This is a genomic window from Pseudoalteromonas sp. NJ631, from assembly GCF_000276645.1.
Lineage (GTDB): Bacteria > Pseudomonadota > Gammaproteobacteria > Enterobacterales > Alteromonadaceae > Pseudoalteromonas > Pseudoalteromonas piscicida.
Window position 1 is genome coordinate 114,781 of record NZ_AKXJ01000005.1, and the last position, 223,138, is coordinate 337,918.

Consider the following 223,138-nt stretch of genomic DNA (forward strand, 5'->3'; position numbering starts at 1 on the left):
CCGGCGATCGCGTTTAATACACTGAACGTGCCAACGCCGTATTGCACCGACACCGCGCCAATTCCACGGTATCTTGCATATCCATCCGCCGCATAGCCTGCCCCTAGCTCGGTTACATCACCTATTGCATCAATACCAGGAAAGTTATCAAGAGCAGTCATAAATTCTTGCACATAGTCACCAGGCACTTGAAACACCTTATCAAGGCCCAACTGCTTTAACCGCCACAGTAAATGGTCAGCAACCGTAAAATTAGCGGTACTCATGATTAATACCTCGATAAGCGAACTCAGTGACTTCGTCTAGCGTGTCTGAATTGGCATTTGGCTGTTGCGCTGAATGCTGACACGAGCACCCACCTTTACGGCAATCTACTGGTAAGTAGTTATGATGTGACTCTAGCCACTGCTCATACTGTGCTTTGTCTTTAGATAACCAGTTAGGTGTTGGTAAAGCAAAAAACTCAGCCAATGTCGATTCAGCCGTATTTAATGCTCCTTCTACCCAGCCTTGTTCATAGGAGTACGCTTCGCCAACAATATAGATTTCTTCACTCGCAACAGGGTGGCGCATTCTGCACATGATCTCATCGAGACGATAATTGGCTTTCCACTCATGCCAACCACCGCCATAAGGGTCATCTCCCCATTCTTGGTAGATAGCAGAATATGGCATTGGGAGCGCTTTTTGATTATGTAACGCTTGAATTTGGCGATGTGCCGCTTCAACCATCCCGGTGGTAATTTGATACTGGTTTTTAGGTACTATCTCATTTTCGGTATAACCTTCTGCACCATAGGCTGGCATATAGCCTTGGTAATGCTCGCCCTTTTCTAAACCTTTCCAGTAAGGAATAGTGCCAATATCATTGTAAGAAGCCATTAGCAGCGAGTTGGTATTGGGCTCACCATAGGTGTGCTCTACTTTACATACCTGTTCGCCTTTTTCGTTAGTCTCGTATTCAAGGCATTCTTTTTGATCGCATTCCGTGCCCATGTAATAAGTTTGACGGATTGGTAAGTCAGTGACAGAGCGACCAGCAACAAGGCCCAAACTGCGCCACCAAGGTTGCTCGTGTGCCATAAACATCTTAATCGCCTTTTGGATAAGCACAGATGGAATGTTTTCTTTCAACCAAGGGTCGTCAAAGAACGGCGATTCAATTAGCTCAAGCGAGCGCCTTGGCATAGCCAAAATAAGCCGCTTCACTTTAACGCTGTACGCTGGAGCATCTTTATCAACCACTTTCCCACTGCTATTCACTTGTGTTGGTTGAAAAGTGAGTTGATAACGATACTCGCCACAATCATGCAGCTCAATTTTTGCAAGTCGATGCAACATATTAACGCGCTTACAGCGGTCAAGGCAGCCCGGTGCCGCTGCAAACTCTTCACATAACTTCAGCGGTAACGCCTGAAAACCATCTTTGAGGGTCTTAAATACCGTATCATCGCTATATTCAGTGGCAGGCAACTGAGTAACCGCACTGGCATTCGCCACATTAGCATCGTAGCCCCCCGCTTCTTTCATAAAAAGGTATGCTTCGTTACTCAACACATGCTCAAGCAAGTTCCAAAAGCCAAAGCGCCAAATTTCCTTGCCAAACACTTTGACTTTCATCTGCTCTGCAAGAGACATGTCAGCAAACCCCGGGCAGATGAGGTTCATGACTTTAACTTGAAGATCTTCCGGTCCATAGCCTCGCTCTGTTTCTTCAAGCTGGTATGGGATTTTATCTGGACACTCGGCGAAATCACGATATCTAAAATATTGTCCGCGCAGGTAAAAGAGGTTGTTTTCACTACCTGCTTCAGGGGAGCTTTCTGCATTTGAAGGGTATAACGGCAGCTTTGAGCCCATTGGGAAGTCTTTGGTTTGGAGTTTTAGCTCATCCACCAGCGTACTCACCATCACATGATCCTCAGGAATAAAGCGCATTCCACCAAGCTCAGCCACAACGTTGGGCAACCCCGGAAGCGTGCGACTGTACAAGCGACCACCGATACGATCGCTATATTCAAATAAGCCTATGCGATGTGTATCACCAAGCTCTTGTTGAAGGCGCCATGCACTATATACACCCGATACACCGCCACCCACAATGGCAATATCTAGTTCTTTATTCATTTTAATATGCTCCTTTAAGCTATTACTTTAAAAGCATATTTAAGGGTCGTGATTTTATCTATTACACCGAGTTACAACAGATTACAGAGACATTACAGCAACTACAAAAACCACTTCACTAAATCAACATAGATATGTAACCCAATGTTTTAGCTTAGCTAATCGCATTTATTTTGATTAACGCAAATGCCGTGCAAACGGCAATGACTCAACTCGGTGAAGAAATCCGCATAGTCCTACTTACTTCTTATTCCGCCTAAAAGATGTTTATTAATTAAACAAGTCATTTAGCATGATTTTGGTTTTCTTTTTCACCAATTAGCGCTGACTCGATTAAAACAATTGAAATGAAAGTTTCACAAAAAAACTTCTAAAAAACTCAATTTTTACGCAAACAAACATTGACCTTACCACCGTGGCAATCTTTACAGTTATTTAACTTGGCAGATTCATCCTTAAGGTGAAGTTGACTTTTTATTAACCTCACTTTGTTAGTAGGGCATGGAAATTAATTACTTCGTGCGTTACCGCTTTGGCACATGCTTGTCGGTAAACAAACTAATTAGGCCGTTACTCAAAGGTATTAAACACCTTTAACACAACTACAGATAGAGACTAACGAAATGAAATTAAAAGAAAAAATGGTTGGAGAAGTAGAGCAAAAACTCCTAGAGATGATCCGTATGGATGTCGCTGAACACTACCCGACTGTCTCCGCCTTTTATCTAGAAGGTGGGCATTTTGATCCGCGTTATTCCGCTACCGAATTCTCAATAGATTCAATGGTAAAGGTGTTAAATGTTGCTAACAACGCGATTCTAGAGCACAAGAAAAAACTTAAAGTGGTGCTTGGCGTGTTGATAGACGATCTGGGCTTACAGTGCGGTAGTGAGTCTTGTGATATTTCTGCATCCCCAGCAATGACCACCGACAGCCAAGGGCTTGCGCCATTACCTGACGAGCTAGAAGCCGTATTAAGTGATTACAGCATTGTAAAACGCGACCGTTTAGTACTTCAAGGTGAGCGCAATTGTAAAAACCGTGGGATCCAATCTTTACGTAAAATCATCTCGCAAGATTTAGCAAGTTTCCCACAATTGTCACTCGCAACGAGCAACGATGTAACTAAAATTCTATTCGAAAACAGTAAGGGAGTAGACATCGTTTTAGCTGAATCAAAAGATAAGGATATATGGACTGCAAAATGCCCGCTTATCATGGCGCAGCACTATAAAGACACTTACCAAAAAGCACTGAAAATGAATCCTCAGGCTGGGGTATTCCACATTATGGACTTCTCTGAAATGGATGACTTTCACAAAGTCGTAAACGGTACTGAAGTAGCGTTAGGACTTTTCCTACAAGATGAAAGCCTTGGCGACAATATTGTTAAGATCTCCAATATTTTCTTGTCTGACTTTGATATGGAAGATTATTCCATTAACACCCAAACCAGCACCCTAGCCGAAACTTGCGAAGCGTAACGCACGCATTTATCCGCTTCAATTTGACTGTTGCCCCAATTTTATACGGAGATTTTTTATGTCACTCATTACAGCACTAGAGAGTAAGTCCACTACTGAAGCGTCGCTACGCTTTCCTATCTATTTAGATCATAACGCCACAACACCGTGCGACGAAGCTGTGTTACAAGCCATGTTACCTTACTTTTGCAACGACTTTGGTAATGCTGCAAGCATGTATGGTTTACATGGCTGGAACGCCCATAAAGCGGTCGAACAAGCGCGTGAAAAAATTGCAGATGCCCTTGGCGCACAACCTGAAAATTTTATCTTTACTTCTGGCGCGACTGAAAGCAACAACTTAGGGATCCGCGGCGTGTTTCGTGCTTGTAATCACAAAGGCAAGCACATTATTACTTCGTCGATTGAGCACCCAGCAACGCTTGCAACACTTAGAGATCTAGAACAGGAAGGCGCTCGCGTTTCTTATCTTGAGCCGTTACCAGATGGCAGCTTTGATATCGACGCAATGAAGGCCGCAATCACGCCTGAAACGATTTTAATCACCGTGATGTACGCAAATAACGAAATTGGCACCATTAATCCAATCGACGACATTGCCTTTATTGCACAGCAACATGGCATTCTATTTATGTCTGACGCCACACAAGCGCTAGGCAAGGTCGATATCAATCTAACCACTTGCCCTATTGATATTTTAACTTGCTCGGCACACAAAATTTATGGCCCTAAAGGGGTTGGCGGCCTGTATTTAAGACATCAACATGGCAGTAGAGTGGTTGATATTAGACCGCAGATCACCGGTGGTGGAAGCGAGCAAGGGCTACGCGGTGGCACGTTAAATGTACCTGGCATTGTTGGTTTTGCCAAGGCAGTGGAACTTGCACAGCGAGAACTAAGAAATGGCGCAATTGACAAAGTTGAACAGCTAAGGGACAAGCTAGAAGATGGTTTATTGGAGCTACAACAGGTGCAAGTCAATGGCATGAGCGAAGAAAGACTCCCGCATGTTTGTAACGTCTCTTTTCATGACACCGACGGTAAAAAAATGCTGAGCTTATTAAAGAAAAGCATTTCGGTCAGTACTGGCTCAGCTTGTTCGTCAAGCAACCTATCGCCAAGCCACGTATTAACCGCACTTGGGCTATCGGATGAACTGGCACAGGCAACCATACGCTTTAGCCTAGGCAGGCATACTACAGAAGCCGAAATTGACTTCGCACTCAACAAGGTTAGAGAAGTCGCGGCGCTAACTTTACTCGTTTAAATAATACTAAATTATTCCCAAACAAACACTTAAGGAGAAAAATATAACAATGGAAAACTTATCGAATTTAGCCAATGCACTTGATTACTCGGACATTATTCACCTTGAGTTTTACGTGCAGGAGCAGCTTGCAAAGGGGAAAGAAATTTGTGATTTGATCATTGGAGATTTTGACACGCAACAATTTCCGATGCCCGACTACCTTACCGCACAGATCCAGCAAGCTTACGAGAATAAGCATAACGATTACCCCCCACTTGAGGGGGTGTTATCACTTCGCGATGAAGTAGCAAAACAAACTAAAAAGCACTTTGACGTCAGCTACAACCCAGACACAGAGATGCTGATCTCTGGCGGTGCAAGGCCTTTGCTGTATTCTGCGATGCTCGCTACAGTGAGCGCAGATGACAAGGTGATCTACCCTGTTCCTTCTTGGAATAACATGTTTTACACCACTATGTGTAGTGGCAAGCACGTGCCTATTGAAACCAGCGAAGCAAATCAGTTTTTACCTACAGCGGAACAGCTCCAAGCGCAAATATCTGACGCGCGCCTTATCACCTTATGCTCACCGCAAAACCCTAACGGCTCCATGTTTTCAAAGCAACAGCTCAGTGAAATCTGCGACATGGTTGTCGCAGAAAACGCGCGCCGCAGAGCGATAAACGCCAAACCACTCTATGTTATCTACGACCAAGTGTACTGGATGCTGACAATGCAAGAGGTTGAGCATTATCATCCGGCGTCGCTTTGCCCAGATATCAAGCCTTACTTAATAGTGGTTGATGCCGGCACCAAAGCTTTTGCCGCAACAGGTATTCGAGTTGGGTGGGCGACAGGCCCACACGAAGTGATAGCAAAAATGCAGGTGATCCAAGAACATATAGGTGCAATGGCCCCGACGGCAGAGCAACTTGCCACTGCGGTGTTATTTCAAAATGAAGCCTACCTACAAAGTTATTTAGCCGGCTTTAAAGAAAAAATACTAGCCTCAATGGCGGTACTGCATCAGGGTGTTCAGGATATGAAAAGCGCAGGCATGGCAATCGATTCATTTATACCAAATGCCGGCATTTATATGACCTTGAAGATCGACGCCATCAATATGGAAACACCCGACGGAAACGTACTCGAAAATGCAGATCAAGTTAGTCGTTATTTAATTGATAACGCAGGGTTAGCACTGGTGCCATTCCCCAGCTTTGGCTGTCGCTCTAAAGCGTCACAGCTTTGGTATCGCGCTGCCGTTTGTACTATTTCACCGAGTGAAATTGAAGCGGCGCTGCCAAGATTACAAAGTGCACTGCTCGCACTTACCCAGTCAAGACTATTACTTGAGGCTTAGCGCTATTCTGCACAACAAAAAAGCCAGTCTTCATTATTGAAGACTGGCTTTTTAACGTTTGCCTATTCTAACCTTCGGCTACTTTAGGCTATTTTGGCAAAGCCCATCTAAAATTGGACAGTTTGCATTTTCGTCACCACTACAGTTGTCCGACAGCTGTTTCAAGGTCTCACGCATTTGCTGAAGTTCATTGATTTTATGCTCAATCTCATTCAAATGATGCTGCGCTATCGATTTGACTTCACGGCTAGTACGGTCTGGGTTTTGTAACAAATCGAGTAAAGACTGGATCTGCGCAATAGGAAACCCCAGTTTTCGTGCTTGCTTTATCACACCTAGTAATTGTAATTGTTGCGAGTCGTACAGCCGGTAACCCGCTTCACTTCTTTTGCTGCACTTTAGTAGCCCGCTGGCCTCATAATGGCGGATCATTTTTGCAGAGAGTCCTGTACGCTGCGCGGCTTCACCGATTGTGATCAGTTTTTCCATGACGTTTACTCCTTTGGTTGCCAACGTTGCAATAACAACGCATTGCTAATGACTAGTAAACTACTGGCCGCCATCGCCGCACCTGCAAAAATAGGGTTAAGGTAACCCAGTGCTGCCAATGGAATGCCAATGACATTAAAGATAAATGCCCAAAATAGATTTTGCTTGATTTTGCGATAGGTTAATTTTGCCATCGCTAAAGCAGATGCCACTAAGCTTGGCTCGCCGCGCATCAGCGTCATTGCCGACGCGCTTACCGCCACTTCCGTACCGGTTGCCATTGCGATACCCAGATCAGCCTGTGCCAGCGCTGGGGCGTCATTGATCCCGTCGCCGACCATTGCCACACAGTAACCTTGCTGTTGGGCATTAGCAATATACTCAGCTTTGTGCTCTGGCAGTACCTGCGCTTTATAATCGTCCAGCTCCAGCAATTTAGCATTGTACTGTGCACTACTTTGGCTGTCTCCGGTCAACATTGCAACTTTAATTCCTTGCTGCTTAAGCTGTTTGACCGCGGTATAGGCATGAGCTTTAAGCTCGTCAGTAAAGTAGAATAGCGCCAAAAACTCGCAACTCAGTTCACTATTTTGGCTCACTAACCAAGATAAAGAAGCGCCGGGTATTTCTTCTGGTAGCGCAGGCAAGGTTAAGCCTAACTCTTGCATCCAAAAACCGCTCCCCAAATAGACTGTTTTATCTTGGTATTGTGCTTTAACGCCTCTACCCGCCACCACTTTAAAGTCGCTTACAGGAAGTAATGACAATTGCTTTTCTTGTGCCTTATTGACCACAGCCTTGGCAAGCGGGTGTTCGCTGTATTGCTGTAACGATGCCGCTAGCTGTAACACGTCGTTTTGATGATACGTAAAAGTGTGCATATTGCTAAGCTCAGGTTTGCCCACCGTAAGCGTGCCCGTTTTGTCAAAAATCACCATATCGATGGCAGTTGCTTGCTCCAGTGCACCAGCATCCTTTACTAAGATCCCATAACGCGCGGCAGTGCCAGTACCCGCCATAATCGCGGCAGGTGTTGCTAAACCAAGCGCACACGGGCAAGCAATAACAAGAACGGCCACTGCATTCAGAATACCTGTTGGCCAATCTCCAGTACTTAGCCCCCAAGCAAAAAATGTAATAAGCGCTATTACCAATACAGCAGGTACAAATACCGCACTCACTTTATCCACCAACGCTTGCACTGGTGCTTTCGCGCCTTGTGCTTGCTCTACCAAGCAAATAATTTTGGCTAGGGTCGATTCCGCGCCAACACTGGTTGCATCCACTTCAAGCACGCCATCAAGATTCACCGAACCACCAGTAACTTTATCTGTTTGTGCTTTATAAACAGGGACACTTTCACCGCTGATAAGCGCTTCGTCTACCTGTGAGTGGCCTTCAACTACAACGCCGTCAACCGGTATACGCTCACCAGGTTTGATCAATAGTCGTTCGCCGCTTTTTACTGCCCCTGCAGGGACTTCTTGCCAGCTATTATCACGCCAGACCATAGCCGTTGTTGGCCTTAAGCTTTCAAGCGCTTTAAGGGCGCTGGTTGTACGCCGCTTGGCTCTGTGTTCAAGGTACTTACCCAGCAGTACCAAACTCAACACGGCACTGCTGCTTTCGAAGTATAAATGCGGAGCGCCATGCTCACCGCTGAATGTCCACCACAAATACACTGAAAGGCCATACGCTGCACTGGTGCCGATAGCCACCAGCAAATCCATATTCCCGGTTCCCGCTTTTATTGCTCCCCATCCGGCACGATAAAAACGCGCTCCAAAATAAAACTGAACAGGCGTGGCCAGTGCCCATTGCATCCACGCCGGGAGCATCCAATTTTGGTTAAACAGCATGGCAAACATGGGTAACACCATAGGTAGGGTGAGTGTCAGTGACGCCACTGCTGGGAACCAATCAGCACGATAAAATGGAGTTGCTGCAACTTGTTCGCTTGACTCATCCGAGCCTGCTTGTGGCTGCACCACGGTGTAACCGGCGTCGTTAAGCTGGGCTTCTATTTCAGCGAACGGTAATTCTGCCACTAAAGTTAAGGTGAGCTTTTCAGTCGCTAGATTGACCTCAGCTTTAATTACCTGCGGTAACGCTTGCGCCGCCTTTTCCACTCGGCTCACACAAGACGCACAAGTCATGCCTTTAACTTGATATTGCACTTCACTGGTATTGACCTTGTAGCCGGCATCTTTTACCGCACTCACCAACGCTGATACTTCCGCACTGCCCTCTACCGACACTGCTTCCAATGCTAAATTAACACTAGCACTGACAACGCCAGACACTTTCTCTAAGGCTTTCTCAACTCGGCCAACGCATGAGGCGCATGTCATGCCTGATACATTAAATTTTATTACCTTGTCCATTTCTATCTCCGCAAACGCGTTAATTCTCATTGTTGGACACTAACCCTTACCCTCATGGTAAGGTCAAACAAAATTGTTCATTCATCTAACAGAAGCTTATTGTTAAATAGTAGTTGACCTTACCATCAAGGGAAGCTTCACAGTGCAAGCTCTTTAATCCACAAAGGAAATAATGATGTTAAGACTAAGAGTAGAAAAAATGGTCTGCGGTCACTGCGTAAAAGCAATCACAGAAGCAATGCAAGCGGCTGATAGCCAAGCGCAAGTGAATGTCCGCCTCGATGATAAAATCGTTGAAGTTTCAAGCACCAAAGGAGAAGACGACGTTATCGCTATTATTCGTAATGCAGGCTATAGCGCAGAACTCATCAACGAAAGCTTTGCCTAACTCCCAGAAGTTATCAATCCAAGTCGACCCAAACCACTTTGCATTAGTAAGGTGGTTTATCCACTCACTTCCACCTTCATTGCCACTCGCACTTGCTTTATACAGCTCACGTTAATAAACGCTCACAATAATTCACACTTTGACAAAGCGCAGACAATGCGGAACAATTACGCCGTTTGTATTAGATAAAACCAATACAACTGCGACTAAAGGAATAATTTAAGGACAACACAATGAGCTTTATCGGCGCCAGTGCAGGCAACGAAGCCCAGAGCGTGCAATACAATGTCGACGCGCAAACTGCCAAATTACGAACCTCAGGTTCTGCTTCTTGGCGGCACAACAATCCAGCCTTACTGCCATTAAATATCAGTGCAAAGCGAAATCAAGCGCTTGGACAAGCCTATCGTATTGCGATATTTCCCGACCGTGCTGCGGGAGAGCAAGCCTTTTTAGAAGAAATCGAAAGAGCCAAATACGGCGATTTTACCTTAGGCCAAATGGTCAATGCGTTTATTCCTGACTACATCATCGACCCACCACAGTGGGATGAACAAAACCAAACGGCTGTTCTACCGCATATTGAGCCAATAACGGGGATGGATGTGAGTCTGCCAATTAGCGACCCACAAGCATTCTTAGACTTGGTAACCCTTAAGCTGGGTTGGCAAGTAGGAACTGAGAGTGATGTTGCCAGAGATTTTGAAGCCGAAGCCAGACAAGCGTCTATCGTGTCAAACGCGAACGTTCTCATTAACGGTAGAACCGCTGTGCATAGCGGCAGCGGCGGTGTGTTAAGCACAGTAGACGTTTGTTTGACTAAGATAGGCAAAGTGGTTGTGCCTATTCCTTATGGTAACATCGCCTGCTCATCAGACGCAGCAAGCGTTGCCAGCTCAGTAAAAATTCAAGGTAACGGTGCGGCCAATATCAAGTCTAACTTTTCAAAAAGTACGGGAGATCAACCCGGTAATAAAAAAGGTATCGCTAGCCGAACATTGGGTAAAAAAGCAGAGTTTCTGCAAGGCAGCTTTGATGTTTACATCGAGGGAAAACCGGCGGTTAGGCAGGGAGATTTAATGGTATCTAATAATAAAAATACGCCCCCTGCACCATTGAGCCAGCCCGGCGGTGCGACTCCTGCAGGCCTTGATGTAGTGCTTGGCGCAGAGCCATTAAACCAAGATGGTACGAATAAGATCAATATAAAAGTGTCGGGTAGTAGCAAACCTAGCGATGAAGAGGTGAAGATAGGATGAGCCACACTTTACCAACCAAAACCAATGCTAACAGTAATTTTAGAGAACTTGTTTTTGAGGGCTATGCAAGCGACAAAGAGGTGGTGTCTTTGATGCTCAAAGACACCTCGGTTGATGGCACAAAAGAAGGCTATTATAAGGTTCCCCTCTACACTTCAAACACGGTAGACCAACAAAGCAGTGATGCCGACATTGAGCTGGTACACATTTATCCATTTTTATACGACACGCCAGAGCAGCAACTACAATCAGCCTCTCCAGTAACCAGCGGATTTATCTATATTTATGTCGATGGCTATTTATGGCGTGAGCTACAAGTTATCGAACCTGAAGACTTTGACGCTCCGGCGCTATTCTCAGATGTGAATTTGTATTGGCAAAAAGGTTTTTTAAGTTGGAAAAAGTCGGCCAGTAAGCCAAACTCACGACCGCAAGGCACGCGTGCAGCAACTTGTAAGCCAACCAGCAGCATTCTCGTCCCGCATAAACTAAATGGCAACGAAGTAAGCGTAGAAATCGCATGGTCTGAAGTACAGTGGTCATGGGAGCAAGTCTTGTTGTTTGGCGGGTTTAATGAACAGGATCCGCGCTTAAATACCGGCACGCCACTCGCTGACGAAGAAAGACATTGCCCTGCCCTAGGAGATGCAGCAGCGCTCAGAGCACAGCGCATGACGAAGCTGGATAACTTAGGGCAATTTGCCACAGGCTTTAACGACCAAGGCAAAGTAGTTAACACCCCGACACTCCATCAAAAACTGCACCTTCCAGAGCGCGATAAAATCGCCCAAGTGCCGATTTTTGACGGGATCCATGTGGCTCGATATTTCATGTCACAAATTCAAGATCTCACCACGGATATTCAGCACTTACTCAACAAGTTATCAGGGTTAGATAGTGCAACCGGTAAAATTGATCTGCAACAACAAGCTAAGTATGAGCTCGCCAGCTTTATGGTGCAGGTTTTTTACCACCAAGCCGATTCGATTTTAGATAAAGACATTGAAATTCAAAGCAGTGGAGAGAAGCTTGTAGAGTCAGATGAAGACGCAGTCGACTTTGCCAATAAATTAAAAGACTGGCGCACTTCTCATTTAGAGGAAGATAAATTCTTTAAGTTTTTGGAAGAAAAGGCCTTCCAAAAACTTGCTCGCCGCATTGCAGAAATCTCTGACGAACTAGTCGAGTTCTTAAACCAAGAATCTCTTAGTGCAGGTTTTACTGAATGCTTCAAAGACTATGCCTACCAATCAGATCTGAGATTCTTTGAAGCATACGACTTGGTCACCGATGTATTTCTCGCGTTAAAGCCTCACCCAGCCGCACCGCTTGCACACCTTAATACAGACAAAGAGTTTTGGCATGAGTTAAGTTCAGGCTATCAGGGGCAAGATTTTATCCTGCAATGTCTGGGTCAACACCCAACAAAACCAGCTAAGCAAATCACCCAATTTTTGTTTCCAAAGCCCACAGGCGACAAACTACACGACTACGAAAAGGCGGAATATGATCGCTTTGCATTGCCTTTAACTAGCGCCAAAATACAAAAGATCCATGATCAAGAAGCCGTTTTGCCACAAGAAGAGAGTGAGCAAATGGGGCGCCGCCTCTCCCAAGTGATTATGGGTTTAGCAGGCAGTTTATTCGAAATTCCAGAGGCCGCTTATAACCTCTCTACACATCCGGGAACGCTTGGGGAGCAAAAGGCCCAAACTCGTGAGGCAATGGATGCAACACAACATGAGATAGCGCAGTCAGAACAAGCCCTTATCAACGCTGAAAGAGAAAAAGCAAAAGCATTTAAAGAGTTACAAGAAAAGCGTGCTGAGTATGAGTATAAGAAGAGTGTGCTTGAAAACTTAACAGAGCAAGAACATGGAATGAGCAGAGCGCAGCTTGATCAACAATTAGAACTGGAACGTGCGCGTCTACGAGAGTTAGAGGCTAAATTTGCTAAAGCAAAAGTTGCCGTCAGTCGTTCTAGAAAACAGGTCAACTCTTATGTGAAGGTAAACAATGCTTGGAAGAAGTATCCGTTTGCAAAGCTCATTGATGCAAAAGCGGACGTGTTGCAACCTTTGATGCGCTTGGTCGATATATCAGCACCTGGGTACTTAGTTGAAGTGGAAATGAGAGTGCAAGATTACCTCAACGGGAATTTTCCTGAAGGGTATATGCCACTTGATCCTCAGTCTCGAAAATTAGCTGCAGAAAAGCAAATTAAAGAACTCAACCAAATTATTCGCGGCAGTAATAAACGCAAAATAGACGTTGGATATAGAGGTTCTAAGCTCAAACTATCGTTAGAAGACGTACTAAATTTAAACAAACGACTTGAATTTCTAACCCAGTCTCTCAATCAAGCGGAAACCATCACAACGATAGAAAGCAAAAACAAAACCATTGCATATTTGATAAAAATTACTGGTGCTGATGTCTCAGCCAAGTCAGCAGAATCAACAGCCCAAGCAATTTATGATACGGCTGTAGAAGAGGCAAAACAGTATGCAACAGAGCTAGATAATCAACATGCAGCACTTAAAAAGTTGTCTGATAGGCTCGCAAATTTACAAAAATGGCAAAATGCGGCTGTTACGGAGTCTGTATCTGGGCAGTCATTAAAGGGAGGAATGGCGGGTATACTCGGTATTGTATATATTTTTGAAGTTGCGAACTTTCGACAAGCCTTTTTGAATTTTGAATTCTCACAAAGAAAATTTGCTGATATTACTGGTGCAATTTTCGACTTAGCGGCTATTCATTTCTCTGCTCTCTCTATGGTCACAGAGATGAAAGTTGGGTTACCTAGCCTGCGCCAATATCAAGAATTTCAACAGTACAAAATGGCGAAAGGAAATCTCAGCGCCGTTCGTAAGTTTGGTCCTGAGTTTGCAAAAAAAGCAAACATCATTACATGGACAGCTAGATTAAACCTTCTAGCATCTGCATATAGTGCCGGGTTGTCAGGTTTTGATGCCTATTACGCGTTTAAGCGCGGTGACTCTGGTGGTGCCGCAGGCCTTAGTATTGCAACTGCAGGCTTTGTCGCGCTAGCAGTTGAAACCGCGCCAACCATACTTGCCACGATTACCAGAGGCGTTATTTTAAACCCCATGAGTAAACTGGGCTATGTAGGACTCATTCTGGTATTACTTGGATATGGTATTTATTATCTATTACGCGATGAACCACTAGAAGCTTGGATTAAAGCATGCCCTTGGGGCAGTGACGCATATGGTGGTGGCGAGCGTGATTGGTTTGGTGACAACCCCTATTACTGCTGGAAGACAAACCCCGAATATGCACTTCATAGTCTCTATGATCAGCTATTTTCTCCAAAAATATTTAGTGACGTATCTGTTGTACAATTACACACTCCCTCTCGGATATATGACAAGGTAACCTCCAAAGGCAAGTTCCAAGTTGCAAAGTTTAATGTGCAAATTCCAGGTCATATTCCAGAATCAGAGCTTGGTTACTTAGACATTCAGCTAGACATTCGCCCACTATTAGCAGGAAAACCTTGGAGCTCGTTAATTGCTGTTGCACCCACGGGACAAGCTCAAACAGCATTGGATTACTTTTGGCAAAATACCAATATCATCGTTAATCCTAATTTAACGGGTTTAATTATTGAATTTGAAGAAAGTGCACTTTATCCCTATTTTGATAAATTCAATCATTCTAAAATTCAAATCAGAATGCGGTGTCGAAAATATCCTAGAGGCAGAGGAGCAACAATATACTCTGGTTCATCTCAAGAGTTAAGGTTACCTGCGTCAGAAAGAGACGAAGAAGGAAAGATAGAAAAGCCAGACCTTTGGGCTGAGCAAGTCATTAACGTCGAAATCGAAGATTATGGCATGAGCCCTGCGGGCGTGTTGCAGCGAATCCTAAATTAACGAAAGGCTACCCATGAGAGACAAGTTAAAATCTAATCAATCAGTTCTTGCTTTTATAGCAATTTTGGTAAAGAAAATTGTTGAAAAGGTGATGGAAACTGAGGGTAAAAAGGAGACGCAAACGTTAACTCCAGCGCCTGTAGATAAGGTAGTGCATGATCGGCCGATAGTAGAAACACCGCTGCTAAAAATAGAGGACTCGACACCACGAGACTTTAAAATTAGCAAAGGGATGCTGAAAGTGAGCCCTACCGTATCTTCTCACGCTCAACCAGTCCAACAAAATAACGTCTTTTCTTCTGATCGGCGAGTAGCGCTTGGTGGTGCCGACTTTTCACGGACTGGTAAATTAGCAAACATTGTATTTGCCTATATGGCATCCATCATCGCGCTCCTTTCAATTATTTTTTATTTCGGTAGTGGTGATAGTTTGTATTTATGGCTCACCACGGGACTACTAGCATTTGCTTTGCCCCTGTTTGTCTATGTTTACCGTGTTAAACACTATACTTCTGAAGTGCTACGGGTCGACTTCTTCCGAAATACAGGCCTTGTCACTTTTCCCATTGGTAATAACGAAGGGAGCTTCTCGTTAACACTTGATGAAGTTGAACTGTATATTGTAAAGCTCTCCTCGGGTAAAGGTGTGATGCATAACTTGGCGTTTTTAGCCCCACTTCGATACCCAAAAACACTTAAGCGCCAGACACTTTATTCAACCGATTGGGAGCCAAAGGATATGGACAGCAGCGTGCGGCTGTGGAGTGAAATTCACCGTTTTATGGATACCACTCAGCCCATACCAAGTTCATTTTATAAGGGTTGGCAAGAAACGATAGAAAGCCCCTACCTTGACCACGAAGACCATATTCAAATATTAGGTGAAGATTTAGTAAAACAAGCCCCCTTTTACGACCTAAAAAATGACCGCCCACTAGATAAAGAGTTTTGGTAATACTCGAATTAATCTCTATAACAAGGAGTTTTTGTGACAATAAAAAAGTTAATTAAGAAATGCGTTGAGCATATTCTAGATGAAGGAACGCCCACTCGTGCAATCACTGATGTGAGTGTGCAAAATCAACATCCCAAATATGGTCAAGCTTATCAACAACAGCCGCAACAAGTAATACGAAATGGACAGCAAGTTACGATAACAAGATCTCAAGTTTCAACAAAGCGAGAGCCCAACCCAGTCGCTGAATTTTTGATTAAAGCCATTGTTATTTTGATAGGCATATTTGCAGTTGGTGCTCTATGTTTTGATGCATATTATTTAAATAAACGAGGCGACAATGCAGCTGTCGGCTTAATGATGGCGGCCGTAGGTGTGATGTATGGGTATCACTTTATTATGGCAAAGCTTAGCGATTACACTCAGCTTGTAAAGACATCCCGTTTTGTAGGATGGGGCTTAAATATAGCAGGTACGTTTTATAGCCTGTTTATCTTTGCTGATTTGCTGTCTGACTTTCGCGGGCACTCAGAGGATCAAGTAGCCCTTATCATGGCTTTCATCAATATCGTTTTTATAGGACTTTTGTTCTTTCTAATGCAAAAGATAAAGCAACCCACAAAGCAAATTGATTAAACTCCTTGAAGTAATAAGCCACCGCTAAAATCGGTGGCTTACTATTTTGAGCCTGTGCGCATTCAGGAAACCTGATTTACTGACTCTTTTGCATTAACTTTAAATAGTTATTGTAAATATGGCTTACTTGCATCGTTGATTTACCTGCACTTATACCATGGCAGCTGAAACAGTTAGCTGGTTTAATTTGTGGCTCGCTGCCAGTGACATCGCTGAAAGTTTGGGTATAAGTTTCCATAGTGATATTGGCAACCGCCAATGAGCCGCGTAACGCCTCGTTGGCTCCCTTACCCACAATATTGCCACTAATGCCATTTGCAAAATCGTAACCTTGCGTGCTCAGCCAGATTGATCCGGAGTAAAAGTAGTTACTCCAAACTGGATTCTTTTGTTCCAGTTTTACATTCACTAAGCTATTTAGTTCGGTAATATTATTGAAGTTAGTTTCATCTTGAGCTTGTTGTGTCTGACTCCCCACCAGTTCAGGGTTATTACCCGCTATATATGGATTGCCGTTTGGCACGCCGTACTGATATAAACGAAACGTGTTGGTCGTAGTTTCAGAAGCTGGATACGTTAAATGTGCATTTTGCACCTCAGTTCCGCCCCGATAAAATAGCAGATCATGACTATTACTCACTACTTTATCTTGCTGTAAGTAAGCCGTGCTTTTCTTAAACTTTCCCTCAGAGCTGTAGTAATCTGGTGCATTCAATTTATGCTCGAACGTCGCCCAAATAAACTCTGGGTGATTTTCAACCACACCGACAACATGCATGCCAACGAGCGCTACTTCTCCCGTACCGCTATATTTATTGTCTTTTTGGTAAACCGCTTTACGAATATAAAAATGCTCAGCTAAATCAAGCTTTGGATAGACTTGCTGCAGCGCTTTGGCATCCATCCAAGCAACCTTTAACTCAACCGACCCCACAGCAAATTCAGCTTTGCTATCTGCTTTAGGGTGGGAGGTTGCTGACTTCATATAAGTATCGTTAACGTGGATCGAATAATGTACGGGCGTCCCACCAAACTTGCTGTAAATAACACCATCTGATCCTGCTTGATTTATATCTTCAAGGATCAACACATTTGCGGGGCGAAGTCCGGTTGGATTTAATAAATCATTCCAAGGGGCAAAATAAGGTTTTAGCGCATTATCAACCTGCCAAAACCCAGAACCAAACATCAACATGCCACCAGGAGCACGCTTGTCAGGCTGCGTTAAATAAAGAAACTTATTCCACGACCACTGATGAAAATCGCAGTTTGTCGAGAGATCTTTACCATCTTTAAATGCAAAGGGACTATTTGCACCTTCAGGAGGGTTTGGCACAGGGCTGCCAAACCAATCGTTATTCGGTTTACAAGAAGTATCGTTCGAGTAAGCAAGCGCACTTGGCACAGCCAGTGTACTTGTAGCAAGCAATAATGACATTCCAAGTAATTGGAGTTTAGTGCGTGTAATTGATGACGGTAGCATGATGCTTTCCTTAAGATGTAAAACTCCTGTTAAATCTAGTTCATCAAAACGGAAGCCATCAATTACACACCATTACATTTAATCTGTATTTCACCCTTTTTAATTGCTTAAAACCGCATGTTTATCGCCTGCTGATCTGTTACTTACTGCGGTGAGCGAAGCTAAAGCTTTGCTCTGGCACCAGCTGACCGCTTAAATTGTTTGGTGTTGAGTAAAACGACACATTTAGCATGTCTTTTTGGTTGTCTAATTCGATATGCGCAAAGCCCCAAGTAAAAGCTTTATTCCAGACTAGGTCGTACTCTGGGTAACGCTTTTCTTGATAGTTGGCAAGCGGTGTATGCGTACCGCGCATTTTTGATGCGGCGCCGCTGATAATAAGTGGTAACTTAGGCTTTGTGTTTCCGGGGAGTACACGTGAGCAGTCGTCCGTTAACAGTTCCAAATCATGCTCATGGCCTGCGATATACGCATCCGCGTACTCACACAGTTCGGGTAAGATTAAGCGGCGTAATACGTGCGCTTCGTCATATTTGGTGCCACCAATCGACCAAAGTACATGGTGTCCATATACAATTTTCCATTTTGCGGTTGAGTTTTTAAGCCCATTTGCAAGCCAAGCCAATTGCCTGTGATCTTCCCCATTTACAGGTTGCTCGTGTTTTTCAATGTCTTCAACTTCGGCTTGTTCGCTTGCCAGTGCACTCGCCAATCCTTGTTCACTACCGTCCGGTTTTAGTGGAATTTCGTAATAATGCTGACCTGAAAGCAACATATTGGTATCGAGCACAAAAAACTCGACGTTATTGCCTTTCTCACCAAAGGTGTAGCTGTAATAACCTTTGCCATCCATATGGAAATTAGCTTGCTTAGCCATCCATTCGGTCTGTAATTTCACGCCGCGACGAGACGTCTTCCAATCGTGGTTGCCTAATGCTGAGTACACAACCAACTCTGGGTTTTGAATAAGTAGCAGCTTTAGCGGCCCTAAAATCAAGTCATCCATACGCTTTTGGTCATCTTTGCCATCGTTAGCCGCCGCTCCATCAGGATAGATATTATCACCAAGCTGAATAGCAAAGTCGCATGGCTTTTTCTCACACAAAGAGGCCATTGCCTGTCCAACCACCAACGCACCGGTTTCCTCCGTTGCGGTTTCGGTTCCCGGATAAATATAGATAGGCGCATGATTAAACTCTTCGAGCGGGCGATGTTCTTCTAACCAATCCGCCTTTTCAGCAGCAATAAATTCAGCCTTATTTTTAGGCGATTTAATGTGCTTTGTTTTTGGATAATCTGGGTGATAGCCGCCATCACCAAAAGCCAGAAAGTTAATATTTTCCGCGGCCTGCGCTGTGCTACTAAGCGCGAATAGTAATGCTATTGATGTTATTTTCATTGTTACCGACACAGTGTTACCACTGCATCCTCCTGCATATAAATAAGGTGGGTGTCCTTTTAATACATCCTATACCTAAGACTCTAGCTCGATATGATGAGTGTCCTTTTAATACACCTTTTAAATAAATATAAGAAATGCTTTTACTAGGACACCCACCTTTACTGCTCTCTTAGAAGGACGTTACCGTTACTCCAAGCTCAAATGAACGACCATAGGTTTCGTATTGGTAGTTGTAACGAGTGTCGCCTTGATAAATGCTCATCGGCTCGTCGGTTAAATTGATCGCGTTGAAATAAAGCTGAGTTTGCTCGGTATAAAAGTATTTCATGCTTAAATCGAGTTGCAGATGGTCGTCTTGTAAAACGCGCTGCTTGTTCTCTTCAAACAAAAAGCTTTTGCTCTTGTACGACGCACTCAACCTTGCGCTTATTTGGCTATTTTCATAACCAAACATTAGGTTGCCCACGGTGTCGGATTGGTTTGGTAGATTGTCATCAGCATCAATAAATGTACCATTCGCTGAGAGCATCAAACCGTTTTGAAAGTTCTTCGTGTACGCAAGCTCCACCCCTGTCAGTTCAGCGGCGCCGCCATTAACGCTTTGAATAACTTCTTTATAGCCTTGCCACTGACCGTTATCTTGCACCTCGGCTTTGGCAATAAAATTATCGATGTTTTTGTGAAAAACGCCTGCAGATAACACGCCAATTGCGCCGGGGTAATATTCTACGGAAAAGTCATAGTTTGTTGACTTGTATGGGTCTAAGTCTGGGTTTCCGACTTCGGCTTTACGCTCAATTTCAACTTCGCCATCATCTTCTGTGGTCTCTGTTTCTATGATTTGAAATGCTGCTGCATCTTCAAAGCTTGGACGCGCAAGAGTCTGTGTGTAGGCAAAACGGGTGATCAGCTTGTCGCTGATTTCATAGCGCAATGTTAAATTTGGTAATAAATGGTCGTAGCTATCTTCAACTTGCCATTGGTTGATCTCGACGCGCTCAACGTCATTCACTTCATCATTAATGAGTTCAACACGATTACCACTCGTTGCATAATCTGTGTCTTCGTATCTAAAGCCTGCAATAACATTGAGTTTATCAATGTCGACCGTCAGCATCGCGTAGAGCGCGGTGACGGTTTCTTCACTGGTGTATGAGCGACCTTGTGTTTCAATGTCAGTTTCAAGCTGGTTTAGCTCAAGGGCACTGCGATTACTGTAGAAGTAGTCGCGGATCAGGCCGCGACTTAAACCCGGACCAAAGGCCCCAAGATCATACTCAGGCTCATTGGCGGCAAAGTCTTTCGCAGTTAGGTCATCAAAGCCGCCATCGTATAGTTTGGCGTCAACGCGGTTAAACTTTTCACGATCAGCATATTTACCACCAAATTTAATTTGCGCATTGTGACCAAGTAAAGTGAAGTCTTTAGTTAAGTCCAGTCTAAAGCTGGTATTTTCATCTTCACTTAGGTTGTTCTCCCATACAATTTCATCGATTTCAAAATTGCTAAGCTGCTGAGAAGCTTCATCCGCTGCAAGCGTGGGTGTCTTACCATCCAGTACATACCCTAGCGCAAAGTCTTCTCCAGCAAATGAGGTATCCAAGCGATTTGGCTCGCTTTCATCTGATTTCGAGTAGCCAATGCTGTATTCAATAAACCAATCCTGCACTAAGTTTTCGCCGCCCAAAACCACAGATAAAATGCTTTGCTCTTCATATCTGTCTTTGGTATCTCTATCCATTTCTGCACCTGAGAAATAGGCCGCATTTTGGCTTAGCTCATCGGCAAATACATCGCCTTTGTCAAACTTGTACTCATTGCGTTGACGAAATTCATCGTCAGAAAACTTGCTGTAGAGCGTGCGTAAGTAGTATTTGTTAAACCCTTTGTGATGTACATCAAGATTCAGTGCCGCCCCTAAACGCTCTCGCGTAATACGATAGTGGCGCTGCTCCATTTCCTCAGCACCAAAGAAGCTCACTTCTTCTCCTGAGTTCACATCGTCCATTTCTAGTTCCATCCAGCCGCCATCGGTTTCCATATTATGAGAACCAAACTCACGCTCAAACCAAGATACCGCCGTTGCAACCCCAACTTCCACCTCTTTACCTGCGGCATAAATATCGGTGAAGCTAAACGACGCTTTTGGGCTGGTCTCGCTCACCTGTTTATTGTGTGACGCTTGTAACGTTACGCTGTAGCTCTGCCCTTCTCGGTCAAAAGCACTGAGGCTTTTTACTTCGATGCTACCGCCCACAGCTGATGCGTCCATATCCGGTGTGACCGTTTTGCTCACCTCTAGGCTTTGCACTAACTCACTTGGGATGACATCCATCGCCACCGAGCGCACGCCCGCTTCAGGAGAAGGCACGTTGGCACCATTGATGGTCACGTTATTTAGATTTGGGTCGATCCCACGAATTGCCACAAATCGGCCTTCACCTTGATCTCGTTGAATAGAAAGTCCTGGCAGACGTTGCAGTGCTTCTGCTGCGTTTTGATCCGGCAACTGACCGATGGAATCCGCGCTGACGATCGATTTAAGTGACAGGGCATTTTTTTGTCGGTTTAGTGCACCTGCTTGTCCAGCTCTTTGCCCTACAACAATAATATCGTCCATTTGGCCCGATTGAGAACCAAGCTGTACTTGAACATCGGTGACTTGGTTATCAGCAATTATGACGCTTTTAGTCACTGTTTCAGCGCCAAGATAACTTATCTCAAGCGTATAATTACCCGCCGGGAGATTGGTTGCCGTAAAGCGGCCATCTCGCTCAGAGATAAGGGTTCTGTCTAATTCTTTGATCACCACTTTTGCTCCTTGAAAGTGGCTCTTTTGCGATGCGGAACTAACTTGCCCTGTTAGGGTGTTAGCATTTGCAGCTGAGCTTAACGTCAGTCCAGCGCAGATCATCGCAACAGCAGAAAGCGTAAAGCTTGTCGGTAGATTTTTTTTCATTATTTGCTCGCACAGGTTGAGTAGGATTTTAGCGCCCCGCTAAAACGTCGCGGCTACCCTAGTGCGAAAACGTGACGCTTTTATTTCACTTGAGTGCGCTGCAGCCTTTAACAGGGCATTTATGCCAGCCGAACTCGTGAATTTGAGCCGATATGACCCCCAGCCCTTAGGACTTTGGCAACGATATTTAACCTGAGCTCTGAATAACAATCGCTTTGCTAGCTGCTGTTATGCAAAAGTGTTGCAGTTTTTGTCATAAAAACATCGCCTTTACTGAGCTAAATTGACCCTATCAGCACCAAGCGCAAATTTTTACTATATCGCTCTACATTTTGACTAGACAACAAATATGAAACTTCAGCCTTTTTTACTTCATCAATCACGGTGGTTGCTACTAGTGCTACTCACACTGGTTGCCATTACCATCACGGCCTATACCTCAGTATTGCGACCACTGTCGGACGTCAATTGGCTCGATAGCATTGGTGAAGGTGGCCTCACACTGATGACACTGATTTGGATTGCGGTGACCTTGCTCACTCGACCAAAAGGACTCGTCACTAACCTACTGTTTGCAGGGTTGAGTGCCATGTATGTTTCTATGCTGTGGGATTTTTTGGATGAGATGGTGGTATTCACGCCCCATTATTTAACCAGTTTTGAAGCGATCCCTGCTTGCTTTGGCATGGTGCTGATGAGTATTTCAGCCTATTACTGGTATAAAGAACAAAGCATATTCAATCAAACCTTAATGAAAAAAGAGCGTTTTTATCGTGACCACAGCATGACCGACTTTGTCACCGGCCTTTACAGCGTAGAGTATATGCAAAATCAAGTTCGCCACGAACAATCCCGCCTTGCCAATGGCAATAGCCCATTTTGCTTAACGCTATTCGATATATGTGATTTTGCCGCTTATTCTCGCCAGCATGGTATGCAAAAAAGTAATCAGTTACTGCGCGATATTGCCGATATGCTCTCTTTGAGCATGCGTGAGAGTGATCTGCTATGTCGTTTTGCAGCGGATAAATTTGTGGTCGTTCACCCACAAACCAATCATGTTCAAGCCCAAGCTTTTGCCAACCGTGCGGCAGAATTTATCGCTCGCCATGCCAACTATGATGACGGTGAAAACCAGCCGCAATATAGTGCAGTGAGATGGAGCTGTATCGAAGTTGATGACAAACACTGTGAATTTGAATCTCTGATAGCAGCGCTTGTGAACGAGCTGAATCAGGCCAAGGAAGCCGCGGCTTAATGTCCTATTTTGAGTGCCAAACAAAACAACTTGCGAGTCGCTATTTTGCACTCCCCTTGGTGGAGCTGGCTTCTCAGCGCGGTGTACATGCAGACATCATTTTGAAAGGCAGTAAGTTGTTTTATACCGATCTGCACGCTAATCCAACCTGCATTAGTTATGAGCAGTTTGAAACAATAGTAAGCAACCTTGTCAGTCAAGCGAGCTGTCAGGAAGTCAGTTTTATTTACGGCCAATACCTACTTAATACGCTAATCAGTCACCATGCCGAGCTGCTATTTAATTGCCACAACATACAGCAATTACTCAAAGTACTTCTGCTTAAAGGGTTGGATATATTACCTTTTTACCACGTTAGAAAACTCCAGACGGAAACAAGCTGCCATTTGCTGTTTTCACCCGCCATTGCAGAAGGTAAGCCTGCGGTCACGCGATTTTTATGCGAAGCAATGGCAAGCCTTTGTTGTGGCTACCTTAAGTGGCGCAGCCCAGAAACCGCCTTGACATTGCAGTTTCCGTATACAAAGCCAAAACAAATCGCGCAATACTTAAGCCATATACATCTAGCTTACAGCTTTGATCACAGTGATTTTGCCGTTGTAATGAGTAACCAAGCTTTAGCTCAGCAACAAATTGGTACGTTCCCTTATTTAGTGGCTCGGCAGTTAAAGGGCTTGCCCTCACCACAGCGTGGGTTTCTCGCCCAGCTGCACCGCTTACAATTAAAATATCCTAAATATCATAGTGAGCAAATCGCTGAAATGATGGGCATGAGTGCTGCAACTTTCAAACGTAAACTCAAGCTACATCAGACTACTTTTATTAACGAAAAAGACAGACTGCATCGTCAACAAGCCATGTTTTACGTGACTGAGCAAGGCTATTCCAATGAACAAATTGCAACCGCTTTACAGTTTAGCGACATTACTAATTTTCGCCGTGCATTTAAGCGCTGGACGGGATTAACGCCTTCCTATTTTCGTAAGATTTAACTTTATCCCCCATTTTTTCTTCTACACTGAAATGGATCTTGCGGTTACTAGGTCTTTTATAACGTGACTACGTTTCGATAATCCCAGAGGCTGCTTACCTTTGCTGTTTTATTTTTGTTCTTCTGAGTGAGTTTTGATCGCGGCGCTCGACTTGCCGCATAGTGGGCTAAGCTAAAGTTGAGCAACAAAGAACGAAGCACACTCAGGTGAACCCGAAGGGCAGCGCTTGATTGCCATTTCTACTGTGTTATCGCCAGACTTACATAGAACAACTATGCTACGCTGGCTCTGCCTTGTATAAATGGCAATCAAACTGCTGCAAAAACAAACTTGAAAGATAAGCAGCCCCTTGGCCGAAGCTAAGCACGTTAATAGATAACAAAGAGGATTAAAAAAATGAAAGCATTAACGGGCGCTGCAATGGCGATAATGGTAGCGGGTTTAGTGGGTTGTAATAGCACAGAAAACAATTCCACAAACGCACAAGCTGCGACAGCTGAAACAGATTTAGTGCATTGTTATGACGTCAATACTTGCGGCGGGCATAACGATTGTAAAACCGCGAGTAATGCCTGCTCAGGACAAGCTTCTTGCAAAGGCACTGGCTTTGTTGCCATGCCGAGTAAAGCGTGCAGTGATGTCGGTGGCAATCAAAAAGACGCATGGGTTGGTAGTGTCGCAAAGGCCGACCTTGTGCACTGCCACGATGTCAACGTTTGCGGAGGCCATAACGATTGTAAAACCGCAAGTAATGCTTGTGCGGGACACGCTTCTTGCAAAGGGACTGGATTTGTCAGCATGCCAGCAAAGGCCTGTGCTGATATTGGTGGCAAAGCGAAAAGCTAATAAGCTTTAACCTCGGCGCGTGTTTATCTATCAAGATTATTATTGCAATAGATAAACACGCACAATGCATTAAAAGAGCGCAATTATGTCAGTACCCTTTCTGGGCTTTGGTCTTGGCCTACGCACGTGTTATTTTGACGCTATTATCGACACCCGACCCCAAGTAGATTGGTTTGAGATTATCTCTGAAAATTACTTTGTCGACGGCGGCAAGCCTTGGTATTACCTCTCGCAGATTAAAGAACACTACCCCATTGTGATGCACGGAGTATCGATGTCGATAGGCAGTACTTCGCCCCTAGATATGAATTACCTTGCGCAACTTAAACGCACCATCGCACGGGTTGAACCCGAATGGGTGTCAGATCACCTCTGCTTTAGCAGCTTAGGCGAGTTTAATAGCCATGATTTATTGCCACTTCCCTACACTGAAGAAGCGCTGATACATCTCACCGCAAGAATCAATCAAGTACAAGATTACCTTGAGCGTCCAATGATCTTTGAAAATGTCTCAAGTTATTTAAACTACAAACAATCTGAACTGACAGAGTGGGCGTTTTTGAGCGAATTGCACCAGCGTACCGGATGCCAGTTATTGCTCGACATCAACAACGTATATGTAAGCTCACGCAATCATCAATTCGACCCAATGACTTACCTTAACGCCATACCAACACAAGCGGTCGCACAAATTCACTTGGCTGGCCACAGCGATTTTGGTACACATATTGTTGATACGCACGACCAACCTATTTGCGAAGAGGTGTGGAGTTTGTATCGCCAATACACTCAAAACCGATCCCCTATTAACACCATGATTGAACGTGATGATAACTTTCCTGAACTCGCGGGATTATTACAAGAGCTGAACTTAGCCAAAGGAATAGCCCCTAGCAGTTGGAGAACATATGGCTGATCTCGCCGCGCTGCAACACGCCTTTATTGCAATGCTAAAAGGCGATGACAGCCAATTAATGGCTGAAATTGAATATCAAAGCGGCCTAAATGTCGCACAACGCGCACAAATATACACTAATGCTTATCACATCAGATTAAAAAAAGTATTAGAACAAGATCATGAAATGCTTGGTTTTTATTTGGGTGATGCCCTGTTTGATGAGATGTTTTCGGGCTATCTAGAGCACTTTCCTTCGCGTTCGACCTCATTGCGTCAGTTTGGCGATGCGCTTCCTGAATATTTAAGCCAATTTGAGCCATTTAAGCTCTACCCTATTCTCACTGAAATCGCACAATTTGAACGTACATTACTCAGTGCATTTGACGCAGAAGATGCGCCTCAATTAGGACTTGTGCACCTACAAAAAATTGCAGCAGCACAATTTCCAAACTTGCAGTTTACTTTTCACCCCAGCGTTCACTTATTGGGATTTACACATAATGCGGTCGACAGCTGGCAAGCGCTAAAGAACAGTACACCGGTCCCTGAAGTGTCGACAAAACCAAACTACTGGATACTCGCCAGAGAGCGCGATATGCGCACTGGGTATCACTCGTTAACGGCAGCCGAATTTGCTTGTCTACAAAGCATGAAGAACGCGCTGCCGTTTAGTTTTGTCTGTGAATACGCAGCTGAGCAAAGTGATGATTTAGCACAAGGCACAGCAATGGTGATGCAGTTACTGCAAAAAGGGCTTAATTTGGGATGGTTTAGTGGCTTTAAAGTTGCTATATAACCGCGATATTCAACAAAGCGGCATGGAAAATGAGGATCAAAGAGAAGTTAAAGCTGTATCAACCAAGTTTAATAATAAGCATGGTTTTCACCTTGATTGGCATTGACCTTGTTAACAATTCAAAAGTCAAAAGTCAAAAACCAAGCTTAAATGTAAAGATAAATTAACAAAAAATCACATACCCTATACTTATTTGGAATTTTTCTAGCCTATTTATTCCTCTTACCCTGTCGCGTTACCCCTCCCTAAAATCAAAATTAACTAATTGTATTTATTTACAATATATAAAGAACAAGCATAAATCTCTCGCTTATTTGGTCAGCTAATCTATGCATTAAAAAACACATTGTAAATTTTTTTTGTATTTTTTGTTTATTTTTTAAGCTTTACTTCTATCCTAGTGTAACCAGTCGAAATTATGTGCAATTTTTATTTAGCTGGCGTTGTTCATTATCTCAAAACAAACGCAATCAAGCGTTGAACTTTGGTGAATAACGCGTCTACAGCAGCTAGATAAGTTCATAACCTTGAGATTGGTAAACACAATTAAACAAAACAACATGCAAGGAACAACAAAATGCGTAAATTAAGTGCTATTAGTTTTGCAGTATTAGCGGGTTTGACTTCAGTCAACGCACAAGCCGCTAAAATACTTAGCGTAGAGTCAAACAAAGCAATCGATGATCAGTATATTGTGGTGTTCACAACACCTTCTGTTTTAAATGTCAAAGACAGTAAAGCGGTTGCAGCCTTCGCTAATAAGCAAGCTAAAGCGTTACAGAATAAACATAACGTAAGCATTACAAAAGAGTTTGGTGGCGTGCTAAACGGTGTGGTGATTAACGCATCGGCAAAGCAACTAAAAGGTCTGCTTAATAACCCAAATATTGACTATATCGAACAAGACCAAGTGGTTACAGTGACCCCAGCTATCACAGCAAGCGGCGACCAAGCTAATCCAACTTGGGGTCTAGATCGCGTCGATCAACGTAATCTACCGCTAAACTCAAACTACCATTATGATTTTGATGGTACTGGCGTAACGGCCTATGTTATCGATACGGGTGTTCGCATTAGTCACAATGAATTTGGTAACCGTGCATCACATGGTTATGACTTTGTTGATAATGACAATGATGCAACAGACTGTAACGGTCATGGTACCCATGTTGCAGGCACAATTGGTGGCGGTGAATATGGGGTAGCGAAAAACGTCAATATCGTTGGCGTAAGAGTATTGGGTTGTAACGGCTCGGGTTCATATTCAGGCGTTATCTCTGGTATCGATTGGGTTAAAAACAATGCATCAGGCCCATCCGTTGCTAACATGAGTTTGGGTGGTGGCGTTTCTCAAGCGGTTGATGACGCAGTAAATAACGCAGTTGCCTCAGGCGTTAGCTTTGTTGTTGCGGCGGGTAATGACAATAGCAATGCCTGTAATTACTCACCAGCACGTGCAGCCAATGCAATCACTGTGGGTTCAACCACAAGCAGCGATGCCCGTTCTAGTTTCTCAAACTATGGTAACTGTCTAGACATTTATGCACCGGGTTCAAGTATTACTTCTGCCTGGTATAACTCAGATACATCAACCAATACCATCAGCGGTACTTCGATGGCCGCACCGCACGTTGCGGGTGCTGTTGCGCTATATTTGGATGAAAACCCAAGTCTAAGCCCGTCACAAATTGATAGCTTGCTGAGCCAACGCTCATCAAAAGGTAAAGTCTCTAACCCACAAAGCGGTTCACCTAACGAGCTACTTTATACACTAGCTGATGGCACTGATCCGGACCCAGATCCAGATCCAATCACAGAGCTAGTTAATGGCCAAGGCGTCAGTGCATCAGGTGCATCTGGTCAGCAAACCTTCTATAAGTTGGTTGTTCCAGCAGGCGCTAGCGCACTGAACTTCTCACTTGCTGGTGGTACTGGCGATGCCGACCTGTATGTACAGCAAGGCTCTCAACCAACGCTGAATAGTTACGCTTGCCGCCCCTATCTGGATGGTAATAATGAATCATGCGATTTCACCAATCCGACTGCAGGTGATTGGTATGTGATGCTAAATGGTTACGCTGCGTATGCAAATGCGACCCTCACAGGTACTTACTCATCTGATCCTGGTGGCTGTGGTAGCAATTGCTTAGAAAATGGCATCCCAGTAAGTGGTTTAGCTGGTGCATCCGGCCAAGAGTTGCAATACACCATTGATGTTCCAGCAAATGTAACCTTGACAGTTGCAAGCTCTGGCGGCTCTGGCGATGCAGACTTGTATGTTCGTAAAGGTGCGGCACCTACGACATCAACCTATGATTGTCGTCCGTTCTTAAATGGTAATAATGAATCTTGTAGTTTAAGTTCAGGCCAAGGTGCAACCTATTACATCAAGTTGCGTGGCTATTCTAGCTTCTCTGGCGTAACACTTGTTGCAAGCTATTAATTAGCTTTATTACAAATAAATCTCATTTCGTTTGGGGTTTATTGAAAAAACAAGTACAGTGGTGGCTCGTTTGAGCCACCATTTTTGTTTTTAATGAGTATTGTATTAGATCTCTACAGCCAATTATTACATCAAGGGTTTTATGACCATGTGTCTGACGGTGAACTACACACCGAAGTGCCGCTCATCTGTAGTAGTATCTCGCAAGTAAAACTCGATGGCATTATTTACCATCGCACTGCGCAAACTGCGGCGATGATGCCTGAAAACTATGGTAGTTTGATCCTTATCTCTGAAGGAAATGGTTGGTGGCTGACTGAGCAATCTTTGCAGCGTGCTGATCTAACGCAGTTAATCTATCTTGAAGCAAATCAAAAACATGTCTTTCACCTTCCTACACAATATCACGCCGTTAGCTTCAACTTTCCAATCAATTGGCTCGTAGCTCGAACCGGCAAGCGGCTTTTGCATGGACAAGCGCTGACAATTCCCTCTGGTCTATCAACATTATTCAAAAGCGCCTTAACCGCCACAACGCTAAATTTAACAGCGGCAAAATGGCTTGAAGATGAAATTGTACTGCATCTAAGCGCTTGCCAGCCGACCCAATTACCAAGGTCGCCACTGGCGGATTTAAAACGGCTCATCTCTACACATGCAAGTGATGAAGCATTTTGTATCGACATGCTATGTGAGCATTCTGGCTGGTCAAAACGTTATATTCACAAACTCTTTGCCGCATCTGATCTGAGTGCCAGTGAATATCTGATCCGCACCAGACTCACTCACGCTTATTTTGAGTTACTCAATAGCTCCGCATCATTAAATCAAATTGCTATTGATAGTGGATTTAAAAATCAGGCGCACTTCAGCCGTCGTTTTAAGCAATTATTTTCTCTTTCACCCAAGCAAATTTCACAACGAGTGCACTCTTAGACAAAACTGAACCGTGCAAATATATATAATAAGAATCACTCTCATTATCTATAGTAGTAGAACAATGAAAATTAACACACTCTATGCTGCAGTATGCCTCTCACTGCTTTCTCAAACCACCAGTGCCAATGAAAATAAAAAAGATGAGTTAGAAAGAATAGAAGTTCAGGGCAGCCAATATAAAAGTACCGGAACAAAGTCGTCTTTAGCACCAATCAACGCGCCCTTTTCTATTTCTCATATAGATCAAGACACATTGCAGCTACGCCAAGCTGACTCGGTCAATGCTGCGTTGCGCTATGTTTCTGGTATCACACCAGAGAGCCGCAGCACAGTCACCATTTTTGATCAATACACTATTCGCGGTTTTGAATCTTATCGAAATTATTACGATGGCCTAGAACTTCAATCCAATAATCTTTGGAATTTATATCCTCAAGTTGATGCCTTTGCCACCGACACCATTGAGGTGCTAAAAGGCCCAGCGTCAGTACTTTATGGCTCAGCACCGCCAGGTGGCATGGTTAACCAAATCGCAAAGCTTGCCAATGGCACTGAGCAAACACAGGTTCGCCTAAGACTCGGTAGCAGAGCGCTCAAAGAAATCGGCGTTGATCATGGCGGTGTGATCACCGATGAATTAAGCTATCGCGCCATTGCGCTATCAAGAACAAGTGATGGCCAGCAAAAAACAACGGAAGAAGAGCGCACGGTATTTGCACCTTCACTGCGCTGGCAACCGAACCATGATACGGCGTTAACAGCACAACTTTATTACCAAGACGATCCCAAAGCCATACCGTCCACTCCCTTACATAGTGTTGGTACACTCACGCGTGCAAGTTACGGTTATCTAGATGCCGATGCATTTGCAGGCGATATCAATTGGTCCAATTTTGATAGAACAACGCTAATGGCAGGGCTAAAGCTGGAGCATAGTTTATCCGACGATTGGTCTTTGTTTGCTAATTGGCGTTACACCGATGCAGAAGGCTTACAGCAAAATACCTACAACCAAAACTTAACTGCTGATAGCGACACCATACTTGCCCGTGCAGCCTATAAAACCGATGAAACGCAACATGGCTATGTTTTAGACAACCAATTGTCTACTCACTTTACGGTTGGCGACTCATCACATCACTTGCTCTTGGGTTTTGAATACAAAACCTTAAGCTCAACCGTAGGGTATTGGGATACACTTGGGACAGGCACACCAAGTATTAATCTTGCAGCGCCCAACTATGCAGCGTTTGATGTCAGCGCTTTGCCACTTAACTTCTATACCGAAGCGCACGATATTGAACAAAGTAACCGTGCGTTTTACATCCAAGACCAAGTGACAATATCAGCGCTAACCCTCTTGGCTGGTCTTAGATACGATAGTTTCACCAGTGATGTTACTGCTGATAAAAACTACGCTGGCACCGAGTGGCAAACGGAATCAAATATTGATGACACCCAACTCACCGGAAGAATTGCCGCACTTTATCAGCTGGATTCTGGTTGGCGACCTTACGTGAGCTATAGTCAGTCATTTGAACCCGTTGCAGGAGAAGATAGCGTAACTCAACAAGCCTTCAAGCCAACTGAAGCAGAACAATGGGAACTTGGCGTTAAATATCAATCTCGCGATACACAGCTAACATTTGCGCTATTCGATCTCACCAAGCAGAACGAAATCATTAACAGCAAAGACTTTGTCACGAAAACTCAAGCCGGTGAAATCCAGTCCAAAGGTATTGAGCTTGAGGCTTCTCACACCTTTAATGAACAAGTTGATGTGCAGTTCAATGCTACGCATCTAGACCAGAAAGTCACTAAAAATGAATTAGACCAAGATTTGGTGGGGAAACGCTTAGTGTGGGTTGCAGATAACACCGCATCACTTTGGTTAAACTATTACCCAAGCCTGTTGAGTGCACTTAAAGTAAGTGTTGGCGCTCGGTATGTTGGCAAGAGTTATGTTGGCAAATACAACTCAGATACCGTGCCATCCTATACCTTATTCGACATCGCCTTTGATTATGAACTCAGCGAGCGAGCTAGGATCACCTTTAGCATTAGTAACCTCAGTGACAAGCGATACGTTGGTGCATGCTATGACGAAAGCAACTGCTGGATGGGTGCTGAGCGCAAAGCCGATGTTGGTCTCCATTACCGCTTTTAATCTCTCACCTAAGAGAGCTTACGAAAGGATTTAAAGGGACGGATGATTTAAACGGACACCCACCTTAACGCTCCAGCAAGCATTTAGGTGGGTGTCCTTATTAATTCATCTCTTTATTCATTCTCATTTAGCTTTAACTCAAAGGAAAACAATGCGTAAAACACTATTTAAATGGCACAGTGCAATGGCATTAATCGCGATACTGCCGCTCGCCGTTATGTCAGTCACAGGTAGCATGTTGGTGTTTAAGTTCGAGATAGATAGCCTATTACTTCCAAAGCAAGCGACATTGACTTATCAGGACCAAGACGTCCAGCGTCAGCCCATGAATGCGCTCGTTAATTATGTCGCAGACACCCATCCAAATTATGAAATTGGTAGCTGGGAAATATTCGATGACGGCTACGAAGCTGATAGAGTCTATTTATTAAAGCATGGTACAGACACGTGGTTTAAAACGTATCTAGATCCTTACGCAGGCAAAATGCTAAGCGAGCCTGTGGGTATTCACAGCGATTTTACTGATTTTATTCTTCACCTACATTACACCTTACTACTTGATGATGTGAGTAAAACCTTTCCACACATGGGTGTCGTTATCGGTTTAGCTGTGGCTATACTTTTTACCTTGCTTGGTGTTTCCGGCTTAGTGATATACCGGCGCTTTTGGCGGCGATTCTTTAGCTTTAGGCGGCAAGCTCCTCGGCTCGTCATGATGAGCGACCTGCATAAGGTAGTTGGCATTTGGAGTGCGCCAGTATTGCTCGCGCTCGGCATTACTGGCGTTTACTTTAATGCAGTGGAGTATTATCACGAGGCTTTTGAACACCAAGAAGATGAGCACCATATTGTCAGCCACGCAATGTTTAATCACTCATTAGATTTTGATGCCATGATGACCCAAAGCCATCGTGCGGTTAACGGACTTAAACCAACCTACTGGCTATTTCCATTTGAGCCAGAGCAAACCAGCATTACCATTTTTGGTAGCGTGGCCGATGCCAACCCGTTCATTAGTAACTATGCAGCAACGGTTAGCTTTGACGCGCAATCTGGTAAACAAACCTTTGCCTACGATATTCGAACTGCGTCTACTGTAGACCGGGTAATCGACAGTTTTAGAAAACTCCACTTTGGCCACTTTGCAGGGCTTACCAGTAAAATAATTTGGTGCATTATGGGACTCGCCCCCGTATTACTTGGCTTGACTGGGTTATATTTATGGTGGCAAAGAAAGCGTAAGAAACTCAAGAGTAAGAAAAACCGTCAACTCGCCTTAAGCTGACGGTTCAAGTTTCAACCCAGATCCGTTATTGTCGTTATTATCAGCAAATAACGAGCAATCACTATGAAACAACTTGGGCTAATTGGTGGTATGAGTTGGGAGTCAACACAAAGCTACTACCAGCTTATCAATCAAACAGTTAAAGCAAAGCTTGGCGGGCTACACAGTGCAAAGCTTTGCTTGTATAGCGTCGACTTTGCCGAAATTGCAGAGCTTCAAGCAGCTGGTGATTGGCAAAAAATGACCACCATTTTGGCTGGTGCTGCTACTTCGTTGAAACGTGCAGGCTCAGATGCCATTGTGATCTGTACCAACACCATGCATAAGATTTCAGATGAAATTAGTGCAGCGTCAGGATTACCGGTACTGCATATTGCCGACGCAACCGCCAAGCGACTTAAAGATGACGGCGTAAAACGCATCGCGCTGTTAGGTACGAGATTTACGATGCAACAAGACTTTTATAAAGCACGATTGCAAAACCTTCACGGCATTGAAGTAATAACCCCCAATAACGACCAGCAAGCTTTGGTTCACGACATAATTTATGACGAATTATGTCGCGGTGAAGTCAACGCAAGCTCAAGGCAAACTTATCTAGACATCATCGACGCACTCCATCAACAAGGAGCTGAAGGGGTTATTTTAGGTTGCACAGAAATCGGTTTGCTCGTTCAGCAAGCACATACTCAAGTTCCTCTTTATGACACTACCAAACTTCATGCTGAAGCCGTTGTAGAGTGGTCACTCGGGGCAACATCTTGCTTTATTCATGAGTAATATCAAACTTTGTTGTAATTAAAAAAATAACAACGAAATCGCTATTGTCGCGATTACTTGGCTCCTATAGAATAAAATCTCACTTACTCTAGGGCCTGTTGACCTTTGCTGTTTGATTTTTGTTCTCCTGAGTGTGTTTTGATCGCGACGCTCGACTTGTCGCCTAGTAATCTAGGCAAAAGTTGAGCAACAATGAACAAAGCACACTCAGGGGAACCCAAAGGGCAGCGCTTGATTGGCATTTCTACTGTGTTATCGCCTAACTTACATAGAATAACTATGCTACGCAGGCTCTGCCTTGTATAAATACCAATCAAACTGCTGCAAAAACAAACTTGAAAGGTCAACAGGCCCTAATTAAATCAGGGATGTATTATGACCCAATACGACGAATATAAAGTTATCCATGTAGTTGAAGGTGGCTGCGGCACGCTATTACTTGGCTCAAGTGGATTACCGTTAAAAAAGCTTGAAGCAACTTTAAATATGGAAGCGCAAGATGGCTGGCAGCTTGTTTTCCAAGTTATCGAAAACAAACGTTTTATGCTGTTTTGGAGCCGCGAAGCCGTGATCTTAACACTTGGTCGTAAACGTGCTTAAACGCTTTGCTCTGTCTGCCATTCGCCGCTATCAAGCGAATGGTGGAGCAAAAGCCCACTTCAATATAAGTTGTAATTTTACGCCGTCATGTTCTGAATATACCTATCAAGCAATCGAAAAATACGGCTTCTTTAAAGGCGTGCGTATCGGCTTTTGCCGTATCAAGCGCTGCAATGACCCAGATTGTATTGAAATAAAGTCAGACCCCCTACCGTAACCAATCCTAGGAGTTTGCATGGACGAAATAGCATTAAGAGAACAAGAAGAAGCGTTGAGGAACCAAGTTGCTCAGCTAAGTCCTGAAGCGCGCAAGCAGTACTACCAACTTGAAGAACAGCTAGTAAAAGATCCTGATACTTACGCCGTACTCAATTACTTCTTTGCCGCAGGTTTACATCACTTTTATCTGGGTAAAACAGCACGAGGTGTAATTAACCTCACCTTGATGCTCTTAGGGCTTGTATTTATTCTCTTTTATGGCTGGGTTCTGCTAATTTTAGTGTGTTTAATTGAGCTACCTCAGTTATTTAACAGCCAAAAAATAGTGAGAAAATACAACATCGATGTAATGCGAGAAGTACTAGATGAGCTCAAAGATACACAACAGAATCAAGCAATCTAAAGAAACGCAGTGGCTTTGGATTATAGCGGCCACGGTTGTGGTCGTTTTATTTAGTGGTTATCAGTTTTATACCAAAGGCGTGCCTTACTTCGCTGAAGAGATCTCGGCCTCATTGCCCAAACAAATCTACCAAATCATCGACGAAGGAAGCCTAAACGAGCTAGATAATTCGGAATTTTCTGAATCAAAATTAAGTGAAATCAAACAGCAAGAGACTCGCGCTTTATTTGTCTCATTGCTTGGCGCCAATGCATCGAGTGAACGCGAATTTAAACTTGAACTTAGGCAGTGGAAAGATAAAGCCAACGCCATGGCATTGGCCAATGGTAGCATTGTGATCACCGATAACATGGTCGAACTGGCATCTACTCAGCAAGAGCTTAGCGCAGTGTTACTCCACGAGATTGGCCATGTGGAGCATAATCACGTCATGGAATCCCTTGTGAGCTCGTCTATCGTATTTGTCAGTTCGAGTGTCGTATTGGGTGACATCTCTGCGCTCTCAGATCTTATGATGCAGGGCGCAATGTTAGGCATCAACCAAAATTACTCTCAGCACGCTGAACTCGAGGCTGATTTGTACGCGCACAACAAGCTAATTACGCTGTATGGTAATAGTATTGCGATGATCTCTATATTCGAAAAGCTCGCCAAGGAAAGCGATGAACAGCATAGTTGGTTAAGCACACACCCAAGCTTTGAGCAACGCATTGAGCAGCTGCGACAAAAGCCATGATCCTTACAGGTTAAAGTGGGTGTCTTGTTAAATTCCGTTGTTAAACTCTGCTCAGTACAAGCTTTTAAAACAACTTTTAAAAAGACACCCACCCATTTACCATTTAGTATTTCATTTGTTAAATTGACTAAGGCAATCTACTCTTAACATACATTCAAAGGATTGAAGGTATCTAATATGGCCACTGCACGCTGCCGACAAATTTGTCTATCAGAAACCAAATATTATCACTGTATTTCTCGCTGCGTTAGGCAAGCCTACCTTTGCGGTCAGGACATAGCCACTGGGCGCTCTTACGAACATCGCAGAGATTGGGTCGAAGAAAAGCTACTCGCCCTTAAAAAAACGTTTTGCATTGATGTCTGTGCATATGCGGTTATGAATAACCACACCCATATAGTTCTACATGTTGATATTCAAAAAGCCAAACGTCTAACTGACAAAGCTATTATCATTCGCTGGCACAAGCAGTTTAAAGGCAATTGGCTCACACATAAGTTTATTCGTAATGAGCCATTATCAGATGCGGAAAGGTCAATACTTGATAATACTATCAATATATATCGATCACGCATTACCTGTATCAGCTGGTTTATGAGAACACTTAATGAGTATATTGCACGACGAGCAAATCAAGAGGACCAATGTACAGGTCGGTTTTGGGAGGGGCGCTTCAAATCACAAGCACTACTTGATGAAGCTGCACTTGTTGCGTGCATGGCTTATGTTGATCTAAATCCCATTCGCGCTAACCTAGCTAAGCTACCTGAAGAATCTAAATACACGAGTATAAAAAAGCGTATTGAATTAGCCAAACAAGGAAAGCAACCTCGCTCACTACTCCGATTTGCAGGCAATCCGAGAAAGCATATGCCTAAAGGTATACCGCTTGAGCTGTCATCATATATCGAACTGGTCGAACTCACAGGGCGTTGCATAAGAAGTGACAAAATAGGTTACATTAAAAACAAACAACCGATTTTAGACAGGTTAAATCTAACCTCTAAGAACTGGATAACCCTGACAACACAATTTAGTACTGTGATCCATGGAGCTGCTGGTAACTCAGCAGCAAAGCAAAAATATTGTGATTCACTCTCAATTCAACGGCGTTCAAATATATCCAATTGCGTAGTACTTTTTGGTTAATCATCAAATCAATTGAGAATTGAGAACCTAGACCAATTGCGCCTTAGCGAGAAGCAATATAGTTTGCTTATTCATGCATCCATAATGCAGGCCAATCATAAACTTCAGAAATGGCTCTAGAGATTTCATGGATTAATTGAAAGCCATTGTCTGAGTTTGTCATAACGACAAAACCTCGGCCAACACTAGCAAAAGACACGGCATAACAAGTATACCCAGCATTCCCACCACTATGTCTAAATCTATAAGCGTTACCTTCTCCATCGAGTCCTATTCCTGTACCACCAGCACCGGGAACTCTAGTAAGCATGACTTTCGCAAGATGTGGAGATAATAAGCTTTCGTCATCACCACGATAGGACTTACCTAGAGCAATCATAAATAATGCTAAATCAGAAGGAGTACTCCATAACCCCGCAGCTGCCTTTTCAGGATATAGCCGATAACCTCCAGCGATCATATTTGCTTGTAAATCATGACCTTTAGCAACTCTATATTGAGGCAGATTCAGCGACGCTAGCTTAAAAGAGCTGTTATTCATGTTTAGGGGCTTTAATACCTGCTTTTCCAATAACTCAGAGAATGACAGCCCACTACTATCTTCCATCAACAGTTGCAAAACTGTCATGCCACCACCTGAATAAAACTCAGACTTCCCTGGTGTTTGAAACACTCTAACTGATGGGGAATTACTCAACTTACTCCCTTGTAAAACCTGTACGAGCGAAGGAGTCTTTTGGTTTCTGCCATAACCAGCGAATCCTTGTACATTGAGCCCTGAAGTGTGACTCATAATTCGACTGGGTGTCACTTTATTTTCTTTAGTAAATTTATTATTGGGGACCTGCCAGCGTGTAAGCTTACTGTTTACATCTTCATGTAGTCCAAAACGACCTAGCTCTATCATCTTAAAAGCACCAAAGCTCGTTACAGCTTTAGAAATAGAAGCAGCCTGAAACAGCGTATCCGGCGTTACATTCACTTTTGAGTACTCATCTGTAACGCCGTAACCTTTCGACCAAAGAATATGATTATTATCAAAAACTGTAATGCTAACCGCAGGGACGCGGTATGTGCTCATTCTGGATTGAAGTGTACTCGCTGTTTCACTACTCACTCCGCTATCATTAATTTCGCGAATACTCTGCTCGAACACTTGTTGTTTATTTACATAATCTGGTGCTACAGCTTTCAACTTTTGTTCTGCACAACTCACCACAGTAACCAGAGCTGCCACCAGTGTGATTTTCATGACTCTCATATATCAGCCTTAATATTCAAACGCTAAAATATTATTGTCGTATTGAGGTCTTAAAAAGTTTGCTTTGACGACAATTAAGTTTCAAACATCAAACTAACTCTATCGCCTGTATTGTTGGCATATGCAGACACCCACTTTAGCGTCACCGTTTAAAAATGGGTGTCTTTTTAACATTCTGTCTCCGAGAAGCGATGAGCAACATAGTTGGATAAGCACACACCCAAGTTTTGAGCAGCGCATTGAGCAGCTACGGCAAAAGCCGTGAATCATAAACAGGAATAGCATTAATGCACTGAAAAGTTGTTAAATAACTCCAGCTATTAACACTGACTGTTTCCTTATACCGTACAATCCCATTACATTTTTTAACTTGCAATCTATGTTTCTAAATTGGAGAATCTGTTTTTAAATGAATCACGGGTAAAAAATGAAACCATCCAAACTTTATCTACTACCTATAACAGTAGCCAGTATCAGCACATTTCTCACGGCCTGCACATCTGAAACAGAATCTGATCTGTTGAAAACAAACGCAATTAGTGCGGATATATCAATAAATTCAAATGGAGAAAGAGCCCGAATTGTGGCCGAGTTAAATGTTGGGGACTCGTTCGGCTCTAATGTAAATTTAAGCGAAGGCGATACACTAAGAGCGATCGTAAATGGTCAGACGATCCAATTGATTAAAGATACTGACATTCTAGATATTGATTACGAGGGCAGATCCTCTGTTGTAACAGGTAACAGCCTATATACTATCCAGTTAAATCGGAAGAAGGAAGAAAATGCTTCAGCGTCAGTTGAGCTTCCCTTAGGCTTTCTGATACTTACCCCCGAAGCAGAGAAAACTTTTCGATATGATGAAGATATTGAAATTCATATTGATGGAATAGACTCAGCGAGTGAAACATCTCTTATCGTTAACTATGCATGTCCGAATAATACGGGCGGGTTAGTGACAGGCTCTTTCTCAACACAGTTTGGAAACTCGACAAGCAATACATTCAATGCAAAAAGCGCTAGCCTCATAGATCTAGAGCAGATTGCAACTTCAAAACCATGTGAATTTGATATGGAAGTTCAGAGAGTTAGAACAGGCAGCTTTTCTGGTGCACTTAAAGACAATAGTTTAATTAGGGGTATCCAATCAAGGGTTATTAAAGATCTAGAGTTTACTTTTTAGTTTACATAGCTTTTGAGTAGTCACAGCGTTAAATGCCTCACCCTGTTTCTTCTCAATTTAAATGGGTGTCTTTTTAGCCGCTTTCGCTTTAGCCGTACTTTAGCGTAGAAAAACGAAACCAAAGTGGATCGAGTCCACTTTGGTTTAAGATAAACAGAACTAGCTAGACTGCTCAGTAGCCCTTTTTTAGTCTTCTAGTATCGCTTTGTACAAAACGATACTTCTTTGCAAGTGCTCTTTCCTTGTCTCTCTTATCTTTTAGGCTGACGTTGTTTCTTTGATGTTCACTTCTTAGTTTTATGAAGTTGTTGAAGCGCCTAACTTCAAGTTCTCCACTCTCTATCGCTTGCTGAACAGCACATCCGGGCTCATTTTGATGCGAGCAATCACTGAAACGGCAGGCGCTTTCTAACACTTCAATTTCTGCAAATGTTTTACTGATCCCTTGTTGGCAATCGGCTAGCTGGATCTCTCTCATTCCTGGCGTATCGAGCAGCACTGAGCCATTGTCCATAAAATGTAACGAGCGAGCGGTTGTCGTGTGCCGCCCTTTTGCATCATCTTCACGGATTGAACCAGTGAGCTGCTCTTTACACCCTAACAGCGTGTTCACCAAGCTGGACTTACCCACACCAGATGAACCTACAAATGACAACGTTTTTCCCGTGCTACACCAAGCTTTTAGACACTCAACGGAGCTCTGCTCCAACGCATTTATCGCTTCGACTGTCAAAAATGGGTCCAACTCCTGAACGAGTTGTACTTGCTGTTGCCAACCGTCAACCAAATCCTTCTTAGTCAAAACAACAATTGGCTCCACTTGCGCTTCATTAGCCAGTGCTAAGTAACGTTCGATCCGGTTTAGATTAAAATCCCGATTTAGCGAGCAAACAATAAACAGGCAATCGATATTTGCGGCTATCAATTGCTCCGCGACTTTACTGCCAGCAGCTTTCCTTGAAATAACCGATTTGCGGGATAATAGCCTAATAAATTGATAATTTTCATCTAACAAAACCCAATCACCAACCGTCATACTAGGCAGTGATACATGAGTAGATAAAGAAATTTTCCGTGATTGCAACTGGATTAAATAATTACTTCTGTGGTGCGCTATCACGCGGCCAAGAATAGATAATTCCAATTCTGTTAGTGTCAGTTGCTGTTGAAAAAATGCTTGCCAACCAAGCTGTGTTGGCGAATAAGATGTATTCATTATAAAATCTCAAAAATGCAGAAAGACTGCAAAAATCAAGCAGGGTTAATGAATATCATTGACCCCGGAGAAGCCTGTTAGGCATCACACCGGGTAAAAGGAGTAAAAATTTAGAAGAGACGAAAGTTAGAGTCTACTAATCACACCTAGCTACAACTTTTACCGGGTGGCTCAATAAAACAATCATCAAATTCTCCTTAAACTTTTTTGAATACTGCCGCAGATTAGCACTGAAGATAGGCAAGGTAAACCAAGTATTTCACGCAACTAATTTCAATAATAGATAAAAGTTTTGTGTTTAAAGCGATATCAATCACGCAATTTTTGCGTATGTTATCTGGGCTAAAACAAGAGCAGACGCTGATCCGCCTGCTCTTGTGATTTTAATAAGCTTACAACGCCAGCATTAAAATTTCTTTCGCCTTCGCTAAATCAATATCGCCGTGCTCACCTAGCGCCGTCATGCCGTTCTTTTCTAGATTAGCGATAACTTCTTGTACTGCTTTTTCGTCTAATTGATAATCAGCTAAACGCGTTTGCACCGCCATCGATTCAAAGAAGTCTTGAACTGCTTTTATCGTTTGGTCAATCTGCTGTGCTTCGTCAGCGGCTGTAATACCGAATACACGCTCACCAAGTTGCTTGATTTTCTCGGCTTTTTTGTCTCGTTGCACATACATCACCGCAGGTAATACAATCGCAAGCGTTTGCGCGTGGTCAAGGTTATACAACGCCGTTAGCTCGTGACCAATCATATGCGTTGACCAATCCTGTGGTACGCCTTGACCAATAAGGCCATTTAGCGCCATAGTTGCAGACCACATAACGTTTGCCCTTACATCATAATTGTTAGGCTCGCTTAACGCCTTTGGTCCTTCGCTGATAAGCGTTTGTAAAATACCTTCTGCGAATCTGTCTTGCAGTGGCGCATTTACTGGATACGTTAAATACTGCTCAATCACGTGAACAAACGCATCCACTACCCCATTACTCACTTGGCGAGGCGGCAGTGAATAGGTGTATTCTGGGTCAAGTACCGCAAACTGCGGCTGTACCGTCGGTGACGAAAACGCACGCTTTTGCGAGGTTGCCTTTTTAGTAACCACTGAGTTACCGTTACTCTCAGAGCCAGTCGCTGGTAAAGTAAGCACAGCACCAATCGGCAATGGGTTGCTAAAGCTTGCGCCTTTTACCAAAATGTCCCAAGGCTCACCGTCAAAATTAAAAGCTGCCGCCACAAACTTTGCGCCGTCAATCACACTGCCGCCACCAACCGCAAGAATAAAGTTCACATCATTTTGCTTTGCCGTCGCGACCGCTTGCATTAGCGTTTCGTATGTTGGGTTTGGCTCCACGCCACCAAATTCCACAACCTCAACACCTGTCAATGCATTCATTGCTTGGTCGTATACACCATTGTTTTTAATTGAGCCGCCGCCGTACAGTAGCAGCACCTTTGCAGCTTCTGGTAATCGTGAGGTGATTTCACTCATTTGGCCTTTACCAAAAAGAATTTCGGTTTGATTTTTAAATACAAAATTAAGCATACTCAATTCCTTACTGTTGAATATTCGATTCTTTCGCTAACATTTCTAGCAGCTTTTCTGCTAGTAATGTGTCTGAAAACGGGTTTTGCCCTGTAATTAGCTCTCTATCAACAACCACTTTTGGCTGCCATGCATTTGCAAACTGCATTTTTCCTCCAGCCTGAGACATAGCTGCTGCTGGGTAAAAGTTGAGCTTTTCGCCATTTAACGTGTTTTCAAATACTTGTTCTTCTGGGTTCGAAAATATCGTCATTTGATATCCGTCATAAATCCAGTTTTTCGCTTGAACAGGTGACTGTGTTGTTAAACTCTGATAATACGCTTTTGGTTCACTTTGTGCCGAAAGCAACGTAATCGGGCCATGGCAAATCGCGGCTGTTGGTTTATTCTCACGGTTAAAATGGTGCAAAATTTCACCCACCTGCGGATTATTCGCCAAATCAATTAACGGTGCGTGTCCGCCTGGAATAAATACCGCATCAAATTCGTCTAACCCCGCAGCAAGGATCTCGCTAAAACTTGCGGTATCATTAATATCTGGCAGGTTAGCAATAAATTTTTTGATGCTTTGTAATTTAGTCTCATCACCGCCAAAGTAATCAACCGTCACTGACTTTTGATCAACAGCAGGGGCATTGCCTTTTGGTGTTGCTAATACCAGTTTATATCCAGCATCCACCAACGCCTTTGCTGGGATCCCAAACTCATTGAGATAATAACCTGTTTCTATTGTCTCACCACTGGCAAGTTCCATCGAGGTTTCGCTCGAAAGTAACACTAATACCTCACCTTCACTTGCATGAGCGTTAAGCGTAAGTGCTGCACCCAATAACGATGACACCCACACCAACGTATTCACTATACCCTTTTTCATCCCGGCTCCTCATACCAGTTCAATATCGACGAGTTTAGGCGATTTGCAGGCACAGGAGAATTCGGATAAATTGGTAGGAGCAATCAGAATATTTATGGCTCGAGTGTTTTATGTCTCATCTCACCCAACTAAAAACCTTTGTGGAAGTATACCGCTGCAAAAATATCACCAAGGCAGCGGCTAACTTGGGGATGTCGCAGCCGGCTGTCACGGCACATATTCAAACCATGGAAGCGGTCGTAGGAAAAGCCCTGTTTGAACGCCAAGCACGAGGGGTGAAGCCAACGCCAACAGCACATGACTTAGCGCTGCAGGTGTCTGGTCATATCGATATTTTAGAGCAGAAGATCACCTCAATTCGAGCGCGCTCCAACGCGGTGTTTGGCACACTAAATATTGCTGGCCCCGCGGAGTATTTAAGCTTTGTCTCCGGTCCACAAATCGCCAACTTATTGCAAGCGGGCAACATTAACGTGGTACTTCATATTGGCAATAAAATTAACATTTTCGACGCACTAATAAACGACACCGCCGACATCGCTATTGCCGCCTCTGCGCCAGACCCCACAACCTTTGACTATCTCGTTCTAGATAAAGAACAACTGTGGCTAGTGATGAACCGTTTAGAGGGCCGAGAAATTCAAGACAGCGATATTACCGCCGACTTACTCTCAAGCTATAACGTCGTCACGTACGATCAAGACTTGCCTTTGGTTAGACAATACTTTGACCGTGTATTTAATGCGAGCTGCAACTCTAATGTCATCGCTATTTGTCCAGACATTAGAGCAATTGCTAACATTATTCGCTCTGGAATAGGTTACTCCGTCCTCCCCGATTATCTCTGCAGAGATCTCATAAAAGCAGGTGAACTGATCCAACTTGGCCCCGTAGGCCCTGAAAATAATATCTATTTGGTGTGGAAAAAGGGCGCGTTAAAACACCCTCGCATTGCCTTTGCAAAGGATGTGATCTCCGCCTTTGCTAATATTAATTATCTTTCGAATTAAAAAGTTGTAAAAAAATTATTTTCCGCAGATTTCTGCTGAGAATTCCTGTTACCTTGCTGTAAATTAAAAGAGACGGGTTGGAACAACAATGGACTATCAAAGCCAATATCGTGACTTAACTATTTATTACGACGCACTAAAAAAAGCAACAAAGCAAAGTGAAGCGGTACCAGACACCACAGAAAAATGGCTGGCACTCGTAGAAACGACCTTATTTGAACTACAAGAGCTTGCCCATATGGAAAAAGCTTATATGCAAAAATCAAGAACGATGAATAACCTAATTGAGTTGGTGTACTCCAGTGCCCCAAGCATGGACTAGCAACTAAAGGTTATTGCTGTTGAGTTTTGCATTGACAAGAGTGCTACTACTAGCACTCTTTTTTTCGCTAGAAATGGGGTTAAAGTTTGAAAATTAGCAGCTTAAACTTCACGACGCAGATAGCCTGCGAAAACTCAGAATGTTATGTGTGCTACTGGTACGCTTTCAATGTAGCAAAGATCTCCTCAGACAGTTCAGCAAACACACCATGGATCCGCTCTGATAGCACTTTTACATTGTCGAAGTCAGGGTCAGCAAGCATTAAAATTTCAAAGATTGACCACTCAGGCATAACCTCTTGATTCACCCATTTGATACCCTGTAACTTTGTCCAATATTCAATTTGAACATCCTTTGTTTGCCCAAGGAGCCAAAGTTCGAATTGCACCTCTTGATGGTTCAACACCACTGCCAATTTGAGTTTATGTTTTTTAAGGTAATCGTTTTGTAGATAAAAGTATGTAAAGTCAATATATCCGTGTAACACGTTTGCGACTGTAAACTGGCCTTTATACTGCTTACTGAATTCAGCTCTGAGACTTTGAACGATAGAGACGAGATCCTTATAGGTTCTCTGCAGTTCGCCACTTGCAAATACCATTTTATAGGCAGGAATTCGAGCACTAAGACTTTTATTACACATGTTGTCCTCTGAGTTTTTCAGGCACATAGACAAAGTGACCCACACACGAAGCTAGTTTTGCAAGGGGCCTGAGTCATCATAAAATTGTCAGATATCATATCAAACTATCAAAGTCGAATGGTGCTTCATATACGCTAAGCTAGGGTGTAAGTAAAAGAAGCGGGCTGTTTTGAACTATTGGCATAACTATAGTGCTAAGTTATACTTAAGAAGTCAGACAAGAGGTGTATTTATGGCTGTTACTTCGGTGAAAAAAGCAAAAAATGTTCAAACATTTATACCTAAAATGAGCAACTTTGAAATAAGCGCTAAATACGAAGGTCTAAGCTTTAAAAAAGAGAGCGTGAGCAAATCAATTGCTGATTTAAAAGCAAAATATGCGAGATAAATACGGCGTTGCTCAGGATAGTTATTGTTATCCAAAATCTGACGTACTAGTTAATAAGCTTAATATTACAGATGCAAATGAGTTAGCGGAAGCTGAGCTAGCGTTTACCGCCTTTAGATATAGTAAATACTCTTCTAAAATCAAATCCCTCCACCAATTTAGTTTAAATCATTTACGACATCTCCACTGGTATTTATTTCAAGATGTATATGATTGGGCTGGTGAGATTAGAACTGTTGACATTTCCAAAGGGGAAACTCGGTTTTGTACTTGTTCACGAATCAATGTTGAAGTACAAAAGCAGTTCCAGCAAATTGAAACATTGGATATAAACGCAGCTAAACCAGAAATCTTAGCCCAGCTTGCAGATATCTACTGTGAATTAAATATTATTCATTCCTTTAGAGAGGGCAATGGTAGAACTCAACGTTTTTTCTTTGAAGAGCTACTATTTTTCTTAGGCTTTTCTGTCAATTGGCCAGACATATAAAAAGATGAATGGGTTCAAGCAAATATAGATGGCTATTACGGTAATTTAAATCCACTAAACACCATCCTAACACTCGCGACGAGATAGCTTACCCCATACGTTTAATGCCTGAATTGTAGCGAGTGCTAATCCACATACAGCACGATATGTTAACAGCCCTATTTTGGTGCTGACTCAAGATACCCAACTTGTAGCGGAGCATTTCTTCGAGCTATAAACCCGATATAAAGTACTGCGACACACAGCAGCATAGGCACTGATTTTAAGTAAGCAAAATAGTCATAAAAGAAGGTTACTTCCCAGAACATCTTTGCGGTTTCTTCGTTTATACCCATTCTATCTAAGTTACGGAGAAAGTTTTCCATCAATGCCAGAAAGTCAACGAGAGCTAAAACCATTGCTAGGAAATATAATGGCCCTTCAGCATAGTTTTTCTCAAAAACAGAAGCCGATTTTCCCCGAGTTAAAATAACAGCTATCTCGATACGACGCTTGAGTAAAAAGAGCAATAGTAGGCTGAGAGAAAACTGAATTGAAAACGCAAATATATTTTCTATAAAGTAGCTTTCCACAACAGGGAAGATCGCGATGTGAAGCGTATATATCGCTACAATTGCAAGAAAGTAAGGCACGGCAAAACATAGCGTCAGTAGCTGACTATTTTTGTCTTTGTAAGAGTAAAAGAACAAAACTAACAATAAGATAAATAAAGTAGATTCAAAAATAATTACGCCAAAAGCCGAACCCAAGATAAGCGTAAGAATACTACCCTTGTCCTTCATATTGTCTGGATACAGTCGTGAGAGCGCTTCGGTATCATCTAAAATATCAGCGAGTTTAACTCTACATAAGTCAGCAAATTTCATTAACGTACCAAGCTTGAAGGAGCTAACGCCATTAAGATAGTTGTCTAGTGTTCGCATGCCAATCCCGAGGTGGCGACAAATATCTTCTCGAGACATCCCGCGTTTATGCTTTAGACCTTTTATTAGCAGCCCTATACGCTGGCTTACTTCGTACTCTTCTGGCGTTTGCATCGACCTACCGTTTCCTGAATCTAATAATTAATCTATTGTTATTAAAAGTGTGATAGCTGCTGGCGGCTCTTCTTACGTGCGAGCAATCCAATATACAACAGAGTAATGCACAATAGTGTCGGAAAAGCTTTTAGATACGCAAAGTGGTCAAAAAAGAACGTAACTTCCCAGAATATTTTAGCAGCTTCCTCATCCACGCCTAGGCGCTCTAAATTACGAAGAAAGTTTTCCATCAATGCAAAGAAGTCTATAAGCACTAACGTTAAAGCTAAGAAATACAATGGCCCTTCCGCGTAATTTTTCTCGAATACCGAGGCTGATTTACCACGTGTAAAAAAAATTGAAAGTGACATTCGATACTTTAGTAGAAATAACAGCAGTAGGCTTGAGATTAACTGACCACCGTAGGCATAAATATTCTCGATGTAATAGCTTTCAACCACCGGAAAAACAATATTTTTTAAGTAAAATACCATTACTGCATCTAGTGAAAGCACAACTGCAAAAATCAAAGTTAGCGATAAGCTATTTTGATCTTCTTTACATAAATAAACTAAGACAAAAAGTAAAATACAGGTGATCGGCTCAAAAACTGTAGCACTAACTACCGTAGTCATTAACAAGGCTAGAATGCTGCCCTTGTCCTTCATATTGTCTGGATACAGTCGTGAGAGCGCTTCGGTATTATCCAAAATATCAGCGAGTTTAACTCTGCAGAGATCGGCAAACTTCATTAACGTACCAAGCTTGAAGGAGCTAACGCCATTAAGGTAGTTGTCTAGCGTTCGCATGCCAATCCCGAGGTGGCGACATATATCTTCTCGCGACATCCCGCGTTTATGCTTTAGACCTTTTATTAGTAGCCCTATGCGCTGGCTTACTTCGTACTCTTCTGGCGTTTGCATCGCCCGCCACCTCCCTATCCCGTAATTTACTAATCGACTTATTACTACGCGCTTTGGGGCTGCTGCGTATTTCTTTTCCGCGCGAGTATTCCTGCATAGAGGAGTGCTATACTAAGCAACATCAGCGGGGCTTTAAGGTATTCATAATAATCATAGAAGAAGGTCAACTCCCAGAATATTTTTACCTTCTCTTCATCCATACCTAATCGATCTAAATTGCGAATAAAGTTCTCTATTAGCGCACAAAAATCAACAACAGCTAGGATCAGGGCAAGGAAGTAAAGTGGTGCTTCAACAAGACTCTTCTCAAATACTTCGGAAGACCTTCCTTGTGTAATAAGCACTGCAAATTTCATTCTATATTTAATTAAAAAGAGCAAAAATAAACTTAGTGCCAAGTTTATTGAAAAAGCGTATACATTTTGAATGAAGTAATTAGCAGCAACGGGAAAAACAACGTATTTAAGCCAGTAACCAAATGCATTACTTAATGCATAGATCACTACAAAAATTGCGACCATGCATTGATTGTTTTTATCTTTGTATGAATAGCAAAGCAATATAATTAACAAAAACAAAGTGATTGATTCAAAAAGCATTGCCGTTGCAAGAGAACCAAAAAGCAGTGTAAGAATACTCCCTTTGTCCTTCATATTGTCTGGGTACAGTCGTGAGAGCGCTTCGGTATCATCCAAAATATCAGCGAGTTTAACTCTGCAGAGGTCAGCAAACTTCATTAACGTACCAAGCTTGAAGGAGCTAACGCCATTAAGATAGTTGTCTAGCGTTCGCATGCCAATCCCGAGGTGGCGGCATATATCTTCTCGCGACATCCCGCGTTTATGCTTTAGACCTTTTATTAGCAACCCTATGCGCTGGCTTACTTCGTACTCTTCTGGCGTTTGCATCGCCCCACATTTCCCTTTAACCAAATCACAAAATTAACCCAAACATTACATTTTGTTTAATATAAAGACAAGTGGAATCACACTTCAGTTATGAAATAGCGCACATATTCAAATAGGTAGTGACGATACATCTGTCACAATTACGCTTAAGATGATGAGGTAACATAATGTATTCTTTATCGTAAGGAGAAGTTAGAATATAGAAATAAGCGCAATATCGGAGATATATTACGCTTACTCAGATATCAGACTAGTTTTGAATTGGTTGTCTCTTGGTTCTTACGATTAAACCAATATAAAGAAGGAGCACACATAAAAATATTGGAACAGCCTTTAAATAAGCAAAGTAATCGAAGAAGAAGGTTACTTCCCAAAACATCTTTGCAGTTTCCTCATTAAGACCAAGTAGCTCTAAGTTACGAAGGAAGTTTTCCATTAATGCAGCGAAATCAATAAAAACCATTGTAAGAACCAGAAAATAAAGTGGCCCCTCTGCATAATTCTTTTCAAATACAGAAGCTGATTTTCCTTTGGTTAGTATCACAGCAATTGTCATTCTGTGCTTTAGTAGAAAAAGCATTAATAAACTAAGTGTAAGCTGAATAGAAAATGCGTAAATATTTTGTATAAAATAGCTTTCAACAAACTGAAAAACCACTGTTTTAAGTATAAATAACGCCACAGCTGACACGGTAAATACAAATGTAAAACACAAAGTCAATAATTGACTATTTACATCATCCTTTGATAAAAGGACTAAGATAATTAATGCAATCGGAATCAAAATTTCAAGGATCGTTACACTTACAAACGACACTGATACTGTGGCTACAATGCTAGTTAGCAAAGCTAAATTAAATAAACTTTTCATAACAAACCCTACACTTTAGGCTTTTCTTGTGTTGCAGAAGCCTGTTCATTCTTTGGACCGTTTCCCGTGCTCATGCCCGACCCTCCAAAAACTTGTTTACAGAGTGAACGTTCAAGTGTTGAGGTTTTGGGCTTCTTTCGACCCGTTGACAAAATCAGGCTAAATAAACTTTTCAAGATACACCTCAGCAATTCAACTTTTCTGGTGGAGAGGCTTTATGCTATCCCCTTTCCTCAAGCCCAAACCACCATAAACTTGTTTACACAATAAGTGACTAAGGGCTATTTTTATTGGCTTTTTCTGTGCAGCCTTCATTGTTCTTTTCCTCATGTTTTTCTCCATACAGGCCAGAGAGCTTATCTGTATCTTCTAAAATATCTGATAACTTTACTTTACAGATTTCAGCAAACCGAAGCAATGTCCCAAGCTTAAAGGAGCTAGAGCCATTTAAATAGTTATCAAGGGTCCTGTCACCCACACCTAAACGCCGGCTAACCTCTTCTCGGGTCATCCCTTTTTTGCGCTTTAGCCCCCGTATCAATCGGCCGATACGTTGGCTTACCTCGTATTCTTCTGGCGTCTGCATCGCCCCACCATATCTCTCAATCACCCCAACCAAGTTAACCAAAAGTTTACATCCAGTTAAATATAAAGACAAGTAGATGACAGTACTATTTTTAGGTGCACACTCGCAAAACAACCCAAAATAGAAACAAACTTATCATTATATTTGAATTTTTGGTATCAATTGATTCAAGCAACCCTCGCTAAACCTGCTTATTTGTTGTTTTGCAGACCATTAAAATCAATAATTAAAAAACACACAAACTTCTCTATTTTTATGTGAAAATCTTCACATTATTGTGTAAGTGCAGCATTTGCTTTATTTAAAACCTGCTTACGGCGCGCTGTTATTCCTGCGTATAAAACAAACATACAGAGCAGATAAGGCACGGCCTTAATATAAGCAAAGTAATCATAAATAAAGGTCAGTTCCCAAAATGGTTTGGCAACTTCTTCATCTATACCTAAACGCTCTAGGTTACGGATAAAGTTTTCCATCAATGCGGCAAAATCAATCAAAGCTAACGTACATGCGAGTGCATAAAGCGGCGCATCTACTTGGTTCTTCTCAAAAATGCTGGCTGAATTCCCTTTGGTAAACCACGCACCTAAAAACATTCTGTATTTGATCATGAACGCCAGCAGTAAACTCAGTAAAAGTTGAGTTGCAAAAGCATAGATATTTTCAATGTAATAGCTTTCAATAGCTAGGAAGATGACATAATTCAACCAGTACGCAACAACGATTTCTAACGAAAAAGCAAATATAAAAATTGCAACAATGCTTTGGCTATTCTTGTCATTACGCGCATAAAACAATAACAAAATAAGAAAAGCAAATAAGGTAAATTCAAGCACCATAACGCCGACAAAATAGCCCGTAAATAGCAAAAAGATATTGCCTTTGTCTTTAATATTCTCAGGATACAAGCGCTTCAGCGCGTCGGTATCATCCAAAATATCAGCCAGCTTTACCTTGCAAAGATCCGCAAACTTTAACAATGTCCCAAGTTTAAATGAGCTCACTCCGTTTAAGTAATTGTCTAACGTGCGCGAGCCTATACCTAAACGTTTACAGACATCTTCTCGGGTCATACCTCTGGTACGCTTTAACCCAAGTATTAACCTACCTATCCGCTGGCTTACCTCATATTCCTCTGGCGTTTGCATCTGTCCACCATTGTTTTACGTTAGCTCCCTTGAAATTAACCCAAACATTACATTTAGTTAAATATAAAGACAAGCTTCTCTCGATAAATTGCAATGAAAAACAATAAAACACTCAATACTTCACCAACTTTACGTAATTTGAAACATTTTCATCGTTTTTCACGCTTAACCGTTCTTTAAAGACAAACCTTCCTAAGGGTATGCCCCTCATAGCCGTGAGTAATCCGCAGCCGGCGTTTTAAAAAGCTCGCTGGGTAAACCAGCTCCTACGCGGAGGTGTGTCGCAGGGTAAACCAGCTGCAATATTAAAAGGTGATTGTTATGCTTTACAAAAAAGTACAGTTGTTCTATTTTAATAAAAGTACAAGTGTTCTTTTTAGAGGTCAGGATGAAATTCAGCTACTTTAACGACAAAGACGGGTCGCTTATTACCAAGATAAGTCGGGGTGTCACAGGGCTAATGTGTACGCTTGCGCCACCTATTACTTCGAGGTTAGGTCAGGTACTACTGATGAGCCCGCATGGTAAGCGTCAATATCAGTTTAAAAATAAAAAACCCAATGGTGAGTTCAATATTCTTACCTCGCTTGGTCGCGTTCATGTAAACGTATTTGGCCTTGGCCCGAAGACCGTTGTATTAAGTCATGGTTGGGCCGATAACAGTAGTTGCTTTGATAATTTGATCCCTGAACTCGTTGCGGCAGGGTTTTGTGTGGTGGCGATTGATCATGTTGGTCATGGACAATCTCATGGCAAGCAAGCCCATTTGCTGGCTTTTGTTGAAGCACTGGATACCCTGATTGAGAAGCTAGAAGCCGATCGCCATGATATTGTGGCTTTGGTAGGGCATTCTATGGGTGCTGTAGCGCTGATGAACTTACCGGATTATCGCCTAGAAAATCGCGTGGTTATTAATGTTGCAACTCCCGTGCAGTTTTTTGAACTGATGTTTGAGCGCGTTGCGCGAGCGGGCATTTCTGAAAAAATGCTGCACCAAGTGTTAGGTGCTATCACCACAAGGTATGGCACGCATTGGCATTTGATCCGAGATAAATTCCACGACGGTGTACTTAAGTTTGAGCCGACATTTATTCACGATACCGAGGACCGATTTGCGCCATTTGAACACGTAGCGTCGCTTATCGCAGCCACTCCTGAACGTTTAATCCAAACCTCAGGCCTTGGACATCGCCGCATTTTAGGCGATACTGGCGTTATTCAACGTATTACTCAAAGAATAACTGCATAAGTGATGAATAAAGGCGAGAGAACGAGACAAACCATTTTAGAGCAAGGTATGCGCTTTAGTAGCCAATATGGCTTGATAGAAGTCACTATTGGTTCTATGGCAAAGCTTTGTGGCTTGTCTCGCAGCGGGCTTATCTCGCATTTTGACAGTAAAGAAGATATGCAGTTGGCGATCCTCGATTACTGTGAAGATCAATTTATGCTGCATGTCGTCGCACCGGCACGACACCAAGATCCCCTTGTGCAACTCAAAATGCTCTTTTCAATTTGGGCAGACTGGACTCACGAATTATTTAATGAGCCACATTCAACTTGCCCGTTTATCAAAGCGTTGGTTGAATTTAATTGCCATACAGACAGCCCTATTCATACCAAAGTTACCGAGCAACATAACCGATTATTTAGCTATATTAAGCATAAAATTGTACAAGGGATAGAAAGCGGTATTTTTCATCCTGAGCTTGATGCGCAGTGCGCGGCGTACGAGCTATACAACTTGTATCTAGGCCATGCGATAGCGAAAAATACGGTACTAACAGAACATGCCAGCGAGTTGTTTAAACGTAATATTGAGCACTTACTTGAAAGTTACCAAGCTGATCCAAAAACACGGAGCGTATCTGCATGATTGAAATAATCTCTACTCCAACCCGCGATATTGTTGAGCAGCTTACTGAGCTATACATCGCGACCTTTTCAGCGCCACCACGCAATGAAGAAATAGACCAAGCAGCCATTCACTTGCTTATGAAAAAGGAAATCGAAGAAGGCGAAGTGCGTGTTATTTTTGATGACTCAACAAAGCAACTTATAGGCAGTTTGTCGCTAGTGCCAATCGCCCACTTTAAAGATAAGGCGCGCTTTGATCTTACGTCAGGCCTATATATTTCGAACTTTATGGTTGATGCGAATATTCGCGGCAAAGGAATTGGCAAGCAATTACTGCAAGACACCTTAGCCGCTACTCGCCAACCTATCCACACTCGTTGTCGAGTAGATGCCTTAGCAGTGAATCATTTATTTCAGCACCATGGCTTTAAATTGATTGCTAATTACACAACAATCATGAATAACTCGGTTGCGGCGCGTAATATCTACACCTATCAAGCTGAATAAACTGCGGATAATCCTTGGATTGTCATTGTTGATTAATACATTCACTCTTATACTTTGCCAAAGAGTCGTCGTGTAGAGTAATGAGATGCTGAGGTTTTTTTCGATTGAACACGGTGTAATTTCCGAAATGGAACCAAGCGCCGACACCCCGATTGAAATAGCAATCAAAAACGCCCATTGGATAGATACTATTAATCCCACTGAGGAGGAGCGAGTTGCCCTGGCAAACACGCTAAATATTACCCTTCCTGGTGCGGATGATGTAGAGGAAATTGAGGCCTCTTCACGCTGTTTTATCGACAGCGAAGGTCTGCATGTACACGCTTTGTTTATGTCTCCCAATGACGGGCGTTTTAATACAGTGACCGTTGCCTGCTTATTACAAAAGAACTGCTTATTAACCATTCGCGATGACGAACTTGCGGATTTTAGATTGCTGCGACTGCGTGCACGAAAAGGGCAAGTAGCGTGCGATAACCCAAAACAACTGTTAGTGACTTTGTTCGACCAAAAAGTCGAAAACCATGCGGATATGCTTGAGGATATGCACCACCAGCTTGAAAAGCTCAGTGCCTATGTGCTTGAGGAAGAAGACTCAGATCTAGAAGAAGCCGTTAGTCGTATTTCAAGACTAGAAGATGCTAACGGTAAAGTGCGCTTGTGTTTGATGGATACGCAGCGCAATATCTCGTTTTTAATGCGTCATGTGGGGGTGCAATCTGAGGAGCGAGAAACGCTACGGGAAGTCACACGCGATATCGAAACCCTAATGTCGCACTGCGCCTTTCTCTTCGATAAAGTGAATTTTTTGATGGATTCTACGCAGGGTTTTATCAATATCGAACAGAACCAAATTATTAAAACCTTTTCCATTGCCTCTGTCGTATTTTTGCCGCCCACAGTGGTTGCCAGTGTGTATGGAATGAATTTTAATAATATGCCAGAGCTAAACTGGGCTTGGGGCTATCCTTTTGCCATTGCTATTATGCTGCTCTCTGGTTTTGCTCCTTATTTATTCTTTAAACACAAAGGTTGGCTATGATTTTTGGTTAATCTAGAGGTGTAGCTTCATTTCCAGCAGGCAAGGTGTAAATCCCGCTTTTTCATAAGCACGAATTGCTGCGGCATTACTACTGTATACATCAAGGTAAAAATCGTTGACGTTTTGGGTTTTACACCAAGCGATTAAGTGCTCCATGATCTCTTGATTCAAACCTTTACCACGATGCTCAGGTGCTACATACATAAAACCAAGATAGCCATGCTGCGTGTGCTGTAGCTGCTGTTTAGACGCTCTGATCTGCACATACCCTGTTGCCACTATTTGCTCTGACACTTCTCCAACAATCACTAACGTATTTGAACAATTGAGTAATTTTTCAAAACCGTAGTATTTGGCATCTTGTGATTTGATTGTTGGGTTATACGGACGCTCCGCTTCAATCACTTGCTGTTCTAAGTCTAGAAGTGTAGTTAAGTCGTTGATGGTGGCTGGTCTAATTCTCATATTTTTTCCTTAAAAAAAAGCCACCTTAGCTTAACTAAGGTGGCAAAGCCACTATCTACAGTGTTAAAAATTGTCAGGGACTACATGAGTTTAAGTATTAATGGTCGTGAGATTCCTCTGCAGTAATACCAAGCCATACTAGTTTTTCTGGTACGTAATCTAGCTCAAACGTGTCTACCAGTTTGGCTTCTTCTAAATCAAACTTTTTAATTTGTTTTGCAATTGGATCGCTCACATATACCGCTTGCTCTGAATGAGAAAATGTAATTTGGAAGCCGTGACCTTCTGGCATCGTAGTTAAATCAGCATCACTAACTTGTACTTCACCTGCAGCTTCAAAATGGTGTTCACCATCATGCTCATGACCGGCAAAAATGCTGAGTTTACCTGCAGTATCCATCACCACAACATGCTCACCCGCAAAGCTAAATCCAAAACTAGCAATGCGATAGTTATCACTTACTTGCCATTCAAGCTTCTCGATATGGCCATGCTCAGGGTCAACCATCAGCACATCATTACCTGCTGATGCAATAAACTGCTCTGCATCATGGTGGCCTTTAAGGGTGCCAATTCGCTGCCCGTCAGCAAAGTAATCTGGGTTAGCTAGTTTTACTGCACTAAAGCTTTCACCTTGCTGAGTGATAAGCGCAACACCGTCACCGCAACCAAATGCCACTGCTTCTTCATTTTGTGCGCTGCCGTGAAGTGCAGGACAACTTACGTTAAATACCTGCTCTTGATGAAAATGGTCACCATGCGCATGATATAAACCAATTTGCGAAGGTAGAGAAGTTTCGGTTTGAGGGTCTCTGATCGTGCTAATTAGAAATTCGCCTCGAGCTTGCGCCGCACCGTGCATGTAAGTGTCATAATGTAATGCAGCGACTTCGCTTTGCTCGCCGCTAATATGCGCTTCACTAAACATTGCAGCACTGGCATTTTGTTGGCTGTCTTTGTCACCATCGGAGAACACAGCAATACCAGACTCACCCACCGTAACGTGTGTTGGCTTCACTGACTCTAAATGGAATGAAGCAAGTGCAGGCGCTTCTTCATGAGTATGGTGATGATCGCCATGCTCCTCTTCATATAAACCGCCATCAATAAATTCTACTAAACCTTGGTCACGTTGTACCAAGACAGCAAAGCGGTGATTTTCAGAGCTATATACATATTTTGGATAGTGGATAACACCAATTGAGTCGAGAAGCGATTTATCCGCCGTTGAGTAAACATTCACAACGTTACTTTCAGCGCTAGTAACTAACAGGCGACCATTTGCGTCTGCTATAGTATCTCCATGATCGTGATCATCATGACCATCGTCATCGTTGCCATTATCTTGTGCTGGCGGGTCTACTTTTACGATTGTGTGTTCAGTACCACCACATGCAGAAAGAAGAATTGCGGAAATGGCAACTGCCAAAAGTTTACCTTTTAATACCATGAGAGAGATCCTATTTTTATCTATGTTATACCATAACTTTAATTATGTTATCTTATAACAAAACCAAAAACAACATCTCGACTAATCACCTATTGACTATTTTGCACGCAAACCCAATAGTGAAGTCCACTTGGCACTATCAAACAAAAGCCACACTCTAAATAACCTGAGCTGCGGATAATTAATGCCTTTCTAGCAGCCAGTTTTAGCGCTAACTGCGTTGAATTCACTTCCAATAGCCAGCTATTGGTGCGTAAATTCACCTTGCCTACAGGATGTAGGTACCTTAGCGAGAGCAGGACGCGGAAGCAGTGTTTTCCCTAAAACTTGCTGGCTAGACAAGGAAAAAACTAAGTTGTGCTTTAGCAACAATGAGTTGGAACATTCCTTATCCAAACCTCAGGTTAAATAACAAATGCCTTGATGTAACACTCCGGCTATATAAAAAGGACTACTTAATGGACTATTTGGTTGCTATCACTTTATTTGCTATTGCATCTTCCGTAACGCCTGGGCCAAACAATATTATGTTAATGACGTCTGGTGTTAATTTTGGCTTAAAGAGGAGCATTCCACTGTTAAGTGGTATTTGTGTGGGCTTTTCGGTTATGCTTTTGCTGGTCGGCTTAGGTTTTGCGCGGCTATTTGAGCTATTTCCTAGTTTGCATTTTATTTTAAAGTGCATTGGCGTCATGTATCTTTTATACCTTGCCTACCTTGTCGCGATATCTTCACCCACAGCTGATGCAGACTCAAGCCCTCAACCTTTTTCGTTTTTAAAAGGCGCGCTATTTCAGTGGGTAAACGCAAAAGCATGGATTGTGGCAATAGGTGCTATTTCAACTTATACCTCCGCTGGCGCAGACTTTATGAGTCAAAACTTGATGATCACCATTGTCTTTCTGTTGGTGTCATTTCCTTGTGTTGGGATCTGGTTGGTGTTTGGTTCGTCGCTGAAACATGTATTAAAAAATGAGCAAAGCCTTAGATGGTTTAATTTTGTAATGGCTACATTACTTGTGCTTTCAGTAATGCCAATCGTGTTAGAGATCTTTGCAGGATAATCCCCTGCAAAGATTACCGCGTTATTGTTACTTGTTGTCCGCTTTTTACCGACGGGCAATCACCCACACTGCATGCACAATTCCTGGTATATAACCCAACAATGTAAGCAAAATATTTAACCAAAAAGCCCCGCCAAGACCGACTTGTAAGAATACACCAAGTGGTGGAAGCAGAATTGCAATGATGATCCTCAATAAATCCATTGTTCTCTCCTAAAAGTTATAGACGCTTTCATTCTGCATGGGTTATGCCAATTCAAAGGAATGCCTTTTGCATTAACCCAATAACAGTATAGGAGATAAAAAATGCCAGATTGGATTAATCTTGATTTAGCACTCATTTGGTATCACTTTTACCAAATTATTTTTGCGTTTTTACTTACATTACCTTTGGCTATTAATAGAGAAAGTAGTTCCGATAGCGCGGGGCTTAGAACGTTCCCATTAGTCGCTATTTCCTGTTGTGCTTTTATTTTAACAAGTATGGACGTCTTTGAATCACATGAAGCACAAGCAAGAGTAATGTACGGTGTCATTACTGGAATTGGCTTTATTGGTGGCGGCTCTATTGTGAAAAATGATAATTCCACACATGGTACAGCAACCGCAGCAGGTATTTGGTTAACCGGGGCAATAGGGATCTCAAGCGCATACCAACGATATGAAATCGCAATTGTATTAAGCGCGGTTGGGTTTTTGGTGTTTCGCTTACTAGAGCCTTATAAAAAACCTTCGAGTTCTCAATAAACTTACGTTGAACCTTTCGTTCTTTTGCTTGAGACTTGGCGCTTGAGCTCTAACTTTTCACCAAAGAAGTACTCGTAAGCTAAAATAGCGATAAAATAAAAGAATCCAAAAACGCTGATATCGATAAGCAATTTACCGAAGTCAAAGGGATCTTCGAATAAAAAATATTCAAAATCAGTAAGATAAAAAACTAATTTAGTCAAAAAAAGTGCGGGTAAAAGTGAAATAACAAATTTCAAATTAATGTCCTTTTAATTTGCCTGAGGTACTATCCGAAGTGCAGTTTACCTGCTTTCTTCCTAGATTGCACGCAATATACATTTTATTTCGATAGTTTACAAAGAGTTACTATCTTATTAGCTGAGCACTAAGCTCAGCTAATAACGAAACATCAAAACTTGATAATAGTTGAAACCGCTTCCTCGTTTGCCGTTTCAATAGACATTTTCAGTTCACGATTTTGCCAATCTATATCTATCAAGCCGTAGTTACTTCCCGATTTATTAATCAAATGGCGGTTAGATGTTGTTAACTTTGCGATGTCTTTGCTTATTGCACCAACTCGTCCGGTTGGAATACTGGCACCTGCTGGCGCACAGTTGCCCCACTCACCTTCGATGCCTTTTTGGTTATCATCCACTTGGGTATAACACCAAGGCTTATCGTTGTCTCGCGTGATACAACCTTGGTAGGTTACACCTGCATATTTGAACGGTAACTGACATGCTTTGGCAAAATTGCCATCCCCTTTGTCATCTGCGTAAATCGGTAACCTTAATGGGTTTTCGATATGATAAGGCCAGTTTTGACCAAACCCTGATGCGGTCACTTCGTAGACGTTAACTGCTTGACCATATGTGCTGCTTGCGGGAATAGTCTTTTGCAAAAGCTCTCCCCAATGCTGATCGCCAGACAAAAACACAACGGCCTTAGTCTTACCTTCGTTCACTGATTTCTGTACCAACCTAAGCAAACGCTCTCTTTGCGCTGGCATTTCAGCCCAAGACTCATAACTAGTACCAGACATATTTGTTTCTTCTAATGACGCGATGGCAGCATTAAATGTTTTGCCGTCTCCATAAGCACAGTAGTTAGTTTTACTTCTGCCTTGATGCAGCGGAGGCAGTACTTGAATGCCGCTTGCAATGAGCTTGATTTCTGATGGTTTTTGTAACTCTTGCTCAAGCCATTGCCACTGCGCCTCTCCCAATATGGTGCTACTTTCACCTTCACACGCACCGTAACTTGAAAAGGTTGGAGAGCGGAAGTAACGGGCATCCAATGTGATCACATGTGTGGTTTCGCCCGAGCCACCCAGCATTTTGGCTTCGTAAATACCAGCTTGACCGTTTAGTCTTGGGTCAGCCTTATCAACATCAAAGTGGCGTAAGTATTCTTTCTGTGCGTTTACTCTCTGTGGATAATGTTTGCCTTCATTGTTCCAACCAAAATCGTGGTCATCCCAAGTCGCCATCACTGGGATCTTAGCCTCTAAAAACTTGCGATATTCACTATTGTTCTTTTTATCATCGTACTTCTGGCGCATCACTGCCATATCGGTGGTATCTGCGTAGATATTGTCCCCTAACCAAAGAAATAGGTCCGGTTGTTGACCAATTAGTTTAGCGAGCGCTTCGGGCATATCTCCTTTGGTTTTGAAACATGAGCCAAGTGCAACTCTATCTAATCGCTTACTTTGTAGGGGTTGAGTGTGGGCTAAAAGCGCTGGCGGCGCTTCTGGTTGGCATTCTTCCCAGCCGCCTTCTTCAACATAGCACCAAGGTGCGGTGTGATTTCGGGTTGTACAGCCATAAAATTTTTCCCCCTGATACTCCGATGGCGTTTTACACGCTTTTCCAGTTACCGTTTTGAATTCTGGGATGGTTTCTGTTCTTACGTGACCCCATGTTGCGCCTTCGATGCTTTGTTTTAAATAGCACCACTGGGAACCTGAATTACTTTTATCCGTCGTACCTTGATACTGTGCGGCTAGATAGCTAAAAGTGGATTTACAAGACTCGTAGTGAACTTCAGGTTCAGCATTAGCTACGCTGCTCATGAGCATCAACACGGCTGGCGTGAGAGTATAAGTTTTCATCGTTTCCTCGGTATTTGAATGTTGGCATCCTTGCGAGTTTTCCTTGCGGGAACGGAGTCTAATTCGGCAATGTTAAATTTTAGTTTAATATTTATTTCAAGTTCACATTTACTTCGACATTCATGAAATAATACGAAAGTGGCTCAATTAATGAGCCACAACTAGGCCTTATGGCAAGTGGTTAATAAGCCAATCAATAAATACTTGGATCCGAGCTCTTTTTGGTGAATAAGGATCAAATAACACATAGCGTTGCCATACCACAGGGTGAGGGATATCAAAAAGCTGCACAATAAGTCCAGCTTGTTGAAAGTCTAAAAATAGCTCTTTGGAGACGATTGCCACACCTTGGCCTTTAAGCGCCGCACTCAGTGCCATATCATTAGAAGAGACTCGAGTGTGTGGGCCTTTGGCACAAATACTTGAACCGCATATCCCCTGAGACTCAAACCACTGCTCCCAGCTTACTTTGTCATCGTCGTGGTGAATAAGGTTGCATCTTGCTAAATCACTGGGAGACTTAATTTGCAGCGCTTCTTTGTAGCTTGGTGAACAAACAGGATAGTTGCTATCTTCCCCCAGATATAACTGCTCAAGTCCGGCGGGACACGCTAACTCTTTCTTAGTAGAAAACCGGATCGCGATATCAATATGATTTAAACGAATATCTTCAAAGCGATTAGAGCCAAGCACACGAATTTGGATGTCGTCATGAGCTTCGTAAAACGAGCTTAGGTTAGGCATTAGCCATAAAGAGCAAAAAGACTGGGTTGACGTTATGGTCAAGCTACCAGCCAATTCTTGGGTTTGAATTTGGTTCAATCCCCCAATAATGCGCTTAAACGCACTTTGAGTAGACATTAACAACACTTCGCCGGCTTCAGTTAAGTGCATATTGCGGCCTTTTCTTACAAAAAGCTTAACTGCAAGTGCATTTTCCAGTTGGCGCATTTGTTGACTTACTGCCGCTTGCGTAATGTTCAATTCGAGTGCAGCTTGGGTGTAACTTTGGAGCCGAGCTGCACTCTCAAAACAGCGTAGTGCACTTAAGTGCCTCAACCTCTTATCCATAAGCTCAACTTATATTAATTGTAATTAACTATCGTTGGTATCCTGCCATATTTTGACCCAAGATACAGTCATAAATTACTTAACCTGAACTCAGGTTACTCACCACGACGACAGGAGCAACAATGAATTATTGCAAACCAAAGCCAAAGTCACGGTTATTACACTGGTTAAATATAATCGGAGCCTATCTGAAGTTAGAACACACAGTGAAACATAAGTAGTTTCAATATATGGGAACATAATCAAGTACGGTGGAGCCTGTTACAATTTTTGTTACACAAAAAGTCGACTAACCCACCGCTACAATTCGTTGATATTAATTAATATTTTAAATATTGAACGGATAGTAAACCTTTATCCACACTCTTTTTGCAACAAGTTTTGTTAAAGTAAATGGAACATTGCGCCCATTATGTTTTGTTCACACCTAGTGACAACATACAGCACATTGATTACAACAATAACAAATATGGATAAAGGATTTTTATGCTATCTAAATCTCTGATATGCAGTGCTATTTTACTAGCTACTAGCGCTTCTGTTGATGCCCAATCTAATGCTGAACTTCATCGTTTAGCCACCGTAGCTAAACCGATAGAACAAGCAGTCACATTTAACTTAGATCCATCTAAGGAGCGTTTTTCAGGACACACGACTATAAAACTTGAGGTGCTCAAAGCCACTCAGTTTATTGAGCTCAACGGTTTAGACTATGCGATCAACACTGCTGAGTTAGTCGGAAAAGCGTCGTGTGAGCTCAGAGATAAAATGCTCGAAACCGGTAAAGTGAGACTAAGTTGCGAAAAAACACTGCAACCGGGTCGCTACACGCTTAATATTGACTATACCGCCCCTTACAATCGCAATAGCGTCGGTCTCTATAAAACCATAGACAATGGCGTGCCTTACTTATTTACTCAGTTTCAGATGAGTGATGCAAGAAGAGCAATACCAACGTTCGATGAACCTGAGTATAAAATTCCATTCCAACTCACTATTACCGCCCCTGACGATCAAAAAGTATTCGCTAACACGCCTGTTTTAGAGATCAAAAAGTCAAATGGCATGATCACCCACTATTTCGACAAGACGCCGCCCCTTCCTTCTTATTTAGTTGCCTTGTCCGTTGGTCCATTCGAAGTGCTTGATGTTAAAGGGATGTCGGTTCCGGGTAATATTATTACCCCACAAAAGAAATCAAATCTCGCCGCTTATTCCATCGAAAACACACCAAAGATACTCAAAGCACTTGAAGACTATTTTGACTTACCCTATGTCTATAAAAAACTAGACCAAGTCGCAGTCCCTGAATTTCCGTTTGGTGCAATGGAGAATGCAGGCCTTGTGACTTACCGAGAAGACATATTACTTATCGATCCAGCAACGTCGACAAGACAAGCCCAAACTTCGCATGTAAACGTTATTGCTCATGAACTTGCACACCAATGGTATGGTAATCTAGTTACGATGAAATGGTGGAATGACCTGTGGTTAAACGAAGCATTTGCCACTTGGATGGCTGCAAAGATCACATTACAGCTGTTTCCTGAGCTAGAGACAAATTTATCCTTATCTCAACACAATGCAATGCCCTATGATGCTCAAGCAACTACCTCACCGATCCGCAAACCGGTTATTACAGAGTCTGATGTAACAGACGGCTTGGGACTTGCGTACAGCAAAGGTAGCGCGGTACTTTACATGGTTGAGCAGTGGCTTGGGGAAGCGGTATTCAAGCAAGGCATGCGCAATTATATCCGTAAATTTGCTTATAAGAATGCAGAAGCCAAAGATCTGTGGAATGAGCTGAGTAAAGTCTCTAATAAAGATGTTGCGACAGTGCTAGACTCATTTGTATCACAAGCTTCATTTCCACTTTTGACGATTAAGTTAAATGGTCAGAATGCCACCGTATCCCAACAACGCTTTGTAATAAAAGGACAAGAAGCGGCAGCACAATCTTGGCATATCCCCATCACACTGCGCTATGGTAAAGGTGACAAAACGGCCACTAAGACAATACTTCTAGACTCCAAGAAACAACAGATTAAATTAGACTTTGAGCCAGAGTGGATCTTACCAAACGACAATGCGACAGGTTATTACCGCTGGGATCTTTCTGAGTCTCAACTCGCAAGCCTAATATCACATGCCCCAAACAAGCTAAACGAGCGGGAGAGATTAGACTTACTAAGCAATGTTGACGCGCTGATGGAGTCTGGAAAAATAAACGCCAACGCGTTGATGTTAACGCTCAGTGAGTTTATTAACGATACTCATCCCAAGGTAGCAAAGGCCGCTCTTACTCAATTACTATCACAACATAAACAGTATGAAGACGATTCAAATAAGCTACTTTGGAAAAAGCTTTTTACGACTTATGTTGAGCCTGCGTTTTCTCGATATGGACTTGAGGCAAATGCAAATGAACCAGCTGCCACATCTGAAATACGTGCAGCATTGGTTAGAGCACTGGCTTTCGAGACCAAGCATCAAACCATTATTACGCATGCCAAAAAACAAGCGAGTTTATATTTAACGTCACCTGATAAAGTTGACCCCTACTTGGCGAGAAGTTTCCTGCAAATTGCCGCTTACTACGGTGATGCTGAGCTGTTGAAGTCGTACAAAAAGGTATTTGAAACTACTAATAACCCAACTCAACGTACTAATCTATTGCTTGCAATGGGTTATTTTGGTCCACAAGAATTGCAACAACAAGTACTAGATTATGCCCTAAGCGAGCATGTAACGGCCTCCGACTTTAATTACATATTAAGTGGGAATGGTAAAGGCGATGAGCGAAAAGCGCTTTATCAAAAGTGGTTTTATCAGCACTTTGAGCGCTTAAAGGAACGCTTCCCTCCTTTTGCCAAGCCACAGCTACCTTTTTACCTATTTTCGTACTGTGACGCAGATGCGCTAAAACAAGCGCAGCAGTTTTTTGGGCCAATGCAAAACGAGATAGAAGGCTTAAGTAAATCACTTAAGCAACTGGAATTGGCAACAAATACCTGCATTATGCAAAAGCAAAGAGAGCTGGCTTCAGTTAACCAATTTTTGAATAATCTGTAAAAGACTCCAACCAGTTGTGGCGCTTTTGGCTTTTGCTGGGCGCCACTATTTTTTAGGATAAATATGTTACGTTCATTTTTATTATTGCTATGTCTACCATTCACCTTGGCCGCTGAAACCGTGATTGATCCCGCTCGTGATAGAGCAATTCCTGTAGAAATTCATCAACCATCCAATACCGATAACTGCTCAACTACAGCGCTTTGTCCCGTTGCACTGCTAAGCGCCGGCTATGGTGTCTCTCATACCGAATATCAATTTTTGACCAAGGCGCTAAACCAAGCAGGATATTTGGTTATTACTGTAGGCCATGAGCTTGCAACTGATCCTCCTCTTTCCGTCGAGGGGAATTTATATGAAACACGCGCAGAAAACTGGCAACGGGGCGCTGATACGCTAGTGTTTATTCACGATTACTTTAAGCCGAAGTTCACCACCTTTGATTTTGGGCATCTCCTGTTAATTGGCCATTCTAATGGCGGTGACATTTCAGCATGGTTAATCAATCACGGGGCTAAATTTGCAAACCATATCATCACGCTAGATCATCGCAGAGTGCCATTACCGAGAAGCCTTGATGTAAAGGTCTTGTCGATACGAGCAAGTGACTTTCCAGCGGACAAAGGAGTATTGCCAAGTCGTGCAGAAAAGCAAAAATATCAGGATTGTGTTGTCACAATAGCGAATGCAAAACACAACGACATGACTGACGAAGGTCCGAGCTGGCTAACAGACAAAATAGCACAAATTTTGGCTGATCATTTAGCTGGAAAACCTTGCCTAGGGAATGAAAAAGTAAAAGACCAATAGTCGCAAAACACAGAGAGAAATGAGGAAATTTCACTCCTCTTTTTGTTTATATGTTCTATTTAAGCCGAGCTTTATTTAATTTCAGCCACTGGCATTGATAGCGGTTTTACACACATAAAATATGCCCAAGCAATCAATATGATTTGCAGTGGTGCTCTAATTAGCAAGTAAACTGGCCCCCACTGATGTCCTCCCAGGCCAACGCTGTTGAGCGCGGCATACACATTTGCAGGAAAAAACAGGATAAAAATGGCAATAGCCGCTTTTGCTGTAGGCAATTGATATTTAGGTATAAATAACAGAATCGCTACTACGAGTTCGATGACACCAGTGAAGTACACCAAAGGAAGCCTATACGGCACCCAACTAGGTAACATTTCTACCATTCCCTGTGCTTTTACGATATGGCCAATAAAAAAGAACATAAATGCGATACCGAGACCCCAACAAGCAAGCGTTGTTGTCTCTACCTGTACGCCTCTTACCTTTGAATAGATAATACCGAGTAATAACGGGCTGCAAAGTAACAGAATAATGATGATTGGTGTAACCATGGTTTATGCCTTATCCCTAAACATTGTTAGCGGCTAAAAAGCCACCAAGATTATCCAATCATGTCACGTGATGTTCCTAAAAACAATAAAATTAGCAACCGTATGTGCTAGGGCCTGTTGACCTTTGCTGTTTAATTTTTGTTCTTCTGAGTGTATTTTGGTCGCGACGCTCGACTTGCCGCCTAGTAATCTAGGCAAAAGTTGAGCAACAATGAACAAAGCGCACTCAGATGAACCCGAAGGGCAGCGCTTGATTAGCATTTCTTCTATGTTGCCCCACAAGGATGTGGGGTAAGGTGACTTTGCAGGAGCACAAAGTCTTTATCGCCAGACTTACATAGAATGACTATGCTACGCTGGCTCTGCCTTGTATAAATACCAATCAAACTGCTGCAAAAACAAACTTGAAAGATCAACAGGCCCTAGATTTTGCTGATCTTTAGCTCACCACTTTCATCAAATCCGCTTTAGTCTTGCCGATATCAAACTGCTCAACCATCTCTCGCAATTCATTGGCTTTACTCAACAATGACAGCCCCGATGCATTCGTCATCTCTACCAAAGTATTGTTTTGCTGCGTGATACCATCAATTTGCTTAATCGCTAGATTAATTTGCTCAATACCACTCGACTGCGTATTGCAGGCCTCTGCGATAGTTTGCACTTGCGATGCAAGTCCATACACACTTTCCACGATGGTTTTTAGCGTCTCGCCGGATTCTGAGGCCAGCTTAGACCCTTGCTTCACTTTGATGTTACTGCTTCCCAGCAGCTCAGAAATGTCTTTTGAAGCGCTTGCACTGCGCAGCGCTAAATTTCTCACTTCTGAGGCAACGACCGCAAAACCTTTTCCTTTTTCTCCGGCTCTTGCAGCTTCAACAGAGGCGTTCAGCGCTAATAAGTTAGTTTGAAACGCAATAGAATCAATAACCTCAATGACGGTAAGTATTTCTTTAGCACTCTTACTAATTTCGGTCATTGCCTCAATCGTTGACTCAACTACCTTTCCACCTTGCTGTGCTTGCTGGTTCACTTCAATGGCCAACTGATTAGCCGATTGCGCATTACTGGCGTTTGAGTGCACGGTTTCGGTGATTTCACCAACTGATACCCGCGTTTCTTCAATAGATGCGGCTTGAGAAGAGGAGCGTTCACTTAACTCTTCGATGCCTGTGGTGATCTGCTGTACCGAAACTGTGATAGATTCAGCCATGGCTAATAGCTTTTGCATCATATTAGCTAAGTTGCCAACACTGGTATTCACCGATTGTTTCAACAGCGCAAAATCGCCCGCATAACTTTTTTCAACTTGGCGCGTTAAATTCCCCTGAGACAGCCCATCCATCACATTCATGCACTCCTTAAGAGGAGCTTCAATTGAGTCCAGCGTTTCATTCATGGCTGTGATTATGCTGGCGTATGCGCCATGATGTTTGCTGGCGTCTGCTCTATGATGCAAGTCTCCCTCACTGGCCGCTTCAGCAAGCTTTTCAGCATCGGTTAGCATCAATTTTATCGCACCAACACAAGCAAAGAGGCTTTGATAGATGCTATCAAACTCTCCTTTATAACCATCATTCGTTAAGGCGGGTAACTCTCCTTTTGCGATACTTTCTAGATACCCGCTAGTAAGAGCTACGGGTTTAGAGACCGCATCAAGTGTTTCATTGACACCACGAATGATTTTTCGAAATTCCCCCTGATGCTTGGCTTCATCTGCACGAGTAGAGAGCTCCCCTTCTCCTGCTGCAGCAACTAAGCTGTAAGTATCTTCAATAAGCAACGATAGTGATGAGGTGGCGCGCTGTAAGGCCATATGTATTTGCGCAAATTCCCCCTTAAACTCACCGCTAATCCGCTCGGGAATTTCTCCTTTTGAAAGCGAAGTAAGATATTGTTTTGTTTGGCTAATGGGTTGCTCAACAGCATCAAGTAGTTTGTTAAGTCCGCTGGCTATTAATTTCATGGAGCCAACGTATCCCTCAAGGTTTAGACGTTCACTTAGTTTGCCATCGGAAGCTGACTTGATGAGCTGTTCAACCTGTTGCTCCGCACGTCTTGTCTGGCTTAAATCCTTAAATTCAAATACCGTACCTAACACCCTACCATTTTGATCGGAAACCGGGTTGGCGGTTGCCGCAATGATTATGTCACCTACGCACCACTCCCATTCTAACTGTCGTACTAATTGACCCGCAGCCTGATTCAGTGCTTTAAAACTGTGAAGTAAAGCTTTGGGAATTGGATGGTTAACGACTTCAATCGGCACGTTTAACGCAGTGCGGTAACGATCAAATAAAGAATCACATTGTGCATTTACGTAGATCACTTGATTACTGTCATCACATAAAAGCACGGGCGCGGCTACATTATTTAACGCATAACGGATCCGTAAGTTTTCTCTTGCTTGTAGCTCTAGCTTTTGAGTCGCATCAAGTAAGCTAGTTTGCATCTGCCGTAGATTTACCAGTAAGTTACCTATTTCATCGTTACTGTGTACAACGACTGTGTTGTCTAATCGACCACTCGCAATTGCCTTTGCTACATCAGATGCGCGGCGGATTGGGCGAGTGATTAAGTGCTGCATATACCAAGTCAGTAATCCTAAAGTCACAAGCGCAACAGCGATGAGTCCTAGGGTACTAAAAAAGATAAGTTGGTTTTTTGTCGCGACAATTTCACTCGTTCTCGTGTCTACTAACGCGTTAATTTGCTCATTAATTTCAAGTAGATATACACTTGCTTGGCGGTCTATTCCACTCACTGAAGCATCAGCAAGGTCAATATCAAAGCCTGAGCTTTTGAATAGCTCCACCGCTTCACGATATTTTTGTCCTAAGATGAGGTGTTCTTTTTGATATTCACGTAACTTATTTTCTAGGGTAGTTGGTAACGCATAGGCTGAAACAATTGAACTGAGTTGCTTTTGTACCTCAGCTTCTTTGGTTTCAAATCTCGACCAATATTTATTTAGCTGAGCAGGCTCTCTTCCTCTAATGAGTACATTTTTCCACTCTTGTACTTGGGTTTTGAAATCATCGAGCACTATGTTTATTTGCTCGCGAGCAGCCAATTCATTGTCTATCATGCTGTCATACTGTTCCGCGACGCGTTTCATCACCAAAACAGTAATCATCGCACCGATGAGCATTACCACTAAACCCGCTGTTACCGCAGAAATAAGTTTTGCTTTAACACTTTTCATTCTGAGTATCCCTAATTATGAAAAGATTGTTACATAAAGATAGAACAGGAATAGTGGTGCCACAAATCAATGCACTATCAAGGGTGAAAAGCCGTTATTGCACTTTGATTTACAATGTAAAACTTATGACATTCGTCATCATCACAGAGTCACAAATATCTGCTAGGATAGGTTCGCAAGAGAATAAAGGAATAATACCTGCGGAGCAGGTTTTTAGCGGAGTAAGTAGATGTCGGCGTTTTTTCGCTATCCGACGGCTTGGTTGGTAACAACTATTTTCACTTGGTTAGCCGTTGCAATACCAAGTTTAATTTATGCTCAGCAAAAAGCACAATGGCTGCCTTGGGTACAGCATATCGGTGTTTTGATCCTCGTACTTTTATGTATCAATGAATCCGAAAAATACTATGGCTACAAGGTTAGATATTCAATGCTGTTTGTATTGGCGCTTTTGATCCAGTCAATTAACCTTACCTCCCCCGCTGCAATTCATCTCATTTACAACGTAAAACTCGTTGGGATCCTTGCTTTTTATGTTCCTTTAAGTTTTGCGCTTGGGTACATCCTAGTTACCTCTTGCTTGTATGTTGCGTCGCAATACTTTTTTTGGGGACATGGCTTTGAATATCTCAACGCTGTGTTATTTGCCTGTTTTCAGTTATTTGCGTACGTAGTGTGTAAAAGAATGCAAAAAGAACAAGAAGCCAAAGAAGCGCTACAACTCGCCCACAGCCAGCTATCTGCAACGCAATCTCTGTTAAGCCAAAGTATTGCTAAACAAGAGCGGCTTCAATTAGCACGAGAGTTACATGACGACGTTGGACATCAAATAACCAGTCTAATTGTAAATTTAGATGTCGCAAGACGAACTGCGGCTGCACCATTAACCGAGCTATTAGATAGCTGTTATTTGCAAGCTAAAGACACCCTAAAATGTATTCGCGATTTAGTCAGCGACAAGCGTAGCAACGAGCATATCGATCTCCATGATGCATTGCTGAGGCTCACTGAATCTATCCCTCGTCTTAACATTGAACTCGACTATGAACATCACCCGTTACTCGAGAAACTAAGTTATGCCAATTGCATCCTAAAATGCTGCCAAGAAGCCATCACCAATACCTTGAAGCACGCCAAGGCGGATAAAATGCAAGTACGAGTGTATTGTCAACAAGGACTAAAAGTACAAATAAGCGACAACGGCATTACCTTAAATAGTATTCGATTTGGAAATGGTCTGGCTGGTATGCAGGAACGGATCCAAGAACTCGGCGGCAGTCTTGATGTGTCAACTCATCAAGGCGTAACATTAACTATCCATTTTGGGACGACAAATGGCTAAAATATCAGTTTACCTAGTCGATGATCAGGCGCTTGTGCGCCAGGGTATGCAAGCACTGCTTTCGCTAAGTGGTGACATTGTTTGTTCTGGAAGTTGTGGCAGCGGCAGTGAGTTCATCCAACAGGTTCAATTAAACCAAATTACAGCTGACATTGTGCTTTTAGATATGCGAATGCCTGAGCTAGATGGTGTCGATGTACTCACCGAGCTTTTGCCTTTGGCAATCAACTTTAAAGTCATAATCCTCACTACCTTCAACGACACTGCAAAGCTAAAATTAGCACTTGAGCTTGGTGCTAAAGGCTGTCTTCTTAAGGACGTGGACTTAGAAGAGTTAATTGATGCCGTTCGACAAGTCCATCAAGGTGAACTCATCATCCAAGATGAGCTTGCTGAGACCTTACTAAAACCTGACCCCACTTTAGATAAGCTCACCACACGAGAAAAGGATATTTTAAAACTAATCGCGAAAGGGTATTCCAATAAGGAAATCGCCAATACTTTATATAAAGCGGAAGGTACCATCCGTAACTCGGTTTCTTGCTTGCTCGCAAAACTACAGGTACGAGACAGAACACAAGCAACACTAAAAGCTAAAGCGCTCGGCTTCGGGGATTGATATTGCTACACTGCCATATCGCCATTTGCGGAGCCGTTTTTGAACAACCCAAATTTACCACTAGTTTATCACGCTAATTACTCATTCAATTTTGATCCAAAGCACCGCTTCGTGATGAGTAAATTTGCACGTTTATACCAAGAAGTAGATGCATTAGGGCTCATTCACAACAATGTTTATAGCCCAGAACCCGGCAACCCATCGCCACTAGAAAGCGTGCACTGCGAGCAATATGTTTGGGACTTATGGCGTAATCAACTCGGCGCTAAAATGATGCGCCGTATAGGTCTACCTTGGTCAGAGCAGCTTATGGCACGTACTTTTACTGCGCCTCTTGGAACGCTAAAAACTGCAGAACTTGCGCTTAAACACGGTATTGCATGCCATTTAGCCGGTGGCACGCACCACGCACATTATGATTTTGGCTCTGGTTTTTGCATGGTAAACGATCTCGCCTTTACGGCCACACATCTGCTCGAAAATAATCAAATCACCAATGCCCTCATTTTTGACTTGGATGTTCATCAAGGCGACGGCACTGCCGCTATGCTAAAGCACAACCCGTATGTTTATACCTGCTCAATCCACTGCGAGAAAAACTTTCCGTTTCGTAAACATGCTAGCGATTTAGATATTGGCTTAGAAGTAGGGATCAGTGACACACACTACCTAGAAATAGTCGCACATACGCTTGAGTCATTATTGGTTGATCTAAATCCAGATATTGTGCTTTACGACGCTGGTGTCGATGTTTGGCAAGGTGATAACTTAGGTAAATTGGATATCTCATGGCTTGGCATTGCGAAACGAGATGCACTGGTGCTGACCTTATGCCAAAAGCATGGTGTCTCTGTCGCGACCGTAATTGGTGGCGGATACGATAAAGATCACCAAAGATTAGCAAAGCGCCACGCGATTGTAGTGCAACAAGCTGCAAAACTTTAAAAAATGATGATCTTTTTATATTGTGCATTCGTTTATCATTATGAAGGGTTTGATTGGTGTAACACCTTTAGTTAATTTCCCCTTCTCCATGGCACTGATTAGGCGCACCGTGTGGTGCGCTTTTCCTTTTACTCTCTTGAAAAAAACACTTTAATTAATATTTAAAAAACATTTAATTTACACACTCGACTCTCCCTGTTAATGTACCCACTTCGCTAACTAAAACAAGGAATTAGTATGAAAACCAAACTTGCGATAATCGCTTCATTATTTGCTGCGAACTCTGCATACGCTACTGTGGAGTTGTACTCAGGTGCGAATAACTGTGCTTTAGACACCAAACTAGAAGCAGCTGCTTTCACTAAACATGCGAATGCAGTTGGTAACTTAGAGGCGTTAACACAAAAACACGGTGAACAAGCGGGCGCCACGGGAAATGGCTACTTTATTTTCAATCCTGCCTACTTAAGAACAGAGCGTTACTTCAACTGTAGCGTGCCGCTAAATGCCAATATTGGCCAATTTACGCTAACCGTTCATGGAACAACTAAAGGACTAACTGGTACTAATGCTTTCTGTTTGATTTCAAAAATTCGTAAAGTGAGCGACGGCGGTATAGATAAATGGTTCAAGTTTAGAGAGACAGGTAAAGGTTTCGATTGGACTGATATATCTGATCCAAACGTAGCAGAAGAGCAATTTGTTAGCTACACCACAATGTTAGACAATAACTACGAAAGTGGCGCTGTTTTGGACTTCAAGTGCAGAACAACGTGGGATAAAGGCAGCGTGGCAGTTGGTCAAATTGAGCTTAGCTACTAATATTGATTAGTACCCTAACACTCTGGGCAATCTTTCCCTGAGGATTGCCCATTATGGTCCAACAAATTCTTGATTGTGCTTGGCCAGAGCACGCCTAATTCGGTCTATGAGCATCGGATCTGTATCCTTGCTAAATGCCATACATCCACGCTGCTGACTGGCCTTCGTCACTTCTAAAAGCGGTGTAACTTCATCATCGTTAAGCCCAGCGGTTTTAAGTTCCTCACTCATGATGTATTCCGTTGACATTACAAGGTCTATCCGCCCTTTGAAAAAGAGTTTGTAAAAGCTTTTGGAGTCGGCGGCAACAACCAAATGATCTCCTTGAGTAAACCCGTGTTGAATCAAAAAATCATAATAGATATTGCCTTTTACTACTGCAGAAGTGTATTGCTTAGCATCTTCCAATGAAACAACTTGAATATCTTTGCGCGTTTTAAGTTTGAAGAAATACACGCCTACAGGGCGGATCAAAGGACATGCCCATTCGTAGTCAGCTTCACGCTCTGCGGTACGATAAATAGAGTAAATCATTGTATTTGGGCGCTCTTTGGCAATTTTCATTGCTCGTACCCAAGGGTAAACTTTTATCTCGTAGTCAACCTCAGCTGCTGCAAGCACCTCCCTTACCTTTTTTGTTGCTCTCCCAACAACCTCACCTTTTTCATTGGTGAAGTTGTACGGCTTCCACTCTTCGGTTACCACCAGTAGATCTTTTGCAGAGGCACTCAAACTCGTTAAAGAGAGTATAATCAGGCTATAAATCGCTAATTTCATTACATAAGCCAATATTTCTTCTCCGCTTTTTGCAATTCCACCTTAACTCATGCACCATATCAACAATATAAAGTTTCAAGAACATCAATATGAAAAGCATAGTACTATTTATCCTTCTCGTCGCTTGTAGTTTTACTAGCATGGCGAATGAACAAGCAACGTCAAAAAAGCCGACAGAAAACCAACAACAACAGGCTTTATCACAATTGCAAGAACCCATGTATAGGCCCTTAATTGAGCGTTACATTCTTGATGAATTAAGAGCAGTCAGAGAAGATCAAATGCGCTTACGAGCTGATATAGAGAAAAAAATCAGCCACTCTCAGCTAGATACTGCAGATCGCGCAATTACCTACACCACAGATACCATCAATAATGTGCTCTTTTTGATCACAGCAGCTGCGTCTATCTTAGTTGTCGTTGGTTGGACTTCTTTTAGAGATATTAAGAGTAAAGTAGAAGATATCGTTAGCCTGCGCGTTGGCACGATCACCGACGAATATGAAAAGCGCCTTCAGGTTATTGAAGAGAAATTACGCGAACGTTCTGAGGAAATCCTCAATAACCAGAAGAAAATCTCTATAACGAATGAAGTACACTCTCTGTGGATGCGGGCAAATCTTGAGAGTGACATGAATTCTAAAATTGAAATTTACGATGAGATCCTAAATCGCAAACCGGAAGATGTTGAGGCGATTGCCTACAAAGCCGATGCGTTATTAGAGCTTGGTCAAACCAACACTGCAATTGCTTTGTGTAATCAAGCATTAGAAATTGACAGTGACTATGGCTATGCCTATTGGCAGCGCGCGTGTGCTTACTCCATGCTATATAAGCATGCAGATGCGATGGCCGACATCCGTATGGCTTTAGAATATGCGCCTAACTTAAAGAACGAGTTACAACACGAGCCAGCGTTTGCAAGTCTTGCAGATAACCAGAGCTTTAACGAGCTGGTGAATAGTTAAGTTGTTTTAGCAGCTCGATTTGTAATTGTGTAATCACGTCGAGCTGCTTTTTAGAGATAACCAACGGATTTTCAATTTGATGGATTGTAGTCCCCTGCAAATTAAAGTGTTTTTTCAGCTCAACCATCATATTACTATCGTAAAAAAGTGCAGCCAAAGAGCCGTCTGCAAATGCTTGCGCTAAACCATATTCCAGACGTTTATGCAGTTTAATATCGTCTTTACGGACATAGAAGTACACCATTGAAGGGTAGAGTAGCAGGTTTTTCTCACCATAAGTCACTTGCTTGTTATCAAACGCCTTAAGCTCAGGCACTAACTCAATGACACCTCGTGGAAAAATTTTACCGACGCTATTTGCAAGCACTCGATAACTTGCCAACCCATCAACATATTTTTCTACCGTAAAACCCGCTTTTTCAAAAATCTGAACGTCAGGCCAATCCTGCCCTAAGACGACGTTGAACTTTTGTAGCTCAGCTAATGATAATTGCACATTCAGCTTGCCGCTGTCGGCCACGTTCATTGCCAGTGCCCTTATACCAAAGCTGCCAAATGCTATGGGAATGGTCACCGGCTTTGCCTGAGTGTCTCTAGCGGCTGTTGAGACCGTCCAGAATACATCTACATTGTGCTTTAGCAATTCCTTAAATTGTCGTGACTGGTTGATTGGTAAATCAATCGGCTCTATCCAGTACTCGCCATATTGCTCTCGTGACTTATCTAAAGCTAAACGCAAGACTGACAAAAAATATTGGTTCTGCGGTGTGCCATTTTCTTCTGCTGCGTCCACGACCCTAATAACCTTTGGCCCTGCAGAAACAGTATTCGCAGTTACCAGCAGTAATAAACACAAGAGATACATAACAGGAGCCTGCATAGGATCACCAATATTGCTCAACGGTGATATGCCCAGGCTTGGCTCGCCTATGGCGTTCATATCCCATACTTTGCAACTGGGCACTTAGCTCTTTCACCATTCCGGGGTTACCACAGAGCATAAAATGACTATTATTCGGAAACTGCTTATAGCCAAGGTGAGTTAATAATTGCTTGTTTTCTATCAGTTCAGTGACTCGGCCTTGGCAACCGCTCTCAGGTTGTTCCCGTGTAACAAGCGGCACATAAGTAAAGCCGTCTCTTTGTTGTTGCAACTGCTCAAGCTCTTCACGGTAACACAAGTCTGCATTTAGGCGCACACCATGAATAAGGATCACCTGTTTAACCTTCTGCCACACTTCACCTTCTCTGAGCATAGACAAAAATGGGCCAACCGCCGTACCTGTACTTATCATCCAAAGCGTATCGCAAGGTGGTAGTTCATCTAATATAAAAAAGCCGTTTGCTTGGTAAGTTACCTCGAGCTCATCACCGACTTGTAGCTGATGTAAAGGTACAGAAAGGTTGCCGTCGGGCACTTCAACTAACAACACTTCATGAATTGGTTCTGACGGCGGGTTTACAAAAGAATACGCTCGCGCAATGCGCTTATCCCCTTGTTGCAAACTCAATTTAGTATATTGACCCGCCTTAAACGGTGCGATATCCGCTTTAAATTTGATACTGAATAATGTGGGCGTCCAATGTGTGATTTCGACGATTTCTCCTTTTACCCATTGCGACATTATTTCTCCAAAACTCACAAGCCGTATTTATTTAACGATAACATAACCATGGCAAAAAAATTGGCTTTGTCAAAGTTTCGGGCACCAGGTTTTTCCTAATTCAACAGGAAGCGGATCTCTGACGATAATCTGTGAAGTGACTTTCGGCAGCGGCAGATTAAACTTGTCGATATGCGCATTCACCATGGACGCATATCCTGCATTCGCAGCGCCAAGCGAATAGGCTTTCATTGTTGTCGACACGGTTAAGGCTTGTTTGTTTTGCTCTAGCTGTTGTACCAACTCCCGCAACCAACCAAGGTAGTGATGATTATGTTCAATTAGGGCAGGTTCCGCAGCAATATTAGCAAGCGCTTTGTGATAGCTGGAGAAGTCAGAGTTGAGTACGTATATCCCAAGACTATTGATTGACACTTGTTTCACGGCTCTATAGTTGTCATCTTTTGCGTAATGGGTCGCCGCGTTAATAAAATAGCTAAGAGCTTCATCAACCTCTCCTTTTGCAAAGGTTGCATTACCAAGTGCAGTTAACAGCCCTGCTTGCATAAAATTTGGCAACCGTTCTTGATCCACACTTTTTAAAAGGTTATATCCGACAGCTGGCTGACCAATCCGAGTATAGGCAATTGCTATATTCACTTTTAATGCAGACTTGTGCTGGGAGCTGACTGAAGCATTCATAGCACATCGATAATGCCAAATCGCTTGCTCATTTTGATTACGACGACGATAGCCTACACCTATATTAGTCAGAATTTTCGCCTTATCTTGGTCCGCAAAAATCTTGAAGGGTGGTGCTTTAAGCGTATCTAGTGCCTTAATAAAAATGGCGTTATTGAATGTGCTGGCACTTGCTCTAATTGCTTGATAATGAAGTTGATATAAATCTTGAACCGGAAGATCTTCCTGAGCAATCGCGTTTTGGTATACCTTAAGTGCTTCGTCAGGCACGTTTTTGACCAGTGACTCAAACGCATCTAAGTCAACTTCAGCATTCGCCATCAACGCTAAAAAGCCTATAACAAGAATCGTCATCACCCAACACCAGCACTTTACTATTAGAAAAACTCTACCACCTTTATGCAGTTTAAACTAGTCAAGGTTATTTAAGACGGGGCCAGATCAAAAAAAAAGCCGCTTCAAGCGGCTTTTTTGGGTGTGATTCGCGTTGTTTTAGGCGTGTCTCCAAAACTCTGCGATTACGTTACCAAGGAACTTTTTTAAATTGTATTAAATTGACTCTAGCGCTATTTTAACCATTTCATTGAACGTGCTTTGACGCTCTTCTGGCGGCGTTGCTTCACCAGTAATAACATGGTCACTTACTGTGAATAGTGCCATCGCTTTGGCGCCATATTCAGCCGCTACGCCATATAAACCAGCTGTTTCCATATCAACAGCCATGACGCCTAGCTTGTCTAATTCTTTATAAAATTCACCATCGGCTTGATAGAAAGTATCTGTAGTGAAAACATTACCAACTTTTGCTTCAATACCTAAACGGCGAGCAGCGTTTACGCCATTTTCTAACAAACCAAAATCAGCAATTGCAGCGAAGTCATAGCCACGTACACGAGCACGATTCACATTTGAGTCTGTGCTCGCGCCTTGCGCAAAGATCACATCGCGGATCTTGATGTCTTGACTAATACCACCACATGTACCGATGCGGATCAGGTTCTTAACACCAAAGCTAACAATAAGCTCACGAGCGTAGATTGACATAGATGGAATACCCATGCCTGAACCCATGATACTCACTGGCTTACCATTGTAAGTACCAGTAAAACCAAACATGTTGCGAACGTCAGTTACCTGACGAGCATCTTCCAAAAAGTTTTCAGCAATGTATTTTGCTCTTAGTGGATCGCCCGGCATTAATACCGTTTCTGCAAAATCACCTGGCTTTGCGCTAATGTGTGGAGTGCTCATATTGTTTCCTTTAGTTAGGCTTTTATCTCGGCCTTAAAGCCTTCACCGTACTGCGTTGCATCTAAATCAAACCACTGGGCAAGCGTTTGACCTATGTCAGCAAAACTTTGTCTCTCTCCTAACGGAGTATTGTTCATACCTGGTGTATATGCCAATACGGGCACGTACTCTCGCGTATGATCTGTACCTTCAGCAGTTGGGTCGCAACCGTGGTCGGCAGTCACTAAAAGCAAGTCATCAGCTTTTAGTTTGGCAATAATTTCCGGTAAAAATGCGTCAAACTCAGCAAGTGCTTCTGCATATCCCACTGCATTTCTGCGGTGACCAAACTTTTCATCGAAGTCGACTAAGTTGGTGAAAATAAGGCTGTGGTCTGGCGCTGTCTCCATCACTTCGCTTGTCTTCGCTAGCAGATTCAAAAGACCAGGCGCTTTGTGCTTTTGCGTGATCCCTTGATGCGCATAAATATCTGCAATTTTACCAATACTAATTACTTCGCCACCGTCATTGGCTAGCTTATCTAGCACAGTCGGCGAAGGTGGTAATACCGAATAGTCTCGGCGATTACCTGTACGAATAAAGTCGGCACTTGAAGTGCCTATAAATGGCCGCGCAATCACTCGTCCTATATTCATTTCATCAAGCAGTGCCCGTGCGATTTCACATACTTGATAAAGCTTGTCAAGTCCGAACGATTGTTCATGAGCGGCTATTTGAAAGACGCTATCAACTGAGGTGTAACAAATCGGCTTACCGCTTTGCACGTGTTCTTCACCCAGCTGTTCTAAAATCGTTGTGCCCGATGCGTAACAGTTACCCAAAATGCCTGGGATGTCTGCACGTTTGCACAATTCATCTATAAATTCTTGTGGGAAACATGGGTTAGTATTTGGGAAGTAACCCCACTCAAACAATACTGGCACCCCTGCCATTTCCCAGTGGCCAGACGGTGTGTCTTTACCACTCGATAATTCTTTTGCATATCCCCAAGCAGCACTTGGTTCTATGGTTTGCGCCACAGCGCAAGTTTCTTTACCTGCAGCTTCACACGCTGCAATGAGGCCTAGTTTAGAAAGATTAGGTAAGTCTAACGCTTGTCCTTTTTCTTCTTTATACGCCTGCAATAAATGAGCGAGAGTATTAGCGCCTACGTCACCAAACTTTTCTGCGTCCGGTGCTGCGCCAATGCCTAGGCTATCCGCCATTAAAATGATTGCTCTTGCCATAGATACCTCTCTATACTGCTCAGGCTGTTATTTATTCTTAAATACATGGTTACCTTAAGCGTTGGTTACTTTATGTTTGGTTAAAAAAATCGTACAGGACATAAGTCCGCTGTCATAAAATAGTCACAAAATTCACGAAAAGCTGCGATCTTGCTAATTTAGCTCTGTCGCCCTTAAGCGGACATAAGTCCTGTTTTGAGTCCGCCAAACCCGTTAAATTTGCTCATTAAGCGAGGCAAAAGAGATTAATCGTGTCTTTTTTGCTATTGTGATCTTCCAACATAAACAACTGCTGGGTGTGAACTTTAGTGACACGAACTATTATAGCCATAGCTGGCGCATCTGCGTCTGGTAAGTCTCTTTTTAGTCAAACGATCTACAACGAATTAGTGAATGAGCTTGCCTCAGGCACTATCGCGGTAATCGAAGAGGACGCCTATTATAAAGATCAATCGCATTTACCTATAGAGCATCGTACTCAAACGAATTATGATCATCCTGATGCGTTTGAACACGAGTTGTTACGCGAGCATTTAACTAAGCTTCGCCTAGGTGAATCCGTAGAGGTTCCTACCTACGATTACGGACAGCATACACGTAGTGATAAAACCCGAATAGTAAACCCTGCTAAGATACTAATCGTTGAGGGTATATTACTACTGAGCGATCCTGCATTAAGTGAAGAGTTTGATATCAAGGTGTTCATTGATACACCTTTGGATATTTGTTTGCTGCGTCGCATGCAAAGAGATATAGAGCACAGAGGAAGAAGTCTGTCATCTGTGGTAGAACAATATCAGGCGACGGTAAGACCGATGTTTTATCAGTTTATCGAGCCATCCAAGCATAATGCCGACTTGGTTGTGACCCGTGGCGGTATGAATCGCGTTGCGATTGATATTATTAAAAGTAAAATAAAATATTTGCTACAAGAATAACGGGAAATTGGCATGACAACAATTATGAGCTTAGTGGGCATGATGATGCTCCTAGGCGTAGCATTTGCGTGTTCAACAAATCGCAGTGCTATTAATAAGCGTACCGTAGGCGTTGCATTTTTATTGCAAGTCCTTATTGGTGGCTTTGTACTCTTTATTGAAGCGGGCAAAAATGTATTAGCTTCAATGTCTAGCGCGGTTGCCAAAGTGATTAGCTATGCTAATGACGGTATCGGTTTCTTGTTCGGGCCATTAGCCAAACAAGACTCGCTAGGGTTTATCTTTGCGATTCAGGTGTTACCAGTGATCGTGTTCTTCTCAGCACTCGTTGCTGTGTTGTATCACCTTGGTATCATGAACTGGATCATTAAAATTTTAGGTGGTGGCTTGCAAAAGCTGCTACAAACGTCACGACCAGAGTCGCTTTCAGCTACGGCAAATATTTTTGTCGGTCAAACGGAAGCCCCTTTGATCGTAAAACCGTTTATTCCAAAAATGACGCAATCAGAGTTGTTTGCAGTTATGGTTGGCGGTTTGGCGACGGTGGCAGGCTCCGTTATGGCGGGCTATGTGGCGATTGGTGTTGAGCTTAAATATCTCATTGCCGCGAGCTTTATGGCAGCCCCAGGTGGCTTCTTAATGGCAAAAATGATTGTGCCAGAAACCGAGAAGCCACACGAAAATCTATCTGATGTAGATAGTGGTGATGATAAACCAGTAAACGTAATTGATGCTGCAGCATCTGGTGCATCAAGCGGTATGCACTTAGCACTGAACGTAGGTGCGATGCTACTTGCGTTTGTGGCACTTATTGCGCTACTAAACGGTCTACTAGGCAGTATTGGTGGAATTTTTGATTACCCAACACTGACGCTACAAGAAATTTTAGGCTACGTCTTTGCCCCTGTTGCTTGGCTACTTGGGGTACCTTGGTCGGAAGCCGTGACGGCAGGTAGTTTTATCGGCCAAAAATTGGTGGTTAACGAGTTTGTTGCCTACCTAGATTATATGAATTATCGCGATACGTTGAGCACACACACTCAGGCGATTGTCACATTTGCTTTATGTGGATTTGCTAACTTATCGTCGATTGCCATCTTACTAGGCGGACTTGGTGGTATGGCCCCAAGTCGTAGAAAGGATATCGCTCGCCTAGGGCTCAGAGCAGTGTTAGCAGGGTCTATGGCTAACCTCATGAGTGCAGCAATTGCAGGTTTCTTCCTCTCGCTAGCTTAGAAACTTATTGAGATAAGCCGCAGTTGCAAAACAATTGGTTGGTTGCTTTAAGGGGTTAAAGTGACCACACTAACTTGAACGATACTTCACCAAAGGGCCTTTTAGGCCCTTTTATCGTTTCTGAGAAACGCTTTTTTGACAGCACCATGTTAAGTGACCAGCACCTCTCACCTACAGCTCCTTCATCGCTTTTGGTGGAAATATCTTTTCTTGTAACCCAGTTACTAGGCTGACTCCAAGCAAGACTAAAATACTGCCAAGGATTGTGTTAGCACCGATTTGCTCTTGCAAAAAGAGATGCCCCCATAAAATCCCAAACACTGGAATTAAAAAGGTAACGGATAAAGCAGACGCAGCGCCAAGATTCTCGACTAATTTAAAATAGAGAATATAGGCAAAACCCGTGCATAATATGCCAAGTCCAACTACTGCACTTATCACTGTAGAGTCAGGCGTTTCTCTCATTGGCATAAACCAAATAAAAGGCAATACCAATAGGGCAGAGCCCCATAAGTTACCATGGGCATGATTAAATGCGCTCATTTTTGGTGCCGTTTTGGTGTAATGAGAGGCCACTGCATAGCTCAGAGTCGCACACAGCGTTGCAATAATAGGTAACCATGCACCTTCGTTCAATACGGTGCTATCCAACCCAACTAGCGTGATAACACCTGCAATCCCAAATCCACAACCTAGCCACACCGACTTTTGAGTCGGCACTTTTAGCCAAAACACACTGATTAACACACCCCAAAATGGCGCGGTTGAATTTAAAATTGAGAGCATAGAAGCATCAAGCGTTTGCACTGCATAAGCAAATAACATAAAAGGTAACGCTGAGTTAAACAGTCCGAGGATTAAAAAGTGCTTTTTGTACTGCCAAAAATGTAAATTGCGCTTTAATACTAAAGCAACCGCGGCGAGCGTTAGCGCACCAAATAAGACTCTAAATTCAATGAGTACAGCAGGACCAAGGACACCGGCAGCCACCTTCATAAATAAAAATGAGCCACCCCAAATTGCGGCAAGTAACACTAAACCAAGAAACCCTTTCACTCCATACTCCAAGGTTAATATTAATGAAGCTTTACCTTACGCCGATATATAAATACAGCACAAGCCATTTTTGGTACTGTCATTAGGAAGTGTTTAACTTTCTTTGAGAAAGAGGGAAAGGCTAAAACTTAAGGTATGGAATGAGACTCGCTTTTTACACAATGATAGTCGCTTTGCTTATCCTCACAGGATGTAGCAAAAGGCAAACTCTAGCGCCAACAGAGCAAATACAATTGACTCAGTTGCCGGTTAGTCTCGCCCAACTTTCTAGTGACGCTGCGCTAACCTTACTACTCATTAACGATCATTTACTACAAGTATGGGATAACCAAAGCCAACAGCTGATTAGACAAATCGAAGGAAGTAAATACCAACTTACTTTTCGTGACGCTTTAATAGCGCCGAGCAAGCGCAGTATTCTGAGTATTTCGGACACCCAACTCAACATCTGGCAATTGCACTCAAACGAAGTTGTCAGTTATCCATTACCTGAGTTTGACTCGTTTATCCGCGTTACCAAAGCCCTGTGGTCCAGCGACGAGCAGTTTATCGTCCTTGGCTACAATGACGGCAGCATACTACTTCTGAGTTTAGATGAGCAAATCATCACCAGAATAAACCTTCATGAAAGCAGCATTACACATTTGATTTTTAATCGTAACTTGACCTCGCTCTACTCGGCCTCTTTAGACGGTCACGCTAAAAAGCTTGAGTTAACTAGTAAAGAAGTCACTGTAGATTATGAGCTGCCTCATCGTATTACCAGTTTGGCATTATCGCAAAATGAAAACTGGCTGTTCGTATCAGACGCCCTGCAAGACCAAAAATTCATTGATACGCGCACAGGTCAAGCAGTGTTATCTCTATCCTATCCTCAGCGCTTCAAGTTTTTTCGAAGTGCACAGTTCGTAGCTAACGACAAGTTTCTACTAACCACCTCTTCCAAGGAATATATTTCGCTATGGGAATTAACGTCGGGAAAAGAAATTGTCAGTTGGCCAATAGCACAACTGAATCTGGGCAGCACCGTTTGTGATGTACACATCTCCGATAGTAATGTGCTTACGACGATAAGCTCAGATGGGGTATTGGAAAAGTGGGCCTTAACACCTATATTGTTTGATTATTAGAGACAAAAAAAGGTAGCATTCGTCGATAAGAAAAAATAATAAATACATTTATGGAACACTCAAATTTTGACAATCAATCGCACTGTTTAAATTGCCACACTCAACTTGTTGGCGAGTACTGCTCAGGTTGCGGACAGAAAAAAGCGTCGAGATTGACCTTTAAACACTTACGCATTTTACTTCAAAGCGCAATGCTTGAACTCGAGTCCCCCTTTTTTAAATTGCTTTTTGGATTATTACTTCGACCTTTTAAGACCATTCTTGGATACTTAAATGGACAGAGAAGTCGCTTTGGTAATCCCTTCAAGTTTAGTTTTATTCTACTCACCGTGATCGTGCTTGCCTCGCACCTACTTGAAATCAGCTTCATATCCAGCAGTCAACTTTTGGAATCGAAAGAGCAGCTCAAATGGCAATCTGAAATCGCACTATATGAAGCAACGCACATTTATCGCGTCTTTATTCTGGCATTCTTACTCGGATTAGCCGCTAAGTTAGTGTATCGTTCTGCGCCCTACACAATGCTGGAGTACGCTATAGGACACCTACTCATTCTAACCCTAAGCATACTGATATTCTCAATTCCACTAATGCTGGGTATCTTCAGCGAGCAGCTTTACGCAATTTTTTCGCTCTTATTTTCTGGTTTGTACAGCATAATACTGAACTATAAAATGGCAGAAAATGAGCTAATAAAGTGGAAAAATTGGGGTAAAGCAATGCTTGCCTACGCGATAGGATCGATACTATTTTCTGGTATTCTCGGATTTTTATTTGGGGTGTACGGTGGTTTTACTCACAAGATTTGATCTGCATGTGAATAATTTAGCTAAGCCTTAGACAAGTCTGAGTTTGTCTAGGGCATAGCCATTAATACTACTGTTTTAGCTGTGCTTTTGCAGCCTCAACCTTTTCAAAATCAAGACCTAATTCGTTAACTGCTTCTTTGATTAATGCAGGATTTTGCATTACCAAGCCCATCAACTGTTGAAGCTTTTCGGGTGGAATTCCTAGTTGCTGAATAGTCGCCATCGCCATCATTGGATTTTCAGTCAGCTGGGTAAATACCGCTTGGATCTGTTCATCCGAAATATTGTGCTCTTTAAGTAATGCAATGATTGGGTTCATCTTGTTTCCTAACTAATTTTTACTAATCGTGCGGCGTAAAAACCGTCAAATTCTGAATTTACTCCTGGCAGTAAATGTAGTGAGTCTTCTAACTGCCAGTTGGGGTTATTTGCCAAAAAGCGTTCAACCTGCTGCTCATTTTCAGAAGGAAGAATGGAGCAAGTTGCATACACCAGTTTGCCGCCCACCTTACACATTTGACTGTAACGCGCCAGAATATCGGTTTGCAAAGCAATAAGTGTGTCTAAATTTTGCGAATTCAAGTGCCACTTTGCATCTGGATTCCGCTTTAATACACCAAGACCAGAGCAAGGCACATCCAATAGCACGCGATCAAACTTCTCTTTTTGGCGCTTAATGGTTTTATTGTTTTGAATAACACGCGTTTCAGCTACATGCACACCAGCACGTTTCGCTCGTTGTTTCAGCGTTTCAAGCTTATGTTCATGGATGTCCATAGACAACAAGCGACCTTTATTCTCCATTAGCGCCGCTATATGTAAGCTCTTGCCACCAGCGCCTGCACAGGCATCAACCACTTTATGGCCAGGCTGTATTTCTAAAAAAGGCACTATTTGCTGAGAACCGGCATCTTGCATTTCAAACCAACCCGCCTGAAACGCTTGAGAGCGAAACAGATGGCTATTGGACTCTACTTTTAGCGCGACATGAGAATCAAGCGCAATCTGTGAAACTTTGATCCCTTCTTTTGCTAAAGACTCTGTTACTGTCGCAATATCGCTTTTTAGGCTATTGACTCGCAAATATTGTTGAGCACTTTGATTTAGCGCGGATGCAACCGCTGGCCACTGCTCACCCAGTTGTTCATGCGCAACCTCGTTTAACCAATCAGGTAATGATAAACGAACGGCTTGAGGCGCCTGCTCAATTAAGCTTTGCAGCTTTTCCAGATTATAACGCTCGGTATCCACCCACTCTGGAAGCGGCTGCGCTGTAACGACTTGGCAAGTTAACCAGTAGCCAAAGCCATCTAGCGGCATTTCTTCATGCTCAAGTAGGTAAGCCAGTAACCGTTTAAAGCGGAAGATATGGTAATAATTGCTCACCACATACTGCCTTTCATCAAGGTTCCACTGAGGGTTGTTCTGTAGTAATTGAGTTAATGCTTTATCGGCATGAAGAGAAGTATCTAGCACATGTTCAATGCACTCAGACAGAGTTTGGACTAACGAGCGAGTTACAGACACGATATGGTCTCGATTATTGCTAAAACACTATTTTAGCGCGCATACCAAAGGGCTTCAATTGGAGTTTATGATATTAGCTGAAATTAAGGTAATGAATCGAAGCACACAACAATATGCGACTTCGATTCATTTTTACATTATTACAGCGAGTCAATTATCGGCTTAAATATCCAATACGGTTGAGCTCATCAGCTCGGTGACGCAATGGGTCCTGAATACGACACATCCCCAGCCCTTGTTCAATAAACTTAGCGAGCATCTCATTTCCTTGATAGCCGCCAGAATCATTACAAGAGTCTGGTAGTAGTCTTGTTTTTAACACCTGAGGGTCAAAGGTGCTCACACCCGTTTCAGTAGCAAGCTTTACCTGCTCATTTATCGCGTATGATGTTGCAACTGGTGTTGTCCAAGAGGAGCCATACAAGGCTTGCTCTACACCATAGCGCATACCAAGCACATCAGGTTCCATTTTAGGCGTACTATTTTTTGCCGTGCTGTCGTATGGGTCATAACCGACATTAATATACAAATCGATGCTCTCATTGCCGACAAAACTGTCTGGCTGTTCTACATAAACCTGTTGCCACTCAGATTTTCCAAATGGCTGAATTGTCGTGTTTTTTGCTGAAGTCGAATACTGATAAACCCGAACTCGATTGCTAAATTGCATGAGATCTAAGTCATCATTGCTTGTCACAGCATCAATATTACCAGCATGAAATGCAAGCGCTCTGGGTGAGCCAAATATTGCCTCATAAACAGGCTTCAAAGCATATAAAAATTCAGTAGCTTTTGCGTTATTCAGCTCTCCCGCACACGCATTTTGCTCCCATGCGATATACACATCTTGTAGCGTAAAGCCGCCCGAATAGTTAATAAATTCAACTTCGTTCGCTTCAATAATATCAGCAGTTAACGAGCTTGCTGCACTTGTCATGAAACGAGAAAATTCACTGACATCTTGCGCACAGAGCGCGTTTTTATGCTGAATAAAAGGTGAGAAAGACTCAGTATCAATAGCAACAAACTCTGCCTCAGGGTTATGCTGAGCAAGATAACCGAATACCTTAGTGCCATGACTATTAAAATTGCGCTTCGTGACTCTATCTGCTTTATCAGCAGGCACTACATCCCTATATTTAATAGCGAGATCAGATAACCACGCGGCGGGTAGAAATGCTGGCTGCGGAGAGTCAAATTTTTCATTCGTAAAGGTAAACTGATTGACCTCTGTTAAAAGTTTAACTCCCAGCTTTGAAAGGTTTACCTCTGGGTTATCCGCGATAAAAGTTTTGGATTGAGGGTCATATTTAAACGCAGCTTTGACTCGAGATCGGTATCTAAGCGCCGTATGAAAGTCCATTCCATAATCTAAAACTAGCAATGTTTGCGATGACTTTGTCCGAGATTGGTCAAACACTCCATCATTAAACTTTACATTAACGATATCGCACATTTCATGGGTCGCTGTCGTATCTGTACAGTTTATGCCTTGCGAGGTTATTACTTCAATTGCATCTGCGACGAACTGTTTGCCCTGCTGTTCAATTGCGTCCATAAACACACTGGGATCGGGCTCAACTATAACAGGATCTGGCGGCAGTTTAATTGGATCCGGTACAGGTTCATTTGAATCACTTCCTCCACCGCAACCAGAAATAAATAACAAAGACGAAACGGCAAATAAAGTACCTGTTATTTTAACCATAAAACCTATCCTTAGAATGGTGCTCGATACATTGTATTTTGCCTACCAAGCAAAATATTCAAACACAACAAATTAACAAAAATTTTTCTTAGAGACTATATCATGGATTGTCAAACAGGCACCATAAAGTAACAAATTAGTACAAAGTCCTAATTAGCTACTAGTTTAGATACTGTTGACGATTCAACTCATCAATACGATGCTTCAATGGATCTTGAATTCTACATACTCCTTCACCATCACGAATAAATTGAGATAGCTTAAAGTTGATGAAATAGCCACCATTGTCAAAACACTGATTTGGTAACAAAGTCTGCTTTAACAGCGCGGGATCAAACCAAGTTATTTGCCTATCAAGCTCAAGTTGAGTTTGTGTCGCAATCGCATAGGAAGTGGCGATCGGCGTAGCCCAAGAGGACGATGGAAACTCCCAATCGGCACCGTAGCGCATTCCATAAACATCAGAGGCCATCTTCGGCGTGCTATTCTGTTCCCAGAAGTCGCTTCTTCCATAGCCAAAGTTTACAAATAGATCGATATACTTATCACCATTAAACTCAGAAGTATGATCTACAAAAACCTGTTGCCAATTTAAATCGCCTGTAGCCGTTATATTGGTGTCCACCGGACCGGTGGTATAGGACATCACGCGTACCCGGTTAGGGTATTCAGTTACATCTAAAGGATTCTCACTACTACTAGCACCAATCGCACCGGCATGAAGGCCTAGTACTCCGTGGGTATTAAACAGTACATCATAAATAGGCTTGATACTCTTAACAAATTCGGTAGCGGTACTATTGCTCAATTGGCCATTACATGAGCTAGAAGACCACGCATTACGGACATCGGTTCTTTCAAAGCCGCCGGAATAGTTTATATACTCAACACCATGCTGCTCAATAACATCGGCTCGTAAGGAATTAGCAGCCCTTTGCATTTTGCTATGTAACGCTTCGATATTACGGCTGCAAAGTGCATCTTTATGATTGATAAATGGAGAAAAGCTCTCAGTATCAACAATGACAAACTCGGCATCAGGATTGTGTTGTGCTAAGTAACCAAAAACCTTAGTTCCGTGACTAAAGTGCGGCTTTCCAGTTATATGATCGTATTTATCGTGTTTCGCTATCGAAACATATTTAGCCGCTAACTCCCCAAGCCAAGCCGCAGGCAAAAAGCCACTTTCGGTATACCCTGTCTCGCCATTGAGATAAGTAAATCCGTCAAGCTCAGTTAACAACTTTTTCCCTAATTTTGAGATAGTCACCGATGGATTATCAGCCACAAAAGACTGGCTCTGATGATCATATTTATACGTCGCGATGACTCGGCTTCGATAACGCAATACCGTTTGCAAATCCATACCGTAATCTAATACCAATACAGTCTGCTGCGATTTAGTCCTTTGCGGATCATAATTACCGTCATTAAAATGAACAGTGACAGAATCACACATCGGGTGTGATTGTTCGGCCAAATCACAGGCAATATTTTGCTCCGTCATCCAGTTAATTGAATCTGAAATATATTGCTGAGCAAATGGTTTAACAGGGTGCATACTGGCATGACTTGATGCTACATATAAAGCACTCAATAAAAAAACAGTTTTTGTGGAGTTACCCATTACAAAGTCCTTCTTTTAAATCTCTTGATTTACGATGATGTAAGTTAAAACACTATTTTTACGACTGCTTTTTAAATAACTTCTGTACTATTAATATTGTTTCATCTACGCTTTTCTTACGATTGATAACTGCACCAAATTGATTGGCATAAATCTTCCTGATATCAGTATGAAAGTCGTCATAATATCCGAGTTCCATCATTACAGTCTCTGGAGAATCAATCACTTGTGTATCTCCATAGGTAGCAATGGAAGCATAAACCAAATCTTCAAGATCTAGGTCTCTGCGCTTTTCGATCGTCTCACCGTTTACCAATTTAGCATTTAATGCGTGTGCAACTTGGCCAGTAGCCTCATACAAAGGCCCCGGTTCTCCCGCTTTGGCAAGTTCGTCTAACAAACGAATTGAAAATACTCTAACCAGCGCTTGTTGTTCACCAAATGTTTTTTCAGCGTGCTCATAATCTACAAGGCTTTGCTTTGCAATTTCAATCATCTTGGCGTCATGCAATAAGTCTTGCATCTCTTCGCTAATAAAAGAGGCAGAATTAAACTTACCCACTGACAATTGCATTCTCTCAAAAGCCGTTAATAATCGAACCTCAGGGGTGGCAAGTTTAGGATCGGCTTTAGGTAACTTAGTATTGATTTCATTGATAAGATTTTTGTCTAACTCATCGAGTTTACTTAATTCCACTTCCTCACTTTTAGCGAGTGTTGCTATTGGATTATTTCTTACCTCATTTTCCGCCCCAACTTCTGCAGCAGAAAACAAGTTAAACTTAAAAGCTGCCAGCGCTATCACAGCGATCAAACTTGTAATCAAAATACTTTTTTTCATAAGAATAAAACCTAAAAATTAAACCGAGACATAATTTGAAAGATAAAAACCTGCTTGTGTCCGAACTGGAAAATACTGCCAAATTTATTATAAAAAATAGCCATAATAGCTTTTCAAAAGCCTATGCAGTATCAGGGCTATGCTACTCATAATGGCAACTTTACTCATTGCTATCCCGCCGCTTCAAGCGTCTTATAAACACCACAGCTATTTTTTAGCGGTATATACAGCGTTTGCGACGGAACAACTAAACTGATTTAAATACAATCACAAGTAAAGACTGCTGTCTCAAATAAAAACCCAACTTTAAATCAAACAGATAGAAAAAAGGGAAGGAATAACCTTCCCGATTGAAGAATTATTTACTGGCGTACTACAACTTGGCCTAATTCAGCTTGTAGCTGATTTTGCCAAGTTAAATCACCAACTAAAATGTCGTTTGCAATAATGATGTGATTTACTACTTCTGCACCATTGGTTTCAAAGTTGTATACATCCAGCTCGGTAGGCTCACGAGTAATTGAAGCAACTGAAAGCTCAACGCCATCTGCACGCAACATCGTTTGGCCTAACTCAACATCTTTAGCAGCAACCATCGCGCCATTGCCTAAAAGCATACCGTGGTGCTGAGTCACTTTAAGTTCAGAGCCATCTTCTAAAGTAAACACGTAAAGATCTGATTCTTCAGCACCTTTAGTACGCGCTCTCATTTCAAACGTGTTTGTCGATAGCAAGCTCAAAGAAGCATCCTTTGCCAGACCAACCAAACCATAGCTATCATCTATATGTTTTGCTGCTACATCGACAATATCACCACCTTTGGTAACACGGATTAATGTATTCGCTTCAAAACAACCACACTTACATACTGCACCAACCGTTCTGTCGTAAAAGTCGACAACAGGATAGAAACCATTTGCTTTACCCCACTCACCAGCTCTAGCAGTGATATAGCCCTCACGAACAGCCCAATCTATACGTTTAACACACTCAGTCGCTGAAATAGCCTTTTTTGCACAGCGTCCATGAGCGGCATTATCGGTAGTCGCTTGACTTTGATAAGCAGCAATATCCATTGCCGCTTCTGATTTGAATGCAACAAGTGCAAACAACGTAGTGAATAAAATCATCAAAGATCTCATAGAAAAATTTCCTTGTAATTAATGTAAATTGAAGTTTATTTCACAGCTTCAGCTTTAAGGGTGACATTATTAAAAGCACTATACCCATAGGCTGATAAGTACCAAGTGCCACTCGCAGGGTTAGTGATGACACATGACTCGTTTGAAGTATCTGGATTTTCTGAAGCGCAGTCGTTATCGATAGGATAAGGTTCTTGACCATGCTTGATATAAAGATCAGCATCACCAGTTCCACCGGATAAACTAACTACCAATTTGGTCGTGCCTGAAGCAACATTGAAAGGGAATACTTTAGACTGGCCTTTGTTACCACTGACTATTTCAACTAAGCCATCTCCAGGTTGGTCTTCAAATTTTGCATAAACCAATTTGTTTGGCGAACCAACCACATCCGAAATTTTGTTTTGAGAGGCATTGTTACTAATTGCCGCAGTCACCTGAGCTGGATTTAGGTTTGGTGATTTAGACAAATGTAGTGCAGCTACACCAGCAACGTGAGGTGATGCCATTGATGTACCGCTAATCGTTTTCGTTGCACTATTAGAACCAATCCATGCTGACGTGATTGAAGATCCAGGCGCGAATACGTCGACACACTTCCCGTAGTTAGAAAAACCAGATCTTGCGTCATTGATATCTGAAGAGGCAACAGTGATTGCAGAAGGCTCGCTTGCTGGTGATTTAGAACAAGCATCACCTCGGTCATTGCCCGCAGCCACTACAAAAGTAATGCCACGATTCACCGCATTTGCTACTGCGTTATTAACAGCTTGAGATTTGCCGCCTCCCAAACTCATATTTGCAACAGATGGTCCAGAAGCATTACCCGCTACCCAGTCGATCCCTGCGATTACGCCAGCATACGATCCCGAACCACTACAGTTAAGAACTCGCACACCAACTAAATCTACAGCTTTGGCAACCCCATATTGCGAACCACCGATTGTACCTGCAACGTGTGTACCGTGACCATTACAATCCTGAGAAACAGCGTCGTTATCAACGAAATCATATCCATTTCTTGCACGGCCACCGAAATCATTATGGCTGTTTAACACCCCAGTATCGATTATGTAAGCAGTGACACCTTGACCGTTGTTCGCACCTACATATTTCTTATCCAATGGACGATCTCTTTGATCGATGCGGTCCAAGCCCCATGTAGGGTTATTTTGTAACGCGTGGAAATCAGAGAACTCTGGATCAATGGTAAAAGTCGCATTTTGCTCAATGAACTTAATATCTGGATGAGAAAGCAGCTTCAATAACTGCTCGGAGCTTGCTTTAACAGCAACACCGCCTAAGTTATCATATTGATACTCAACATCTAAGCCAAACTCAGCGCTTAACTTCGTCGTTAACGATTCCGTAAATGCCGCTTTAGTGGTGATATCCGCATTAATTAGAGCAGCCGGTGTGTTGTACACAATAATATAGCTGTCTTTAATCGCCTGTGATCCCGACGAGTTACTGTAAAACTCAGCTGCTTGAACTGTAGACCCAAGCATAAGGCTCAATAACAAGGGAGTTATTTTCCTTTTTTTCATGATTTTTCCTTTTTATTTTAAAAATCAAAGTAAATTCCGATTTATACCGACTAAAAAGTAATGCAAACTACAACTTAAACTACAGATATACATAAAAACACATTTTAGCGGCAATAAATTTACACATAAAAAACAAAAAAACAACAAAGCAAACATCAGATGAAAAATTCAAAAAAACAAAACAAAAAAACCAAAATTAGCAATAATTTCAGAAACTTAAAAAAAACCACCCAAAATCATCGAAAAGCAAAATAAAACAAAGAACACAACAAGCAGCTTTTTGAAATATTAGAAAAATAAAAATAAACCAAAAAACATCACAAAAATGATAAACAAGCGTTTAAAAACCTTAAATAAATAACAATAAAATAAGATGACAATTGTAGTAAGGTGGGCTGTTTTGAAAAAATCAATAGAACTAAAAGTAATACAAGGCGTGTTTTAGGAAAAAATAAATCTATTAAGAGTAGAGGCGGGAAACCCGCCAACACTATTTAGTTAACAGCCAACCAAGGACCCGAGCCATCGGCAGTTGGGATATTTCCTTTGGTCCACCATTTGGCTTCGTAGATCACACCATTGTAGCTCGCTCTATCACCTTTTAAGTAAACCTTGTCGGCATCCCAAGCGGGCACACCGTCAACAGGCGGTTCAGTCGGGTTGGTTGGTAAGTCATCAACGACACGAACTTCAGGCCAGCTTGCGTGTGATTGATAAAAGTTTGTCACGCATTTCTCGTAATCTCCCGGAACCAGCGATGAATAAGCTGTTTGATACCCCACGAGTTTACACTCAAATGAATAACCTCCAGGGCGGTCTGCATAATAAGCCCAATCACCTTCCCAGTTGGTGTAAAGGACATCAGTCGCGCCGTCGAGGTTTAAGCTGCCGTATGGTGTTTGCTGCCAACAGGTATTTTCTTCATCAGCTTCAATGGTGATGTTGTAATAATGCGAGAGTCCTTCCCAATAACGAATGCGGTTAACGGGCTGACCTTTGTCTTTATTTTGCGCGCCGCATTCAATACCACCATTGATAATATTAATCGTGGTACCAAAGCCATAACCAATCCCCGCCTCACTTTCACGCAATGATGGCGTCCAAGTTCTATCAATAACGTGTAACATTGCAGGTTTTGGCGCTTGCGGCGTTAAGAAAAACCAAATTGCAGACGCTAAATTTAGCCAAGAGTCTGCTACTAAACCTGGGTTGTTTAAAAGCACCGTTGCATCACCATTAAACATAACTTCACTAAATGCGCCATAGTTGAAGTGATATGAAAGCTGCTTAGCGCCTCGGCCAAAATATCCTTGTCCTGTCCCGCATGGCCAGCGGCGATTCTGCCAGTCATTTTGTCCACACCCCGTGGTATAGCCTGCTTGCCCTTCTGACCAACCCATTTCACGCACATGAACCAATGCTTGTTGCCACTCTTCTAACCCGAGAGGGTTATCAGAAGTGTTGTCTTTGGCAATATGCCCCCCCGTTTCTTGGGCAAAATGCGCAAATGCAGTCACGATTGAGCGTTTACAGATTGCGTCGGCGTCTCGGCCATCTGTATAGTCGCCACAAAATGCGGGAAACTTACCAATAGCACGCAAAAAGCGCGTATAGGTGTATTCAGGCGCCGCCATTTGCGTCAGAAATTGCCACTGAGTTTGACCAAATACTCGCTCAGCTCTTTTTACATTATCTGGATTACTGGCAAGCCCCGGCGCAATGGCCTCTACAACGGCATTATCTCTTGTTTCCAGTGCTTTAGACCAAATCGCATACATAGGGTTATTGGTCTTCGCGCTCCGGGCATTATCCAATTCTATTCGAGAAACAATATAACCATTGGGGTTTTGTGGATCGGGTTGCGGACTCATGGCCATCACTTGACTTGCAGTTATGGCAAGCGAAACTGCGGTCGCTAATTTTAGACTGTTCATACTTTTCCTTTACATGTTGTTGTTAATAGTGGAACCCACCAATTCAACAATTATTAACAAAATGACATCGCTGTCAAATTTTGTTCACTTTTTATTCTTACAACACATATAATAACGTTCACAAAAATCGATGAACCCTAGCGTTTTTGGTACATAATCCAACGTGGTATGCTAGGGCCTGTTGACCTTTGCGGTTTGATTTTTGTTCTTCTGAGTGTGTTTTGGTCGCGACGCTCGACTTGCCGCCTAGTGATCTAGGAAAAAGTTGAGCAACAATGAACAAAGGGCAGCGCTTGATTGGCATTTCTACTATGTTCTCGCCTGACTCACATAGAATGACTATGCTACGCAGGCTCTGCCTTGTATAAATACCAATCAAACTGCTGCAAAAACAAACTTGAAAGATAAACAGGCCCTAGTCAAAATGCCTCACAGTAAATAACAACAACAGAGAGCCTATGAAAATTATTCCTTTACAACCAGAACATTTCGAGCGTGTTATCGCACTTGGCAATCTCGTTCATGGTGATAATTATCTTGATAACGCAGGCATTGAACAAATGCGCCAAAAAGGCTGTAAAGACGGTATAAATGCTTCCTTTGTTGCCTTAAGCAATGACGATGAGCTACTCGGTTTTAGAACATCATATGGTGCCGGACAATGGCCTATAGATAAGTGGAGTTCACCGTCTTTGTGGCCTGTCGATCAAAATGACATGGCCTATTTTAAATGTATCGCGGTGTCACCGAACGCACAGGGCCAAGGTATTGGGCCTCAATTACTAAAACACGCAATAACAGCACTAAAACAACAAGGCGCAAGAGCTGGCGTTGCTCATCTTTGGAAACAAAGCCCAGGTAACGGTGCCGTTAAATACTTCACCAAAGCCGGTGGCAAACTGATCAAAGTCCATGATGATAAGTGGCTAGATGATTGTATCTATCACGGCTATGTTTGTACTATTTGTGGTACAGAATGTCACTGCCAAGCAGCAGAAATGGTATTGGAGTTTTAAGATGTCAGGGTTTGATCCTCTCACTCAGCCACATTGCCAAGGCCAAGCTTTTGCCAATAGCTACTGGGCTGCAACCTGCCCTTTAGGTACCCCCAACCCTTCGCTAGATAAACCACTACAAGTAGATATCGCAGTGATCGGTGGCGGCTTTACGGGCTTACTTACCGCCTACCATTTAGCTACCACTCATCATCAAAGCGTTGCCCTATTTGAAGCCAATCAAGTAGGCTTTGGCGCGAGCGCGAGAAATGCGGGATTTGTGCTACCAAGTACGGGACGGCTTGGTTATGCGCAACTGGCCAAAAAATATGGTTTGGATGTCAGTAAATCCATATATCAAGAGTATAACAACGCCGTTGCTTTAGTCCGTGAACATATCGACGCCAATCACATTGATTGCAACGTGCAAGCATCTGGGTATTTGAAAGTTGCACACAATCAGCAAGCATTTTCGCTACTAAAAGCGCAGTCCGAATTTCTCACTGCAACCATGGGTAGCAAGAGCCATCAATTACTGTCTCGGCAACAACTGACCGAAACCTATATGCACAACCAGCAAGGGTTTGGCGCATTGCGATTTGACAACGCGTTTGGTGTTCACCCGTTGAAACTGTTACTAGGTTACAAGGCATTAGCTCAGCAAGCTGGTGTGCAACTTTATGAAAACAGTCTGGTCACCCGCCACCAGAACCAAAATGGCAACCACCAGCTCGAAGTGAACGGCCACAAAGTCTCAGTAAATAAGGTAGTGATCGCAGCGAATGCCTATGCTCAGCGACAGTTTTCACCGTTAACTCAAGGGCGTTACTTGCCTATTTTAAGTAGTATTATCGTGACTGAACCACTCAGCGACGAGCAACTCGCAGCCAATGGCTTAATCACAGAGCAAGTCGTCATGGATACCAGACGGCTTAAATACTACTATCGTCGTCTTCCTGACAACCGTATTTTGTTTGGTGGGCGAGGCGCGGTGTTTGGCCATGATCAGGACAATGCAAAATATCAATACAACTTGCGCTCTGCACTTAACGACTGCTTTCCTAACCTCAATGCTAGAGTAGATTATTTTTGGAGTGGTTATATCGCCGCCACGCTTGATGATCTTCCCCATATCTACAGTGAAAATAACACCGGATACGTACTTGGGTATTGCGGCTCAGGTGTGGCGTTTAGTGCACAGGCAAGTATTCGACTTGCTGAAAAATTAATGGGTCTTAAAGTCCCTAATTTACCCATCTATACGAAGCCACTACCCAAGTTTCCAATGCCACGATTACGAAGAGTAGGTCAACTCGCGTATTACCAATATGCTCAGTTGATGGATAAATTCGCTTAGCAAATTAAGAAGGTGCACCTATCACGCACCTTTTTCAACGACTAAAAGCTATAGCGCAGATTAAAACCAACGTTGTTGTACACATCAGCATTTCTATAGTTTAGATTTGCAGAAATATGATCAGTAAAATGGTAGCCAATCTCAGCAAGGTATACAAAACTACTTTCTCCTTCCTCACCATTGATGCGTTCAAACCCAATACCGGCCTTCGCATCGAATGAGTCTACCGAGAGCACATAAGCCAATTCAAGATGATAAAGATCGGCATCGTTGTTAGCTGATACGTCAATTTCATTTCTATAACGGTATTCGCCGTTGATAATATATTCCACTTCCGCTGTTGCATCCATTTGCAACTTGAGCCGAGAATAACCACCATATAAATCCAGCGATGATCGCTCTGATAGTTGAAATTCATGACCCACTAGTAAAGTAAATTGTTTCCAGTCTGTATCAACTTTTGTTTCGATTATTCGAGCGCCAACGCCACTAGCGATATCATTTTGCTGACTGTTTTTATCACTCGATATTATATAGGTACCTTGTAGATAAAATTGGTCGAAGGATTTTTTTGCGCTCAGCGCCACCCCTGTTGGCTTTATTTCACTCAGCTCTTTAATTGAGATTTTCCCATAACCTATCTCAACGTAATCTTTTGATTGTGCGAAGCAACCTGAGCTTACCAAAGCTACTGAAAGGCAAGCAGCTAACTTAACTGTAGAATTCATGATCATCTCCTTATCTATCTACATAGTAAAGGTCGGAGCATAACAAGGTTTTGTTGCACGTTTAAGTGTTTCTAGAATAAAAACGCTTTTAATATTAATTTATTTAACCTGAGGTTTGGATAAGGAATGAGCTAACTAATTGGTATTACATGTTGGGTGCGATGCAAAAAGCTTAATTTGATAGGTAAATTCGCAGAGATGAACACGAATGTCAGAGAAATAATAGCTTGGTGTTAACAGGTATAATGGCGAAAGTTTGGATTAGAACATGCATTTTGTTTTAGATACGATTTCTACTGAAAGAAACCGCATCTTATCTAGGGCCTGTCGACCCTAGTGACCCTGATATCAGAAACTATATCTTAGGTTTACACCAAAGTTATCGTATTCGTCTGCATTTCTGTAGCTAATATTAGCCGAGATGCTGTCGGTAAATTGGTAACTCAGCTTGGCTAAGTATACAAAGTTAGTTTCGCTTTCATCTTCTTGAATACGTTCTAGACCAAGGCCAACGCGTGCATTCAGAGCTCCGAATGAATGCTCGTAGGCAGCTTCAATATGGTAATGATCGCTCGTGTCACTCTCTTTATCAGAGAAGCTTTCTTGATAACTGTAGCCATCGTTATAAGCAATATCTGCGATGCCTGAGTAATCCAATTCTAATTTGTATCTAGAATAACCACCATATACATCGACAAAGCCAGCATCTGTTACATCAAACTGATGACCAACTAAAAGAGTAAGATAGTTTAAATCTGTCTCAACTTTAACCGTTGTTTCTATATTTGCGTAATAATCGCTTTCGATTGAAGTACCTTTAAAGTCATCACTTAATGCAGCATAAGTACCTTGAAGATAAAAGCCGTCAAATGCCTTGTTTACCGTAACTGCGATACCCGTAGGCTTGAATTCATCAACGCCATCAAGCGTGATTTTTCCATAACCTAGTTCAACGAAGTCTGTTGAGTTTGCTAGGCTAGCTGTTGATGCAAATAATGCAGATACTAATGCCACTTGCTTTAAAATTGAATTCACGATCCACTCCATCATTCTCGTATTTAATCCGTGGCGCATACTACTGAAATTACATATAAATACAACTAGAACCCAAAATAAATACAAAATGACTTTGTAACAAAGTTTGTTACTATTAATCAAACCGTTAACTTGCTCGAGTTCAACTCAGTGTCGTAAACCAAGAGGAAGAAAATTAGCTAGGCGCTTTGGAAGTGGATGTTATGCCGTTCACAACAAGATTAACGGCATGACAAGGGCATTGTAGTCAGAAGCTATACCTCAAATTCAGACTGAGGGTATTGTAGACCTCAGCATTTCTATAGCTCACGTTTGCGGAAATATTATTGGTAAAACGATATCCAACCTCTGCCAGATACACTAAATTATTCTCACTTACATCATCCTGGATCCGCTCAAAGCCAACACCTACCCTAAAATTAAGGTCTACATGTGTATAGTCATAAGCAGCTTCTAAATGATAATGATCACTTGACTCATTTTCCCCTTGGTCAAGAAATAATATAAGCTCTTTATTGGTGTAACCATCATAGTACGTCGTATTGACTAAGCCTGAATAAGCTACTTCCAATCTATGCCTAGAATAACCGCCATAAATATCAATAAGGCTATTATCATTCAAATCGAACTGTTTACCGGCCAATAGGGTATAAGCTCTAGAGTCAACATCGAAATCTAATGTAGTTAATACGTCTTCTTCTGCACCATAAACTACTCCGGTAACCGCGACGTCATCAGCCATCAGAGCAGAAGAACCTTCTAGGTAAAGCCCACCGAACTCTATATTTGCTGTAATGACAAAGCCTTTAGGCTCAATCTCACTGACGTTATCGAACGCTAACCGACCAAATCCAAGCTCCATAAAATTTGTTGAGCTGGCGATGCTAGGTAGTGACGCTAACATGGCGGTAAGACTTATTGCCATAATTGAAACTGAATTCACAATCGTATCCTTGTTGATAGTTCCATGGTTAGAACCCAATATAGATACAAATTATTCGTATAGCAAATGCTTTACAATATGAGCAACTTAAAAATGCCTTACTACTCCCTCTCTCTACGCTCACAAGCATTAATCTTAAATTAGCCAGCGAAGATCAACTCCCCTCAGTCATACTGCGCTTTAATCTTTAGGATTTCTGGTAGGTTTTCATCGAGTAATTCAACTAATTTTGGGTCAAAGTGCTTACCACTTTCAGAATGAATGAAGGCTAATGCCTTTTCAATAGGCCAAGCCTCTTTGTATGGGCGCTTTGAAGTAAGTGCATCAAACACGTCCGCAAGCGCACAGATCCTCCCTTCAAGTGAGATTTCTTCCCCCTTTAATCCTTTTGGATAGCCGCTTCCATCAAATTTTTCGTGGTGCTCCATTGCCATTAAATATGCAAGCTTGACGAGTTTTGAATCAGAGTCCGCGAGTATATTTGCACCCAGCTCAGCGTGTTGTTTCATCACCTCATACTCTTCGGCATCTAAACGTCCGGGTTTCAGCAAAATGCTGTCGGCAATACCAACCTTACCAATATCATGCATCGGGGCGGCGAGCATCAAATCTTCCGCATACGCTTCCGGTAAACCACAAGCTTTAGCAAGCACAAAGCAGTAGCGGCTCATTCTTGCAATATGTTGGCCTGTTTCATTGTCTTTGTATTCCGCTGCCTGACCGAGCCGCTGCATCAATTCAACGTATGCACTTTTAAGCTCAGTAGCACTAACTAAAGACAAGTGCGTCTTCACTCGCGCTCTAGTTATAGCAGGGCTGATAGGCTTTGTGATGTAATCAACACCACCTAACTCAAAGCCTCGAGCTTCGTCAAACTCTTCACTCAAGGCGGTCACAAAAATCACCGGGATCCTCGCCGTGGTAGGGTCTTCTTTTAATTTGGAGCAGACTTCAAAACCTGTCATTTCTGGCATCATAACATCGAGTAAAATTAAGTTAGGTAGTTCTTTATCTACTAGCTCCAGCGCCAACTTTCCTGACTTTGCAAACTTCATACGATATTGATTACCCAGCGTTTGCTTTAGAATTTGCAAATTTGTCGCTTCATCGTCAACAGCTAGGATCAGAGGCTTGTGGTCATTTATCATTACACATCAGTACTCATTAATTGTGCGAGAATTTCCTCCGCACGTTCAAATTCAAAATCATCCAATGCATGTTTCAACGCCTCTACCTGGCTTCGGTAAGTAAGGGGCGCACTCTCTAACAATGCGTCAAGCACATCATCCTCGACTTGCGCCTCATCTATCATCTCTTTTACTTGTGGCAAGTTTTGCTTAAACAAAAAAACGTCGCCCTCACTCAACGCGTTGGTCACGACTTCTTCATCACTCAGACCAACCACGTCGTCTAGTTTTTCAATAATGAGCGCCATTTTGGCTCTCAAGCGCTCGTCAATTTCCTTTTTACGCTCTATTTGCTCTAGCAGAGCAAATAGCGTCTCCAAAGCCAGGTTTCCGGCAACGCCTTTGATGGTATGAATGCTCTGTAGCACATCATTCGTAAACTGACCTTCGTGCGCAAAGAGCGCTATCACTTCTTCTCTTTTACCTTCCCAAAAACGCGCCAGTTCTTTTAAAAACCGAGCCTCACTGCCCCACAGGTTTATTGCTCTAGCTCTATTTATAAGCTGTTTGTTGCTGGTTTGCCTTACTCCAATCGCCGTATGAGCGATATTGATATTGAGCGTCTCAGCAATAGTGCGAGTTAAATCTTCTATCACCACTGGTTTTGACGCAAATGCAGCCATACCAGCAGCTTTTGCAGCGGCTCTGTCCTCGCCCAACACACTCGCGGTCAGTGCAATTACCGGTGTCTCTTGTTGCCTATTTTCTCGTTCATATGCTTTGATAGCACGCGTCGCCTCAAGTCCGTCACAACCCGGCATATGAATATCCATTAGAATAAGATGGTATTGTTGCGCTTTTGCTTTTTCGATGGCCTCAAGCCCATCTCCTGCGACCTCTATACTATGACCTTGCTTTTCAAGTAATAAGCTCAACAATTCGGTATTTTGTTGAATATCATCGGCAACCAAGATATTTAATGGGGGAAGTTCGACATGAACATCTTGCGCTCTTGTGAATGCCGCGATTTTCTTAAGAGGCACAGTAAAGTAGAAAGTAGACCCTTTTCCAAGCTCACTATGAGCCCATATTTTTCCACCCATTAACTCGACTAGCTGGCGGCTAATGGTCGTCCCAAGACCTGTGCCACCAAAGCGGCGACTCATGCTCTCATCGGCCTGCTCAAAGGGGTTAAAAATAGAATCTAGTCTATCGTTGGCAATCCCTATACCAGTGTCTGCAATTTTAAACAGTACATAATCGTCATGGGATGACTCAACTCTAAGCTCTACACTGCCCTGTGCAGTAAACTTAATGGCATTGCCCAATAAATTTACCAATACCTGCCGTAAGCGGTCTGAAGCACCATGATAAGTTTGATGCAAACTGTGACTCATCGTGAGCTCTAGTTTTAAGCCCTTTTTCTTTGCTTGATACCAAAACGTCGATACCACGTTGTCGAGTAGCTCAGAAATACAGAAATCATTTTCAATCAAGTCGAGCTTGCCTTGGTCCAGCTTAGCAGAGTCTAAAATATCATTAAGTAAATGCAGCAGCGCCTTTGCACTGGTAAGTATCGTATTTACATGCTTACTTTGATCAGGCTTCAGCTCAGACTCTCTCAGTACTTCACTAAATCCTAAAATGGCGTTCATCGGCGTGCGAATTTCATGACTCATGTTCGCCAAAAACGCTTGCTTGGAAGCCGCTGCGCTTTCAGCAATGCTTTTCGCGGCACGTAGTTCGTCCTCCATGTTCTTGCGCTCGCTAATATCAAGTAATACGCCCGCAATGCCCTCAACTTTACCCGCTTGATCGTATTCAAATGAACCTTTATCCAGCACCCACTTGGTATGGCCAGACTTGTGTAATATTCGATATTCCTGCGAGTAACTCGCTTTGCCGCATTGCAGTGCTTGTTCAACCACATCGTGCGTTAAGCTTTTGTCGTCTTCAATAATCAAGCTAGCAAAATGAACTTGCCCAGAAATAAACTCTTCTGCTCGATAGCCTGTAAGCTGCTCAACAATGGGACTTACAAACGACATTGTCCATTCGTTATCTATCCGGCAGCGAAACGCCACGCCAGGCATGTTATTTAATAGTGTCCGATAACGCGTTTCCTGCTCAATCAGCGCTTTTTCCATTTGCTTTTGGGCTGTTAGATCAGTGATAAAACCCACATAAAACGCGCTTTGGTCTTTTAGTTCAACCTCTCCTATCCCCAATCGGATAGGCACTAAATGCCCATGCTTGTGTAGTGCCTTGATGTCACGACCAACCCCTTTAAATTGCTCAAGGTAAGCGCTGTTGAATGATACTTTCGTTTGCGCTTCTTTAGGTAAAAACACCGCAACATTGCGACCAAGCGTTTCTCCCTCAGACCATCCTAAAATTCGTTCAACTAACGGGTTACAGCTCTTAATGATACCGTCACCATTGATAGTTATGATCCCGTCAACGGCCGTTTCTAGGATCGCCGCAAGCCTAGATTCATTAGCGGCTTTGTCTGCAGCCACCGAACGGTACTTGCTCGCGGTATGAATAAGCGCAGATAAAGCACTAATGATCATACTGACAGCTGCAATAAACAATGCGAGTGACTGTGTGTGCTGATCTTGCATTTCTTGGCTAATTATTGGTGAATCAGATACAAATTTTGCCGCCTGCATGCCCGTGTAATGCATTCCCGACACCGATGCCCCAAGCGCCAAAGCACCTAAACACCTCACAATACTGATATTGTTGTCGCTGACATAATCGCGCAGCTTACTTCTCGTTTGAATAGCGATGAAAGCGAGTGACACCGCAACGATAATTGATAAGCCAAAAAGTGTAGGGTCATAACCCAACATAGGGCCAAGCTGCATGGCTTCCATACCGCTATAGTGCATGGTGCCAATTCCGGCTCCCAAAATGACAGCGGCGAGCCCCTTAACTGAAAGTGTGACATTTGGTCGAGTTATCAAATCAAACGAAACCCAACAGCCTAAGAAAGCGGGGAAGATAGACACTGCAGTAAGCCAAGGATCGTAATCCACTTCTACACAGAGTGAGAACGCCAGCATGCCAATAAAGTGCATACTCCAAATACCACCTGCCATGGCAACAGCACCGCCAAATTTTGCGAGTCGATTTATACGGCTATTTTGGTTTTGCTCAGCAAAGTCGATCTGGATAAGCGTAAAAAATGAGGCAATAACAGCCACAAGCACAGATAACGCCACAAGCGTAGCATCATAAGTTCCGTTGAGTAGCAACTCTGGTGCGGGATCGGTTACAAAAAACGTATTTAACATAGCAACACAGATAGTAAGATATTCTTAGAGTCTAGCTTTCTAGGACTGAGTTTGACAGAAAAAAGCGCTGTCAAAACAAGATTTCAGGATAAATTCATGTTTATTGTGCGCTAGTACTATCTCACTAGGAAATTTAACGACAATATAGGTACAAGTTAATCGATATAGCCAATGTGGGCTATTCGTATCCGACTAGCTCAGCGTACCCTTCACCGGTATAGCCGCCGGACACTTTTACTCTTCCTTCCCAATACGGGATCGTCAGCTGATTTCTCGCATCACGATTGATACTTTCTATCAGAATAACAGGATTGCGCTTTAGTCGTAATTGCCATTTAAATGGATAGCTTACTCCATCTAACGAAACCTGCTCCAAAACACTTAATTGAATATCCTTATGCGCTATTTTTGTCGCTCTACCCTCAGCTGTAATTTCAGTGCCTCGGCAATCTTTGTAGACTTGTTGGCTATCACGAATACAAAATACCATTAGTGCACCATTCGATCTGTCTTGACTCCGAATGCTAAACCAGTCCCAGCCGCGTTGTGATTTACTGATAAACGAGGAAGACCATTCTCTATCGAGCCACGCGTCACCGCTGACTTGATGTGTTGCACCTTGAAAAGTAAGCTCACCCAAGACGCTTAAAAAAGGAAAGCTGTAGTATATGGAGGCATGGCCGTCGGACGTTTTTTCACTGTAGCCATTCTTCCCATGTAGCACCATTGGGCTTGTGTTAAGTGTTAAACTAACACGGCTGTTTTCGTCCTCAGCATGAAGCGTTAACGGAAAAAATGTTTCCGTCTCACTGCGCAAATACCAATTATCCAATTGCGTGATAAATGGGTCTGCTTGAATTTTTACTTGTCCGGCTCTGCCATAACGTTCGAAGGCTTGGTGCCTTGTATTATCTTGAATTGCAAAATGCGCAAAATATAACTCACCATCCCACCATGGACTGGCATATTGACCACTGACAACTGAGGTTCTAAATAACGTCCATTGAACACCAAACTCTTGTCCTGAGTCACTTTTTAAGTTTGCAGTAACATACCACCATTCAATGCCTTGGTCCGGATGACTGCCGTGATCAAGTGGAAAACTTAACTGATATGAGGGAGAGACCGGATCGCCCAACTGAAGGTTGAAAAAGTCACGGTTTGAAGCTGGTGCTTCTGATGATTCTGGTGTGCAGCCGACACCCACGATTAACAGTAATAAAATGATAAGATAATTAGTCTTCATACAACAGATCCGCAGTATCGTAACGACTCAGTTTGAGTAGAGGTAGTACACTAACTAGCAAAGCTAAACCAAAAATTAGGGTGATAAAGACTGCGATCTCAAGATAAGGTAATAGAAAAGGGATCGTCCAACCGAAGCCAATTGGCATCACAAATTTAAGCAAGATCCACCCGAGCATCCCACCAAGTATCGTCGCCAGCACTAAACTCACAAGCAGAATAACAGCGCTCTGCGCTAATTTAATGGCAAACGCTTGCCAAGTGGTAACGCCTAATGTTTTTAAGATGGCCAAAGGTTGAATTTGCTTAGCGCCAAGTGTCAGTAATGATACCCACAGCCCAAATAGCGCGATAGCAACTATCATTAAATTTAACGCGTGTGTTGCATAAAACGTATGTTCAAACAAACGCGTAGCGTATTGTTTAAAACGCTGATTTTGAACCACTTGAGAGTCGTTTAAATGAAATCGCTGCATGACCTTTTGCTTAAATAAAGCGGTATCAATATCTGGCTTCAAAACAATTGAAAAACCATATGCTTCATAGTTAAGCCCAGCGTTTTCAATTGCGTCACTAACGGCGACGAACACCGCACGCTGCTCGCCATAATCGTAATAAAAACCCGTTATCTCACAGTTAATATGCTTTTTGCCTTGCTGCAACCGAATACGCCGACCCAACTTCACGCCATACAATAATTTGCTTGCCTCGTTGGCAAGGCACCCACTCACATTCTTATTCGCATCATAATAAAGCACCTCGTTATTAGGTGCGGCTCCCGAAAGTAGCCTAAGATTGTAGTGATGTTCGCCAGAGCGACCGAAGCTAATCAAACTCGCTGATTGAGTAGCTTGTTGATGTGAGCTCAGACCATAACTTATCTCTGCACGCCAAAATACACCGACCTTGTCGATATCCTGTTGGCTTAAAAGCCATTGATATTGCACATCAGAGACTTCGCTAGGCCTCACATATAGGTTTGCGCTAAGGCGGCCATCTAAATGGATCTGCAAAGCTGAACTAAAACTGCTCACCATAATTTGCAACCCTACGGAAGTGCCAACCGCAAGCAATACGGCATAAACACTGATTGCAAGCACTCTGATCTGCTCGCCACTGTCTGCTTTCATCCATTTTACTAATGGATGCTGAGTTGGAATACCTTTAAACGCGGCTCGTAGTACCACTGGTGTTATCATAAAAAAGAGCAACAGTAGGCAAACGCACAACCCAAGCGCATGAAATGGCGCTTCGCTACCAAGATAAAAATACCCAGCGGCCACAGCCAGTAGACTTCCACTCACTATTTTACTCTGCCAAGATTTATAAAAAGTAGGAGGCTTTACTTGGCAATAGGCCACACTGGCAAGTACCAAAAGGTTTAACACAAATGCTTGCAGCACGACTAACCAACTGAAATTAACCGGTAAACGCCTATCTAACGCGAATAAGCTCTCTAACGCCATAGAGATCTCACTCACCAATAAGTTCGCCCCCAAGAAAGCCACACCTGCGCCCACCAGTGCAGCAATCAAACTTAAGACGAGCACTTCAATGACTACCGCTGCGACTACATTTGCTTGAATACATCCGAGTAGTGTGAGTTGCTGATGTAGTGTTTTTCTTGCGTGCAGACAAAGCTTTATGGCGTTAAAACTTAAAAAAGCGCCAACTACGTAGCCTAGGAATGCAAGTGCTTGCAGGTTGAAGAAAAATGCCTTCGACAACGAGTCGAATGACTGCGCTTGTGCAATTTGCAACTGAGCTTGGTCACCAATAATCTGCCTAACCTTTGTCTCGTCCAATACTGCATTTGAGATCTCTATATAACTTATTCGACCCGCTGAATTCAGTAAATGGTCAACTAATGCAATATCGGCTAATGCGGTATCACCAGTCAGTTCCGATAAAACAACGAAGTGTACATTCGTATCAAGAAGCTTGATCACTTCATGCCTACTGAGCGACAACTGTTGAGCCATCGTGTCAGATACGTAAATTGTATTAAATCCAAATTGTAACGGTGCGGTTTGATTGCCTGACGTGCCTCCCTGTGATTGCGCTTTAGGCACAGACAACCATTGCAAAGTATTAACCCCTTTGATGCGAAGCCTATTCCCGCTCGGCAGGGTAAGCACGCCTTCCAAAACTGGCTCAGCAGATACGACTCCTGCGTTTCGAAGCGCCGTCCATACATCGGCAGTCAACATCTCGCGGCCTACGCTTGGCCGAACAAAGTGACTAATAGGATTGTTAATAAGTGCGCTGGTTTGCTGATAGCGATCTGTTGCTTCTTGATTTAGTCCTCGAATTGAGCCAAGCAAAGCACTACCCAAGGACAAGCCAAAAACGAATAGCAAAAACAACCAAAGATGCCTTTTGTAGAATTGGATAAAAACAGTAAGTATCAGCCTAATTTCTGATAACGCGCTCAGCCGTTCCATTACTTTAGCCATAAGCACGGTTATTTTGAATAGTGACTTTTCTATCGAGGCTGTCAGCAAGGTGTTGGCTGTGTGTAACCATAAGCAAGTTAACGCCTTGCTCTTCGCACAGCTCACGCAGAAGTGATACCACTTCTTCGCTTTTCGCAGCATCTAAGTTGCCCGTCGGCTCATCGGCCAGCAATAACTTAGGCTTGTTGATCATGGCACGTGCGATACCAACTCGCTGCTGCTCACCACCTGACAATTGCTGAGGCAAGGCTGTTAATTTATGCAAAATCCCTAAGCGCTCAGCCAACGCTTTAACATCGCTTTGCTTTGGGTTCAATTGATTGAGCTGTGCTTGAAAAACGATATTGTCGTAAACAGATAAAGGTGCAAGCAATTGATAGTGCTGAAATATCATCCCCAAACCACGACGGTAGAGCGCCAGCTCGGTATCATTAAATTGAGTAATATTTTGCCCATCAATAATAATGCTGCCGCTATCAGGCCTTAATAAACCACCAATCAGATGGATCAGGGTAGTTTTACCCGACCCGCTATCTCCAACAATCGCGACCTGTTCTTTAGCGGCAATACTGAGGCTAAGCTTATCTAATACAGCTCGATTCACGTCACCATCACGACGCGTAAAGACTAAATTTTGAACTTCTACCACTGTATGCACATTCCTTTACTACTATGTGGGCACTACTCAATGCATCTGTCTCGTCAAGTAGCCAGAACCTTTTATTTATCGTGTAAGCAAAGATTAGCTATCGTTTAACTACCAAGGAATAGCATCACCGCTATAGTCGTAAAAACCTCCGCTTTGTGCATCCACAAAATGAGATAACACGGAATAGATCCCATTTGCAGACTCATCTGGAGTAATTAACGCGTTAGGGCCACCCATTTCCGTTTGGACCCAGCCAGGGTGAATAGCGACGGTGCGGATCCCTTCACCCAGTAAATCATTTGATAGGCTTTTTACGACTGAATTTAATGCAGCCTTCGAACTGCGATAGATATAGCCGCCGCCTTTGGTATTCATGGTGTGACTACCAACCTTAGAGGAAATGGCTGCAAAAACCTTTTCATTGCCGTTGCAAAGATGGGTGTAAAATAGCTCTGCGAGTCGCATGGTGGAAAATACATTAACCTCCATCACTTCTCGCCACGCTTCTATATCTGTTTCACCAAATGCATAGTCTTTCGGCCCATAAATACCCGCATTGTTGATAACAATATCGATGGCCACAGGGGCCAGCTTCTCGCTTAATTCTTCCATCTGGTCGTAATTGGTCACATCTAAAGCAAATACTTGGAGCTCAGGAAAAGTTGGCGCGAGAGAATTGAGCTCTGAAGCAATAAGCGGGTCTCGACACGTTGCTAACACGTGCCAACCAGCCTGCAGATAGGTTTTAGTTAACGCAAGTCCAATACCGCGGTTTGCACCAGTGATCAGTATTTTTTTCACAGTTGAAGCTCCTAAGCCGTTATGACAAAAGCCAATGGTGTAAATTCACTATACTGATGATAGGTTGAATAATCCACTTTTTGCACACGTGACTAGCGTCTCGAGTCACAACACATAAACCATGAATTTAATTCAACTTAAATCAACCTCGTTCATTAAGCCAATTCAATGCATCTCTTTTATCATCAAAATACTTCACTTTACCAGTAACAAACCAGTTACCTATTGTTGCTGCAAGTCGATGCCAGTTTTTACCGCCATATATTGCTACTTTGGCAAATTCAGTGCTATGCTCAAAGGCGAGTCGGAAGTCATCCCACATGGCTCTTGGCTCCCAGCCCTCAAAATCAGTCGCATCAAGAAATGCATAGATTTTAGGCGCTGTTACTGCTTTAAGTGCACTCTCGATTATTGGTGTAATAACAACATAATCTTCATGAGTGAGTTTACCTGTAGGCTTAAGTGTGAGATAAATATCATCTCCAAAGCGCTCAGTGCCTATTGATATACCATGGAATGAATTCGTCATGTTCTCTTCCTTTATGTTTATCTCATAGATAAAAAGCATAATTAAGTCTCAGCTTTTTTGCCAATATCCAAACTTTTTTCATTATTGTCAGCTTCCGTTCAGATTTCTAATACTACCATGCGCGCCGTTGAGTCGATGTAGCTCAATATATGGAAATTAAAGGGATGACTATGAAAAAACTACTATCTATCGCAGCTGTTTCACTACTTGTTTCAGCAGCAGCTCAGGCTAACACTGGTAACGTACAAAAAGAGTGGTTCAACGCCGCTAGTTACACAGATTATGACTATGATGGCTCTGACAACCGCGCACTGATGCTTTCTTCTCGCTATTTCTTCGCACCTCAAGAATCAGTAGGCGTATGGGATGACTTTGGCTACCTTGATACGGACAGCAACGTAGGCGTAAGTTACTTTAACGATGATTTCTCAAATGCTTTCTCAGCTCGTGGTGAAGGCTTTATCACTAAAGAATGGTTTGTAACTGCTAGCATCGCAGATCTTGGCGAAGCTGACGACCATTACTCTTTCGGTTTTGGTTACCTTTACAACGACAACCTAAAGCTAAGCATTCGCCAAGAAGAGTTTGAAAACGGTGATACTACTTGGTTCAAAGCTGAGTACAATCACGAACTAAATTCTACAGATTACATCGGTTTCACTGTTGAAACTGAAGACGAATTTGATTATCTAAACCTAAGTGCACGTTACTTCATGCACGTTGGTGGTGACAGCTACTTCACAATCGACTTAGAGCACAACCGCATTGATACTGATGGTTTTGACGACAACGTAACAAACGTGCTTGCAAACTACTACTTCACTCGCAACTTTGCGCTTGGTCTAGGTTCATATGATTCAGACTTAGCGGTAGAAGCTAAATACTTCTTCAACGACACTTACTACCTTAAAGGTAGTGTAGTTGACACAGACGGCGGTGAAACAAGCAATCTAACTTTTGTTGCTCAATTCTAAATCAACACATGATTGAGGTACATCTGTACCTCCCCCAACTACTCAACACCTCTTCGCGACCACACTCCGCGTTGGGGTGTTTTTTCACATTTTGAAACAAGCTACTCATCTAAATTGGGTGCATTTCGCTTATCAAGCGTTATTATGTATCAAAATAATAACGGAAATGCCTATATTATGATGAAGATAAAAACACTCGTGCTCGCCATTGCTGCGGCAGCCGCGCCTTTTGTTTCAGCGTATCAAACCGAAGATACCCGCCTACTCCGCTTTCCAGATATTCACAAAGATAAAGTCACTTTTGTGTACGCTGGCGACATTTATATTGCCAATGCCAACACAGGTAAAAGCCAACGTCTGACTGACCATATTGGTTTTGAGACTTTCCCTAAGTTTTCTCCTGATGGCAGTAAAATCGCTTTTGCCGCTGAGTATAATGGCAGCCGTCAAATCTATGTGATCAATGCTGACGGTTCAGGATTAAAGCAACTGACTTATTACAACGATGTTGGACAAATGCCACCTCGTGGTGGGTTCGATTACCGTGTGATGGATTGGACGCCCGACGGCAAACATATCGTCTTTAGAGCAAACCGTACGCCATGGGGCAAACGTATGGGTCGCCCTTATATGGTACCGGTAGAGGGTGGACTCGAGCAGCCGCTGGCTATTCCGGAAACCGGCGGTGGGATGCTTTCTCCAGATGGTAGCAAGTATGTTTACACACCAATCGACAGAGAGTTTAGAACCTGGAAGCGCTCTCGTGGTGGTCGAGCACAGGATGTTTGGATTTATAACCTTGAAAACAATACATCTAAACAACTCACAACCGACAAAGCAACCGATCAGCAACCAACTTGGGTGAATGACAGTATCTACTTTGTGTCTGATCGTGACTACACGCTCAACCTTTATAAATATCGAGATGGCAAGTCACCGGTTAAAATGACTGACCACAAAGACTTTGACGTGCTATGGCCATCAGCCGGACCAGACGCCATTGTCTACGAAAATGGCGGTTACTTATATCGCTTTGACGAAGCGACAAAGACAACTAAAAAGCTAAAAATCGATGTTGCTGGTGTGCGTCAATATGCCATGCCATATAGTAAAAACGTTAGCGACTTTATTGATTCTATGGATATATCACACGATGGTAAGCGCGCATTGTTTACTGCCCGTGGTGAGCTATTCTCAGTCCCAGTAAAGCAGGGGCCGACTCGTAACCTCTCTTACACGCCAGAGGGCCGTGAAATTGAAGCAAGCTGGTCACCGAATGGCCGTTATATTGCCTACATGAGCGATAAAACAGGTGAATATGAAATCTATCTAAAAGATAGAGCAAATAACAACAAAACCATTCAGTTAACCGACAATGGTACCATCTGGCGCTTTACGCCAATTTGGTCGGCTGATAATAGCAAACTGCTCTTTGCAGATAAAAACCACACGCTATGGTGGGTCGATGCGAAATCTGGCGATATGCATAAAATTGACACCGCCAAATACGACGAAGATGGTCTAACCGAATATACTTGGTCACCAAACAGTGAAGATATTGTTTTTGTTAAAAACAACGAGAACCGCTACGCTTCACTTTGGCACTATAATATCAAGGATAAAAAGGTCACTCGACTGACTGACAACATGACCAGTGAGCGTAACCCGACTTTTTCACCTGACGGAAACTACATTTATTTCACTTCTGAGCGTGACTATAACCTCACCTTTAGCAGCTATGAATTTGATTATATGTTTAATAATGCCACACGCATTTATAGCGTTGCGGTGAATAGTCAGATTAAGCCGCTTAATGCCTTTGAAAGTGATGAGTTAAGCATTCAATCAGACGATGAAGCGAAAAAAGACAGTGACAAACAAGAAAATTACATTGAGGCCAGCGGCTTTATGTCGCGGGTTGTATCACTCTCAGCCCCAGCGGGTAACTACGGTTCGCTTACAGGTGTTGAAGGTGGCGTACTAACCTTAACGGGCGGTGCGTTGAAGCTCCTCAGCACGGAACCAGATAGCAAGCTTGAAACCGTCGCCGAAGGCGTAAGCAGCTATAAAGTTGCAGCTGGTGGTAAGCACCTAATCGCTCGCGCTGGTAACAACTTCAGTGTAATTGCACCAAAGCCAAAGCAAGATTTAAAAACCAGTCAGCTTGATTTATCTAAGATGAAACTGAAAATCGACCCGCAAGTTGAGTGGCAACAAATGTATGTAGAAGGCTGGCGCACCTTACGCGACTGGTTCTACGACGAGCATCACCATGGTCAAGATTGGGATGCTATCTTGGAGAAGTATCAACCACTTGCCAGCGCTGTCGCACACCGTAGTGATTTAGACTATGTACTTAGCGAAATTGCGGGTGAAATCAACGCAGGTCACATTTACGTACAATCTGGTGATGCCCCAACAGCAGAACGCAAAAAGCATGGTTTACTTGGCGCAGAAATAAGCGCTCATCAGTCTGGCTACGTAAAAATTGAGCGTATCTACAAAGGTGAGAACTGGCATGAAGACTACCGTTCACCACTCGATGAAACTGGTGTGAATGCCAATACGGGTGATTACATCATCTCGGTAAATGGCCGCTCGGTAAAAGACGTGGTTAACTTTTACGAGCTACTTGAAAACACCCAAGGCGAGCAAGTTGAGCTGGTATTGAGTAAATCACCAAGCGCTGATGATAGCTGGAAAACCACGGTAAAACCTGTCGCCAGCGAGCAAGGCTTACGTTACATGGCATGGGTTCAATCACGCGCAGACTACGTGGATAAACTATCAAACGGTAAGGTTGGCTATGTTCACCTGCCAAATACTCATTATGATGGTAACCGTTCATTATTTAAGAACTTTATGCCACAAACGAGCAAAGATGCGCTGATCATCGACGACCGTTACAACGGCGGCGGCTTTATCCCTGAGCACATGATCACTTGGCTTGCTCGTAAGCCACTCAACTATTGGAAACGCCGTGGTGTTGAACCAACAAAAACACCTTCGTTTGCACACGATGGTCCAAAAGCGATGCTTATCAATGGTTATTCAAGTTCAGGCGGTGATGCTTTACCTTACTACTTCCGTCAGGCGGGCCTTGGCAAACTGATTGGTACTCGCACTTGGGGTGGTCTTATCGGGATCTCAGGCAATCCTAGTCTTGTTGACGGAGGCCAAGTTATCGCTGCAACCTTCCGAATTCTAGATAACGATGGTAATTGGATTATAGAGAACGAAGGCGTCAGCCCTGATATCGAAGTGATCGATAGACCTGAACTTGTTCATGCAGGTAAAGATCCTTCTGTCGAGCGTGCAGTGAAAGAGCTACTGCAAGAGTTAAAAGATAGCCCGAAGAAAACACTGACAGTGCCTCCTGCACCATCTAAGTTCTGAGCGAGTAACTAGCTCCTCAAAGTGGTTTAAGGCTCTGACTTTAAACCACTTCTTTTATCTCTTTCTGCTTATTCGCTTTGTGCCTCTTAAATAGGTTATGAAAAAGTTACCACCATGTAATATCTCGTAATCGACCTTATCTTTTTTTACGACTACTTTGTATAACGAGTGTTCATCCCTCACCGACATCAACTTGCTTAAATTTTGAGTTGTCTTGGATAAATATCCTATATCCTAACGTATTTTTTATTTAAGCCAGTGGTATTGCACAACGTTCACCGTCACAAAGGAGCAAACTATGAATGTGCAGAACAAAACAGGCCCATCGGTAGAAGTAGATAAAGAAATTGATGCCAACATCCTCTTAAGCAGTGCACAAAAACAACAAATTAAAGCACGCAATAGCGAGTATAAGGCTGCTGATTTATCTTGTCTGAGAGCAATTGCACAAGCCGCTATTAACGTGGAGTTATTCACGATCCCACTTTATATGACCGGCCTCTACTCGATTCAAGGTACACATCAGATTGCGGACGCTTCAAATCTTTATCCCGGTCGCTACTGGCCAGGACTTGGTCCAACAGCGGGATATATACCAGAGCACCGCCTAAACAAAGGCTACGACGTAGAGCTTAAACCGCTTTTTAATATCGATGCTTTGGTTGGTGACAATGACGACCCAAACAACCAAAAAGACGCATTTAAACTCTCTGTGAACCAGCAAGTGTTTAACGGTGTGTATAGTGTTTTTATTGAAGAAATGCTGCACTTACAACTGGCCTCAAACATGGCTAGCAAATTGGGCCTCACACCAAGCTTTACTAGCCAAGCATTAATTGACGAGAAGTTTGGTTGGAAGTGCTATAACAATCAAAGTAGTATTCCACATATTTTGGACTTTGCTGATTGCAGTGACGATTTGTCTAAATTAAGCCCTGAAGTTCAAGCTTACTTTAAGCAAATTTTCCCAAATAAAACGTTACAAGATCTTCGTGTTAATGCCACTGAGCTCAACAAAGAACAGACATTACTTTTTATGTTAATTGAAGAAACGGAAGAAAACGCAAAGAAAATTATCCAAGAACAATATTTAGAACCAAACAAAGACACAAAACGACCAAAATATTTTGAGCAAGCACCTTATGACTGGTGGAAACCAGATTACACTGAGAAAAACCTACCGCTGTTTGGTTCGATTGGACACATGTACCTCAGCTATTGGGATTATATTCAGATCCAATATGACGATGGCACCAGCTTGCTCGACTACGCAACCATTCAACGTGACTATTTTAATGAGCGCCCAGGTAACAAAGATTATCAGCCACAATTCCCTGGCATTAAAGGCTCACTCAACGTAAAAGAAGATCATACTGCATTAAAAGAAGCGTTAATGAATAATGTAAATGCCATTACTGATCAAGGTGAAGGTGATGGTGTAGCAGAAATGATTTGTAAACGCTGGGCAGATGAAAAATGGGCACAAAACCTCCTAGCTGCTAAAGTGGCTAAAGCGGATGATATCCACCTCAGCACCGTAGAAGAGAAGTTTCAACCTAGTGCAGAAGCATTGAAGGCGGATTATCCCGCAAGCTGCGGTGAAGGCCCAATTTCGGGTTCGGCTTGTGCGCGGATCACTAATAAATACAAAGATCACTTTCAAATATTTACCGATACCATGAAGCTCATTGTCGACTTTGAGAAGCCTTCAAGTCAATCGGACGAACGTTACATGACATGGTCAACTTGGTTTGCTGAGGGTAATAACTGGAATGAGGCGTTATTGGATCCCAACGGCGGTGATGAAGCAGCTAAGCAAAACCCAAATCTACCTTGCGTCAGCAGTGTAGTAAAAGCGCTTAACAACCTTAAACTCTCGTCCAATATTGGCAATACGCATCAATTATTCAGTCAATCTGCGGTAGGCACAATTAAAGGTCTAACTACAGCACTTGACCGTTATTGGTCGGGTAAAACCAGTGAGTTTCCGGGCCCTGCAATGGGTGGCTCAGGCGATAGGATTTCGATTTGCTGGGCAACCACGGGAATTGCGCCGGATTTAGTAACGGGTATCGCCCCGCAAAATCCGAACACCCTTTATCACGCCTGCCAAGGAATGAGCTATACCAACATCGGCTCGGATGACTTACCTCCTCCTGAGGTTTATCATAGTTGTAAGGGAAGTAACGACTGTAAAGCACAAGGTGGCTGTGGTTTTGTTCATAGCACAACGCCAGGCGGTAGCTGTGGTGGTAGCGTATCAACAGGGCCAAAAAGTGCCCCTGCTGATAATAAGTGTAATAACTTGGGTGGGTGTGCTGTGCCTATCTCAGCCTCTCAACTCTTCCCAAAACTTTCCGGTGAAGACCAAGAATACGATATGCAGCTATTTAAGTTTAACCTAAAAGATAACAGCTTCTCTGCTATTGATTACACTTATCCGAAAGGCCAACAAGCTCCAACCGATCAATCTGCAGATCATGTGCTAATGCCTTATAAACAAGGAGATGCCGTATACAATATTGCTTGGCAAGCATACTGCAATGCCAATGGTTTATTGAACGAAGATGGCGAACCTAAAGAGAAGCCAAAACCTTCAGATATTCGTCTAGCTCTTCCTCCATCAACTTGATAGGAAAGATAGCATGACAAATCCAATTCGGACGCAGCAGCTTGCTGCGTCCGCTATCGAAAAACTAACCGACTTGGGGTTTGGTATTGGCCTAAGAAGCCAGCACTATCCCTTTATTATGTCCCATTTAGAGCGCGGTACATCACTTGGTGTCGACTGGTTTGAAATCATCAGTGAAAACTATATAGATAATCACGGATATGGCCGGCATGTCCTCGCTCAGTTAAAGGAACAATACCCGCTAGTGATGCATGGTGTGTCAATGAATATTGGTAGCAGCGACCCGCTTAACTTTGAATACTTAAGCAAGCTTAAGGAGTTAAGTGAATTCGTTAAGCCACAGCTTATTTCCGATCATTTGTGTTGGACAGGCATTGCTGGTTTGAATAGTCACGATCTCCTACCTATGCCATTGACTGACGAAAGCCTACAACACGTTATCAACCGTGTTGACCAAGTTCAGGATTTTTTAGAACGGCCTTTAGTGCTTGAGAACCCATCAACATATCTTGAATTTCAACATTCAACCCTCACTGAAAGCGAGTTTTTCAGTGAGTTAGTCACCGCAACAGGCTGCGGTATGCTGTTGGATGTAAACAATGTTTTTGTTAGTAGCTTTAATCATGGTTTTGACGCAGAAGCGTTTATTCGTCAACTCCCCCATGAGCACATCGTTCAAATCCATCTTGCCGGTCCTAGTGACTGCGGTGATTGTTTGATAGACACTCATGACCAGCCGGTGCCCGCCAAGGTTTGGCAGCTTTACCAACTGGCGCAGCACTTAACGGGTGGCGTGTCTACCCTACTAGAATGGGATGCCAATATCCCCAGTTTTCCAGAACTCGTTGATGAGTTAAGCAAAGCAAAACTGGTACTGACAGGGCATATTCCAAAGCAAGATACAGTTACTAACACCAACGCGCTGTCCACTCCAATCGTCAATGAGCGAGCAGAATCAACGTAATGAAAACGCCAGACTTAACGCAAACTCAACAATGGCTTAGCACCGTTTTGATGGTACGAGGCGATCTACCACAAAAGCTCAATACCGCTGCAAATCCGCATGGTTTAACGCTGCATGACTGTGTAAAAAGTAACAAAACACTGGGAGCCATGAGAAGAGTAGACATCTATGCTGCGGGCTATGTGATGCGTTTAGTAGAATGTCTTCGGGGGGAGTTTGCTCTACTTTGCCAGTTTATGGGCGACGAAGTATTCGACACCTTCGCCAAAGCCTTTATTGTCACCTTACCCTCAGAGTCTTGGACACTACATCAACTAGGCTCACGCTTCGCTGATTTTTTAGCACACACTAAACCTACCGGTGATTTTAATGCCCACCAGCGAGCTATGTTTAGCTTGCCTTCAGAGCTGGCTAAGTTTGAAAGAGCCAAAGCGCTTGCACTGTTAAAACCAGGACCGGAAACCGAGCAATCAACAGCGCTAATAAACGAGATTGAACTCCTTTGCGGCATTGCCGAAGACTTTGTCATATCGGTGCCAGAATCCGTACAACTTATTCAAACCGATTACCCTTTGCTTTCTCTTATAACCCAGCTTGAGCAAGCAAAACCGTGCACCTTGCCAACGCCTGAGCAAACGCATATTGCAATATCGCGCCAACAATATCGCATCAAAATGAATGTATTAAATGACTGGCAAGCGAATTTATTACTGCACTTGAGAGAAAAACCGCTGCGCTATCAAGAAGCAATAACCTACTGTGCTAAGTGCATGAATATGGAGACTCAAGTATTGAGAGCGCAGTTAGCAGTTTGGCTGCCAAGCGCGATTAATAGGGGGCTGTTTATAATTCAAAATGAACCAGCACCCTGCTGATCCAATTTTCTAATAAAGGTTCGGTTGCTAAAGTTAAATAACTCTTGATGGGTTATTTTTATAGGCAATACAAGATAGACTAGCTGTATCGACTGCTGTTCCCAAATAATAATGATAACAATCAATAACCGTAAGCTAGACTTAGCCACGGGTGAACTTATCTACCTTGATGAGACAATCAAATTAGAGGCAAAGGTGCTGGCAGTATTTGAAATACTGTATAAGCATCGCGGAACGCTTGTTACGCAAGAGCATTTACTTAATTCTGTATGGCAAAATACCGTCGTCGCCCCAAATGCCCTTCAACGATGTATTGCTCAGCTTAGAAAACTACTTGGGGATAGTGATAAACGTATTATCCAGACTTTTCATAAAAAGGGCTATCGTTTACAAGTTGGGGATCAGCATACTGATTTAAGCCAAAAGCTGAGAGCCTATATTCTCTATTTCGCAGCTTTCATCACCCTCTTCGGTATGTTGTTTATCTATTCAACGATGCCAAAAGCTAATTTCCAACTTTCAGAGGTTACACCTGTAAGTTACGGATTGGAGTTGGAAAGCACTGCGACACTTACCTCAGGTAGAAGGTTGTTATATGTGGCCAGAACGCCGCAAGCAGCGGAACTAAAAGTAAAGGATTTGGATTTCCAAACAACTAAGTTAGTTACCCGTGCATTGGATTTTGTTGGCAAACCTCAGCTTAACAAAGATGGTAAAAAAGCAGTACTCATTGAAACACGCAAAACAAAATCACAAGCTAAGTGTCATCAAGCTATCGTCGTGTTACCAAGGTTTGCTGCCAGAAAAGTGATCTCTCCTTGCTTGAATAGAGAAGTACAGCAAGCCTACTGGGTGGGTCAGCAAGTGTTACTTATCGCCAATAACGAGTATGCCCTTTTTACTCCGCACTCAGACTCAGTCACATTTACTTCTTTACCTATAGCTGCAACAATTTTAGCGTCCTCATTTAATGAGGGTCAACTTACTTTACTCATCCAAGATCCAGATAAAGAGGCTTATCTCTCTAGTTATATGATTAGCAGAGAAAACGAGCTTTCTCTTCTTCAACAAGAAAAATTGTCGGGTGTAGAATTGGATCGTTCGCTAGTGATAGTAGATGGGCCAGATACAACACATATACTTTCAACCGCATCTGCGCTCTACATTTTCCAAAACCTCCAGCTTGTACAAACCATTCCTGCAATCGGCTCAGAATCGTTCTACATTACTGAATATCTTAAAGATAACAACTATTTAGCGACACAAATCCGAGAACAAAAGCAGATTAATATTCAAGACAACCACTCTACAAGCCGACTTACAATCAGCCACTACGACGAGCTTTCAGGGCAATTTCAACCAAGTGGAAATGCCATTGCATTTCTCTCTAATCGTACAGGTACCAGTGAAGTTTGGTTAAAGCAAGAACTGCAAGAGATCCCGCTCACCCATAACAAACATATTTCGTCTTTTGTTTGGACAGCCGATGGTAAACAATTGTGGGCAGCATCAAAACAAAGCTTATTGAAAATTAATTTAGTCACTGGCGTTGAAGTTTTTCCTGCTTTATTTGAAAAGCAAATTATAATGCAATCAATTGAAATAAAAGGAAGTAACTACCTTCTCATCAATGATCTTGGCAATAAACAGCTAGTACTTTTCGACCCTGTAACCAACCATAAACAGCCACTTTATCAGGGGCAGGTTCACTGGGCACAAATACAGCAAAACGGTACTGTCTATATAGCCACACCAGATGAGCCAAACTTAAAAGTACTCATCAACAATTCGCTCAAACCACAGCCAATAACAAACAAAATCACATTGCATTGGCGTTTTTACCTACGTGGGAATGAGCTGATTATTCCCGACAAACAGGCGACTATCTGGCGCTATAACATCAACACGCAAGTTTTGGACATATTGGGCAAATCCGACGAGCAGACTCGCTTGATCACAGATGTTCAACTACATCCTTTTAAGGTTTTAGCTGACTCACCAAAAACACTTAGCGCAAACCAAGTTAAAGTAAAAATAGCAGAGCCAGAAAACCACTAATATAAAGGTGGCTCACACATGTGGGCCACCTTTATATTACTCTTAATAACGCTAAAGCCGAGACAATACTTGTTCAATATACTGCTTGGCTTCTTCATTTTTTTGCTCTGTTGCTAGCAACAAGGCACGCTTTAGCTGAAGTGTTGCTTGTGTTGTATCGCCCGAATTCAAAAGAGTCTGCCCATAACGTAAATTGTAAATAACAGAGTTAGGCATAGTCGTAAGTAGCTCATCGAACGCGTTTTTTCCAAGTATTGTATTGCCTTGCGCGAATAAATATTGCCCTAGAGCAAGCTGATTGGCCTTAATATCAATCGAGTACCCATAGCGCTGTTCTAGTTTTTGGTGATATTCTCGCAACCCATTTAGGCCTGACTTGTCAAATTGAGCATAATCTTGAAGCTTTATTGCGCCAAGAATATGTTGTAATCCATGTCTTAGCGCTAGCTGTGCGCCTACATGATAATGATGTTGACTTAAGTCCTCCAACATCAAGTGTTGGTGTCGTTTTGAAACGGCGAGTGCAGCAAAAAACGGCCTATTTTCGTCAAAGCTGCCAAGACTGATATATAGGTTATTGGTAAGTTCGCCCTTGGCGATGTTGTCACTAATATCTTCTTTTAGTTGCTTGGGAAGTTGACTCCAAACTGGCGCAGACAATATCGCGCCTTGGAAATACCCGGGCATCTTTCCTAATAAATTCAAAGCAATTGCCGCCCTGCTTGAGTACCCTTCAATGACTTTAAACGGCGAAAGATTAAATTGCCGTATCAATGTTGGTTCAACTTCACTTGCTAACACGCGAGCTAGCAAGGCAAAATACGCTTGGTCAGATAACTTGTCAGCCCCAGCAAAATTCAATTTGGGCACTCGCACAATCACAAGTTGCGGGATAGGTGAAAAACTAGTGTGACTCAACCAGTCCACTTCAGCTTTCAGTACATCAAAACGACTCTCTCCCGCAGTTGTATAAAGCGTTGAGTATGGCTCCTTTCGGTTAACATCAAAATCAAAAGGCAGATATATTTGTACATCAACAGGCCCTCCCACTAACTTTGAACTCACAGTGATATGCTGTAACTTTGAGGCTATCTGAGCGTGACCAACTAACGCAAACAACGCGCAATTTAGCCACATCAAACTTTTTAAAAGTATTTTCATGCTTTTCTCCATTTTTGGGTAAGCTTATGAAATAAAAACTTTTAAAACTTGATGCATTGCTTATTTTTTATTGATGAATTGCTGATGTGGATCACATCTGAGTTTGTCAGAGGCTAAATATCAAGTGCTAACATGGTTGCCTAAGTCGCAACGTTTAGCACAGTGACTATGGTTGTAAAAAGTGATGGTAAGGCTTACTAATTACGCGTATACACATTAAGCAACGGAAACTTATTCTCACCGAAAGCCAATGTGAGGGAAAGCGTTTCACCGCCATCAAAACTTTCAGAAAGCTTCATCGGCGCGATCCTTTGACCGTTCGCCGTTAGTGCCAACAGATGTTTTTGTGTTAACGTACGGCGGCCACTCGATTGGTTTTTAATCGTGATCATTGCCCAGCGCTCACCGTTTTCGTTACTCATCAGTACCGCGTTAAGTACCTTGAAGTCACTGATATCTGGGTAAATATTGGCATCATTCGGAAAAGCCAGTTCCATATTGTTAGGCACTACGCTATCAATCGTTAATGCTTCTTCAGCTGCCTGTGTATTCACAGCCAACATAAGTAACCAAAAACTACTTATTATCCTTTTAATCATTTAATTTTCCTTCTATTTTCCTTTGACTAATTCAGTATGGCGCCAATCTTTGGGCACAACAATACTTGCACAGCACCTGCGTAAACTACAAAACAAAAATGCCAGACAACACACTGTGTGATCTGGCATTTTCTTAACTACTCAACTAGTCAACTACTCATTGCTGATAGTAGTGACATCAATTATAAAGTTTCTTCTAACCACTTAAAGAATTCACGCTGCCATACTATCCCGTTTTGCGGTGTCAGTACCCAGTGGTTTTCTTCAGGGAAATAAAGGAAACGGCTCTTTAAGCCACGTAATTTAGCGGCTTGAAAAGCTTGCATCCCTTGGCTCAGTGGTACACGGTAGTCTTTACCACCATGGATCACGAACATCGGCGCATCCCACTTATCTACATAGCTGATTGGGTTGAACTGATTGTATGCCTTGCTGATTGCCGCATTGTTTTGCTCCCAGTACGCGCCACCCAATTCGTTGTTCACAAAGAACATTTCTTCGGTTGTGCCGTACATACTGCGCAAATCAAAAATGCCACAGTGCGCGATAAAGGTTTTAAAGCGGCCATCGTGATTGCCAGCTAAGTAGAACGCAGAGTAACCACCAAAGCTCGCCCCAACTGCCGCGATACGTTTGTTGTCAACGTATGACTCTTTCGCAACATCGTCGATTGCGTCTAGGTAATCTTGCATTACCTTACCACCCCAATCTTGGCTGATATCTTTGTTCCATTTCACGCCGTGTCCAGGCATACCGCGACGGTTTGGCGCAACCACAATGTAGCCTTGTGATGCCATCACTTGGAAGTTCCAGCGGAAGGAATAGAACTGTGATAACGGCGACTGCGGCCCACCTTGAAGGTATAACAGCGTTGGGTATTGCTTACGCTTATCAAAATTAGGTGGATAGATAACCCAAGTTAGCATGTCTTCGCCGTCTTTTGTCTTTACCATTCGTTTTTCAACGTTCGGTAAATCCAAATCAGCATAGAACGCCTCGTTCACATTTGTCAGCGCAACAAGCTTTTTGCTATTCAGATCAAAGCGGAAGATCTCTTTTGCTTGATTCATGCTATTACGAGTAACAACTAACTGATCATCTAAGGCAGCGACAATGCTATTTACATCAAACATGCCCTTAGTTAGCTGCTTAATTTTTGGGTTGGCTTTGGTTTTGCTGCTCACCGCTACTTGAAATAGCTGGATTGTTCCGTCAACTGGTGCAATAAAATAAATATGCTTACCATCGTGACTCCACTCAAAAGCGCTTACCGTGCCGTCCCAGTGCGCAGTTAGATTGATTTCTCTGTCACCCAACTTAACGATAATGTCATTTTTATCCGCCTCGTTACCCGCTTCATCCATACGTAAGAAAGCCAGTTGCCCTGTGGATGAGAACTCAGGGCTTTTATCATACCCCAAGTTTTGTTCAGTTAGATTGGTGGTTTTCTTGCTCGCTAAGTTATAACGATAAATATCTGTGTTGGTACTGCTCGCATATTCTGCGCCAGTCAGCTTTTTACTGACATAGTAGATATTTTCACCTTTAGGGCCCCAAACATAGTCGCTTGAACCACCAAATGGTGACGTCGGACTATCAAAAGGCATGCCTTTCATGATGTCGACTTTTTCTTCAGTAGTGAGGTCCTGATAAAACACATGTTTAACACTGCCGTCTTTCCAAGTATCCCAATGGCGGTAGTTTAAGTCATCAAACACGTAGGCATCTGCTTGCGTAAGCGCTTTATGTCTATCCGTGGCCAGCACAGCTTCAACATTGACGGTGTCATGAAATAGCTTTTTGTTGCCATCTGGCGAAATGTTGTCGTCTGACAATATCCCTTGATACGCGCTTAAAAGCTGAGACGCCCCACCCTTTAACGGCACTTGATAAACTTTGCTATCAAAGTCATTGTTCTCAACACTAGGCGTTGTAACTCGATAAATTACATGGGTTTTGTCTTTAGATAACCCAAGCGCACTCACGCGCTTTACTTGCCAAAGCTTGTCTGGGGTCATTACCTCTTTGGCAACTAACCCAAAACTTGGTGCTAATCCTAAGCTAGCACATAAAAGAATTCGCAACATCGCGAAATGCCTCCAATAATCAAAACTAGAATAGACTACATAAACCCAGAAGAACTTAAAAGCATTCGCGATAAGATATTTGCGCCTATAGCGCGAGTCACGTGCAAGTAGCAGAAGTTGCTCAAAATGAATTTACGTTGTGCTGTAAGTTGGCAATTCGGTATTTTCTCGGTGTTTGATTGAACAATTTCTTAAACGCTTGTACAAATGCAGAGTCAGAAGCGTATCCCAACTCAATAGCAATTTCCTGTATGCTCTTTTGCGACTCTAACAATTGCAAAGATAAAACTAACCTTACATTTTGTCTCCACCGTGAAAATGATTGAGAAAACTCCCTCGAGCACAATCGCGACAAAGTACGCTCAGAAGCGCCCACTTTTGTTGCCCATTCCTTTAATGTAAATGGTAAATCCGGTTGCTCTTTAAGCTGTAAGAAAATGGATAAAAGGCGTTTATCGGTAGGTATGAGCAAGGGTATTTCATAACGGTTTGCGATCTCAATTTGATCTCGCAATACAGTTAGCAAATGTGTGATATTGGACTCTGCTTGAGTGAGCGTCTCGTTTTCAAATAGAAGCAGTATTAACGCTTTAATAAATGGCGTTACCAGACAGGATTTTGGTTCGTCTCCATACTGAACATATTTGTCGGGATTAAGGTAAATCGCCAAAAACTGTGTATCTGTAATCGCTATGGATTTATGCACTGTATTTGCGGGTATGAAGAGCATGCCATTGTGAGGTACGATCCCGCTTTTATCGCCGATACTTGATTGCAGCAGCCCCTGCAAAGGAAACACAATTTGATGCCACGAATGTGAGTGAAAGTCATCAATATAGCCAGAAGCCATATTCGTCGTTTTGGTTATGATTTGTTTATTAGGAGAACCTTTGATGAGGTCATTAGCTTGCATCTTGGCGACTTATCAACATTAAACGTCTGTTAGTATAAGTTACGCCATCCGAATTTAATATACCATCTACAGCCTATCATTAATTAAAAGGCACAAAGATGCATATTCACTTTATCGTTCATGAACATTTTGAAGCGCCCGGCGCCTATGAATCTTGGGCAAATAAACGCGGTCATACCATTACCTATTCGCGAGTTTATCAAGGAGAACCGCTCCCAAAAAATATCGAAGACTTAGATTTTTTGATTGTAATGGGAGGACCTCAAGATCCGTCGACAACTATTGAGCAATGCCCACACTTCGATGCAAAAGGTGAGCAAGAAGTCATCTTAAACTCCATTACCGCCGGAAAAGTTGTACTTGGTATATGCCTAGGGTCGCAACTCATTGGTGAAGCGTTAGGTGCAGTATTTGAACCTAGCCCTGAACGTGAAATAGGAAAATATCCGATAACCTTGACGGAAGCCGGGATGACACACCCACTATTTAGTCATTTTGGAAAAGTGTTGGATGTCGGTCATTGGCATAATGATATGCCGGGGCTCACCAATGGAGCACAAGTGATTGCATATAGCGAGGGGTGCCCAAGGCAAATTGTCGCCTATCAAGACCTAGTATACGGTTTTCAGTGCCATATGGAATTTACCAAAGATATCGTCGCATCACTGATTGAAAATGACGACCTCAGTGACGCGTTACAGCATCCATTTGTAGATGAGCCAGACGTTTTACTGAGTCATAACTATGACGAAATGAACCAAAAACTGCACGACTTTTTAGACAAGTTAGAAAGCTTTTATAAATCATAGTCCTGAGTGTTAATTATATTATTTAACCTGAGGTTTGGATAAGGCATGCGCTCGAGGCTAATACAAACACCCACCATGATTCGCATCTATGTTATGGTGAGTATCTGCTATCTGCTGTTAGCAGCTAGGGCTCTGTGTTAAATCAAGTAGTTAATATGCTTAATTGTTTAGGCTGAGTATGCAAAAAATATCGTTGCTTATCTCGCCAAATTTAGGTGTAATGAGCACATAATAAACGCTGAGCGATGCAGGGAAAGCTTAATTAATAATAGATTAGCTGTTCAAACTAGCTAAGAGCGCTAAAGCCTCCAAAAAGCCTATTTTTTCTAAGTAAGCCATAGCATAAACGACACCAACTCTGACACACCGAGCAGGTGGCGGCTCAGTCCAACAAGCGAGTATGCAACACAAACTGCATGTCATATAGATACTAAATTGTTATACAACTACGGATAGCCCAGAGTATGCCCAATCCATTTATTCCTGAATCGTTCAAGCCTCCGACGTTTTTTGATAGTGAAAATTTTCACTTCAGAGTTCTTGAAGAAGAAGTTGCTGAGTTAGACTTTGAAGCAGTAATATCCAGTCAAAAAAGGCTACAAGGAATATTTGGCCCTGAAACTGAGTGGCCTAAAGTTAATATGACCCTAGAGGAAAATATAGAAAGCTTAAAAATTCATAAACAAGAATTTGAATCAAGGGATGCTTTTGCATATTCCATATTTAACAATTCAAAGGAAAAATGCCTAGGCTCTGTTTATATAGATCCAAGCCGATCACTAAATTATGACTGCGAAGTCTACTTGTGGATTCGAGATGATAGTATTGCGTTAGAAAAAGTACTTTATCAGACTGTCTTAAATTGGCTTCAATCAGTGTGGCCTTTCTCAAAAATAGCATTACCGGGCAAGTCGATTTCATGGAAAGATTGGACTCATGAGTTAAAAGTTGTATAACAACGTCATGTTTAACCGTGACACCCGTCCTTACGCGTCCTTACTCCTTAACCAAAAGTGAAGGCATAAACTCTAAAAATGTTTGGGAATGTAAGAAGAGGCTAAGACACCCACCACAATTCGCATCTATATTATGATGGGTGTCTGCTACCCGCTCGTCTGTTATCCGCTTCGTTTATACGAAAAATAAAAACTTAAACAGTATTTTGATATTTAAAAATACTTTACCCATCGCGCTGATGTTTTCCGTTTATAACCTGCAAACCATTTACATAATGGGTATAAAAGCACGCTTAAAAACATTGCGAATAGCCATATCTGCCAAACATGATAAAAGCCAAAATATGCAGTTTGACTGCTACCATAGTGCTGATTCGCACCAAATAGCCATTGTGCCAATATACTAAGCGCAAGTAGCGCGTATAGGTGCGTAATGTAGAAAAACATCGGTGCTGACCCTAATACTCGAACCGGCTCCAATACTCTGAGCGCATTAGTCTCTAAAAACGTTAATACGAATGCACCAACTCCCAAGGTAAGTAAAATAAAGTCGAGAGATGGTGGATATTTGGTAAAGTTAAAAAAGTCCATTGTGGTGAGAAGTATTGTTGCCTGTTGAGACCAATCAAGCGTTTCTCCGTATAGATTTAATCCTCTTAGGATCACTAAACCAATTAACAGAGCTGTGCCACTTTGCAATAAAATGGTTTTACGTGCCTGCGATGACACTGAGCCTGAAAATAAAGGCCCTACCGCATAGCCGCACAAGATAACGCCAATCCAAGGTAAAACCGGATAAGACGCTTTTACGTTAACAACAGCATCTGCGACTAAATAACCTCGGTCATGCAGAATCGTCCAAACGGTATAGCCTATTTCATTCGGTGCAAACTCGATGGGCGACAATAAATTATGACCAGCCACAATACTTACACCCAATATTGCTATCACACTACGAGGTAAAGCGACCATCAGTGCCAATACCACCATACTGACACCAATTGCCCAAATAACTTGCAAGTACAGTGTTTGATACGCGCCAAACCAAGAAAAATTAACCAGTGTCATTTCAAGTAAAATTAAAAATAGGCCACGCTTTAAAAGAAATGATTGGGCCGACCGCTTCGCACCGCTTGCGGGGTTTTCATACAACCAAGCCGATAAACCTGTCAAAAAGACAAAAATGGGCGCACAAAAATGGGCACTTAACCGGGTAAAATACAGATCTGGACTCGTAGTATGAATGTCCATTGGATCAAGAACTGGTACATGCAAGAAAAACCGCTCTCTCACATGGTCAACCAACATAAATAACATCACGATGCCACGCAGTATATCGATAGAAGACAACCGTGTTTTACTGTTTTGCAGATTATTCATTACACTCTTTCTCGTGTTAAAAACGAAAAAACAGTCCAAGTAAAATGACTCAGACTGTTACTCTCGACAAGCAGAAGACTTAAAATATGCTAAGACTTTACGCTCTTATTAGGGATCAAAACTGATACTTCACACTTGCGCTGTATGTTGTAGGTGATCCCGGCATGGTCCATAGTTTGTGATAGGAGTTTTCAAAATAGGTCTTATCAAACAGGTTGTTGATGTCTAGTTTCACACTTACCTTGTCATTTAATTCGACCGATGCCGATAAATTAACTAGCGTATAGGATGGCAAAATGAAGTTTGCGTCTGTTGTTTCGCCCAGACGATCACCCACATAATTCACAGTTGCTCCAAGATAAGATTCTTTTCCTAAAAAAGTGGTGTAATGCTTTAGTGAAACATGACCAATATGATCTGCAATATTGATCAAACGTGAGCCTTTGGGGATAGGCACGCCCCAGTCTGCATTAATCACATCATTTGCGGTTTTTGCGTCGGTATAAGTATAAGCAAGCGCGAGTACAGTCTCGTCTGTTAACTCAGTCGTTAATTGAAATTCAATACCTTGGCTTTCTACTTCGCCCAAGGTTGCCGATAAGCCAGTATCAGGTTCAGCGGTAAGCATATTGGTTTTTTGCGCATCAAAAAGTGCAATGCTACCCGAGAAACGATCCGCAACACCTTGCCATTTAGCGCCGATTTCAAAAGATTTAGTTTCCTCAGGTTCAAACGCATTACGATTAGAATCTAAACCTGGGTTTGGTCTAAACCCTTCTGCGTAACTTGTGTACAGATTAACTTTGTCATTCGCGTTATAAATAAAACCCAAGCGTGGCGTAAACTCGGTTTGCTCTTGGCTTTGCGCTTCATCACTACGAAGGTTAAGAATGTCTTGCTCAAATTTATCAACACGGACACCCACTAATACTTTCGATTTTTCAGTCAGTTCGATCAAGTTTTGAGCATAAATACCTAGACCTTTTTGGTTTTCTTCGGTCAACGTTTTTAATACCGGTTCTGGTTGTGTTTGCGTGTAGTCTGGGTTATTTGGGTTAATGCTATAGGTGGTATCGCCCGACCCCCATGCCGTACGCCATACTTTATAGTCAGTATCAATGTCAAAATTATAGTGATCAACGCCCACTAGAATGTTGTGCTTTACACTGCCAAATTCAATTTCACCACTGAGTTCAATACGCGCAGAAACATCCAAAGCTTGGTAGTCTCGAGCACGTCTTTGACGAGAAAGTAGGCTCGCGTCTGTGTATATCAGCTGTCGACCATCTGACAATTCGGTATCTGAAGATACACCTTTAAATGAAGAATCTCGATAAGCAAAGCCAGTGAGTATGTGCCAATCATCGCTTAACTTATGATTTAACACTAACTGATGACCTAAGGCTTCAACTTGGTGCGCACCATCACGAATATCACCGTAAAAAGCGTCCGTGTTAACGTCATCAAAGTCATTATTTAGAATATACACCCCTCTATCCAACGGCTTTTTCTGATCGAGTACTTCCATTTCATAGCTCAGACTCGTGTCATCAGAAATATTCCACAGTACTGACGGCGATAAGTGCAAGCTTTTGATTGAAACATGATCTCTATGTGTGTCTGAATCTTCATATGCGCCATTTAGTCGATAGGCAGCTTCTTTGGTCGCTGAGTTTGTGTAATCAAATTCAAACTGTTTTTTACTGTAATTACCAAACGTTGCTTGAATATAACCTTGCTCTTCGAACTGAGGCTTTTTGGTAATGATATTGATAGTGCCACCGGGCTCCCCTTGCCCATATAACGCAGAGCCTGGACCTTTCATGACTTCAATGCTTTCGATATTGGCTGTACTTCTATTGCCGTTGTAACCTCGAGAATTAAAGCCATTGACAAGATAGCCTGATGGATTATTTTCATCGCCCGAGAAACCACGGATAGCAAAGCTATCAAACATGCCTCCAGAGTTATTTTGCCTAACAACACTCGGTGTGAGTTCTAACGCTTCCATAAAGCGAGTAATACTTTCGCTTTCAAGCAGTTCTGAACTAATGGTATCGACTGCTTGAGGCGTTTGAACTAAAGGTACATTACCACGATAGGGCTGACGAAACTGTTTAATCTCTATACGTTCGATTTCCCCACTTGGGCTATGATTTGAAGCTGATTCTTGCGCAGTAGTGCCATTAGCCACCAAAATGAGTGAGAGTAGTAATTTTTTGTTCACTGGTATCTCTATTTTCTGGAATTTAAAATTTGATACACTATAACATACCATCACTTATTGTTGTTATTTGATAAATTGTCAATTGACGCTTTTTTTGTGTATTTGGTCGAAAGCTCTCTTGCTTGAGGTTGTTTGCTAATTAAGCCGAGCTGTATTTATCTGAATTAGCTTTAAGCGGTGTGACTAACAAGGGATATAAACGGTATAAGTGCCAAGCGATTTGACATATTCTTACTCGTACTGAATATTTATTCTCCAGTACACATGGACTTTATACGTTAATTTAGTCGGATAGGTTAGAAAATTACAGTTTTCTCGGCTCACATTACCCTGTCAAAATAGTAAACTTTTCGACTATATCCTTATCAATCTCTTTAATCAGCGTATGTGACAAACCTAAGTTTTTGGCTTCATTGCGAAATGAGCGAGTTATTTCGAAGATTTCTTCAGCCATCACCATAATTGCCTTCTTTGAAGATAACCCAGACTGAGCAGCTAACTGGTCTAGCGAGCTCTTTGGCGTTCGGCCATTCCCGCTAAATGCCGTCATATGCTCTTTGTAAGGGCTGGGGCTATAAACAATGTCGTAGAAAGGCGATAGTGTCCAGTTATCGGTGTCACTGGCAAGAAAGCTAAAGTTCTTACTGTGATCATCTTGGTTAACCGTTAGGTAATTAAAAATGTAGCGCTTAATAAGCTTTTGAGACTCAGTAACACTGCACATGATACGCGTAGCTTTAACTAGGCTGATTTAAGCATGTCGAAGCACATCCTCTATAGTTTTATATTCAGGCTCAGATAACTTTGTCAGCTCTTTCACTTTTTTCAAGTCACCGACAGTCTTATAAAGCATAAGAAACTGCCGCAATGAGATGTTACCAGATGACTCAAACTTTCGGATCGTAGCATAAGGCACACCAGAGAGATCGGCCATCTTCTGAACACTGAGTTTATCTTTTTTCCGAGCGGATTTGATAAACTCTTTGAGTTCCATCTGCATATCATAAGATGATTTTTTTGCCATTATGATAGCAGAAACTAAAGCAAGACTGACATCCTTCGGATATAGAAAAAGAGGTAGTGAGGCATGTTTCCCAATGTGCCAACTATTGAGAAAAAGGCGATTGAATTCTAGCGTATTAACAAAAAAAATTAACAGTGACCCCCACCGTTATGTGATCACATTAAAACCTATTCACGTAACGATTTAACCAATACTAATGCTTTAATCCACCTCTTGGTTAACACATTTTAAAAAAGCGAATTAAGATAGTTTTTCAGGTTTTTTATCGGTTAGCGCTCGAAGCAGTTTTGGCAACCACTCTGGCTTAAATTGCGCTGGATTTGCCTGCGCCATTGCGTTAAGGCTCCACCACTGCCATTGTTGAATTGTATCTTTTTCTTCTTCAGTCCAACGTGCCGCAAAGACCTCGTCGTTACTTGAGCATCGAATAAGATAGTACTTTTCTTGCCAAACCGCAGGGATAGAGCGAGCAACTGCATAAATAGCTTCACGCTCTTTCACTACGGGGCCTATTTCTTGCTCCAACCCTGTTTCTTCATAGAGCTCTCTAGCAGCGGCATCTAGGTAAGTCTCATTGCCTTGTAATTCGCCACCAGGCGTTGCCCAGAATGCTTCATGGTGATGTTCATCCTGATACTGAAATAGCAATAACTCTTGCTTTTCATTGACGATAATTAGTCTTGCACATTGTCTTTCTTTCATTATGTCTTCCTAGTACCTAGCGAGTAAAAATAAAAAAGCCCTGTGAGCAGGGCTTTGCTACTAACACGGTGAACTTATTACGCTGCAGCTTGTCCTTTATGGATCAATCGCTCACAGAGGGCTTGCCACTCGCTAGTTTGCTTTTTGCCTTCAATGCGGCGGCCAAATAGCGTTAATACCGTTTCGCGATTGGCATCAAAAAACTCAATAGAGGTGACCACCGTATTGCCGTTATCCGTAGGTTTTCTGACCACGAACGCGCGGGTCAAATCGTCTGCTTTTATATGTAGGTTAAACTCAGGATCTAAGACGTTAAACCAAGGGCCAACTTGCTTGAGGTTTTCAACCTTTCCAGAGAAGATCTGTACCGCACCTGGGTTGCCAACGAATACCATGATCTCTTGCTTAAACGTTTTTGCTTGCTGAAAAATATCAGCAAGGTCAAAGCTCTGTAGCTCAAAGCTCCATGGTGAACCGACGAGCTCAAGGGCCTGCAAGCGTTCAAAGTTGTATGTCTCTAAAAGCTTTGGAAAATGATGGACATCTTCAAGCTCACTCCACTGACTCCTAAAGTTATCTAGTTGCTCAGCGCTCGGCGAGGTAATTACAGGCTCCACAAGTTCAAATGGCTTAACGCTAAAAGAGCGCTGTGATGTTAGTTGATAGCGCGCTTTTATATTCACCAGTTCATTAAAGTCCGACTCAGTCGTGGTGTAAACCTTATGTACCGCACGGCCATTTTCATCAAAAAATTGAAAGCTCGTGTGGCTTTCGGTTTCAACTAAGAATATGCTTTGCCAACGATACAAAAATAACCGCAAGTCGATACCGCCGGGATTGATTGCAATACCACTCAGTTTGCCATTATTGTCCGAAACATAGAGCTTTTCGTATAACCCTTTAATTTCATTTACCACACTGCCATTACGCGTCAGCGCCATCACTTTACCCAGTTTTTTCAGGCTTTTGAGGATATCGGCAATCTGCGTTTCGTCTAAGCGCGTTACCGTGGCAGTCACCGCTTCTTCCAGTTGGGCATTCAATAACTCGGCTTCACTCACACCAAGTTGCATCGCTGCATCAACGGGCCGCAGTCTTGGCTCACCCGCTAACAAGGTTTTATAGTCTTGAATTAATTGCTTCATGATCTCTCCTTAAAAACGCCAGCTGATCTGGGTTTTAATGTTGCGGCCAAAACCGTAATCGCCTATTCCACCACCGGTACCAGCCATCAGTTTGTATTCTTTGTTAAAGACATTATCGACAGCAACTCTTAGATTAAAGGCAGCATTAATATCCCAACTCGCATATAAATCGGTCAGGGTGTAGCTTTTTTGTGTTTGCGTTGAGTATTGTCTTGTTGCGCGGTCCATCACCTGCACATCACGATCGCCACGCCTTACTATTTGTGCACCAACTTGAACGGCTTTATCAAATAACGAGGCACCTAAATCCAAAGCCATTTTGTCTGCAGGCAAATACCATAAAGGCTTGTTGTCTTGATCTTTGCCGTCTATGTCACTGTAAGAAAAGTTGCTGTAAAAGCGTGGTGTTGCAAAGTTTACTTCCAGCTCAATGCCATCTCTATCATTGCTAGCGCGATTAGCATAACGCGGTGCAGGTACGGGATTGGCCACTTTACTGGTGACTGACGTGATTTCATCGTCTACCGTGATATCAAAATAGATAAAACGCGCAGTTAATGTGTCATTGTCAGTGAGTATGTTATTTGCCTGATAGGTCACGCCAACTTCGGTGTTGTTGCTATATTCTACGTCTAACGCTAACCCCGGTTGTCTGCCACCGTATTGATCGTATAACTCGTCAATGAGTGGTGCACGGAAACCTTCTTGGCGGTTTGCAAATACCGCCCACTGCGGCGTCAGTTGATAGTTTACGCTCAAGGCACCCGCCCAATCACTGTGTGTCACTTTACTATCTAATGCTGCAAACGTCTGTTGGAATTTAGCTGTTGGTGAGGTGCTATAGCGTTCATAGCGAAGCCCTGCGATCACAGTAAGTTGCTGCCAAGTAAATTCATCTTGGATATACACACCGGAGCGCTTTTGCGTACCACCCGGTTGAGATGTCATCTCTGCTGTCACTTTTGTCGTGCCGTATTGCTCGCAGGCATAGGTCTCGTAGTTGAGTTTTAAGCAAGGTAATGCGGTCTTTTCACCAATTCGCTCTTTATCGGTATATTGCACACCGTAGGTTAAAGTATGTGAGTCCAATACGCTGGTATTCATTACATCCAGAGTGGTGATGTTGTATTCATAGTTTGATTCAATACCGATGTAGTCCTCAAGCATGCCGACACCATCGGATTCAGTGACTTGACTGCTGGTATAACCGGCCTTAGCGCTTAGGTTCAGGTAGGGATTATTTGCAGGGTTGAGTTCATAGCTCAGATTAGTAACGGACTGCTCTACCTCACGGTACACCGTTCCCCATGCGCCAGGATCTGTTGTATTAAACTCGGTTCGCTGATTATCTGTGGTCTCGGTGTAACTTGCCCCCACAATGGCATCATCGCTTAAGAAGTATTCCCCTTTTAACAGAACAGAGCTGTTTTCAATTGCCGAGTTGTCCAAAGTTTCATCGTTAGACAACTCCCAATCATCGCTATCGCGCTTTACCACACCAGCAAGTAGGTCAAGCGAATCATTCGGCCTTGCAAACGCGATCACTGAGGCATTCTTTTGAGCGTTGTTGCTGTCATAACCAAGTTTAATTTTAGCACCAGCGACTTCACCATCCTGTAAAAAATCAGCGGCGTCTTTTAGCTCAAACTGAACAACACCGCCGAGCGCACCACCGCCATGAAGCACAGTGCTCGTGCCTCGTTTAATGCTTATTGAGCGATATAATTCAGGATCAGTGAACAGGCTACCCATGCGATATTTTTCAAATGTTTGCAGCATACCATCAATCGTCACCATCACGTCTTCCGCGTCGCTAAAGCCACGAATATTGAACTTATGCCCTGTCGATCTTGGTCCACCATTGGCGGAAACATTAGGAATGGTATCCAAAGTCTCAAATACACTGCTATCTAATTTTCGTTCAATTTGTTCAGCTGAAATAACATTCACTGCTTGTGATGATTGCAATGCGGTTTTTGCGGTACGCGTTGCCGTTACAGTCACTGCATCTAAGTCTGTTTTTACCACTGGCGACTGAGCTACATCCTCAGTGGAAGAAGAGGCAGCTTGTACCCAGGTGGCAGAAGTGGCAAGCGCGATGAAAAGGGTTAATTTAGATAAACGCATAAGAATACTCCGAGTGTCGTTATTTTTTACACGCACTTCAACTTTGCCCCTGATCTTCCCTAGTCCTGTATTATTTAAACAGGCTCATCCAAGATGAAATGCGATTGTCGCGGCGCAATATAACACACACCAATCTAAATGGTAATTATTTTTATTCGCCTTTAAGAATTAAGTTCGCTACTTGAATTTCGAGTTTACTAAGCTGCGCAAAAAGTGATACCAGTGCTTCGCTGGGTACTTGTTTATCCACGGCAATATAAATCACGTCTGACTTGTCTAAATGACCAAGCGCTTGTATCAACGTGTTTTCCGCGCTAAACGGCTGCTCGTCTAAGGCATAGGCTATTTGACCATGATTGAACATGACACTTACAACCTTAGGTGTTTTTTCCAGCACAACCTCGCCATTTTTTCCCGCTGTTGGTAAGTTGACCTCCAAGACGTTGAGTTTTACGGCCACACTGAGCAGCAAAAATACAAGGACGATAAAAAGTACATCGAGTAACGCGGTTAAATCAGCGCCTAGGTGCTGAGGTTTGGGTGTTGGCAGCTCAAGCATTATCCGCCTCCACCAAGGTAAATTGGGTATTCATATAAAGCACAAGCTCGCTTTGAAACCGCTCAACCATCGCTTGCAAAACACCATAAATAAGTAAACATGGCATGGCTATCGCCAGTCCCGCCATGGTTGAATACATGGCTTCCCATAATCCATCCGCTAATAATGCGGGTGTTACAGCTTGCTGAGTTTCGGCAATGGTTTTAAACATCAAAACCAGCCCCCAGACGGTGCCAAAGAGTCCCATTAATGGACTTAGCGTGCCGATAATGCTTAAAATCACTAACCGCTTACGCCACTCAAAAACATACCCTTGTAACCGCAAAGCGCCAACTGCTTTGCTACGAAAAAAATGGGGTTTACGCTTGATTTCATGAACGGTAAACCAAGCGCGGCTAAGCACCCAAAGCCGCTCAATGATCACTGCAAGCGCAATAACCGACAAACATAAAAATGGCCATTGCATTGGGCCAAGTTGGGAAAACCAAGACTGCATCGTAGTATTACTCTCTAAGAAAGGGAAAATTTAATGGGTACGGTAAATAAGGCTTTTACTGCATTACCATCACGAAAAACTGGATGAAACTGCCATTGCTCAACGTTCTTGCGAGCAGCCACGTCCAAAGATTGATGACCGCTACTTTTAACCAAAGTTAAATTCACGATCTCACCTTTTTGATCCAGCTCAATTTCAAAAATTGTCACGCCTTCAAGTCCTCTTCGCTTGGCACGCAGTGGGTAGCTAAGCGCAGGTCTTGGTGCTTTGAATAAAGGTAAAGCATCTAATTTAACAGGAGAGTCATCGGTACTATTTGCTTCACTGAGATGCCTAGCTGAGGCCATTTGCGCCACCTCTTGCCGCGACGTATTTTCTCGTGTTGAGGTAGGCGCTGCCGCTTCGATAGTTTTTTTATTCTCAGTCTCTATGGCTTTGTTAAGCTTTTTAGGTTGTGGCTGTTCATTGGCCTGTTGCTTGGGTTTGGGCACAGGCTTGGCTTCCTGCTCTTGCTTTTGTGGTTTTTTAAGTAAATGCGTGGTGCCATTAAAATCAGATGGCGCTTGTTCTGCTACCACTTTTGGAGCCGGCTCTTGGGAGGGTTGTGCCGCAAACGAAATCATGAGTGGTTTGGTGACTTTACTCACTTCATTTGCAGCAACGCCTGATTGCCACACCAGCGCAGAGCTTGCAGGAAATAACCACCACAAGCCATGTAGCAAAGCGGAGACAGTGATGCAGATAATTAATTTCATATTGATAAAAGCAAATGATAACTGTTACTATTCGCAATAAATACTAACAAGTTTGGATTTGTAATGAAAGCTCAAATTACGACACTGCTAACTTCTAGTTTGCTACTACTCACTTCTCTTCTACAACCTACCTATGCGGATCAAGGTGCCAAAAATATCGTGGTTTCTGGTGGCTCTATCACAGAGATTATTTATGCACTTGGCGAGGAAAATCGTATTGTTGGCGTGGACAGTACTAGCGTATTTCCTGTTGCTGCGACCGATAAACCACAAATCGGTTACGTAAGGAAAATCAACGTTGAAGGGATCCTTTCCTTGAGTCCTGATTTATTACTCGGTGAAGCAGATACAGGCCCAGATAAGGTATTAAAACAGCTTCAAGACACCGGATTACCCACCTATATTTTCAGTGATAACGATGATCTTGCTGGTGTCGAAGAAAAAATAACAACAATCGCCGAATTACTGGCAGTTAAAGATAAAGGCCAAGCGCTAGTCGAATATATTCAAGCTGACAGAAAAGCCTTAACTCATGTCCTGAAACAAGTGAATAACAAACCTAAGGTATTATTTGTTTTGAGCCTGCGTAGCGGCCAACCAATTGTTGCGGGTGCTGGAAATTCTGCAGATGAGGTTATCAACGCAGCTGGCGGCGTTAATGTTGCAGCACAGCATTTTGACGGTTGGAAGCCGCTCGCAACCGAAGCGGCCATCGCCATGGATCCAGATGTCATCATTAGTATGGGCCGCCATGGGGCACAAAAAGCGACGGATTTAAGCCAAGTTCCCCACTTTAAGTTCTCAAACGCTGTTAAAAACAACCGAGTTATACTTATCGATGGGACGTACTTACTTGGTATGGGCCCACGCACACCACAAGCAGTGGTTGAGCTGGCGACCTTACTCCACCCAGGCGCCACACTGCCTATGGGTTATCGATTTAGAGCAGCCCAGTCTGCATCAGAAAATGAGTCTCTATAATGCTAGCACTCGAGCAATCTTTAATTCCCGCTGAAGTTGCAAGAAAATGGATGTTGTTGGGACTGATTATTGGCTGTATCGTGGTGAGCCTCATTGGCCTTAGCAGCGGCGGGGTGAGCATTAGCTACAGTCGTCTGATGGATATTCTCTTTGCAGCTCAATCAAGTAACTTAGAGCACGCGGTGATCTGGCAAATTAGATTACCAAGATTGGTGCTCGCAATTGTGGTGGGTGCTGGACTTGGCGCATGCGGCGCAGCAATGCAAGCGATCTTTAGAAACCCGCTGGCAGATCCAGGGTTAATTGGGATCTCTAGTGGTGCCGCACTTGGCGCGATTAGTACCATCGTATTGGGCTCTACGTTACTCAGTGGATTTGCTGATTATTATGGAATTTACGCCGTGCCAATCGGTGCTTTTCTGGGCTGTCTTGGTGTGTGTAGTTTAATCTACCGTTTATCCAGCCAAGGAAATCGCTTCACAATTGTCAGTTTGTTGTTAGCAGGCATAGCAGTAAACGCTATTGTTGGTGCGGTCATCGGAATACTGACGTTGATCAGCTCAGATCAACAGTTACGCGACCTAACCTTTTGGAGCATGGGGTCACTCGCAGGTAATAGTTTCACAACTATCATCCCATCGCTGTGTTTAATGTTGGCTTGCTGCTTTGGTTTTAGCCGCTTAGCTCAACCGCTCAACCTCTATTTACTTGGCGAGCAACAAGCTAGACACCTCGGGGTCGATGTCGTAGGTTTAAAAAAGAAGGTATTTGTTTATACGGCATTGTGCACCGGTGCGGCGGTTGCGCTAACTGGTATTATTGGTTTCGTTGGCTTTATTGTTCCTCACATAGTGCGCTTATTAATCGGACCAGATCACCGCTATTTGTTACCTGCTTCGATGTTGGGTGGGGCAATTTTACTGTGTTTGGCAGACTTGCTCGCGCGCACACTCATTCTCCCATCAGAATTACCGATAGGCCTTATCACCAGCGCTTTAGGTGGCCCTTTTTTCCTGATCATGCTGGTGAAAACGTATCGTATAAAGGAGCTTTAGTATGTTAGAAGCGCATAACATCAGTGTCCAAGTGGGGCAAAAATTGTTGCTCAAAGACATTGATTTTTCAATCAACCCGGGGGAGTTTGCCGTTGTTCTTGGCCCCAACGGGGCAGGCAAGTCTACCCTACTCAAGGCGCTGTGCGGCGATACCTCACTAACACAGGGCGATGTCACCTATCATCAACAACGAGTGCAAGACTTAAGTGCCTTGGCACTCTCTCATATCCGCGCCGTACTCACGCAGCAATATGATTGTGAGTTCCCATTTAGCGTGCAAGAGATAGTGGATATGTCGCACTATGTACATCAGCACAATTGTACACCGTACTCGCTTCGTGAGTATTCACAGCAAGCGATGCAAACTTTATCAGTCGAGCATTTAGCAAAGCGGTGCTTTACTCAGCTATCAGGGGGAGAAAAGCAAAGGGTTCAGTTTGCGCGGGTGCTTTGCCAGCTGCTACCTACCTTAGATGCGAACAACCCCTGCTACCTGATGATTGACGAGCCTACTGCAAGCCTAGATCTATATCATCAGTATCAAGTCATGAAGCTAGCTCAGCAAATAGCTAAGCAGGGGGCTGGCGTAGTCGCAGTGGTACATGACTTAGCTCTCGCTGCGAGCTTTGCCGATAAGGTATATCTGCTACAACAGGGCGAATTGGTTGCCACCGGATCTCCAGAGGAAGTACTCAGTAACGCTCAATTAATGAGTACCTATGGGATTGATGCAGAGATCACGCTTTCAGATATGTTTTTACCAACCCTGGGTGTTGCAAAGGCATTTGGACTTTCGGCAGAAAAATAACCTGCACGCAAACAGGCTGGCATACACCAGCCTGTTTAATCAGCTCGCTTAACTCAGCTCCCAACTATGAAGCTAAAATTAAGCAAGTTGCTAGTTACCTCCTAAATAGATGCGCCTTTTACGGGGCGCAAACACAAAATGGCAAGACTAAACAAAATAATAGCAAGCAGCGCCATCGCAGCCACACCAAGGCTGTATGCAAAACCCGCGACTGCAGACCAAATCGCTACACCAATGTGCATCATGCTCATGGCCAGTGAGATGAGTACACCACGATGTGCAGGCGAAAGTTCTGAAATATATGCCTGTAATGCCGGTGAACCAATGCCGCCAGCCAATGCCCAAAGTGTCATCAAAAAGTATAACGGTATAAGAGAGATACCTTGATACCAATAAAGACCGCTGCTGGAGATGAGGCAAACGACCAATGACGCACGCATCACCTGCCGCCCACTTTCAAAATGGGTTGCGAGTTTTGGCATCATCAAGTTTCCAGCAACACTCACTAAGCCTAATAAGGCATACAGTACACCAATAAACCACACTGACAGTGCTTGTGTATCTCGTAAATGCTGCCCAACCAAATTGAACAAACCAATACCACCACCTAAACCAATACACATGGTAAGTAACGCACCAACAACACCGGGGATTTGCCATAGCTTGACCGATATCTTGGTGCCTTCTCCAGCTTTGTCATTTGGGATCGCATGGCGGTTTACGGTAAGTAATAACGCTACAACCCAAGTGGCGATCCCGAGTGCAACAAAAGCCGCTCGCCACGACATTAAATGCGTTAAAAATGCGCCAAACGCAGGACTTGAGATCATGCCAAGGGTTAAGCCTGCTTGCACCCAACCGATCCGCTTTAGCGCATCTTCACCAGAGCTTGCCGCGATGGCAAATGCAACCGGTAGCATGCCAGCACTGGCAATCCCCGTGATCACACGAGCAACCAACCCCCACTCAAATGAAGTGACAAGCCCTGTCACGATGGAGGCACCACCAAAAACCACGATTGCAGGCAAGATGATAGCGCGGCGCCCTACTTTATCTGAGAGTGCCCCAAATAGCGGAGCCACAATCGCAAGGGCAACGCTGTAAGTGGTAATAAACAGTGTAACTCGCTCAGGCTTTACACCTAATTCGAGTCCAATAGGTTCAAGAATAGGCCCAAGCATCAGCTCATCGGCGCCAACTAAAAACGCAATAAAGGCAAGTAATAAAGTCAATAACATCTCTTCACCCCTTTTTTGCGCAGCAAACGTTTACCTTGCAAGTGTTCAGCAAAGCAAAAGAAATAAAGCCAACATTAAGCTGATCTTTGTACGAGTCACTACCTGACGTCATCAGGTCATTTAAAAACAAATTCATTAAATTACATCCATAAAAAACGGGAGTTCGGCTGTGATACCGACCTCCCGTTTCAAAAAATTTCGAAAACGTGTGCCACTGAATTTCGGGCACAAAAAAGCCGGCGATGAAGTATCATCGCCGGCTTCGTCTTTCCAATCATCAGATACACTGCCGCTGTCCACCTTTATTCAGGTAGTCGCCAATGTCTCTGATGAAGATTTAGAAAGTAAGCTCCGAGCAACACTTCATCGTGTTAATGCGCGGAGCAAAGCCTTCTAACAAAATTCTTAAATAGGATGTAAAACATCGCGGAAAGATCCAAATTAAAATCGCGCGCCAATTTATACGATGTCGATTAAGTAGTCAATAATCCAAACTAAGATACATCAACGCAACGGTGTACTATCTCTTATCCCTAAGCGCAAAGCGGTAAACACCTGCGATCAACAAACAAATGGTTATAGGCAACCACAGCGCCTGAAAGTAAAACTTGTTATAAAGCCAAGCGCCTAACACGCCACCTGCCACAAACCCTGAGATTATTAACACAAACAGTTTTGCTTTTCTGGTATCCAGTGGCTCGCCTCTACATAGCGCCCCAATCATTAGTCCTAAGTCGGTGAATATTCCTGTTACATGGGTTGTCCTCACCACAGCTCCACTGTACGTGGTGGCTAATGCGTTTTGTAGTCCACAAGCGGCTGAGGCAAAAAAGTGACCATAAAATGAGCCTTGCATCAGTAATACGAGAGACACGGTAAGCAATATAGCTTCGATCACCAACGCGGTATCGTAATGTTTGCCAAGCCTTAACGCGGTGCCATGCAGCAAAAACCCCGCAAGTGCAGAGCCAAGCAAGAACGCGAGTAACACTCCAAATAAGTGCAGGGTTTCTTTAAGATTGTCACCTAAAAAGCTGGTTCCGAGCATAGTCGCAGTGCCGGATAAGTGAGAAACGGATTGGTGCTCGAAGCTAAGTAGGCCAATTGCATTCACAAAACCTGCAACAAGCGCCAATATAAAAGCGCCTATCTCAACCCATTTAGGTAACTTTGAGATCATCTCTTCGCCATGGGATGATCAGGGTTTAATTGCAATAAGTCCCAGCGGTTGCCATAGAGATCTTCAAATACAGCAACCGTGCCATAATCTTGCTCTTGTGGCTCGCGAATAAATCGAATGCCAATAGACTTCATGCGCTCATAATCACGCCAGAAATCATCGGTATTTAAAAATAAAAATACCCGCCCACCAGCTTGATCACCAATAAACTTCTGCTGCTCTGGCGTAGAAGCTCTGGCAAGTAGTAACGCGGTACCATGAGAATTAGGCGGTGCCACCACCACCCAGCGTTTATCTTGCTCAGGTTGATAGGTGTCTTCTATTAATTCAAAACCTAGTTTATTGACGTAGAAGTCGATGGCTTCATCGTAGTCTTTGACGACGAGCGCAATATTGACAATATTTTGTTTCATGATGAGGGCAACCCATAGCCTCTTGCCATAAGCGCAGCAAGTAGCGGTAAAACTAAAAGTAACAGCATTTCTAGCCTTTTAATAACGATGATGCGCTGGGGCACAGACAAATTAGCTGCTGTTGTATTACGGTGCTTCAATAAAAACACAGTCGGAATGATAGATAACAAAGCGATTAACAAAAATAGTCCCACTTTGGCATGGAAAATCGGGTTTTTAGTATAGAATTCACTGGGCTTGCCAACTGCAAACCATAGCGTTAATCCTGCGCCAAGGGTTACAAGCGCACTAACACCATACAAGCCATCAATTACTGCTAATCGCTTAATGCTCTGACTACTCATTGATTTGGAGAGTAGTATGTTTTCAATCGCGAGCGTTGATGCCAAAAATAAAATACCGATAAAGTGAATATATCTAACGACTATCTCTTCCATGCTATGCCTCAATTGTTATTTTAGTTCTGATAAAGTGTGTTGTTTTCTTCTAAAAAGTTCACCAAAGGCAAAAACAGAGGCTGCGGCAATTCATCAAGCGAAAACCACTGCCATTGTTTGCATTTATTTGGCTCTTTAACTTCTGCATTATGAGTATCGCACCTTGCCATGACAAACAGAGTGACATAATGTTTCTGCTCATCGGCAAAATAATCATTAGTAAAACCCAGCTTTTCAACGTTTACAACATCTAGCCCCGTTTCTTCACGCACCTCTCTTATTGCGCATGCCTCAATGTCCTCTCCATACTCTAAATGGCCACCCGGCGTTGCCCAAGTATGTGCGCCATGAGCACCGATGCGTTCACCAAGCAAAATTTTATTATCGTGCATTATGACCACGCCAACCCCGACGCGTACAACTTGATCCATCATTTTTCCTTACCATTATTTATTGACTACTAGGTAATCATAACTTAAAGAATCCATGTAGTTCAGCTTACAAGGTTACAACACCCGGTTAAAACAATTTAGTTACATAAAAACCACAAAACTCAAAAGTTTGACATCATTGCAAAAACATGAAAATGTGATTCGACCCAATTGGATAAGGTGGGTAAATAAACTTAAAATAACATATTGATAACTAAGGAATAAGTAATGAAATTAAAAATAAAAAAGACAAGCTTGAAATCGCTTTCATCTCAGTCGCTTCAGCTTAACCTTGCTCAAACACCAAATATCGCGGGAGGGAAGCAAGAGTACAACAACCGCCCTCAAGCTGTCGGAACACGTGTAGATTGCGTATCTGTTGCGGTTCACCTTCCTTGTGTGATTATGTAAAGTACGATTTTTGTACTTTTTGTATAGAGACTGACAAGGCCACATCCGTGGCCTATCTATAATCATTCTTAAAATCAGTGGTGTAACCTAAGCTGCTTGCTTAGGACCTATTACCGCTATATTAAGCTCGCCAAGATTTCAAGCGCATGTTTTCTATCACTTAGCTCGTATAAATCGTTGGTAAAAATAAACTCATCGACCGCTAACTCACGTTTAATCATGCTGAGTTTATGGTGGACAGTCGCGGGACTACCAACAACAGATAGCCCTAAAAAGCTTTCGACTTGCATTTGCTCTTGGGCATTCCATAGACCCTCCATCGAGTCAACAGGGGGCTTCAACCATAATGCCTGACCTCGCATCAATGCTAGGATACGTTGCTTTGACGTGGTAGCTAAATACTGCGCTTGCTCGTCGGTATCGGCTGCAACTACGGGTAAACCAAGCATTACATAAGGTTTATCTAACACCTTTGATGGTTGGAAATCGCGGCGATAAAGCGCGATAGCATCATGCACGAATCGTGGCGCAAAATGACCCGCAAATGCATAAGGTAGACCTCGCTTTGCAGCGAGCTGGGCACTATAAAGGCTCGAACCAAGCAACCAAATCGGTACCTTGGTATTTTCGCCCGGAATGGCACGCACCGAGGATTTACCATCATAAGGCCCGAGCAAGGTTTGTAATTCAGCGACTTCATCGTCAAATTGCTCCGCACGTCTGTCATCGCGACGCAATGCTCGGCTGGTAATAGGATCGCTACCAGGCGCGCGCCCTAATCCCAAATCAATACGCCCTGGATAGAGGCTTTCTAAGGTGCCAAACTGCTCAGCGACAACTAACGGTGGATGATTTGGCAACATCACGCCACCCGCGCCCACCCGAATATTGTGAGTGTGTCCAGCAATATGCCCTATCAATACAGAGGTTGCTGCGCAGACAATGCCACGCATATTATGATGCTCAGCCATCCAAAAGCGTTTAAAACCAAGATCATCCGCTTTTTGCGCATAAGCCACGCTGTTAGCGAGGGTTTGTGAAACGGTATCTTGCTCTTTCATAGGACTTAATTCGAGCAAAGAAAATGGCATGTTAGCAAGTGAAGTCATAACAATCCTTAACGGTTTGAGTTATACCATAGAGTAAGGGTTGCAGCATCCATTTCAATCCGAAATCCCGCACTACATTGTTGCTGATTTTCGACTATCGCTATGTTGCAGATAAGAAGCCTGCTTCATCTGTGATTTGCTGACTCGGCAATTAGGCTAATCCTGTATTTGAAAAAATTATTTAGTTTCGTGGTGCGTAAGCGCAACATAGCAATCACATAATAATCCACATAAAACCAGCTTTTGCCTGCTAGACTCATAAAAAACTGACTTGGAGCAACATCTTATGAGAGCCGCTATCCTATTTATTTTATTTACTTTTAGTAGCCAGCTATTGGCAGAAACGGACACAAATAAAATCAATAAGCTGTTCGACAGCTACATGAGTAAATACAACCATTATCTGCAAACTGGTGATTTACCAACCAGTCCTCAACTGTACACAGATACGCTTATGTTAATGTCATCAAGTTCAAAGCCGAGCGTGATCACACAAACGCAAATGAATAAACAGGTGCAAGTATTCTTAACACGCCTAAAAGAACAAGGTGTCAATTACGTAAAATGGAGCAAGGTCAATATTCATTTTCTTGATAAAAATATTGCGTTAGTTAGCAACATCGCTGAGCGATACACCCAATCAGGCGCACTTTTTAATAAAGTAGGCGCAAGCTATTACGTCTATTTAGTTGATGGTGAATGGAAAATATCTGCGTTCGCTGTACATGATGCGAAAAACACTTTACTTTAATTGCATCTAAACTTTGGTGTTGTAGGCATGGAAAACTGGGATGACTTTCAATTACTGCTTGCCTTAAAGCGCGCCAATACACTCAGAGGTGCGGCCAAAGTTCTCGGCGTAAACCACACGACGGTATCTCGCAGGCTACATGTTTTAAATCAACGCTTTAGTCTTGATATATGCATGCTTTCGCAAGGCAAAGTCACGTTTTCTGAATTGGGACTGCAGCTGCTCAGTGCCGCTGAAAATATGGAAGCCTGCCTTGCCCCTCACTTAAGCCAAATTAACACTTCGGTTAAGCAGTTAAAGCAACAAATAAACCTATCTATCCCCCCAGCGATTTTGCAGTTTGTCTTGTTAGACGAATTACATGAATTTCAGCAAAACAATCCTTATCTCACGCTGTCGATAAATACTACCTATGCACTTTCCGATCTAGAGAAATCAGAAGCCGATGTCGTGATCCGAGCTTCTCACGTTCCGGATGAGCACTTAGTTGGTCACCGGCTATTTCCGATTTCACTTGGCTACTTCATGCATAAAGACTATCTCGATAAACGCACGAGTGAAAACGTTTCTTGGATAACCGCCAGCGTAACAGAAAGACCGACTTGGCTACTTGATACGCCCTATCCAAACGCCCCAATTTCTCTATCAATCGAAGATTTAGTGCTGCGTCATCAGGCTGCATCCAAAGGGCTTGGTATGATCAGAGGGGCGCATTATATTGCAAGGCATTTTCCTAATTTAATCGAATTTGCACCAGCGAGTGAACACTATGCAGATTTATGGGTCTTAACCCATCCAACAAAAAAATCCTTACCCAACGTCAAGCGGCTTATCAGCTTTTTACTTAAGGCTATGCGCAGTAAACAAATACTGATCGACTGCGCAAAATAACATTCGCCACGTTAGTTTAGAGCCTGTCCACTTTAATCAGCCAACCATTTGTACATAACATAGCTATCGACCAAACCCAGCCTAGGATGCTTGTAAGCCTTGGGAATAGTGCCCACAATGGTAAAACCAAGCTTTTGCCAAAGTTTAATCGCCAGTTCATTGGTCGATACCACGCTATTAAATTGCATGGCTTCGAACCCCAACGCTAACGCTTGTTGCTGGGAATGTTCACACATCAGCCGTGCAATTCCTTTACCACGAGCCAAACTCGACACCATGTAACCACAGTTACATATATGACTGCTCGGGCCCTGTGCATTTTGTTTTAAATAGTAAGTGCCAAGTACCTCACCGTGTTCAACAAATACATAGGCTTTGAGCGGCGTTTCGCACCAAAGTAAAAATGCCTGCTCCATACTCATGGTTGAGTCAAATGCATACGTTTCTTGCGCTTGGATCACTTCTGAAAATGTTGGCCAAAACGACTCAAAATCATCCCGAGTTATCTCTCTTATCATATTGTGCCCTCAAATTTGCTCGTCTTGTTAAGTTCTGTAAACCAGACAAAGAGTAGTATTGAATCAAACCTCATCGCGGAATATTGCAAAGGTGAGGCGAAGTTTGGTTTTGCCTGCTTTCGTTATTATTTTTAGAACATTTAATCGACTCGCACCACCACTGTCTTACCTATGTAATCATGAAGCGATCTAGACTTATCATTTAATATTACGCTGCCAAGTTCCGCTAAGAACCAACATAACAGTACCGCCTCAATACCTGACAAAAGATGCAACATGACAGGTGGAACAGTATTGTTTATTAATAATACAACACTCAAAGCCATGACGAGTGCCAAAAACAACATATAAAGCACCAGCTCAACGGATTCGCGACGAAGCGACTGCTTAATACTGATTTTTTGTTCTGTATCGTGATCTACCACCTTAATTCTTGTAATCATCTTACCAAGCGTTTGACCATAACAACCGTGCATAAATAGGTTATAAAGCGACATTTGAATGCAACCAACCGTCGTGAGTAACAAGTTACTGCCGTGGTAATTGAATCCAAAAATTAAACACTCAATATAGATGACAATAGAAAGAATGAGACCATCAATGAGTATAGCCCCAACTCTTGGCCAAAATGTCGCATATTTACAAGGTTTGATATACGCTTCGGTGCTCGTCTCACCTTGTCTGTTGTGACCATTAAACTTGTCGTTAAGTAGCGTTACCACGGTTTCGTACCGCTCAGGGTACTTATCCCTATCGATATGTTTTTTTACTTCTAGTAGTTCTTCGTACGAATATTCTGAAAAAGGTGGTACTTCAAACACTTTTGATTTTTCCTATATTGACAAACAGATATGCAGACAAATCAAGCCTTGTAAAACGTGCCCACGGTCTTTACCCAACTGTGATCAGTAATTTAAATCCGAGCCATTTATACCAAATAGCGGTACAAACTTAAACTACATAAGATGAATATTAACAACCAAGCGCCAATTGCGTCTTTGCCATGTTGTAGGGTAATGAAACTTCGCAGTTAAGAAATTGGCATCGGTTTTGAGCCATGAAAGTCGAGATAAAGCTGTTTTAAGTTGGTTGGGAGCTTCGGCCACCCTAAATCTATACCTCGTTGTGTTGCACGCCAAAAGAGATGCTCCACATAATACGCATCAATAAAATTGCGCTATGGCGGACTTGCGTTAGTTAGCTTGTTGTTTATATAGTCTAGATATGCCGCTGCGGCCTCTAACTCACCTTTGTTAAAGGCGTAAATAGTCAGGTTTGCAAATGCTTCCATGCGAAAGCTTGTTGCGTACTTTTCATGCTCAGCCATCAAAGGAAGAACTTTACCAAAAAAGAACGCATTAACAGCGCCAGCTTTTTAATTCACCGCCATATTCACAGCCATCACTAACAGCAGCACCGCAAATACCTTTTTAATCGTGGCAACAGGCAAGTGATGCGTGGCTTTAGCCCCCATTGGAGCCGTAAACCAAGACGTGCACACAATCCCTAACAGGGCTGGTAAATAAACAAATCCGGCGAAACCATCCGAGAGTGCAAAGTGCGCACTGCCCGAGCTAATGTAGCCAACAGAGCCAAAAAGCGCGATAACAATGCCACATGCAGAAGCGCATCCTATGGCCTTTTTCATATCAACAGAGAAAAACGTCAACAGAGGTACCAGAAGCGCTCCACCGCCAATACCTATCATTGCGGATAAACCACCGGTGATCGTCGTTAATACCGTAAGTATGCCTTTATTTGGCAGCTGCCTTTGGGTTGTACTCTCATTTTTGCTGCTATAAAACATTTTTATTGCTATCAATACCACGCTTACTGCAAATACAATGCGCACTGCGTTTTCGGGTAATAGCGCTGCAAAAAAACCACTAATAAGCGCGCCTAGTGCAACGCCCGTCATTATCCACGGCGCTAAATCCCACGGTACATTGCCATTCTTGTGATGCGCGATTGCCGATGAGGTAGAAGTAAACAAAATGGATGCCAGCGATGTCGCTACAGCAGCTATGACCACTTGCTCCGGTGGTAACACGTTAAAGTACAGTAAAATACTGCTAAGCACCGGAACAATAACCAGCCCACCGCCAATACCTAACAACCCGGCTAAAAAGCCGACAACACTACCGAGTAGTGCACAATACACAAACAACAATATCAACTCACTCATTCCACTTATCTCTTCTTTTAATTGAGGCGCAATCACTTAAGTGAGCAATATGGGCGTTGCTTTTAGCCTTTCTGCCACCTAAGCGCTGGCGAGTATAACAACATAACGCTTTGCCATTGGTGCTTTTGGCTTAGATAAGCCTTGAATATTCCTCACGTTTTACTTGAAACAAATACAACTTAGACATTTAGCAGTCTAGACTTTCAGATTTCCAGTGGATTTTACTCTACAATTGCTCATATTTTCTGCATATGCGACTCAATAAGCGGCATCTATTTTTGTAACTCATGAATCAGACTCATGTTTTATGTGAAATAAAACCGTTTTTCTTCATCTTATGATCCACGTATAAATCTCACATCACTTAATGTTCGGCACTGTCACTGCGTCCCCGTGGATACCTGTTTACCGCAGTGAAACGTAATTACCGAGCGCGTTAGCATTAGAATTGGATACCTGAAGAACATGAATAACGAGTTTACTTTCACTATTAAGAGCATTCGTCTTGACGAAAATTACCATCCGTCAAACAGCACGCGGATCACCACTAACTTTGCTAACTTAGCAAGAGGCGAAAGCCGCCAGCAAAACTTACGCAATGCCCTAAAGATGATTGATAATCGCTTTAACGCGTTAGCTAACTGGGATAACCCAAAAGGCGATCGTTATTCTGTTGAGCTTGAGATAGTCTCAGTTGATATGGATATTGCAGGTAGTGGACAAACTTTCCCGTCAATTGAGGTGTTAAAAACCAATATCGTTGACCACAAAACCAATGAACGCATTGAGGGAATTGTTGGTAACAACTTCTCATCTTACGTACGTGACTACGACTTTAGTGTGCTATTGCTTGATCATAATAAAGATCAACCTAAATTCAGCATCCCAGCTAACTTTGGCGACTTACACGGTAAGCTATTTAAATACTTTGTCGATTCAGAAGCTTACAAGAGTCACTTTAGTAAGCCACCGGTGATTTGCCTAAGTGTATCGGATAACAAAACCTATCACCGCACTGAAAATCAGCACCCGGTACTTGGCTTTGAATATCAGCCAAATGAGTCATCATTAACTGAGCAATATTTTAAAAAGATGGGCTTACAGGTGCGCTACTTTATGCCACCAAATAGCGTTGCACCTTTGGCTTTTTACTTCTTTGGTGACTTACTGAATGACTACACCAATCTGGAGTTGATCAGCACCATCAGCACCATGGAAACATTCCAAAAGATCTACCGCCCTGAGATTTACAACGCCAATGCGGTTGCAGGCAAGTGCTATCAGCCAAACTTGAAAAACCTAGATCACTCATTAACACAGATTGTTTATGACCGCGAAGAGCGCAGCCAGTTGGCGATTGCACAAGGTCGATTTGCCGAAGAGCATTTTATCAAGCCTTACCAAAACGTGCTTGAACAGTGGTCTGCAAATTACGCTTTATAATCAACGGGAATATGGAACAGCATTTATTATGAAAACACTATTACCAACGTCTACTGCTGGCAGTTTACCTAAGCCCGCTTGGCTTGCTCAACCAGAAACCCTGTGGTCACCTTGGAAACTAGAGGGCGACGAGCTTATTGATGGCAAAAACGATGCGCTACGTATTGCTTTGCAGGAGCAACAACTTGCAGGGATTGATATCGTGAGTGACGGCGAGCAAACCCGTCAGCACTTTGTAACCACTTTTATTGAACACCTAAGCGGTGTGGACTTTGAGAAGCGTCAAACGGTAAAAATTCGTGACCGCTATGATGCTAGTGTCCCGACTGTAGTTGGCCCAGTGTCTCGTCAAAAGCCGGTTTTTGTTGAAGATGCCAAATTTTTACGCAGCCAAACAGACAAACCTATCAAATGGGCGTTACCAGGCCCGATGACGATGATAGATACGCTGTATGATGACCACTACAAAAGCCGTGAAAAGCTAGCGTGGGAATTTGCGAAGATCCTGAACCAAGAAGCCAAAGAGCTGGAAGCCGCTGGAGTCGATATCATTCAGTTCGACGAACCTGCTTTTAATGTATTTTTTGACGAGGTCAACGACTGGGGCATTGCGGCGCTTGAACGTGCCATTGAAGGACTCAAATGCGAAACCGCAGTGCATATCTGCTACGGCTACGGCATTAAAGCCAACACCGATTGGAAAAAAACCTTAGGATCAGAATGGCGTCAATATGAAGAAGCGTTTCCTAAGCTACAAAAATCCAATATCGATATTATCTCTTTAGAGTGCCATAACTCTCATGTGCCAATCGACTTGTTAGCGTTGATCCGTGGTAAAAAAGTGATGGTTGGTGCGATTGATGTTGCAACCAACACCATCGAAACGCCAGAAGAAGTTGCCAACACACTACGCAAAGCGCTTGAATTTGTTGACGCCGACAAACTCTACCCGTGTACTAACTGCGGTATGGCGCCACTTTCTCGTGAGGTGGCAAGAGGTAAGCTCGCTGCATTGAGCGCAGGGGCTGAACTCGTGCGCCAAGAGCTATTAGCCAAAAAATCAGCTTAATCAAGCTAGGTTAATAATAACGCTAGCAGCTAAATAAAACCTAAATTATGTGCCGCCTTCAAGGAATGATAGTGGCGCAGCTTGAGCGGTTTGCCATTATTGATGAGCACTCATTTTTTCAGATAACTTACGCGCAGATAACTTACGGACACTCACTTCAAACATCCGCAACTTTCACCTGATTTCACACAACAAACAGCCACTCACTCCCATTCTATTTGACACATCGAGTTTTTATTTCGTTCCATCGCGTATTAGGTGACATTGAATTGCACCTGAATAACTATGTAGCCCTAAATAAAAATTATATAGAGGGTGGCATTATGCCTTTTGGATTGAAACGGACGCTCATTTGCACTTTACTGGGTTGCGCTGCATTGCCAACAGTCGCACAGACTGAGGTGGGATTACAGGCTAAAGACATTTTTGAGCTGGAATATGCAAACGACCCGCAAATATCACCAGATGGTACTCAAGTGGTATATGTGCGTAACAGCAATGATGTAATGAAGGATGCTAAGCGACAAAACCTGTGGCTGGTCGATACTAAGTCAGGCGCACAATCGCCACTCTTTTCTGATGAAAACAATTACAGTCAGCCTCGTTGGTCGCCAGATGGTAGTAAAATCGCCTTTGTGAGCAATGTATCTGGTAGCACACAAATTCATGTGCATTATCTTGCTCAAAACCGTACGGCACTACTTACACAGTTGCAATCTGGGATCAGTGGCTTAACTTGGTCACCAGATGGCAAATGGTTGGCTTTTAGCCAAAAGGTTGCTGAAAAGCCAGCTGTTATTGCCAAAATGCCAGAAAAACCAAAGGGTGCAAAGTGGTCCGACTCTGCCATTGTTATCGACAAAGCCTACTATCAAGCTGATGGCAGTGGCCTTATCAAACCTGGCTATCGCCAGATCTTCGTGTTACCAAGCGAAGGCGGCACGCCACGCCAATTAACCTCAGGTAATTACCACCATAGTGGCAAACTCGCGTGGCGAGCAGACGCAAAGGCGATTGTGTTTTCAGCAAACCGTATTGCGGACTGGGAATACAAGCGTCTAGAGGGCGACTTATTCGAAGTTGATTTTAACCGTAATATCACCCAGCTTACGTCGGCTCCTGGTCGTGAGTACGCGCCTAGTTTTTCCGAAAATGGGAAAAAGCTGGCTTATCTTAGTGCATCGAACGCGCTTAACCCTTACCGTAATAGCAAACTGAATATTATGGATTGGCAGGACAAAACCTCCCACATGATTGCCAAAGACTTCGACCGCTCAATCCAAGACCCAACTTGGATTGGCAGTGATAGATTGGCGATGACTTACGATGACCACGGCAAGCGAAAGCTCGCGAGCATCACCACAAAAGGCAAAATTACCGACATCACAGATACGCTCTCAGGCACAACCCTTGGTCGCCCTTATCTAAGCGGTGAATTTAGTGCTAACTTTGATGGGGAAATTGCCTTTACGCAAGGTTCGAGTGAGCGCCCTGCAGACATCGCTATCACAACAAGAAAAGGCAAAGTAACGCAATTAACCGGCCTTAACGAAGACCTACTTACGCATAAAACCCTTGGTAAAGTGCATGAGATCACCTATAACTCATCGTTCGACGGGGAAAAAATTCAGGGCTGGTATATTACGCCACCAAATTTTGACCCGAAAAAACAATATCCGTTACTACTAGAAATTCACGGTGGCCCACACTTAGCCTACGGCCCCCATTTCTCAGCAGAATTACAGCGTTATGCCGCTGAAGGTTATGTGGTATTTTACGACAATCACAGAGGCAGCAGCTCTTACGGCGAGCGCTTTGCAATGTTGCTCAAGTACAAATACAGCTCGAAAGAAGACTTTGCCGATCATAACTCAGGGGTAGACGCTATGCTTGAGAAAGGCTTTATCGACAAAGATAATCTGTTTATTGCTGGCGGCTCTGCAGGTGGTATCGCAACAGCCTACGCGATTGGCTTAACTAACCGTTTTAACGCTGCTGTTGTCGTAAAGCCTGTGATCAACTGGCTGAGTAAAGTGCTTACCGCTGACAGTGGCCTTGGTCAAATTCCAACGCAATTCCCAGGTATGCCATGGGAGCATATGGAACACTATTGGCAACGCTCACCGCTTTCGCTCGTTGGCAACGTAACCACACCAACCATGCTAATGACGGGTGAAGAAGACTTGCGCACGCCAATGGCCGAAACCGAACAGTTCTACCAAGCGCTTAAGCTACGTAAAATTGACTCTGTACTAGTCAAAATTCCAGGTGCGCCACATGGAATTGCAGGCCGCCCCTCTCGGATGATCAGCAAAATCGAGCATACGCTCGCTTGGTTTGAAAAGTACAAGAAGTAAGGAAAAAAAGCCGCGTAAAGCGGCTTTTTTCATAAATCGACTCATTTTCAATCTGAAGCTGAAGTTTAGCTTAAAAAGCTAACTCAATGTTTTTAAAATTAGCGAGAGCGGGTCCGTAATTTCGACTAACTGATAACTTTATAAATCTAGCCAAAATAGTTAAATCCAACCGCATTCCAAATCCAAAATGCATAAATAAAACTTAAGCAACTCAGTGTAAAAATCACATAGTGTATTTTATAAAACCAATACAAATCACTCATGCGCAACATGATTGGAAGACTTAGCACTTTCAAAAAGGTCGTGAGAACGATTGCTATCACCAAAGACAGTAGCAGCTTTACCTCTACGGTGGGAAAGCTTGCGTGAAATTGATATTCATCGAACACAATACCGGCATTCATTAAAATAAAGCCCAGCACCGCTGCAAGTATCATACTTGAGCTAAAACATGCCAACTTTTCAAGTTGGTCAAGCCTTTTGCTTTTGCGAGCTCGAACAAAACTGAACAGCAAAGTGGATATCGATAACAACGAAGCTATCGCCAACGCCAAGTTGAAGAAAAGTGGGCTTTGTAAGAAGCTTACTCGTTCATAATCGCCAGACCACATACTAGCCGAAAAACGATTTACCTTCCCAGTCCCATCGCGATAAAAGTAAAAAATAGGCGCGTCTCGAGCTCCGGCTTGAAAGACGTCCGCTTCAAGGTGCTTCAGTTTTATTTTATTCCCTGCAACCATCATAACTAACCTATTTTGATCATCAATGGCTATCTCAGCCGCCGCATCTAATGCGGCCAGTTTTTCCAGTTGAGTATACGAACGACGAGTACTCAGAAATATTCCTGTATAATCTTCAAAGTTTGGTTGGCTAACTTGCTGTTTTAAAACTTGCGTGTAGATGTTTACTTGAGAGGGTGCGCTTGGCTGTCGCGGTTTAATGGGACTTATCGACTTGTTGCGATAAAATTTATTCAATATCGCAGTCGGTAAAGCCTCAACAAAGTCTGCCCCGCTACCCAACACGTTAGTTGAAACAAAAATGCCCAGTTGAACTTCAGGAAAGATCACCATGTTGGCGGCAAACGTCTGTGTGGCACCAGAGTGATGACGCTGCTCATAACCCTTAAGCTTGCCATCAAACATGCCATGAGCAATCCCTGTCGCCAGTGGCCTATCGTCGTATAGTCGATGTATCATTGTTTTTTGGGTGGTTGGCTGCACGAACAGGTTGTTGTCACCCATCAGAGCTGACATATAAAGCGCCATATCATGCGCAGTTGCAGAAATGGCCCCCGCGCCACCTACATGCCCAATAAATTCAAAAGGTTTGGCGATATTATTGCCTGTTCTATCCCTAAAATACCCAGTTGCAAGCTGTTGTTGTAGCTCAGGTTTCATCGCTGTAAAGGCAGCATTGGTTTTTACTGGCTCTCGTAATGTCGTGTTTTGCATACCCAGTACAGAAAAAATGTGTTGCTCCATATAAGTCGCTAAATCCATACCCGACTGCAACTCGACAAGATAACCAAGCAAAGCAAAACCATAGTTGGAATAGGATACATTAACACCTGGCGGCCAAATTCTCTTGGGCATATGTGTTGCGAGATATCGCTCTGTACTAAGCATTTCTGAGGCATTTTCAACGAACAAGTTACCGGCATCCGCTTCTTCAAAACCCGCTCGATGACTTAATAGGGCACGGATTGTAATAGGCGCTTTAAAGGTGTCAGGTATTTTAAATTCGCTCAGATACTCATTGATATCAGTATCTATAGATAGTTTACCCTGCTCCACCAGCTGCATCACTGCAAGTGCAGTCATTGTTTTGGTGATAGAACCGATGCGAAATAATGTTTTATTCGGTTTAACCATAGCTTGGCTGTATACATCAGCAAATCCATAGCCTTTGAGTAATACAACCTCACCGTCTTTGACTATAGTAACCGCGACTCCTGGCAGGTTATATTGCACCATGGCTTTTTTGACCCAGTCATCAACGTAAGTCCGTAGCCCTTTTAAATCTGGATTTTCCAAGGGCGCTTGTACATCGCTAACTGCGCTATCACGCAACAGCTGTGGGCTGTGATTACCCCACGCTTTCGCGTTAAAAAATACGCCAATCGCGACAGTTAACATCAAGGCTCTTAAAACAAGTGCAATATCAACAAACTTCGTTTTCATATTGGCTTCACGTCCCTTTGTTTGTAATGCGCATCAGTGGGCTCAAATGGATATACAGGAGCTCCATCGTCAAAAACTAGGTTTCTTTGACTATTTGGAACTTCAATATCAACTAAGAGTTAGCGGTATTATCAGTTTTACCTTCGCGCTCCACCGTGCCAATCATATTCACCACTTTCTTAGATACTGCTTCAAGCTGCCTAGAAGTAGTTGCACCAAAAATGCCTTCGATAAACTCAGATCGAGTATCTAGTATCGACTCACCAACCACCTCGTTAGTGTCAGTGTTTATTAGCTTTACATTGAGCTTCAGCTCGGCATCACCCGCCATTACACCTACCATAAAGCGGCCAAGCCCCGACACATAACGAAAGTGCTCGATGGTGATCTCGACTGATAAAGGTGCTTGAGCTGCACTTCCAGACTCAACAATACTGCCATTAAAGTCTTTGGCTATTAACGCTTTTAGCTCATTAATGCTGTTAGAAAGCGACTTACTTTTAGAAACTGAGTGCGATGAAGTAATATCCAAAAATACACTTTGTGGCGTGTTCCCTACAGCTCTATTCGCTGTTTTACTTGTCTCTTGAATGTGAGCGGCGCAGCCACTGAAAATAAGCACTGAGATTATTACAGCAAATATTTTAAAATGTTTCATTAGGGGTAAATTTCCGACCTTCAATATATATTCGGTTAACGACATGCTAACCTTCGTTGGCAGCTATGGTATCAAATATTTTCCCGCAATGGGTAAGCAGTTGAGTCACCTATGTTCTTTGGCTTTGCATCGATTATGATTTATTTGATAGGTTAAATGACCAAAGCTCGGGTTAACTAAGTTTCCTTGTGAAGAGTATTAAGCAAACTCTGTAGTGAATATCAGCAATTTCGTTCAATTTTTTTATTGATAGCTTGAATATATTGACTTGGTAGTTTTGCTAAAGTGCTCAAACAGAAGGAGGGAGTGTGAGTAAAAATAATCACTTTATATATACCCATAGTGCTCAGCAGGATGATGTATCCATGCTGTGCGCAACCATGAGTGATTTCTCCTACAACAAACATGCTCATGAAGAATACTCAATAGGTCTCACTTTAAAAGGCAGACAAGACTTTTTCTGTCGCCGTGCTTTTTATAAAAGTCAGCCTGGCTGCATAATGCTTTTCAATCCCGAAGATATCCATGACGGTCATTCTGGGGGCGAACACAGCTTAGAATATGTAATGCTTTACGTGCACCCAAGAGAATTGCAACCACTGTTTCGCTCTCTTGGTTATAAACAAGAAACAGTGCTAAGACTTAACAACACCTTGTTCAATGACCCACTGCTGCGCTATCAAGTTCTTACCATATCTCAGCAACTTTTGAGACGGTCCTACTCCAAAATTGAGCACGAAGCCGCTTTGTTTCAGTTGGCTCAATCATTGGTTCGTTTGCATGGCTGTTTAGAGTTACCACTTCGTAAAACAAGGGCTGAAACCTTAGTACTCAGGGCTAAAGACTATATATTGGCTAATCTTGCCAACGATATTTCGGTTGATGACATCGCTGATGTTGCCAATATGTCTAAATATCACTTTATTCGAGCTTTTCGAGAACACTTTTGCATTACTCCACACCAGTATGTTTTAAATTGTCGTATCAACTATGCTCGCAAACAGCTACTTGTAGGCCGTAGCGCCACCACCGCAGCGGTAGAGTCCGGCTTTGCTGATGCCAGTCACTTAAATCGTAACTTTAAACGCGTATTTGGCATGACACCAAAACAATTTCAGTTGCAGTTGGGCCGTTAAGTTAGCTCATTAACTGCTTATATCGGAGTAGTAAATCATGTCAGAAATTTTCGCCTATGCTATCGGGGTAATGTATACCCCTGGGCCTATCAACTTGCTAGGTCTACATAGTGGTCTAAACAAACAGACGCGTGTTCATCTCGGTTTTTTCGCCGGCGTTGGAATGGCAATGTTCATCTTATTCGTTATCTTAGGGATTGTCGGACTCAAGTTTATTAATCCACGGCTACTGCCTTTTATCAGCTTGGCTGGGTGCCTTTATATTCTATATATTGCTTGGAAAGTGGCGCATGCTAATGTCAAGCTATCTGGTAAGCAAAGTGCGTCCAAATCGTTGAGCTTTCGAGACGGACTTTTCATGCAGCTACTCAACCCCAAAGCGCTAATCGCTACGTTGCCGGTTTCTACCATTCAGTTTCCAAGCGTTGGCATTACCGGCAGCGCCGTTGTCATATGGTCAATACTCCTTGCTGTACTTGCATTCGGAGCCCCCACTAGCTATTCGATAGTGGGTTCAATGATGGGTAAACAGATTTCCGATCCCAAGTATTTTAAAGCTTTTAACTTAGTAATGGCTGCGCTATTAGTCTATGTGTTTTTAAGCATTGGTTATGACCATGTCATAGTGCCTTGGATAGTGAAATAACAAATGAGTAGGCAGTGATGGTAACGGCTGACACCCACGACAAACTTCAACCGTTTTTTTACTGTATCTTTGAAGTGGGTGTTTTAATCTTCTCTAGTCTTCTATTGCTCTTTATTTTTTAGCGCGCTTGCACCCGATATCGAACCTTATTGCTCGTTCCAACATTATTCGTTAATTGTAATATGCCTTTTGTTATACCGGTTGGTATCGTAAATGTAAGGCTTGATGGTGTATGAATTGAAGGAACAAGTGTTTTATTTCCCATTACGATGCGGGTTTTACCATCGAACCCCATTCCCTTAAGCTCATATTGCTCACCTTCTTGAACTTTGATTGAGGCATATCCAAATATTAACGGTGAACCCGCTTTGTATGGGCTTAACCGCACTTCATTAGAACGCTTATTTCGAGTGTAAATAAATGCCTTATATTTGCTAAGTGGCAGATTGAGTTCAAAGATTAGCGCTGAGTTGGTGTGCGATGTTGGCGCGATATTATAAATTTCTTCACCGTTATAGATAACCACTTTTGGGTTCTCCAGCCCGGCAAAGTCATCACCAGTAAATACAACACTATCGCCGATACGATAAATTCGAGGTAATGAATAGCCATCGTAATAACCGGCTTGAGAGGATATTTGTACACTCGGTGAATCACTTAATCTAAAGCCTCGCACTCGCTCATACGGCTCGGCGTCATAAATATCTAAAACTTTGTCGCCATCATTATCTAGGTCGATAAAATCCTCAACACCGTCTTTGTCAGAGTCTTCAGGCCATCCTTTCGCGCTGAGTTTCTCGTCGGCATCCGCTATGCCGTCATTATCAGAATCAAGATCTAAAAAGTTTAATTTATCATCTTGATCTGCATTTCCTGAGCCTTCGCGTTCATCATTAATGCCGTCGCCATCACTGTCTAAGTCCAATAGATTAATTACCCCGTTATTGTCTTCATCTAGTGTAGTACCTTGCTTTACGTAATATTCATAGAAGTCATGAATAGAGTCTCTATCGGTATCAATACGAGTTGGTTCAATACCAATTGCATATTCTGCATGATCATCAATACCGTCGGTGTCATTATCTCTAAATACGTAAATTTCATAGGAATAGTCCGGCGCACCACCTGATAAATCATCAATGACACTCAAGTTGAATTTTCCATCATGGGGTATTTTAGTCAGTATATGCGCCATTTTTAGCGCACTATGAGTATGGATCTGCGATGAGTTGATCACAAAGCCGCCTTGCTCGGAAAAGTACACTTTAGGCTTAAAATTAGCTGACTTATAGGTAATACGAGCTGAGATATAGTCGCCCTTATTTGCACTAAACTGATACAAATCACCATTATCACCCGCATTTGAAATAACCCCTTTTACTTTAAACGGAAGTTGATGCGCAACTTTTACCGCATTACTAGGGTTATCATTAGGTTCAATCTCGACGATTTCGGGATAACGAGCGCGTTGACCGTCAAATGGAAACTCATCATGCTCATCTAACACACCATCACCATCTTCATCTTTGTTTTGCCAAGTTCCCTTAGCAGGGTCTAACGAACCATTATGTGGAGTTGCAAACACAATTGTACTAGCTAGTGCAAATGCCAATAAAATGCATCGTGATGTCATAAACAATCCTTATAAATGTTGTTTTTTAATTAAAATTTCTCACCCTGTAACCTACTTCATACTTAAGCTCTTTAATTCATGATTTTGAATATATTACACTGGGTGCCTTCGTTACTTTTTTCGTTATTTTTGCTCAGGGTCTCTTTGATATTTTTGCTACTTTCAGCACTCAACCTCCCCCCCGCTCTACGCTAAAACTGACTTTTGCACCACCGCTTGGGTTATTGCCTAGTTTGAGTTGTCCGCCGTGGTTTTCAATAATAATGCGAGAGAGCATTAGGCCTATGCCGTTGCCATCGGCTTTGGTAGTGTAAAATGCTTCAGCGGCTTCGCTTAGGTTGGAAAAACCGGGGCCTGTGTCTGTGACCGAAAACGCTAATTTGTCAGCATCTGGGATAATGTTGAGTGTGACTTGTGGCGAAGGCGTGCACGCTTCTTGGGCATTATTAATAAGATGACAAAGCACCTGTTTGATTTGGCTCGTATCAAAAAAACCGAGCAGGTCGGCTGTGCTTTCTACCTTTAGTTGAGGGTAGATACTTTGTAGCTGAGCGCAAAACTCACTGAGCACGACAATTTGCTTGTGCGCAGGAGGCAGTTTGGCAAGAGAGGCATAGTTGCCCATAAAAGATTTAAGGTAATTGGCGCGCTCGTTGATAAGTGACAGGCCACTGTTAAACCTTTCTATATCTAACTCACCATTTAAACGCTTGGTAAGGCTGCGCGCTACCGTGCCGATCGGCGCTAAAGTGTTATTGATCTCGTGACTTAAAATACGAACAAAACGCTGTAAGGCGTCTTTTTCTTGTTGATATAAAATGCTATCGAGCTGTTTTAAAACCAGTAAAGTGTGAGGTTTATTGGCAATGTAGCAGCTGTCGTGTTCAAGCAAAAAAGCATGCTCGGTACCGTCAAGCATCACCGAAACCTTTCCTTGCTTTTGCTGAGCTTGTAGTGATTGAAACCAGCGCCAGGCATCGTCTTTATAGCAATCAAAAAAGGTGCGCTCAGCGTAGCTGTTGGCAAATGCAACGCTTTCGCTGTCAAACACGATAAGTGCACAATCAAGCTTTTCAATGATTTGCTTTAGCAAGTTGCTTTGCTCGGCCAGCGCACGCTGATCTGCTTGCATGGTTTGCGCAAGCGCATTTAAGTGTTCCACCGTTGAACGTAATTGTGTGTCTTTGCCGTGTACCGCTCGTACCGCATAATCGCCTTGGCGAAGTGATATCAACAAGGTATCAATGAGATTAATGGTGTTTTGTCTAGTCGCACCATATTGATAAGCGAGCAAAGCAAAACATAGTGCGAATACTAAGTCTATCAACATAATAAGTGTTGCAGGATAGTCGTGCGCAAGCAGTAAAACGTTAACAAATATAAGTAGTAATGCACTTAACAACCAGTGTCCAAATCGATAAAACATGTTTGCTTATCTCCTACTCATATTTGTCCATTTTGCGATACCACGCACTGCGCGATAGTCCCAAGCTCTTCGCCGCTTTTGATACGTTACCACCGTGAAACTCCAATCTTTTAAAGAGTGCTTGCTCAATAATTTCATCCAGTGTTAAATCATGATTTTCTGGCGCGCTCACTGTAGCAGTATTCATCGATTGCAACGCTGAGTGCGGTGTAGCGTTGAGCGCCAAATCACTGGCAAATACCTGAGCATTTGAACAAGTAAATACCGCGCGCTCCATCATATGTTTAAGCTCTCTTACATTGCCAGGAAAGTCATAAGCACTCAGTGCGTTAGCAGCACAGGGCATAATGCTCGGTGGTGGTTTTTTATAATCATGACTAAAGCGCATTAAAAAGCGCTCTGCTAATGGCAAGATATCCTCTGGACACGCTCTTAATGGCGGTATTTCTACTTCTATAGTATTTAATCGATAATATAAGTCTTGGCGAAACTGATTATTGGCAATCGCTTCATTGAGTTGACAGTTAGTAGCAGAAATAATCCTCGCAGTATTGTCCAAGACTTTGTGACTGCCAACCGCTGCGTACTTTCGCTCTTCTAGCACTTGAAGCAATTTTGCTTGAGACTGCAAAGATAAATTGGCAATTTCATCTAAAAACAACGAGCCATTACTGGCGAGTGTAAATGCACCCACGCGATCTGCTTTCGCATCAGTAAATGCCCCCTTTTTATGGCCAAATAACTCAGAGTTAAATAGCTCGTCGCTCACCGCCCCCATATTAATCGAGATAAAACTGCCATCAGCACGACTTGAATGCTCGTGTATATACTGCGCGTAATAGCTCTTTCCTGTGCCATTTTCACCGGTTAGCAAGATGTTCATATCGCTTTGTGCCAACTGGGTGAGCTGTGTCAGTACACGCTGCTTTTTCTCACTTTGCGTAACAAAATTGACCGTTTGTTGGGGCTTTTTAAGGCGTTCGTTTTCAGCAGATAGCCGCGCTAAATGTTGTCTGTCAGCTCGCTTTTCGATTTGTACTTTGATGCTATGAGCAAGGCGCTCATCATCCCATGGCTTTTCAATGAAATCGGCCGCTCCTTGCTTTAGTGCAGCGACGGCAAGGTCTAGCGTCGCCCAACCAGTCATCACCACAATGGGTAAGAGCGGATCGATTTGAATGAGCTTAGCAATCGCCATCAGCCCTTCTTTACCACTGGTAGTGTCTTGGGTAAAGTTCATATCCAATAGCACTAAGTCCACTTCCTGTGTACTGACATAATCAAATGCCGCCTCTGGTGTCACCACACCGTGGCAAGCGTAGCCTTCATCCTCAAGTAAAAACTTCAGACTCGCTTGAATATCAAGCGAGTCGTCTACTATTAGCACCTTTTTCAAATTATTATTCCATTCTTAAGCTAACCGCAGGTTGGACTTTTATGCTGCGTTTCACCGGGATATAAAGCGCAAGGCATACCGCAGCAAATACCAGTAGTAAAGTGATACTACCCGCACCAAACATAACACTAAATGGCACAATACCGCGGAAAAAGTCTACAGCAAGATAACACAAGATATAGAAAATTAATGCAGAAATAGTCAGCCCTGTAACAGTATGGGTTAGATTTTTCTTGATAAATAACAACATGATCTGGCGATCTTTGGAGCCAAGCGCACGGCGAATGCCTATTTCATAGCTAGATTTGTTGATATTACTCAGGCCCATGGCATAAATACCAATTAAAGAAAGCGTCAAGGCAAATCCACCCACAATCAAAAACACATAAATGATACTGGTGAACGCCCCCATCATAGAGCGATGGTTGTCGTAGTGATCAAAAATATAGCTGGTTTCGAGCTTGCTTGAGAGCCTATCTAACACGCGATAGAAGGCTTCGTAACTTTGGCTTGGCGGCAACTCAGTAATGAACTTAACCGCCATTGCATTTTCCTTTGGCGCATATTGACGAAAACTAAAATAGACTTCATGACGACGATCGCTAGCAACAACGCTCATCTCATCCACTGCAATACCAACTATTTTAGCGCTTGGCCATTTTGCATCACGTAACATCAGTGAGCGCCCCAATACTTCCTCACCGCCAAACAACGCGTGTGCGAGAGACTGGCTAATGATCACTACGGGCGCAGCTTCTGTGTTGTCTTGTGCCGTGAAGTTCCGACCGCTTTGCAGTTCGCGCTCAAAAAGATGAGATACCGCTTCAATATTTATGATTTTATCGGTATAAACTTCGCTCTCGCTTGTTAGCACATCAAGCTCCATCTCCCGTTGATACACGCGCCCTTCTTTAAAGGCAGGATCCAATGTCATTCCCACGACCAATGCGCTTGCCATTTCGACCGCTTTATCACTCGAAAACTCGCTTTCAGTTTGAAATTGCAGCTCAGTTGAGTACACCCCTTTTAGGGTCTCGCCGTCAATATTTCCCGCCATAGAATACATCACATAGCCTATGGTGCTCGACGCCATCAGCATAAAGCTCACTAAGGTCACCTGCAAAGACAGTAGGCGTTTTGACATCAATCCCGCTTGTTTTCCGGTTGCGCCTCGTGTGCCGTCTCGCAATACATCATTGATGTTAAAGTTAGCGGTTTTCACCGCAGGTAACAGCACAGCAATAGCAAATACCAAGCTTATCAGCAATAGTGACACCAAAATGGTGATTGTATTTAGCTGCCAATACCACCAGTACGGCATTTTGCCACCAAACATCATATTCATAAAAAAGTTCAGCGCTCGCAAACCGAGATCCGTTAGCAATAGCGCCACGACCCAACTGCTAACGCAGTAAACCAAGCCCTCACAAGCATGCTGCTGAACCACCCTTAATTTTTTCGCGCCAATCGCGGCACGAATAGCCGACTCTTTTTGTCTCTCGATGATTTTGGCAAAAAGTAAGTTACCAATGTTAATTGAAGAAATAAGCAAAATAAGTACGATACCAGCCATAAACAGGGTAAATATAAATACCGCTTCACCGTCGGTGTTATATTCCACCAAGGTCATAGATTCAACACGAACCGTTTTATCTACCTCAAGTGCTGACTGACTAACTCGTTGCTGTGCATAATCAGTGAAAAATAAACTTAAACGCTGCTCAAGCCTTGCCTCTACGATCTCATTTGGCATCTTATAAATAATATCTATGGTATCAGCAGGTGCTGTGTTATTGCCTTTAAGTGGCAGCCAAAGTTTAGAAAATATCGGGAAGTTATTGTGTTTGGGCATCACACCGATTATCTCGTAAGGCTTTTGATCAATGACCATTGTGCGCCCTATGACGTCTTTGCTACCTTGGAATAGATGCAACCAGAGATAGTCTGAAATCACGACCACATTTTGGGCTGCTCCCACAAAGTCCTCAGCAGTATAAAATCGCCCAAGTGCAGGTTTAATGTCCAGAAACTGAAAAAAGCGTTCATCAACATAGGAGCCTCGATAATGATTGCCTCGTTCAGCGTCACTTACCCAAACACTCGCTGGCGCAATATAAAGCCACTCTTCAAGTTGTTTAACTTCATCAAGTTCTCGTAGCTGTGGCAACATGCTGTATTCAAACCGATTTTGCATGCTGATAGGGTTACGAACCTTAAAGATCCTGATTTCTGGGCTGCCACTACCCACTTGGCTATGTGAAAATGCCACCGTATAAATATAGTTAAAACCAATCAAAGATATGGTCAAACTGCCAACCATGATAAACATCATCAATAACGTAAACCGCATTGATTTGGCGATGTTTCTCAGTGCGTAACGAAAGTCTAGAAGTAATCCCATACTAAGCTCCTACGACTTTGCTTGCGTGCTCAAGCTGCTTTTTATCTCTTAAAATTGTGCCATCTAGCATAGAGATAACACGGCTAGCGTAAGTCGTAGATTCGATATCATGCGTTACCATACAAATCGTTTTGCCAGCAGCATGAAGCTCGCTTAACAACCCTAGCACTTGCTGGGCATTATTTGAGTCCAAGTTACCGGTCGGCTCATCGGCGAGGATGAGGTCTGGGGAGTTAATCAAGGCTCTTGCAACTGCAGCGCGCTGCTGCTGACCGCCTGAAAGCTGAGAAGGAAAATGATTGATGCGATTTTCTAATCCCACCATCGCCAGCGCGTCTTTGGCTTTTTGCTCCATTTCTTTTTGGCTAATGCCGCCGATATAAGTCAGCGGTAACATGACATTTTCAAGCACGTTTAAATCACTGATAAGGTTAAAGGCCTGAAAAATAAAACCAATATGATTAGCACGAATGTGAGCACGCTCGTCCGAGCTTAAATTAAATGCTTGGTTACCACTGATAAAGTACTCACCGTTACTTGGTTCATCAATCAAGCCCAAAATTGACAATAACGTTGATTTGCCGCACCCTGACGGTCCCGTGATAGCCACAAACTCGCCGGGCTCTACTACGAGATTAATGCCGTCTAGCGCTTGAGTTGCAATTTCGTCCGTCTGAAACCGCTTTTCGATATTATTAAGTTGAATGACTGAGTTCATAATGATGTCCTGTTAACGCACTAGCACTTGGCTATCTTGAGTATATTTTTCCATATCGGAAATAATGATAGTTTGATTTTTATTAAGCCCTTCAAGCACTTCGATGTAGTTTACCGAACGCTGACCAAATTTAACCGTTTTTTTCGTGGCGAGATGTTCATCAACAACAAACACGCTTGCTTGATTATTTGCAACAGCATTGGCTGGCATTGCGACGAATATCGCCTCGGGCTTATGGCTCGTTACAATAACCCCTTCAATGTTGAGTTTATCTCTGGCTTCTCTTGGCAAAGTGCCTTCAATGCTGAGCTCTACCTCAACTTGGCTATTGGTGACTTTTGGGGAAACGCGTTTTACGACGGCGTTAAAACGCGAAGTGTAAGTATCGATTGTAGCCGACTGCCCCACTTGTACATGGGGCGCATCTAGTTCTGCGATGTTTATCTTAGCAACCAGCAAACGTGGATCTGCCACCTCTGCAACCGAGCTGGTATTAGACAATTGCATGCCCACTTCAATCAGCACATCCTGAATTTGTCCAGTAATTGGCGAGCGCACATCAAGTGCTGCAATATTCTCTTCAAGTAGCTTTATTTCGGAACGTAGACTTGCTTGCTCAGCCAGCTGCGCTTTGGCTTTAGCCTGTTGCACTTCTTGCTGAGTGGCAACTCTCGCTTGCTGTAACTCCACTTGCTTTTGACTACGCTGCATTGCAAACTCGCTGCGTTGATGGTCAAGCATAGAGATAGTGCTATTGCCCTTTTCTATTAAGGTTTTTTGCGCCTGCCACTGAATTTTGTCGGCTTTATAAGCCAGCAAAGCATCATGATGTGCGGTGTGCGCCTCTTGCACTTTTGCCTTTAATTCTGCAAGTTCGGCCTCATGTTGCGCTGAAATTTTGGTAAGTTGGCTATGTTTTTGAATGAGCGCTTCGCGCAGTGATGGGTTTTCAAGCCGGGCAAGTAGCGTACCTTGAGTGACCATTTCACCCGGTTTAACCAACACTTCAACGACTTTCCCGCCACTACTACTGGTAACCAAATGGCGTTTTTCCAATGCAAGACTGCCAAGTCCCTTAACACTGAGTTCAAACTCGCCCTGTTGGACTTTAGCAACGATTAACTCTTCTTGGAAAACCACGTTTGATGCACTTTGGGTATATGCTTTGGCAAAAAGTACCAAACCGACCACAAATAGCACAATAACAAGCAATGCGAGCTTCTTAAGCGGCATGCGCTTTGTTTTCGCCAGTTTTATATCCATACTCTGTACTCCACTTTGAGAATACAGATGATGAATCAAATTTCAGGCCAAATTTTTTTCATTTTAAAATCAATACAATACAATAGAATTGAGTTCGTATTCGATAAAATATGTGTCGAAATCGAGACACTAAAAACTTAATAACTGTGTCGGAAGTGGTACATTTGTATTTGCTGATAATCGTAGAGCGAAATTCCATGCTTTTTTAATGGGAACATCACTACAGTATTCAAGGCTCATATTTTACTTTCACATCGACTCTTAAACTACGAATGCACTAAGTGCAATACGTTACGAGCTTCAAGCCATGCAACTAATCCATTCTGATATTCCGTTGCGGGTTGCGCCAATTGAATACCGTAGCTAAATAAACGATAAGCAAGCACAGCATAAAATGCATCGACCATAGTTGGCTTTGCAAACATAAATGGGGAGTGAGCCGCAGCAAAAAGAGTTTCTACCCTTTTTAGCTCGCACTTTGCCGCATCCGACAAATTTATTGACGTATTTGGCGTGAAAGAAAAAGGTAATTCACAGCGTAGCGCAGTGAAGCCAGCGTGCATCTCAGCGACAAGACTACGTGCCTGTGCACGCTCATAAGGGTCTTGTGGTAGCAAACCGCCTTCACTAAGGTCGTTGAAGAACTCTGCAATCGCGAGTGAGTCAGCAATGACATGACCTTCCACGAGCAAAGCTGGTACTTGTTTAGTCGGCGATACATTGGCCAACTTTGCTTTGTCAACACAAGAGGTCAAATCGATAAGTTCAATGTCTAACTCAATATCTAAGATAGACGCACATAAAAGCGCTCTTAATGACCAAGTTGATTCGGTCCCAATCACCAATTTCACTTAATTTCCTTGATATTTCTGAGCATGTTGCTGTTTGCGCCTCGTACAATGCGCTAAGACTTTGAGCTTTTCATCTTCGCTGTAACTTGTCCAACTGGTGATTTCATTCAACGTTCTAAAGCAACCTAAGCACACATCTTTATCATCCAAACAACACTTTCTGATGCAAGGAGATTGGACCAAATTACAACTTGAGTGTGACATCGCAGCTCCTTTAAATAGATTTACTCAAAATAACTTGCCGGAAAACAAGACTCTCTCTTTTTGCCTTTAAAATGATGGCAGACCCCTCCCGTTTCGGTATTAACTAAAAAGGAATGGTCAATATCCTTAAAGTAAAACCAAATAAACTCCATGCCTTCTTCTAAGAAGTGTTGTTCAAAAGTGGGCTCATCAAAATGCGCCGCTAGCGCATCTATATCTGTTATTTCATCGTAGCTAACGGCATAGACAGCTAGGCTCGTGAGCGTGGCTAAAACAAAAAATACCTTAACTAGGCCAATATGCATCTTGTTACCTTTAGTCATTTTATTGGACGAAATACATCATCTTCATCAATCAATATACAAACTGGGTGGGGCTATCCCCACCACATACGCACGACCTGTTGCGCGTCGTTTAACTCAATATTAAGTCGCTGAGGTTGATGATCTTGGGTAAGCATATCTCCAGATTGATACACCCTAACCACTTTTCCAACGATTGTTTGTAGGGATTTTGAATAATCAATATCTTGCACCATTTTCATTTTATCCTCATTTATGCTTGGAATTTAAAGCCAACGACGCACTCTCCTTTGATAGCGTAAATAGGCATCTCCAAAAGTTTGTTCCATCATCTTTTCTTCAAACCGAATGTACCATCTGTCTGTAATAAGTAAAAAAACAATCACAAATAAAAATGACACGAGTGCACCACCGATTAATACAGCATAGCCCAGTAGTGCAATGACAAAGCCTAGGTACATGGGATTACGGGTATATTGAAATATCCCAGCCTCTACTAATTTATCAGGCTTATTGAAAGTCATAATATTGGTTTCTTCCTTCGCGAATATCGTGCTGCCCGACTTGGCCAGTGCAAGCCCCAAAACAATCGGTACTAACCCTAACAGATTGAAAGGGTAATAAATAAAATGTGGTGCAGCAGTCAACCAACACACCACAGGCATCAATATGACAAATAAAAACAGTAAAATAGGAGGCAGTAGCTTTTTCACGATGTTATTCCTTATCTGTAGGACAAAAATTAAAGATAAGGTAATGCGAATTTTGTTGCAGTGCCTTAACCTATGTTAAGCCAAGCTCTTTTCTAATTCTCGACAGTGACACATCCGTGATCCCGAGATACATCGCGATATGGCGCAATGCAACCGAGCGGCTTAATGCTTGATTTTCTTGGGTAAAGCGTAAGTACCTTTCCTTTGCACTTAACTGGAGTAACGCTGCTTCGCGTTTCTCTTTTTTAAGTACCAACTGTTCATACATTTTGCGTACAAACCGCCCCCAGTTGAGGTTTTGCTCAGATACAGTGACTAGGTCAGCATAGCGAATTTCGGCAATCACACAGTCTGTTAGCGCTTGCGTTGAAAATGGACTTGGCTGATCTTCCAGGTAACAAGATAAACAAGAAAATGCCCCGCTCTTTTGTAACAGAGATTTATTCCGTTCATTACCCTTTTCATCTAGGTAGAAATAGCGTCCATATCCCGCTAATAAAAAGTAAACACTCGAGATTTTCTCACCTTGCGCGAATAATATCGTATCGGCTGAGATATGACCGATTTTTATATGCGGAGCCATAAGTAGCCAGTCATCGTGTGAGAAGTCAACTAACCGCCCATATACAGCTAACCATTTTTGATAATTTTCGTTACTTGATTTAGCCATTAGTGTAAGTGCTTTTCGAATAGTAACAGGATTCTATTATCGTAAAGCATCGTATCGAACTGCTGATATCCAAGCTTTTGGTATATGTATTGCGCTCGAGTATTATCTGCAAAAACATCTAGCCAAATGCGCGTTATACACAACTCCTCTAACACGTATTTTTCCATCTGTTTTATCGCTTCTTGTCCTATTCCCAACCCCTTTTTAGCAACCACAATCCGGCGAAATTCAACACTTTTCAGTTCTGGTTCAACGGCTAAAATAATAAAGCCAACTATTTCACTGCCTGAGTGGATTGTTAAGTAGTGTATGTTGGATTCAGAAAATAACTGCTGATGAGCAAGCAGCGAATTGCTCAAGATAAATTCCTTATTATCATCCGCATTCTCCATTTTGCTCAAAGCTGGAAGTTGTGTAAAAACACCTCGAACTAATGTGACCATCTCATTCGCTTTTATACTTAAGTAGAAGTTTTGAATTCAGTTCACTAATAAAAGGGCTATCCTGTAATCTCGATTCTTGTTCCATTAGCCACTCTTCAAAAGCCTCTAAAGTAACGGATTGATAGAGCTTCGCTAGCCAATCTTGAAGCGAAACATTAAAAACATCACATAAAGCTTGCTGACATAACCAAAGGTTTTCAGGCATAGCCACATTCTTACCATACTTGATGAGCTGAGAATGCTGAAAAACACTTTTTATTCCAACAAGGCCAAGCTTCCCCTGCTCATCTAGGGGTGCAAGGCAATTATCTTGCACGAAACTCGGCGGTGATGGGAAGTCAAACACGAACTCGGGAGATTCATAATTGACGTATGCATATTTGACAATAGCGCCAGCTGATAAATTAGTTGCTTCACATGGGATGGTAAACGGAATATTGAGACTGCATTCATTTTCACCAAGTACGTAGCGATCATAAACGACGATATCAGTTTGCAACTTAAAGCTATCTCCTGGCTGGTGGCTATTTGGGATAACCAGCTTTCCACTTAATAGCGTATCGTCACCACCACTGAGTTTCTGTACCGAAGATTTCTGTAAGTTAAAAAATTCTCCAATGTGTATTTGCTCCCCTTTTCTATTTAATGTTGCCGATAATGCGATAGACTCAGGGATCAAAATACCGTCTTCTTTGAGGTAGGGAAATAGATGCTTGAAGATCCAAACTTGTGGCTCTCTTTTTAGTAGTGCCGTCATCGTCTCGGAAATCACGATATCAAAGCTACATTTTTCTTCACCCTGCCATTTTAATGCATCGCAACAAACCAGCTGTTCGATACAGTGCTCGACATCAAAAGTATCAATTAACTTTTTCACCGCTACGACATTTTCTGGGTGTATATCAAGTAGGGTAGCTTTTATAGGAAGACTGGGGTGTAGTGCTAACAATGGAAGCAATAGCGTGGCGTAGGGACCGGTGCCTGCGTATAAAATACGCACTTCGGATAAGCCTTCACTCAATTTATCTTCAATCGCTGCTTTTACGCCCTGCATAAAAACCAAACTACGCAGCTGCTCTTGAGAACATTTAGCGGCCTGAACAGGGGAAATGGCTACACCATACTCAGTGTGAACACTACTCCAATCATTCATATCAAACTGAGTATCAACACCACTCAATTTACCAAAACATTGCACGAACTCGTCAAACAATACAGTCAATTCAGGAGACTGCTTATTTGCGGAAAAAATTCCTGCTAAACATCCGAGATTAAAGCTCTTAAGATCCATTTTCTTTCCTGTGATATATAAGATTTATTGGGCTAACGACTTCTTTTTAATGAATTATTATTTAAGAATAGTGTGAAAATATTAGCAATAGAAATATTCAATTAACTTGCTGTGTTGCTAATGCATTTTGGCTTCACCATCTCAGCAACGTTCGAAACAATGAGAAAAGACATATTCCCCATTTTATGATCCTACGTCATGAAATTGTTAATGACAGAAGAATTAAAAAAGTGAAAAATCCCATTTTCCGTAACAAAAAGTTGAAATGACACCCAAAAAGGAACTATATTTGTTCAAATCCTGATCTGGGATGTAAACAAAACAAATAAAAATCATAACAAGTATGATGGGGAAATCCGATGTCAACTCTAAATAAGTCAGCACTCGCAATCGCCGTAGTGACCGCTTTATCTTCTTATACCGTTACCGCAGCTACATACAATCAATATAATTTTGAAAACAAACCTCCTTTACAAAGCCAATATCCCGATTTTAAAAACAAAAAGACAAGAAAATCGACTCTCAACGTTGTTACGTGGTTAGTTAAATTACACACACCTTCTATTGCAGAACAAAGCCTTGCTGGTATTAACGTCAAAAATGCAACATCAAGTATTCAGCAAGCTCAACAAAGTGTAGAAACCGCAATCGCTAGCACTAGTCCTACGCTGCAGGTTGTCGCTAAAACGTCTAAGCTATCTAATGCAATTATCGTCAATGGCAAAGAAGCTGAAGTTAACAAACTACTACACAATCCATTAGTACATTCTGTGTTACCTGTATTTGATTATAAATTGAATGTGGCAGACAGTGCTGACTACATAAAGGCAACGCCTTTAGTTTCCACTGGTGAAGTTACAGGTGAAGGAGTTCGTGTTGCTGTGCTTGATACGGGTATTGATTACACCCACCAAGCGTTTGGTGGCCCTGGCACAGTTGAAGCTTATGAAGCGGCTGCAAGCAACCCTGCAGATACGCCGGCTTGGCCACAAGGCTTAGTATTAGGTGGATATGACTTTATCAACAACGATCCAGATCCAATTGATGCAGGTACTAACCACGGCACACACGTTTCCCATTCAGTAACAGGTATCGCACCAAACGTTGAATTATTTGTTTACTCCGTCTGTGCAGAAACTTGCCCTGGCTTGGCTCAACTTTTAGCGTTGGAATCTGCAATGGATCCCAATGGGGACGGTGATATTTCTGACAGAGTAGATGTTGTTAACATGTCACTAGGCGGAGACTTTGGCGATAATCGTGCAGGTGCAGTTCAAGAACTTATCGATAAAGCCGTGATGCTAGGTACTAACGTTGTTATCTCTGCAGGTAATGATGGCCCTACACCATTTATAGTTGGTGGACCAAGTACAACAGATAATGCACTTTCTGTTGGTGCTATGGAGCACTCTGTCATAAAAGGTCAGCACATTTTAGCGACCTTGATGGGTGAAACGGCTGAAGCAGGTGCGGCAGGTTTTAACCCAGAGGGCTTTGAAGAGTTTGAATTTAGTAGTGACACAACCCCTCTAGCATTTGTTGAGACTGAAAAGAATGACCGAGGAGATGCCACATCTATTGCTTGCGATCCTTTTGCAGACGACGTCGACTTTACGGGAAAAGCTGTCCTAGTTGACCGAGGCGGCTGTAACTTCACTCAAAAAGTGCTAAACGCCCAAGCGAAAGGCGCTAAGTTGGTGATGATCGCCAATAATGTTGAAGGTGGTGGTCCAACTGAACCAGGTGGCAGTGCTCCAGGTATTGAGATCCCGACAATTGGTTTGAGCTATAGCCAAGGTAAAGCACTTAAACAACAGTTACTAGCAGGAAACAATGTTGCCTATAATGTGAGTGCCACAATCATTCTAAAAGAAGGCATGATCGCGTCATTCACCTCTCGCGGACCTTCTATCAGCGGAAGATTAAAACCTGAAATCACAGCGCCAGGTGTTAGCATTATGACTGCACATCCGGGCCTTGGTGATGGACTTACTCCAGCAAGTGGAACTTCATTCTCTGGCCCTATTACAGCTGGTGCCATGAGTATGCTTAAAGAAGCGCTACCAAATCGCAGTGGTTTTGAGCTAAAAGCAACGTTAATGAACGCGGCTAACTTAGATGTTACCATGGAACCTCGCTCGCAAAACCCAAATGCAGCGCTTGCACCAATCAGCTTTATTGGTTCAGGTCTTGTAGATGTTGAAAAAGCGGCAAACCTTCCGGTTGCAGCATGGGCTGAAGATACGATGCAAGCGGCGCTATCATTTGGCTTGGTTTCACTATCTGAAACTTCATCTATCACCAAAAAGGTAGTCGTTAAAAACTTCTCGAACCAAGAACAGACCTATACATTGGCATATGAGCAGCGATTTGCTGACGACGCAGAGCGTGGTGCACTTAGTATGACCTTTCCTGAGTCGATCACCGTTCCTGCTGGACAAACCATTTCGTTTGACGTCACAGCAACTATAGATCCAACTAAACTGCCTGAATGGACATTAACTTCTGCCAACATGGCATTCTTGGATGCAACACACGACCTTACAACGTTAGAGCTTGATGGTGCATTGAACTTTATATCTGGCGACGCAAAAGCGCTGCACTTGGTTTATCATGTGCTACCAAAAGCCGCCGCGAATGCGAAAGTCATGCCTGTCGTCGATGACCAAGGTGCTAGACACGTATTAACCAATACTGGCGCTGCGACTTTAGAGCCATTTTTTGCTCCAACTGTTGCAAAAGATGAAGCAGGTGATAGCGAACGTTTAGATATAATCGGTGCTTCTGTAGAAACAACTTCGGTCCCAACTAGCGTTTGTGATACCGGTTACATGTTATTCACTACCATAGTTACTAATCAACCTATTATCCACACTTATCAAGGTGGCTTTATGGCTGATTTCGATTTGCCAGCTGAAGGTGGAACGTCGCCAGATGGCACTTATGATGTAACTGTTCAAAACGGCAAGCAAGAATGGTTTGGCAATTTCCTATCGGGTAGCGCTATCTCATTTACTCATGGTTATGGTTCAGGAAGCGGCTTTGTTACTAATATTAATTTTGCATCAGGTAATAATTTCGTCACCATGAGCAGTTGTGCCGATGCATTTGGACTTACAGCCGAGCAGGTCGCAACTGGAGTGGAAGCCAAAATTCGCTTCCGCACGGAAGAAGAGACTTGGATGCCGATCCCATCAAATTCTCTAGACGAAATGTTCGCTGATAGTTTCATGATAAAAGCACCAGCAATGGAAGTAGCTACAACTGAAGCGGAAGGTTTAGCTATGCTCGTTGATGATGCTGGTAATGAAGTGACAGAGCTTGCACCTGGTGAGTCAGCAAACCTAACTTTCTCCGACAATGATTTCATGATTCTATCAAGTAACGGGGCGGTACCAGTTATTGTTTCTCCGTCAGAAGAATCAGCGAAAGCGCCAATCATCACCGCTGATCAGTCATTCTCAGTCGAGGAAAATACAGCGGTCGATACCGTTATTGGCCAACTAGAGGTTGAATATGCATCTGACTTTGCGAACCCAGTTTCTGAGTTTATTGTTATTGCTTCAACTTCTTCAGCTATCACGGTTAATTCATCAGGACAGGTCATTGTCGCCAACAGCGAGCAACTAGACTTCGACTCAGGACTAGAAAGCGTTGAGCTTGAAGTCGTGGCGACTGATACCGGTGGTAATGTATCTGAGCCTGCGAAAATTATGGTCGAGGTAACAAACTTAATGGATGAAGAGTCAGAACAGCCGACTCCAGATCCAACGCCTACGCCAACACCATCAAAATCTTCAAGTGGTTCACTATTTTGGTTACTACTAGCAGCACCACTTGCGCTGCTACGTAGAAGAAAATAACACCCTACTTTTTGTAATTAAGTAATGAAATGGCGAGCATTGTGCTCGCCATTTTTATTTACTCTCATCTTATTCATTGTTTCGGATCAAATTGTTTCTAGTTATAGCTGCTAAGCTACTATCGACTCAATCAAGGAGCAAAAAGATGAAAGCAGCGTTAGTGCACCAATTTAAACAACCGTTAGAAATTCAAGAAATTGAAAAACCGCAACTTACTCAAGGATCGGTCATCGTTGAAATAGCCGCCTGTGGTGTTTGCCACACCGACTTACACGCCTGTCATGGCGACTGGCCTGTTAAGCCTAAATTACCACTAGTGCCTGGTCACGAAGGTGTGGGTACCGTTATCGCAAAAGCTGACGATGTTAAACATTTAGCCGTTGGTGATAGAGTGGGTGTACCTTGGCTTCACAGCGCCTGCGGTCATTGTGAACACTGCCTAAAAGGGGACGAAAACTTATGTCCAGAGCAGTTAAATAGTGGCTATTCCGTCGACGGCGGTTACGCACAATACTGTAAAGCCGATGCCAACTACGTAGTAAAAATCCCTGAAGGCTTATCATTTGTCGATGCCGCACCTCTATTCTGCGCGGGCGTCACCACCTATAAAGCACTAAAAGTATCGAAAGCTAAACCCGGTGAATGGGTTGCCATTATTGGTGTAGGGGGCCTTGGTCACTTAGCAGTGCAATACGCCAAAGCAATGGGGCTGAATGTAGTTGCGGTTGATACTGGTGAGTCAAAGTTAGCACTGGCAAAAGATCTTGGCGCCGATTTATGTATCGACTTTAAGCACAATGATCCCGCAGAGTTAATGCAAAATAAGCTAGGTGGAGTCCAAGCCGTAGTTTGTACCGCGGTCTCAAAGCCAGCCTTTACGACATCATTTAACAGCGTAAAGCGCGGCGGTACTTGTGTGCTCGTTGGCTTACCACCTGAAGAAATGCCTATTCCTATATTTGATACCGTTCTTAAAGGTATCAGTGTTGTTGGCAGTATTGTTGGTACTCGTCAAGACCTCACTGAATGCTTGCAGTTTGCTGCTGAGGGCAAGGTAAAAGCCATTATTGAAACCAAGCCACTCGAGCAAATCAACGATATATTTAACGATATGCTCAATAGCGACATTAACGGCAGGATCGTACTTACTTTCGACTAGACCCATCGAGCAGCCAAATACTTGTTATCCATTTGGCTGCTTTCTCACTTCGGCAAAGTGACAAAAGCCTAGAACGATCAACCAGAGCGCAGAATGACAACGGCCAGAGAACAAATTGTTATTCCGAGCTTAGGTTAACTATACTTTGTGTATTCGAGTCTTAACAACGTTGAATACATGGCAGCCAGTCAAAGCAACATACTTCACCCAAGTCAGTCGTTTAGCTTTAAGTACTTCTACCATATATCAGCGCTCTCCATGCTGCTTTTTTTTCTTTCTGTGGTGTTCACGTTTTTAGCATTCGTCAATAAAGAAGCGCAAGAGCAAGAAATAGAAAGGAATTTTAATCTTGTTCGGTTATCCCAAGAGTTAAGACTCAGCTCAGATCAACTCACCATGATGGCACGGGCTTATGCCGCCACGGGCAACCCTAAGTTTAAGCAATTTTTTGATGAGATCTTAACGATCCGTAACGGCACTTCCCCCCGCCCTAAGCATTTGCACCGCGTCTATTGGGACATGTTACTGGTCAAAGAAGGTCAGGCGCCATTTGAAAAAGAAGCACCACAAGCACTGCTGACATTATTATTAGAAAACGGGGTTTCTACGGATGAATTAACTATGTTGCGAAATGCAGAGGATAAAAGTGAAGCACTCGTGTCACTTGAGCGTGAAGCCTTCGAACTCGTGGCAGCAGGGAAAAATCAACAGGCCCTCAAGATTTTGTACAGCGAGGCTTACCTCCAAAGTAAAGTACAAATAATGACGCACATCAATGCCTTTTTAGAACGCAGAGAGCAGGATTTCAGTTCACTCCTTGCAAGCAGCAATAAAAAGGTAAAGTCCTATTATGGTGCCGCGTTTGTTTGTTTTATCTTGCTATTACTTAGCCTCATCGCGTTGTACAACTCTCGTTCGGCCATCCGTAAAAGTATTATTGATTATCTAAATACGGAGGTAAAAAGCCAAACTGAAGAGTTAATAGAAAAAAACAAAGCACTTAATCACGCGATCAGTGAACTCAGTGAGACTCAAAAACGCCTGATAAACGCCGAAAAGTCAGCAACGCTGGTGCGATTGATCCCAGGACTTGCCCATGAGATTAACACGCCGATTGGCGTCGCGATGACTGCTTCCAGTAACCAACTATTGCTCGTTGAAGGGGTAAGACAAAGGGTAAATAAAAATGAAATCGCCAAATCTGCTTTATTGCATTCGATAGAAAATATTGAAAGCTGTGCCAAGCTCGTCGTCAATAGTACCGAGCGGATCACCGGTATTATCGACAAGCTCAAAATCATCACCAATACTGGATTTGAAGGAGAAGTAAAGCCAGTTTACTTACAGCCACTTATCACACGATGTGTGAATGAGCTTGCCAATCAACACCCACATATTGATATTACCCTCGATATTCCCGAAGCACTTGCTATCACCGCCCCAGAGAGGTTATTACAGCAGATTTTCCAACCTGTAATAGAAAATGCGTTTTACCACGCCTTTGCTGATAACTCAGTGCAAAGCCCGTGTGTGATTATATCAGCTCAAGTCTCAAAACTTGGATATACGATTAAAGTCACGGACAACGGCAGCGGTATTCCACATGAAATCAAAGATAAAGTATTTGATCCCTTTGTCGTCGGTAATCGCACCCAAAAAGGCTTGGGCTTAGGGCTAAGCGTTGCACTCGCTATTGTCACTCAGTATTTTAGTGGTGTAATTGAGTGTGAAACGGAATCTAATACCGGAACATGCGTCATTATCAAGTTGCCGAGCTAGTCGCGCTAACGGACCCAGCCGATACTTTGGTTTACTTTCCATAAATGCACACTTTAAACTTCATTATTATTGCGGCAATGCTTTGTAAATAGAATACAGAGGAACAACGCACTGCCACTCTTCCTGAGAAATAGAGTACACAGCAAGGTTGAAGCACTCGTTCCGATAAACACCTTCACGACGTAATATGCCATCAAAGTGAGCACCAAGTTGCTCAACCAACCGGCGTACTAAATCATTACGCTCGTCGACTCTAAATTCAACTAAAGCGAAGCCTAGCGTATTCAAATACTCTGTCACCAGTACACAAAACACCTTGTCATACAGGGCATCGTGGATAAACCAACTCTCTTCTACTAATACTTTTTTCGCCGCTGAGTCATCGACTGTAATTAAGATCATGCCAAGCATTTCGCGCGTTTGAGTTTGTCGCACACAAATACAGTGCTTTGATTTATCTTCAGTAGCTTGTAAAAAAGGTACTAGCACTCTTTGTTGTCGTAACTTTAATAACTCTTCGGCATCGTACTCATCACCATATCTAAGCGAAAACAGACGCTCCAACCGTTTATATTCCCCTATTCTTAACGTTCTCAAAGCAAACGCTGAGTCCGAAAACTCAACACGGATATCACTTATGGGGATGTCTTTTTCACCTGGTGGAACGATCATTGGCTTTTTTGAGTGGCGGATACATAACTTAGATTATTACACCTATTTAAGCCTAAAAGCTATGCCAGTGACTTCCCATCAAACTCAAACGACAAATAGCCCGTAAAGAACAAGTACAACTAAAGTTAACGCAAAGCTAACTCGGATCCGCTTGAGCACGGTTTCATCTTTCAGCGTTTTAAAAATCACACCACCTAATGCCAGCCATATTGTGTCGACCACTATCGCCACTACGTAGCACACGCTAGCGGCAAGTAACGTAGCAACTAGATTTGAGCTTGCCGGCACCGAAGCCGTCGCAAAAATAGCGATACACGCGGCGTAGGCTTTGGGGTTGAGGAGGTTAAGAATAAACCCATCTTTAAAGCTCGGTAGCTGCACACCTGCACTGCCAAGCGCCGCGTTGTTTGCTGCAATTTTGTAGGCTACATAAATTAAGTAGGCGGCTGCAAGCCATTTGAGCATGAGTGTCACTTGGGGATGACTAACCAGTAACCCTGCAACCCCAGTGGCTGCAAAGATCACCGCGACAAGCAGTCCTGCCAAAATACCAGCTAAGAACGGGAAACCTTTTTTAACACCTTGACTCGCCCCCGTCGCAGCCAGTGCAAGTGGCGCAGGACCGGGTGAGCCAAGTAATACCGCGGTTGTGATTGCCACAGAAAGTAAAGCTTCAAACATCATATCGTCCTTATGAATTACAAGTCTGCATGGTGGAAATCAAAGAAGAAGCCGAATGGCAGGCACACTTTCACGACCAAGCAACAACTCGGGAGTTTTCTTATCTTGAAAATAAGGCTCCTGGGAATAGAGCCTTTAATTTAGTATGCTGCTACGCCTCTGGGACGCAAACTCGGCCTTCCATTAGCACGCGAGCGCTGCGGCTCATGACGGCTTTTTTAGCTTGCCAACGGCCAGACTCTTGTAGTGCTTCAGCGCCAACCTTTAAGGTGCCTGACGGATGTCCAAAGGTTACGGAGTTAAGATCACCGCCACCTGCCGCTTCGTTAACTAGGGTGCCAGGAATTGCTGCCGCGGTTGCTATCGCCACAGCGGCAGTGCCCATCATCGCATGGTGTAACTTACCCATGGATAAGGCGCGAACGTTTAAATCAATGGCATTGGCTTCCACCGCTTTACCGCTCGACGCAGCATAAGATTTAGCAGGTGCAACAAAAGCAATCTTTGGGGTATGTTGGCGAACTTTCGCTTCGTCAATATGACCTATTAAACCCATTTTAACTGCGCCATAAGCACGGATCTTTTCAAATCGCTCTAGTGCAGCTGAGTCTCCATTAATCGCTTCTTGTAACTCAGTACCTTCATAACCTAAATCGGAAGCACGGAAGAAAAGCGTTGGGATCCCGGCACTTATCATGGTCACTTCAAAGGTGCCTTCATCAGGCACAGTTAACGTATCGACGAGATTGCCCGACGGAAACATATCAACATCTGGATCGCTTGGATCCATAAACTCAACCACCACTTCTGCTGCTGGGAAAGTTACGCCATCCAGTTCAAAGTCGCCCGTCTCTTGCACTTCTCCATTGCTGATTGGAACATGCGCTACTATGGTTTTGCTAATATTCACCTGCCAGATTTTAACGACAGCAACACCGTTCTCTGGCACTTTATTCGCGTCGACTAAGCCGTTGCTGATTGCAAATGCCCCCACCGCAGCCGTTAAATTGCCACAGTTTCCGCTCCAATCAATAAATGGTTTGTCGATAGCAACCTGACCAAAAAGATAATTCACGTCATGGTCGGCTTTGTCGCTTTTACTTAAAATCACGGTTTTGCTGGTACTGGAAGTTGCACCGCCCATGCCATCGGTATGTTTACCATAGGGATCTGGGCTGCCAATCACACGTAACAGCAAATTATCTCGCGCTTCACCCGGTTGCTGAGCATACTCGGGTAAATCCGTTAAATTAAAGAACACCCCTTTAGAGGTGCCGCCACGCATATAAGTGGCGGGAATTTTAATTTGCGGCTTAAATTGGCTCATGGTTATACGCCTTCCGCTTCTAGGAAGTCTTGAGCAAAGCGTTGTAACACGCCGCCAGCAGAGTAAATAGACACTTCTTCAAAGGTATCTAATCGACAAGTCACAGGCACCTCTACGCGCTCACCACTTTGACGATTAATCACAAGAGTTAAAGTAGCGCCAGGTGCCGGTTCACCCTCAACGTCATAGGTTTCTGTACCATCGAGTTCAAGCGTTTTACGGGTCGTGCCCGCTTTAAACTCAAGCGGTAGTACTCCCATACCGATTAAGTTAGTACGGTGAATACGCTCAAACCCTTCCGCTGCGATAACCTCAACCCCGGCTAAGCGCACACCTTTTGCAGCCCAGTCACGAGACGAACCTTGGCCGTAATCTGCGCCAGCAACGATGATCAGCGGTTGTTTACGCTCCATATAGGTTTCGATGGCTTCCCACATTCTGGTGACTTTGCCTTCAGGCTCAACACGCGCCAGTGACCCTTGTACTACTTCACCGTTTTCTACCACCATTTCGTTTAACAGTTTGGGGTTGGCGAACGTCGCACGCTGCGCCGTTAAGTGATCACCTCGGTGTGTCGCGTATGAGTTGAAATCTTCCTCTGGTAAGCCCATTTTGGCCAGATATTCACCCGCCGCACTGCTTGCCAAAATCGCATTCGATGGCGACAAATGGTCAGTCGTGATGTTGTCACCTAAAATCGCTAATGGACGCATGCCTTTCATGGTACGCTCGCTCGCGAGTGCCCCTTCCCAATAAGGAGGGCGACGAATATAGGTACTCGTTGGACGCCACTGATAAAGTGGGTCGTTGTCTTCTCCATAGTCTACCGTGAGGTCAAACATTGGCTCATAAACGGCGCGGAATTGCTCTGGTTTTACGCTTTCTTTGATCACTGCATCGATTTCTTCATCGCTTGGCCAGATATCTTTAAGCGTGACTGGATTGCCCTCTTGATCGCGACCTAAGACACCATTTTCAATATCAAAACGCACGGTGCCTGCAATTGCATAGGCCACAACCAACGGCGGTGAAGCTAAGAAGGCTTGTTTTGCATAAGGGTGAATTCGACCGTCAAAGTTACGGTTACCCGATAACACTGCCGTTGAGTATAAATCACGGTCAATCACTTCTTGTTGAATTTTCGGATCGAGTGCGCCACTCATGCCATTACAAGTCGTACAAGCAAAGGCAACGACACCGAAACCGAGCTGCTCAAGTTCAGGTAGGAGCTTTGCCTCTTCCATATAAGAACGTACTGCTTTTGACCCCGGTGCAAAAGACGTTTTCACCCAAGGTTTACGAGCAAGACCTAATTTATTGGCATTACGTGCCAGCAAGCCTGCGGCAACTACGTTACGTGGGTTACTGGTATTCGTACAGCTGGTGATCGCAGCGATGATCACCGCACCATCAGGCATCAAGCCATCTTTTGGCGCTTCAATCTCTTTAACGATACCTTGATTAGCCAGGTCGTTAGTTGCAACGCGACGATGCGGATTTGAAGGACCTGCAATATTACGCGTCACCGTCGACAAATCAAACGTAAGTACACGCTCGTACTTCACGTTTTCTAGGGAATCAGCCCAAAGCCCAGTTAGCTTAGCGTATTTTTCCACCAGCTTAATTTGCTCGTCATCACGGCCTGTGAGCTTCAAATAATCAATGGTTTGCTCATCGATGTAGAACATGGCTGCGGTTGCGCCATACTCTGGTGTCATGTTTGAAATTGTCGCACGGTCACCTAAATTAAGGTCTTGCGTACCTTCACCAAAGAATTCTAAGTAGCTAGAAACGACGCGCTCTTTACGTAAAAACTCAGTGATCGCCAGTACGATATCTGTTGCGGTGATCCCCGGTTGGCGTTTACCAATGATTTCAACACCAACAATATCAGGCAATCGCATGTAAGACGCACGACCAAGCATCACGCTTTCCGCTTCAAGGCCACCCACACCAACGGCGATAACACCGAGTGCATCAACGTGTGGCGTGTGGCTGTCGGTGCCAACAAGCGTATCAGGGAAGGCAACACCGTCGCGCGCTTGAATAACTGGCGACATTTTTTCCAAATTGATTTGGTGCAAAATACCGTTGCCTGGCGGGATCACATCAACGTTTTTAAATGCCGTTTTGGTCCAGTTGATAAAGTGAAAACGGTCGTCATTCCGACGGTCTTCAATCGCGCGGTTTTTCTCAAATGCATCTTCTTCATAACCGGCGTGCTCTACAGCTAAGCTGTGATCCACAATCAGCTGAGTCGGTACGACTGGATTGACTTTAGCCGGATCGCCGCCTTTTTCAGCGATAGCATCACGCAGACCCGCAAGGTCGACTAAAGCAGTTTGACCCAAAATATCGTGGCACACTACGCGAGCAGGAAACCACGGGAAGTCCAAATCGCGACGACGCTCGATGATCTGTTCAAGATAATCATTGAGTTTTTCAGGCTCAGCGCGGCGTACTAAGTTTTCAGCAAGCACACGCGAGGTATAAGGTAAAGTCTCGTAGCTACCTGGTTTGATGGCTTCTACCGCTTCTTTTGTATCGTAATAGCAAAGCTCAGAATCAGGTAAACGTTTACGGAATTGAGTATTCATAACAACTTCCAACAATCGGTGACGGAGAACAGGCGGCCATGGCGACCGCCAGAATAGATTCGAACAGTGTTCGATTAACGCTCAGAAATGGCAGGAACTGGGCGTAGCTCCTCGCCAGTATATTCCGCCGATGGACGAATGATACGGTTATCTGCGCGCTGCTCCATAACGTGTGCAGCCCAACCTGTTAAGCGTGACATAACAAAGATTGGTGTGAACAATTTAGTCGGGATCTTCATGAAGTTATAAGCTGATGCATGGAAGAAATCGGCATTACAGAATAGTTTTTTCTCGCGCCACATGACTTCTTCACAGCGTACAGATACAGGGTAAAGTACCGTATCACCCACATCTGCCGCTAGTTTTTCAGACCAACGTTTGATGATTTCGTTACGAGGGTCACATTCTGAATAGATAGCGTGACCAAAGCCCATGATCTTCTCTTTACGCTCAAGCATACCCATCATTTCTTGCTCTGCGTGATCCGCAGATTCAAAGCGCTCAATCATTTCCATTGCCGCTTCGTTTGCGCCACCGTGAAGTGGGCCACGTAGAGAGCCAATCGCACCAGTAATACATGAATGCATATCAGAAAGCGTTGACGCACAAACACGCGCTGTAAAGGTTGATGCGTTAAACTCGTGCTCTGCATAAAGAATAAGTGATACGTGCATCACACGCTCATGTAGCTCACTTGGTTTTTCGCCGTGCAATAAGTGTAAGAAATGTGCACCGATTGAATCGTCATCCGTCTCCACATCAATACGAACGCCATCATGGCTAAAGCGATACCAATAACAAATAATGCTTGGAAAACTTGCTAGCATGCGATCGGTTACTTTACCTTGCTCATCAAAGCTTGCTTCACCTTCAAGGTTACCAAGCATTGAACAACCCGTACGTAATACGTCCATTGGGTGTGCATCAGCAGGAATACGTTCTAATACTTCTTTTAATGCCTGCGGTAAACCGCGCATTGCTTTTAGCTCGCTTTTATAAGCGTCTAGTTCAGCTTGATTTGGTAAGTTACCTTTAAGGATAAGGTGAGCCACCTCTTCAAACTGACAATTTTCAGCTAGATCCTTTACATCGTAACCACGATAAGTCAAACCTGAGCCCGACTTACCTACTGTTGATAGTGCTGTTTTTCCTGCTACTTGACCACGAAGGCCCGCGCCACTTAGTACTTTAGCCATATTATTGTCTCCTGAATTTTTTACCTGCTGGGTATTGATATTTTGTGCTGCTGAGTAACCCTCAACAGCTTTAATTTTTTACTTATTTTTACCTTCGGCGAATAATGCATCGAGTTTTTGCTCATAATCGTGATAGCCAAGGTAATCATACAAATCCATTCGGGTTTGCATGGTATCGAGTACCGCTTTCTGGTCTCCATTTTCTAAAATAGACTGGTACACCAGCTCCGCCGCTTTGTTCATCGCTCTGAACGCACTCAATGGGTAAAGCACCATATCTACGCCCCACTCACCCAGCTCAGCTTTGTTCCAAAGTTCTGTCTTACCAAACTCAGTGATATTCGCGAGGATGGGCACATCAAGTGCTTCGCTGAATGCACGATAGTGTTCTTCAGTTTGTACCGCTTCTGCGAAAATACCATCAGCGCCTGCCGCAACATAGGCTTTCGCACGCTCAATTGCCGCTTCTAGCCCTTCTTGTGCAAAAGAATCTGTTCTTGCCATAATGAAGAAGTCAGGGTCGGTGCGCGCATCAACTGCTGCTTTAATACGGTCAACCATTTCTTCGGTTGACACGATTTCTTTATTTGGGCGGTGACCACAGCGCTTTTGCGCTACTTGATCTTCCATATGTACCGCAGCTGCACCTGCTTTTTCCATATCTCGGATGGTTTTTGCAATATTGAATGCGCCGCCCCATCCAGTATCAATGTCGACCATTAAAGGTAGATCACAAGCCGAGGTAATGCGACTTACATCTGCAATTACATCATTTAGAGATGTCATTCCTAAGTCAGGTAAACCATAAGATGCATTAGCAACTCCACCACCAGAAAGATAGATAGCTTGATGACCGATTTTCTTTGCCATCATCGCGCTATATGCGTTGATAGTGCCGACGATTTGAAGCGGTTTATTGGCTTTTAATGCTTCACGAAATTTTTTTCCTGCGCTCATGATGATGCTCTCTCTTAAAAGTGTGATTGATTGCTTGCTAACTTGGTTGCGATATTATTTTTAGAATATTGAATATGTCGACGCATCAGTATTTCTGCCAGTTCAGGATCGCGGTTACTGATCGCACGAACGATATGTTTATGCTCGTCAAATGCCGTGGTGACGCGGGGACCGGCCATCCCTAACTGCACACGATACATACGCACCAAGTGGTACAGTCCATTGACTAGCATAGAGATAAGACTCGCATTTTTACTGCCAAGAATAATGCGGTAATGAAAATCGAGATCGCCCGCTTCTTGATAATAAGAATGTTGGTTTTTGACTTCATCGAATTGACTCGACAACAAACCTTCTAGGTCTTGGATTTCAATATCAGTCATGTGCTGTGCTGCAAGCCTTGCTGCCATACCTTCTAGTGCTTCACGGATCTGATAAAGCTCCATCAACCCTTCCGGTGTGAGGGTAACAACGCGCGCCCCTACGTTAGCTTTACGATCAACTAGGTGACATGACTCCAAGCGGTTAATTGCCTCGCGAACAACCGCTCTGCTGACTTCATACTTTGTCGACAATTCCATTTCGCTGAGCTTAGAACCTGCCGCTATTTCACCTTCTACAATTTCCTTTCGCATACGAAAGAATGCTTTATCAGAAGAAGTAACTGCTTGCTCGTCAAAAAAGCTCATCATTAGTTAACCAGTCTTAGTAATTTAAGTTGTAGACAATATAGTGCTGGTTGACGCGCACGTCAACCAACCAGACTATAAATTGTCGACAATTTATAATATAAGCAGTATTCACCATATTTATAGCTTGTGACAACTAATCAGTCTGGTGTATTTATCTCGATACGGTATCAGGAAAGGATTAATTGCATCGCTTAAAAATCATGCATATTATGAAGATACCTTTACTTTAGCCTGAAGATTACGATGCGGTGTTTTCAAATAGTAATACTTTCCCTGCTGCTAATAACTGGCTTAGCGCAGGCGAAGATCTATACCGTACTGGTCTATCACGGTGCTAATCCTCCTTACTATTTTGAAGAACAGGGAAAACACAAAGGTATTTTTGTCGACATTTTTCAAGAGTTGGCAAAACTGACTTCACACCAATTTGAATTTATGCCGCTCTCTGTCGCCAGAGGACAGCGCTATTTCGACCAAGGTAAAATAGATATTGAACCTGGGATCAATAAAGTATGGCGGGCCGAAGCAGACGTTCCGGGGATTTACAGCATCGACTATGCCTTCTCAACAGAAGTGCTGCTTGGATATCAATCTCGCTGTGTGGGCAAGCATAGGCCTGAGCAGTTTTACGGCACATTGGTCGGCAAAGTAAGAGGATATCGTTACGATAATTTTGAAGCGCACTTAGGAGAAGACAAGATCGTAGTTTATGAAAATGTATCGGAGAAAGAACTGCTAGCACAGCTTGAACATGAGCGTTTAGACTACATCATGATTGGTTCGGTGACAGCAGACTACTATATTTCAAAGCAACCAAAGTATCGCAAATTTCAGTCTTGCTATGAAATCAGCCGATTACCTGTACATATGCGCTTGCAGCCTCATTTAACTGAGTTACAAACGGAAATAAATATCGCCTTGCGACGAATGGTTAATGACGGAAAAATAAAATCCATCTATGCTAAATATAGATTAACGCATTAATGTGTGGAGTTGTTTGGTAATGACGAATGCTGTTGTTGGACGTCTACTACTGTTTATTTTACTGATTAGTCCGTTGCCCTTATGGGCGAAATTACAGGTTGTTACGGAACTTTCTCCACCCAATCAAACCATAGAAAACCACCAAGTTGCAGGCTCAAGTACCGATCTGGTTAAAGCGATTTTAAAAGCGGCTGAACTTGAGGGACAGTTTTCTATTTACCCTTGGGCTAGAGCTTTTAAATTAGCGCAGCATGACAAACATACCTTGATTTATAGCATCGCAAAGACCCCCGCGAGAGAAGACAGCTTTCATTGGATTGGTCCTGTTGCTGTGTTTCATTTAGGGTTTGTTACCAATCGCTATCGTGAAGACATAAAAATCCAATCTCTTGAGGATGCCAAACAATACAAAATAGCAGTTCAGCGTGGTGATATCGCCGAAGGCACACTTAAAGCGCTCGGGTTTAACTTTATTCAAACCAGCGACATCGAAAAGTCATATGAGTTACTCGTCGCAAATCGCGTTGATTTAGTGATTGATGACCCACGTTATATCAAAACCATGGCCACGGAGCTTAACCTTCCTGCCGACCACTTTACCTTTTTATACGATGTGGAAGCACTCTCGGTAAAAGGTTACCTTGCAACGAACAACCAATTACCAGCCGACATTGTCGAACGATTACGTATTGCGTTTGCGAAAGTAAGTAAAACAGAAACTTATCGTAAGGTATTGGAACTCTAGCTAAACCCAATTGCTTTAATTCAAAATTCTCCCACGTATATTGGTTTGTATGGGTAGTAATTAATCGCCGCTACTTTTCATCAAAACCAGTACCAAGTATGTAGCTCATCTTATTAAAAAAAGATAACATTTCAGCCTAAACCTGCCGATTACAGTAACGATTAGAAAGGAAAAACAGTGGTTGAACGAATTGACACCAAACAACGAATGAGCCGCATTGTAAAACACAATGGTACTATTTATTTATGTGGCCAAGTCTGTAAAGACGCCGAGCAAGGAATTAAAGAACAAACTGAATCCATGCTTGAGAAAGTTGATGAGCTACTTATTCAAGCAGGGAGCGACCGCAAACACATTCTTTCTGCGACAATTTATATTAAAGACATGAAGTATTTTGCAGAAATGAACGAGGTTTGGGATGCATGGGTGCCTGAAGGTTATGCACCAGCTCGCGCTTGTGTAGAAGCGAGCATGGCTCGTGATGCATTACTTGTTGAGATTTCGGTGGTCGCTGCAGAAATCTAGCCTAAAAACCTTAGTGAGTAAGTGCATTTTGTACAGTACTTACTCTTAGCTCGCCAGATATGATGAGCGCCTTATTTGTGAGACCTTGGGTTGCAACGCTTTTTGAGCCTAGCTGATACTTGGTCCAAGCTCAAAAAGCGAGATAAAATAAAGTCGGTTGAATGGTTTTGTCGTGTCTCTATGGCGACTAGCCAAGTATTAGCAATAATCCAAAAACCAACACTGTACAGGCGGTTAGTGACAATAGCGACCCACTACCTACCATAATCTTAACTATGGATTCGGTTGTAATATTTGCTGAAAATCCAGCTCCTGCGATTGGCAGCGCTTTGCTTGCCCCCGTTATAGATGCAATTGTTATCCCCAGCCAAATAAGTATGAATCCCAATACCGAACCATAAGCCACGAAAACTTCAAAAAATAAAGGCAGCTCAACTAAAGACCAAATAATGCCAAAGATAGTCAGAGCCAAGCCACACTGAACAGCAGTCAAGTGACCAGAGAGCGCCATCCTAGAGTTTTTCACTGTTGGTATCAATGCACCTTGTACTAAACCTATAAGGAAAAAGGTAATGCCAATAAAGATAAGTTCTGCGCCCAGCGATGTAAGCTCTATCATCATATTCCCCGTCCATGCTTAACGCTAGGCTCAGCAACACGATTAACCTTCAAGATGCTATCAGTAGGAAGCGGGGTGATTTGGTCATTTTGACAATTAAATTTTTGCACGATATTCATTGTTATTCTCCATTAAAAAACTCATGGTAAACAACGAAATATCAAAACTCATTCACCTAGATTCATTTTTTAATTTACTCAATGTTTGGGGAGCAACACCGAGATAAGAGGCTATATGATAGGATTTAACTTGCTTAAATATGAAAGGGTATTCGTCAAGTAAACGATCATACCGTTGCGCAGCAGTCTCAGACATGAGAGAAAGGACTCGTTTGTATGTTGCAGCATAATAAGTGCTATGTATCCATACTTTCGTCAAAACCTCCCATTTTTTGTCTTGCGATATGAACTTATCCAGCGCTTCTAACGATGTGACATAAAAAACCGAATCTTCAAGAACTTCAAAGTTGAGCATCGAGCCTTTTTTTTCGTAAAAACTTACACTATCATCCATAAAGTGGTTCAAACCATGTTTACTTTTTCCGCGAAAATAAAGCTGCCACGTATGCTCTTTACCATTCACATCAATAAAATATGATCTTGCTAAACCACTTTTAATAAACCAGATTTCACTAAACACTTCGCCTGCATGATGTAACGTCGTTCCTTTTTTAACATGTTTCATGTCAAATATTCCGCAAGCACTAGCCCACTCATCATCATGAACAGGAACATATTTCTCAATCATTTTCCTGAAGTATTTCATAGGACCATCACTAATTTTTTCCTTCCAAAGATGCCGCCTAAGCGGTTAATTCTGCAGAGGAAACTAGCTATGGCTACTCCCCTTAAAAGACAAATCAGTCTAATAGAAGTGGAGCAACTTTAAAACTCCATAACCTCTGAACACTTATCCACTTAAGTATTCGCTTTCTTCACAAACTTCGCCGTAACCATCATTTCGCCAACGCCATCAACCTTGCAGTCAAGTTCGTGGTCTTTTTTATCGAGCACGCGCCTTACCAAGGCCTTAGTGCCAATCTTAATGACTTGAGAGCTGCCTTTGATTTTTAAATCTTTAATCACAGTGACTTTATCGCCATCGGCCAATAATGTGCCATTGGCATCTTTTACTTGAATGTCGTCCTCGGTAGCAGTCGCGTTTGGATCCCATTCGTAAGCACATTCAGGGCATATTAGCTGACTTTGATCTTGATAAACATATTCAGAATTACACTTGGGGCAAGCAGGTAAAGACATAATTAACCGTATCACTTTTAAGACTGTGTATCATGGGCATATGATACTGTAAAAGTAAGTTGAGCGTCCTCTATATTCTTCTTTAACTCGCTATTGATTTAAGAACAGCTACCCAAAATGTTGCGGCACGACAATTGCTTAGCTATTAATCTGCATTTCATCATATAAAGGATTACCTATGCTTGTTAGTCAAACCCAAAGGGTTGGATCTCCAACTGTTTATAACAGCTATAGCCAGAATCAACCAAAAGAGGCTGAAGCAGTACAGAGAGACCCCCAAGTCTCCATTAGCCAAACCGCAAACAATGCCGAACATAGTTGGCAAAATATTGCCTCCAAATACAACGTTCACAACATTTCAGCGACAGAAGTACGAGCTATGTCCCAAGAGCTATTCGAGGGAGGATTTATTGATTCAGGCCAGATGATGGCTATCGGCGCACCGATATCAATGACTGAAAACACTCACGAAAAGATCAATTTGCTTGGTGATATGAAGCGTACATTTGAAATTTCAGCAGCCAGCGGCGGGCTCAACAAAACATCGCGAAAAATTTATGCTTCGGCGTTCAATACCCTTGAACAGCTCGCCAAGGCACATAGAAATACTATACCAACTTGAGGGGTTAAATCTGTCTAGCCGTTTTATACCAATTTGCCTTAAGACTTGCCCAACTTGAGGGAGCAAATAGCAAAATTTTAGCGAAGCTAATATGTTATTTCAGGCACAAAAAAAGCAAGCCTTAGCTTGCTTTTTCTTCATCAATTAAGCGATTAAAGCTTAACGATTTTCTCAGCTTGAGGACCTTTCTGGCCGTCAGTAACTGTGAACTCTACTCTGTCGCCTTCAGCTAGGGTACGGAAACCGTCACCTGTAATTGCGCTGAAGTGTGCGAACACGTCAGGGCCATTTTCTTGAGCGATGAAACCAAAACCTTTAGACTCGTTAAACCACTTAACGGTACCTGTAAGAGTGTTAGACATAATACTAATCCTGATATAAAAACAAAAACCAATGCTGCGCATTGATGAGCTATGCCCATGTGGGCGCATAGACCTAAATTTGTAGAGTGGATAAAACTTCAGGACGGTACTACTACAAGCAAACACTTATACAACAACGTAATGGAGATTTTAAAACACTGACTCAAATTCTGTCTATGAACATCATATAGGGATTCCGCCCTAAGTCAATGTATTTTTAATCATCAATATGACTTGCTAATGACAAATATCAATATTTTTTTGGCGGCTTTTTCAACACCCTATTTTTTAAACACATTATTCCCCTAACCCTGTGTAAATAATAGAGATTGCAATAAAATATTCATAAAGCTAGAGAGGCCTTTTTGACTCTAATTCCCGAATTAATTGCACCACTTGCTCGACGACCACTTGCGGGGCATTCATAGGTACGGTGTGGTCGCTTCCCTCGGCAATAATTAGCTCAGAATCACAATGTGACGCCAACGCTTCTTGTCCTTCTCGCCATGCTTTAACATCGCGCTGAGTTGGATCAAATGGTCTTTGGGCAACGATAACACGACACGGAATATGCTCAGGTGCTTGGTGCGCCCGAATACTCGCAACGGTTTCACTTAGCGCTTGAGTTTCCCGGCGCAGAGCTTCACCGAAGGTGTTTTCTGGCAGAGTACTCAAGGGTTTAAGTAGCTTATCCTGCGCTAAGGCGTGGGTTTTATCGATGAAGTAAACGGTCACAGGGTCAACATACAACAAGCCTGCAACTTGCTCTGGATAATAGGTGATGTAGTTTTGCATTACATAGTATGCGTATGAATGACCGACATAAATAAATGGCGGCCGAATATCAAGCGTTCTCAACACTTCACGAAGATTACGATTATCCGTATCAATACTATAGGCTCTGCGGCTAAGCTCGCTTTTGCCATAACCTTCACGGTTATAGGCCACCAATGCATTGGGTACTTGCTGCGCGAGACCCATCATTACTGGTGTCCAATAAATTGCAGGCGCTGCAGAACCACTTTCAAAAACAACGGCAGGTTCATTGCCCGCAACATGATAAACCTGCAAAGATACTTTGTTCGCAACCACGATGTGCTCTTGAATATCGCGTTCAAGCGCAATCTGTGCATAAGCACAATTAACGAACAACAACCCCAATAAAGTTAGCGTGCGATACATATCGTTTCCTTGATATCTATAGTTCGACTCTAAAGTTAGCAGCTAGATGCAGCATAAGCTAATGACATTTTTGCTGCATCACCCCTTTATTTAAACAAAGTAAAAGCGGCGCTTAAAACTCAAATTCCAATGCGAGCCTAAAGCTATGATCTTTGCCAGATTGGCTGATCTCCGAAATAAAACCCGCTTCCCATTTCAGCTGTTTTTGACCTTCAAATCGATGCAGTCCGATAAACCCTGGGCCAACACCAAAAAAGTCTTCTCCGACATAGACTTCAATTGCTGGCTGAAAAGCACTATACAAGCGGTAGCGCAGTTGTGCTCTAAACTCAGATTCCCATTCATCCTCAATGTCCTTACCCCACTCCCTCACCAAAAATGCATTCATGGTAAGGCTCGTGCGGCCAAATTCCTTCTCAAATAAAAACCCTGCGGTAGCTTCATAGGCATCGAATTTATGGCGTTTTTCAAGCTCGAACAACATGCCTATATCCGCCCAGTAGCGCCCTTGCTCTACAAATTGCCACCGCGACTCTAACTCGTAAGCCGCCAAGTCAAAGTTGCCCTCATCGTCACGCTCACCTATCGCGTAACCTTCGATGGTCATTGTTTCAGTGAGACTCCAACCAAGCCCTAAACGCTGTGCCAGCACGTTCCCTTGCTCGGTTTGGCGAGATAGTAGTCGCCACTCCAACTCACGCTCAAGCGGCATCACATAAGGATGATAAACTTTGTCCACCACCATACCATCCGCTTTTGCACTAAATGCCACCACCCCAAAAAAACTCACCAGCAACGCGAGTAAAACATTATTTCGCATGCGCTGTTCTCCAATATGTACATCCCAAGAACGTAATCAACGCGCCTCCAAACCCTGCAAGCGTCGCAGCATTTGGTGTTGCCTCATACCCCACTAATACTCTTAGCACTCGACCAACAACACTGTGTTCGTCCACAATTTGTCGCAAGTCTATTTCAAGTCTGGCGGCACTAATTAAGTCCACTTGAAGCGCCAAGTCCAATGCAATCGACACCTTACTCGCACCGTGTAAAGCCAATAACAACAGCAACAACCAAGGTAAATGCTTACTCTTTAACCAATCAAGGAAAAAGAAGAGTAGAATAGAAAAGCTCAAACAGATCCCCACACCAAGTGAGGTGCCAATAGCGAGGGTTTGACCATCCGCTGGCTTCGAATAAGAGAACGCAAAGCTTGCCAAATGGTGCAAGTACAATACCACTGCTAGTCCAAAGGCCAAGGCAGCAAGGGCCGTATGTCCGGTGCGTTTTGTTGCAATCATTAAGCAAAATAAACTGAGTAGCAGTCCTATTTGCAATAACTCGAACCCGCGATAATCAAAACTCGAGGCTATTTCTCCACCCAAAAACCATATGCCAAAACAGCCGACTAGCCCCGCACTCAACGCGATGAGTGTCGTTTTAAGTGGTAAAGCAGCATTGGTACATTGTGCTAATAGTACCCAAAGTACAGTTACTGGTAATAATTGGTTCACGCTCACTACCACCGCATTAAGAAGCATTTGTTGGCTCCTTCACGATAACGATACCTTGTGCTGTATTTGGTGAAAACTCACCAAAAAAGCTATATTCACCAGGTGCTAGCGGGCCGATATAAATCACACTTTTACGGTTCGGAAAAAGCACTTTTTCACGATTAAGATCAAAACTGTCAAACTCTTCAACCTGAGGGTCTTGATTTTCGATGATGAGCTTTACTTTACGATTTGCAGGCACCTCAACTTGTGCTGGAGTAAATAAATGATTTTTAAGAATAATGGTATAACTTTCTTCCGCCCACAAGGCGAAACTACAGGTCGCCAAAGGCAAACCAAGCGCGAAAGACAGCGAAGAGACCTTAGTCCTTAGCATCCAGCCCCCTCGGTAAATTTACACAAACTCTAAGCCCACCTAAATGACTGCGAGCAAAAGAGATATCTGCGTGATAAATTGCAATTATATGATTGACTATCGCCATTCCTAAACCTGCCCCTTTTTCCCCTGAAGGGTGTTTATCTCCACCAACGCGATAAAACCTGTCAAAAATTCGCTCTATTTCCGCATCCGACATACCACAACCCGAATCATCAATTTGCCATACAACCCGCTGCGCATGCTGCTGAATTTTTACTTCTATGTCACCTTCAATTGGCGTGTATTTAATCGCATTACCAATTAGATTAGAAAATAATGTGGTTAATGTGAACTCACAGCCCTCTATGGTCGCTTCTGATGCTTCTAAGCTGATATTTTGTGATTTTTGTTCGATTCTCGGGTAACAGTTAGCAATCAAGTCTTGAGTTAATGCCACTAGGTCTTGCTGCGCAAATTGCTTATGCCACAGTTCCGGCTCTGTACGCGCTAACGTCAGCATTTGTTCAACCACATGGTTTAGCTGCTCAAGCCCTTTTGACATAGCAGTGGCACTGGGATGCTTAGTATCGTGCGTTAAATTATGCAGATGGATTTTTAAGCTTGCGATCGGCGTTTTTAACTCATGCGCGGCATCGGAAGCAAAATAACGCTCTTTAAGATATGCGACTTCAACTTTTTGAAAGAGGTCATTTAACGTCGCGATAACGATTGCCACTTCCGCTTTGTCGCTTTGCACTGCCAGCTGAGTAAAGTCTTTGGGGTTACGCCGTCTAAGCTCTTTAGAAAGATCTCGTAAAGGCTTTAACGCCGTATAAATAATCCATGCAATAAACACCGCAAGAAACGGCATGATCACCACCAGCGGCGTCATTGCAGATACAATCATGCCTTCAGCAAGGGCAAAACGCTTTTGTACCGGCTCTGCTACCAGTATTTGCCTTTCACCGAACGCTTCGCTGAAGGTTCTGAGTCTAGTCGCCCCCACATTTTGAGTGCTAAACCCAGCATCATAATTAAGCTTGTTCTTGTACTTAGCAAGTAGCTCACTGCCCGCAACAACTTGATTGTGCTCAAGGACTAAAAAGTAAAATGCGTTGTTACTCGCACCACTGGGCAGGGTAGTCGCAGTAACTTGAGTATTAACGAGTGTTGCGATGGACTCTAAATGGCTGTCTAATTGTGCTTGTGCCATCGCCATGCTGGAATGATAACCCCGTAGCAGCGCCATGGATGCAGTCAGCACCAAAGCTGACACTAAAATTAGGGTCAACTTTCTCGTTATGGAAGCACCTCCAAGCGAGCTTCTCGTGCCCACTAAGCCCCCTTGCCAACCACATAGCCAATGCCACGCAGCGTTTTGATAAATCCATCGGGCATTTTCTTACGGAGGTGATGAATATGTACCTCAATAGCATTAGAGCCTAAGGCTTCTCCCCAATCATAAAGCTTAGATTCTAACTGAGTTTTAGACAGCACACGGCCGCTGTTTTCCATCAACGCCTTGAGTAACATATATTCTTTACGAGGTAATTCTTGAGCACTACCACTTACAAGCACCTCGTGACTGGCGAGATCTAACACGACATCGTTGCAGCTCAAGGTGCTGCTCACTTGTTTGGTGAAGCGTCGACCAATCACCCGCAAACGCGCAAACAGTTCTTTTGGCTCAAACGGCTTAGCCAAATAGTCATCAGCCCCTAAATCCAGCCCTGCAATTTTATCATCAAGACTATTTCTTGCCGTTAGAATGAGCACAGCGGTTTGCGATTTGGTTTTTTTCAGCGCCTTGAGTACCGCCAAACCGTCTCCGTCAGGTAGACCTAGGTCAAGCACCACCAGCTCAAATTCCCCAGATTCAACAAAACTGATTGCTTGTCTTTGCGTCGGCGCATGCTCGATGGCATACCCTTCTTTTTTGAGTGATGCGATGAGCCCCTGTGCCAGTAGCTCATCGTCTTCTACGAGTAATAGCCTCATTTATTCCTTCTTTTTAGCTTTTTTTCGACTTTCGCCAGTAGCTGTGCCACTTCCTCTTGACGGTATTCATCTGCTTTTTCTCTACCTGGACGGCTTGGCGCATTCTGCGCTTTTTTCAAGTGTGCAAGTGCGGCACTATAATCACGTTCGTCATATAAAAACTGTGCATAGAAATAGTTTACATCAATTCCTGCCGGATTGATCGCTAATGATTCTTGGAACAACTTTTTCGCCTTTTTATCGCTGCCAAACCCAATTGGCCAGCCAGGGACCTGAGCATAGAGCGTGCCCAAGCTCGTTAATGCAGAACCAGACAGTGCGTTTTTATCAAGTTCAATGGCTTTTTCGAATGAGGCTTTCGCTTCTTTGGCAAGACCAAGCGCCCCCAAGCCACCTTTCGCTCCAGCAAAGCTCGACTGCACAATACCACGCCAGATGTAAGCTTCTGCACGATCTGGATATTGTTCAACAAATGCCACGCACTGCTTAACCAACTCTTCAAATGCTTTTTCTTGGGCATCGCCCTCGGTTTCATAATTTACCATTGCCCATTTAGTTTGGACTTGGCTAAGATCATCGTCAAATGCTGCCCAAGCACCTTGACTGAATACCAGTAATGTTGCTGAAGCTAACAAGGTTTTTAGTGCGTTCATCGTAATGACTCCTTAGTGGAAAAAATGGTTTGGATGGTTTTCACTTTTTTGATTAATGCGTTATCAACAAGCTCTGGTAACAAGCCATTGAGTCTCGCAAAAAATCTTTCAGGAAAACCTATGCCAGCACGTTTGGTGTTGCTATGGAGCAATTTCATAAAGGCTTGTGCGACGACCTCTGGCGAGTCCATCTGATTGCCTAGTGCATGGTTTACAGCTGTCGCGCGATCGTCATTCATTTCCGTTGTGGTTGCGCGTGGCGCGAGATATTTAACCACTACTTGGTTATCGAGTTCCCGCGTCAGTGCCTCTGTAAAACCACGCAGACCGAACTTGCTAGCGCAATAACTGCTTTGATATGGAAAGCCGATAGCACCAAACGCTGAACCTACGTTAACTATGGTGCCATGGCTTGAGATCAGTTGTGGTAAACAGGCTTGACTAACTAGCATGGGCGCCAATAAATTCGTCTCCATCTGCTTTTTCAAGTCAGTTGGTAAAATTTCAACAAACCCAGCCATGGTATTAATGCCGGCGTTGTTGACGAGTAAGTCAACCCCACCCATAGTCGCCGCTTTTCTCGCGATTTGTGTCGCAGCATCCTCAGCGGTGATATCTAAAGCAAGATAATCGTGTTCTCCCGGTAACCCCGCTATCACCTGCTTTAATTTTTCGCTGTCTCGGCCAATTAGCAAACAACGCCAATTATGCATGGCCAACTGTTTACTAATGGCCCGGCCGATCCCCCGAGATGCCCCAGTGATAACGGCAAGTTTTGTTGCTTTCATCAGCTTACCTCCGCAAATTCGACACCTGCAGGCACCGCTTCAATGTTGCGGAATATGTCGCCATACAAACGATAAAACTGTTTAGCGCTGTGAATAATGATCGCTTGCTCTTTTTCACAGCTGATCTTGTTCATCAACCCTGCAAAAAAGTCAATATGCTCAACATCTAACGCGCCATGAGACGTTAAATAGGAAAATGCGCTACGAGGCAGACCAAGTTTATTCGCAATTTGACGAGCAGCGTCATCGGCAAGCGCGATGGACGTGCCCTCAAGCACATTAACCATGCCAAAAAAGCTCAATGGGTGTTTACGAGTGATACTGTCGTAGGCGTAAGACACCATCATTTCAGTTGCGAAGCTTGGCATGCTATGACGTATTACTTCTTTATCCACACCACAGGCGGCAATATCATTAAGGATCCACTCTTGGTGTCCCATTTCTTCTTCGATGTAATGCCCTATCGCTTCTCGCAACCACTCTTTACTATCATCTAGTCGTGCACCACACGCCATAAGGAGTGGTACTGTGTGCTTTACGTGATGAAACGCCTGCTGTAAAAATGAAACATATTGGCCTTTGGTGATCTGACCATGAAAAACATCATGAATAATTGGTGCGCTTAGAAGATATTGTCGCGCTTGTTCCGTTTCTGATTGTAGGGTTTGGTAAAAGTTGCTCATTGTCGTTTTCCTTTTAAACCGAAGCCACGGGCTCTGCCGCTTCGTATTGATTCTGGGAGTAAAGCGCTGAAATTTGCTGCGCGAAATTAGCTAAAATCACGTCGCGTTTAGGTCTACCGTTCGCGGTAAGCATGCCGTTACCTACTGAAAAGGCTTCATTTACGCGCACATAACTTTTTATTTTTGCGTAATCAGGGAGTTGCTGGTTGGCAAGCTCAATGGCATTATCAATCACAGCTGCTGTTAGTTGTGTCGGGGTATAAATAAGCGCCGTTAAAAATGGCTTGCCATCACCCACCACAACGCATTGCAGTAAAGGTACATAGGCAAGCAAAACGGACTCCGGCCACTCAGGAGAAATATTGCGTCCAAAGCTATTGATCAGAACATTTTTTAGCCGGCCTTCGATGACAAAATGCGGCTCACGCTTCGACACTCTATCGCCGGTTTTTAACCACGCATCTTGGGCTATCGCTTCACCACCTAAGTAACCTAAAAAGTTATTCCCTTTGATCTCTAACTCACCTGCCACAATACGTGCCTGAATATGAGGCAGTAACTTACCAACGCTGCCATCTTGCTCACCAGTATTCAGTGCAACAACAGACCCCGACTCGGAAAGCCCATACCCTTGAAACACAGGTAAGCCCAGCTGCTTAGCTTGCTGTAACAGTTCAGTGTCAACTTTAGCGCCACCGACCGCAATAAAGCGTAAACTTGCAGGGGGTTGCCACCCTTGCTGTGCAGCGCTTATCAGGCAACGCAGTAGCTCAGGCACTAAAATTAAGCTATTTGGTTGTACTTCACTTATCTTTTGCAGCAACTTTTGTGGATATAGCAACTGGCTGCCCGAAAAGCCTAGCGACGCAAGTTCGGTTACCTCAACCATGCCACCACTCAGTAGCGGCGCATACACACCCGCGATGTTTTCTAGCAACACAGGTAGCGGCAATAAACATAAGTGCTTAGGGCGATGAAGTGCGATGGTTTCGCATAAACTACTCGCCACGACAAGCTGGTTTTCAAACGACAGACATACGCCTTTTGGTGCGCCTGTTGAACCAGAGGTATAAGTGATCTTTTGCGTTTTAGGAAAATAGGCTCCCGTGCTTTCACACCTAGTTTGATATACATAGATCGCTTGACCATAGGCATCCAACACCGAAAATTCAGCGCTATTTTCAAGCTTGGTATCGCTGATCAACCAGTTTGCTTTTGACTGCTCAAGGGTGTGTTCAACTTGCGCTGTGGTAAAGAAATGAGGTACTGGAATAGACACTTTATTCGCTTGTAATAGTGCAAAATCTACCAATAACCAAGCAATAGAGTTGTCTAACGAAACCGCAACACTCTCACCACTCATCACAATAAAGCGCTCAGCCAATGCTTGCGTGTAAGACTTTACCTCAGCAAAAGTGAGACAAGTTTGCCCTTGCTGTAAAATCACATCACTGTCTTGATGTGGCAGTTTTTTTAAGAAATCACACATATAAAAATGCCTCTTTTAAGCTCGCAATTTCCACCTCGAGCCCTTGTAGTAAGTGTTGATACATTTCGGTGTTTGTGATCACCTGCTGGGCTTGATGTAAATCTACCGAACAAACCATCGGAGCACATTGGTAATAGCTGCCATAATCTTTGGCTGAAGCGATAGTGCCGTGTGCTAAAGAAATCTTGTTAACCTCGACTTGGCATAACTTCATCAATGCACGCACTTGTTTGGTTGCCGTAAACACCAAGTAGCGGATGTCACTCTCAAGCAGTGCTTGAGTCAGTACAATAAAGTGGCTTAACGTTGCCATTCGGCCTGTTGAGAACAAATTGCCAAGTTCTGCGATATGATTACGCTCTGAAACCGTTGAGAGGCACTGCTCTACCGGACGATTAAGATACTGCTCGACAAATAATGCGTCTTTAGCTGCAAATCTAAGACCTAAAAAGCAATCGCTTTGACGGTAGTTTAAATGGCTTAAAAGGGGATAATACTCATGAATGTCAGCGCCAAAAGCATGGGCAAAACCACTGTGGATAGCGTGCTCCAATTCAACGCGCGCGCCGCAAGTCTTGTTTGCCCATCTAAGACGACTTTGTGAGTTTGTTGCTTGTAGTGCTTCACCCATCGTTTTCACACCTTTCCTGTTCTGATGTAAAAACTTTAAAAAGCGAAAATTAAGAAAACCTTAAGTTTGAAAAAAGAACGAAAAAATTTTTCGTGATACGCATTCTACTTTTAAAACGCTTGCTTTCGGCTAATCACAAATACGGCAACGAGCGCAACCAAAATAAACAGTGCAGCGAGTAAAAAGGTCAGTGAAAATGCCATATTAAGCTGTGCAAGGCTTGCCAAAGCCGCACTCTTTACCTGCAACAACACGCTAAATACACCACCAAGTAATGAGGCTCCGGTCATTAGCCCTAAGTTTTTACATAAATTAATGAGCCCAGATCCCATACCCTTTTCTTTTTCGGCTACTGTCGTCATCACAAAGGTATGGTGAGCCGCTAGAAACAACTGCCTTCCAGGAGTTAACACAAATAACGCCACAACATAGCCATAAAGTCCAAATAATGAAGGTAGGATTGCAAAGCTAATTGTCCCAATGAGGATCATCAGCAAGCCCAAAAACATAGCAAACGCGATACCAAAATGATCAACCACCTCGCCTGATGGATAACCTGCGACAGCAGCAATACAAGGCCCGATAGATACAATAAGACCAACCGTGACCGGGCTCAGCCCTAACGCATAAGTAAGATAAAAAGGCCCGACAACTAATGTCGCCATTGCGATGGCGTCAACTATAAAGCTCACGATTAACGAGGCATTGCGTAGCTTGTGTTTCAGAAAAGCCAAACTCACAAGTGGAAATTGAGCACGCTTTTGGCTTTGTACAAAACAGTAGATAAAAGTCACTGAAAATAAGAAAAATACGCTATGCAAGACAAGACTAAACGAACTACTCGATGGCATAGCCAACACATAAAATAGGCATGACGCCGACAGCCACACGCTTCCAATAACATCAAAACGCTGCGGCTCAGGTGGATTTGCAACATCATCAGGCAGAAATCTTGCAATTAAAAAGTTAGCTGCGCCACCAAGCAATATCATCAACCAAAAAGTGAACTGCCATGATAACCACTCTAGCATTGCGCCACTTAGCAATGGCCCCAGTGCCGTGCCAATCGCAGCGGTAGTACCGAGTAGCCCCATTGCAAGTCCAACTTTACGCTTTGGCATCGCAACGCTTGCCAGCGCAAACACTTGGGATAATAACAGCGCAGCGCCAATACCTTGGAACAGCCTAGCAGCAATCAGCATCCAAAGATTTATGCTCAGCGCTGCGACAATGGAGCCCACACAGAAGACGCTAATTCCAATGCGCAGCGCCCTTTTTCGGCCAACGCTATCTCCAACAGCGCCAGCACCAAGAATAAACGCGGTAAGCGACAGTAAATATGCCACAACGACCCAATTCACCAATGCCTGCCCCACGCCAAACTCCTCAGCAAGTGTTGGCAACAAGACATTGATACTACTCATGCCAAGCGTAGGCAAAATGAGTACCACAGCCAAGCTGAACAACACCCGCTTTTGTCTGGCTCCTAGAGCAGTTTGATCCTCTGCATTTACCGTATCTTCTAACATGCGTTACCACTCCTACCATTGCGCCATATTAACAAGTGGTGACTGTACTACTTCAAGTGAACTTGAGGTCAAGTGTGTGGTTAGGTTTGAAGCTTGATTGGATTAACAGCAAAGCCTTAGATAGTTTTAGCGAATCGAAAGCCAGTAACTTAACGTGCCGAGCAGCGGTGATTGGCTCTACGGCGCCGCACTTTGATTATTAGATCCCTAATACCTTGTCGCTATGTTATTTATCACATTTTGAAACTGTAATTGTTGTCCAAAAACCTCTATTTTATGAATTACTTGCGCTTCAAGAACAAACACTATCCCGTGTGCTTCCTCTTTGTTGTAACTACTAAATATCGTAATTTCTTGAATAGATTTTTGTTGAACATTCTGTAGTTGATAGGTGCTTGCGACCTCTTCTGAAAGTACCTGAAGCCAAGCTGGCAACTTCATTCTTGAATCGACCTCAAACAAACTCCGTACAAATTCATGTTCATGCCCAGATAAATCAACAGCAGGTATAAACCTTTGCGGGTCTAAAGTTTCGTGAAGTAGTTTACTGTCTTTAAACGTCAACACTAACGTTTCAGACACATGCGAAATAGTGATAGGAGAGTCGACCTTTAACTTGACGACCTTCGATAAGATAAGCTCTTGAGCGCTAACCTGCATGCCCCAAAGCAATAGAAAAGTTGCAAATATCATCCTTATCATGCGTTGTTCCTTTCAATTTATTTTATGCGAGTACCGCAAAGCGATTTAGCCTTCAGAGATCTCCTTGCAAGCAACTCGCTTTTGATTGCATAAACGGCAAATAGCCTAGCCTAGAGCACGTAAATTAACTTTACCTTAATGCTGTTACCTTACAAACCTGATTGCACCTGTCATATTTCTTATCAATCATATTTCCCAACTAATTTGCAATATTTTTGGCGCTAAAAATTACAATAACCATTTGTTTTTATTTCTTTTAATCTGGTGATCGTACTGATATTTTTGAGGGAGAGAGTGTCGTATAAAAATAGGTATATTTATTAATGCATTGAAAAGAAAGTTTCAGTATGATGATTTATTGGCCACTTTGGAAATAATAACAACATAATAAATAAGGAATAATGATGAAATACCTTGCTATTTTTTTGCTCATGTTTGCCTCTTTTCAGAACCATGCGGTTGTCAAAAGACATGATGTTGACCCTGACTTGTATAAGGTTAACAGCATCCCGCAGTTTTATGTTGATATGCCATTCCAAGGTGGTTCGGTGTTAATCGATAAGCATTGGTTGTTGGCACCAGCTCACGTCATTTATACGTTTATGTATGACTACCAAGACAAACCTATCATGGTACATGGCGTTGAAAATCAAATTGCACAAATCATTATTCATCCGGATTACAAAAAGGTAGAAGGTGATTGGAGTGAAGGCGACCCGGCACCGCTTATGGAGCAGCTAAATAACGCCAAAGACATTGCATTAATTCGCTTAAGTAAGCCTGTGACACACATTCAACCCATCGCTATATATGAGGGAAATGAAGAGTTAGGCATGGAAATAACCGGGTTTGGTCGCGGCGCTATCGGAACGGGAATAACGGGTGAAGAGCACGACTCTGAGGGACCAAGCCTAACGACCTATGCATGGTATCAAGTCACCAAATTTTTCTCAGATTGGGCGTTCACTCAAGACGACTATCAAATGCATGTTTACAACAACGTGATCACAGAAGCAAAAGCCCACTGGCTCAGATTTACCTTCGAACAAGGAGCCGATGCGTTGCCATTAGAAGGCACTATAGGCTCTGGAGATAGTGGCGGCGCAGCAATCATTTATCAAGGCTCAACACCGGTATTGGTTGGATTAGCAGCGTGGCGAGAAATTGAAGGTGATTTGGAAAATTATACTTTAGGTAAATACGGTTCAACCGCAGTATTAACGCGTGTATCTTATTACCAAGATTGGATAAATAAGCATATCAATAAAGGCCAGTAACAAGTAAAGCGCGCCTAAAAAGCAGACCATAAAACGGTTGCTAAATTTACCAGCGTCTAATCTAGGCTAGTTTTTATTTGCTGTAAATTTCAACCGTCCATAGCTAGATGCGGAGGTTTTATGGATTACAAAAAATTGTTACCTAGTGAAAATTTATCCTCATTTATCAATTGCTTTTGGACATTGGAAATTACAGCAGATAAAAATGCCGCAAAGCAACGTATTGTCCCCGACGGCTGCATTGAGCTGGCCTTTATATTGGGCGACGATATTAAGCGCTATACATCAGAACATGAATACATACTGCAACCGCGGGCAATGGTACTTGGCCAAACCGTTTCGCCTTTTTATATTCAACCAACCGGATATGTTCACACCTTTGCAGCCAGCTTTTTTCCTTATGCCTTTTCCCACTTTATTTCGAAACCGATAAATAGCTTAAAAAATCAAGAAACATCGATTTACGAGCTATTTAAGCCAGATGAGGCCGCAAAGCTTGAAAGTGATATCATCCAAGCGCGAAACACAAGCCAAAGGATTGAGATTTTAGAGGCCTTTCTCCTTCACAAGCTCAGCGACCCGCGGACAATTGAGCACATTGTAAAAACAACGGTAGACATTATCTTTGCACAAAATGGCGATATATCGGTTAATGCAATCACCAAATCAAATCCCAACAAAAGGCGCCAACTAGAGCGGAAGTTTTTAGACCTTGTCGGTATTAGTCCAAAACATTTAAGTAAACTTGTACGCTTGCAAAGCGCTTTGACACTCCTCATAAATCGTGAAGACAATCTCACCAACATCGCGTACAAAAGCAATTATTATGATCAGTCTCACTTTATTAAGGACTTTAAAGCACTCACAGGGGTAAACCCGCGAGCGTTTCTCGATGACGAAAGCATGACGCTTTCACGGCTTTTCTATAAATAAAGAGGGTACAACACGCAGACTCCGTTACTAGCCCCTCTCGGCAAATCCCCCCTAGAATAGTGCCCACGTCGCGAAGCACTACCCGAACTTTGGGTCAATACTTATGCTTATCCCTTTGTCCACAGGTCCGAAATGCGGCTTACCGCCTGTCTTTCAAACAGTATCGTAACGGGTAACCCTTCAATTTGATATTCCGCGGGTAAACTTATTTTTAATATCAGCTTTAATGCTGCCTTTTGGCCTTCAAAAGGTCCTGACAACTGCGGTGGAATTTTGCTCGTTAGCTCAGTGTATTCATTAATGACCGCATCAAACCGCTTACCATTGGGCAATTTTACGACCGCTTTCTGCCCGATTTTTGAATACTCTAAATACTTAGGTGCGAGATACCCGTGTACTTTTACTGTTTTTTCAGTCACAACGGAGAACAATGGCTCATTAACCACAACATACTGACCCTCTTGGACAAATACATCATTCACCCTACCTGCAAACGGTGTATTAACTGTTAAACTTTGGTTTAATGCCGACAAACGTGCAAACTCGATTGTTAATTGTTGATAGCGCTGGCCTTTTAAGCCGTAAAGTCTTTCCATGTCTTGCCGCTCTTTCTCTCGTAAAATATCAACCTTAGTCTGCTCCAAATTAAGCTCAGCCGCATTTAGAGCTGCTACAGCACTAGCCAAGTTAGATACAGGTACAACCCCACGCTTTTGATACTCTTTATATTTATCCAGTAAATCTTGCTGTCGTTCCACGCCATGTTTTGCGACAGTCTTTCTCGTTTCTAGTTGACTTAGAATATCATCAGTAAATGGCGTTTTCTGTTGAGTTAATGAAAGCAGCTGTCGATTCACTTCTTGATATTGACCAGATAATTCAAAATTATATAGCTCTAGTAGCTTCTGATCTTGTTTTACTAATTCTCCCAGCAACACTTCTACCTTCTCGACTGTGCCACTGCTAGGGGCACTGATCACCAAAGGCTCGCTGGTAACTATACCTACAGCTTCAACTTTGAACTGAGGGACAAGGTAAAACCAAGCAAGAATACACACAGGGCTAAATGCAATAACCAGTAATAAATACCATCTAAATTGATAAGACACTCTTTTTGGCCCTGTATAAGGGATTTTAATACCGTGCTCTTGGGTGGGATGATCAACTTTAGTCGACCCTTTAAATTTAAGTTTCATATGCATACCTATTGAAATATGTTCAAAGGTTTAAAACTTCTCGCCGCGTTTAAGCACCCACCATGGTGCCATACTTGTCTCTTCGTGAGAGCGTCGCACGAGTTCGTTCAATAAAGCAAAACAACATACTGTTCTCATAAAAAATGCATATATTGGATATAGAGGGAGCCAAAAGGCCAGTTTTAAGTCTTGCTTGGGCCTCTCGGAAATACTGACTAAAACCAGAAAGTAGAAATAGCTGATGGTGAATAGATATAAGCCATAGATTACGATGAATAGCGCTAATGCAAATTGCCACGGGAATAAGAGCAGCACTGCGACAGAGTGAATTAAAATCACGAATGGCAGAATAACATTTTGAATGTAGCCATAAAGAAGTGTAAAAATAAAACTCTTCCAGCCAAGTAATTTAGGTGTAAATGCTGGCCAGTGTTTTCTTAGATATAGAAATAGTAAATCTCCATCCCAACGTAAGCGTTGTTTTATCAAATCTCCTATTGTACTTGGCGCATCGGTATGTGCGATTGAAGCAGTTGCATAGGGCACCTCCATATTTGGGTAGCGTCGAAAATATTGTTTGATCCGTACAGTCAAATCTAAATCTTCTGCTGTATGCGTGTCCCAACCACCGATTTGCTTCAAAAAATCGCGTCGAAATGCCCCAAATGCACCAGATATATTGTTGATCATGTTACATTGCGCTAATCCAGTCTTTCCGCCTTGCATGGAGACCAGGTATTCTATCGCCTGCATTTTTGTCCACATAGATTTATCTACATTTCGAACTCGTAGCGCCCCACCGACAGCTGGCACATCTGGATTTTCAAATAAGCGTACCAAATGGGATAACATATCATTGTCAAAGGAGGTATCAGCATCAACATTGACGATAATTTCACCTGTGGCAAAAGACAAACCAGCATTTAATGTTGATACTCGCCCTCCCCTTTGCCATTTAGGTAAGAGAACAATATTACGACTTGGTCGATTAAATACTCTCTTACAATATTTGGCAGCCTCATAGGTATGGTTGTTTTGTACAGCACCATCAATTACTGCAATAATTTCAATTTTCCCGGGGTAGGTTTGTTCCATTAGTGAAATAATGGTTTGTTTAACGGCCTCTCCCTCGCTGTAACAAGTAATAATGCAGCTTACATTGGGTAGATAGTGGCTCGCAGTAGACTCATAAGTGCTTTTTAATTTTAGCCATTTACAAATTCCAAAGGTAATGAGAATAAAAAGCGGGAGCTCGTAGGCTAAGTAAAGTGGAATAAATAAAACCAACAACGATAAGTAACTTTGCACCCAAACAACAATTTGCATGGTTAGATACTCTAATAATGAAATCAGGTTCATAGCTCTACTCCAGTATGTTCATTAAACGCATCGTCAAGCCAATTGCCTACTTCACTCATCAAAACAGCAGAGGGCAAACCTACGGCACGTATCGATAGCGCAATATCTCCACCCGATTTCAATGCGCTGATCCCTTTTAATTTAGTATAAATAGAATCCAACTGGCTTAGAGTTGTATTCGGTAACAGCAGCAATAACGTATGTTCACCAGCTAAACAGCAAATATCGGTTGTTCTAATCGTTTCATTTATACGACTTTCAAATTCATCTAATAACTGTATAGCACGCAGTTCACCAAAACTTTCTATGAAGGAGAGTAAGTTACGCAGCTCTACTCTGACTATAGAGTGCTGTTGTTGATGGCGTATTCCCAACTGATTTTGCCACTTAACGAGCCATTCAAAGTGAGCATAGTCAACTGCTTCAGCCCCGGGTAAGTGAACATTATTAAAGCGATCTCCCAACTTTATTAGACTTTTTCCTGCCTGAGATATACCAAAGCTGTGAATATTCTGAATAATTAAATCGTCTACACTATTGCATTCATTACAACTAAAGCAGTTAGCAATCACTTCTGCATCAACGAAGCTACTATGACACTGATTGCACTTTTGGTTTTCAATGGGACGGTCGTAATCAACACCAATATGACGAAGCCGAGTACTACAGTTAGGGCAACTTAACCCTACGCCATGTTTAAATTTAGCCTCTTCATTTACATGACCGCAATTAAAGCAATGTAAACTTGTGACTAACTCAATATCAATGCTCTGACAGCTAGGACAAGCATCAACGTAATTTAAATGACCAGACCGACAACTTCGGCAGAAGCGAACTCGGTCGATTAGTTGTTTTGGTTCGATAACCTTTCGTCTTCGAATACCTGACAACCAAGTAAAGATCTCCTGTGGCGCTACGCCAAAGCTTTCTAGGAGGGGATAGGAATAAATACTCTTAATGCCCGAATCATGACTTGGCATCACCTCTGCATCTTTAAAAATCCATAAGTAGGCCAACAGCTTCGTCATCGTTGATTCAATTGACTCATGACCTATTGCTAAACGATTGCTTCGCTGGAGAAATAGCTGATACTCGTGAACACATTGCGCATTCCAAACACCATTAGCTAGTACAGCCGACAACTTACATTGGTTTGTAACGCATATATAACTGCACCATAAATACTCATGACTTCGCAGAGCCATTAAAACCCGACTCTGCTGAGCTACATCCGCACCTAGAACGATTAGCACAATTTGGGCGTTGCTCTCGATCCGTTTCATTAAGTCATCTAGAGTGGAAAAAACAGAAAACTTAATGTTGTCAAAGCTTTTATCTGACGTACAACCATTACCCAACCAAACATACGTTGAGCCTTTTACTTCACTATCAAAACTCGACATTTCAACCTCACTTCAACGAGTTGAACAAACTCTTACTCCGATAATTGCAATAATTTTAAACGTTTAGCTCCACTCCAGCGTTTATTACAGTTCCATTACTAATCCTTTCTCATTAATATGCAATTTTATTAACGAAACATACATACAAAAATACTATATAAAAATTCAAAAAAACGAAATAGTATAAAAAACGAACAATCATTCACCCAAACTTTACACTAACTAATAATTTAAGGCTATAAAAATGGTAAGCATACATAAGGTAGTTACACTACAGCTAGTGGGTTTAGCAATATTAGCTTTACCTCCTCTTACACATGCAGCAATGAGTGACGACAGTGCCTGCATTGTTAGTCGGCAGACACAAGAATCATATTGTTTGAAAGCTGGTGAACGCTCAGGGTATTCATTACCTGACTACATTTACAACCATGAAGTCGATGTGATTGCTCCGCCAGGATTGGGGGTAATGCTAAGTGACTGGGATAATTTATCTTACAATCGCATCGCAACATTTACTGGATACACAAACAATGCCCAACTACAAAGGGTCACAGCGAAAGATGGTCAAGAGTTAGACTTCTCTCACCCTCGCTCCATGAGGGTTGTAAGTACACAATCCCAACCCCAAGCTTGTATCCGTAGCCTAGATACTGGCGATAAGTTCTGCTTAGAAGCAGGACAGAGATCAGGATATAGCCTACCTAACTACATCTACGGGCATGCAGTAGAAGTGATAGCGCCACCAGGACTAGGTGTGGTGCTAAGTGACTGGGATAATTTATCTTATAACCGACTAGCAACATTTACTGGATATACAAAAAACGGTCGGTTAATGAATGTACAAGCTCGAAATGGCGAAATGCTTAACTTTTCTACTCCTCGATCCATGTCTGTAATTAACGTTGATAGTCCAAAACAAGCGTGTATTAAAAGTTTAAAAACGGGGGAGCTATACTGCTTGCAAGCAGGTGAAACCTCAGGTTATTCACTGCCTAGCTATATTTACCGACATGAGGTTGAAGTTATAGCACCAGAGGGATTAGGTGTCGTACTCAGTGACTGGGATAATTTGTCTTATAACCGCATAGCCACATTCACAGGTGATGTCAGTAATAATATGCTCGAGAACAATCTTGCAAAAAATGGGGATTATCTTGATTTCTCGGCCCCCCGCTCCATGAAAGTAATTAGTGTCGCCCCCAAAGTAGAGTTCACAAGTATTGAAAGCGTAACGGCGACTTCTGTTCCGTATAGCAACGAATTTATCTTTAAAGTCAATTTCACAGAGGAAAGTCTTGGCACTGAACAATTGAACATCCAATTCCAACATGAGTTGAAAAATGCAAAAGAGCAATATACATCGATTGTATATATCAGCTTTGATGGTGGAGCTACTTGGCCTAACATCTTAGATGTGTCAGACCTTGCAGATATCTCCATTCCTAAAGGCACACAAAGTATATGGATTAAAGGTTTATTATTGCCAAATGCACAACAAGGAGAAAAATTAACACTGCAAGCATGGTTCAGTCGTGCTGAGACAGACTATTACAGAGCCACTCTTGATTTAAGTGAATTTATTGCAATGAACTCTAGTCGTGTCTCTCATATCAAGACTATCTCAAGAAGTTATCAAGGGCAGAGAAATGACACAGGAAAAGAATGTATCATTAAAAAGATCTTTAAACTTGAGAATGTACCGGGCTATTGCACTCAAGCTGCTGAAGGAGACATAGTGACAAGCAAGGTTTTCTTTGACAACCCAACGACTTCACAGACGCATCTCTTCGTTCAATTCGTTAACGGAACTGCAAAAAAAGATACTGATATCCGATCTATACAAGTGACGGTTTCTTACAAAGATTATAACGAGAAGTACACGCTGAAAGTTAATTTAAAAGACTTTAAGGTCTTAAATCTACCGGAGGGTGTAGAGCAAGTTCGTTTCTCATACCGAGTATACAAAGATAATGTCTCTGAGGATGCTGAGTATTTATCATTTAAAGCTTGGACCATAAACGATGACGTAAACTACAGCCAAATCACCATTTCTGAAAATTAAGATCTAACCATTATTGCTACCCAAGGAGCGTATTTTTGGGTAGCAATAGGTTTATTGCCATGTTGCAGCTGATATGTAATCCCTTCACCAAAAGGCGACTACAACGATAACAAAGACGCTTCAATTTATGCACTAATTGAAATTGACACTGCCGATGCTGTCGCTTTTTTACAATTGATTGCTGCCCACTCACTCTATCTTACAACAGTACTCGTTAAACCCTACACGAGTCCATCAATCTCAGGGCTAGTCACACCATGTGCTGGCAGCCACACATAAGAAAATAAGGATGGCAACATGCATAACTTCGCATCAATTTTTGAAATTCCAGCAACCGATTTAACGCGTGCCGTAAAATTCTACAGCAACATTTTCACTGTCACGATTGAAATCATTGATATACCTGAAATGACAATGGCACTCTTCCCGTACGAAGGGCAATCTACCGTAGGTGTGATTGTTCAAGGCGAAGGCTACACTCCTTCCAGCACTGGCGTTACTCTGTATTTAAACGCGGGTGAAGACTTACAGCAAGTGCTATCGAAAGTAGAAGAAAGCGGTGGAAAAATACTGACCCCCAAAACCCCACATGCAGACGAAAGCGGCTTTTTCGCGTTATTTTTAGATACAGAAGGCAATCGATTAGGCCTGCACTCACCAAAGTGAACGTAAGGATAAATTATCCGGAAATCTGTGCTTAAATTTCTGTGAAATTGACATATTGCAAAAAATCCCACAATTTGGGGTTCTAGGGATTTTCCCTTCGAAAGTAACATAGAACCCCTCTAATACTAATTAGCTGGTGACATTACCTGTTAAAACAAATACATATGCCAACAAAAAGTTATTACTTTCCAACATATCTTAGGGCCAACCTAAAGCTTTTAAAGTTGGCTGCGGGTCCATTCGGATCTGAACCACTGTGTTGTTCGCTTCCAAAGAAACCGTGATAGTATCCCCCCCGCAAATAGATATCTTGACTAGAAAAGTCGTTGGTCATGGTAAAGTCGTAAATATAGCTATAAAGATCGTACAAACCATAAGCATTAGGTGGCGCTATTGTGCCAACTCTAAGCATATAATTGCTATGGGCCTGTGCTGGAGACATACCAGATAACTCCTTGCCTTGTTTGTTCAATGGCAGAGGGCCGGAATAATATTGTGTTGTAGTACCTGCACGGCAAGCATGGATCCATTCTTCTACACTTGGCAAAGAAACTTCCCAACCGGTGCCCACCAGATCACTATTCAATTTTGCAGCAAAATCAACACACTCTTGACGGGTTACTTTATTCACTGGGTTATCATCAAGTTTAAACTCACTTGGTGTTGTACCTGTCACTCGCTGCCATTCTATTTGACTAATCTGAAATTTCCCTACGTAATAAGGTTCCAAATGGGAAGAATACGTATTTCCCCCTCCAACGGGTGGTACCAACCGCATTAATGCTCCAACACCTAAGGTATTCAGGACTATTTCTAACGGGTAACCTGCTTCAACATACTGTTTTTGTGTTAAATAGGCCTGTTCACTGCCGCTCGCTAATGTCACACCTTTACACAGTTGCTCAAAGCTTTCCAACTGTTTGACAGCAGATATTTTTATTTTGCTCTGACTGATTAGGTCATGTAAAGCCAGCTTACCCGCACTATCGGGTAATTCAACCGGAGTAAAATCGTTTGTAATTCCGGCATAAGCAATACCGGTTAATTCCGATATTTCTTTATGCCAGGTGGTTAAGTCGTCCATGGAAAACTGACTTAATGAATTGTGACCACAGGCTCTTGCCATAATTTGCATAAGGTGTGTACTGGCATAAAAGAAACTATCGAGATCATCCGCTCTATTAGCTATGTTCAGTTTATTAACCAGATTTTGATCCTGAGTAGCAATGCCTGCCGGGCAGTTACCTGAATTACAAATTCTTGCGCCAACACAACCTATTGCCTGCAGCACACTGTTTGATAAAGCAATACCATCCGCTCCCAGCGCCATAGCTTTGATAAAATCAGCCGGGACCCTTAGCCCACCTGTAATGATTAGGGTTACTGAATCTGAGGCTCCCTTTTTTATTCCCTGGGCATCAAGATAATTTCTTGCTCGGGCTAGCGCAGGAATAGTTGGAACAGAAATATGATCTCTAAATATATTGGGTGCAGAACCTGTACTACCACCTCGGCCATCAAGGATGATGTAATCAGCAGTGGCATCCAAAGCAAACTGAATATCACGTTCAATATGGTTTGCGCTGATTTTAAAACCAATGGGCACGCCATCCAGCCCTTCCCTTATCAGGTCAGCAAAGTCTTTGAATTCACCCGGACTTGTAAAGTCCTCGTAGGTAGGAGGAGAGATTGCTGTTTGGCCTTCTGCAATATGACGCACCTCAGCAATCTCTTTGGTAACTTTAGCGCCTGGTAAATGACCGCCGGTACCCGTTTTGGCGGCTTGTCCGCCTTTAAAATGGAAGGCTTTAACTTTGCCGTTATATTTTTCAAAAAATTCTGCTTCTTTACCTGGTTTAATACCGTTTCGAGCAGTCCCCATTTCAAACAGGTAACGATTATTGGCGGCCAGTTCCTCTGCCAGTATTCCTCCTTCGCCAGAGCAAATGCCAGTACCTGCGTAGTTTGCTCCTTTAGCTAACGCTATTTTAGCGTTTTTTGATAAGGCACCATAACTCATGTCTGAAACAAACATGGGTATATCCAACACTAATGGGCTTTTAGCTCTGGGACCAATAACCAGCTGAGTATTGACAGTTTCTCCGTCAAATAGCGGCTTTTTTGCGAGTTGGGCAGTTAACAACTGAATATCGTCCCACTTAGGTAAGGTATTTTTGGGAACCCCCATTGAAGTATTGGGGCCGTGATTGATATGGCCTGACTCATCTGACGCAAGCTCTCGACCGAGTTCAATCAGTTCTATTATGTCAGCTCGTTTATCTTCAATACTGCTTTTGATCTGTCTTTTTAATTCGGTATCCATATCTTTACCCCTTTATTTTGCACGCAAGTATTCTGTTAGAACGGCTTTTACATCATCGGGAAACTGCCCACTTGGCGGCATAGGGTTGACGGTTTCATATAAACGGTTAATGATCCGCTCGCGTATTTCAAGCCGCTTAAAGTCGGTTTCCGTGACCAATCTAGGTGAAGCCATATCGCTGGTATGGCAGAAGCTACAATGGTCCTGGAGATATTTAAGCGGTTGTTCTTTTACCCTGGTCATGGTCCAGTGTTCGTCCCATGAACAGTTATTGTCTTTCGCAGAACAACCTTTGATGTGTTTTATCGCCTTGATATAACGAGCAATGCTTTGTTTCTCGCGCTCGGCGTTTCGTTCAGCCACTGAATCATGCTCAAGATTAAGCGGCAGTAACCCATCGGTTAGTACTTTCTTGTCGTGAAAGCCTTCGTTTCTCAATGACTTGGAAACATTACTTAAGTAAAGTTTTGAGCGAATGTGATACTTTTTAACATCAGCTGGGTTTAGCTGCCCAAGTACAAAGCCTGCGTGCACAAATCGATCGCCGTAGTCAGCATTACCGATGGCATGACAAACGGTACAGGGCTTGGCTTCTTCGTCCATTAATCGCATCGGGTGATTCCATTCATTCTTCTTCAAGTTTTTATAATACCCATCTTCGGTGTCAAAACCTTCAAATTGAGCTAACTCATCTATATAAGCTGCAAGCTCTCCTTTCTGATCAAACGGTGATATAGGATCGTACAACATACCGGGCCGACGCTTTGGAATAACACTTTCACACTTGGTATTTAGGCGCTCGCGACGAGGCATATTTTCCCTAGCCGCTTCACATTCCTTTATGCTGTTGTAATGCTGTGAGCAGGATTGAGTTTTAGGATCAACAGCGCAGGCAACAGGCTCTGTAAAAGGAAAACGTACAAATGGTCCCTGAGAATGACAGCCGACACAACCACCAACAGGTAATGACCAATGTTTGACCGACTCGGGATCAAAGTCGGTGAAATTTGGTGGTGGAATTTCCTTACCGGTAACTAGAGGAATAGCCGCTTTATTTTTAATCTCTTCTCTAGTTTTTCCAGTTTTTTCATCCACTGAAGTTAAGGTCCATTTCCCCTTAACTTCCGCTTCTAATGTTGGCTGACCAGCAAAAAAACAGGTTTTCCCAGTATCTCGGTTGTAGCCTATCATGCCAAGCTCGTTATAAAGATGTGGATCATCCATTATCTTGTTGTTTTTTCTACATATATAAACCCAGTCAACTTTATTACCATTAGCCAATACATTATTAATGTATTTAATTCTGTCACCGGGAACACAGCCAACATTTTTCATATCGCGGAATATCGCACTGGGTTTGTCACAAGTGGTAATATCAGCAAAACCACTGCTATTAAAACTGACTTGCTCACTTCCACTACCAAACCTTGGAATGCTTGCCGGCGTGTTGTGGCGGTTTAGAGAAACAACAGAGCCGTCTGCCATGGTTCTGGTCATGGGGATCGGCTGAGCCAACGTGCAATCAACCTTTTCAACAGGAATTTGACCAAGCTCTTCTTCACAAATTTCAAAGTACTTTTTGTTAATCAAAACTTCGATAGTGGTTGGCTCTGGTCGCCTTTTGGTTATAGGGTCACCCTGCCCCGAATATATATACCCATCAGGTAATTGTTGAGTACTGTTAGCCTCTTTTGCAACGACGAAAAAGCTAAGACATGAGAGAAATAAAATAACTTGGACTACATTTACCATAACAAACCGCCCCTGATTAACGGCCAACGAACTGTTGACCGCAATGACTAACAAATATATAAAAAAATTAACACAAGGCCGTTCATGATGATATTACATAGTATTACATTCAAGCTGACTTGAAATTCGTTGGGAGAGCCGCAATTATCTTGTTCTGCTTGATTGGCTTTGCAGAAGATAACCTCCCATTTCAGTCATATCTGGACTTCCAAACTTGAATATCGATATATAGCTAGATGGGGTTCGATGTTAATTTAGAAGGGGAAATCCCTAGATTCACATTTTGATGTGATAAAAGGCATCTTTTTCGACGTGTATCAAAGGTAAACGCCCCCGAATTACTCCGCTCCAAGGTAAACTTAGCCAAAACCCAACCTAGTTTGCGAGTACACTCGACTTATAAACTAACATTCTGATCAGCCTTATAAGTGGCATGTTAATGACGGTGAAGAAGTCTTTGTCGTGTTAGATGGCGAGGTTGACATGTTTTACAAAGAGAATGACGTTGAGCAATCAGCCCTGTTGCAAACTGGTGATATTTTTAATGCTTCAATTGGCACTGAGCATGTTGCCCATCCTCGTGGCGAGGCGAGAATTTTGGTCATAGAATCAGAAGGTAGCGTATAAGGTTTGGGTCGGTGTTAAACATCAATATCCGTTAAACTGGACAAGTCTAAACTTGAACTGTCAAAAGCGGAGATTCATTTAGGGTGCTCATAAAGTCGACCTAGCAGCAAGAGAGCTCAGTGACGCTCGGCATAGCCGCTTCGTCACATTTGAGCCATTAGTAAACTACGCTCTTCTATTTGATCAACATCAGCAAAACAACAATTACGAATTAGTGGGAAAAATTATTTTGCTTTATCCATTGTATCGCAATATCTAGAGGCTCTGCTTTATTAGTATTGTGGCCTAGCGATGGAAATAATACATATTCAAAAGGCTTGCCTTTAGCTTTCATCCTATTCAGTTGCTCGATACACATTTTGACTGGGACTTGTATGTCCTGCTCTCCGAAGAGCCAGAGCCCAGGTATCGATAAAGAATTCAAAGAAATTTTCGGGTCAGTTGCTTTAAAATCATATCTGTCAGGATCATGTAAAGTATGTTCACGCGATTCTTCATCAGTATGAGTTTCCCAAAAGTCTTCTCTACCATTTGTATAAAACTGAAATCTAAGTTGTTCCAGAGTCGTGATTGTAGGGCTACTAAAGAGAACCATAAACTCTACTGATTGATTATTGAGTGCGGCAATTGGAATAATCCAACCAGCCTGACTCGCGCCAATAAGTCCAACCGATAACTCTTTGTCATAACCATGAACCACATCTACCGCAGCACTTGCATCTTTCGCAAGTAAAGTTAAATTATCAACACTTATATTATTGGTTCCCACCTGAGGCCCTACGTAAACGCCACCAGATTCACCAACACCGCGCTTATCATATGTCAAAACTAGTAAGCCTTTCTTAGCCAATGACTGTGCTAACTTAGTCATGCGTGGGACAGGATCAGAGCCGTGCACTAATACTACCGCAGCTCGTGCATCTTTAGGTATATACATGCTCCCTGATAATTCTACACCTTCGCTTTCAAAAACGACCTCTTCTACAATAGTAACGTCATTTGATTGGGGTTTTTCTTCGTTGAGAGTGTGACTTTGGTCTCTATTGTTTGTAGTACAACCTGACGCAAAAATTAGTAAAAACAAAAAATATCCGAGGTTTCTCATTTTTTAATCCATAATGAAATTAAAGAAACCTTGAGACAGCAAGGTTTGCGCCAACATAAAAACCAATAATTTCATAATGTTAACATTCTCACTTTCGACTAGATTACTCAATAGAACCACTAATTAGTCATATTGACCACCTATTGAAAACCCGTGTGAAATTGGTCGTTTTTTGAAAATGTAAGCCCATGCCTAAATGAACTACACGAAGGGATATTTTGAATGCCTGTTCATTGCTCAAATCTGACCCTTAGTTCATTTATGTTAACGGATTTTGTAGCATAAATGAGTTAGTTGAACACCTGCTATGCAGCATCGAAGACTCTCCCAAGAAGAGCGCCGACAGTCTAAAATTCGCTCTTAGCAGCCATAACTCCCCTTCAAAACTGCATGGTTAGATGTCAGCGACGACAATTAAACCCACTATCGCCTTGAGTTTTTGCAAACCACTACACCTCACTCAAATACTGGATCATCCGTCCTGAGCGCTTCTCTTCTTTAAAGTCACAACTGGTTAAACGATATTGAACGAAGTTATCTGTTAAGCAGCGGGTGTCGTGGATATCGCCAAGTAGGAACACTCGGCAATCGCCGCTTGCTAATTGTGATGGGTGTCAGTTATTTTTGTATGGTTATCTATAAATTTATCGACTAGATAATGATTATCCAATGCCTTTTTCACTGTGAGTGGCAAGTTTTTTACATGCCTTGTTCCGCCAAAATCGCCAAGCAGATTTCCAAAATAAGAATCTGCATTGGGCTGTGCTAAATAATTCAAAGTAGCTACTGTTAAATTTGATGGGACTCTGACCAGATCCTGAGTTCATCTAAAATACTCAGTGCGGTTTTGCCAAAATCGGTTAATTCATAAGTTACAGCGACAGGTCTGTCACTTATCACTTTTCTACGAACCATCCCTTCACTTTCTAGTTCCTTTAGGCGTTGGTCGACCATTTTTTTGCTGGCACCGCCAAGCATACGGGTTAAGTCATTAAACCTTACAGGTTCATCTTTAAGGTGATAAATAATGGAACCTTTCCACTTTCCGCCAATTAAACGCATGCCTTTTTCGATAGCACAGGGTTCAGTGCATGCATTTAAAACTTTTTTTCTACCTTTACTGTCTGTTTTTACGACACTTTCCATCAGTTTTCCTAAAAAACAACTAGGTTACTAAAAGTATACTAATTGATAACTTAAATCAGGTTACTAAAATATACCACACATTGATTGAGTAGGAGAGTGTCTCTCTTACTTATTTTTGCTGAAATTTAGTTTGGAGTTGTTTTATGAGCACTACTGATCTTAAAAACGTATTAATTATTAATGCCCACCAATATTACCCATTCTCTGAAGGTAAGCTAAATGCAGCCTTGATTGATAAGGCAATAACCATGCTGGAAGATAAAGGTTATAACACGCGCGTAGTAACAATGAGTGACGGGTACGATGTGGAGGAGCAATTAGCACTTCATCAATGGGCAGACATTGTATTTTTGCAAACACCAAGCAATTGGATGGGCGTGTCTTGGTCATTCAAAAAGTATATGGATGAAGTATACACAGCAGGCATGGGAGGAGCTTTATGTGTTGGCGACGGTCGCACAGCAGAATCACCAAAGAAAAACTATGGTAAGGGCGGCACGTTAACCAACACCAAATACATGATGTCTCTCACCTTTAATGCGCCGGAAGAAGCCTTTAATGATCCAGAAGAATTCTTCGATGGGAAATCAATCGACGATTTAATGTTCCCTATGCACATGAACTTCAAGTTCTTTGGAATGAAGCCAATGGAAACATTTGCGTGCTTTGATGTGATGAAAAACGCAGATGTTGAAAACGACTTCAAACGTTTCGAAACGCACATTAACAAGCATTTTTAAGGAACAGTCATGAGCATTGATTATACCAATAAGCTTCATGCAGGTTCAGACTTTCCTGCAATTGAAACCAAACTTCTAAATGGTGATATTAAAAAGTTGTCTACGCCTGAAAATGGTTTGGATTGGAAGATGGTTGTTGTTTACCGAGGGCAGCATTGCCCACTTTGTACTCGCTACTTAAACCAGTTAGAAAGTGCGAAAGACCAACTCGCTCAAACAGGCGTAGATTTGATAGCCGTTTCTGGTGACAGTAAAGAACAACTCGAAAGTCATATGGAAAGACTTAATGTGACTTTCCCTATCGCATACGGTCTTACTGTTGAACAAATGCAAGAACTTGGGTTGTTTATATCAGATCCAAGATCGCCTGAAGAAACTGATCATCCATTTGCTGAGCCGGGGCTATTTGTTGTCAATAATGAAGGAAAAGTTCACGTAGTAGATATTTCAAACAACCCGTTTGTAAGACCTGAACTTCAGTCATTGATTAGTGGCTTAGGTTGGATACGAAATCCTGCAAACAACTACCCTATTCGTGGTATGCATAAATAGGAATTCCTATGAAAAAGGTTGTATTTACAGCTGTTACTTCAGTCCTATTGTTTGGAAATGCGTTTGCACAAGACAAGAAGGTCGAGGCTGCACACATTGCATCTCCAAACCAATATCAACTACTGCTAGAGAACGAAGAGGTTACTGTACTTAAAATGACACTCAAACCAGGGGAACAGGATAACTGGCATAAACACAATGCTGAGACTGTTTACTTCGAAAAAGGTGGCAAGGCGACGATAACAACGAGTGAAAAAGACATGACCTTGGAGATCCCGGATGGCTACGTGATGTGGCATGACCAATGGGAACATCAAGTTAAAAATGTTGGTGACACAACAATCACCGCAATTATCGTGGAGAAGAAATAATCATGTCAAAGACACAAATAAACATTGATATCGTTTCTGATGTGGTTTGTCCTTAGCGTGTAATTGACTATGGTCGCTTAAAAGCAAATCGCTGACACCCACCACTAATTATTATAGTGATGGGGGTCACTTATTTTCTCTTGCTCCCGATAAGGGGGAGGAGTCCA

205 protein-coding genes and 3 pseudogenes (1 of these 208 cut by a window edge) are annotated in these 223,138 nt (G+C 42.9%); 82 read left to right on the forward strand and 126 right to left on the reverse strand.

Going from position 1 to position 223,138, the window contains the following annotated elements:
• A protein-coding gene (locus tag A587_RS0110795; protein ID WP_017217601.1) for an alpha-keto acid decarboxylase family protein crosses the window boundary here: on the reverse strand, positions 1-266 show its 5' portion. The gene continues 1,498 nt to the left of window position 1, outside the view; only the first 266 of its 1,764 coding nucleotides appear in the window; its start codon is at positions 264-266; the stop codon falls past the left edge of the window.
• Positions 253-2,127: a flavin monoamine oxidase family protein gene (locus A587_RS0110800; RefSeq protein ID WP_017217602.1), complete on the reverse strand. Its 1,875-nt coding sequence runs from the start codon at positions 2,125-2,127 to the stop codon at positions 253-255. Before A587_RS0110800 ends, A587_RS0110795 begins: the two co-directional genes overlap by 14 nt.
• A gap of 623 nt (positions 2,128-2,750) precedes the next feature.
• Between A587_RS0110800 and A587_RS0110805 the strand changes: the two genes are divergently transcribed.
• From A587_RS0110805 to A587_RS0110815, 3 genes are read left to right on the forward strand one after another with little or no spacing between them, the layout of a single operon-like run.
• The gene (locus A587_RS0110805; protein ID WP_017217603.1) at positions 2,751-3,611 is read left to right on the forward strand and encodes a hypothetical protein; all 861 of its coding nucleotides are present in this window, start codon (positions 2,751-2,753) and stop codon (positions 3,609-3,611) included.
• A gap of 58 nt (positions 3,612-3,669) precedes the next feature.
• Positions 3,670-4,878: a cysteine desulfurase family protein gene (locus A587_RS0110810; protein WP_017217604.1), complete on the forward strand. Its 1,209-nt coding sequence runs from the start codon at positions 3,670-3,672 to the stop codon at positions 4,876-4,878.
• A 49-nt stretch (positions 4,879-4,927) separates the two neighbouring features.
• A complete protein-coding gene (locus tag A587_RS0110815; protein ID WP_017217605.1) occupies positions 4,928-6,223 on the forward strand; it encodes a pyridoxal phosphate-dependent aminotransferase in 1,296 nt (431 codons plus the stop codon).
• 78 nt (positions 6,224-6,301) lie between these two features.
• On the opposite strand, the gene cueR is transcribed toward A587_RS0110815, so the two are convergent.
• Positions 6,302-6,712 (reverse strand): Cu(I)-responsive transcriptional regulator, encoded by a 411-nt coding sequence (cueR, locus tag A587_RS0110820; protein WP_010369762.1) that lies wholly within the window; start codon positions 6,710-6,712, stop codon positions 6,302-6,304.
• A 5-nt stretch (positions 6,713-6,717) separates the two neighbouring features.
• A complete protein-coding gene (locus A587_RS0110825; protein WP_017217606.1) occupies positions 6,718-9,096 on the reverse strand; it encodes a heavy metal translocating P-type ATPase in 2,379 nt (792 codons plus the stop codon).
• Positions 9,097-9,268: 172 nt separating this feature from the next.
• Here A587_RS0110825 and A587_RS0110830 point away from each other — a divergent pair, with 172 nt between their 5' ends.
• The 5 genes from A587_RS0110830 to A587_RS0110850 all read left to right on the forward strand — a co-directional run bounded on the left by A587_RS0110830 (position 9,269) and on the right by A587_RS0110850 (position 16,236).
• Positions 9,269-9,484: a heavy-metal-associated domain-containing protein gene (locus A587_RS0110830; RefSeq protein WP_232288051.1), complete on the forward strand. Its 216-nt coding sequence runs from the start codon at positions 9,269-9,271 to the stop codon at positions 9,482-9,484.
• Between the two features lie 233 nt (positions 9,485-9,717).
• Positions 9,718-10,743 (forward strand): DUF4150 domain-containing protein, encoded by a 1,026-nt coding sequence (locus A587_RS0110835; protein ID WP_017217608.1) that lies wholly within the window; start codon positions 9,718-9,720, stop codon positions 10,741-10,743.
• Positions 10,740-14,645 (forward strand): hypothetical protein, encoded by a 3,906-nt coding sequence (locus tag A587_RS0110840; protein ID WP_017217609.1) that lies wholly within the window; start codon positions 10,740-10,742, stop codon positions 14,643-14,645. The genes A587_RS0110835 and A587_RS0110840 overlap by 4 nt, the downstream gene beginning before the upstream one ends.
• Positions 14,646-14,658: 13 nt before the next feature.
• Complete coding sequence (locus tag A587_RS0110845) at positions 14,659-15,600, forward strand: hypothetical protein (RefSeq protein WP_017217610.1); 942 nt, start codon at positions 14,659-14,661, stop codon at positions 15,598-15,600.
• Positions 15,601-15,633: 33 nt separating this feature from the next.
• Positions 15,634-16,236: a hypothetical protein gene (locus tag A587_RS0110850; protein ID WP_017217611.1), complete on the forward strand. Its 603-nt coding sequence runs from the start codon at positions 15,634-15,636 to the stop codon at positions 16,234-16,236.
• Positions 16,237-16,312: 76 nt separating this feature from the next.
• On the opposite strand, the gene A587_RS0110855 is transcribed toward A587_RS0110850, so the two are convergent.
• The 3 genes from A587_RS0110855 to A587_RS0110865 form a co-directional block, all read right to left on the reverse strand.
• Entirely contained in the window at positions 16,313-17,719 is a 1,407-nt protein-coding gene (locus A587_RS0110855; RefSeq protein ID WP_017217612.1) for a hypothetical protein, read from the reverse strand.
• 139 nt (positions 17,720-17,858) lie between these two features.
• Positions 17,859-19,118, reverse strand: coding sequence for a metallophosphoesterase (locus tag A587_RS0110860; RefSeq protein ID WP_017217613.1), 1,260 nt, complete (start codon positions 19,116-19,118; stop codon positions 17,859-17,861).
• A 172-nt stretch (positions 19,119-19,290) separates the two neighbouring features.
• Entirely contained in the window at positions 19,291-22,080 is a 2,790-nt protein-coding gene (locus A587_RS0110865) for a TonB-dependent receptor (RefSeq protein ID WP_017217614.1), read from the reverse strand.
• A 349-nt stretch (positions 22,081-22,429) separates the two neighbouring features.
• On the opposite strand from A587_RS0110865, the gene A587_RS0110870 reads away from it, so the two are divergent.
• From A587_RS0110870 to A587_RS0110950, 15 genes are all read left to right on the forward strand, one after another.
• Positions 22,430-23,338: a GGDEF domain-containing protein gene (locus tag A587_RS0110870; RefSeq protein WP_017217615.1), complete on the forward strand. Its 909-nt coding sequence runs from the start codon at positions 22,430-22,432 to the stop codon at positions 23,336-23,338.
• Positions 23,338-24,330, forward strand: a complete 993-nt coding sequence (locus A587_RS0110875; protein WP_017217616.1) for a helix-turn-helix domain-containing protein — start codon at positions 23,338-23,340, stop codon at positions 24,328-24,330. Before A587_RS0110870 ends, A587_RS0110875 begins: the two co-directional genes overlap by 1 nt.
• Before the next feature lie 396 nt (positions 24,331-24,726).
• Entirely contained in the window at positions 24,727-25,176 is a 450-nt protein-coding gene (bufA2, locus tag A587_RS0110880; RefSeq protein WP_010369800.1) for a BufA2 family periplasmic bufferin-type metallophore, read from the forward strand.
• Between the two features lie 85 nt (positions 25,177-25,261).
• Positions 25,262-26,092 (forward strand): MNIO family bufferin maturase, encoded by an 831-nt coding sequence (bufB, locus tag A587_RS0110885; protein WP_010369803.1) that lies wholly within the window; start codon positions 25,262-25,264, stop codon positions 26,090-26,092.
• On the forward strand, positions 26,085-26,870 hold the full coding sequence (locus A587_RS0110890) for an HvfC/BufC N-terminal domain-containing protein (protein WP_017217617.1): 786 nt from the start codon (positions 26,085-26,087) through the stop codon (positions 26,868-26,870). The genes bufB (A587_RS0110885) and A587_RS0110890 overlap by 8 nt, the downstream gene beginning before the upstream one ends.
• A gap of 577 nt (positions 26,871-27,447) precedes the next feature.
• Positions 27,448-29,313, forward strand: a complete 1,866-nt coding sequence (locus A587_RS0110900) for a S8 family serine peptidase (RefSeq protein ID WP_017217619.1) — start codon at positions 27,448-27,450, stop codon at positions 29,311-29,313.
• Between the two features lie 93 nt (positions 29,314-29,406).
• Positions 29,407-30,249, forward strand: coding sequence for a helix-turn-helix transcriptional regulator (locus A587_RS0110905; protein ID WP_017217620.1), 843 nt, complete (start codon positions 29,407-29,409; stop codon positions 30,247-30,249).
• Positions 30,250-30,313: 64 nt separating this feature from the next.
• A complete protein-coding gene (locus A587_RS0110910) occupies positions 30,314-32,419 on the forward strand; it encodes a TonB-dependent siderophore receptor (RefSeq protein WP_017217621.1) in 2,106 nt (701 codons plus the stop codon).
• A 151-nt stretch (positions 32,420-32,570) separates the two neighbouring features.
• The gene (locus A587_RS0110915; protein WP_017217622.1) at positions 32,571-33,704 is read left to right on the forward strand and encodes a PepSY-associated TM helix domain-containing protein; all 1,134 of its coding nucleotides are present in this window, start codon (positions 32,571-32,573) and stop codon (positions 33,702-33,704) included.
• A 63-nt stretch (positions 33,705-33,767) separates the two neighbouring features.
• Complete coding sequence (locus A587_RS0110920) at positions 33,768-34,484, forward strand: aspartate/glutamate racemase family protein (RefSeq protein WP_017217623.1); 717 nt, start codon at positions 33,768-33,770, stop codon at positions 34,482-34,484.
• A gap of 375 nt (positions 34,485-34,859) precedes the next feature.
• Complete coding sequence (locus tag A587_RS0110930) at positions 34,860-35,084, forward strand: DUF4177 domain-containing protein (RefSeq protein WP_010369821.1); 225 nt, start codon at positions 34,860-34,862, stop codon at positions 35,082-35,084.
• Entirely contained in the window at positions 35,077-35,301 is a 225-nt protein-coding gene (yidD, locus tag A587_RS0110935) for a membrane protein insertion efficiency factor YidD (RefSeq protein WP_010369825.1), read from the forward strand. Before A587_RS0110930 ends, yidD begins: the two co-directional genes overlap by 8 nt.
• An 18-nt stretch (positions 35,302-35,319) precedes the next feature.
• Positions 35,320-35,706, forward strand: coding sequence for a membrane protein (locus A587_RS0110940; RefSeq protein ID WP_010369828.1), 387 nt, complete (start codon positions 35,320-35,322; stop codon positions 35,704-35,706).
• A complete protein-coding gene (locus tag A587_RS0110945) occupies positions 35,669-36,442 on the forward strand; it encodes a M48 family metallopeptidase (protein ID WP_017217624.1) in 774 nt (257 codons plus the stop codon). Before A587_RS0110940 ends, A587_RS0110945 begins: the two co-directional genes overlap by 38 nt.
• Before the next feature lie 177 nt (positions 36,443-36,619).
• Positions 36,620-37,591 (forward strand): transposase, encoded by a 972-nt coding sequence (locus A587_RS0110950; RefSeq protein ID WP_017217625.1) that lies wholly within the window; start codon positions 36,620-36,622, stop codon positions 37,589-37,591.
• Positions 37,592-37,658: 67 nt separating this feature from the next.
• Here A587_RS0110950 and A587_RS0110955 read toward each other — a convergent pair whose 3' ends face one another.
• A complete protein-coding gene (locus A587_RS0110955; RefSeq protein WP_017217626.1) occupies positions 37,659-38,852 on the reverse strand; it encodes a serine hydrolase domain-containing protein in 1,194 nt (397 codons plus the stop codon).
• 427 nt (positions 38,853-39,279) lie between these two features.
• On the opposite strand from A587_RS0110955, the gene A587_RS0110960 reads away from it, so the two are divergent.
• Positions 39,280-40,035: a hypothetical protein gene (locus A587_RS0110960; protein WP_017217627.1), complete on the forward strand. Its 756-nt coding sequence runs from the start codon at positions 39,280-39,282 to the stop codon at positions 40,033-40,035.
• A 172-nt stretch (positions 40,036-40,207) separates the two neighbouring features.
• Here A587_RS0110960 and rsgA read toward each other — a convergent pair whose 3' ends face one another.
• The 3 genes from rsgA to A587_RS0110975 all read right to left on the reverse strand — a co-directional run bounded on the left by rsgA (position 40,208) and on the right by A587_RS0110975 (position 43,672).
• Positions 40,208-41,251: a ribosome small subunit-dependent GTPase A gene (rsgA, locus tag A587_RS0110965; protein WP_017217628.1), complete on the reverse strand. Its 1,044-nt coding sequence runs from the start codon at positions 41,249-41,251 to the stop codon at positions 40,208-40,210.
• A gap of 392 nt (positions 41,252-41,643) precedes the next feature.
• Positions 41,644-42,798, reverse strand: a complete 1,155-nt coding sequence (locus A587_RS0110970; RefSeq protein WP_017217629.1) for an iron-containing alcohol dehydrogenase — start codon at positions 42,796-42,798, stop codon at positions 41,644-41,646.
• A 10-nt stretch (positions 42,799-42,808) separates the two neighbouring features.
• Positions 42,809-43,672: a type 1 glutamine amidotransferase domain-containing protein gene (locus A587_RS0110975; protein WP_017217630.1), complete on the reverse strand. Its 864-nt coding sequence runs from the start codon at positions 43,670-43,672 to the stop codon at positions 42,809-42,811.
• 110 nt (positions 43,673-43,782) lie between these two features.
• Here A587_RS0110975 and A587_RS0110980 point away from each other — a divergent pair, with 110 nt between their 5' ends.
• Both A587_RS0110980 and A587_RS0110985 read left to right on the forward strand, forming a co-directional pair.
• On the forward strand, positions 43,783-44,682 hold the full coding sequence (locus A587_RS0110980; RefSeq protein ID WP_010369842.1) for a LysR family transcriptional regulator: 900 nt from the start codon (positions 43,783-43,785) through the stop codon (positions 44,680-44,682).
• A gap of 88 nt (positions 44,683-44,770) precedes the next feature.
• A complete protein-coding gene (locus A587_RS0110985; RefSeq protein WP_010369844.1) occupies positions 44,771-45,004 on the forward strand; it encodes a hypothetical protein in 234 nt (77 codons plus the stop codon).
• A gap of 151 nt (positions 45,005-45,155) precedes the next feature.
• On the opposite strand, the gene A587_RS0110990 is transcribed toward A587_RS0110985, so the two are convergent.
• Positions 45,156-45,647 carry a DUF7000 family protein gene (locus tag A587_RS0110990; RefSeq protein ID WP_017217631.1) on the reverse strand — a complete coding sequence of 164 codons (492 nt, stop codon included), beginning with the start codon at positions 45,645-45,647 and terminating at the stop codon, positions 45,156-45,158.
• A 232-nt stretch (positions 45,648-45,879) separates the two neighbouring features.
• On the opposite strand from A587_RS0110990, the gene A587_RS25170 reads away from it, so the two are divergent.
• Positions 45,880-46,035, forward strand: coding sequence for a hypothetical protein (locus tag A587_RS25170; RefSeq protein WP_017217632.1), 156 nt, complete (start codon positions 45,880-45,882; stop codon positions 46,033-46,035).
• A complete protein-coding gene (locus A587_RS23990; RefSeq protein WP_017217633.1) occupies positions 46,025-46,525 on the forward strand; it encodes a Fic/DOC family protein in 501 nt (166 codons plus the stop codon). Before A587_RS25170 ends, A587_RS23990 begins: the two co-directional genes overlap by 11 nt.
• 158 nt (positions 46,526-46,683) lie before the next feature.
• On the opposite strand, the gene A587_RS0111005 is transcribed toward A587_RS23990, so the two are convergent.
• The 7 genes and pseudogenes from A587_RS0111005 to A587_RS0111030 all read right to left on the reverse strand — a co-directional run bounded on the left by A587_RS0111005 (position 46,684) and on the right by A587_RS0111030 (position 51,980).
• The gene (locus tag A587_RS0111005) at positions 46,684-47,562 is read right to left on the reverse strand and encodes a helix-turn-helix domain-containing protein (RefSeq protein WP_017217634.1); all 879 of its coding nucleotides are present in this window, start codon (positions 47,560-47,562) and stop codon (positions 46,684-46,686) included.
• Between the two features lie 41 nt (positions 47,563-47,603).
• Positions 47,604-48,467, reverse strand: a complete 864-nt coding sequence (locus A587_RS0111010) for a helix-turn-helix domain-containing protein (protein ID WP_017217635.1) — start codon at positions 48,465-48,467, stop codon at positions 47,604-47,606.
• Positions 48,468-48,511: 44 nt separating this feature from the next.
• Positions 48,512-49,375, reverse strand: coding sequence for a helix-turn-helix domain-containing protein (locus A587_RS0111015; RefSeq protein ID WP_017217636.1), 864 nt, complete (start codon positions 49,373-49,375; stop codon positions 48,512-48,514).
• Between the two features lie 250 nt (positions 49,376-49,625).
• On the reverse strand, positions 49,626-50,246 hold the full coding sequence (locus A587_RS0111020) for a hypothetical protein (protein WP_026000967.1): 621 nt from the start codon (positions 50,244-50,246) through the stop codon (positions 49,626-49,628).
• A gap of 8 nt (positions 50,247-50,254) precedes the next feature.
• Positions 50,255-50,422 (reverse strand): hypothetical protein, encoded by a 168-nt coding sequence (locus A587_RS25000; protein WP_157234644.1) that lies wholly within the window; start codon positions 50,420-50,422, stop codon positions 50,255-50,257.
• A gap of 137 nt (positions 50,423-50,559) precedes the next feature.
• Positions 50,560-50,832, reverse strand: a pseudogene (locus A587_RS0111025) (helix-turn-helix domain-containing protein); the annotation flags it as partial.
• Between the two features lie 272 nt (positions 50,833-51,104).
• Entirely contained in the window at positions 51,105-51,980 is an 876-nt protein-coding gene (locus A587_RS0111030) for a helix-turn-helix domain-containing protein (RefSeq protein WP_017217637.1), read from the reverse strand.
• 388 nt (positions 51,981-52,368) lie between these two features.
• Between A587_RS0111030 and A587_RS0111035 the strand changes: the two genes are divergently transcribed.
• The 4 genes from A587_RS0111035 to corA all read left to right on the forward strand — a co-directional run bounded on the left by A587_RS0111035 (position 52,369) and on the right by corA (position 55,386).
• Positions 52,369-53,229, forward strand: coding sequence for an alpha/beta fold hydrolase (locus tag A587_RS0111035; RefSeq protein WP_017217638.1), 861 nt, complete (start codon positions 52,369-52,371; stop codon positions 53,227-53,229).
• Positions 53,230-53,232: 3 nt separating this feature from the next.
• The gene (locus A587_RS0111040; protein ID WP_017217639.1) at positions 53,233-53,856 is read left to right on the forward strand and encodes a TetR/AcrR family transcriptional regulator; all 624 of its coding nucleotides are present in this window, start codon (positions 53,233-53,235) and stop codon (positions 53,854-53,856) included.
• A complete protein-coding gene (locus A587_RS0111045; RefSeq protein ID WP_017217640.1) occupies positions 53,853-54,344 on the forward strand; it encodes a GNAT family N-acetyltransferase in 492 nt (163 codons plus the stop codon). The genes A587_RS0111040 and A587_RS0111045 overlap by 4 nt, the downstream gene beginning before the upstream one ends.
• A gap of 85 nt (positions 54,345-54,429) precedes the next feature.
• A complete protein-coding gene (gene corA, locus A587_RS0111050; RefSeq protein ID WP_010603700.1) occupies positions 54,430-55,386 on the forward strand; it encodes a magnesium/cobalt transporter CorA in 957 nt (318 codons plus the stop codon).
• A 12-nt stretch (positions 55,387-55,398) separates the two neighbouring features.
• On the opposite strand, the gene A587_RS0111055 is transcribed toward corA, so the two are convergent.
• A complete protein-coding gene (locus tag A587_RS0111055) occupies positions 55,399-55,851 on the reverse strand; it encodes a GNAT family N-acetyltransferase (protein WP_017217641.1) in 453 nt (150 codons plus the stop codon).
• A gap of 97 nt (positions 55,852-55,948) precedes the next feature.
• Complete coding sequence (locus A587_RS0111060) at positions 55,949-57,301, reverse strand: hypothetical protein (RefSeq protein WP_017217642.1); 1,353 nt, start codon at positions 57,299-57,301, stop codon at positions 55,949-55,951.
• Positions 57,302-57,759: 458 nt separating this feature from the next.
• Between A587_RS0111060 and A587_RS0111065 the strand changes: the two genes are divergently transcribed.
• Positions 57,760-58,365 (forward strand): LysE family translocator, encoded by a 606-nt coding sequence (locus A587_RS0111065; RefSeq protein ID WP_017217643.1) that lies wholly within the window; start codon positions 57,760-57,762, stop codon positions 58,363-58,365.
• Between the two features lie 45 nt (positions 58,366-58,410).
• Here the strand turns inward: A587_RS0111065 and A587_RS24710 are convergent, their stop codons facing one another.
• Complete coding sequence (locus A587_RS24710; RefSeq protein WP_010369885.1) at positions 58,411-58,569, reverse strand: YqaE/Pmp3 family membrane protein; 159 nt, start codon at positions 58,567-58,569, stop codon at positions 58,411-58,413.
• A 102-nt stretch (positions 58,570-58,671) separates the two neighbouring features.
• On the opposite strand from A587_RS24710, the gene A587_RS0111075 reads away from it, so the two are divergent.
• Positions 58,672-59,112, forward strand: coding sequence for an MgtC/SapB family protein (locus A587_RS0111075; protein ID WP_010369887.1), 441 nt, complete (start codon positions 58,672-58,674; stop codon positions 59,110-59,112).
• A gap of 2 nt (positions 59,113-59,114) precedes the next feature.
• Here A587_RS0111075 and A587_RS0111080 read toward each other — a convergent pair whose 3' ends face one another.
• The 3 genes from A587_RS0111080 to A587_RS0111090 form a co-directional block, all read right to left on the reverse strand.
• Positions 59,115-59,351 (reverse strand): hypothetical protein, encoded by a 237-nt coding sequence (locus tag A587_RS0111080; protein ID WP_010369889.1) that lies wholly within the window; start codon positions 59,349-59,351, stop codon positions 59,115-59,117.
• 152 nt (positions 59,352-59,503) lie between these two features.
• The gene (locus tag A587_RS0111085) at positions 59,504-61,210 is read right to left on the reverse strand and encodes an alkaline phosphatase D family protein (RefSeq protein WP_017217644.1); all 1,707 of its coding nucleotides are present in this window, start codon (positions 61,208-61,210) and stop codon (positions 59,504-59,506) included.
• 168 nt (positions 61,211-61,378) lie between these two features.
• Positions 61,379-62,281: a LysR substrate-binding domain-containing protein gene (locus A587_RS0111090; RefSeq protein ID WP_017217645.1), complete on the reverse strand. Its 903-nt coding sequence runs from the start codon at positions 62,279-62,281 to the stop codon at positions 61,379-61,381.
• 486 nt (positions 62,282-62,767) lie between these two features.
• Between A587_RS0111090 and A587_RS0111095 the strand changes: the two genes are divergently transcribed.
• Positions 62,768-65,356 carry a M1 family metallopeptidase gene (locus tag A587_RS0111095; RefSeq protein ID WP_017217646.1) on the forward strand — a complete coding sequence of 863 codons (2,589 nt, stop codon included), beginning with the start codon at positions 62,768-62,770 and terminating at the stop codon, positions 65,354-65,356.
• A gap of 63 nt (positions 65,357-65,419) precedes the next feature.
• Positions 65,420-66,166 carry an alpha/beta hydrolase gene (locus tag A587_RS0111100; RefSeq protein ID WP_017217647.1) on the forward strand — a complete coding sequence of 249 codons (747 nt, stop codon included), beginning with the start codon at positions 65,420-65,422 and terminating at the stop codon, positions 66,164-66,166.
• Positions 66,167-66,237: 71 nt separating this feature from the next.
• On the opposite strand, the gene A587_RS0111105 is transcribed toward A587_RS0111100, so the two are convergent.
• From A587_RS0111105 to A587_RS0111115, 3 genes are all read right to left on the reverse strand, one after another.
• Positions 66,238-66,720 carry a DoxX family protein gene (locus A587_RS0111105; RefSeq protein ID WP_010369905.1) on the reverse strand — a complete coding sequence of 161 codons (483 nt, stop codon included), beginning with the start codon at positions 66,718-66,720 and terminating at the stop codon, positions 66,238-66,240.
• A gap of 63 nt (positions 66,721-66,783) precedes the next feature.
• The gene (locus A587_RS25415; RefSeq protein WP_017217648.1) at positions 66,784-66,981 is read right to left on the reverse strand and encodes a hypothetical protein; all 198 of its coding nucleotides are present in this window, start codon (positions 66,979-66,981) and stop codon (positions 66,784-66,786) included.
• 178 nt (positions 66,982-67,159) lie between these two features.
• Positions 67,160-69,925 (reverse strand): methyl-accepting chemotaxis protein, encoded by a 2,766-nt coding sequence (locus tag A587_RS0111115; protein ID WP_017217649.1) that lies wholly within the window; start codon positions 69,923-69,925, stop codon positions 67,160-67,162.
• 229 nt (positions 69,926-70,154) lie between these two features.
• On the opposite strand from A587_RS0111115, the gene A587_RS0111120 reads away from it, so the two are divergent.
• The 4 genes from A587_RS0111120 (at position 70,155) to A587_RS0111135 (ending at position 73,653) form a co-directional block, all read left to right on the forward strand.
• Complete coding sequence (locus A587_RS0111120) at positions 70,155-71,267, forward strand: sensor histidine kinase (protein WP_017217650.1); 1,113 nt, start codon at positions 70,155-70,157, stop codon at positions 71,265-71,267.
• Entirely contained in the window at positions 71,260-71,886 is a 627-nt protein-coding gene (locus A587_RS0111125; protein WP_010369923.1) for a response regulator, read from the forward strand. The genes A587_RS0111120 and A587_RS0111125 overlap by 8 nt, the downstream gene beginning before the upstream one ends.
• 39 nt (positions 71,887-71,925) lie before the next feature.
• Complete coding sequence (locus A587_RS0111130) at positions 71,926-72,831, forward strand: histone deacetylase family protein (protein ID WP_017217651.1); 906 nt, start codon at positions 71,926-71,928, stop codon at positions 72,829-72,831.
• Between the two features lie 237 nt (positions 72,832-73,068).
• The gene (locus A587_RS0111135; protein WP_010369929.1) at positions 73,069-73,653 is read left to right on the forward strand and encodes a hypothetical protein; all 585 of its coding nucleotides are present in this window, start codon (positions 73,069-73,071) and stop codon (positions 73,651-73,653) included.
• Positions 73,654-73,704: 51 nt separating this feature from the next.
• Here A587_RS0111135 and A587_RS0111140 read toward each other — a convergent pair whose 3' ends face one another.
• Entirely contained in the window at positions 73,705-74,430 is a 726-nt protein-coding gene (locus A587_RS0111140) for a substrate-binding periplasmic protein (RefSeq protein WP_017217652.1), read from the reverse strand.
• Positions 74,431-74,570: 140 nt separating this feature from the next.
• Here A587_RS0111140 and A587_RS0111145 point away from each other — a divergent pair, with 140 nt between their 5' ends.
• Positions 74,571-75,398 (forward strand): TPR end-of-group domain-containing protein, encoded by an 828-nt coding sequence (locus A587_RS0111145; RefSeq protein WP_021032582.1) that lies wholly within the window; start codon positions 74,571-74,573, stop codon positions 75,396-75,398.
• On the opposite strand, the gene A587_RS0111150 is transcribed toward A587_RS0111145, so the two are convergent.
• The 5 genes from A587_RS0111150 to A587_RS0111170 form a co-directional block, all read right to left on the reverse strand.
• Positions 75,376-76,338 (reverse strand): hypothetical protein, encoded by a 963-nt coding sequence (locus tag A587_RS0111150; RefSeq protein WP_232288052.1) that lies wholly within the window; start codon positions 76,336-76,338, stop codon positions 75,376-75,378. The genes A587_RS0111145 and A587_RS0111150 overlap by 23 nt on opposite strands.
• Positions 76,283-77,023: a ferredoxin--NADP reductase gene (locus A587_RS0111155; RefSeq protein WP_017217654.1), complete on the reverse strand. Its 741-nt coding sequence runs from the start codon at positions 77,021-77,023 to the stop codon at positions 76,283-76,285. The genes A587_RS0111150 and A587_RS0111155 overlap by 56 nt, the downstream gene beginning before the upstream one ends.
• Before the next feature lie 69 nt (positions 77,024-77,092).
• On the reverse strand, positions 77,093-78,058 hold the full coding sequence (locus tag A587_RS0111160; protein ID WP_017217655.1) for a hypothetical protein: 966 nt from the start codon (positions 78,056-78,058) through the stop codon (positions 77,093-77,095).
• 195 nt (positions 78,059-78,253) lie between these two features.
• Entirely contained in the window at positions 78,254-78,955 is a 702-nt protein-coding gene (deoD, locus tag A587_RS0111165) for a purine-nucleoside phosphorylase (RefSeq protein ID WP_010369942.1), read from the reverse strand.
• A gap of 14 nt (positions 78,956-78,969) precedes the next feature.
• Complete coding sequence (locus A587_RS0111170) at positions 78,970-80,181, reverse strand: phosphopentomutase (protein WP_017217656.1); 1,212 nt, start codon at positions 80,179-80,181, stop codon at positions 78,970-78,972.
• Positions 80,182-80,489: 308 nt separating this feature from the next.
• On the opposite strand from A587_RS0111170, the gene udk reads away from it, so the two are divergent.
• Entirely contained in the window at positions 80,490-81,119 is a 630-nt protein-coding gene (udk, locus tag A587_RS0111175) for a uridine kinase (RefSeq protein ID WP_010603723.1), read from the forward strand.
• A gap of 12 nt (positions 81,120-81,131) precedes the next feature.
• Entirely contained in the window at positions 81,132-82,355 is a 1,224-nt protein-coding gene (locus tag A587_RS0111180) for a NupC/NupG family nucleoside CNT transporter (protein ID WP_010369948.1), read from the forward strand.
• A gap of 171 nt (positions 82,356-82,526) precedes the next feature.
• On the opposite strand, the gene A587_RS0111185 is transcribed toward A587_RS0111180, so the two are convergent.
• Positions 82,527-83,411 (reverse strand): DMT family transporter, encoded by an 885-nt coding sequence (locus A587_RS0111185; RefSeq protein ID WP_017217657.1) that lies wholly within the window; start codon positions 83,409-83,411, stop codon positions 82,527-82,529.
• A 140-nt stretch (positions 83,412-83,551) separates the two neighbouring features.
• Here A587_RS0111185 and A587_RS0111190 point away from each other — a divergent pair, with 140 nt between their 5' ends.
• On the forward strand, positions 83,552-84,541 hold the full coding sequence (locus A587_RS0111190; RefSeq protein WP_017217658.1) for a WD40 repeat domain-containing protein: 990 nt from the start codon (positions 83,552-83,554) through the stop codon (positions 84,539-84,541).
• 191 nt (positions 84,542-84,732) lie between these two features.
• On the forward strand, positions 84,733-85,350 hold the full coding sequence (locus tag A587_RS0111195) for a DUF3667 domain-containing protein (protein ID WP_017217659.1): 618 nt from the start codon (positions 84,733-84,735) through the stop codon (positions 85,348-85,350).
• A 67-nt stretch (positions 85,351-85,417) separates the two neighbouring features.
• Here A587_RS0111195 and A587_RS0111200 read toward each other — a convergent pair whose 3' ends face one another.
• From A587_RS0111200 to A587_RS25420, 9 genes are all read right to left on the reverse strand, one after another.
• Positions 85,418-85,669 (reverse strand): DUF2999 family protein, encoded by a 252-nt coding sequence (locus A587_RS0111200; RefSeq protein WP_010369956.1) that lies wholly within the window; start codon positions 85,667-85,669, stop codon positions 85,418-85,420.
• An 8-nt stretch (positions 85,670-85,677) separates the two neighbouring features.
• Positions 85,678-86,877, reverse strand: coding sequence for an RsmB/NOP family class I SAM-dependent RNA methyltransferase (locus tag A587_RS0111205; RefSeq protein ID WP_017217660.1), 1,200 nt, complete (start codon positions 86,875-86,877; stop codon positions 85,678-85,680).
• 154 nt (positions 86,878-87,031) lie between these two features.
• Positions 87,032-88,585, reverse strand: a complete 1,554-nt coding sequence (locus A587_RS0111210) for a hypothetical protein (protein ID WP_017217661.1) — start codon at positions 88,583-88,585, stop codon at positions 87,032-87,034.
• Positions 88,586-88,745: 160 nt separating this feature from the next.
• Positions 88,746-90,212, reverse strand: a complete 1,467-nt coding sequence (locus tag A587_RS0111215; RefSeq protein ID WP_017217662.1) for a hypothetical protein — start codon at positions 90,210-90,212, stop codon at positions 88,746-88,748.
• Between the two features lie 58 nt (positions 90,213-90,270).
• Positions 90,271-91,053, reverse strand: a complete 783-nt coding sequence (locus A587_RS0111220) for a hypothetical protein (protein ID WP_017217663.1) — start codon at positions 91,051-91,053, stop codon at positions 90,271-90,273.
• Between the two features lie 362 nt (positions 91,054-91,415).
• A complete protein-coding gene (locus tag A587_RS0111225; protein WP_017217664.1) occupies positions 91,416-92,195 on the reverse strand; it encodes a Hint domain-containing protein in 780 nt (259 codons plus the stop codon).
• Positions 92,196-92,230: 35 nt separating this feature from the next.
• Positions 92,231-93,742 carry a S8 family peptidase gene (locus A587_RS0111230; RefSeq protein WP_017217665.1) on the reverse strand — a complete coding sequence of 504 codons (1,512 nt, stop codon included), beginning with the start codon at positions 93,740-93,742 and terminating at the stop codon, positions 92,231-92,233.
• Between the two features lie 494 nt (positions 93,743-94,236).
• A complete protein-coding gene (locus A587_RS24000) occupies positions 94,237-95,676 on the reverse strand; it encodes a chitinase (protein ID WP_017217667.1) in 1,440 nt (479 codons plus the stop codon).
• 118 nt (positions 95,677-95,794) lie between these two features.
• On the reverse strand, positions 95,795-95,980 hold the full coding sequence (locus tag A587_RS25420) for a hypothetical protein (RefSeq protein WP_083838447.1): 186 nt from the start codon (positions 95,978-95,980) through the stop codon (positions 95,795-95,797).
• Positions 95,981-96,134: 154 nt separating this feature from the next.
• On the opposite strand from A587_RS25420, the gene A587_RS0111245 reads away from it, so the two are divergent.
• Together A587_RS0111245 and A587_RS0111250 are read left to right on the forward strand one after the other, a co-directional pair.
• Positions 96,135-96,692 (forward strand): GNAT family N-acetyltransferase, encoded by a 558-nt coding sequence (locus A587_RS0111245; protein ID WP_017217668.1) that lies wholly within the window; start codon positions 96,135-96,137, stop codon positions 96,690-96,692.
• Position 96,693: 1 nt separating this feature from the next.
• Positions 96,694-98,028, forward strand: coding sequence for an NAD(P)/FAD-dependent oxidoreductase (locus A587_RS0111250; RefSeq protein ID WP_017217669.1), 1,335 nt, complete (start codon positions 96,694-96,696; stop codon positions 98,026-98,028).
• A 41-nt stretch (positions 98,029-98,069) separates the two neighbouring features.
• On the opposite strand, the gene A587_RS25265 is transcribed toward A587_RS0111250, so the two are convergent.
• The 10 genes from A587_RS25265 to A587_RS0111300 all read right to left on the reverse strand — a co-directional run bounded on the left by A587_RS25265 (position 98,070) and on the right by A587_RS0111300 (position 110,840).
• Positions 98,070-98,756, reverse strand: a complete 687-nt coding sequence (locus A587_RS25265) for a hypothetical protein (RefSeq protein WP_017217670.1) — start codon at positions 98,754-98,756, stop codon at positions 98,070-98,072.
• 348 nt (positions 98,757-99,104) lie between these two features.
• Entirely contained in the window at positions 99,105-99,791 is a 687-nt protein-coding gene (locus tag A587_RS0111260) for a hypothetical protein (RefSeq protein ID WP_017217671.1), read from the reverse strand.
• 247 nt (positions 99,792-100,038) lie between these two features.
• Entirely contained in the window at positions 100,039-100,734 is a 696-nt protein-coding gene (locus A587_RS0111265; protein ID WP_026000971.1) for a hypothetical protein, read from the reverse strand.
• Between the two features lie 164 nt (positions 100,735-100,898).
• Complete coding sequence (locus A587_RS0111270; RefSeq protein ID WP_017217673.1) at positions 100,899-101,882, reverse strand: HD domain-containing phosphohydrolase; 984 nt, start codon at positions 101,880-101,882, stop codon at positions 100,899-100,901.
• Positions 101,882-105,160, reverse strand: a complete 3,279-nt coding sequence (locus A587_RS0111275; protein ID WP_017217674.1) for an MHYT domain-containing protein — start codon at positions 105,158-105,160, stop codon at positions 101,882-101,884. The genes A587_RS0111270 and A587_RS0111275 overlap by 1 nt, the downstream gene beginning before the upstream one ends.
• 178 nt (positions 105,161-105,338) lie before the next feature.
• A complete protein-coding gene (locus A587_RS0111280; protein ID WP_017217675.1) occupies positions 105,339-106,406 on the reverse strand; it encodes a lipocalin-like domain-containing protein in 1,068 nt (355 codons plus the stop codon).
• On the reverse strand, positions 106,396-108,849 hold the full coding sequence (locus tag A587_RS0111285; RefSeq protein WP_232288053.1) for an ABC transporter permease: 2,454 nt from the start codon (positions 108,847-108,849) through the stop codon (positions 106,396-106,398). The genes A587_RS0111280 and A587_RS0111285 overlap by 11 nt, the downstream gene beginning before the upstream one ends.
• A gap of 4 nt (positions 108,850-108,853) precedes the next feature.
• The gene (locus tag A587_RS0111290; RefSeq protein ID WP_017217677.1) at positions 108,854-109,510 is read right to left on the reverse strand and encodes an ABC transporter ATP-binding protein; all 657 of its coding nucleotides are present in this window, start codon (positions 109,508-109,510) and stop codon (positions 108,854-108,856) included.
• Between the two features lie 108 nt (positions 109,511-109,618).
• Positions 109,619-110,311 carry an SDR family oxidoreductase gene (locus A587_RS0111295; protein ID WP_017217678.1) on the reverse strand — a complete coding sequence of 231 codons (693 nt, stop codon included), beginning with the start codon at positions 110,309-110,311 and terminating at the stop codon, positions 109,619-109,621.
• A gap of 142 nt (positions 110,312-110,453) precedes the next feature.
• Positions 110,454-110,840, reverse strand: coding sequence for an STAS/SEC14 domain-containing protein (locus tag A587_RS0111300; protein ID WP_017217679.1), 387 nt, complete (start codon positions 110,838-110,840; stop codon positions 110,454-110,456).
• Positions 110,841-111,010: 170 nt separating this feature from the next.
• Here A587_RS0111300 and A587_RS0111305 point away from each other — a divergent pair, with 170 nt between their 5' ends.
• The 6 genes from A587_RS0111305 to A587_RS0111330 all read left to right on the forward strand — a co-directional run bounded on the left by A587_RS0111305 (position 111,011) and on the right by A587_RS0111330 (position 121,739).
• Positions 111,011-111,814 (forward strand): putative porin, encoded by an 804-nt coding sequence (locus tag A587_RS0111305; protein WP_017217680.1) that lies wholly within the window; start codon positions 111,011-111,013, stop codon positions 111,812-111,814.
• Positions 111,815-111,958: 144 nt separating this feature from the next.
• The gene (locus A587_RS0111310; RefSeq protein ID WP_017217681.1) at positions 111,959-115,210 is read left to right on the forward strand and encodes a S41 family peptidase; all 3,252 of its coding nucleotides are present in this window, start codon (positions 111,959-111,961) and stop codon (positions 115,208-115,210) included.
• 298 nt (positions 115,211-115,508) lie between these two features.
• Entirely contained in the window at positions 115,509-117,842 is a 2,334-nt protein-coding gene (locus tag A587_RS0111315) for a ferritin-like domain-containing protein (protein ID WP_017217682.1), read from the forward strand.
• A 13-nt stretch (positions 117,843-117,855) separates the two neighbouring features.
• Positions 117,856-118,806: an MNIO family bufferin maturase gene (gene bufB, locus A587_RS0111320; protein ID WP_017217683.1), complete on the forward strand. Its 951-nt coding sequence runs from the start codon at positions 117,856-117,858 to the stop codon at positions 118,804-118,806.
• Positions 118,806-119,681, forward strand: a complete 876-nt coding sequence (locus A587_RS0111325; protein ID WP_017217684.1) for an HvfC/BufC N-terminal domain-containing protein — start codon at positions 118,806-118,808, stop codon at positions 119,679-119,681. Before bufB (A587_RS0111320) ends, A587_RS0111325 begins: the two co-directional genes overlap by 1 nt.
• Before the next feature lie 111 nt (positions 119,682-119,792).
• Positions 119,793-121,739, forward strand: a complete 1,947-nt coding sequence (locus tag A587_RS0111330) for a winged helix-turn-helix domain-containing protein (RefSeq protein ID WP_017217685.1) — start codon at positions 119,793-119,795, stop codon at positions 121,737-121,739.
• A gap of 51 nt (positions 121,740-121,790) precedes the next feature.
• Here A587_RS0111330 and A587_RS0111335 read toward each other — a convergent pair whose 3' ends face one another.
• The 4 genes from A587_RS0111335 to A587_RS0111350 all read right to left on the reverse strand — a co-directional run bounded on the left by A587_RS0111335 (position 121,791) and on the right by A587_RS0111350 (position 126,499).
• On the reverse strand, positions 121,791-122,900 hold the full coding sequence (locus A587_RS0111335) for an alpha/beta hydrolase-fold protein (protein ID WP_017217686.1): 1,110 nt from the start codon (positions 122,898-122,900) through the stop codon (positions 121,791-121,793).
• A 197-nt stretch (positions 122,901-123,097) separates the two neighbouring features.
• Positions 123,098-123,499, reverse strand: a complete 402-nt coding sequence (locus tag A587_RS0111340) for a hypothetical protein (RefSeq protein WP_017217687.1) — start codon at positions 123,497-123,499, stop codon at positions 123,098-123,100.
• Positions 123,500-123,681: 182 nt separating this feature from the next.
• Positions 123,682-125,586: a S9 family peptidase gene (locus A587_RS0111345; RefSeq protein ID WP_017217688.1), complete on the reverse strand. Its 1,905-nt coding sequence runs from the start codon at positions 125,584-125,586 to the stop codon at positions 123,682-123,684.
• A 121-nt stretch (positions 125,587-125,707) separates the two neighbouring features.
• The gene (locus A587_RS0111350) at positions 125,708-126,499 is read right to left on the reverse strand and encodes a helix-turn-helix transcriptional regulator (protein ID WP_017217689.1); all 792 of its coding nucleotides are present in this window, start codon (positions 126,497-126,499) and stop codon (positions 125,708-125,710) included.
• A 98-nt stretch (positions 126,500-126,597) separates the two neighbouring features.
• Between A587_RS0111350 and A587_RS0111355 the strand changes: the two genes are divergently transcribed.
• Both A587_RS0111355 and A587_RS0111360 read left to right on the forward strand, forming a co-directional pair.
• Positions 126,598-127,308 carry a type 1 glutamine amidotransferase gene (locus A587_RS0111355; RefSeq protein WP_017217690.1) on the forward strand — a complete coding sequence of 237 codons (711 nt, stop codon included), beginning with the start codon at positions 126,598-126,600 and terminating at the stop codon, positions 127,306-127,308.
• Positions 127,309-127,772: 464 nt separating this feature from the next.
• Entirely contained in the window at positions 127,773-128,264 is a 492-nt protein-coding gene (locus A587_RS0111360) for a hypothetical protein (protein WP_017217691.1), read from the forward strand.
• Positions 128,265-128,477: 213 nt separating this feature from the next.
• Here A587_RS0111360 and A587_RS0111365 read toward each other — a convergent pair whose 3' ends face one another.
• The 10 genes from A587_RS0111365 to A587_RS0111410 form a co-directional block, all read right to left on the reverse strand.
• On the reverse strand, positions 128,478-129,644 hold the full coding sequence (locus tag A587_RS0111365) for a DUF1624 domain-containing protein (RefSeq protein ID WP_017217692.1): 1,167 nt from the start codon (positions 129,642-129,644) through the stop codon (positions 128,478-128,480).
• Between the two features lie 115 nt (positions 129,645-129,759).
• On the reverse strand, positions 129,760-131,871 hold the full coding sequence (locus tag A587_RS0111370) for a TonB-dependent siderophore receptor (protein ID WP_017217693.1): 2,112 nt from the start codon (positions 131,869-131,871) through the stop codon (positions 129,760-129,762).
• A 325-nt stretch (positions 131,872-132,196) separates the two neighbouring features.
• On the reverse strand, positions 132,197-132,622 hold the full coding sequence (locus tag A587_RS24500) for a HipA domain-containing protein (protein WP_332306258.1): 426 nt from the start codon (positions 132,620-132,622) through the stop codon (positions 132,197-132,199).
• Positions 132,623-132,895, reverse strand: a complete 273-nt coding sequence (locus A587_RS0111380; RefSeq protein ID WP_017217695.1) for a helix-turn-helix domain-containing protein — start codon at positions 132,893-132,895, stop codon at positions 132,623-132,625. It abuts the gene before it with no gap.
• A 240-nt stretch (positions 132,896-133,135) separates the two neighbouring features.
• A complete protein-coding gene (locus tag A587_RS0111385) occupies positions 133,136-133,597 on the reverse strand; it encodes an NUDIX hydrolase (protein WP_017217696.1) in 462 nt (153 codons plus the stop codon).
• Positions 133,598-133,674: 77 nt separating this feature from the next.
• Positions 133,675-134,742 carry a hemin-degrading factor gene (locus A587_RS0111390; RefSeq protein WP_017217697.1) on the reverse strand — a complete coding sequence of 356 codons (1,068 nt, stop codon included), beginning with the start codon at positions 134,740-134,742 and terminating at the stop codon, positions 133,675-133,677.
• A gap of 9 nt (positions 134,743-134,751) precedes the next feature.
• Entirely contained in the window at positions 134,752-136,869 is a 2,118-nt protein-coding gene (locus A587_RS0111395) for a TonB-dependent receptor domain-containing protein (protein ID WP_017217698.1), read from the reverse strand.
• Positions 136,870-137,020: 151 nt separating this feature from the next.
• A complete protein-coding gene (locus A587_RS0111400) occupies positions 137,021-137,428 on the reverse strand; it encodes a biopolymer transporter ExbD (RefSeq protein ID WP_017217699.1) in 408 nt (135 codons plus the stop codon).
• Entirely contained in the window at positions 137,421-137,924 is a 504-nt protein-coding gene (locus A587_RS0111405) for a MotA/TolQ/ExbB proton channel family protein (protein ID WP_010370061.1), read from the reverse strand. Before A587_RS0111405 ends, A587_RS0111400 begins: the two co-directional genes overlap by 8 nt.
• 14 nt (positions 137,925-137,938) lie before the next feature.
• Positions 137,939-138,679: an energy transducer TonB gene (locus tag A587_RS0111410; RefSeq protein WP_017217700.1), complete on the reverse strand. Its 741-nt coding sequence runs from the start codon at positions 138,677-138,679 to the stop codon at positions 137,939-137,941.
• Positions 138,680-138,742: 63 nt separating this feature from the next.
• Here A587_RS0111410 and A587_RS0111415 point away from each other — a divergent pair, with 63 nt between their 5' ends.
• Genes A587_RS0111415 through A587_RS0111425 form a run of 3 tightly spaced genes read left to right on the forward strand, consistent with a single transcriptional unit; the run spans position 138,743 to position 141,523 of the window.
• Positions 138,743-139,660 (forward strand): heme/hemin ABC transporter substrate-binding protein, encoded by a 918-nt coding sequence (locus A587_RS0111415; RefSeq protein WP_017217701.1) that lies wholly within the window; start codon positions 138,743-138,745, stop codon positions 139,658-139,660.
• Entirely contained in the window at positions 139,660-140,715 is a 1,056-nt protein-coding gene (locus tag A587_RS0111420) for a FecCD family ABC transporter permease (protein WP_017217702.1), read from the forward strand. Before A587_RS0111415 ends, A587_RS0111420 begins: the two co-directional genes overlap by 1 nt.
• Position 140,716: 1 nt before the next feature.
• Positions 140,717-141,523 carry a heme ABC transporter ATP-binding protein gene (locus tag A587_RS0111425; protein WP_017217703.1) on the forward strand — a complete coding sequence of 269 codons (807 nt, stop codon included), beginning with the start codon at positions 140,717-140,719 and terminating at the stop codon, positions 141,521-141,523.
• A 101-nt stretch (positions 141,524-141,624) separates the two neighbouring features.
• Here the strand turns inward: A587_RS0111425 and A587_RS0111430 are convergent, their stop codons facing one another.
• Complete coding sequence (locus tag A587_RS0111430) at positions 141,625-142,761, reverse strand: MFS transporter (RefSeq protein WP_017217704.1); 1,137 nt, start codon at positions 142,759-142,761, stop codon at positions 141,625-141,627.
• A 208-nt stretch (positions 142,762-142,969) separates the two neighbouring features.
• On the opposite strand from A587_RS0111430, the gene A587_RS25015 reads away from it, so the two are divergent.
• Positions 142,970-143,158, forward strand: a complete 189-nt coding sequence (locus A587_RS25015) for a hypothetical protein (RefSeq protein WP_138527129.1) — start codon at positions 142,970-142,972, stop codon at positions 143,156-143,158.
• Between the two features lie 123 nt (positions 143,159-143,281).
• On the opposite strand, the gene A587_RS0111435 is transcribed toward A587_RS25015, so the two are convergent.
• The 4 genes from A587_RS0111435 to A587_RS0111450 are packed head-to-tail and all read right to left on the reverse strand — an operon-like array spanning position 143,282 to position 145,222.
• Positions 143,282-143,941 (reverse strand): YoaK family protein, encoded by a 660-nt coding sequence (locus tag A587_RS0111435; protein ID WP_017217705.1) that lies wholly within the window; start codon positions 143,939-143,941, stop codon positions 143,282-143,284.
• The gene (locus A587_RS0111440) at positions 143,938-144,354 is read right to left on the reverse strand and encodes a VOC family protein (protein ID WP_017217706.1); all 417 of its coding nucleotides are present in this window, start codon (positions 144,352-144,354) and stop codon (positions 143,938-143,940) included. The genes A587_RS0111435 and A587_RS0111440 overlap by 4 nt, the downstream gene beginning before the upstream one ends.
• A complete protein-coding gene (locus A587_RS0111445) occupies positions 144,351-144,791 on the reverse strand; it encodes a DUF2214 family protein (protein WP_017217707.1) in 441 nt (146 codons plus the stop codon). Before A587_RS0111445 ends, A587_RS0111440 begins: the two co-directional genes overlap by 4 nt.
• Positions 144,792-144,811: 20 nt before the next feature.
• Positions 144,812-145,222, reverse strand: coding sequence for a nucleotide triphosphate diphosphatase NUDT15 (locus A587_RS0111450; RefSeq protein WP_017217708.1), 411 nt, complete (start codon positions 145,220-145,222; stop codon positions 144,812-144,814).
• 228 nt (positions 145,223-145,450) lie between these two features.
• Here A587_RS0111450 and A587_RS0111455 point away from each other — a divergent pair, with 228 nt between their 5' ends.
• Positions 145,451-145,633, forward strand: coding sequence for a hypothetical protein (locus tag A587_RS0111455; protein WP_017217709.1), 183 nt, complete (start codon positions 145,451-145,453; stop codon positions 145,631-145,633).
• A gap of 116 nt (positions 145,634-145,749) precedes the next feature.
• Here the strand turns inward: A587_RS0111455 and A587_RS0111460 are convergent, their stop codons facing one another.
• The gene (locus A587_RS0111460) at positions 145,750-146,742 is read right to left on the reverse strand and encodes an LLM class flavin-dependent oxidoreductase (protein ID WP_017217710.1); all 993 of its coding nucleotides are present in this window, start codon (positions 146,740-146,742) and stop codon (positions 145,750-145,752) included.
• 286 nt (positions 146,743-147,028) lie between these two features.
• Between A587_RS0111460 and A587_RS0111465 the strand changes: the two genes are divergently transcribed.
• Complete coding sequence (locus A587_RS0111465; protein ID WP_017217711.1) at positions 147,029-147,493, forward strand: hypothetical protein; 465 nt, start codon at positions 147,029-147,031, stop codon at positions 147,491-147,493.
• 27 nt (positions 147,494-147,520) lie between these two features.
• Positions 147,521-148,384, forward strand: a complete 864-nt coding sequence (locus A587_RS0111470; protein ID WP_017217712.1) for a LysR family transcriptional regulator — start codon at positions 147,521-147,523, stop codon at positions 148,382-148,384.
• A 32-nt stretch (positions 148,385-148,416) separates the two neighbouring features.
• Here the strand turns inward: A587_RS0111470 and A587_RS0111475 are convergent, their stop codons facing one another.
• From A587_RS0111475 to A587_RS0111490, 4 genes are all read right to left on the reverse strand, one after another.
• A complete protein-coding gene (locus tag A587_RS0111475) occupies positions 148,417-148,902 on the reverse strand; it encodes a GNAT family N-acetyltransferase (RefSeq protein ID WP_017217713.1) in 486 nt (161 codons plus the stop codon).
• A 140-nt stretch (positions 148,903-149,042) separates the two neighbouring features.
• A complete protein-coding gene (locus A587_RS0111480; protein ID WP_017217714.1) occupies positions 149,043-149,723 on the reverse strand; it encodes an RDD family protein in 681 nt (226 codons plus the stop codon).
• Positions 149,724-150,079: 356 nt separating this feature from the next.
• Complete coding sequence (locus tag A587_RS25425) at positions 150,080-150,229, reverse strand: hypothetical protein (RefSeq protein ID WP_017217715.1); 150 nt, start codon at positions 150,227-150,229, stop codon at positions 150,080-150,082.
• Positions 150,230-150,277: 48 nt separating this feature from the next.
• On the reverse strand, positions 150,278-151,087 hold the full coding sequence (locus tag A587_RS0111490; protein ID WP_017217716.1) for a sulfite exporter TauE/SafE family protein: 810 nt from the start codon (positions 151,085-151,087) through the stop codon (positions 150,278-150,280).
• A gap of 465 nt (positions 151,088-151,552) precedes the next feature.
• Between A587_RS0111490 and A587_RS0111495 the strand changes: the two genes are divergently transcribed.
• The 3 genes from A587_RS0111495 to A587_RS0111510 all read left to right on the forward strand — a co-directional run bounded on the left by A587_RS0111495 (position 151,553) and on the right by A587_RS0111510 (position 155,956).
• A complete protein-coding gene (locus A587_RS0111495) occupies positions 151,553-152,530 on the forward strand; it encodes a DUF1852 domain-containing protein (RefSeq protein ID WP_010370111.1) in 978 nt (325 codons plus the stop codon).
• Positions 152,531-152,558: 28 nt separating this feature from the next.
• Positions 152,559-153,599 carry a methionine synthase gene (locus A587_RS0111500; RefSeq protein ID WP_010370114.1) on the forward strand — a complete coding sequence of 347 codons (1,041 nt, stop codon included), beginning with the start codon at positions 152,559-152,561 and terminating at the stop codon, positions 153,597-153,599.
• 323 nt (positions 153,600-153,922) lie between these two features.
• Positions 153,923-155,956: a S9 family peptidase gene (locus tag A587_RS0111510; RefSeq protein ID WP_017217718.1), complete on the forward strand. Its 2,034-nt coding sequence runs from the start codon at positions 153,923-153,925 to the stop codon at positions 155,954-155,956.
• A 146-nt stretch (positions 155,957-156,102) separates the two neighbouring features.
• On the opposite strand, the gene A587_RS0111515 is transcribed toward A587_RS0111510, so the two are convergent.
• Positions 156,103-158,139, reverse strand: coding sequence for a serine hydrolase domain-containing protein (locus A587_RS0111515; RefSeq protein ID WP_017217719.1), 2,037 nt, complete (start codon positions 158,137-158,139; stop codon positions 156,103-156,105).
• Positions 158,140-158,251: 112 nt separating this feature from the next.
• Positions 158,252-158,797, reverse strand: coding sequence for a DUF4410 domain-containing protein (locus tag A587_RS0111520; protein WP_017217720.1), 546 nt, complete (start codon positions 158,795-158,797; stop codon positions 158,252-158,254).
• Positions 158,798-159,105: 308 nt separating this feature from the next.
• On the opposite strand from A587_RS0111520, the gene A587_RS0111525 reads away from it, so the two are divergent.
• Both A587_RS0111525 and A587_RS0111530 read left to right on the forward strand, forming a co-directional pair.
• Positions 159,106-159,933, forward strand: a complete 828-nt coding sequence (locus A587_RS0111525; RefSeq protein ID WP_017217721.1) for an AraC family transcriptional regulator — start codon at positions 159,106-159,108, stop codon at positions 159,931-159,933.
• A 37-nt stretch (positions 159,934-159,970) separates the two neighbouring features.
• Positions 159,971-160,579 (forward strand): LysE family translocator, encoded by a 609-nt coding sequence (locus A587_RS0111530; protein ID WP_017217722.1) that lies wholly within the window; start codon positions 159,971-159,973, stop codon positions 160,577-160,579.
• Positions 160,580-160,697: 118 nt separating this feature from the next.
• On the opposite strand, the gene A587_RS0111535 is transcribed toward A587_RS0111530, so the two are convergent.
• The 14 genes from A587_RS0111535 to A587_RS0111600 all read right to left on the reverse strand — a co-directional run bounded on the left by A587_RS0111535 (position 160,698) and on the right by A587_RS0111600 (position 173,890).
• Positions 160,698-162,212 (reverse strand): hypothetical protein, encoded by a 1,515-nt coding sequence (locus A587_RS0111535; RefSeq protein WP_017217723.1) that lies wholly within the window; start codon positions 162,210-162,212, stop codon positions 160,698-160,700.
• Positions 162,213-162,381: 169 nt separating this feature from the next.
• Complete coding sequence (locus A587_RS0111540) at positions 162,382-163,638, reverse strand: sensor histidine kinase (protein WP_017217724.1); 1,257 nt, start codon at positions 163,636-163,638, stop codon at positions 162,382-162,384.
• A 13-nt stretch (positions 163,639-163,651) separates the two neighbouring features.
• A complete protein-coding gene (locus A587_RS0111545; RefSeq protein ID WP_010370138.1) occupies positions 163,652-165,034 on the reverse strand; it encodes a sigma-54-dependent transcriptional regulator in 1,383 nt (460 codons plus the stop codon).
• A 4-nt stretch (positions 165,035-165,038) separates the two neighbouring features.
• The gene (locus A587_RS0111550) at positions 165,039-167,435 is read right to left on the reverse strand and encodes an ABC transporter permease (protein WP_017217725.1); all 2,397 of its coding nucleotides are present in this window, start codon (positions 167,433-167,435) and stop codon (positions 165,039-165,041) included.
• A gap of 1 nt (position 167,436) precedes the next feature.
• Positions 167,437-168,153, reverse strand: coding sequence for an ABC transporter ATP-binding protein (locus A587_RS0111555; RefSeq protein WP_017217726.1), 717 nt, complete (start codon positions 168,151-168,153; stop codon positions 167,437-167,439).
• A 12-nt stretch (positions 168,154-168,165) separates the two neighbouring features.
• Positions 168,166-169,416 carry an efflux RND transporter periplasmic adaptor subunit gene (locus A587_RS0111560; protein WP_017217727.1) on the reverse strand — a complete coding sequence of 417 codons (1,251 nt, stop codon included), beginning with the start codon at positions 169,414-169,416 and terminating at the stop codon, positions 168,166-168,168.
• A 266-nt stretch (positions 169,417-169,682) separates the two neighbouring features.
• Positions 169,683-170,267, reverse strand: a complete 585-nt coding sequence (locus tag A587_RS0111565; RefSeq protein WP_017217728.1) for a glutathione S-transferase N-terminal domain-containing protein — start codon at positions 170,265-170,267, stop codon at positions 169,683-169,685.
• Positions 170,268-170,471, reverse strand: a complete 204-nt coding sequence (locus A587_RS0111570) for a DUF1289 domain-containing protein (RefSeq protein WP_017217729.1) — start codon at positions 170,469-170,471, stop codon at positions 170,268-170,270. It lies immediately after the preceding gene.
• 20 nt (positions 170,472-170,491) lie between these two features.
• Entirely contained in the window at positions 170,492-170,776 is a 285-nt protein-coding gene (locus A587_RS0111575) for a hypothetical protein (RefSeq protein WP_017217730.1), read from the reverse strand.
• A gap of 71 nt (positions 170,777-170,847) precedes the next feature.
• Entirely contained in the window at positions 170,848-171,015 is a 168-nt protein-coding gene (locus tag A587_RS24720) for an I78 family peptidase inhibitor (RefSeq protein WP_010370159.1), read from the reverse strand.
• 24 nt (positions 171,016-171,039) lie between these two features.
• Positions 171,040-171,486, reverse strand: a complete 447-nt coding sequence (locus A587_RS0111585; protein WP_017217731.1) for a methyltransferase family protein — start codon at positions 171,484-171,486, stop codon at positions 171,040-171,042.
• A 70-nt stretch (positions 171,487-171,556) separates the two neighbouring features.
• Positions 171,557-172,156, reverse strand: a complete 600-nt coding sequence (locus A587_RS0111590) for a Crp/Fnr family transcriptional regulator (RefSeq protein ID WP_017217732.1) — start codon at positions 172,154-172,156, stop codon at positions 171,557-171,559.
• Entirely contained in the window at positions 172,156-172,599 is a 444-nt protein-coding gene (locus tag A587_RS0111595; protein ID WP_017217733.1) for a GNAT family N-acetyltransferase, read from the reverse strand. Before A587_RS0111595 ends, A587_RS0111590 begins: the two co-directional genes overlap by 1 nt.
• A 1-nt stretch (position 172,600) precedes the next feature.
• Entirely contained in the window at positions 172,601-173,890 is a 1,290-nt protein-coding gene (locus A587_RS0111600) for a hypothetical protein (RefSeq protein WP_017217734.1), read from the reverse strand.
• Positions 173,891-174,249: 359 nt separating this feature from the next.
• Between A587_RS0111600 and A587_RS0111605 the strand changes: the two genes are divergently transcribed.
• From A587_RS0111605 to A587_RS0111615, 3 genes are all read left to right on the forward strand, one after another.
• Positions 174,250-177,753, forward strand: coding sequence for a S8 family serine peptidase (locus A587_RS0111605; RefSeq protein WP_017217735.1), 3,504 nt, complete (start codon positions 174,250-174,252; stop codon positions 177,751-177,753).
• Between the two features lie 145 nt (positions 177,754-177,898).
• On the forward strand, positions 177,899-178,912 hold the full coding sequence (adhP, locus tag A587_RS0111610; protein WP_017217736.1) for an alcohol dehydrogenase AdhP: 1,014 nt from the start codon (positions 177,899-177,901) through the stop codon (positions 178,910-178,912).
• A gap of 177 nt (positions 178,913-179,089) precedes the next feature.
• Positions 179,090-180,691 (forward strand): sensor histidine kinase, encoded by a 1,602-nt coding sequence (locus A587_RS0111615; protein WP_017217737.1) that lies wholly within the window; start codon positions 179,090-179,092, stop codon positions 180,689-180,691.
• A 66-nt stretch (positions 180,692-180,757) separates the two neighbouring features.
• Here A587_RS0111615 and A587_RS0111620 read toward each other — a convergent pair whose 3' ends face one another.
• From A587_RS0111620 to A587_RS0111650, 7 genes are all read right to left on the reverse strand, one after another.
• Positions 180,758-181,363 carry a GNAT family N-acetyltransferase gene (locus A587_RS0111620; protein ID WP_017217738.1) on the reverse strand — a complete coding sequence of 202 codons (606 nt, stop codon included), beginning with the start codon at positions 181,361-181,363 and terminating at the stop codon, positions 180,758-180,760.
• 84 nt (positions 181,364-181,447) lie between these two features.
• Positions 181,448-182,047: a LysE family translocator gene (locus A587_RS0111625; RefSeq protein WP_232288055.1), complete on the reverse strand. Its 600-nt coding sequence runs from the start codon at positions 182,045-182,047 to the stop codon at positions 181,448-181,450.
• Between the two features lie 148 nt (positions 182,048-182,195).
• A complete protein-coding gene (prpF, locus tag A587_RS0111630) occupies positions 182,196-183,371 on the reverse strand; it encodes a 2-methylaconitate cis-trans isomerase PrpF (RefSeq protein ID WP_017217740.1) in 1,176 nt (391 codons plus the stop codon).
• 2 nt (positions 183,372-183,373) lie between these two features.
• Entirely contained in the window at positions 183,374-185,968 is a 2,595-nt protein-coding gene (gene acnD / locus A587_RS0111635) for a Fe/S-dependent 2-methylisocitrate dehydratase AcnD (RefSeq protein WP_017217741.1), read from the reverse strand.
• A gap of 74 nt (positions 185,969-186,042) precedes the next feature.
• A complete protein-coding gene (prpC, locus tag A587_RS0111640) occupies positions 186,043-187,164 on the reverse strand; it encodes a bifunctional 2-methylcitrate synthase/citrate synthase (protein WP_017217742.1) in 1,122 nt (373 codons plus the stop codon).
• Positions 187,165-187,242: 78 nt separating this feature from the next.
• The gene (gene prpB / locus A587_RS0111645; RefSeq protein ID WP_010603812.1) at positions 187,243-188,121 is read right to left on the reverse strand and encodes a methylisocitrate lyase; all 879 of its coding nucleotides are present in this window, start codon (positions 188,119-188,121) and stop codon (positions 187,243-187,245) included.
• 14 nt (positions 188,122-188,135) lie between these two features.
• Complete coding sequence (locus tag A587_RS0111650; RefSeq protein ID WP_026000975.1) at positions 188,136-188,810, reverse strand: GntR family transcriptional regulator; 675 nt, start codon at positions 188,808-188,810, stop codon at positions 188,136-188,138.
• A gap of 246 nt (positions 188,811-189,056) precedes the next feature.
• Here A587_RS0111650 and A587_RS0111655 point away from each other — a divergent pair, with 246 nt between their 5' ends.
• The 3 genes from A587_RS0111655 (at position 189,057) to A587_RS0111665 (ending at position 191,067) form a co-directional block, all read left to right on the forward strand.
• On the forward strand, positions 189,057-189,797 hold the full coding sequence (locus tag A587_RS0111655; RefSeq protein ID WP_017217744.1) for a substrate-binding periplasmic protein: 741 nt from the start codon (positions 189,057-189,059) through the stop codon (positions 189,795-189,797).
• Positions 189,798-189,816: 19 nt separating this feature from the next.
• Positions 189,817-190,542 carry a substrate-binding periplasmic protein gene (locus A587_RS0111660; RefSeq protein WP_017217745.1) on the forward strand — a complete coding sequence of 242 codons (726 nt, stop codon included), beginning with the start codon at positions 189,817-189,819 and terminating at the stop codon, positions 190,540-190,542.
• A 177-nt stretch (positions 190,543-190,719) separates the two neighbouring features.
• Entirely contained in the window at positions 190,720-191,067 is a 348-nt protein-coding gene (locus A587_RS0111665) for a RidA family protein (protein WP_017217746.1), read from the forward strand.
• Positions 191,068-191,254: 187 nt separating this feature from the next.
• On the opposite strand, the gene A587_RS24015 is transcribed toward A587_RS0111665, so the two are convergent.
• From A587_RS24015 to A587_RS0111685, 3 genes are all read right to left on the reverse strand, one after another.
• A complete protein-coding gene (locus A587_RS24015) occupies positions 191,255-191,689 on the reverse strand; it encodes a hypothetical protein (protein WP_017217747.1) in 435 nt (144 codons plus the stop codon).
• A 168-nt stretch (positions 191,690-191,857) separates the two neighbouring features.
• A complete protein-coding gene (locus tag A587_RS0111680; RefSeq protein ID WP_232288056.1) occupies positions 191,858-192,433 on the reverse strand; it encodes a Crp/Fnr family transcriptional regulator in 576 nt (191 codons plus the stop codon).
• 170 nt (positions 192,434-192,603) lie between these two features.
• Positions 192,604-192,945 carry a zinc ribbon domain-containing protein YjdM gene (locus tag A587_RS0111685; RefSeq protein ID WP_017217750.1) on the reverse strand — a complete coding sequence of 114 codons (342 nt, stop codon included), beginning with the start codon at positions 192,943-192,945 and terminating at the stop codon, positions 192,604-192,606.
• A 178-nt stretch (positions 192,946-193,123) separates the two neighbouring features.
• On the opposite strand from A587_RS0111685, the gene A587_RS0111690 reads away from it, so the two are divergent.
• Positions 193,124-193,567, forward strand: coding sequence for a hypothetical protein (locus A587_RS0111690; RefSeq protein WP_017217751.1), 444 nt, complete (start codon positions 193,124-193,126; stop codon positions 193,565-193,567).
• A 152-nt stretch (positions 193,568-193,719) separates the two neighbouring features.
• Here the strand turns inward: A587_RS0111690 and A587_RS0111695 are convergent, their stop codons facing one another.
• The 14 genes from A587_RS0111695 to A587_RS0111765 all read right to left on the reverse strand — a co-directional run bounded on the left by A587_RS0111695 (position 193,720) and on the right by A587_RS0111765 (position 205,456).
• Positions 193,720-193,929, reverse strand: coding sequence for a cold-shock protein (locus tag A587_RS0111695; protein ID WP_010370225.1), 210 nt, complete (start codon positions 193,927-193,929; stop codon positions 193,720-193,722).
• 351 nt (positions 193,930-194,280) lie between these two features.
• A complete protein-coding gene (locus A587_RS0111700; protein WP_017217752.1) occupies positions 194,281-195,111 on the reverse strand; it encodes an alpha/beta fold hydrolase in 831 nt (276 codons plus the stop codon).
• Between the two features lie 112 nt (positions 195,112-195,223).
• Complete coding sequence (locus A587_RS0111705; RefSeq protein WP_010370231.1) at positions 195,224-195,931, reverse strand: hypothetical protein; 708 nt, start codon at positions 195,929-195,931, stop codon at positions 195,224-195,226.
• Positions 195,921-196,652, reverse strand: coding sequence for a hypothetical protein (locus tag A587_RS0111710; RefSeq protein WP_017217753.1), 732 nt, complete (start codon positions 196,650-196,652; stop codon positions 195,921-195,923). The genes A587_RS0111705 and A587_RS0111710 overlap by 11 nt, the downstream gene beginning before the upstream one ends.
• A complete protein-coding gene (locus A587_RS0111715) occupies positions 196,642-197,001 on the reverse strand; it encodes a cupredoxin domain-containing protein (RefSeq protein ID WP_010370234.1) in 360 nt (119 codons plus the stop codon). The genes A587_RS0111710 and A587_RS0111715 overlap by 11 nt, the downstream gene beginning before the upstream one ends.
• Positions 196,988-198,274: an ATP-binding protein gene (locus tag A587_RS0111720; RefSeq protein WP_232288057.1), complete on the reverse strand. Its 1,287-nt coding sequence runs from the start codon at positions 198,272-198,274 to the stop codon at positions 196,988-196,990. The genes A587_RS0111715 and A587_RS0111720 overlap by 14 nt, the downstream gene beginning before the upstream one ends.
• Positions 198,275-198,318: 44 nt before the next feature.
• The gene (locus A587_RS0111725) at positions 198,319-198,981 is read right to left on the reverse strand and encodes a response regulator (protein WP_010370238.1); all 663 of its coding nucleotides are present in this window, start codon (positions 198,979-198,981) and stop codon (positions 198,319-198,321) included.
• Positions 198,978-199,634, reverse strand: a complete 657-nt coding sequence (locus tag A587_RS0111730; protein WP_017217754.1) for a tetratricopeptide repeat protein — start codon at positions 199,632-199,634, stop codon at positions 198,978-198,980. Before A587_RS0111730 ends, A587_RS0111725 begins: the two co-directional genes overlap by 4 nt.
• Positions 199,631-200,422, reverse strand: coding sequence for an SDR family oxidoreductase (locus A587_RS0111735; RefSeq protein WP_017217755.1), 792 nt, complete (start codon positions 200,420-200,422; stop codon positions 199,631-199,633). The genes A587_RS0111730 and A587_RS0111735 overlap by 4 nt, the downstream gene beginning before the upstream one ends.
• A complete protein-coding gene (locus tag A587_RS0111740) occupies positions 200,422-201,105 on the reverse strand; it encodes a TenA family transcriptional regulator (protein WP_017217756.1) in 684 nt (227 codons plus the stop codon). Before A587_RS0111740 ends, A587_RS0111735 begins: the two co-directional genes overlap by 1 nt.
• A gap of 13 nt (positions 201,106-201,118) precedes the next feature.
• A complete protein-coding gene (locus A587_RS0111745; RefSeq protein ID WP_017217757.1) occupies positions 201,119-202,594 on the reverse strand; it encodes an AMP-binding protein in 1,476 nt (491 codons plus the stop codon).
• Complete coding sequence (locus A587_RS0111750) at positions 202,587-203,225, reverse strand: thermostable hemolysin (protein WP_017217758.1); 639 nt, start codon at positions 203,223-203,225, stop codon at positions 202,587-202,589. The genes A587_RS0111745 and A587_RS0111750 overlap by 8 nt, the downstream gene beginning before the upstream one ends.
• 110 nt (positions 203,226-203,335) lie before the next feature.
• Positions 203,336-204,754, reverse strand: a complete 1,419-nt coding sequence (locus A587_RS0111755; protein ID WP_017217759.1) for an MFS transporter — start codon at positions 204,752-204,754, stop codon at positions 203,336-203,338.
• Between the two features lie 207 nt (positions 204,755-204,961).
• On the reverse strand, positions 204,962-205,456 hold the full coding sequence (locus A587_RS0111765; protein ID WP_017217761.1) for a hypothetical protein: 495 nt from the start codon (positions 205,454-205,456) through the stop codon (positions 204,962-204,964).
• A gap of 401 nt (positions 205,457-205,857) precedes the next feature.
• Here A587_RS0111765 and A587_RS0111770 point away from each other — a divergent pair, with 401 nt between their 5' ends.
• Positions 205,858-206,733 carry a trypsin-like serine protease gene (locus A587_RS0111770; protein ID WP_223229984.1) on the forward strand — a complete coding sequence of 292 codons (876 nt, stop codon included), beginning with the start codon at positions 205,858-205,860 and terminating at the stop codon, positions 206,731-206,733.
• A 120-nt stretch (positions 206,734-206,853) separates the two neighbouring features.
• On the forward strand, positions 206,854-207,666 hold the full coding sequence (locus tag A587_RS0111775; RefSeq protein ID WP_017217763.1) for a response regulator transcription factor: 813 nt from the start codon (positions 206,854-206,856) through the stop codon (positions 207,664-207,666).
• Between the two features lie 107 nt (positions 207,667-207,773).
• On the opposite strand, the gene A587_RS0111780 is transcribed toward A587_RS0111775, so the two are convergent.
• The 3 genes from A587_RS0111780 to A587_RS0111790 are packed head-to-tail and all read right to left on the reverse strand — an operon-like array spanning position 207,774 to position 211,624.
• Positions 207,774-208,862: an HlyD family secretion protein gene (locus A587_RS0111780; protein ID WP_017217764.1), complete on the reverse strand. Its 1,089-nt coding sequence runs from the start codon at positions 208,860-208,862 to the stop codon at positions 207,774-207,776.
• 30 nt (positions 208,863-208,892) lie between these two features.
• A complete protein-coding gene (locus tag A587_RS0111785) occupies positions 208,893-210,221 on the reverse strand; it encodes a glycosyltransferase family 2 protein (RefSeq protein ID WP_017217765.1) in 1,329 nt (442 codons plus the stop codon).
• A complete protein-coding gene (locus A587_RS0111790) occupies positions 210,218-211,624 on the reverse strand; it encodes a diguanylate cyclase domain-containing protein (RefSeq protein ID WP_017217766.1) in 1,407 nt (468 codons plus the stop codon). Before A587_RS0111790 ends, A587_RS0111785 begins: the two co-directional genes overlap by 4 nt.
• A gap of 244 nt (positions 211,625-211,868) precedes the next feature.
• Here A587_RS0111790 and A587_RS0111795 point away from each other — a divergent pair, with 244 nt between their 5' ends.
• Both A587_RS0111795 and A587_RS0111800 read left to right on the forward strand, forming a co-directional pair.
• On the forward strand, positions 211,869-213,689 hold the full coding sequence (locus A587_RS0111795) for a hypothetical protein (RefSeq protein ID WP_017217767.1): 1,821 nt from the start codon (positions 211,869-211,871) through the stop codon (positions 213,687-213,689).
• A gap of 297 nt (positions 213,690-213,986) precedes the next feature.
• Positions 213,987-214,355 (forward strand): VOC family protein, encoded by a 369-nt coding sequence (locus tag A587_RS0111800; RefSeq protein WP_017217768.1) that lies wholly within the window; start codon positions 213,987-213,989, stop codon positions 214,353-214,355.
• 181 nt (positions 214,356-214,536) lie between these two features.
• On the opposite strand, the gene A587_RS24505 is transcribed toward A587_RS0111800, so the two are convergent.
• Both A587_RS24505 and A587_RS0111810 read right to left on the reverse strand, forming a co-directional pair.
• Positions 214,537-216,678 carry a glutamate synthase-related protein gene (locus tag A587_RS24505; RefSeq protein WP_017217769.1) on the reverse strand — a complete coding sequence of 714 codons (2,142 nt, stop codon included), beginning with the start codon at positions 216,676-216,678 and terminating at the stop codon, positions 214,537-214,539.
• 12 nt (positions 216,679-216,690) lie between these two features.
• Positions 216,691-218,430, reverse strand: a complete 1,740-nt coding sequence (locus A587_RS0111810) for a hypothetical protein (protein ID WP_017217770.1) — start codon at positions 218,428-218,430, stop codon at positions 216,691-216,693.
• A gap of 411 nt (positions 218,431-218,841) precedes the next feature.
• Here A587_RS0111810 and A587_RS24025 point away from each other — a divergent pair.
• Positions 218,842-219,057: pseudogene (locus tag A587_RS24025) on the forward strand (cupin); the annotation flags it as partial.
• A gap of 211 nt (positions 219,058-219,268) precedes the next feature.
• Here A587_RS24025 and A587_RS0111820 read toward each other — a convergent pair.
• From A587_RS0111820 to A587_RS0111825, 3 genes and pseudogenes are all read right to left on the reverse strand, one after another.
• Entirely contained in the window at positions 219,269-220,162 is an 894-nt protein-coding gene (locus A587_RS0111820) for an alpha/beta hydrolase family protein (RefSeq protein ID WP_017217772.1), read from the reverse strand.
• A 613-nt stretch (positions 220,163-220,775) separates the two neighbouring features.
• Positions 220,776-220,940: pseudogene (locus A587_RS25270) on the reverse strand (ACP phosphodiesterase); the annotation flags it as partial.
• Positions 220,941-220,951: 11 nt separating this feature from the next.
• The gene (locus tag A587_RS0111825; RefSeq protein ID WP_017217773.1) at positions 220,952-221,308 is read right to left on the reverse strand and encodes a winged helix-turn-helix transcriptional regulator; all 357 of its coding nucleotides are present in this window, start codon (positions 221,306-221,308) and stop codon (positions 220,952-220,954) included.
• A 143-nt stretch (positions 221,309-221,451) separates the two neighbouring features.
• Here A587_RS0111825 and A587_RS0111830 point away from each other — a divergent pair, with 143 nt between their 5' ends.
• Genes A587_RS0111830 through A587_RS0111840 form a run of 3 tightly spaced genes read left to right on the forward strand, consistent with a single transcriptional unit; the run spans position 221,452 to position 222,971 of the window.
• On the forward strand, positions 221,452-222,048 hold the full coding sequence (locus A587_RS0111830) for an NAD(P)H-dependent oxidoreductase (protein ID WP_017217774.1): 597 nt from the start codon (positions 221,452-221,454) through the stop codon (positions 222,046-222,048).
• Between the two features lie 9 nt (positions 222,049-222,057).
• The gene (locus A587_RS0111835) at positions 222,058-222,600 is read left to right on the forward strand and encodes a peroxiredoxin-like family protein (RefSeq protein WP_017217775.1); all 543 of its coding nucleotides are present in this window, start codon (positions 222,058-222,060) and stop codon (positions 222,598-222,600) included.
• Positions 222,601-222,608: 8 nt separating this feature from the next.
• Positions 222,609-222,971 (forward strand): cupin domain-containing protein, encoded by a 363-nt coding sequence (locus A587_RS0111840; protein ID WP_017217776.1) that lies wholly within the window; start codon positions 222,609-222,611, stop codon positions 222,969-222,971.
• The last annotated feature ends 167 nt before the right edge of the window (positions 222,972-223,138 follow it).

Excerpts from the sequence above, each read along its gene's own strand:
- A587_RS0110800 (WP_017217602.1), bottom strand. The coding sequence starts at position 2,127 with ATGAATAAAGAACTAGATATTGCCATTGTGGGTGGCGGTGTATCGGGT.
- A587_RS0110805 (WP_017217603.1), top strand. The coding sequence starts at position 2,751 with ATGAAATTAAAAGAAAAAATGGTTGGAGAAGTAGAGCAAAAACTCCTA.
- A587_RS0110810 (WP_017217604.1), top strand. The coding sequence starts at position 3,670 with ATGTCACTCATTACAGCACTAGAGAGTAAGTCCACTACTGAAGCGTCG.
- A587_RS0110815 (WP_017217605.1), top strand. The coding sequence starts at position 4,928 with ATGGAAAACTTATCGAATTTAGCCAATGCACTTGATTACTCGGACATT.
- cueR (WP_010369762.1), bottom strand. The coding sequence starts at position 6,712 with ATGGAAAAACTGATCACAATCGGTGAAGCCGCGCAGCGTACAGGACTC.
- A587_RS0110825 (WP_017217606.1), bottom strand. The coding sequence starts at position 9,096 with ATGGACAAGGTAATAAAATTTAATGTATCAGGCATGACATGCGCCTCA.
- A587_RS0110830 (WP_232288051.1), top strand. The coding sequence starts at position 9,269 with ATGATGTTAAGACTAAGAGTAGAAAAAATGGTCTGCGGTCACTGCGTA.
- A587_RS0110835 (WP_017217608.1), top strand. The coding sequence starts at position 9,718 with ATGAGCTTTATCGGCGCCAGTGCAGGCAACGAAGCCCAGAGCGTGCAA.
- A587_RS0110840 (WP_017217609.1), top strand. The coding sequence starts at position 10,740 with ATGAGCCACACTTTACCAACCAAAACCAATGCTAACAGTAATTTTAGA.
- A587_RS0110845 (WP_017217610.1), top strand. The coding sequence starts at position 14,659 with ATGAGAGACAAGTTAAAATCTAATCAATCAGTTCTTGCTTTTATAGCA.
- A587_RS0110855 (WP_017217612.1), bottom strand. The coding sequence starts at position 17,719 with ATGCTACCGTCATCAATTACACGCACTAAACTCCAATTACTTGGAATG.
- A587_RS0110860 (WP_017217613.1), bottom strand. The coding sequence starts at position 19,118 with ATGAAAATAACATCAATAGCATTACTATTCGCGCTTAGTAGCACAGCG.
- A587_RS0110865 (WP_017217614.1), bottom strand. The coding sequence starts at position 22,080 with ATGAAAAAAAATCTACCGACAAGCTTTACGCTTTCTGCTGTTGCGATG.
- A587_RS0110870 (WP_017217615.1), top strand. The coding sequence starts at position 22,430 with ATGAAACTTCAGCCTTTTTTACTTCATCAATCACGGTGGTTGCTACTA.
- A587_RS0110875 (WP_017217616.1), top strand. The coding sequence starts at position 23,338 with ATGTCCTATTTTGAGTGCCAAACAAAACAACTTGCGAGTCGCTATTTT.
- bufA2 (WP_010369800.1), top strand. The coding sequence starts at position 24,727 with ATGAAAGCATTAACGGGCGCTGCAATGGCGATAATGGTAGCGGGTTTA.
- bufB (WP_010369803.1), top strand. The coding sequence starts at position 25,262 with ATGTCAGTACCCTTTCTGGGCTTTGGTCTTGGCCTACGCACGTGTTAT.
- A587_RS0110890 (WP_017217617.1), top strand. The coding sequence starts at position 26,085 with ATGGCTGATCTCGCCGCGCTGCAACACGCCTTTATTGCAATGCTAAAA.
- A587_RS0110900 (WP_017217619.1), top strand. The coding sequence starts at position 27,448 with ATGCGTAAATTAAGTGCTATTAGTTTTGCAGTATTAGCGGGTTTGACT.
- A587_RS0110905 (WP_017217620.1), top strand. The coding sequence starts at position 29,407 with ATGAGTATTGTATTAGATCTCTACAGCCAATTATTACATCAAGGGTTT.
- A587_RS0110910 (WP_017217621.1), top strand. The coding sequence starts at position 30,314 with ATGAAAATTAACACACTCTATGCTGCAGTATGCCTCTCACTGCTTTCT.
- A587_RS0110915 (WP_017217622.1), top strand. The coding sequence starts at position 32,571 with ATGCGTAAAACACTATTTAAATGGCACAGTGCAATGGCATTAATCGCG.
- A587_RS0110920 (WP_017217623.1), top strand. The coding sequence starts at position 33,768 with ATGAAACAACTTGGGCTAATTGGTGGTATGAGTTGGGAGTCAACACAA.
- A587_RS0110930 (WP_010369821.1), top strand. The coding sequence starts at position 34,860 with ATGACCCAATACGACGAATATAAAGTTATCCATGTAGTTGAAGGTGGC.
- A587_RS0110940 (WP_010369828.1), top strand. The coding sequence starts at position 35,320 with ATGGACGAAATAGCATTAAGAGAACAAGAAGAAGCGTTGAGGAACCAA.
- A587_RS0110945 (WP_017217624.1), top strand. The coding sequence starts at position 35,669 with ATGAGCTCAAAGATACACAACAGAATCAAGCAATCTAAAGAAACGCAG.
- A587_RS0110950 (WP_017217625.1), top strand. The coding sequence starts at position 36,620 with ATGGCCACTGCACGCTGCCGACAAATTTGTCTATCAGAAACCAAATAT.
- A587_RS0110955 (WP_017217626.1), bottom strand. The coding sequence starts at position 38,852 with ATGAGAGTCATGAAAATCACACTGGTGGCAGCTCTGGTTACTGTGGTG.
- A587_RS0110960 (WP_017217627.1), top strand. The coding sequence starts at position 39,280 with ATGAAACCATCCAAACTTTATCTACTACCTATAACAGTAGCCAGTATC.
- rsgA (WP_017217628.1), bottom strand. The coding sequence starts at position 41,251 with ATGAATACATCTTATTCGCCAACACAGCTTGGTTGGCAAGCATTTTTT.
- A587_RS0110970 (WP_017217629.1), bottom strand. The coding sequence starts at position 42,798 with ATGCTTAATTTTGTATTTAAAAATCAAACCGAAATTCTTTTTGGTAAA.
- A587_RS0110975 (WP_017217630.1), bottom strand. The coding sequence starts at position 43,672 with ATGAAAAAGGGTATAGTGAATACGTTGGTGTGGGTGTCATCGTTATTG.
- A587_RS0110980 (WP_010369842.1), top strand. The coding sequence starts at position 43,783 with ATGTCTCATCTCACCCAACTAAAAACCTTTGTGGAAGTATACCGCTGC.
- A587_RS0110985 (WP_010369844.1), top strand. The coding sequence starts at position 44,771 with ATGGACTATCAAAGCCAATATCGTGACTTAACTATTTATTACGACGCA.
- A587_RS0110990 (WP_017217631.1), bottom strand. The coding sequence starts at position 45,647 with ATGTGTAATAAAAGTCTTAGTGCTCGAATTCCTGCCTATAAAATGGTA.
- A587_RS25170 (WP_017217632.1), top strand. The coding sequence starts at position 45,880 with ATGGCTGTTACTTCGGTGAAAAAAGCAAAAAATGTTCAAACATTTATA.
- A587_RS23990 (WP_017217633.1), top strand. The coding sequence starts at position 46,025 with ATGCGAGATAAATACGGCGTTGCTCAGGATAGTTATTGTTATCCAAAA.
- A587_RS0111005 (WP_017217634.1), bottom strand. The coding sequence starts at position 47,562 with ATGCAAACGCCAGAAGAGTACGAAGTAAGCCAGCGTATAGGGCTGCTA.
- A587_RS0111010 (WP_017217635.1), bottom strand. The coding sequence starts at position 48,467 with ATGCAAACGCCAGAAGAGTACGAAGTAAGCCAGCGCATAGGGCTACTA.
- A587_RS0111015 (WP_017217636.1), bottom strand. The coding sequence starts at position 49,375 with ATGCAAACGCCAGAAGAGTACGAAGTAAGCCAGCGCATAGGGTTGCTA.
- A587_RS0111020 (WP_026000967.1), bottom strand. The coding sequence starts at position 50,246 with ATGAAAAGTTTATTTAATTTAGCTTTGCTAACTAGCATTGTAGCCACA.
- A587_RS0111030 (WP_017217637.1), bottom strand. The coding sequence starts at position 51,980 with ATGCAAACGCCAGAGGAATATGAGGTAAGCCAGCGGATAGGTAGGTTA.
- A587_RS0111035 (WP_017217638.1), top strand. The coding sequence starts at position 52,369 with ATGAAATTCAGCTACTTTAACGACAAAGACGGGTCGCTTATTACCAAG.
- A587_RS0111040 (WP_017217639.1), top strand. The coding sequence starts at position 53,233 with ATGAATAAAGGCGAGAGAACGAGACAAACCATTTTAGAGCAAGGTATG.
- A587_RS0111045 (WP_017217640.1), top strand. The coding sequence starts at position 53,853 with ATGATTGAAATAATCTCTACTCCAACCCGCGATATTGTTGAGCAGCTT.
- corA (WP_010603700.1), top strand. The coding sequence starts at position 54,430 with ATGCTGAGGTTTTTTTCGATTGAACACGGTGTAATTTCCGAAATGGAA.
- A587_RS0111055 (WP_017217641.1), bottom strand. The coding sequence starts at position 55,851 with ATGAGAATTAGACCAGCCACCATCAACGACTTAACTACACTTCTAGAC.
- A587_RS0111060 (WP_017217642.1), bottom strand. The coding sequence starts at position 57,301 with ATGGTATTAAAAGGTAAACTTTTGGCAGTTGCCATTTCCGCAATTCTT.
- A587_RS0111065 (WP_017217643.1), top strand. The coding sequence starts at position 57,760 with ATGGACTATTTGGTTGCTATCACTTTATTTGCTATTGCATCTTCCGTA.
- A587_RS24710 (WP_010369885.1), bottom strand. The coding sequence starts at position 58,569 with ATGGATTTATTGAGGATCATCATTGCAATTCTGCTTCCACCACTTGGT.
- A587_RS0111075 (WP_010369887.1), top strand. The coding sequence starts at position 58,672 with ATGCCAGATTGGATTAATCTTGATTTAGCACTCATTTGGTATCACTTT.
- A587_RS0111085 (WP_017217644.1), bottom strand. The coding sequence starts at position 61,210 with ATGAAAACTTATACTCTCACGCCAGCCGTGTTGATGCTCATGAGCAGC.
- A587_RS0111090 (WP_017217645.1), bottom strand. The coding sequence starts at position 62,281 with ATGGATAAGAGGTTGAGGCACTTAAGTGCACTACGCTGTTTTGAGAGT.
- A587_RS0111095 (WP_017217646.1), top strand. The coding sequence starts at position 62,768 with ATGCTATCTAAATCTCTGATATGCAGTGCTATTTTACTAGCTACTAGC.
- A587_RS0111100 (WP_017217647.1), top strand. The coding sequence starts at position 65,420 with ATGTTACGTTCATTTTTATTATTGCTATGTCTACCATTCACCTTGGCC.
- A587_RS0111105 (WP_010369905.1), bottom strand. The coding sequence starts at position 66,720 with ATGGTTACACCAATCATCATTATTCTGTTACTTTGCAGCCCGTTATTA.
- A587_RS25415 (WP_017217648.1), bottom strand. The coding sequence starts at position 66,981 with ATGCTAATCAAGCGCTGCCCTTCGGGTTCATCTGAGTGCGCTTTGTTC.
- A587_RS0111115 (WP_017217649.1), bottom strand. The coding sequence starts at position 69,925 with ATGAAAAGTGTTAAAGCAAAACTTATTTCTGCGGTAACAGCGGGTTTA.
- A587_RS0111120 (WP_017217650.1), top strand. The coding sequence starts at position 70,155 with ATGTCGGCGTTTTTTCGCTATCCGACGGCTTGGTTGGTAACAACTATT.
- A587_RS0111125 (WP_010369923.1), top strand. The coding sequence starts at position 71,260 with ATGGCTAAAATATCAGTTTACCTAGTCGATGATCAGGCGCTTGTGCGC.
- A587_RS0111135 (WP_010369929.1), top strand. The coding sequence starts at position 73,069 with ATGAAAACCAAACTTGCGATAATCGCTTCATTATTTGCTGCGAACTCT.
- A587_RS0111140 (WP_017217652.1), bottom strand. The coding sequence starts at position 74,430 with ATGAAATTAGCGATTTATAGCCTGATTATACTCTCTTTAACGAGTTTG.
- A587_RS0111145 (WP_021032582.1), top strand. The coding sequence starts at position 74,571 with ATGGCGAATGAACAAGCAACGTCAAAAAAGCCGACAGAAAACCAACAA.
- A587_RS0111150 (WP_232288052.1), bottom strand. The coding sequence starts at position 76,338 with ATGAACGCCATAGGCGAGCCAAGCCTGGGCATATCACCGTTGAGCAAT.
- A587_RS0111155 (WP_017217654.1), bottom strand. The coding sequence starts at position 77,023 with ATGTCGCAATGGGTAAAAGGAGAAATCGTCGAAATCACACATTGGACG.
- A587_RS0111160 (WP_017217655.1), bottom strand. The coding sequence starts at position 78,058 with ATGACGATTCTTGTTATAGGCTTTTTAGCGTTGATGGCGAATGCTGAA.
- deoD (WP_010369942.1), bottom strand. The coding sequence starts at position 78,955 with ATGAGCACTCCACACATTAGCGCAAAGCCAGGTGATTTTGCAGAAACG.
- A587_RS0111170 (WP_017217656.1), bottom strand. The coding sequence starts at position 80,181 with ATGGCAAGAGCAATCATTTTAATGGCGGATAGCCTAGGCATTGGCGCA.
- A587_RS0111180 (WP_010369948.1), top strand. The coding sequence starts at position 81,132 with ATGACAACAATTATGAGCTTAGTGGGCATGATGATGCTCCTAGGCGTA.
- A587_RS0111190 (WP_017217658.1), top strand. The coding sequence starts at position 83,552 with ATGAGACTCGCTTTTTACACAATGATAGTCGCTTTGCTTATCCTCACA.
- A587_RS0111195 (WP_017217659.1), top strand. The coding sequence starts at position 84,733 with ATGCTTGAACTCGAGTCCCCCTTTTTTAAATTGCTTTTTGGATTATTA.
- A587_RS0111200 (WP_010369956.1), bottom strand. The coding sequence starts at position 85,669 with ATGAACCCAATCATTGCATTACTTAAAGAGCACAATATTTCGGATGAA.
- A587_RS0111210 (WP_017217661.1), bottom strand. The coding sequence starts at position 88,585 with ATGGTTAAAATAACAGGTACTTTATTTGCCGTTTCGTCTTTGTTATTT.
- A587_RS0111215 (WP_017217662.1), bottom strand. The coding sequence starts at position 90,212 with ATGGGTAACTCCACAAAAACTGTTTTTTTATTGAGTGCTTTATATGTA.
- A587_RS0111220 (WP_017217663.1), bottom strand. The coding sequence starts at position 91,053 with ATGAAAAAAAGTATTTTGATTACAAGTTTGATCGCTGTGATAGCGCTG.
- A587_RS0111225 (WP_017217664.1), bottom strand. The coding sequence starts at position 92,195 with ATGAGATCTTTGATGATTTTATTCACTACGTTGTTTGCACTTGTTGCA.
- A587_RS0111230 (WP_017217665.1), bottom strand. The coding sequence starts at position 93,742 with ATGAAAAAAAGGAAAATAACTCCCTTGTTATTGAGCCTTATGCTTGGG.
- A587_RS24000 (WP_017217667.1), bottom strand. The coding sequence starts at position 95,676 with ATGAACAGTCTAAAATTAGCGACCGCAGTTTCGCTTGCCATAACTGCA.
- A587_RS25420 (WP_083838447.1), bottom strand. The coding sequence starts at position 95,980 with ATGCCAATCAAGCGCTGCCCTTTGTTCATTGTTGCTCAACTTTTTCCT.
- A587_RS0111245 (WP_017217668.1), top strand. The coding sequence starts at position 96,135 with ATGAAAATTATTCCTTTACAACCAGAACATTTCGAGCGTGTTATCGCA.
- A587_RS0111250 (WP_017217669.1), top strand. The coding sequence starts at position 96,694 with ATGTCAGGGTTTGATCCTCTCACTCAGCCACATTGCCAAGGCCAAGCT.
- A587_RS25265 (WP_017217670.1), bottom strand. The coding sequence starts at position 98,756 with ATGAATTCTACAGTTAAGTTAGCTGCTTGCCTTTCAGTAGCTTTGGTA.
- A587_RS0111270 (WP_017217673.1), bottom strand. The coding sequence starts at position 101,882 with ATGATAAATGACCACAAGCCTCTGATCCTAGCTGTTGACGATGAAGCG.
- A587_RS0111275 (WP_017217674.1), bottom strand. The coding sequence starts at position 105,160 with ATGTTAAATACGTTTTTTGTAACCGATCCCGCACCAGAGTTGCTACTC.
- A587_RS0111280 (WP_017217675.1), bottom strand. The coding sequence starts at position 106,406 with ATGAAGACTAATTATCTTATCATTTTATTACTGTTAATCGTGGGTGTC.
- A587_RS0111285 (WP_232288053.1), bottom strand. The coding sequence starts at position 108,849 with ATGGAACGGCTGAGCGCGTTATCAGAAATTAGGCTGATACTTACTGTT.
- A587_RS0111300 (WP_017217679.1), bottom strand. The coding sequence starts at position 110,840 with ATGACGAATTCATTCCATGGTATATCAATAGGCACTGAGCGCTTTGGA.
- A587_RS0111305 (WP_017217680.1), top strand. The coding sequence starts at position 111,011 with ATGAAAAAACTACTATCTATCGCAGCTGTTTCACTACTTGTTTCAGCA.
- A587_RS0111310 (WP_017217681.1), top strand. The coding sequence starts at position 111,959 with ATGTATCAAAATAATAACGGAAATGCCTATATTATGATGAAGATAAAA.
- A587_RS0111315 (WP_017217682.1), top strand. The coding sequence starts at position 115,509 with ATGAATGTGCAGAACAAAACAGGCCCATCGGTAGAAGTAGATAAAGAA.
- bufB (WP_017217683.1), top strand. The coding sequence starts at position 117,856 with ATGACAAATCCAATTCGGACGCAGCAGCTTGCTGCGTCCGCTATCGAA.
- A587_RS0111325 (WP_017217684.1), top strand. The coding sequence starts at position 118,806 with ATGAAAACGCCAGACTTAACGCAAACTCAACAATGGCTTAGCACCGTT.
- A587_RS0111330 (WP_017217685.1), top strand. The coding sequence starts at position 119,793 with ATGATAACAATCAATAACCGTAAGCTAGACTTAGCCACGGGTGAACTT.
- A587_RS0111335 (WP_017217686.1), bottom strand. The coding sequence starts at position 122,900 with ATGAAAATACTTTTAAAAAGTTTGATGTGGCTAAATTGCGCGTTGTTT.
- A587_RS0111340 (WP_017217687.1), bottom strand. The coding sequence starts at position 123,499 with ATGATTAAAAGGATAATAAGTAGTTTTTGGTTACTTATGTTGGCTGTG.
- A587_RS0111345 (WP_017217688.1), bottom strand. The coding sequence starts at position 125,586 with ATGTTGCGAATTCTTTTATGTGCTAGCTTAGGATTAGCACCAAGTTTT.
- A587_RS0111350 (WP_017217689.1), bottom strand. The coding sequence starts at position 126,499 with ATGCAAGCTAATGACCTCATCAAAGGTTCTCCTAATAAACAAATCATA.
- A587_RS0111355 (WP_017217690.1), top strand. The coding sequence starts at position 126,598 with ATGCATATTCACTTTATCGTTCATGAACATTTTGAAGCGCCCGGCGCC.
- A587_RS0111360 (WP_017217691.1), top strand. The coding sequence starts at position 127,773 with ATGCCCAATCCATTTATTCCTGAATCGTTCAAGCCTCCGACGTTTTTT.
- A587_RS0111365 (WP_017217692.1), bottom strand. The coding sequence starts at position 129,644 with ATGAATAATCTGCAAAACAGTAAAACACGGTTGTCTTCTATCGATATA.
- A587_RS0111380 (WP_017217695.1), bottom strand. The coding sequence starts at position 132,895 with ATGGCAAAAAAATCATCTTATGATATGCAGATGGAACTCAAAGAGTTT.
- A587_RS0111385 (WP_017217696.1), bottom strand. The coding sequence starts at position 133,597 with ATGAAAGAAAGACAATGTGCAAGACTAATTATCGTCAATGAAAAGCAA.
- A587_RS0111390 (WP_017217697.1), bottom strand. The coding sequence starts at position 134,742 with ATGAAGCAATTAATTCAAGACTATAAAACCTTGTTAGCGGGTGAGCCA.
- A587_RS0111395 (WP_017217698.1), bottom strand. The coding sequence starts at position 136,869 with ATGCGTTTATCTAAATTAACCCTTTTCATCGCGCTTGCCACTTCTGCC.
- A587_RS0111400 (WP_017217699.1), bottom strand. The coding sequence starts at position 137,428 with ATGCTTGAGCTGCCAACACCCAAACCTCAGCACCTAGGCGCTGATTTA.
- A587_RS0111405 (WP_010370061.1), bottom strand. The coding sequence starts at position 137,924 with ATGCAGTCTTGGTTTTCCCAACTTGGCCCAATGCAATGGCCATTTTTA.
- A587_RS0111410 (WP_017217700.1), bottom strand. The coding sequence starts at position 138,679 with ATGAAATTAATTATCTGCATCACTGTCTCCGCTTTGCTACATGGCTTG.
- A587_RS0111415 (WP_017217701.1), top strand. The coding sequence starts at position 138,743 with ATGAAAGCTCAAATTACGACACTGCTAACTTCTAGTTTGCTACTACTC.
- A587_RS0111420 (WP_017217702.1), top strand. The coding sequence starts at position 139,660 with ATGCTAGCACTCGAGCAATCTTTAATTCCCGCTGAAGTTGCAAGAAAA.
- A587_RS0111425 (WP_017217703.1), top strand. The coding sequence starts at position 140,717 with ATGTTAGAAGCGCATAACATCAGTGTCCAAGTGGGGCAAAAATTGTTG.
- A587_RS0111430 (WP_017217704.1), bottom strand. The coding sequence starts at position 142,761 with ATGTTATTGACTTTATTACTTGCCTTTATTGCGTTTTTAGTTGGCGCC.
- A587_RS0111435 (WP_017217705.1), bottom strand. The coding sequence starts at position 143,941 with ATGATCTCAAAGTTACCTAAATGGGTTGAGATAGGCGCTTTTATATTG.
- A587_RS0111440 (WP_017217706.1), bottom strand. The coding sequence starts at position 144,354 with ATGAAACAAAATATTGTCAATATTGCGCTCGTCGTCAAAGACTACGAT.
- A587_RS0111445 (WP_017217707.1), bottom strand. The coding sequence starts at position 144,791 with ATGGAAGAGATAGTCGTTAGATATATTCACTTTATCGGTATTTTATTT.
- A587_RS0111450 (WP_017217708.1), bottom strand. The coding sequence starts at position 145,222 with ATGGATCAAGTTGTACGCGTCGGGGTTGGCGTGGTCATAATGCACGAT.
- A587_RS0111455 (WP_017217709.1), top strand. The coding sequence starts at position 145,451 with ATGAAATTAAAAATAAAAAAGACAAGCTTGAAATCGCTTTCATCTCAG.
- A587_RS0111460 (WP_017217710.1), bottom strand. The coding sequence starts at position 146,742 with ATGACTTCACTTGCTAACATGCCATTTTCTTTGCTCGAATTAAGTCCT.
- A587_RS0111465 (WP_017217711.1), top strand. The coding sequence starts at position 147,029 with ATGAGAGCCGCTATCCTATTTATTTTATTTACTTTTAGTAGCCAGCTA.
- A587_RS0111470 (WP_017217712.1), top strand. The coding sequence starts at position 147,521 with ATGGAAAACTGGGATGACTTTCAATTACTGCTTGCCTTAAAGCGCGCC.
- A587_RS0111475 (WP_017217713.1), bottom strand. The coding sequence starts at position 148,902 with ATGATAAGAGAGATAACTCGGGATGATTTTGAGTCGTTTTGGCCAACA.
- A587_RS25425 (WP_017217715.1), bottom strand. The coding sequence starts at position 150,229 with ATGGCTGAGCATGAAAAGTACGCAACAAGCTTTCGCATGGAAGCATTT.
- A587_RS0111490 (WP_017217716.1), bottom strand. The coding sequence starts at position 151,087 with ATGAGTGAGTTGATATTGTTGTTTGTGTATTGTGCACTACTCGGTAGT.
- A587_RS0111495 (WP_010370111.1), top strand. The coding sequence starts at position 151,553 with ATGAATAACGAGTTTACTTTCACTATTAAGAGCATTCGTCTTGACGAA.
- A587_RS0111500 (WP_010370114.1), top strand. The coding sequence starts at position 152,559 with ATGAAAACACTATTACCAACGTCTACTGCTGGCAGTTTACCTAAGCCC.
- A587_RS0111510 (WP_017217718.1), top strand. The coding sequence starts at position 153,923 with ATGCCTTTTGGATTGAAACGGACGCTCATTTGCACTTTACTGGGTTGC.
- A587_RS0111515 (WP_017217719.1), bottom strand. The coding sequence starts at position 158,139 with ATGAAAACGAAGTTTGTTGATATTGCACTTGTTTTAAGAGCCTTGATG.
- A587_RS0111520 (WP_017217720.1), bottom strand. The coding sequence starts at position 158,797 with ATGAAACATTTTAAAATATTTGCTGTAATAATCTCAGTGCTTATTTTC.
- A587_RS0111530 (WP_017217722.1), top strand. The coding sequence starts at position 159,971 with ATGTCAGAAATTTTCGCCTATGCTATCGGGGTAATGTATACCCCTGGG.
- A587_RS0111535 (WP_017217723.1), bottom strand. The coding sequence starts at position 162,212 with ATGACATCACGATGCATTTTATTGGCATTTGCACTAGCTAGTACAATT.
- A587_RS0111540 (WP_017217724.1), bottom strand. The coding sequence starts at position 163,638 with ATGTTTTATCGATTTGGACACTGGTTGTTAAGTGCATTACTACTTATA.
- A587_RS0111550 (WP_017217725.1), bottom strand. The coding sequence starts at position 167,435 with ATGGGATTACTTCTAGACTTTCGTTACGCACTGAGAAACATCGCCAAA.
- A587_RS0111555 (WP_017217726.1), bottom strand. The coding sequence starts at position 168,153 with ATGAACTCAGTCATTCAACTTAATAATATCGAAAAGCGGTTTCAGACG.
- A587_RS0111560 (WP_017217727.1), bottom strand. The coding sequence starts at position 169,416 with ATGGATATAAAACTGGCGAAAACAAAGCGCATGCCGCTTAAGAAGCTC.
- A587_RS0111570 (WP_017217729.1), bottom strand. The coding sequence starts at position 170,471 with ATGTCACACTCAAGTTGTAATTTGGTCCAATCTCCTTGCATCAGAAAG.
- A587_RS0111575 (WP_017217730.1), bottom strand. The coding sequence starts at position 170,776 with ATGCATATTGGCCTAGTTAAGGTATTTTTTGTTTTAGCCACGCTCACG.
- A587_RS24720 (WP_010370159.1), bottom strand. The coding sequence starts at position 171,015 with ATGAAAATGGTGCAAGATATTGATTATTCAAAATCCCTACAAACAATC.
- A587_RS0111590 (WP_017217732.1), bottom strand. The coding sequence starts at position 172,156 with ATGGCTAAATCAAGTAACGAAAATTATCAAAAATGGTTAGCTGTATAT.
- A587_RS0111595 (WP_017217733.1), bottom strand. The coding sequence starts at position 172,599 with ATGGTCACATTAGTTCGAGGTGTTTTTACACAACTTCCAGCTTTGAGC.
- A587_RS0111600 (WP_017217734.1), bottom strand. The coding sequence starts at position 173,890 with ATGGATCTTAAGAGCTTTAATCTCGGATGTTTAGCAGGAATTTTTTCC.
- A587_RS0111605 (WP_017217735.1), top strand. The coding sequence starts at position 174,250 with ATGTCAACTCTAAATAAGTCAGCACTCGCAATCGCCGTAGTGACCGCT.
- adhP (WP_017217736.1), top strand. The coding sequence starts at position 177,899 with ATGAAAGCAGCGTTAGTGCACCAATTTAAACAACCGTTAGAAATTCAA.
- A587_RS0111615 (WP_017217737.1), top strand. The coding sequence starts at position 179,090 with ATGGCAGCCAGTCAAAGCAACATACTTCACCCAAGTCAGTCGTTTAGC.
- A587_RS0111620 (WP_017217738.1), bottom strand. The coding sequence starts at position 181,363 with ATGATCGTTCCACCAGGTGAAAAAGACATCCCCATAAGTGATATCCGT.
- A587_RS0111625 (WP_232288055.1), bottom strand. The coding sequence starts at position 182,047 with ATGATGTTTGAAGCTTTACTTTCTGTGGCAATCACAACCGCGGTATTA.
- prpF (WP_017217740.1), bottom strand. The coding sequence starts at position 183,371 with ATGAGCCAATTTAAGCCGCAAATTAAAATTCCCGCCACTTATATGCGT.
- acnD (WP_017217741.1), bottom strand. The coding sequence starts at position 185,968 with ATGAATACTCAATTCCGTAAACGTTTACCTGATTCTGAGCTTTGCTAT.
- prpC (WP_017217742.1), bottom strand. The coding sequence starts at position 187,164 with ATGGCTAAAGTACTAAGTGGCGCGGGCCTTCGTGGTCAAGTAGCAGGA.
- prpB (WP_010603812.1), bottom strand. The coding sequence starts at position 188,121 with ATGAGCGCAGGAAAAAAATTTCGTGAAGCATTAAAAGCCAATAAACCG.
- A587_RS0111650 (WP_026000975.1), bottom strand. The coding sequence starts at position 188,810 with ATGAGCTTTTTTGACGAGCAAGCAGTTACTTCTTCTGATAAAGCATTC.
- A587_RS0111655 (WP_017217744.1), top strand. The coding sequence starts at position 189,057 with ATGCGGTGTTTTCAAATAGTAATACTTTCCCTGCTGCTAATAACTGGC.
- A587_RS0111660 (WP_017217745.1), top strand. The coding sequence starts at position 189,817 with ATGACGAATGCTGTTGTTGGACGTCTACTACTGTTTATTTTACTGATT.
- A587_RS24015 (WP_017217747.1), bottom strand. The coding sequence starts at position 191,689 with ATGATGATAGAGCTTACATCGCTGGGCGCAGAACTTATCTTTATTGGC.
- A587_RS0111680 (WP_232288056.1), bottom strand. The coding sequence starts at position 192,433 with ATGATTGAGAAATATGTTCCTGTTCATGATGATGAGTGGGCTAGTGCT.
- A587_RS0111685 (WP_017217750.1), bottom strand. The coding sequence starts at position 192,945 with ATGTCTTTACCTGCTTGCCCCAAGTGTAATTCTGAATATGTTTATCAA.
- A587_RS0111690 (WP_017217751.1), top strand. The coding sequence starts at position 193,124 with ATGCTTGTTAGTCAAACCCAAAGGGTTGGATCTCCAACTGTTTATAAC.
- A587_RS0111695 (WP_010370225.1), bottom strand. The coding sequence starts at position 193,929 with ATGTCTAACACTCTTACAGGTACCGTTAAGTGGTTTAACGAGTCTAAA.
- A587_RS0111700 (WP_017217752.1), bottom strand. The coding sequence starts at position 195,111 with ATGTATCGCACGCTAACTTTATTGGGGTTGTTGTTCGTTAATTGTGCT.
- A587_RS0111705 (WP_010370231.1), bottom strand. The coding sequence starts at position 195,931 with ATGCGAAATAATGTTTTACTCGCGTTGCTGGTGAGTTTTTTTGGGGTG.
- A587_RS0111710 (WP_017217753.1), bottom strand. The coding sequence starts at position 196,652 with ATGCTTCTTAATGCGGTGGTAGTGAGCGTGAACCAATTATTACCAGTA.
- A587_RS0111715 (WP_010370234.1), bottom strand. The coding sequence starts at position 197,001 with ATGCTAAGGACTAAGGTCTCTTCGCTGTCTTTCGCGCTTGGTTTGCCT.
- A587_RS0111725 (WP_010370238.1), bottom strand. The coding sequence starts at position 198,981 with ATGAGGCTATTACTCGTAGAAGACGATGAGCTACTGGCACAGGGGCTC.
- A587_RS0111730 (WP_017217754.1), bottom strand. The coding sequence starts at position 199,634 with ATGAACGCACTAAAAACCTTGTTAGCTTCAGCAACATTACTGGTATTC.
- A587_RS0111735 (WP_017217755.1), bottom strand. The coding sequence starts at position 200,422 with ATGAAAGCAACAAAACTTGCCGTTATCACTGGGGCATCTCGGGGGATC.
- A587_RS0111740 (WP_017217756.1), bottom strand. The coding sequence starts at position 201,105 with ATGAGCAACTTTTACCAAACCCTACAATCAGAAACGGAACAAGCGCGA.
- A587_RS0111745 (WP_017217757.1), bottom strand. The coding sequence starts at position 202,594 with ATGTGTGATTTCTTAAAAAAACTGCCACATCAAGACAGTGATGTGATT.
- A587_RS0111750 (WP_017217758.1), bottom strand. The coding sequence starts at position 203,225 with ATGGGTGAAGCACTACAAGCAACAAACTCACAAAGTCGTCTTAGATGG.
- A587_RS0111755 (WP_017217759.1), bottom strand. The coding sequence starts at position 204,754 with ATGTTAGAAGATACGGTAAATGCAGAGGATCAAACTGCTCTAGGAGCC.
- A587_RS0111765 (WP_017217761.1), bottom strand. The coding sequence starts at position 205,456 with ATGATAAGGATGATATTTGCAACTTTTCTATTGCTTTGGGGCATGCAG.
- A587_RS0111770 (WP_223229984.1), top strand. The coding sequence starts at position 205,858 with ATGATGAAATACCTTGCTATTTTTTTGCTCATGTTTGCCTCTTTTCAG.
- A587_RS0111775 (WP_017217763.1), top strand. The coding sequence starts at position 206,854 with ATGGATTACAAAAAATTGTTACCTAGTGAAAATTTATCCTCATTTATC.
- A587_RS0111780 (WP_017217764.1), bottom strand. The coding sequence starts at position 208,862 with ATGAAACTTAAATTTAAAGGGTCGACTAAAGTTGATCATCCCACCCAA.
- A587_RS0111785 (WP_017217765.1), bottom strand. The coding sequence starts at position 210,221 with ATGAACCTGATTTCATTATTAGAGTATCTAACCATGCAAATTGTTGTT.
- A587_RS0111790 (WP_017217766.1), bottom strand. The coding sequence starts at position 211,624 with ATGTCGAGTTTTGATAGTGAAGTAAAAGGCTCAACGTATGTTTGGTTG.
- A587_RS0111795 (WP_017217767.1), top strand. The coding sequence starts at position 211,869 with ATGGTAAGCATACATAAGGTAGTTACACTACAGCTAGTGGGTTTAGCA.
- A587_RS0111800 (WP_017217768.1), top strand. The coding sequence starts at position 213,987 with ATGCATAACTTCGCATCAATTTTTGAAATTCCAGCAACCGATTTAACG.
- A587_RS24505 (WP_017217769.1), bottom strand. The coding sequence starts at position 216,678 with ATGGATACCGAATTAAAAAGACAGATCAAAAGCAGTATTGAAGATAAA.
- A587_RS0111810 (WP_017217770.1), bottom strand. The coding sequence starts at position 218,430 with ATGGTAAATGTAGTCCAAGTTATTTTATTTCTCTCATGTCTTAGCTTT.
- A587_RS0111820 (WP_017217772.1), bottom strand. The coding sequence starts at position 220,162 with ATGAGAAACCTCGGATATTTTTTGTTTTTACTAATTTTTGCGTCAGGT.
- A587_RS0111825 (WP_017217773.1), bottom strand. The coding sequence starts at position 221,308 with ATGGAAAGTGTCGTAAAAACAGACAGTAAAGGTAGAAAAAAAGTTTTA.
- A587_RS0111830 (WP_017217774.1), top strand. The coding sequence starts at position 221,452 with ATGAGCACTACTGATCTTAAAAACGTATTAATTATTAATGCCCACCAA.
- A587_RS0111835 (WP_017217775.1), top strand. The coding sequence starts at position 222,058 with ATGAGCATTGATTATACCAATAAGCTTCATGCAGGTTCAGACTTTCCT.
- A587_RS0111840 (WP_017217776.1), top strand. The coding sequence starts at position 222,609 with ATGAAAAAGGTTGTATTTACAGCTGTTACTTCAGTCCTATTGTTTGGA.